The following is a 167,373-nucleotide window of genomic DNA, read 5'->3' on the forward strand; positions in this document are numbered from 1 at the left end:
GGTGTAGCGACCTCTTTACCCGTCACTAAATCGGTATTGATTGCCCAAGTGATTTCTTGGACCTTATCCGCTGGTGCTGGAGTCGAACCATCTGTTACAACATAATGGATCGTTCGCGTTGTTTTTTTGGTACTTGGCTTGATGGCATGTGTAAGATGCACATCATACACTTGATCAACTGCTGTATCTCTATCATACGTCAAACTTGCTGGCACTCCATCCGAAACAAGTTTGTATCCTTGGGATTGCAACTCCGTGACAGTATCTGCAGTTGCATAATCAGCTGTCCCTCCCATTTTTCCTGTCATCTGATCTGCTTTAATTGTTGCTTTAGTCACATCATCGATATAGTTAATCTTTATATTTTGGTCACTAACATCCACTTCGATCCCTTTACCAACGATTGCTGTATTGTAAGTGACTGTTAGATTGCTATCTTTCAAAGAAGTCAAATCAGTCGTTGGCGCAATCGCCTGTTCCGCTACTTTTGCTTGGTCTGGTACATACGCCTGTTGATTTCCTTCTGCATCGCTAGTTGTTCCTAGGTTTGGCGAGTCGACTGCTTGGTAGATGGCTTTCGGTGTAGCCACACCTTCTCCTGTCACTAAATCGGTATTGATTGCCCAAGTGATTTCTTGGATCTTATCCGCTGGTGCTTGAGTCGAACCATCTGTTACAACATAATGGATCGTTCGCGTTGTTTTTTTGGTACTTGACTTGATGGCATGTGTAAGATGGACAGCATACTCTTGATCCACCGCTGTATCGTTATCATACGTCAAACTTGCTGGTACTCCATCCGAAACAAGTTTGTAGCCTTGGGATTGCAATTCAGTGACAGTATCTGCAGTTGAATAATCAGCTGTCGCTCCCATTTTTCCTGTAAGTTGATCTGTTTTAAGCGTCGTTTGTGTCGCATCATCGATATAATCAATATTTATATTTTGGTCACTAATATCCACTTCGATTCCTTTAGCAACCATTACTGGATTATAAGTGACTGTTAGATTGCTATCTTTCAAAGAAGTCAAATCAGTCGTTGGCGCAATAGCTTGTTCCGCTACTTTTGCTTGGTCAGGTACATACGCCTGTTGATTTCCCTCTGCATCACTCGTTGTTCCTAGGTTTGGCGTATCGACTGATTGATAGATGGCTTGTGGTGTAGCGACCTCTTTACCCGTCACTAAATCGGTATTGATTGCCCAAGTGATTTCTTGGACCTTATCCGCTGGTGCTGGAGTCGAACCATCTGTTACAACGTAATGAATCGTTCGCGTTGTTTTTTTGGTACTTGATTTGATGGCATGTGTAAGATGCACATCATACACTTGATCGACCGTTTTATCCGTGTCATATGCTAGATTTGCTGGTACTCCATCTGACACAATGCTGTAACCATTCGATTGATATCCATCTAACGCAGTTGCCGTTGAATAGTTGGTTGGATCTCCTGATTTCCCTGTAATTTGATCTGTTTTGAGTGTCGTTTGTGTCGCATCATCGATATACTTGACAGTGACATTTTGGTCTGACTTTTTGTATATATAAAAAACCGCCTGATCTCCTGCCCCGAAGTTACCGCTAGCTTCGTCTGGCATCTTTGTCAATTCATAACCCTCAATTGTCTTTTCTTGTGTTTGGTAGGGATCCCCAATATGATAGATTGCTGGATCAGTCACTGTCGGAAGCAGTGAATGATAATTTTCATCGATATAGTATGTTGTCAACGTGTAATCGATTGCTTTGTAGATGTTCGTGATTTCTTTGTCTTCTAAGCCAAAGGTAGTAATCAAATCACCAGTACTTGACTGATATGCATATCCCGGAATTTTAGGAGCTGCGGAATCAAATGCTTGCCCTGGTTGTCCCCCTACTACTATATCGGATGCAATCGTTTTTCCTGTGACATCCACAAAATGTTCCACAACCTTTGTATTTACTAGTACCCGTTCCGTAAAACCAAAGGTAACGGATTGGTCTGGAGCAAGTGTAGTGACAGGTGTTTCATACAGAATAGATGTATCCCTGTCCCGTAACAAAACAGTTCCACCAGCACCACTCGATAGGAAATATTCAGATGGATCAGTCTTATTATATTCACCTGCCAATACATTGCTATTATCACCTGCCGAACTGTACAAGGTGATTCCAGCATTTTGAATGTAGAATCCGCCATTGCCATCACTATAGATTGGTATCCTATCGTTATCGTCCAACATAGTATCTAAACGGACCCCCATACCGCTCAAATTAGAAATCGTCTCTGAACTTTTGTTTCTAATCGTTACGTCATGGTTAATTTTACCATCTTTCGTAACTTGTATCGTTTCTGCGATTTGATAGGAACCACTGGTAGTGACATGCGCAAACATCCCATTTCCAGAGCTATCAATTGAGGTATAATACTTTGAATCAGACGCTTTATCAGGTATTTGATTGAACCAGCCTATAGTGCCATTAGAAACAGTATAATAGACGCTAGTAACCCCACTTCCCTTACTATATGAATAAGTATGTGCAATCCCTTCAGCTGTCTTTTCAATGGTATTGGCTTCTAATGTTCCGAGATTGTCCGGTTTTTTCATTGTTACTTCATAGTCTGAACCATTGACCGTAAATGTAGCCGTAGCAACTGGATTAGCATCTGCTACAGTCCAATTGGAAAATTGTGCATTCAAGTCTCCGGTATTGTCAGTAGGACTGCTAGCTGCAACAGTTGGTACTGCTTCAAGGTTTGCAGCGAGAGGGGCAGCCGTATTTGTACCAGGTGTAGCAACACTATTCGCGGCTGTGTTCGTAACAGACGCAACAGCAGTATGGGCCACAGGATTCGTATCAGTGGTTACATTTGTTCCTTCATTTACAGTAGTATCTGTGCTTGGATTTACACCTGTACTAGCAGTTGTATTTTCATTCGCAGTAATACCTGTATTTTCAGCTGTATCAGGAGTGACAGTTGGGTTTGCAGCAGCGTTGCTAGTAGCACCAGCGCTTATATTCGTATCCGTGCTTGGATCAGCATTTGCATTAGCTGCATTTTTATTAGCAGTCACACCAGTATTTTCAGTCGCACCATCTGGAACAGCTGGATTTGTATTGTCGGCACTTGCGCTTACATTCGTATCATTACTTGAATTGCTACTTGTCTCAACGTTTACCGGAGTGACGGCTGACTGTGCCGTTTCACCAACTGTTGCTTTTTGACTGTCTGTTACAGGTTTCGAATCACTAGCCGCCTGATTGGTAGAATCCGTCTTCTCCGTGGAAACCGAAGTTACAATCGGAGTTGCTTGATTCACTTCATCTGCTTGGACATTTCCGGTATTTACAGCCATTACAGCTCCTGAACCTAAAAATAAAATGGCTCCATAGACCCAGTTTTTCTTCTTCTTCCACATTTTAAAACTTTTTTTGACATCTCTTGTTGCCAGCGCATAATTTCTAATTCTCATCATGCTTGATCAGCTCCCTTTGTGTACTAACCTCACTATAATCAAAATAGAATGGTAGTTACGCTCAAAAATAAAGGGACCTTGTCTAATTTTTTGAAATATTTCAAAAATTGTGAATATTCGAAAGCGAATATAAACAATGAGCCATTAAAAAAATTGTCTCGTTCTTAAAATAGAGAAAACTTTTTATGAACTTTAGTTTTCTATACTCAATAATAATCATAACTGAAGTCTGACACTTAGCTATAAATTATTATCCATATCAATAAAGAAATAATCGTTTCCATTTAAGAGTTTAGTACTATAGAATAGCTCACTAATTATAGTAGTTCTTTCCAATTTCAATATCCAGTATATTCAATTTAGAAACACTAACCACTTTCTCCTCTCTCCGATATTTTTATTTTTAGATACTCTTTGTATTAAAAAGATGATAGAATTATTACAAGAAAAAATGTATAATCATTTAAGTACTGCTATTGTTTATTAAATAACCTCTATTATCTATAGTGTGTTAGCAATAGTACTCTAGTCATATCTGGTTGATTAGTGGACTCTAGCTATAATTTAGATGGCGTAAGTTTTAATACCTGAAACGCGCTAATATGTAAAAAAATATCTTTACCTCAATCTTCCATGATATAAATTAAGGAATGATATTAGCTTTTTATCATTTGTGAAAAATAGTTCATAGTCATGGATCGTGTTCATTTATTGAGGATATAAAAAAATAATTGAAGGTAAATATAGAAGTATCTATTCGATTTTGTTGGTAATTAATTAAGTATTTTGAATAGTACCTCTCTTATTTGCGTCCACAAAATAAACTATATCATTTTTCAAAAAGTGTTATCTAAAGATTATTTAAAGAACTAAATGATTTTTTATCTATACTAAGAAACACTGATATTATCCGCGAGAAATCAGTTTGAAAACTCATCTATATGGGTTTTCAAAAATGTTTATAGTTTTTTTGGATTTTTGAATAATTAAGTATTGAATTTTTTGACTTTGTGGGGAAAGTCGCAATATAAATTGAATACTTTTTATTAATGGCGACTATCACTGCCTGCCGTAAGTGAGAGTACCAACTTTATTTATCAAATCATATTTTCAATAAGGAGGAGTAAATGAGTACATTTTTAATTTTAGTTGGATTTTTGGGGGTTATTTTTGGAGTATTTTCTTTAACATATACTTTTTTTTCTAAGAAAATACGTTTAAAGAAAAAGATTGGTATTGGAATTTTAGCAGCTTTTATAATTATGATAGTAGGTGGTACTCTTGCTCCACCTATTCAAGCAGACGTAAATAAAAAAACTAATGATTCATCGTCTAGTATATCCGCCTCTTCCGACAGCCGAGAAAAAGATGTAAAAAAAGATAAAGAAGAAGTTAAAAAGAAAAAAATTGGAGAACAAAAGGCTAAAGAAAAAACTAAGAAGGAACAAAAAGCTAAGAAAAAGCAAAAAGAGAAACAAAAAACTAGCGAAACTAAGAAAAAACAAAAAGAGAAGCAAAAAGCTAAAGAAGCTAAGAAAAAACAAAAAAAGAAGCTAAACTCAAAGCAGATCAAGAGGAAAAAAAACAAGAAGAAATTAGGCAAAAAACCTCAACAGCTAAAACTATTCTAGCACAAGCTGAAGCAGAGCCAACTAGAGATAATTACAATGCAGCATTGTCAGCTATTCAATCTATACCTGAGGAAAACCAAGAATTATTGAATCGCTTAGCCAGTGTTGATTCAATCATAAAATCTAATGAGGCAGCTGAAGCAGAACGACAAAAGCAACAAGCAGAAGCTCAGAGACAAGCAGATGAAGCTCAACGTCAGGCTCAAGAGCAGCAAGCTACACAACAAACTAATTCATACACTGCCGATGGACAATGGTCTGTTGCTACAAACGGTATGGTTTTCGCTCGTTCAGATAGTGGGAAATATTATTCTCGTGTTACAAATCCAAATAATTATCAATATATGAGCCAAATAGATGCTGATAATGCTGGGTATAGTCGTGCCACTCGAGGAAATCAGTACGCTCGACCATAGTTTAATAGTGTTATATTGATTCTATAATAGTTGGTGTTGTTACTCTTATGAGTAGCAATGCCAATTATTTTTTTATAACAAAAAGACATCTTGGTTATCCTCTAATTAAATCGCCAAACCAATTTATAGGGAAAAATAGATGTCCAACATCAAGAAAATAGAAAGCATAGACAAAAGCATCAAACAAATACTAGATATCAAGGATTCAAATGTCTCTTTTCCTAAAGATACAATGAGTAAACAGGAGGTCCTCGGCCGGATGTGTAACAATCTACCATCCAAATTGTGGGTTTGGTTTTGTGACTCTCTATTCTTTAAAAAGCTAGATTCAACCGCTTCATTATCAATCTTCAAGGGACTTTGAAAAGAATTTTTGCTGATTCTATTAAGTGATTACCTAGGTTTTCTTGATAACTCCGCCAAAGTACACATTTAATCGTTTTTTACAAATACAAAAATAATACTTCAAGTAATTATATTAAGATCAAATCGCTCCTCTATGTGATATAATGTAATTACCTTGGCAGGGGCAAATCATATTTGTCACGAGCAGTGAGCTATAATATAGCTTGCTGTTTTTTTAATGTCATTCCAATGATAAATATCCTTTTGTAGCCCCTTCCCCACTTCTTTATACTTTATGCTTAGCAATAAATTCATCGATATCTTTGATGTCATATTTTGGGTGGCTATTTTCGCCAAAAATAATTACTTTCAATCCTGCTTTTACCCATTCATTGATCGTTCCTGCTGAAGTACCTGTATACTTGACCGCTTCTTTTTGATTCAAGTAACGTTTAGGAACATATCCTATAAGAAATGAATCTAAATCATTTTTATTGATAAATTTATCATCCATATTGATTTCTCCTTACATAATTTATAGTTAATCTAAAATATTAGAACCATGAAACAAAAAACAATAATGTTCGAAACGAGCACATACAATCATATTGAGTATTTAAAATAGATGCTTCATTTTCAAACAGATTCACACCACATTGGAGCATATAACTCATCTGCAAAGATAGAAATTTCAAGATATAACATTAAGAGACGAAAGAACTTCAAGTCAAAATAGAAATCCATTCCAATAGGCTACATGGTATAATTGAACTACCCAAAACCGAGAGGAGAACACCATGAAAAAAATAGTTTCATTCTGTATAATCGGAGGCTCAATAATTTTTTTAGCAAGTTGTGGCAATAATAACAATAGCAGTCATAGTTCTAGCACCTCGTCTTCATCTGCGGCTCTATCTTCTTCAGATTCTAATAAATCAATAACTATGTCTTCCTCCTCTACTCCCACAGGCACGGACACTACTACCACAGAAACCGGAAGCGTGACATCCTCTAATAACCATTCTACTAATAGTGCTGAATCTGGACGCTTAGCATCGTCTAATAGTCAAACCACCAATAGCCTTGAAAGCGACTATTATCAAGCTATAAAAGATGCATGGAATAAACAGAGCAAGTACATTAGTTCTATAGAAGATCCTCAAGTAAAACAATCTGTTCAAACACCAAATAGTGCTGCAACTGCGGAGGCAACAAAACTACAAATGGAACATCCAGAAGACAGTGAACTTATAGAATCTGTACTTAAACAGGTTTTAAGTGGGAATTAATGGACACATATGGAAACCCATTTTGATTTTAACTACCTAAAATATGTACTGCCCTTCATATTTTTGAAGGGCTGTTTTCATTGAACATCTAATTTTATCTTTTTTAGATATAAACTTCTCTATAGTGATATCAGTAATAAGAACTATGACTATTCATAAACAATAAACAGAGAAATAATCTTTAAAACACTAGGGTTTCCAATGTAGGCGAACTAATATTATCATGAATGTGGCCATCCTTTAAAACGATTGCTCTTGAAGATTGGCTAGCTAACTCTAGATCATGAGTAACCATAACAATCGTTTTTCCTTTACTCACCAATTCCTTCAATATTTCCATAATAAGTACACGTGAGTGAGTATCTAATGCGCTAGTAGGTTCATCTAAAAACAAGATATCTGGATCCGCTAATAGTGTGCGGCCAATTGCTACCTTTTGTTGCTCACCCCCTGAAAGAGCATCAATCGGCTGGTGTAAATCAGCTTTTAACTCCAATCGTTTTGCCAAAGAATACACATTTTCTTTTTTTATTTTATGACCATTTAAAGTTCCTGGAAGAACCATATTATCATAGGCGGACAGTGAAGGAATCAGTTGGAAATCTTGAAAAATAAAGCCGATTTTTTTACGGCGAAACTTTGCCAATTTCGCTGCACTCCATCCATAAGGTGATTTACCATCGATCAACACCTCTCCATTTGTGGGAGGTAACAAGCTAGAAATACAATAAAGCAATGTTGTTTTTCCTGAACCAGAAGGCCCTACAATTGACACAAACTCTTGTTGCTCTACATCAAAAGAAATATCAGCAAGCACCTGTAAAAGATTTCCTTTAGAGAGCTCTATTTCTTTTTTTAATCCTGTGATTGAAATAACTATCTGTCTCATCGAAATTAACCTCCATAAAAATCAATCTAGTTTATAAATCTAATTCATATACAATAACGCAGGTCATAACTTTTTTGCTATAAACTATTTATAATCACCTACTTCCTTGCTTTTTTCAATTTAGGCTACCGCTCTCTAATTATTTGATTTAATAAATGGTCTGATTCTTTTATTTATAATTCTACTCAACATATTTTTTTAACGAATGACGCTCAAACCAATAAATCACAATAAAGCCCAAACTGAACAAAAGAAAAGTACCAAGTGACAACAAGATATTCACTGACCAATTTGCCTTAAAAATATTGCCTCCTCCTAGATAGGTAACTCTCAGTAATGGAATCGCAAATAATACCATCCCAATTAAAGTAGTCAATATTGAGATGATCGAGATCGTGCTGATTTCAATCATTCTTGTTTTGAAGATCCAGTTTGGTGTACAACCTGTATGAAAATAGTTCTTTGATTCAACTCTTGTTTTCATTCTAAACAGACAAGTCGATGCAAAGATATTAGCTAAGCTTATAATTATTGGCGCACCAAATAAAAATTCGAGACTGAGTATTAGATCGGAAATATAGGAGCCACTGTTAGCCCCATCAATCAATAATCTTGTATTAAGAAATAGTGCAATAAAATTTCCAAGCAATAGCGTGATGATACTAACTGGACGAATTAACTTAACCAACCCCTCCACGTTGTATTGCATGTTGTAAAATGCAATACGAACCATTGGATGCTTTGATATTTTAGGCAAATCAACAATTCTATTTACTATCGCTCGAAATATTGGTCGTACTAAAAAATTCATCCCAACAAGTAAAGAAAGCCACAAAAGAAGTAATATATTCATCGAATTATTCATGCTTCGTGTATATTCTTTGACTACAGCTGGATCTGGTACATTTTTAAAATATAAATAAACGGTTCCACCTACACTGATGATCAACGCAAGTATCCCAAAAAATTTACCGTTCAATCTCGTTTTGATTGAGGCATCGTACGAGGAAAGAATCCCCTTTCTTTTTTTGAAGTTTTTAAGACAATAACGCATACAAGTAATCGTAATAATCGAAATTTGAAGTAAGAGGGTAATAAAAGTGACATTCCACGACAAATGAAGAGTTAAATGAGAAAAAGTTTGCCTAGCAGAATATGAAGGTAAAACACTGAAAAAGGCTTGTGCTGCTGGTATAGAAAAGAGACTACCGATAAAAGTACCTATGATGCCAACCAATAACATTTGACCTGTCATTAAGAAACTCAACTGTACTGGCGAGCCACCTAAAAGAAGCAGTATATCATTTGTATCATCAAAAAAATCTATGCACTGTTTCATTGTATTGGTCGTTAACAAGAGCAACATAACAGCTCCAGTTATTATAGGCATTTGCATGAAAACACTATAATCATCAATATCGACACTATTTACCCCTCGCATTTCATTTAATATAGTAAATGAAGTGCTAAAAACTAGCCCAGATGCCAAAAAAACAGGTAGTACAGATAACCATATCTTCCAATATCGCACAAATTGTTTCGTAATTAGTTTAACCATTGGTTCATCCCCTATATGATTTATTATTGTCACGATACCACAATAGAAAAACATCGCCATCGTCCTTAAGTCTAATTATTATCGAAAAAATACCATTCCCCACTTACAGTACTGCCATGTCCACCCTCAACTTCAATGATTTAAATCAATGTACCACTGTTTCAATACTCCTACCAGAGTATTGAAATGCCCTACAGATACCTTTTGAATCATTTATGATGTCAAATCTCAAAGCATGATTTGTTATTACAAAACCTTTTAACCAAAATAAACGAGGTCGAGACAAAAGTCGTTTAGGTTTGAGAAATTGGAGAGAAAAACGAACAATACACTTTTTGTACTACTCATTTTTTTAAAATTCCCTAAAAACCTGACTTTTGGACTTTCGTTTATTCGAGAGTCTGCAGCAAAAATGATTTTTAGATTTATCCCGCATCCATCCAAATTATTCCAAATGAAAAAAGAATGGGACAAAAATCAGTTTTTTTCTGATTTTTGTCCCACATTCGTCCTAATTATTCTAAGATTTCTCTTTACCAACATCATTTGACAAAGAATCCTTTTTTAATATCCAATTAAAAATTTGAAAATTTCTTTTGGATAGTGGAAAGAGTCAATACGATTAGACAAATACATGATAAAAAAGAGAAAAATCGCAAATACTAACCCGCGTATCATCCATCGTCTGTAACTATCATAGATAATTATGGTTTCTTGCAGATAATTTTTTTTCAAATATTCATAAGATATCATATTTTCTTTATGCTGGTTTATAACCCCAAGTTCTTCAGTATACTTTTTTAATGTTTTTAACAAACTATTTTTTTGCCTATTCTGTTTAATAACAATAATTAAATTTATTGTAAAATAGAAAATATAACTTAACAAAACTAAATTTATTATGCTCATAGTTTTTTGGTTTAAAATTTCTTTAAAAAAGCTTAAAAATATTGTTCCCAATAAGCTTAGAGATAACGTTCTGATTTGCGAAACTAAATTATTAGTCAAATCCTCTATTTTTTTTGTTGTATTAATAGATTCTTGCAGTAATTTATTCTTTTGTTCTAAAAAAATTTTTATTTTATCTTGTATATATAAATCAAAATTGTAATTAATAGATTTAATTATTTCATATATTTTATCGTTCAAATTTTTAGAATTGGAGTTTTCATCAAGAAACAAAGAAAAAGTATTACGCATTATTATTAATTTATCTTGTTGATTGTTTGAAGAAACATAAAAATTTAATAAAAAATATATTTTATCACAAAATTCTCTCTCAAAAAAGAACTCATTTATCTGTAAAAAAATACTTTTATATCCCCTAATCAAAAATGTATTTTCTGATGTTTTTTTATTGCAAATGAAATAAAAAAAACTTTCAACTTGTTTTGTATAGATAAAATCTAAAAATTCGTTATTTTCGCCAGAAATATATTTGGGATACCACGTGTTTGGAAATTCTAAGTAATTATTAAATTCTTTTCCTAAATATAATGAATTAGAGGCTTCAAACAATCCTATGTCTTCTGGTAATATCTCCTCACCATCAATCATGGATAATAACTTAGCTGATTTAATAATTATAAAACCAGAATTAAAAATTTCACCAGAACAATTTATTATTCCTACAAAGGTTTTTTTAGTACTGTCATTGATACTTAAAAAATTCATATTCTCTTTAAAACTTAATATGGAAGTAAAAATAAAAGAATTCTTCATAGGGAGATAATCCGTTAGTAATTTTTTATTAATTTTCCCTTTGCAAGTAACCTCATCATTAATTAATAAATACTTATTTTCTTCCCCTTCATCATCATAAGACGCTTTGAAAGTATCTAAATCCTCATACGGTATTTCACAATCATCCATAATAATACCAAAATCTTCAAAGAGAAAATCAGTTGTCTTAGCAAACAATGAGTTATCTAGTTCGCTTACTTTACATTTATATCGGAATTCTATATAGCTCTCAGTTTCAGCATAAATTCTATCTTCGTAAACTTCAATAAATTTAATAAGACTTAGATAACTCATCCTCTATATCCCTCCTTATAATTTTGTATTCCGTATATCAAGTGCTCTTTTAACTCTTAATATAAAATCTCCCGTTTCTGGGTCTTCTTCAGTTATCATAATAAGTTGATTATCTATATCCTTAGATATTCTTATTTCAATTTCTTTATCCTTCGATTGATAAATAGTTGGTTTCTTAAAATCTACTTTAGGTACAAATTTCATTGTAGCATCAGGGTATTTAGAAAGTATATTTCCAGAAATCATTTGAGTTTGGGAAGTTAAATCCATATCTCTATCATTTTCTTCTAAAAAGGGTCTAACCCAATTAGGCAAGTCTTCTTCTAAATTGATTTCTTTACCAGATAAAAATTTTTTTTGAATAGTATATCTAAATTTAGGCCAATTATTGCGAGGAACCACTTTTTGATAGCCATTAATTATTTCCTTTTCTACTTCTTTTGTTAATATGGAGTTGTTTGATAGTTCTCTAGCATTCAAAAACTGTTCCATAAAGTATTTAGCCGTTTCATTGTTTCCCTTTTGTCTATCTAAAACATATAGATGTAAATCATTCTCAACATATTCATTTTTAATCAGTATAAATGCTAATTTATGTAGCTTCTCATTGATAGAAGGTAACATTGATTTTCTAACTTTAATGGTTAAATCGTCATTAATTTCTATACCAGTATTTGGATCAAGTTTAAGTATGCCTATATAATTATCTCCGTCAATAGAGTAATAAATGACAAATAATGAACCATCACTTTTAGAACTAGTAGATTTCATATTTGAAAATAATTTTTTAGTCATCTTTTTTGATTTTTCTATAAATAGATTTTCAAATTCACCTGTATGTTCCATAACTCTTACTAATTCTTTTACATCATTAAGTACTGTATTATCTGGTAGATCTTCAAATTGACAACGCTTCATAAAACTTTGTTTTCTTGAATTTATTATATGCGTTTTAAAATACTCTAATGCATCATCTATATTGTCAACCGAATTTAAATCAATGCATTTATCACTAAATATTGGTATAGCACCACCTAGATTAAGTTTATGAACTATAATTTTTGATATTTCGATATTCATGTTTACTCCTCTTTTCATTATAATTTCCCATTTTAATTAAATCAAAAGAAAGCCTTAAAAACAAGCGTCCTAAGGCTTCTATGGGCAAATATAATCTTTGAGGATTACGAAACTACTTTAACATAACGGGAACACAGGTTCAAATCAAACGTTTATGATATCAAAATGATGTTTTGTGATTTATTTAACATTTATTTTGTAACAAAAATGTTAAATAAATTTGTGTTGTATTACGTAATTATATATTCTAACCCTCAAAATTAAGGAGATTTTTTTATCTTTGTGGGATATTCGAATACTAGCGTTTATCATGGAAATTTTTTTGATCTAATTTCGTTTTTCTTATCAGCTCATTTACTATCATTCTCACCACTTAGAAATTCTTTTAATGGCTTTATTTTTTGTAATTCTCTAGCCGCTCTTTTTTGTTTCTCCATGTATTGTTGTATTAATTCTATTGGAAATACTATCTGCCTACTAAATTCTTTTCCTTCTACATTTAGATACACAAATTCTAAAGTCATTTTTCTTAAATATTTACTTCTTTTAGTACTAGTACGCTTAAATAAATAAGAAAGATGATCATATAGTAATTCTACTTTAACTTTCTCTATTTTGGTTCTTTCTTTTGGTCCAAGTGTTTGATACTCAGGAAGTCGTTCTTCAAATGGGTTACTTAAACTCAATTGCACATTTGGTATTTTAAAAAATAATTTATCCAAAATATTTCTCTTAGGTCTGATAGTATAAAAATATACGGAATCAGGATTTTTCGAAAAATTCACTGCGTAAAATTCATAAAATAAAGGTTGAGCGGAATCAAAAGTTATTCCTTTCTCTTTCTTAGTATATAGTGGATATATTACTATTCTAAATTCTCTTCTATTATCATTTAAATAGTATTTAACTGTTAAAAATATGGTTAGAGCAGTTACCAATATACCTACCCAATCTGCAATAGTACCCATATATTCGGGCTTATACCAATTCATTTCATCACCTCTTTATCATTCGTTATACCAAAATATAATTACTAGGTAATCTTCCACTAAATCTCATATACAGCTCTCAACAAGAAACTATTTTTATCATTGTGGAACATTCACATACCATCATTTATCATAGCAACCTTATACTCTCCTTTAATATTTCCCGATGAATTATTGGTTAACCGCATCATCATATATTTTCTATTAGGCTAATTACTAAATTATTTTGTTATGATAAAATAATTTTTGTGGATTGGAGGGCAATATAATGCAAAAAAAACAAAATACATTAATAAAAATAGTGAATAATTTTTTACATTGGTATTTAGGCAAGGAATACACACCTAAAGATATCCTAGAATTGATACTTACTATTGTAGCGATTACTTTTGTAATATTTGGATTTTTCAAAAATAAAATATACTATGAAGATGTTTCAATAGAGTACTACCCGATAAATACACAGCAAAATCTGTATCCAAGAAATATTTCTGATGAGATAGAAATAGATAAAGAACCAACCAATGTTGTTTTAGTATCACCTGCTGATGTACCAATAAAAGTAGAAATTATGAGATATAAATCAATGCAAGAAAATAGTAAGCTAGTTTATCAAGATACTGGTATATCAAAAGAAATAGAACCAGGTGATGCACTGAAAATATCATATATCGAAAGCGAGGGAATTCCAAACTATCAACTTCATATAATTACGAAGTATGGCGAAGCCGATATACCTTTAATTTTCAATGGAAGATTTGAAGATATCAACAAAACGAAAATTAAATCTACAAGAAAAATAATCCCTTATTTTATAGATAAAATGCTAAATTAGTACTCCTTTGCAGCAAGAGGACTTTTACATAACCAAAAGTTCTTATTTTAAGAAAAGCGAATATATGGCTCTTCATCAAATCGTACTGGTAGAGATAAAATTCGATAAAACGTGCAAATAAACAGAACAGAAAGAGGTTTTCTTCTTTCTGTTCTGTCCAAATTATTCTAAGATTTCTCTTTACCAACATCATTTGGCAAAGAGCCAAAAAAACACCGGTGGCAAATCCATGTAAACATGGTCTATTTTTTACACTGTTTTCAAACAATCCTTGCTATTTCTTAGGTTCGTCCTCATCCATTTTCAGAACAGCCATGAAGGCTTCTTGTGGGACTTCTACTGAGCCGATTTGTTTCATGCGTTTCTTACCTTCTTTTTGTTTTTCAAGAAGTTTTCGTTTACGCGAAACATCTCCGCCATAACATTTTGCCAAAACGTTCTTACGCAACGCTTTGATGTCTGAACGGGCGACGATTTTTTGACCGATAGCGGCTTGGATCGGTACTTCGAATTGTTGTCGTGGAATCAGTTTTTTCAATTTTTCAACGATTGCTTTTCCTCGTTCATAGGCAAAGTCACGATGGACGATGAAGCTTAAGGCATCGACTGTTTCGCCGTTCAATAAAATATCCATTTTCACTAGCTTGCTCTTTTGATAGCCTGACATGTCATAATCAAGTGAGGCGTAGCCCTTCGTACTTGATTTTAGTTTATCAAAGAAGTCAAAAACGATTTCAGAAAGTGGAATATTATAAACGACATTTACGCGGTAATCATCTAAGTAATCCATGGTGATAAAATCTCCGCGTTTTCTTTGTGAAAGTTCCATTACAGCTCCGACATACTCATTTGGTACCATGATTTGTGCCTTGACGAAAGGTTCTTCAACATCTTGGATGGTTACTGGTTCAGGAAAATCTGCTGGGTTGTCTACGACTGTCATAGAGCCGTCTGTTTTATTGACATGGTAGATTACGGATGGTGCAGTCGTGATCAGTTCTAAATTGAATTCACGTTCTAACCGTTCTTGAACGACATCCATGTGTAGCAATCCCAAGAATCCACAACGGAAACCGAAACCTAGTGCTTGAGAAGTTTCTGGTTCGAATTGGAGTGCAGCGTCATTTAATTGCAACTTATCCAGTGCGTCACGCAGATCATTGTAACGGGAAGTATCGATAGGATATAGTCCACAATAAACCATTGGATTCATTTTTCGATAACCTGGCAGTGCTTCTTTTGCTGGATTGTGAGCTAGAGTAACAGTATCCCCTACTCGTGTGTCTTGGACTGTTTTGATGCTTGCAGTGATATAACCGACATCACCGACCATCAAAAAGTCTCTTGCAACAGCTTTAGGTGAAAAAACACCAACTTCCGTTACATCAAATGTTTTGCCGTTGCTCATCAACTGGATCTTATCTCCTGGTTTTACCACGCCATCCGTGATGCGGACATTTAATACGACCCCGCGATAGCTGTCGTAGACTGAATCAAAGATCAATGCTTTCAATGGTGCTTCTAAATCCCCAGATGGTGCAGGAACATATTCGACGATTTGTTCTAGGATCTCTTCAATACCGATCCCTGCTTTGGCACTGGCTAAAACTGCTTCGCTTGCATCGAGTCCAATGACATCTTCGATTTCTTGACGTACTCTTTCAGGGTCTGCTGCAGGTAGATCGATCTTATTGATGACTGGTAAGATCTCCAGATCATTATCTAAAGCCAAGTAAACATTTGCTAGTGTTTGTGCTTCGATTCCTTGGGCAGCATCAACGACTAAAACAGCTCCTTCACACGCAGCTAAACTTCGTGATACTTCATAGGTAAAATCGACATGTCCTGGGGTGTCGATGAGATGAAAAATATATAATTCTCCATTTTTAGCTGTATAGTTTAGTTCTACAGCATTTAATTTAATCGTGATCCCACGTTCACGCTCTAGATCCATTGAGTCTAATAGCTGATCTTGCATTTCACGAGACGTCACAGTGTTCGTCTTTTCCAAAATACGATCGGCCAATGTAGATTTCCCATGGTCGATATGAGCGATGATCGAGAAATTCCGAATTTGCTCTTGGCGTTGTTTCATTTTTTTTATATCCATAGCGTCTCCTCTTTTCTTATAATCAGCACTTTCCATTATATCAATGAAAAGAATGAATTTAAAGACTTTTTACCTAGTCGGCTTTAGAAGTTTTTTTGCTGAAATTTTGCTATACTAGTAACAAGTAAATAATTGGAGATGAAAGAATGGATCAAAGAGATTTCAGAGAAAATCTTGAATTAAAACCTGTTACAGAAGAACATGTGGATCAGTTCAATGAATTGCTCTCTTATGTCTTCCAAGTAACTGAAGCGGATATTGAAGAGAGCGGATTTGAAAGCAAGCGTGCCTTTATCCGCTCAAAACGACCAATTTTGGAGTTATCTGAAGTATTTGGTTGGTTTCACGAAGAAAAACTGATTTCACAGATTGCCATCTATCCCTGTGAAGTGAATATCCATGGTACGCCTTATAAAATGGGGGGTGTCACTGGTGTGGGAACTTATCCCGAATACGCAAATCATGGGTTGATGCAAGACTTGATCATCGTAGCATTAGATAATATGCGTAAAAACAAGCAATGGATTTCCTATCTTTACCCTTATAGTATTCCTTACTACCGTCGTAAGGGCTGGGAGATCATGTCTGATAAACTGTCTTTCAAGATACGTGATACCCAGTTACCTAAGCAAGTGCCGGTGAGTGGTATGGTGGAACGATTGCCTGTTGATCATCCGGATGTCTATAAAGTTTATCAAAAATTTGCTGGTCAAAATCATGGGGCATTGTTCCGAAGTGATTTCCACTGGGAAGAATACTGGCGTTTTGAGAATGAAGATGAACGGACGGCTGCTGTTTATTACAATTCTGCTCAAGAGCCGATTGGTGTTCTTTTTTATTGGGTAGCGGAAGAAATTTTCCATGTGAAGGAAATGTTCTATTTGAATCAAGAGGCGCGCAATGGTCTGTGGAATTTCATTTCTGCCCACTTCTCTATGGTCTACTGGGTTCATGGCGATATCTATAAAAATGAACCATTAGCCTTTTTGATTGAAGATAGCCAGATCAAAGAACAGATCGAACCTTATTTTATGGCAAGAATCGTTGATGTGAAAGAATTCCTTGCACGTTTTCCTTTTGCCGCTTCTGCCAAACCGTTCCATTTTATCGTGGAAGATCCGGTAGCTCCTTGGAACAATGGTATCTTTGGCTTGGTTTGGGATGAGAATGAACACTTAAAAATAGTCAACGAACCTGTTGGCCAACCTGTTCGTCTTTCTGTTCAAACATTGACTTGTTTGATGATGAATTATCGCAGAGCTTCTTATTTGGCCAGGATCGAACGGATCGAAACAGATAAAGAAACATTAAAGACACTGGAATTGATTATTCCGAATATGGAAGCTTACTTCAGTGATTATTTCTAAATAAAGGATGATAAAAATGAATATATATTTTGCTGCCCCATTATTTGCTAAAAGTGATTTACTCTATAACGCCATGCTTGTAAAGAAGATCCGCGCTGTCTCAGAAGATCTGACTGTTTATTTGCCTCAAGAAAATGAAGCAATCAATGATAAAACAGCTTATGCAGATAGCAAAATGATTGCTTTAGCTGATACGGAAAAAGTTTTAGAAAGTGACTTGATGATTGCTTTACTTGATGGATTGACGATTGACGCTGGCGTTGCTTCAGAAATTGGTGTGGCTTACGCAAAAGGTATCCCGGTCATCGGTCTATATACCGACAGCCGTCAACAAGGTGGTTCACACCCTAAGAAACTTGAGGCGTTGCAACAAGTCGCGGAAAATCAATTCCATTACCTTAATCTCTATACAGTTGGCCTGATCAAATTAAACGGATCGATCGTTTCTGATGAAACAGAACTGCTAGAAGCGTTGAAGGTCTATTTAAAAGGAGGACAATTGAATGAGTAAAACAGTAAAAAAGGTGCAGATTGCCCTTGTTGTTTTTGGTCTCTTTGTGGTTTGCTACAACATTTTTGAATTTATCACCAATAAATATTCGACGACTCAAGGGATTACATTTATTATTGAATCTTTAGCAGGAATCGTATTGATTTTTCTCCCTCAGATCATGAAGAAATTATTTCATTTGCATATTCCAGATGCTATCGTGCTATTTTATTGGTTTTTCTTGTTTATCTCGGTCTTTTTAGGAACTGGGATGCATTTGATCAGTATCATTTCTTTTTGGGATAAAATCTTACATGCGGTGAGTCCGATGGTGCTGACAGCATTGGGCTATGGATTGATCGGGTTGCTTCTAAAAAAAGCGCCTATCGCTAAAACAAGTCCTTGGTTGTTCTTGCTTTTCGGTTTTGCCTTTGCTGGTCTATGTGGTGTCTTTTGGGAATTCTGGGAATTTCTCTGCGATCAATTCTTAGGAATGAATCTGCAACGATTCGCGGCTTCTGATGGTACACTATTCGTTGGTCGGGCTGCATTGATGGACACGATGGGGGACTTACTGACGAACACAGTTGGTGCCTTGCTCATGGGGATTTTTGCTTGGGTGCAAGGAAAAAATGATCCGGCTTATTTTGAAAGCTACCGTTTAGAGATCATAAAAAGCAAATAGCTGAATGCACTTTACAGTTATATGACATCTTAAGAAATTAAGTCGAGATTCGCGAAAACTTTTTTTAGTTTTTGAGAATTTCGACTTATTTTTTTCAAAAAGATCAACTTTTCGATGGCAGTTCGATTTAATAGGTGTGATAAAAATACCACTTGCTTCCCTCTCCCCTTTTTCTCTTCATTAGCTGTAGGTTAGTTTGATGGAGATCTTGTAAACTGAAACAATTAACTGAAGCTAATTTACTTTGTCTTTCTTCTGGATAAAAAATAGCTTCCTGTTGCCTATCCAATACGCGCGGAACAAAAGTAAGGAATACTTCTGTCCCGCCTCATTTTGGAATGTGCTTCAGGAAGCTATTTTCAACTATCTATTTTATTGGTCAATGTTTCGTATCATACTTCTTCAACTAATTCTTCTGCTTTAAAATGAAGTTTTTCATCAAGTAAAGTGATCGTTACTTTTGATTTAGGCGTGATACGACCTGACACGATTTCTTTTGCCAAAGGTGTTTCCACTTCTTTCGTGATGAAGCGTTTCAATGGACGTGCACCATAAGCTGGCTCATACGCATTTTCAGCGATCCATGTTTTGGCTTCGTCGCTGATCGTCAAGAAGATTTCTTGATGTTCTAGTCGTTTGGCTAATTGTGCCACCATCTTATCGACGATACCTTTTACATTGTCTAAACTTAACGGTGTGAAGAGGATCGTATCATCGATTCGATTCAAGAATTCGGGTTTGAAATTGCCACGAAGGATCGTTCGCACTTGTTCTTCGACTTCTTCTGGAATCGTACCTTCCGCTGTCACGCCTTCTAGTAATAATTGTGAACCAATATTACTTGTCATGATCAATACGGTATTTTTGAAATCTACGACACGTCCTTTAGAGTCAGTCAAACGTCCGTCATCTAACACTTGCAATAAAATGTTGAAGACATCAGGATGTGCTTTTTCAATTTCATCGAGTAAAACGATGGTATAAGGATTTCTTCTTACCGCTTCCGTTAGCTGACCGCCTTCTTCATAACCAACATAGCCTGGAGGAGCTCCTACTAAACGAGAGACGGCATGTTTTTCCATATACTCACTCATGTCGATCCGTACCATATGCTCTTCAGAATCAAATAAGTTTTCGGCTAATGCTTTGGCTAGTTCCGTTTTACCGACACCAGTTGGCCCTAAGAACAAGAATGAACCTAACGGACGGTTTGGATCTTGTAACCCAGCACGAGAGCGGATCACTGCATCACTGACTGCATCTACTGCTTCATCTTGTCCGATTACTCGTTTATGCAAGGTTTCGTTCAACTTCATTAGTTTTTCTCTTTCACCTTCAACTAATTTCGTCACAGGAATCCCTGTCAAACGACCGACTACTTGAGCAATCTCATTTTCAGTCACTGATTCTTGCACCATTTTGATGTCACTATCTTTAGCTTTTGCTTCTAACTCTTTTAATTCTTTTTCTAATTGTGGGATCGTTCCATGACGCAAAACAGCGGCACGTTCAAGATCATAATTGTTTTCTGCATCTTCTAGTTCATGTTTTGCTTTATCGATTTCTGCACGTTTAGAAGAAACTGTATTGACTTCTTCTTTTTCTGTTTCCCACTGCATTTTCATTGCATTCGCTTCTTCGCGCAAGTCCGCTAATTCTTCTTGCAAGTTCTTCAATCGCTTCTTGCTGGCATCATCTGATTCTTTCTTTAATGCCGCTTCTTCGATTTCCAATTGCATCAATCGGCGTGTGACTTGGTCCAACTCTGTTGGCATAGAATTCATTTCTACACGAATGGTTGCACTGGCTTCATCGATCAAATCGATTGCCTTATCTGGCAAGAATCGATCTGTGATATAGCGATCAGAAAGTGTAGCAGCAGCAACTAGTGCATTGTCATGGATATTGACTCCATGATGGATCTCAAAGCGTTCTTTTAAGCCACGTAAAATACTGATCGTATCTTCTACTGTTGGTTCCTTGACTAGTACTTTTTGGAAACGACGTTCCAAGGCTTTGTCTTTTTCCATATATTGTCGATATTCATCCAACGTGGTTGCTCCGATCAAATGAAGCTCACCACGTGCTAGCATTGGTTTTAGCAAATTACCAGCATCCATGCTTCCTTCGGTCTTGCCTGCGCCGACAATGTTATGGATTTCATCGATAAATAGAATGATTCGACCATCGCTTTTCGTTACTTCTTTAAGGACAGCTTTTAGTCGTTCTTCAAATTCACCACGGAATTTTGCTCCCGCAATCAATGCGCCCATATCTAAAGAAAAAATCGTTTTGTCTTTTAGATTTTCTGGTACATCTTTGCGCACGATTCGTTGTGCTAATCCTTCAACGATCGCTGTTTTACCTACCCCTGGTTCCCCAATCAACACAGGGTTGTTTTTTGTTTTTCGTGAAAGGATGCGGATCACATCACGAATTTCTTCATCACGGCCAATAATTGGGTCCATTTTACCTGAACGTACTTGTTGGACCAGATCCACTCCGTATTTTTCTAACGCTTTGTATTGTTCTTCTTGATTTTTTGAGGTCACTTTTTCTCCACCTCTCATTTCTTCAATATTGTTTCTAAGTTCTTTTTCCGATAATCCGTTTTTCGTTAAGTACACAGTCAACGGATAATTTTTCAATTTCATCAATGCCAAAATAACCACTTCAGTTGAAAGATATTCGTCACCGAAACTTTCTCTGATTTGGTCAGCTTCATTTAACAAATGAAATAGATTTTGGCTGAGATTTTGACCATATTGGACATTTGCTCCTGATACGGTCGGGTATTCGTCAAGCACACGGTCAACTTCTCTTTCAAAGCCCTCGACATCTAAGCCGGCATCTGTGTATAGATTACGGCCAAAATGATTTGGTTGTAAAAAAATCTTCCATAAATGGGCAATGTCGATTTCTTGATGTTTCCGAGTGACAGCAATTTGTTGTGCTTCGGCAATCGCTTCTTGTAGCGTAGTTGTCATTTTTTCAATATTCATCTTCTTACCTCCTGAATAAAGAGTATGAATTGTTTTTCATCAATTCTTTACGATTATTATTATACTCGTTTGGTCAATATTGGTCAAAGAATAACGTTACTTTTCTACCTTTTATCTTACACTTCTTTACCTATTTTTAAAAAAGAAACAGGCTGAAACAAAAAGTGATCTTTTGCTTCCACCTGTTACTGTGTTTAGAGAATATAGACAAATCTAAATGTCAGTTTTGTTACAGACTCTTGAATAAACGGCGTCCAAAAGTCAGTTTTTTCGGAAATAAGCCGAAATTCACAAAAATTTGAAAAGCAATTTTCGTTAATTTCTTCTTATTTCTCGGAGTTAAACACTTCTGTCCCAACCTCCTCTCTTATTTGATCAATGATTTTGCTCTTTTTCTCTTTTTACTTCTTTGATCTCTTTTTTTAGTACTTTTCTGCGATCAGCTACGACATAAAAGAACCCGTAGATAAATGGCAAAATAAATGAACTGAAACGATAGAGGAGTAAGGACGAAACTGCATCGACAGTTCCGACTAAAGGTTTGAATAATAACAGATAGACAAATTCAAATGAACCGATTCCCGCAGGTGTCGGGATCACGCCAGACAATACTACCGCAAAACTAATAAATGAAAAGGTCAGTAAGAAATCAATATTCGGATGATTTTCAACCAAGAAGATATATGGCATCACATACCAGAACAAGAGCTTGAGCATATTCCAATAATAGACTCGAAGCAATGCTGTTCGATCTTTTACGATCGTCTGGACTGTTTCTCTCAGTGAATAGATTTGTGTATTGCAGGTATCGACCCATTTTCGCAATCTTTGACTTTTGAATAATTTATTTGACACACTGACAAAGAAAATTTGAAGGTTCAAACTTATTGAGATCAATAACAGAAAAGCAATAATGAGACCCGTCAAGACGATCCCCGCAATAATGAACCAAATCATGGATGGTCCTTTAGAATAGAATAACGAGAACTGGACAATCAAACCGATGATGGCATACGTGATCACAGCCAGTTTGTACATGATCATGTGCAATGCCGTGACACCAGCGCCTTGAGAGAATTTCATTCCTTTTTTATTATAGAAATAAATCTCCGAGATCAACGTTCCTGTACCGAAAGATACGATCCGATAAAATGCAATATAACAGGATGTCCAGAAGCCGTCCATCGTAGAAAAATCATTGGCGAAAGGTTCTGCAATTTCTTTGATGGAGCGTCCTTCTACAAGTTGATAAAGTGTTCCTAATACTAATGCTGCAACAATAACAACTAAACTTGTCGATAGTAATTCAGCAAATATATCTGCAAATGATTGATTGATCAAATAATAAATAATGGCTAGTATTCCTATCAATAAAAGCAGATTTAAGGCTATTTTTGTTTTTGTTCCTTTAGTTGACATTGACTACTCCTTAATGAAAAAAATAAATCAAAATCAAATCAACGAGTACACCCGCCATAAATCCAATTGTAAATTTCTTTTTTCTCGTTTTATGATGAAAGACTTTTCGTGCGATCAATCCGCCAATGCCGCCGCCTAGTAAACTAACAAAGATCAAATTACTTTCTGGTACGCGCCATTTTCCTTTTTTTGCCTGACGTTTATCATACCCCATCAAACAAAACAAATAAATATTTACAAGTACCAGATAAAACCACAAAGGGTTATATAAAATTGCATTCATGTTTTTTCCTCCAACTAGTCAGAAAAATTATTTTGTTTCTTTTGGAACAAATACAGATAGTCCCTTGGGAACAACGACTAATTCAATTGGTAAATCATCGGTGGTATCACCATCTGTACGAGTGCCAACCTTTTTTTCCTGCGCTTGGATATTGATTTGACTTGCTGTCAAATAAGTGATCCCAGGGACTGAATAGATTTTTCCTTTGATTATACGAGGAAGATAAAAGATAAATCGGAAAATATCAAGAGATGGAATGATCGTTATGTGGAATTTTCCATCATCTGGACTAGCAGAATCATCAAAATTCGTATACCCACCAACAGAATTCGTCATCGTAACTGTCAGTAACTGCGTTTTTCCTTTCCAGTGTTCGTTCTCTGTTTTGATATCTAGATGATATTTTTTCTTTTTCAGCAATAGATTGACAAAACGCTTCATAAATATCCAAGATCCATATCGTTGTTTTTCCTTTTGGCTGATCCAAACAGCTGTATCAGCGAGTATCCCGATCGTTAATGTAGAAATGATCACTTCATCATTTACTTTTCCATAATCGATTTTACGAATGGCTTCCCCTAAAATAACATCTGCCGCTTCTTCTTTTTCTATAGGGATTCCAAGTACCTTTGCTAGATTATTGACTGTTCCCCCGGGTAATAATCCTACTTGATAATGTTCTAGTTTCTTCTGGAAAGCTTGGACTATATGATGGATCGTTCCGTCTCCCCCAATGATGATCAAGGTATCTGCTTCGTGCTCTTCTGCTTTTTTTACAAGTGTCTTGTGTTTCACCGAAGGACCGGTTTCCGTTAAATAAACGTTTAGCTCTGGTCGCTTTTCACTCACGTAATCTTTGAACCATTTTGCTAATTTTTCGCCTTCGTCATTTCCTGAGCTTTCATTATAAAAGACCAGCAATTTTTCCATACTCTTTTGCCTCCTAATTTCACACAAAAATCAAGGGGATAGACGGTTCCACTTGGAATTCGTCCTCCCCCCGACGTTTATCGAACCGATCAACTAGCTGATTGATCCGACATCCTATTCAATTTTAAACGTTTGTGTTCAATTCCGCAATTTTTACAATTACATCTGCCGCTTTTTCCATTACTTGAAGAGAAACAAACTCGAAGCGTCCGTGCATGTTTTCTCCACCAGCAAATAGGTTAGGGGTCGGAATACCTAGATATGAAATTTTTGAGCCATCCGTTCCGCCACGGACTGGTTCAATGATCGGTTCGATTTCTAGATCGATCATTGCTTGTTTGGCTAGTTCGACGATACTCATGTCTTTTTCAATGATTTCACGCATATTGTAGTATTGATCATACATATTGACTTTTACTCGTTCTTGGTCAAATCGACGATTCAATTTTTCTTGGATCTCCGTGATCAATGCTTTGCGAGCTTCAAAGTTTTCACGGTCATGGTCGCGGATGATATAACTCATCGTTGCTTCTTCCGTATTTCCATTCAAGGCCATCAAATGGAAGAAGCCTTCATAACCTTCTGTTTTTTCCGGTACTTCATCTGCTGGCAGTTGGTTATGAAAATCAATCGCTAATTGCAACGCATTGATCATCGTGTCTTTTGCTGTACCAGGATGGACATTTTTTCCTTGGATCGAAATCTCTGCTTGAGCTGCGCTAAATGTCTCATATTGCAATTCACCTAATGGACCGCCATCGACAGTATATGCAAAATCGACATTGAATGCTTCAACATCAAACTTATCCGCCCCTACACCGATCTCTTCATCTGGACCAAATGCTACTTTGATTTCACCATGTGGAATCGTTGGGTTTTTGATCAAGATTTCCATTGCTGTCATGATTTCAGCGATCCCTGCTTTATCATCTGCTCCCAGTAGCGTACTGCCGTCTGTCGTAATCAATGTTTGGCCTTCATAGTTCTTTAAATTAGGAAAGTCCTTAGTATTTAGCGTATAGCGTTCTTCGCTATCCAGTACGATGACCGATTCCCCATCATAATTCTCAATGATCTGAGGATTGACCCCTTCCGCATTGAAGTCAGCTGTATCCATATGGGAGATGAAACCGATCGAACGCACAGGACGATCCACGTTGCTTGGTAATGTACCGATCACAAAACCATTTTCTTCATTGTAGAAAACATCCGACAATCCAAGTTCTTCTAGTTCTTTTTTTAGAACTTGTGCAAAAGCGACTTGTGTTTGAGTAGATGGTGTCGTTTGACTTGTTGCATCTGAGCGTGTTTCTGTTTTAACATAGCGTAAAAAACGGGGTAAAAGATTTTCGTACATAAAATTCTCTCCTTTTAGTTAAATTGAAATGGGTTGGTATCTGTTTCAGAAACAAAGAAGTCAATAGACCAATCCTCTTCTTTTTTCCAAGATTCAAATTTTTCGATAAACTTCTCTTTGCACAATGATTCGATATAATGTCCCGGATCAATGGCTGCAAGACCGGCGCTCTGCATGTCCTGTGCTGTATGGTAATAAATATCGCCAGTAATATAAACATCAGCTTTTTGAGACAGTGCATGAGGATAAAATTTTTCCCCACTGCCACCACAGACTGCCACTCGCTTGACAGTTACTTCTTTTTCTGTGGGACGTACGACACGAAGTCCGTCTAATTGGAAAGCTTCTTTCACTTTGGCTGCAAAAGCGTCGAGAGGCATTTCTTCTGGCAATTCTCCGATACGGCCCAGACCCCATGTTTTAGTTGGCTCATCGATTTTAAACAGATCATAAGCCACTTCTTCATATGGATGGACCGCGTACATTGCTTGAAGTACTTTTTGCTCAAGATGCTCCGGAAAAATGACTTCTACTTTTGCTTCTTGGACCTTCTCCAGTTGACCAGCTTCACCGATTGCAGGGTGAGCTGAATCATTTGGACGAAAGCGTCCTTGGCCGATCGTAGTAAAGCTGGTAGAGTCATAGTTTCCTTGTTGTCCTGCACCAGCTTGAGCCAATGCTCTACGTAATTCTTCAGATTGTTCCACAGGTATATATACAGCCAGCTTTTTATAATGACGTTCATGTGTTTTGACTAAGTAGTTTTCGACCTTGATACCGAGCAATTCACAAAACCAATCATTTAACCCATCTTCAATAATATCCATATTAGTATGTGCAGCATACACAGCGATATCATGTTTCAATAGATCCGCATACATCTTTTCTTGCGGAACATCTGTATTTAAACGTTTCACTGGTCGAAAGATAGGCGGGTGTTTTGCAATCAATAGATCGATCTTTTTATCAATGGCTTCTTTTACGACTTCCGGTCGAACATCAAGCGTCATCATCACTCGTTGGATCGGTTTATTCAACGTCCCAATGTGTAGACCTACAGGATCGCCGTCTTCTGCCAGCCATTGAGGGCAGTATTCTTCAAATTTGCGAATGAACACATTGCCGTCGACTGTCATTAGCCTAGCACCTCCTCAATCATTTTGATTTCACTTTCCATTCGTTCTTTTCTGGCTTGCTGATTTGTTGCATGAGCCAGCTGTTGCAGAATCGTTTGTCGCTGTTTCAGTTCTCGCTGCCACTTATTGAGAAACACTTCATTGGACTCGTTCAATAAGTGGGGACCAAACATCAATTCTTTTTCACTATAGGTGACTTTCTCTTGTGTCTTTTCCGCCACAAGGATCTCATAGATTTTTTTATTTTCTTCTAAAATCGTTTCTGCAATGAGTTGATAATTGTTCTCTTGCAACCAGCTTCTCAATGTTCGTTCACCGATATTTGGCTGAAGAATCAGGCGTTCGTTCCCAGATAAGCGATTTTTTTGTTTACCAGCTTCTAGGATCTCCCGAATCAATGAACCACCCATTCCAGCAATCGTGATTGCATCAATTTGATCTTCTGCTTCGATTGCATCTAAGCCATTTGCCAGACGTACAGTGATCTGCTTTTCTAAGCCGTCCTTTCGCACTTGTTTCCTCGCTGATTCATAAGGACCTTTTACTACTTCGCCAGCAACTGCAAATTGGATTTTTCCTTTTAACATTAGTGCTACTGGTAAATAAGCATGGTCAGAGCCAATATCTGCTAAACGAGCATTTTCTGGAACAAATTCTCCCACCTTCGCTAAACGTTTAGATAATTCCAAATGGTTCATACCTTCACTCCTTCCACGCCATTATAACATTTTCATTATAATTTAAGGAGATTCGAAAAGAAAAAATTTCAAATCTCCTTCATTTTTTTATTTTTTTCTAAAATCCTACTGTCTACGATTCAATACGTGCTATTTCGATCAAAGAATCAAGAAAGACTATCGGAGGATCCGACTTGGTCATTCGCAAATCCTTCAGTACAAACTTGATTTGATCACCAACATGTATAGAGTCTTTGCCATCTTTCAATTTTTCAGCAGTCGCTTTCAAAACCATATCACCAGCATAATCCTTTGATTCTTCTATGTTTTTTATATTCGTTACTATGATAGTAAGTATCGATTTTTCACTTTCCGAAATACTGAAAATTTCGCCAGTGTAGACGTACCGTTCTTTTTTTTCTGAGAGATCATCGTTCTCTTGGTTTCCGCAACCAGTCAACGAAAGGAATACGATGACGATTATCGATGAAAAAATACGTTTCATGAATACCTCCTTCAAATCATTTTAGTTTACTTATTTGACGATCGTGCCTAGCTGTTTGCCTTTAACAACTGCATTGGTTGTTCTTTGGTCCATGTAGATTCATTTATGTAAAAGAAGCCCGGACAAAGTGTTATGTCACAAGAAAAAAGCAAACATTCCAAAAATTTGTTTTTCAAATTCTTAAAAATCTGCTTTTTATGCTTCGGATTTGTTACTTTTGTTCCCGCTGCTTATTCTGTTTCGTTAGGAAGAAAATGTAGTTTTTTCCACTACTTTCCTAACTTTGCGGTACGTATGTGGACTAGCAAACTATTAATTCAAGTTTTTTTAGAGAAGTGGTCCTATTCTTCGATCCGCGCTATTTCGACAATCGAATTACCAGGGATCTGCGGTGGGATCGACATTGTCATTATGGAATTTTCTACTAATATTATCTCGATCTGATCGCCTTTCTCGAATGCCTCTTTTCCATCTTTTAGTTGCTCCTCAGACGCATTCAAAATGACACCATCATTCGTAAAAGAGCTTCCGATATTTTCCGGGTCTTTTATTTCTTTTACGTTGATCACTTTGATTTGTATCGTCGAATCATCCGGTTCTGAGATACTTTCGATTTCGCCATTAAAAATACTTTGACCTTGCGTTGCAGAGTTGCTTACTTCCGTCGATGTTTCCGCACTGATCGAATCGATCGATGCTTTACTTGGGTCTTCGTTTCCGCAGCCTGTTAATGTAAAAAGTAAACCAGCCGCAATCATTGTTGAAAATAAAATCTTCATAAAATTTCCTCCAGCTCATTTTTAGTTGACTTATTTTGATGGTTGCGCCCGACTACTATATGTTTGCCTAATAGATGGATTCGCTTCCCTTTAGGTAGTGCATATAATTATGTAAAGAGGGTGTGACAAAAATTGTCACACTCTCTTTTTTGAATACATGATGTTTCAAAAAATAGTTTTTCAAACGAAAATCCTGCAAAATCTTAGCAGTATTTTACGGAAAACCTTTTTTCTTGAAGCTGAATACTTCTGTTCTATTTTCTTTGATACTATCGTATATGGTGTAATGATTTCTGAACAAAACACCTTTCACAATTTTGCATGTTTCACTAAAGGCTCGGAAGAATTATTCAACCATTCCTTCGATTACGCCCAGTCATTTCGATTTCTTTGGTCAAATAACGGATCCGTTCCATGATCCTTTTGGCTTTTAATGGCTCTTCATCGCCACGCTGCGTGACAGATAAATGTTGTTCCAACTCATCCATCGTGAAGTTTGAAGAAAAAAATGTCGGAAGCTGTTCTTGCATCCGATATTGTAGGATCACACCGAATACTTCATCTCTGATCCAACTGCTCATTGCATCGGCGCCGATATCATCCATCATGAGGATTGGTGAACGCTTGACTGCGTCTAATTTCTCCGCCACTTGGTCTTTCCCGATCGCCTGTTTCATTTCTACCGCAAAAGTCGGGAAGTGAACGAGCGTGGTCGTGAACCCTTTGATAGCTAATTCTCTTGCTGTTGCACCTAGCAAGTACGTTTTTCCGATCCCAAAACTACCGACTAGATATAGTCCCTTGTGGTACCCCTTAGGATCAGCACTATAGTGTTCGACAAAATCAAGCGCCTCGAAGCTGGCATAGCTCCGACCATCTGTGCGTTCGAAATTTTTGAATGAGGCATCTTGGATATCTTTGGGCATATCCACTGCTTTGATCCGACTTTTGATCTCTTCTTGTCTTTTTTTCGCAAGCAAAGCTTCTGTTGGTACATACGTCACATCGACATAGTGAAAGTTCAGAGTCAATTTGGGCTCATAGCCTGGTGCGATCATCGTGGGATCATTTTTTTGATACTTCCGTTTTTCTTGAACAAATTCATACAGTTTAGCATAACTTTTTTCAATATCTGCTTGTGTCAAATCTTCTTGATGTTCTGATAAGAAACTTTGAACATCTGGATCGTTCAAGACTTCTTGGATCATCTCAGTAAATTTCTGCTGATAATCTCTTCTGCTAATGATTTTCTTTAGCTCTTTTCCGACATCTTCCACTAGCTATCACCCTCCTTTTTTGCAAAATATTCTTTAAATCTACGTTCGATCTCTGCCTTTTTCTCACTACTGATTTTTTGTTCCTCTTTTGGTTTGTTTACCCAATCAGGGAGTTTTTCACGGCGTACATTGCGCCGCGTAGATGCGTATGACTGTGTTGTCTTTTTTTTCGTTTGTTTTGCTTGATTACTGATCGTACGGATATGCTCGATTGCCTCTTCTGGAGTAGTAATCTTATTTTGGGCCCATTCATTCGCAATCGTATTGACGAAGCTTGCATTTAAACTTGCTTGATTTCTTATGACCAACACATAGTTGACTAAAATATTGATCACACTACTTGATAAGCCTGAACGAGAAACTAAGTCTTGCATCAACCATGTTTCTTGTTTTGAGACAAAACCGCCTTTTTCTTGTTTTAATGCTTCAAGATACTTCATTGGTGGGATACTTTGGGCTTCTTTGATCAACTCTACTATGGCGTTCGGTAACGAACTGTCAGCAGTAACCGTTTCTTCTATACCTGTTTCTGGACTTGTTGGATCACTTTTTTTTGGTTTTTGTGCTTGACTTGTCAAAACAATTCTTTGCAATTCTTTTGTCGAGACTTTTTGTTCAGAAAAATCATAGGCTAGAACGATCCATTCACCGATAGTCAATTCATCCACGCCGTAAAGCTGATGGTACATCTCGATTTGTTCTTTTAATGGATCTTCCAGAACTGGGATATGTTTTTTGGTCAGCCACTCTGTCAAAAAGGCCCAATCTAGTTTAGGTTGGTCTGAATCGGATACCAATGAACCTGGTTTTTCTTGTTGAAATCCTGCTTGCACATTTTCGATCTTGTCCTGATTAGCAGCATAAGCAGCTTCACTGAACCGATAAACGTCCAAAAATTTTTTTGTGATTTTCTGGTAGCTTTGAGACGAAAATGTCTTTGGTTGGAATAATTGGACTAACTGTTCATAGCGGCGTTCTCCCACCTTTTCTAAAAGCAAGAAGGAAAGTACGCTATCTTTGAAAAAAGCGAAGGCATCCATTGGTTCTAATAATTCATAAATAAAACAAGCTCCTAAGCTGGCGTCTTCTTTGTAAAAAACATCTAAAAGACCGATTCCTTCTAATCGCTTACGTGCTTCATAAAATTGGGGCAATCCACAACTCAAACTACTCAAGAGATCTGCATGCAATCCTTCTGGTGATTGGCCATTTTCAGCTGATATTTCTGATAAGAGGGTCAAGTACAGACTTAGAGCTTCTCCACCGATCAATGGCTGATACAGGTACAACAAGGCAGATCTTCCATCTTCTTTTAGAGGATGACTTTTTCTTCCTTGGTAGATATTTTTGGGTTGAAGCTCTTTCCATGCATTATCCAAGGAAATAGGCCTCCTTACTTCTTATTTTTCTTTATTGTTTTCTTTTGCTTTATCAACGATATCTTGCAATTCCTTTAAGAAAACAGACATATCTTTAAACTGGCGGTAGACGCTTGCAAAACGAATATAGGCTATTTCATCAAGATTGACTAAATCTTCCATGACATATTCCCCGATCAATGTGGTCGATACTTCGTTTTCACCAAGGCTTCTGACCCGGTTTTCTACGTGGTTTACGATTTGTTCCATCTGCTCCATCGCAACTGGTCGTTTTTCTGCTGAGCGGATCAACCCACGCAAGATTTTGTCGCGATTGAATTCCTCACGTTCACCATTCTTTTTGATGACTAATAATGGTGCCGCTTCGATTCTTTCAAATGTAGTAAAACGAAAAGAACAACTTTCGCACTCTCTTCTTCTTCGGATTGCTCGTCCATCATCTGCCTGTCGGCTGTCAATGACGCGAGAATTATTATGTTGGCATCTAGGACATCTCATTTTCTTCACCTCTTCTTATGAGTGTTTCTATCAAACTACTATTTTCATATCAAATACCCAAATCTTGAAAGTAGAAATGGCTGCTTTGATGGACTTCGATTAAATGATCGTTGCTCACAATAGTAAATACGTTTTTTCTCATAAATATTTACATTTTTTACAAATTGCAACTAGTTGTATTATAACACGAAACGTGTGTTCAACGCGACTTTCCTGTACAAAAAAACGCGAATACAAGAACATTTTTTTCCAATTTTGTACGTAATTTGTTCGATTTCTATATTCACATTGGACGTGTGAAATAGAGTCCTAAACAACTAGCCTTGCCCCCACTATCAAACATTAAGGCTGCTTAGTTTGCATCAAGCACACTCAGTTTAAGATCGACAAGTATAGTTGTCTTATTTCTCTTTGTCCACCGAGAGCAATCGTATCAGCCCAACTGTACCATTTTATCATGTACGACTATGATGATTGTTTTCCCGCTCTCATTCAACTGGGGCGATATTTCTAAAAATTGTATCGCTATTCTTGGCTAGTTGATCCATCAGTAAGTCTAGCTTAGTTTGATTTTATTAGCACAATTACTTCAAACGTTCATCAAACAGATAAACACCGATCAGAACATTTTTGAGATTGACTGAACTTCTGGGCTATCTTTAGAAAATAAAAAATAAACCAAGATCCTCGGGTGTCACCAAGGATTTGGTTTATTCGTGTATTCATTCAACTCATTTTTTGCATGTAGATCGATCAAAGTTTTTCTTCGATACCCGTATAATGTTTCATACGTTGTTCGTCGATTTTTTGCTGATTAGGGATATGTTCTGCTTCAGGAAGCGGTGCTTTTTTGCGTTCATTTTTTGCTGTTCGTTCTTTCGTTAAATCTTGATTTTTCGCTTCTGCCTCTGCTTGCTCATCTTCAATTTCATTTATTCTGGCTTGATACTTTTCTTCATTTTCTTTCGCAATTTCTGCTTGAGTACGGCCTTCATCTTTCAATTCTTCCTTATTGATGAGTTCACCGATTTTTTCTTTTGCTGAGCCAACCACTTTATCTTTTTGATTTTTAAAAGTCCCCATAGCAATCCTCCTCTTCGATTTATATTCAGCATAGCAAAATTACTGGATATACTCAAAGAAATCGATTGCGAGATTCCGCTAACCAGTTTTTGATCTGTGCTTCGAGCATCTCTTTACTCCCACTATTATCAAAAACGATATCAGCGAGTGCTTTTTTTTCTTCAATGGACAGCTGGCTGCTGACTCGCTGTTTTGCTTCTTCAAGGCTTAGATGATTTCTTTTCATCAGTCGCTGTATTTGGATGTTTTCAGGCAGATAAACCACTGCCACTGCATCCATGAGTTGCTCATAATGCCCCTCATAAAGAAGCGGGATGTCTGCCACAACTAATGGATATTCAGTTTTCAATTGTTCGATATTTTCTGTGATTGCTGTACGGATGAACGGATCAAGTAGCCGATCCATTTTTTTTCGTTCCTCGGCAGAATTGAAAACGATTTGTCCCAATGCCTTCCGATCAAGGGTGCCATTTTTTTGGAGGATCACATCTCCAAATACACTGACTAGTGCCAATAAGCCTTCGCTTTTCGGTGCGACTACCTCACGAGCGATAATGTCCCCGTCAACAATTGGTATACCATGATTGCTAAAAATAGCCGCTGCTGTACTTTTTCCTGTAGCAATTCCACCTGTCAACCCTAATACAAACCCTATTTTATTTTCAGTCTTTGGCAATTTGGACAATAGTGCGTCCCCCTTTGCGCTACTTTAGTCTTAACAATTGGTGTATGACAGCGAACGCAAGGGTGGCCAGTTTGTCCATAGACATGTAGTGCTACTTGAAAACTACCTGCTTCACCTAATGCATTGAGGTAACTTCTGATCGTAGTTCCGCCTGCTTCTATTGCACGTGACAATACATCAATGATTGCTTTTCTTAATAATTCGATTTCTTTTGGCTTCAATGTGTTGGCTGGTTGCTCTGGGTGTATTTTCGCTTCCCAGAGTGCTTCATCCACGTAGATATTTCCTAATCCTGTAACTAATTTTTGATCAAGTAATAAAGGCTTGATTGCCTTATGGGACTTACCCAGGCCCAGAATAAACTGATCAAGCAAAAATTGATCTGGTAAAGGTTCCGGCCCTAATTTCAAAATACCTTTATACGTGTCACTCGCTCCCTTATCAACGAGTGTCATACGTCCAAACTTACGTACGTCATTGTATCTCAGCTGACTTCCATCTTCAAAGAAGAATAGGACGTGGGTATGCTTATCAATAGGCTGATTTGTTTCAACAAATTGATACTTCCCTTCCATTCGCAAATGGGAGATCAACTCATAGTGGCTTAAATGGAAAATCAAAAATTTCCCTCTTCGTCCTATTGACTCGATTCGTTCACCAATCAATGTCGCTTCAAAAATCGGTGTTTCTGGCTGTTCAATGATTTTAGGCCACAATACTTGTACTTTTTTTATTGTTTTCCCAGTGACTAACCGCTCCAAACCTTTTCGAACAGTTTCAACTTCTGGTAATTCTGGCATTATTTCACCTTCGATTCTTTCGCTCTTTCTTCACTTATTTTGCTTCATACCATGTTTTTCCCCAACTACTATCTGTAATCAATGGGACATGGAGGGAAACAGCGTGTTCCATTACTTCACTGACTAAGTGATCAAGTGTTTCTAATTCTTTTTCAGGTACTTCAAAGACAAGTTCATCGTGCACTTGTAACAACATCGTTGCTTCCAATTTCTCTTCCTTCAAACGCTTGTCTAGTTCGATCATTGCGATTTTTAGAATGTCAGCGGCGCTTCCTTGTATTGGTGTGTTGATCGCCGTTCTTTCTGCAAATGAACGGATATTGTAATTTCGTGAGTTGATGTCTGGTAAATAGCGACGGCGATGGTACAACGTCTCGACAAATCCTTGATCTTTTGCTTCTCGAACGATTCGTTCCATATACTCTTTGACCCCAGGATATTTTTCGAAATACGTATCAATGTACTGTTGTGCCGCTTTCCTAGTGATCCCCAAATTTTGCGATAATCCATAATCGGAGATACCATACACGATCCCAAAATTGACTGCTTTTGCCTGACGGCGCATGTTTGGTGTCACATCTTCTGCTTTCTCGATTCCAAATACCCGCATTGCTGTACTTGCGTGGATATCTTGCCCTTCAAGAAAGGCAGCTTTTAAATGTTCATCATTTGAGATATGAGCAAGGACACGCAATTCGATTTGAGAGTAATCAGATGAATAAATCAACCAATCTTTCTTTCTTGGTACAAACGCCTGACGGATTTTCCGTCCTTCGTCTAAGCGAATCGGAATATTTTGCAGATTCGGATCGACTGAACTTAGACGTCCTGTCTGTGTCAAGGTTTGGACATATCTAGTATGGACCTTTCCGTCTGATTGGATCACTTTAAGTAACCCTTCAACATAAGTAGACTGGATTTTGGCGATTTGGCGATAGGTTAGGATATCATCAACGATTGGCGCTTGTTCTCTTAGTTGTTCCAATACATCGACGGCTGTGGAATAACCTGTTTTCGTTTTTTTGATAACTGGCAGTCCCATTTTCTCAAATAAGATGACTCCAAGTTGTTTAGGTGAATTCAAATTGAATTCTTCACCTGCTTCTTGGTAGATTTTTTGTTCGATTTCTCTCAAACGATCAGAAAACTCAACTTTCATTTCTTGTAAACGAGTCGCATCGACTTTGATCCCACTGATTTCCATTTCAGCCAAGATGATCGATAACGGCAATTCCATTTTTCTGAAAAGATCTTCTTGATTCTTTTCTGCTAATTCTTTGGTTAATTGAGGCGTTAGCACATTGATAGCAGAGACTTTTCGAGCTAAATGTGCAAAAAAGACTTCTTCATCTTCAGGTAATCCTTTTTTTGCTCCCTTGCCATAGACAGCTTCATCCGATTGGACTTCATGATAGCCGTAATGAGCGGCGATTCCTTCGATATCTGTACTTTTTTCGTTGGTATCCAGTAAATAGGCTCCCAATAACACATCAAAATCAATGCCCTTTGTTTTCGTTGTGTAACGATTCAAGGCAACATACGTGCGTTTTGCATCATACACTTTCTTCAACCGAGTAGGATCAGCTAACCAAGAATGGAAAGATTCGTTTTCAAAGATAGCCAGATCATTCGTCACATAGATTTTTTCCTTCGTTCCCCAAGCAACACCAACGATATCCTCAGTATGATAGTTTTCTCCCATCATTTCGACATACAGCGCCATATCTGTAGTGAACATGTCTTCATGGAACTCATGAACGACTTCAAATAAGATATCGGTCATTGGCGTTTCTTCTTCTACGATAGCCAGTTTAGAAAGAAACTGTTTGAATTCCATTTCCTTGTAGAATGGAACCAATTTATCCAAGTCTTTTCCTTCATATTTCAAGGAATCGATAGAGATTTCGACAGGCGCTTGCGTATTGATCGTCGCTAGTTCTTTGGATAAGAAGGCTTGATCTTTGTCATTTATAAGATTCTCTTTCATCTTGCTTTGTTTCATTTCATCGATATGTTCATAGATTCCTTCGACTGAACCATATTGTTTCAATAATTTGATTGCTGTTTTTTCACCGATCTTCGTTACTCCTGGTATATTGTCTGAGGCATCGCCAGCGAGTCCTTTCATATCGATGATCTGTTTTGGGGTCAATCCATCATATTTTTCAGCCACATGTTCAGGTGTATAACTTTCAATATCACTCACACCTTTAACAGTGATATCCACTTTGATTTCTTTACTAGCTAGCTGCGTCAAGTCACGGTCACCAGATAAAACGACCACATCAAATTCATCTTTATTGGCTTTTTCTGCTAGTGTACCGATGATATCATCTGCTTCATAATTCGGCAGTTCATAATATTTCACACCTAGACCAGTTAGTAATTCACGGATATAAGGCATCTGTTCTTTGAATTCTCCAGGAGTTTTGGAACGGCCACCCTTATATTCTGCGTACATCTCTGTTCTGAAAGTTGTTTTTCCCGCATCAAAGGCGACTAAAACATGGGTAGGTTGTTCTTTTTGCATCACATTCTCAAACATGTTATGGAACGCATAGATGGCATTTGTATGGAGACCGTTTCTATTTTTGAAGCGTTCTAATGAATTGTGGAGCGCAAAAAATGCCCGAAAGGCTACACTATTCCCATCAACGAGTAATAATTTATGTTTTGTCATTTGTTTAACTCCTTACTGTAAAGTTCTTCTTCATTCTAACAAAGAATACGTAGGAAAGCGAAAAGAAAAACGTGAGAAATTTTCTTCTATAAATAAAAAATACGGTTATTGCAGAAGTACTTCTGCACCGTTTATTCAAAAAAAGAGTGTGACAAGATTTTTGTCACACCCCTGTTAAATACGTTTTTTCTATTGTTAATTGTTTTTACCAAAAATTCTTAAGAAGGCTAAGAACAAGTTGATAAAGTCAAGATACAATTGTAGTGCCAAGAAGACGGCGATCCCACTGTGGGCTGTTCCATTGCTTTGCACATAGATACTACGGATTTTTTGATTGTCATAAGCCGTGATCCCTGCAAAAATCAACACAAGCAGAAGCGAGATGAATAATTCAACTGCACTGCTTCGCAAAATGAAGATGTTCAATACCATTGCGATGATCACGCCGATCAATGCAGCCATTCCCGCACGACCAACACCGCTTAGGTCTTTCTTCGTGACCATCCCGACAACTGACATCCCTAAAAACATACCTGTAGCAGTGATGAATGCTTTGGTAATGCTGCCAATATCATAATAAGATAATGTAACGGCAAGTGTCAGTCCATTTAGCAATGAGTAAGCGACAAAGCCACCAATAGCTAAGCTAGGATTCTTTTGTGCTTTCACTCCGAGAACCATGACTAAAATCAACTCTACGATCCACAGTCCCATAAATCCTAACGGGAAGTTGTTGATGAATGAAGCGATTTGGTAAGGGAAAACTTGAAGTGTCAAATAAGACACGATAGCACTCAATGCAAGCCCTCCACCTAGAAAAGCATAAACCTTGGCATAAAATCGATTGATTCCTGCTGCCATAGTATTTTGATTGTTCATATTATTCACCTTCACTTTCAAGTGTAATTTCTAATTCTGGTTCTTCTGCTGGTTGAACCATTACTACAGCATCTAATACTCGATTTTCGACACTGTTGGTTGCTTCCACAGAAATTGTTACTACATTTTTCATTTTGTCTACTTTGATGACCTCAAACTGAAAAGTCAATGTTTCGTAATGGAAAACTGGTTCAATAAAATTCACAGAAAAATTGACGACATGTGAACCTGGCCCAGGCAGATGTTTCGAGATTGCACTGGTAATGATCCCCATCAACATCACCGATGGAACGATTGGTTGGTGGTATTCTGTTTTTTGAGCAAAATCATGTTGGATATACAAAGGATTGGCATCATTTGTCAAACCTAGATATAACAATAACTGGTTATCTTCGATCGATTCTGTTAAAGATAACGAGTCTCCTTCCTCGATTTCATTGATTGTTTTTCCTAATTTACGCGGTTTACCTATGTTCAAGATAAAAACCCTCCAGTTTATATATTAATCATTACTCATTGTACCAAAACAAACAGAAAAGGCAAGTTCCACTAACTAAACACTAGATATACTTAAGAATCCTGCTGGTCCGAAAATGATTCGCTTTTTCTTAGACTGCAGTTCTAAAAAAACGAGTGACTCGTTGGATATCTTTCCCCTTCATATAGCGTAATTTGACATTTAGACACCCATTTCCTTCTCTCAACTGCAAACTAAGATGGGCTAAATCTTTACGGTAAAGAAAAGGCGTACTGGTTTCTTCGATCGATTGGACTTTTGCTCGGTCAATAAATGTTTGGACTTTTGTAAAATATTGGTAATTTTGGATACAAATTCGCGACTCTGAAAGAAAAGCCAATCCTTGATTATGGCTATTCAGTAAGTCCGTTGCTATGCCAAAGAGCAGCCCCAACAATAGGATCGTTCCCAACCACCAGTAAAAGAAAAAAGAAATAATTGCTAGTGGCAATAGCACAGCGATGGACCAGCGGGAAAAATAAAACCAGCGTCCTCGTGAAACAGCTTGTATGGTTGGTTTTGCCATTTGCCAATCAGCATAGATCATTTGTAACACCGAATACAATTCACTTTCATTGATTATTGGTAGGAGCAGGACTTTAGCTGTGTTATCTGCATTTTCTTTTTGTTCTTGTCCACCTGCTAAAATCAATTCCACTGATGAGATCCCAAGTAATCTTCTCAATATATTTTGCTTGATTCGAATCCCTTGCACTTTGTTGAGTGGAATCTTTTGAACATGCTTTTCAAGTAATCCTCGTTCGATCGTCAATGTTTTCTCGAAATAGCTCACTTTGAAATGATAGTACGTAATCATGCTTTTGATCATTGCAAAAAGCATCGCAACGACCATAAATAAAATTCCGAATGCCACAACGAACAGTCCACCAGTTTGGACAGCCGAGATCGTCACATCTGCAACCTCATCGACCCACTCTTTTGACATAAACCGTTCGATTGTCAATAACACAACGAAAATCCCCATAAACACACTTAGATCCGTGATGCCAAACAGAAAGATCTGACGATTCGTTAATTGATATTTAACAGCTTGTTCTTCGTAAAGCGGACTCTTCTCAATAACCGCTTCATCTGCTTGCTGTTCAGGAAAGTTTTTTTCTTGTTTGTCGTTTGCATGCTGCCGGTAATGTTCGATTTCATTGAACACCCGGATCGGTATGGCTGGAATATTGACTTCTGGTTTGCTCTCTCCTCCAGCAGTCTCGATCTGTAGACTTACGACATGAAAGGGGACCAAAAAGAACCATTGGCGTTGCTTGATTGCCTGCATTCGTTCATACGTTACCTCGATTTCCTTTTTTCGGATGATCCCTTCATAGATGACCATTTTATCTGCATCGATCGTATAAGACTCAAAGAAGTATTTTACGCAGGCCCACATACTAAGCAACATGGCGGCTCCTCCAAAAATCAAAAGCATCCCCCAACCATCTTTGAACCCATTCCTGATAATTCCGATGACTATAAATGGTACCCACGCTTTTAATGCAGATAAAATATGGAGAAGAATGGTCAACGGGTGATAATGAACCTTTTTAGACATCTTCCTTCGCCACCTTTACTAATTCGATGATCTGCTGACGCAAAGCTTGTGCTTCCTCCATATCTAAACCAGCTAATCGGTGGGTGGTGGCAGCCGTGTGGATTGCAATTTGAATCAGGTTTTGTTGGCGTAGGAAAGGTCCTTGCTCCGTTTCGACATGTTGGATTCGATTGATTGGGACATAGGTCGTTGAGCGAAAAATAAACCCTTTTTGAAAGACCAAGTCTTCTGGGGTGATCTCATAGCGATGAAATTCATAACGATAAGGAACAAGGATGAATTTCAGAATAGTCACAATCAATACGATGAGAAAATAGCCAATGAGTATGCTACCCCACAGTGCTGACAGTTGATGTAAATAACGGAGTATCCCAAACATGATGATACCCAATAATAAGAAAATAACGCTAGTTAAGAATATGCTTTTTTGCCAAACTTTTTTGATGCGCTGTGGCATTTTTTGTGCTAATAATGGATAATTCATTCTTTCCCTCACCTTCATTCTAAGGAACAAAAAACATTTATTTCTACCAAGCATACCGATTCTTATTCCACTAGTTATAGTTATTTGAAACCATTTTATTTAGTTAAGAATACTACTAGTTATCCCCTTTGCCAATGGATTTTTTTCAATAAATCGCTTATTTGTGCATTAGTTAACTAATTGCACAAAAAAAGGATGCGACGAAATATCGTCACACCCCTTCTCGCATCGAATAATCCATGTTCAAGAAATTTTTTCAAAAAACAAATCGAAATGTTTTAAAATCGCAACCAGCAATTTCCCAAAGATTTCTTTTTTTAGTTTCACTATTCCTGTCACATGCTATTCTTACGTATATTTAGTTCAACAAGAAATTACAAAACATTCTTTGTTGTACTGCTCAATAATTTTTCGTAGGCTTGTTCAAATTTTTGGACATCTCCCGCACCCATGAAAATAATCACTGCATCATGATAATCTAATAAAGGAGAGACATTGTCTTCTTTGATGACTTGTCCGCCTTTTTTGATCTTATCTCCTAAGTCTTCGATTTTTACATCACCTTGTTTTTCACGTGCTGAACCAAAAATATCACAAAGATATACTTTATCTGCAAGATCAAGTGCTTCAGCAAATTCATCCATCAACGCAATCGTACGTGTAAATGTATGTGGTTGGAAAACTGCAATGATTTCTTTGTCAGGATATTTTTGACGTGCACCATCGATCGTAGCTTTGATTTCTGCTGGGTGATGCGCATAGTCATCAACTACAGTCATATCGGCAACGATTTTTTCACTAAAACGACGTTTCACGCCTGGGAAAGTCAACATTTCTTTTGCGACTTCTTCAATATCTAAGTTTTCAAAGTAAGCGACCGCAATCACACCTAGTGCATTTAGAATGTTGTGTTTTCCAAAAGCTGGTACGACGAAATGTCCAACAAACTCCTCGCCATGATACACATCAAAAGCAGAACCAGTTGTTGTTCGTTCGATATTACGTGCTTGGATATCATCATTTTCAGATACACCATAATAATAGATCGGCACATCAGCTTCCAATTTTCTCAAGTACACATCATCACCATAGGCAAAAATTGCTTTTTTGACTTGTTTAGCCATTGATTGGAACGCAGTGAACACATCATCGATACTTGTGTAGTAATCAGGATGATCAAAGTCGATATTTGTCATGATGACATAATCAGGTGAATAAGCCAAAAAGTGACGGCGATATTCACATGCTTCAAACGCAAAAAATTCGGCTTGAGGATCCCCATGACCTGTACCATCTCCGATCAAATAGCTCGTTGGACGGATACCTGTCAACATGTGGGAAAGCAGACCAGTCGTACTAGTTTTCCCATGTGAGCCAGTAACAGCGATACTGGTGTAATTTTGGATGAAATCTCCAATGAAATCATGGTAGCGAACAACTTCTAACCCTAGTTCCTTCGCTCTTTGGATTTCTTCATGTGTATCTGGAAAAGCATTACCAGCAATGATTGTCATCCCTGGTTTTACGTTATCCGCATTAAAAGGTAAAATTTTGATATTTGCTTTTTCTAAATCTCTTTGAGTAAAGAAATATTTTTCAATGTCTGATCCTTGCACGTTTAAACCTTGTTCATGTAAAACAAGAGCCAAGGAACTCATTCCTGATCCTTTGATGCCAACGAAATGATACAATTTATTTTGATTTTCCATTTGAATCCTCTTCTCTTAACTATCATCCATTTTTTTCACTATATTCAACACGACACCCATTATCTTATAAACCTTTGAAAATTTCAACCAAATTTATTCGAAGAGGACCAAATCGTATTGGCTGTCAAAAAACAGAAATAAATGATGGAACTTTTCATTCTTTGACTAACCTCCGTTACTATAACCTACCGAACGAATCGCTCATCGAATTGAGCAGTGATCCGCCGATAAGCTGACCAAACTGTTTCAGGCATCTCTACGTGATTCATATAGCCCTTACCATTTGGTCCATAGCCATTTTCATCGTCTTTCAAGCGAACCATTTCCCCTAGAACCAGTGCATAAAAGTATTCTTTTGACCATTGGCCATTCAACTCAGGCTGAGTGAACTGGATTTCTTCCCCAATAGCGACCACTTGAGGCACAAAAGGAACATAATTGATAAATTTGACATTTTCTGTTTGCCATACTTTTTCAAAAGTCGCTTTTGTCCTTCTTTGCAAAGTAGGATCGTTCATCAGTAAGATTTGGCGAGGAAGTTCTTCCTCTTGACGCAATATTGCTAAGGCGTTGCGGGCGTTCTCACCTGAATTGGTAGATGCAGTTTCTAAAAGGAATGCCTCGTTTGGGAGCCGATATTTTTCTTTGAGATACTGAAAGCACATCTCACTTTCACTCAATGTTGGATCTAAAAAAATCCCCTGCTTCTCAAAATTACGATGAAGTTTTGCCGTAGCATGTCCGATGCCACCAACAAGAAATATTTTCTTCACTTGCCCTTTTTGATAAAGTTCTGCTGCCTTATCCGCTAATATGGGTAAGCAGTTACCCGCTAGAATCACTAAAGAAGCCTCATCTATTTGGCTAGAACTCTTGTCAGCTAAAAAAGTTAACAGCTGGTTCCAGTCTTGATAGTTTTCTGCCTGTTTATCCATTCTTTTCCCCCATCAGCATGACTTTTCTGCTACATTTTTTGTTTCTTTCCATACTAATTTTCCGTGACATTTTCCACAGATATAACGTTCTGTATTTATTTTTCGTTTGCGGTAAATGAGTGCTGAACAATTTTGACATTCGTAACATTCGATTTTTTTGACCTGATTGGTAGATACTCTCGGCGCATAACGAATACCGCCAGTTTTTTTCAAAAGGTTCTTAAAATCGGCATCTTGATGACGATAGCCTTTGTTCCTTAAGTGTAAATGATAATGGCACAATTCATGTTTGATGATCCCGATCTTTGTCTTTTCATCTACCTCTTTGAACATCTTGAGATTAAAGTCTAGATGATGATCGCTTAAATGGTAACGGCCACCAGTGGACCTTAACCGAGCATTAAAAACAGCGCGATGCCTAAAAGGTAAATGGAAACTTTCTATTGAGATCTTTTCAACCAACTGTTGCAATTCTTCTTGAGTCACAGTTTATTCCTCATAAGGAGAAAGCATCGTCAAGCTGATTCGTCCTTTGTTCGTGTCGACTTGATCGATCCAAACAGTGACTACATCACCTACAGAAACGACATCAGTTGGATGTTTGACGAACTTTTTACTTAATTTAGAGATATGGACCAATCCATCTTGCTTGACCCCGATATCGACGAAAGCACCAAAATCGATCACGTTACGAACTGTCCCTTTCAATTCCATGCCAGGTTTTAGATCTTCCATGCTCAAAACATCTGAACGAAGCAATGGTGCTGGCATTTCATCACGCATGTCTCTTCCTGGTCTAGTCAGCCCATCTAATATATCAGCTAAGGTTTCTTCACCTACAGCCAGTGTTTCGGCTAAACGAGTAGCGGATAGATGCGAAAGTATCTCAATGGCTTCCGCTTTCCCTAACTCTTTCTCAGACAACCCGTTTGTTTTTAGAATCTCTTTGGCTACACTATAGCTTTCAGGATGGATCGCTGTATTATCCAATACATTTTTCCCACCAGGCACACGGATAAATCCGATTGCTTGCTCATAAGCTTTCGGTCCTAATCTTGGCACCTTCTTCAATTGTGTTCGCGTATCGAAAGCACCATTTTCCTCACGGTAAGTCACGATGTTTTGAGCTGTTGTTTTGTTCAATCCAGAGATGTGCTGCAATAATTGCGGGCTCGCTGTATTGACGTCGACACCCACTTGGTTCACCGCTGTTTCAACCACGAAATCCAATTGTTCGGCTAATCTTTTTTGAGAGACGTCATGCTGGTATTGGCCTACCCCAACAGCTTTTGGATCGATCTTCACTAGTTCTGCTAGTGGATCTTGTAAGCGTCGAGCAATCGAGACAGCACTACGTTCTTCTACTTGTAGATTGGGAAACTCTTGACGGGCAATGTCACTAGCTGAATAGACCGATGCACCAGCTTCGTTGACAATCGCATAAAATGCCTTGTGATCAGCTGCTTTTAACTGTTCTGCGACGAACAACTCAGATTCACGACTAGCTGTGCCATTTCCTATCGCTACCATATCTACCTTGTACTGATTGATCAATTTGACAAAAGCCGGTCCTGCCGCTTCTCTTTTTGCTTGTGCTGCTGGTTTATGTGGGTAGATCACTTCGATTGCCAAAACCTTACCTGTGGCATCTACTACTGCCAACTTGCAGCCTGTACGATAAGCAGGATCAAACCCTAAAACAACTTTGCCTTTCAACGGTGGCTGTAACAACAAGTTACGGAGATTTTCGCCAAAAATCGCAATGGCTTGTTCATCTGCTTTTTCTGTCAGTTCATTACGTACTTCACGCTCAATGGCAGGCTGGATAAAACGTTTGTAACTATCTTGGTATGCTTCCCTTACCGCAACAGCCGCAGGTGAATCTGGATCTTTGATCATTTGGCGTTCTAAATAAGACAACACCGCCGATTCATCCACTTGTAACGATACTTTCAAGATATCCTCTTTTTCTCCTCGATTAGTTGCTAAAATACGGTGAGAAACAATTTTATGGATAGGCTCGGAAAATGCATAGTACATTTCATATACGCCTTTTTCATCGAGTTCTTTTTTCTTGACGGCACTGACATACAGTCCTTTGTTGTAAGTGTATGAGCGGATCCACGTTCTGAATTTTGCGTCATCACTGACTTGTTCAGCAATGATTTCATGCGCACCTTGTAGTGCCTCTTCTACGCTTTGTACTTCTTTTTCTTCACTTAGATACTTTTTCGCTTCTTCACGAATATCCCCTTGCGTGAATTGGAGCATCCATTGTGCAAAAGGTTCGAGGCCTTTTTCTTTTGCAATCGTTGCTTTGGTACGCCGCTTTTGTTTGTAAGGACGATAAAGGTCTTCCACTTGCTGCATCTTCACTGCCAAAGTGATTGCCTTTTCTAACTCTGGTGTTAGTTTTTCCTGTTCATCAATCAATCGAATAACTTCTGTTTTACGTTTTTCTAGATTTTCCAAATAGGCATATCGTTCTTCGATTTCTCGAATTTGGACTTCATCGAGACTGCCCGTCATTTCCTTACGATAACGTGCAATGAACGGCACTGTGTTTCCTTCATTTAATAAATTCAAGACCGTTACTAACTGTTTTGAATGATAATCAGCCAGTTCTTTTTGAACAAGCTGAACAATTGTTTGATTTAATTTCTCCGTCATTAAAAAACTCCTTTGCAAATAGAGACATCCTTACTCGTGACCGTCACCAAGAATGCCAAATAAATATAGTTCCTTTCTATTTTATCATATTTTATAGGAACTGATCACAAAACAAAAAAGCGACACAAAACAACTGTCACTTTTCTGGTTTTCTAGCCTCTCCAACTGCCTTCATTATTCTGATATTCGATATCTTGGACGATCCCTGATCGATCAAAAACAACGCCATGCAATGAACCACCAAAGACTGCCCCACCATCAATACCGATCAGATTGTCACCATACCATAAATCAGTCGTCTGCATATCACCATGCAACATAGGTGTGATGGTATGTCCAAAGACGATCGTTTTCCCTGTATTGTTTTTTCCTGTATGAAAAGGTTCTCGAATCCATAGAAAATCCCGATCACTTGTTTGTCGCCAATCTTTTTTTGTTAAATCAACGCCTGCATGAACAAATAAGTACTCTTCCCACTCATAATATAGCGGACGCTCACACAAAAAATCGATCAACTCAGGATATCTCGAACGGATCATCATGGCAATCTCGGTTGGGGAATATTCTTCTGTAGCTCCTGGGTGCAACAGACTTTCAAACGTTTCTTTGCCCCCATTGCGTACGTAGGGAGCGTACCAATCTTCCGGTGCTTGGAGAAATTGTAAAAAGTATTCTTCATGATTGCCACGAAGATAGACTGCATTCGTTTCCTTTACCAATTTCATTCCTAATAAAAAGCACTCTTTTGTACGTGGACCGCGATCATTTAAATCACCCAGCAGAACCAGTTGATGGATTGAGGGATCATAGTGTGCAACAAGTTTTTGAAAAAGATCATACTCTCCATGGACATCACCGATTGCATAAATATAAGGTTTCATTTCATTCCCCTCCTTTGCTCCTCAGTATAGCTCATATTTTTATCAGAGAACAGAAAAAAGAGGAAGATTCAAAAGTAAAAAAATACTTTTTCTCTTCCTCTTAAACTGACTAAATACTGGAACGAATATCCCTTTTTAGATGTTGAGATCCTCGAAAATTCCAAAAGTGAAATCCCTGATTTTTCTCTTGTTTCTTACAGCTTCGTTCTCCATTTTTCTAATAAATGATTTTAAGCAAAAACAGACAGCTTCGCTTCAATTTCTTCGCTCGTTAGTTGATGTTCTTTGATATAACGATTTTGAGGATGTTGTGCACAGGCAACAGAACAAGAACCCAAGTGTTTTTCTTCATTCTCTACAGATGTGAGGAACTGCCGATTGCATTCGGGATTGCCACAATTGATATAGCGCTCGCATGGCGTACCATCAAACCAATCTTTCCCAACGATCTGCTTGTCGACCTGATTGATATCTACTGCGATCCGTTCATCAAAGACATACATTTTTCCATCCCACAACTCTCCTTGGACTTCAGGATCTTTACCATATGTTGCAATACCGCCGTGAAGTTGACCAACGTTCTTGAAGCCTTCTCTGACAAGCCAGCCAGAGAATTTTTCGCAACGAATTCCCCCCGTACAGTAAGTGACCACACGCTTTTCCATAAATTCTTCTTTATGTGCTTGCATCCACTCTGGCAATTCTCTAAAGCTGCGGATATCTGGGCGAACAGCACCGCGGAAATGACCAAGATCATATTCGTAGTCGTTTCTTGCATCGATCACTACTGTATCTTCGTCTAAGATTGCTTCTTTGAATTCTTTTGGTGAAAGATACGCACCCGTTATTTCTTTAGGATCGACATCTTCTTCCAATTTAAGTGAAACAAGTTCCGGACGTGCTCGAACAAACATCTTTTTAAACGCATGCCCTTCACTAGGATCGATTTTGAAAAAGGTATCTGAGAAACGGGCATCCGCCTTCATCGCTTCCATATATTTTTCTGTATCTTCGATCGTTCCAGAAAGAGTGCCATTGATTCCTTCATGCGCAACTAAGATTCTGCCTTTTAGATTCAATGACTTGCAAAAAGCAAGATGGTCTTTCGCAAATTCTTCGGGATCAGTAATTGTCGTATAATTATAGTAGAGTAATACTTGGTAGTTCATTTTTTTCTTCCTTCCTTCTATTCCTTCCAAAATAGTATAAAAAAGGAAGTGTACTTTGACGATTTTTATGCTTGTGTATTACTGTTCAAACCCAAAGTTTACATAATATAATTATTGTTTTTATTTGGTAGTTGGCCACAAAATTTTACGCTACATACTTGATTGTAACCCATAACTCAATCAATCACAGTTTGTCTTTGGAAAACAGGAAAAAAAAGACCACCAACATATATCCTTGGCAGTCTACTTTTCACAAATAGAGCGATTGTTTATTCTTTTCCTGTCACAGCAAAGTAATTGCCGTCAGGGTCAGCAAAATTAAAGACATACTCTTCACCAATACGAACAAGGTCACCTAATGTAACACCGTATTCTTGCATCTTTTTATATAAGCCGAAAATATCTTGACTATAAAACATCAAAGAAGGTGAACTTCCAGCCGTTTCAGGTGAATGCTGTTCGATGAACGCACGATCATACAACACGAAAGATGTTGAAGCACCTTCTGTGGCAGCCACCTCAACGATCAATGTGCCATCCATTTCTTGACGATCTATTTCTTTAAAGCCGACAGCTGTCCAAAACGCTGTATTTTTTTCTACATCATCGACATACAACATGATTTTCAATTCATTGGTAAACATACTTTCCCTCCACATTTCTCTAAAAAGAGCCATAATCTCATCCAGTTTAGCATACAGCCTATTAAAAATCTATGTTTACCAGTCCTTCAAACTTTATCCTAAAACGTAAGAAAACCTTATCTCAAAAACCTGTCATCCATGTTGATTCTCTTTCCTCGAAATGTGTTATTGATAAAGACAAAGAACTTCGCCTTACTTTAAAAAGAGCGTGGGACAAAACTAAAAATCAGTTTTGCCACAGACTCTCGAATAAACGGTGGGAGCAGAAGTAACTCCTTCTTAAATAAGCCGAAATTCACAAAAATTTGAAAAGCAATTTTCGTGAATTTCTTCTTATTTCTCGGAGTTAAACACTTTTGTCCCAACCTCTTTGCATAATTTTGTTCGTACATATACAGCTTACTTGCAAGACTCAACAACTTAAGCTAATATAAAGAAAAGGGACTATGCTCGAACATAGCCCCAATGTAGACCCGTTAAAAAGACGGTAGCATTAGTTTTTTATAGTTTTTAACCATCTAACTTCTACCCAAAGTGATTAGATGGTTATTTTTTGTCCTTATGGTCACTAATCAGCAAAACAGATGTCGCAAAAGCGATCATCAGAATAACAAAAACTTATCCGTCTATCTAAACCAAACTGCTCATATAATTTAGGTCTTTTACGTCTTGTTTTTTCATCATTATACTTAGATCTATAAATTTGATCTCCTTTTTTATTTACTCCGTTTTCTTTCATACCAAAGCAATACTTTCCATCAGGATAAGTATTTATAACTTGCAAAATAGCTTGATCAATTTTTCTAATTACTAACTCCTTAAATTTAGAAGGTACTTTTTCTTCCATTGATCCCAGCACCCCCTTTAAAAGGTCTTTAAAATGACTTTTCTTTGAGGTACTACGATCAATTTCAAAAAAAACGATACAAATCAATAGGGTTGGGGATATTCGGCCATCTTACTCGACAGAAACATTCCAAACAATCTTCTAAATTACCATCTTTAAATACTCTAACCATACATATCGTTTTTCTATCTTTACGCAAATCTTTTTCTGCTATACTTAAAACAGCGATACAATCGTGTTTATTATAAATAAAGTATAGCCCCCTGATGAAAAATTTGAAACGAGTATCAAGGATATTTGATCTGGAATTCAATAATTAATTTTTATTCTTTTCCTCTTGACTAAACGTAGGAATTAGCTTACTAATTGCTAAAGGACTTAGTAAAGCTGTAGAAAATATTTTAAACATTGATAGTTTTATACTATCAACATTTATAAGCATTTTAACTATCTATGGGTGTTTAGCGTTGTATTTCTACATAAAAGGCCGGGAGACAAAAAAATAAATATATAAACTTTGGAGAGAAAATATTATGAAAAAAATGAAATTCGATGTAATTCAACAAAATTATCCTTTAATATTCTTTAAGTTTGCTGTAGATGAATTTCACTTTTTCACTTTTCGGAATAATTGAAATGATTCTATCAATAGATTGAGATATGACAAACCTCGATGCGTTGAAATCGATCAAAGGATTCATAAAAAAGCATGACTCGAACGGACAGTTTCTGTCTCACTCAGTCATGCTTTTCTTTTAATATTTAAGCATTTACGTCGATTACTTTTGAATCATCTTTAATTGCATCTCGATCTAGATCTTTGATCCTTGCACTTGTAACGATTCCGGCAACCATACTACCACTGACATTTGTTGCTGTCCGGGCCATATCGATCAATGGTTCTACGGAGATCACTAAGCCAACGATTGCAACTGGTAAGTTCATCGCACCTAATACGATCAATGAAGCAAATGTTGCTCCACCACCGACACCAGCAACACCAAATGAGCTGATCGTTACAATTGCTACCAACATCAAAATGAATTCTAAACTAAAGACATTGATTCCCGCAGCTGGTGCAACGATGGTTGCTAACATAGCTGGATAGACACCGGCACAGCCGTTCTGACCAATAGATAACCCAAAACTAGCAGAGAAGTTTGCAGTGGCTTCATCTACACCTAGCGCTTTTGTCTGCGTTTCAATATTCAATGGCAAAGCGCCTGCACTTGAACGGGATGTAAATGCAAAACTTAAGACAGGGAATGCTTTTTTGAAGTAATCGATCGGATTCACTTTTACAGAAATCAAAATCAGTGAATGAACGATCAAAACAGCTAATAACGCAACATACGATGCCAATACAAATTTCCCTAAGTTGACGATCGCAACGAAATCGCTAGTTGCTAATACGTTCGTCATCAATGCAAAAACTCCATAAGGTGTCAAACGCAAGACTAATGTGACGATTCGCATCACGATTTTATATAAGCTATCAATCAAATTTGAAAAGAATTCTGCTTCTTTCGGTGCTTTTCTTTTTACTCCTAAGTAGGCGATCCCTACAAAGGCAGCAAAGATAACGACGCCGATAGTACTTGTTGCACGAGTCCCAGCTAGATCCGCAAAAACATTCTTAGGAATAAAAGATAGGATCTGTTGGGGAATCGTCAAGCCGCTTACCGCTTCTTGTCTTGTGGCTAATTCAGAGATACGAGCGGTTTCCGCAGCACCTTCTGTGAATTTTGCTCCTTGAAGACCAAAAAGCATCGTTGTACCAATCCCAATCAACGCTGCGATGGCAGTCGTCGCTAATAACGAAGTTAAAACAGTTGCACTGATTTTCCCTAATTTTTCAGAGACTTTCATTTTAGTAAATGCGCCAACGATCGACACAAACACTAATGGCATGATCAACATTTGTAAGAAGCCCACATAGCCTTCCCCTACGATATTGATCCATTGCATCGATTGACTCACAACTGGGTCATCTACTCCGAAAATCAATTGTAATAAGCCACCAAAAACGATTCCGATAGCTAGTGCCGTATAGACACGTGTTGAAAATTTTGTATGGCGCTTTTGCATTCGATAAAACACATATAATAATGCCGCAAAAACTAGAACCACTAAAACTGTGATGAGTGTTGTCATTTTTCTCCTCCTCTAATTTTGAATGACAAGTCCATCGAAGGAAGTAAAGGTTCCCGAAAATGACTCTTCAGACATTTTCCTGAAAAAAATTTTTTTTCAGTGACTTAACCATTTTAGACTATTCGAGAAGAAATAACAGTTATTTTGCTTACAATTAGTAATAGAAAAAATAATCAGCGATAGCTTTTAACTATCACTGATCATTTTACGCTTCTTTTTCAGATTGAAAATTCAGTTTCACACCTGGTTGGTCCAAGGCAATCTCAGTCACTTCATATGCTAATCGTTTAACGATATCAAATAACGGAGCGACCAATTGATCGACCTCTTCTTGTGTTACATCACTTTGACCCTCGATTTTACGATTGAGGACATGGTTGATTTGACTTACACTTCCAGATAAAACATATGTATCGAAAACCAATCGAAACTCTAACCGAGCTCCTACGATACTGTGCTCTTTCGGATAGTTTTCAATGGTTTCCTTTAACGGTGAAAATCCTACCTTCAAGTCTGTTTCTACCTCTTGATCTTTTGGCTTCATATCATAATGAAATGACTCTACTACTTCTTTTTGTCTTCTGATTTCCATGTAATCACTCCTTTCCCAAATTATAACATACCTGTGATTGAAGAGGGATACTTATTTGTGAGCTCCCTCTAAATCGTAAGGATTTTCCTCAAGTCATCAATAACATAATCTGCAGGGATTTCTCCGAGAAAATGATCGATATCATATAGACAAGTGAGGACCCCCGCCCGTTTTCCAGCCTCGATATCTAAACGCCGATCACCGATCATCATCGTTTCTGATTTTTTCATCTCGAAACGTTCGATCAGATAATTCAAGGCGTCAGGGGAAGGCTTGCGGGGAAAATTCTGATCGATCCCGACAACTTCTTCAATCAGATCTGTCAGTCCGTATTTTCCAAGCAATTCCCATGTTGATTCCGTGAGACGATGGGTCAGAATAAAATGTCTAGCCCCATGATTTTTCAATGAACGCAAGACTTCTTCAGTTGCCGCAAATGGTTGTGGTTTCAAAGAACTTTCACGTTCATATTGATGGAATAACGGAGTGAATTCCTCTTCTTCAAGCTGATATTCCTCTCTAAGCTGACGGGTAGAAAATTTCTTCATTGTTTGGTAAATCTCTCCGGGATCTTTGATGATTCCAAAATCTTGAAGCGCTTTTGCTGCTCCTTCAACCATTGCTGGATAACTATCATATAATGTTCCGTCAAAATCCCAGATGTAATTCTTGATTTCCATGTGATTCTTTCCTTTATACAGTATTTTTCCGCTCGTTTTTTATAAAAGAGACTTCTCGATGATTTCCAACTGATCATTGAACGTGTACTGGATGGGTTGCGCATTTGGGATATCGATCGTATCCATCTGGTCTTCTGGCACATTTTCCAGATACTTCGTCAACGCCCGCAAGCTATTGCCATGTCCAACGACTAAAATGTTTTGCTGATCCAATAACCGTGGCGCCAAGTTGTCTTGCCATAATGGGATCACCCGTTCAACGGTCATCTCTAAACTTTCACCGTGGGAGATCAATCGTGGATCAAGTTGGTCGTATCTGCGATCAAAGTGGTTTTCGGCTGCTAATGGCGGGACTTCTTTATACCCTCTGCGCCACTTTTTCACTTGTTCTGCACCAAACTCGGCTTTCATTTTCTCTTTGTTTTTCCCAACTAAAGCACCATAATGACGTTCATTCAATCGCCAAGTCTTATCAACAGGAAGATACAGTTGCCCCATTTCCTCTAATGCCACTTGGGAAGTTTTGATAGCCCTTTTTAACACAGACGTATATACGTGATCGAAAAGCAATTCATTTTCTTTCATCTTACGACCAGCCGTTCTTGCTTGTTCCATTCCTTTTTCAGTCAGCGCGACATCAAGCCAGCCTGTCCAGTAATTTTCAAAATTTGCTTCACTTTCACCATGTCTTAATAATACTAGTTTCATCACATTCCCACCTAAACTTTCGTTTCAAATTGAGTACCGCATTTTTTACAAGTCACACGTATCCGCCCTTTTCCTTTAGGTGCTCTTTGATTTTGATGACAAGTTGGACAAGCAAAGAATGTATAGTGATTCACAGTCGTTTTCTTTGGTTGTTTGCTTGAAAACCGGTGTGCCTTCTCTTTTATCTGTTCAGCAAACTTCAAGAAACGCTGATTTTCATTCAGCCTTGGATAGATTTTCGTTGAAAGGAAACGATAAAGGATTACGCCTATCAAAAGAGCAAAAACAAAATAGCCGATAAAAAAAGGTAGCCATCTACGGAATAAACTGAACAACAATGCCCCAATCAGTAATAATCGATTCAGCGCATCAAACTTCCCATATCTCCCTTTCATCAGTCGATTGTAATTCCTTCTTAATTTTATTATACGTTCAAACCAAATTTGTGCCATAAGAATTCCTCCTATTCCTGTCTATTATGTCAAAAAAAACAAAAAAGGAAAAGGCTCAATTAGCCTTTTCCAATGTCAAACGATGAAGAGCATTTCGATTTTTGGTAAAATCAATGACGATCACTTTCTTCTCATCTTCTCTTTTCACCACACGAAACGTGTCGTTTAGAGGAAGCGTCAGTTTTTTCGAAGGCACTTCTTTCAAGCGTAAAAAGCGTCTAATCAGTGAAATCAGTTGAGGAAACTGTATAGAGGTGTGCAGTAGTTCTGAATGTTTCTTTAGCAATTGTGTTGTTTTCAATAGATTTCGTTTTTTTCCGATTTCTTTTAGGAAACTTTTTAAAATCTTCTGCTGTCTTTGAAAGATGGAAAAAGAATTTTTTTCGTCCACCTGATAACGCATCTGATCTTGTAGTTCTTGATCTGTCAGATGGATCTGCTGTTGGTTCTCTTCTATTGTCATCCCATTAGGAAACAATTCAAATACGACCTGATCCCAGCTCTCTAATGAAAGCTCAAGGTAATCTTTGACTGGCAACTCCAGTTCTTTATTGAAAAAAGCTAAGATAGCATCCAGTCCTTCTGATCGATAAATTTCTCCCAAAGTCAAGCCTTCTAAATGGAATTCTGGCGAAAAATGCAACAGCGTTTTATCTTCAGTTAATTGAACATAAAGAAAGGTTGAACGTTCAATGGCTTTGTCCTTTAAAACAACTAAAAAATTCATTTTACTCCTCCTTTATCTACTTTAAAATAGCATATTCAAAGGAAGTTGTCTGGAAAAAAGAGAGGGATTTCATAAAAATTTAGTAATTTGCTTGCCTGTGCTTTTTGCCTAAAACTAGAATATTTTACTTATGAATCATCTTCTAGTAATTCTTTCATGCCGATCGTCTCACGGTATTGATGGATCTTCGTGATCCCGATCACTTTGTCGACGTCGATACTAAAACAGATCCCATTACCTGGTACATCGATATGTATCCCTTTGCCAATAGCATCCATCACTTCATTTGTGATACTGTCAGGAACAAGGGTCAAAACGATATCTTTTTCTGGTGAGATCTCCAACCCTAAAAACTTGCCCGTATCATGCACGCCAGATCCCCGGCCATGTAGAATCGTCCCGCCTGCCGCTCCAGCAGCTTTGGAATAGTCGATCACATCTTCTCCTATTCCGCCGTCAACGATCGTGACGATCATATGCAAATTCAAAGCGACTAAATCTTTCATCGTGTTTCCTCCAACTGTTGTAATTTTAGTTTTTCTTTCTGATCTTTTTCATCTTTTCGCTTATAGATATAGCCCAAAACTAAAGTGGACAAGATTGGCGTCAGTGCAATCATCGCCACAACTCCGAATCCGTCGATAATCGGATCTCTACCTTCGATTTGCGCTGCAATAGACACACACATGGATAAAAGAAAGGTCGAACACATCGGCCCTGTAGCTACTCCGCCATTGTCGAATGCCATAGCTAAAAAAAGTTTGTCTACTTTTCTACCTAAAATAAAGGCAAGACCGTAACCTGGAATCAGGAAGTAATAAAGAGAAAAACCGGCTAGTAATCGCCACATAGATAAGCCTACAGCTAGTCCAATACCAATCGATATCACTGCTAGCATGACTTTTGCTCGAATCCTTCCTTCACTTAGTTCTTCCACCTGTTTTACCATGACATGGATCGCTGGTTCAGCAAACCCCACTAGAAAGCCCATGATAAAACCTAACGGAATCAATAGATGATTCTGTTCAATTGCAGCAATCGCGCTTCCTAAATGCTGTCCCACCGGAACATAGGCCATATTGACACCATGCAAAAACAAAACCAATCCAATCGTCGTGATCAAAAAGCCTTTAAGAATGTTCCAGAATCGTTTTCTGCGTATACGGAAACTAAAAAAATTCAGCAAAATAAATAGCAGAACAATTGGTAAAACTGCTAAGACCACTTCGTACAGGATCACCTCGATCCCAGCAAATAATTCCTGGATCGTACTCATTGGAAAATCACCCCCAAGATCATCACCGCTAGTATCGGACCTAAGGAAGCAATGCCGACCATACCAAAGCTATCATTTTCGTTTTTGCTTTGCCGGATCATACTCGTCATTCCTCCAGCTAATGCCAAAATAAAAGGAACTGTGACAGGACCAGTCGTCACACCACCAGAATCGAATGCAATCGGCATGAATTCAGTAGTGGTAAAAAAGGATGCAATCAGCACACCTAAATAACCGATTGCCATCAAGCGATAATAAGATACTTTGAATACGACACGTAATAGAGCAAAAGCTAAAAAGACCCCCGTTCCGATACTCACGATCCCAATCAAAAGCAATCGGCCAATCTCACCATCCGAGATCTCATACACCTGCTGTCCCAATACTTGAACAGAAGGCTCCGCAATAGTGATAACGATTCCAATAATGAAGCCTAAACTGATCAAAATCGGTAGATTCCGTTTCTTGATCAGGTATTTACCGACCAAGTCGCCAACTTCCATCATTGAATAGTCCGCACCAAATAAGAATAATGTCATACCGATCATCATAATCGCCGCTCCAAATAGAAACGAACCCATCTCTTCTGAAGTGAGTGGAGCGAATATAACCGTTAAAATAACTATCAACACGGTCATCGGTACTATTGCTGTGATAACTTCTTTAAAGTTTTTTAGCATGTATCCTCCTCCTTTATTCCATTCTACCTGATATCCATCCAATTATCGAGCATAAACAGAAAACGTTCACATTTTATTTGAGAATTTCTGATCGATTTTTTTATAACAAAAATTTTAGTGGAGTGAAAAATTTTGATGACGACACATTAGGATCAAAAGATTTATTAGACCACTGGCATACTCGTCTACTCGCAAAATAAGTCGAATAATCCTGAAAATAGAAAAAGATATCCTCAGATTATTCGACTTATTCATTTGCGTGTCCATGTTCTTTTCGTTGACACTTATTTCACAGAACCGATCATCCCCTGCACGAACTGTTTTTGTAAGACAAAGAATACGATAGCAGTCGGTAACGTTGCAATCACTAGACCAGCCATGATCATGCCGTAATCTGGTGTATAAGAAGCACCCATTGCTGACAATACTAACGGAACTGTACGTTTGTCTGGTGATTGCAAAGCAACCAAAGGCCATAAATAATTGTTCCAACTACTCATAAAGGTAATGATCGCCGCAGCTGCGTATGTGTTCTTAGCCGTTGGCAAATAGACTCGAAAGAAGATACTTAACTCTTTTAGTCCATCCAATCGTGCAGCTTCGACTAGGTCTTTCGGAAAGGACTTTGCATTTTGACGGAAAAAGAAAATCAAAAACGCTGTACTCACGGAAGGAAGAATCACTACTAAGAAACTGTTGATACCTAAAACTGTGCCATTCAATTGTGAAAACATCCGATAGAGCGGGATCATCAACGCCGCAAAAGGCACCATCATCGATAAAAGCAAAATATTGAATACTTTTTCTTTTCGCTTACTTTTATAAATCTCAAATCCATACCCTGCCATAGAAGAGATCAACAGCGCAAAAACTGTTGTGACGACTGCGATCATCGCAGAATTTCCCAAGGAGCGCATAAAATTCAAGTCATTTGAAAAAAGGTTTTGAAAATTGACGATCAGATTGTCGCCGATTTTTAATTTTCCTCCCGAAATATCGATCGCTGTATTGGTCATTCCCAAAATCATCCATACAAAGGGAAAGATGGAAATAAACGAGATGATACTTAAAGCGGTGTATTTGAACAAATCAAGAAAACGAAAAGAACTTGTTTTCTTTTTTTCAACGTTTTTTACTACTTCATTCCTTTGAACGACTTCTTTCATCGACTTTCCCCTCCAACCTTAGTTTGTATAACTGATAGAAGTACGATAAAAATCACGATGACAAACGAAACTGCCGCCGCATAGCCAAAATTTGGAGTGAATTTATAGCTTAGATTATAGATGTATTGTGAAAGCGTGGTAGTTGCATTTGCAGGCCCACCACCAGTGATGTTTTGTACTTCATCAAACAGTTGAAGTGTGCCGATCGTCGAAGTGATTGACGTAAATAAAATGATCGGTTTTAAATTAGGGATCGTTACTTTAATGAATTGTTGCCACTTTGAAGCCCCATCGATTTCCGCCGCTTCATAGATCTCTGGATTGATATTTTGCATTCCCGATAAAAAGAAAATCATATTATACCCTGTCCACCGCCAAGTGATTGAAATAATAATCAAGACCTTAGCCCAAACCGGATGAGTCAACCAGCCAATTGGATCATCGATCAAGCCAATCGATATGAGCATATTGTTGACCAAACCAGATTGTGAAAAGAGACTTTTCATAATTAGAGAATAACTGACCATTGAAGTGATACAAGGTAAAAAAATAGCTGTTCGGAACAATCCCTTCATCTTCAATTTCTTATCATTCAATAAATTGGATACAAAAAGTGCCAAAAACAACATGATTGGAACTTGTACCAGTAGATATAAAAAAGTATTAAAAAATGCTTTTTTGAATGTCGTATCGTTCAACATCCGCTGATAATTCCCCAACCCATTGAAGGTCATATTGACTGGGGGACCGCTTTGAAAAGATGTGATCAGCGCGAGAATCATGGGAATAAATACCATGATCGAAATCATTAGGACTGGTAGGATCAAAAAAGCATTCCCATTCTTAAATAAATCTTTTCCTCTCATTCTATTACCCACTTTCATTATACCGATTCTAACTTTCTTGCTACGAGGCTCCCGACAAAACAGTTAGAAATTTTTTTGTAGGAGCTATACACAAAGCAGTTTGCTTAGACCTCGCTGATCTTCGCAGCGCTTCGTGCTAGCTACCTATCTACTTAATTTAACAACCATTCATTTCATCAACGTCTCGACTAGACGAACCGTCTACTCATTTTCGCTGATCATTTCCTTAATTTGCTAATTGTGCTTCTACTTGTTTTTGTGTATCTGCTAATACTTTATCTGTGTCTTCTCCATTGATGATCCGGTGCAACGATTCTGCTACAACCGCTTCGATCGCATACGTTTCTTGTCCATAATTCACTTCTGGTATCTCTGCTGTCCATTTAGAAAAATCATCGAATACTTTTTGGCCACTATAAAATTCAGAAGGTTCTTGATACACTTTTTGATCCTTAGCACTTAACATCGTTGAGACTAACCCGATTTCTTTCGCTAAAGTTCCCATCAAGTCAGCATTAGTAGCAAACGTCTCTTTTAAGAAATCCTTGGCATTCTTTTCTCCAGAAACACCTTTGATCAGGTACCAGCCCGCACCACCTAAGTTTGACGCTTGTGCTTTTTGCATGTCAGCAGGAAGTGAAGGTGTTGGTGCAATTGCCCATTTTCCTGATTGATCTTTTGCTCCTTGGATCGTTGATGAATACCAAGCACCGATAGGACTTGATGCGATAGCCCCAGACTGGATTGCTGTTACACCTGCATTCCAATCAGACGTTTGTTCCACTAAGTCTTCTTTCAACAATGTTGCAAAGAGATTCAATCCATATTTCAAAGATTGATTATTTTCGATAGTGACAGTTTTCCCGTCTTCTGCTGTATACCATTCACCAGCTTCTTGCATGATCATTCGAACTCTTCCAAGGTCAGATGGGTTGACTTCAGTGATTTTCTTGCCCGTCTTCTCTTTGACATCTCTTGCTACTTTTACATAATCATCCCAACTTAGATTTTGCATATCTTCTTGACTATACCCTGCTTCTTCCAGAAGATCTGTACGATAAAAATTAGCAGTCACTCCTGAATCAAAAGGAACACCATAGATTTTATCGCCCACTTTGTTCACTGCGAATTTATAAGCCGCAAAATTATCTTCATCAACAATATCTGTTAGGTCCGCAAAGGCATCCGGATAGGAATTCAAATAGCCTTGAATACGATAATCTTCGATCAGGACGATGTTTGGTAAGCCATCGGTATTTCCACTCGCCAATGCCGTATTCAATTTTTGCACGATATCATCTTGTGACATAGTCACCACTTCCACATCAACGTCTTCATTCTCATAGACTTTCTTTGCTTCATTGACCGCCTTGATATTAAAAGTTTCATCCCATGCCCACACTGTTACTTTGTCATCATTACTTGCTGCTGAATCAGAAGAATTCCCACATCCCGCAAATAAAGTTGCAGCAGCAGTTAAAATCGCGGCACTTGCTAAAATCTTTTTGAAATTCATAGTCAACCCGTCCTTTTTCATTTATTGTTTAGGTACAGTTTGTATATTACCAAACATTGTAACCGTTTTCTTGTGTTTTCGTGTTCCTCCAAAAAAAGTCCTAAAATAAGAAAAAAATCCAAATATCCATTTGGTCAAAATGAACTACTTCGTTGAAATGTACTTGCATTTCTTTTTAAATCCACGTATTTTAAAATTAGCATTATTTAAAGGAGGTACTTTCTTGACAAATTTAATGTTCATCGATGATGAGAAAACCATTTTACACGGCTTGACGAACCTAGTTGATTGGGCTAGCCATGACATCAATATAGTAGGTGCCTTTTCTAATTCTTTGGAAGCGCTTGATTTTTTTGACCATCAACCTGTGGATATCGTAGTGACTGATCTGATCATGCCAGAATTGGATGGCATTGAACTTTCCCGCTTATTCAAAAAGAAACAACCAGATGTCCAAATCCTTGTTCTTTCAAGTCATGATGATTTTCAACTGGTAAAAGATTCTTTTGTTGGTGGCGTTTCGGACTATTTACTTAAACCAAAATTGAACCCGGAGAATCTACTTTCAGCAATCACGAAGTTAGTGCACAAGAAACAGAAACTCCCTTCCACAACGGAGTCTTTGAAGCAAGATTTAGCGAATTATTTTTCCGGACAAACAACTGCTTTATCCAAAAAAAAATTTTCCTATCCCATTTTTTATCTTGTTTATAACGAAATGAAAGAGCTGACTTATCTGAAAGAAAAATCTCTAACCAGTGAATGGCCACTTGAATTTTTCCCTTTCACGACCCTCAATCGTGGATTCGGCTGCTTGATCAATACGGCTAGTACCGATATTTACCCTCAACTTATCGACTATCTATCAGAAACCAGTAAGACGAAGGAGACCCTTTGTATCCTCTCCAAGGAACTTGATTTTTCTGAACTTTATACTGAGTTTACGCTCCTCAAAAAGAATGGTAAGGGACAGTTATTTTATCATTTGCACAAAGGATCACTGGTAGCAGATCAACTAACTCCGCTTGTTCCTCATTATGAAACGAGTACGAAAAGCTACCTCACAAAAATCGTGAACAAAGATTATTTGTCAGCAATCAGAGAATTGAGCGCTACAGTTGAAACGATGATCGTCCTAAGAATCGATCCCTTATTTTTGAAACATGAAACAATGAATCGACTCTATGCGCTGATCCATGCAATGGACGATGAAGAAGAGAAACATTACGAATTGACCAAATTAAAAATGACTTTGACGGCACAATTTGCTGATGCCTTTGCTATTGAGCGTTTTGTACAAATATTTACCAACATCATTCAACAGTTGATGGTCTGGGTCGTTCCTGAAAAAAAAGAGAATTCTGCTATTTTAACATTGATTTATGAATACGTTCAGAGAAATTACCACGAAGACCTGTCTTTACAATCTATTTCAGAAAAATTCCACTTTTCTTATAGTTATCTTTCGACTATTTTCACGGAAAAATACGGCATCAACTTTACAAAATATCTAAAAAAAGTGCGTATCCAACATGCAAAACGACTCTTAACAGAAACAACTGACCCTCTCTCAGAAATCTGTTCTCAAGTGGGTTATACCGACTTAGGCTACTTTTCACGAGTCTTTAAAGAAGAAACAGGGATGAGTCCGTCCCATTACCGCAAAGGAAGCATGGTGAAATGAAAGCAAAACTCAAAGAATACGAATTATTTACAAAATTATTCATCATTTTGTTTATTGCACTGTTCACTCAAGCGATCATTATTTCACTTTTTATTTATCACCAATCAAAAGAGGCTTATGTCAACCTATTTGATAAATCGAATGAACAAAGTTTAGTAAAAATCCAACGAGATTTTGAAATGCTGAATGATAATATAGAAAAGACATTATCTTCGATTGCCGAAAATCCAGGGGTAGAAAGTTACTTTTCTACGGAAAACCAGCCTGCGTTATCACAGCTTTCAGATTTAAAAGAGATCCATCAGATGACACTCAGCTTTACCGCTATTTCTCCTTATATCGATTATGACCTGATGATTTTCGGAGAAAACGGGCGGACCTTTGTTGGAAATGACCTCATCGCTAGCATGGATGCGAACGCTTTTTTTCAATTAGAGATCCGCAATAAGATCGATCAGGTGTCTGCGTCAACTCAAATGGTCTTTGTTGATTTTGGACTTACACAGAAAAATCAAGCAGAAAAAAGTATTCTTTTTGTCAAAAAATTGCAGACTTCGCTGAATCAAGTTTATGGCTATGCTGTCATTGCTATCTCTTCCAAACAAATGGCGCATCTCTTCAGCACCATGATCAATCCAGATATCTCAAAAATCTATTTGCTTAATGAAGAACAGACTGTTATTTCATCAAACGAAGCTACTATGATTGGTACGACTTCCGATTTGTTTACTGATTTGACCAGCAATGAAACAAAAACGATCGGCTCTGCACGCTTGACCAGGCTTCCCCTGTATCGACAAAATTCAACACTTATCAGTAAAGTCGATAGCAATTTAGTGACCAATCAGATGGGGATCCTCTTCCCAATCATTTTCTTCAATTTGATCATTCTTATCCTCGTGGGAGGCGTCGTTTTTAGTTACATGAACCGCCAGACGAAGTCGATCTATGCCTTGATCCATTCGATCAAACAAAACAAAGAAACGGCCCCGAATGCCCATGTATCGATCCAAGGAACTTACGAAACAAAAGTACTAGGTTCTACGATCAATCAATTGCTTGATACGATCGAAGAGAGCCACGAACGATCGATTAAAGCCGAAAAGAAAAAACGTATCTTGGAGATACAGACGATGCAAGCGCAGATCCAGCCTCATTTTATTTACAACACATTGACAAGTTTGAAGTTTCTGATTTGGCAAGGAAAAAATGAAGAGACCATTACTGGGATCGACCATTTTATTGATTTGTTAAGAAGTACGATCGGGAAAAAAGAGGAACTGATCACAGTAGGTGAAGAATTGAATAGTGTGCAAAGTTATATCCACATTCTTGCACTTCGTTATGGGGACGAAATTTCTACCCGGATCATGGTACCTGAGGAATTATTTTCTTTCAAGGTCCCGAATATGATGATCCAACCAATCATTGAGAATGCCTATCTCCATGCTTTTCAATCGAAAAAAACAGGATTTATCACGTTATTTGGCAAGCTTCATGACGATTCTTTGATCTTTGAGGTAGTGGATAGCGGAGATGGATTCGATACTAGTTTAACGAAAAAAACGACTGATTTCTTTTCGGGAATAGGAATCAAAAACGTTGATGAACGCATCCGCTTATCCTTTGGTGAAGCATATGGTCTCACGATCGAATCTTTTATTGGCGTCGGCACGACCGTCAGGATCACTTTGCCGATCATAGAATAACTCTGAATTTCTGTAAAAAAATCCATTACCAACGTACGATTTTTCCGCTACAGTTTGCCCTCAGACTTCTTTTAGACAACAAATAGCAACCAAATCTCTCGATGGAGAAACTTGGTTGCTATTTGTTAGCTTTTTTAAATACTTTTTTTGAATACAGCGGTCAGGTTACTTTATCACAAAAGAAAATTCATGATCTTCTTCTCCACTGATATGATAGTCGTCTTCCACATCTGCACCCCAACTATTGATTCCACCTACACCTCGAACTCTCCCCAACATCGTCAAAACAGTTCTTCTTGCTGGTGGCAATTCTTCTCTATGGGTCGCATTTTCCAATTCCTCTGCTGTATACGGCAATGCGGAAAAAGCGAAATCTCCTGTTACTTGTTCAAATCGCAAAGAAAATTTTTCCTTTTCTTTTTCTACATTGCTCAATGTAGTGTCTCTCGTTATCTCTACCCATTTTGTTTTCATATGGACACCGCAATCTTGTGGTACCAGATAAGGAGTCACTGGCAACCCAGTTATTTTGTAGATACCTTCTACTCCACCAGCCATTCGGTCAGGATACGTTTCCCCAGACAATCCTTCATAGGTAAAACTCGTCGCCTGCGTTGGCATGATAAACCGTATTCCTAAAAGAGGTAATTCTGGTACCCCTTTTTGTCCATGGTACACTACATTGACCTTGATTTCCCCAAGCGCATTGATCCGGTAGCTGACAACTACTTCCGTTTTTGGTACTGTATTGTATTCTAGTGTGAATAGGATCTCTGCGGAAGATACGTATTCTGTATTTGAATACTGATTATTGACCGGCGCGATCGGCAATTCGATGGCTGCATCGTCTATCTCTACCTGAATCTGTTTGACTTTTGGATACTTTCCTGCCCCTAACCATACAGATGAACGATACCCAAACCCATTGCCGCGATCATTGTCTGTCAACGCTCGCCAAAAAGTAGGCAAGGTCTCACGATAAAGCCATTCTTTTCCATTTTTGTTCAATGATTCCATGCCACCTCTTGTATAAGAAAAAATATAATGGAATCCTTGTCCTTTCAGCCCCAGTGTACAATCCCCGTAAATGACCCTTAACTTAGTTGCTGTATTTTCCATAATAATATCTTACCTCCTGTAAAGCTGGCTTCTCTTCTCCATCTGCAAAGACGATCCCATTTCCAGAAAATTCATAATCACTAGGACGATCATCAAAATCTCCCCCATAACGCATCACCTTTTGATTCGTGATTGGATCGATCATTTGGATTGCTTGATCTTTAAAATCCCAAATGTATCCACCTTGATACATCGGATACTGTTCTAACAATTCCATGTACGAGGCCATACCGCCTAATGAATTGCCCATATCATGCATATATTCGCATAAAATAAAAGGTTTTTGTGCTTCTTCTTCAAGATAGGCACGAACATCTTCTGGGGAGGCATACATACAACTTTTCATATCTGAAATCGTTTCTTCGAATTGGGGGTTAGGGAAGTTCCCTTCGTAATGCACCAACCGATCCGGGTCTTTTTCTTTGTAATAGTCATTCATCAAACGAATATTTTCTTCTGCATAGGATTCATTTCCGAGAGACCAAAATAAAATACTTGTATGATTCTTCAACGTCTCGAAATTTGTTTTTGCCCGATCCAATACATTTTCACGCCACTGGGGAATATTTCCAGGAACATTGTAGGAGGGTTCGAATGCCCCCATCTTCTGCCAGGAGCCATGGGATTCTAAATTGGTTTCTGCCATAACATGGATACCTGCTTGATCACAAAGATAATACCAGGCGATCTGGTTAGGATAATGGGAGGTTCGAACACCATTGATATGTGCGTTCTTAATGATCTTTACATCCCGTTCCATATCTTCAAGCGTGATTGCTCGTCCTTTTTCCGGATGCCATTCATGTCGGTTGACACCATTGATGATCAACCGTTTTCCATTTAGATACATGATCTTATCTTTGATCTCGATTTTACGGAAACCAAAAGGATAGTGGGTATATTCGGTTACTTCTCCGTCCTTACGGGTCTCCAGTTCGATCCGATACAAGCGTGGTTGAAAATGTCCCCAAAGTTCAACCTTTCCTAGATCAACACGATGAGAAAGCGAAGCGGTCAACACCAATTTTTCTTCATAGATTTTTCTTTCTGTCGGATCAAAGATACGAAGATGCACTTCACTGTCAGGAAGGATATTTTCAATCTGGATATCCATTTCCAACTGTCCATGTTGCAACGTTTCATCTAATTTAGGGCGCAACCAGATATCTGCCAAATGATTTTTTCCTTTTGCAATCAGTGTAACATCGCGAAATATCCCAAAGAAGCGGAAGAAATCCTGATCCTCGATAAATGCTGCTGTACTTCGCTTATGGACTTCTACAGCCAGCTGGTTTTTTTCTTCCAGATAGGGTGTCAAATCAAATTCAGCAGGGGTAAATGAGTCTTCTGCGTAACCAATAAAATGACCGTTCAGCCAAATATACATCGCCTGTTCTACACCTGCAAAATGGATCGAGACCTTTTCTTGTTTCATTTTCTCATTCAAACGGAACGTTGTGAGATAGGAACCAACAGGATTATATTCTGCCTGAGAGAACAGTCCTTTCGTTTGTGCTATGCTAGCCGTTGTAAATGGTGGGCGACGAAACTCATGGCCTTCCCAAGGATACATCGTATTGATATAGTGGATCTTGTCATAGCCAGCTAACTCGATATGACCAGGAACAGCTATTTCATCAAAATCACTGCTATCAAAATCCTTTTTATAGAAATCTACTGGACGACTCTGTGCATTTTTTGAGTACTTGAACTTCCATATCCCATTCAAGGATTGGATACGTGAGCTAGCTGTATTGATTTCTGATTTTGAGCCATAGATCACATGGTCACTGTGTGCTTCTAACTGATTTACTCGAAATACTTCTGGATCATCTAGCCAATCAATTGTTGCGTTCATTTGCGTTCTCTCCTTCTTCCACTTTGATAAAATGAATGAGCGATGTTTGAAAATCGCCATAAAAATCCGGATAATAAAGCCCTGCTGTCATCAATTCAGAACCAGAATAGATCTGCCCAGTTTGTTGATCACGGTAAAAATCTTCCTCCGCCAAACCAGCTAAACGGATTTCGTGGAAGTCTGGCTGCGCATTTGCTAATTTTCTGCTTAAAAACAATACCGCTTCTTCCTGATCTTTTGCGACAAAAATCCAAGAAGCAGTTGCCTGCTCAAAAGGATCATGCAAACGATAGAAATCGCCATACTGAACGGTTTGCCTGATTTCTTTATAAAAAGCGACTTGTTCCTTCACTTCGTTCTTTTCTTCCTCGGATAAGTGTGTCAGATCTAGTTCGTACCCAAACACGCCACCCATCGCAACATCGCCACGTGTTTTCAAACTAGTCACACGGCCAGTCTGGTGATTTGGTACAGCAGAAACATGTGCAGTCATGGCAGAAATAGGATAGCCTAAACTTGTCCCATACTGGATATTGATCCGCTCCACAGCATCGGTATTGTCACTCGTCCAGGACTGCGGCATATAGTGCAACAAACCAGCATCAAATCGCCCGCCACCACCAGAGCACCCTTCCCAGAGGATCTCTGGATAATCCGTCGTAAGCCGTTCCATCAGTTCATATAATCCTAAAACATAGCGATGGAGCACCTCTCCTTGATTCTCTTTTCCTAAAGAAGCAGAGTAAGCATCCGACAATGAGCGGTTCATATCCCATTTGACATAGTCGATGTCAACCGTATCCAGCAGTTTGCGTAATTGCGTTTCGATTGCCGCACGTACCTCTTCACGTGTAAAATCAAGCACATACTGGGAACGTGAAACAGCAGGTGTTCGATCAGGTTCAGACATCAAATAATCTGGATGATGCCGATAAAGTTTTGAATCAAGAGAAATCATTTCCGGTTCTACCCATATCCCAAACTGCAAGCCAGCTTGATGGGTGTAATCAGCAAGCCCTTTTAATCCATTTGCTAACTTGCCCCGATATTCATACCAATCCCCCAAAGAAGAATTATCCGCATCCCTTTTGCCAAACCATCCATCATCTAAAACGAACATCTCAAGTCCAAGTTCTTTTGCCTCATCGATTATGGCTTCCAATTTTTTACTCGTAAAGTCAAAATAAGTCGCTTCCCAATTATTGACTAGAATCGGGCGCTGTTGGTATTGATGTTTTCCTCTGGCAACTCGTTCTTGTAACAACTGATGGGTGACCTGACTCATTTGGTTCAGTCCTTGATCAGAATAAGAAAGGAGGATCTCAGGAGTTTGAAAACTTTGATTTGCAGCTAACAACCAATGGAAATTATAGGGATTGATGCCCCCGATCACTCTGGTCTGATTGATTTGATCCTTTTCGATCTCAAAAGAATGGTTTCCTGAATACACAAGGTGTATCCCGATGGCTTCGCCTGCAAACTCTGTCGTATGTTTATTCGTCAATGCAATAAATGAGTTCATCTGGTGACTGCTTGACCCTCGCCGGCTTTCAAAGGATTTGATTCCATCCAAAATTGGCTGTCTTGAGATTTGCCGTTCTTTTACATGGGCGCCCGGTAACGCAATCACCTCATCAAATCTACCTGAATGAGTGAGATCGATCTGGAAAGAAGCTGCTTTCTCAATAGCGATCGTTTCTGTTGTTTGATTTCTGATATTCACACAGCGAGTGATCACCGAGCGATTGCGATAGATCGTATACATCAAGTCAACGTACACACCTAACTCACGATCCTTTAACGTGATCACCAACGTTTCCGCTTCCTTCGCTTGTAAAACATAGGCATGGGGCAATCCTGATAAAGCAGGTTTCCCCTCACTTATTTGATAATCATGGTATCTAAGATCCAGTAGATTAGAGCCATTTTCTCTACGAATCACCAGAGCAGGCAAGCGGTAATCCATCCCGCCGTGGCTAGAGTATTCTTGTGGCAGCGTATCTTTTGAAAAAGAACGATCATCATTTAACGGTGTATTTCCGGAGAATCCACGATCTCTTCTAGGATAGTTTTTATGATGTCGGTACCCCTTGATCCTCTTCCCAAAATAAACATGGGCTAAGACATCCGATTCTTCGATTTGGATAATGTAGGAAATCGTGTCATTCGCCAAATGAAATATTCGGTCTTTTTCATCGTATGTTACTAATTCAGCACACTCTATATCTTTTACTGTTTCCATCTCTTCACCTCTTCACAAATAGTAACCGTTTACTTTTCTTACATTTCCTGTATACTGTTTACTAAACAAATTTGTCAATAACAATTCAAAAAAATTTTTTTCGAGGTGGTCATATGGTTGGTATTAGAGATGTAGCCAGAAAAGCGAATGTTTCCCCTACGACAGTTTCACGGGTCTTGAATGAGGATAAAACGATCAATGTAGCAGATCAAACAAGGGACCGGATTTTTGCAGTCGCTGCCAGTTTGAACTACGATATCAATAAACGAAAATATGTAAAAAAACGATTGCCTTCAATTGGAGTCATTTCAACGATTAGTAAAGCCAGTGAAGAACAAGATAGTTACTATAAAGAATTACGTGCTGGATTGGAAGAAGAAGCCAGCCGTCTGCATATCGGCATGAATCGAATCTATAATCTATCCGATAATCCCACAGAATGGAAAGATTTGGATCAGTTAGGTGCGATCATCGTCGTTGGCACTGTGACGAAACAATCCATCTCTGATCTCCTAAAACAAAACAAACATTTAGTTGTAGTCGATAATCCAGACATCCAGCAAGAAGTTGATATGGTTTACGCAGATTTAGAACGAATGACTAACTCCGTATTAGAACTTTTTTTAGAAAATGGCCATCAGAGGATTGCCTATATTGGCGGATATCAAGTAGATATGGATGAATTCGGTGGGAAAACAATCACAGAAAATGAAAAAAGAAGTCGTGCCTATCTTCATTTTATGCGAGACCATCATTTAGAAAACCACACCACTCATTATTTGGGTGAATGGACGGAAGAATCAGGGGAACGACTTGCCAGTGAACTACTAGCTGACAATAAAACAAATTTACCCACAGCGATTCTTATCGGAAGTGATCCAATCGCACTTGGCGTTTACAAAGCACTAGAAAAACAAGAGATCCAAATCGGAAAAGACATCGTGCTTGTGAGTTTTGACAATATCGAAGCAATTTCGACTCTCTCCCCTGGGTTAACAAGTGTTGCCATCAGTGCAAAAGCGATTGGTAAATCGGCTGTTCGATTGGCTGTAGAACGAATCGACCACCTTAGGGAAGAACCAATCATCGTCACCTATCCGACACGACTGATCGTAAGAGAAAGTTTCGTTCCACAAACGAAACAAACTTAAGGACAATAAAAAAGCGTTGGTTCGCTACCTGTTCAACACGTGAGAACAAGTAGCGTGCCAATGCTTTAATTGAGCGTGAGACAAAAGTAAGAAACGCTTTTGTCTCATTCTTTAAAAACGGATAAACGGTGGGAGCAGAAGCAACTCCTTCTTAAATAAGCCAAAATTCACAAAAATTTGAAAAGCAATTTTCATTGATTTCTTCTTATTTCTAGGAGTTAAACACTTCTGTCCCCGCCTCTTTTTCGATCAACTAAACAAATCATTTCCAGACTTCTTCTGCAATACTTTTGACGAATGCCAGCTTTTCCCATTGTTCCTCTTCAGTCAATATATTGCCTTCTTCAGTGGACGCAAAGCCACATTGTGGGCTAAGGCATAATCGATCTAAAGGCAGATATCGAGTTGCTTCGTAAATGCGTTCGATGATTTTCTGGCGATCTTCTAGTTCCCCACTTTTAGTAGTGATTAGTCCTAAAACCACTAACTTATCCTCGGATACTTTGGCAAGTGGTTCAAAGCCACCTGAACGTTCACTATCGTATTCCAAATAATACGCTTGGACATTTTCTTGCGTGAACAAAGGATCTGCCACATCCTCATACCCACCAGCTGCAGCCCATGTCGAGTGATAATTTCCGCGACAAACATGCGTGTTCAGCGTCAAATCGTCTGGCTGATCTGCTAAAACAGCGTTGTTGATCGTTAGGTACAGTTGCGCTAACTCCTTGCGCACTTCTCGTTCATCCTGTTGCGTTTCTGCTAAAAAGCCTTTAGGTAAAGGAGCAACTAATACGCCCCACGTACAATCATCCAATTGGATCGTGCGGGCTCCGGCTTGATAAAGGTCCGCGATTACTTGGCGGTAAGCTGCAACGATGTCTTTGATCAATTCGTCATTTTCTGGATAGATTTCTCGAATCTTTGGTAAAATATCCGGACGAAGCAGTTCCACTAAAATTTGAGCAGGAGCAGGAATCGTTTGTTTTACTTCGATCCCGGCGCTAGTATGCTCACGAGTAAATCGAAAATGGTCAATAAACGGATGTTCTTCTCCTGAAATCTTGCCAGTGACAGTAATCGTCCCAGGACGTGTTTCTTCTCCATGGAAAAAGTAGCCGTGTTCTGGCACAAAAAACTCGATCCCATTTAGTCCATAGAAGAAATCCAAATGCCACCAACTTCTGCGGAATTCCCCATCTGTCACAGCCTTCAAGCCAAGAGCCTCTTGTTTTTTGATCAAGTCGATGATGGCTTCATCTTCTACTTTCGTCAATTCTGCTTGACTGATTTTTTGTTTGTTAAAGTCCTCTCTTGCTTGTTTCAATTTTTCTGGTCTTAAAAAACTCCCTACAATATCATAACGAAATGGTGATGTTCTACGTGTTGTCATGTGTTTTCCTCCTCTTTAACAAATGCGCGTGAAGTTTCACGGAGCAAAATGAAAAAAGCACCCGTCCCTTTTATCCATTACAGATAAAAGGGACGAATGCTTCGTGTTACCACCCTGATTCACATTATTCTCACAAACAATGTCTCAACAGTACCTAAGATACTCGGCAAGATAACGGTCACAGTCCGTTTGATTTGCGTGAACAAATCAAAATGCTCAGAGTTCATCTTCACTGACGAAAGGATCTCCTTTTCCACCCACCGGAGTCTCTTTGTTCCTTCACCATTCAGCTACTCTTCTCTTCAACGCTTCATTATTTGCTAATTAATATCCCACTTTCTTATCAGATTGTCAATGTTTTTTTCATTTTTCATAAAAGAAAACATCCCTATCACATAATCTCCAGCCATGCTTGGTAGTATTCCTCGAACACATCTTTCTTCGTTGTATTCGTCAATAGATATTGACCGATTACTCGTCCAGATTTTAGTCCCCGTTTTTCTAATTCATTTTTCACCTGATCAATATTGTTATTTTTAGTGTTCCCGACTTCGACTTTCAGCAAAAAACGACGATATTTTTTGGCTTGATCTTTTCGCCAAACGGTTTTAGACATGGGTAGAGCATTCGTCTGTTCATCTGTACAAAAACCATAGATCATTTCATCACTGATCGAAAAATCAAAGACACTGCCAAAACTGGCATACGTTTCTAAATAAGCTTTCGAATCTAAAATATCGTCAGAATCAACGGCAACGATGGCCTCAAAAGGTGGCGTTTCTTCTGGAAAGTCACTGTTTTCGTGTGCAAGCATGAGTTTCAATTGCTCTTTTCGTTTCAGGATTTCCTCATGCTTCTTTTGCAACTCTACTTTTTCCAGATAGATCCTTTGTTCTGTTTGAGCAATCGTTTCATAGTGTTCTTCCAGCGTTTTTCCATATAAATTTTGCATTTGTTTGATTGGAACATCAAGCTTTCGGTAAAAATCAATGTCATAGATTTGGAAAATAGCATCAATATCAAATAGTCGATAATCATTTTCCTCATGTCGGCTCGAATGGATCAAGCCTTGCTCGTCCCAATACCGAATCGTCGATTTTGGCACATTCAACAATTTGGATACTTCCCCGATCGTATACAGTTTTTCCATATTCTCACCCCATTTGCAGTTTAACTTTTTTTCCATTGACCTTCAAGCAACTTGAAGGTGTAGAATTCATATTTGTCAGAAAAAAAAGGAGGAACATATATGCAATTACTAAAACAATTTTTACAGAAGAATAAAAAAATCGTTTTTTTCACTTTTTTATTTATCTGTTTGCAGATCATCGGGACCCTTGGCGTTCCCAAGCTAGTCGCAACACTGATCGATGTCGGCATTGCCAGTGGTGAGAAAACGAAAATCTATGCGATTGGCGGGCAAATGCTGATCGTCGCATTATTCGGTTCACTGGCAGCAATTGCTTCCAGCTACTTTTCCGCACTAGTATCCGCTAAGTTTGGCTACCAAACACGTGAAAGATATTTTGCTAAGTTCCAGCAATTATCCATCAAAGATGCCGATCGCTTTGGTACTGGTTCTCTGTTAACGCGAATGACAAATGACGTGGACAACGTCCAACAGATGCTTGTCTTATTTTGTCAATTGATCTTGCCTGCACCGATCATTGCGGTCTTTACTTTGGTGATGATGTTCCAATACTCGTTTACCTTAACAATGATCACGTTGACTTCTGTGGTGGTTTATGCTGGGGTCATTTATTTTTTAATGAAAAAAGGTACGCCTCTTTCATTAAAGATCCAACCTAAATTGGACCGGATCACGATCACTTTAAGGGAGTTTTTTACTGGAGTCACCATGATCCGTGCATTCAACAATCAAGAGTATGAGGAACGACGGACAAATCAAACATTTGAAGAGTATGCGGACCAGATGATCAAAGTCAATCGGATATTCGCTTGGGTGACTCCAATTGCTTTCTTATTCATGGGGATTGTTTATAGTACTATTTTGTGGTTTGGTGGCACATTGGTAAGTAATGGTTCGCTCCAGATCGGGATCGTTACAGCAATCGTTGAATATTCGATGTTGACCCTAGCTTATCTGATGACAGCGGCGATGGTCTTAGTTGTCATCCCTAAATCTATTTCTTCTCTGAAAAGAATAGAAGAAATACTTGAGGCACCGATTGAAATCAAAGAACCACAACAACCAAAGAATGAGTTATTGTCTCTAACTGAGAAGCCAATTTTGTCTTTTAAGCATGTTTCATTTAGTTATTCAAAAGATTCCGAACCTGTACTAGAAGATCTACATTTTGATATTCTTAGAGGAAAAACGACTGCAATCGTAGGCGGTACTGGTTCCGGAAAAAGCACGATTGCTAAACTACTTCTACGTTTAAATGATACAACCAGTGGCGAAATCCTGCTTGGCGGGCAACCACTTCAAGAGTTGGAACAAACAATGATCCGTCAAATAATCAGTTATGTGCCTCAAAAAGCTTTCTTGTTCAGCGGGACCATTCGTTCAAATCTTGCCATGGGAAATGAAGAAGCATCAAGCGAGCAACTAAACCAAGCGCTGCGCATCTCTCAATTGGAAGAAGTCTTAGCTAAATTACCCGCTGGTCTAGATAGTTTTGTGGCTCAAGGCGGCGACAACTATTCGGGCGGACAAAAACAAAGAATGTGTATTGCCAGAGCATTGATCAAGCCGGCTGAGATTTATGTGTTTGATGATAGTTTTTCAGCACTAGATTACAAAACTGACGCTACTTTAAGACAGGCTTTACAAGATGAGATGTCGGATAAAACGCTCGTCATTGTCGCACAAAGACTCAGCACAATCATGCACGCAGATACTATCATCGTTTTGGATAACGGTAAGATCGTCGGGGAAGGTACGCACGAACAACTACTCGCCAATTGCGATTCTTATCAGGAATTTGCGAAATCACAAGGAATAGTGAAGGAAGGGATAGCATGACGAAAAACAAAATGAATAGCAAAAAACAAAGTTTGATGCGTTTTTGGAAAATGATCCAAGCAGATCACCCTATTTTTTACGGCTTGCTTCTTTGCAGTTTGATCGGTAATTTATTAGTCGTCGCAATGCCGATGATCATGGGTATCGGCATCGACCAATTACTACAGCGAATCAGTGAAGTCGGCATGATGAACATGTCGCTCTCAGACATAAAAGATACCCTTTTGATGCCAGTCATATTACTGATTACCTTTTCTTTTCTCAGCAGTATCACTTCATTTATCCAAGAGCGGACAATGGCCACTTTAAGTGAAAAAATCGCCCTTACTGTTCGAAAAGAAATCACAAAAAAATTCAAAACACTACCGATGGCTTTCTTTGATCAACACCAGGTGGGCGAGATCATCAGTCGAACAACGACTGGATTGAATCAGGTATCTCAAGTCTTACTCACTGGGATCAACCAATTTCTCACGTCATTGGCGACGATAACATTTTCTATTGTAATGTTATTTTACATCAATACAAAGTTGACATTACTCGTTATCCTATTGATTATTGGGAGTGCCTACGTAACCCACCGATTTGCAAATAAAAACAAACAGATCTCAGATAAAAATCAAGCAGAACTTGGCTCTTTGAACAATAAAATGGAAGAATATCTTGCAGGAAATCTAGTGATCAAAACTTTTAATCAGCAGGATCAGGCCATCGAGTCGATACGCAAGATCAATCAAACGCACTATCAAGCCTTTAAAAAAGCACAATTTATGAATTTTGCGATTTATCCAGTCATTCGTCTAATGAATCAACTTGCTTTTATCGTTAGTGCCATTCTTGGAGGAATTCTGGTTTTATCTGGTGGCATCACCCTCGGCCTACTACAAGCATATCTCCAATACATCAATCAGATTTCAGAACCGATCTCCACTGCTTCTTACGTTATCAATGCTATCCAATCTGCGATGGCTGCGATCGACCGGATATTTGAGATCATGGATGAACCAGATGAGCTACCTGATAGTCAAGAACAACATCTCTCTTCGCCTAAAGGAGCCATCGAATTTAAAGAGGTGCGCTTTGGCTATACTCCAGATAAACAATTGATGGAAAATGTAACTATTTCGGTCAAACCTAAACAGACGATTGCGATCGTTGGCCCTACTGGAGCAGGAAAAACGACACTCGTGAACCTATTGATGCGTTTTTACGAATTAACAAAGGGGAAAATCGAGTTTGACCAGATCGACATCACCAAGTTATCAAGAAATGAGTTGCGAAAGTATTTTGGGATGGTCTTACAGCATACTTGGTTGTTTGAAGGAACTGTTGCCGAGAATATCGCCTACGGGAAACGCCAGGCGACAAGAGCGCAGATCGTCCATGCAGCTGAAATAGCGCAATGTGACCATTTCATCCGAACCTTACCAAACGGTTATGATACAATCATCTCAAGTGAAAACGGCACTCTCTCACAAGGTCAGCAGCAGCTTCTAACTATCGCTCGTGTCGTATTAGCTGATCCTGCTGTCGTAATCTTGGATGAAGCTACTTCTAGTGTAGATACACGAACAGAAGCATTGATCCAGCAAGCAATGAGTGCCTTGACAGAAAACCGTACTAGCTTTGTGATCGCACATCGACTGTCTACCATTGAAAATGCGGATTTGATCCTCGTCATGGAAAACGGTGATATCGTGGAACAAGGCACTCATACAGAACTATTGAGCAAACCCACGCTCTATGCTAGCTTGTATAACAGCCAATTTCAAACAACGTAAAAACGGTAAAGACTGTTCATGGTTCTTAGTGAAATCGTTCTTTCTTCAAACAAAAAAGCAAAAACATCTTCTGGACAGATCCCTTCTTTTTGGATCTGTCCATTGATGTTTTTACTTTCTTTAATAGTGTGCCTCACCGTTTAGTTCACTAATCATTGATATCTACTTGGGATAACTGCTGTTCAAATTGCCACGTCTCGCCATTATCGGTCGAGGTAAACAGACAAGCAAACATTTTCCCAATATCGATCGAATTTGCCTTCAAAAGATAAAATTTTGCTTCTAACTTATTTGCGCTGACTTGGGTCACCTCATTCGGCGATTGGAACAAGTCCAGTCCTCCTGTTTGATAATCCGCAGGAATGGTCACAATAGATTCTTTGAACGACCTTCCGCCATTTGCTGTATAGTAGAGTTTTTCTCTGGTAGAAACAAAGCCGAGAGAAGTTGTTACAAAACTAACATTTTGGATTGGTTGGTCGATCACTGTGCCACCAGTTGATATCCAAGACTTTCCTTTATCGTTTGTTGTATAGATCTGTAAATTTTCTGCAGACATCCCATTGTCAGTAGAAAACATGACGATTCCTTGATCACTGTTCAAAAAAGTTGCTTTTCTATACCTCACTCGTTCTCCATGATTCGTAATTAGATTTTTGCCCCAAGTCTTCCCAGCGTCAGTCGAAGTTAGCATATATACATCTTGCTGATCAGGTGAATAGAGAAACCAAGAAAAATCAGGAGATAGATCAAATGTTTTATCCATCCAGTAACCAACTGGAACAGTTCCAGAAGTCAGTGTATAGTCTCCAAAGCGGACCCAGTCAAGCGCCAGCGGTACAAATCGCCACTGTTTACCTTGATCTGTTGTCATATATAATTTTTTCGTCTCCTGATCAATCTTCAAGTCATTCGTTTGACTTGCCACCAATTGAACTTCTTTTTTTGGATCTTTCAAGAGATCCCCATCATCGGACCGTTCTGAAGAATGTGTCACTGCGACTTTAGCGATCGTTGATCCATGTATCCCACTGATTGGACCTCCTGAAGCGTAGAAAAAAGCCCCGCCTAGACCTAACAGCAACAACCCTGCTCCTAGTGCAAAATGCCGACTGAACACAGTTCTTATTTCAGGAACAGTTTCCATTATTTCATCCGTTTCTATAAAAATAGCGTACCGATCCATGCCATACCACTTGTAAATACCCAAAAACAAGGACACATCATCAATCGTTTTGGAAAGAAAAAAACAATCCTTTTTTGCTACGGTCATTTTCAGTTCATTCTTTTCAAACAAAAAAATAGAAGGAAGATCTTGTATAGGGGCTTTGGCATAGAAATGATTTTCTACTCGTTTTTCGATCCACTGGTCAAAGTGTCGGGAAATATAGTGATATCTTCCCCATAAAAAAGAAAACAATAAGAACAAAATCAACATGACAAAAAAACCACATGCTTTGGAAAATCCATAGAGATTCGTTACACGATCAACCGAAGAATAAGAAATCCCTCTATTTAGTAGATACTGATAGACGACTCCCGCAAGTCCATAAAAAAAGAACAGTGCTCCGATAAAATAAAACCCCAACATTACACTCATTTTTTTCGTTTGCTTCTTGATAATCGTCATTATTTTTTGTTTGGTGGAAAGTAATTCAATAATCAATAGTTCATTGTCCATAAAAGTCAGACTCCTTTTTTACAGTATGCCGTAAAAAAAGGAGTCTGACTAGTCTATTAAAAATCTATTTACCGTTTATTTACTTTTTTGTCTTTTTTTATAAATCAGTGTCAACGCTACAGCCAATATGCCAAACCCTAAAGCTGTTGCAAAAGAATGACGTTCACCTGTTTTAGGAAGGTTTTTTCCTTCATTAGTAGTAGAACTTGCTGGCTTAGTTGTGGCTTTTGGGGTTGTGGTCTGTTGATTGTTCGTGTTGTCTGTTGGCGTTTGACCATTTTGATTAGGCGGTTTAGGTTTACTATTGGTTTCTTTCTTGACGACATGGATAAACACTGAAACAGATTTTCTACCATTTTTGTAAGTGACTGGGTAAATCCCGACTTTCGACGTGTCGACTGATCCGTCAACCATGTTCATCTCAAAAGGAACACTTTTTCCTTCTTTGTCTGTTGCCGAAAGAAAATTATCGATCGGATTCCACGAATCTCCTACGCTGAGTGTCGAATCCTTCGCATGGATCGTTTCTTTGTTTTCTTTGACCGTTACTGTTGTCTGTTGTTCAGCTTGTCCATTTCTAAATACCACTTTATAAGTTCCGATTTTCTTACTGTCTACTACTCCACTCACCATCTCTTTTATAAAGAACAACGGACTCCCCGTCTTGTCTGTCGCTGAAATAAATTGATCCGCCGGGTTCCAAGTATCCCCTACATAAATCGTCAAATCTTTTACTACGATCGTTTCTTTATTTTCCTTAACAGTAACCTCTGCAAGCTGGCTTGCACTTCCATTCATATAAGTTACCTGATAGTTGCCAGGGACTTTAACATTTACATCGCCAGTGACCATAGTAGGATCAAATGCAAGACTATTCCCATCTTTGTCTGTTGCCGAAACAAAATTTTCAGTCGGATCCCACTTATCTCCCACATACAATACTGAATTTCTGATGACGATACTTTCCATATTTTCTTTCACTGTGACAGTGCTTACTTGACTTGCGCTTCCATTCGTATAAGTGATCGGTGTTATGCCCGCCACAGAAGTATCTACTGTTCCAGTGACCATGCTAGGATCAAAATCCATCGCATTACCGTCTTTATCAGTCGCAGAAATAAAGTTGTCTGCTGGGTCCCATAAGTCATTAACATAGAGAGTCGCATCTTTTACAGAAATCGATTCTAGGTTGAGCGTTTTTTGCCAAACATAGGTGTCCGCCATCGTACCAGTATAAGTAGCCATCAATTGAACCGAGGTCAGTATATGGTCTCCTTTTGGTATCGCTACTGTCCCTGCTCCGACATTTTGCCAATAGCCTGTATTGGGTTCAACTGTAGGAATAGCCGGAAGATTGGCCTCAGGCAGAAATTGAAAATTAGGTCCGAGGGTCAGCGTCGATAATTGTGACATTCCTGAAAATGATTGATTCATTTCCTCTAATGCTCCAGTAGATACTGCGGAAATATCTAGTGCTTTTAATTTTGAACAATTTGTGAACATATAATTCATAAACTTGATTTTTGGTGTGGCAAAATTAGACACATCTACCGCCGCAAGAGCACTACATCCATAAAACATATAGCTCATAGTCGTGACATTACGCGTATCAAAATTAGACACATCCACATCTGTCAGGTTGTGACAACCATAAAACATGTAGCGCATTGAGGTTACGCGACTTGTGTCAAACCCCTCAACAGGCAAAGACGTCAGCGCTGCGCAGTTATAAAACATGTAATGCATGTTGAGGACCTTGGCTGTATCAAAATTCTGAAGTGACAGTGCCCTTAGTCCTGAACACCCATAAAACATAAATGACATATCCGTGACTTGGTGTGTATCAAGGCCCGACACATCCAGTTGGGTCAGCTTACTACAACTGCGGAACATATGGCTCATGTCATCGACATTTCCCGTATCAAAATTGGAGATATCCAGTGTAGTGAGCTCTGAGCAGTTGTAAAACATGTAGCTCATATTCGTCATTCCGCTCGTATCAAAGGAAGATACATTTAGTGAAGTGAGCGAATGGCAGTCATAAAAAATACTGCCCATCTGTGTCACATTGCTTGTGTTGAAAGTCGATAGATCCAGTGAGACAAGCTGTGAACAGCCATAGAACATATAGCTCATATTTGTCACATTCGTCGTGTCAAACCCAGATACATCCAGATTGGTCAATTTAGAACACCAGTAAAAGAAATACCTCATATCCCCTACATGACTCGTATCTAAATACTCTAGATTCTCGATCATCGTCACTTGGTTCATATCAAAAAACAGGCCAAGAGAGTGGGCATTTGCCAGCGTAGGTGCCGTAAAAATAATCTTAGTGATCGAAGAGCGATAAATATACCACGGTGCTCTGACACTCATTGTAGCTTCACCTAATTCGCCACCGTCTATGTATAATACCCCTTGCGCATCAATACGCCAAGGACTCGTTCCATATGTACCGCTTGCTAAATCTGTATCCTTTGCTATGTCAGTTGATTCCGTCGCTTTTTCTTTTTGCTCGTTTATTGCCGTTTTTTCTTGCTCATCCATCAGTACATTTTCGGGTGGGGAGGATTCGGTAACCTCTTCCGCAATAGGGATATCTATCGTCTCATCGACAGGGGATTCTTCGCTAGGCTCAACTGGTTCCAATGGCGTCGTAGTTGCTTCCTCAGGTATTTTTTCAGGTAGTTGTTCTTCATTATTTTCTGGAGATGAAGTAACTGTATCATCTATCTTCCCATCATCTTTCTTCTCTTCATCTTGTGGAACGCTCATTTCTTGTTCAGCAACTTCTTCTGCGTAATGATTTGCCGCTGTAGAAATAAAAGTGTTGCCAGCAAGCATCAAAGCAAGCGAGACTTTAAAAAATTTCTGTCTGAACATTGGTCTTTTCCTCCTCATCCATAATCATGCACTTTAAATTTTACTGTTTATTTGCGACAAAAGATTTCTCTTTTTTTCTTTCAAAGAAAAAAAAGGACAAAATTTCATCTAAAAAATAAAAAGATAAATAAAAAAATACGTATATACTAAAAAAATAGTGATTACATGATCTAGGAGGTCTCTATGGATAATTTATTTTTTAGACTACAGGAGAACAAACAATTTCAACGTCAGATACTGATCCTTCAATATTTAAATAATAAAGACCGCCCTTCTACATCGAAGGAACTCAGCAACGTAACAAAAACATCGTCACCGACTTTACGCTCTGATATTGAAGCTTTACGACAGATTCTCCCAAAAGAAATGGCGATCACATTTCAAAAAAGAATAGGTTACCAACTTATGGTACCTCGTTCTCCAAAAATCGAGACCATCATTTTAGATCTAGCAAAACACACGCCTGTCTTTCAATTGATCGATCAGTATTTCCGTGGACGGATACGCTCACTACAATCAGCAGCTGCCACCCTTTACTCATCGCAATCACGCATTCGAAAAATCATCAAACAACTGAACAAAGAACTGCAGACCTATCACTTGCAATGGCAGACATCTCCTATGAAAATCCAAGGAAGTGAGGCAGATATCCGTTGCTTTCTTTTTGATTTTTATCAAAGTTTCAATATTGATTTTACGGCAGAAGGCATTCCTGTTGATTCAAATTTTATGAAATTTGTTCAAACACTTATCGGCCTACCGATCGATCCTCTAAAAGCACAGCTCTGGCTGATTATTTTAACGAAACGATTATCTCATAAATATCCCATTGTACTTGACCTTGCATTAAAAGAAGACATTACTTTTCGAGAAAGCTTCACTCAGTTCAAGAAAAGAGTCAGGTACCTATTCAAAGCAACTTTCAGAACTCAGACGATTCCTCATGAGGAGTTGATTTGGCTGTACATAGTCTTTCTAAATTGTGTCGTCTATTCAAGCGATGCTGACCAATTCTGCTACCCTGAAGACCGTGAACACTACGATACATATCATCAGTTTTTTCTACCAATGATTCCCTCTGTTGAAAATACTGATGAACTATATGCTTTTTCCGTTAATCTAAGGCTTTTGTCTCATGTTTCTAGCCATTATCAAAAAAATCCCTTAAAAGACTCCTTTGGTTTGCCGTTACATTTAAAAAAACTTTATGAAGACTGGTATATCTATTTAAAAACACCCAATGTACAGCAATTTTTCCCCATTCTTCATCCTGAACATGTTGCTTTGTCCTTTACCATGTTCCATTATTCTTTACTAAAGGCAGCTAACACGACCCAGATCAAGGTATTCTTTTCTTTTCATGGTAATGCCGGTCTCTCCTCTTACTTGCTGAAATTAGCGGAACAGATCATTCCTCGATCCATCCAGCCATTATTTGCAACAGGCACACATGCTTATAGAAAGGACCTTCCCTCTGACGTGTCATTGATCGTCTGCAATCATCTTTGGGAGGATTGGAAAAATTGCCCTGTTTTTACACTTTCTTCTCTGCCACAAGAAAAAGAGTGGTTGGACCTTCATCAACTACTTTTAAATCTGAGTGCGTTCAACTAAAAAGGGTGTGGGACAAATCTAAAAATCAGGTCTTTCGGCAATTTCAAAAAAAGAGGCTAGGACAAAGTAAGAAACACTTTTATCCCAACCTCTTTTCTCTCCAATTTCTCAAACCTAAACGACTTTTGTCTCGACCTCTTTTGCACAAATCGTTCCAACATAACTAGTTATTTCAAAAAATAAGTAAAAATATCCAAGAATATTAAAATCACATGAATCTTTTCATACTCTTGACATTCAACCACTCTCTTATTTAAACCTACTTGTTATATATTTTTGGTCCTTTACGCATATTGCTGCGATCATTTTTTGGTTCTTGCATTTTTTTTGAACGACCACCGCCTTGTTTCTTTTTGATCAATTCAAGCATTTTCTCTTTTGTGTCCACTGATTTTACACCTCTTTTGATTATCCTATTGATTTTCATTATTTTTTTCGCTAACCATTACAGGAAGACTGATATAGTATACCAATATTACTTCCTCTTTAGTAGTCTTCAAGAAGAAAATTAGCTATTTCTCTAAAATATACCCTACTTTAACGAAAAGATCCCTAAAAATTAGATTTTTCATCTAACCTTTAGAGATCCTTAGACTTTCGACATACCTATTTTTTTACGTTTGTCAGCATTGCTTCTAATACAGTATAGCCCTCTGCTTCCAAAAATCCTTTCAACTCTTTGACCTCTTGTGTAGAGATTTGGAATTCGATGATCGTTTCTGTTTCATTACGATTCACTACAACTGTTGCAATGTTATAGCCATGGGATGAAAGCACTTGGCAGACTTCAGCTAATACGCCTCGTTGGTCTTTTTCAATTCGAAGCTGGATTCTTGTGCCCCCATCTGTATAACCGGTGATTTTCAAAAAAGCGTCAAATATATCATTATTTGTGATGATTCCTACCAAGTTTTCTCTCATGTCTACGACTGGTAAGACCCCAATATTCTTCTTTCTCATCAGATAGATCGCATCTTCTAATAAATCATTCGGTGCAATAGTTTGTACGTCACGGATCATTACATCATTGACTGTGGTTTTATTCAATAGGTAATTTATTTCAAACACACTCAGACTGGTTGCTTGTGAAGGCATTGCTGCTTGGATCGTCCCTTCAGTGATCAAGCCAATTAAACTATTATTTTCAACGACAGGTAACCGATGGATCTCGTACTTTTTCATCAAATCAACTGCATCAAATATTTTTGTTTGAGGATCTACCACGACCAACTCTTTCGTCATAAAATCTTTTACGCTCATCCTTTATCCTCCCAAATATGCTTTTTTCACTTCTTCACTCGCTAGTAATTCCGCGCCAGTTCCTTGTAAAACAATTTTCCCCGTTTCGATTACATACCCGCGATCTGCAATTGACAAAGCCATTTTTGCATTTTGTTCAATCAATAAAACGGTGGTTCCTTGTTGTTGGATTTCCTGAATGATATTGAAAATCTCTTTAATGAAAATCGGTGCCAACCCCATTGATGGCTCATCAAGTAACAATAGACGTGGTTTAGACATCAATGCGCGCCCCATCGCAAGCATTTGCTGTTCTCCCCCCGACAAAGTGGAAGCATCCTGATTTTTACGTTCCTTTAGAATCGGAAAACGTTCGTAGATTTCAGAAAAACTTTTTTTGATTCCTTCATTATCTTTTCGTAAAAAGGCACCCATTTCTAAATTTTCTTGAACAGTCAATCCTGGAAACACATGACGCCCTTCTGGTACTTGCGAGATACCATGGGTCACGATTTTTTGTGGAGAGACCTTTTGGATTGGCTTTCCTTCAAATTCGATCGTTCCAGATGAAGGCTTAACGAGCCCTGAAATCGTCCGTAAAGCAGTCGTCTTACCTGCTCCATTTGCGCCAATCAATGTCACGATTTCCCCTTCATTAACTTCCAAACTGATTCCTCTCACTGCTTGGATCACACCATAATGGACAGATAGATCATTTACTTTCAACATTATAGGTCACCTCCAAGATATGCTTCGATCACTCGTTGGTTACTCCTGATTTCTTCAGGAAGTCCTTCCGCAATGATCTGTCCGTATTCGAGTACATAGATTCGTTCACAAACTTCCATGACTAAACTCATATCATGTTCGATCAGCAAAATCGTGATATGGAATTCTTCTTGGATTTTTCGAATCAATTTGGTCAATTCAGCAGTTTCTTGTGGATTCATCCCCGCTGCTGGTTCATCTAAAAAGAGGATTTGCGGATCCGTCGCTAATGCACGGACAATCTCTAATCGTCGTTGTTCCCCATAAGGAAGGTTACTAGCTAAAGTTTCAGTTTTTTCAGCCAGATCGAATATTTCTAACAGTTGGCGTGCTTTGCTTTCCATCTTTTCTTCCTGTTTATAAAATGATGGTAAGCGAAAGATACTGCTAAGGAATCCCTCTTTATTTTTGGCATTCATCGCAATTAATACATTGTCCATAACTGTCAGTTCTTTGAAAAGTCGGATATTCTGAAACGTTCGGCTAAGACCCAATGTAGCAATCTTATAAGGGGCTAATTTATTCAATAGTTCCGACTTTCCATCTTTTTCTAAACGAATTTCTCCTTCACTTGGTTCATATACACCAGTCAGTAAATTGAACAGCGTCGTTTTCCCTGCACCATTGGGGCCAATCAGCCCGACCAATTCATTTTTTTCTAAGGAAAGATTCACATTTGAGACCGCAGATAAGCCACCAAAATTTTTAGTAAGATGATCAACCTTTAGTAACGTCATTTACTGATCCTCCTTTTTTTCTAAAAATTTTTTTAGCAGACAATTCCCAAGTTCCTAACAAGCCACCTGGTTTGAAAATCATGATGATGATCAATGCCAAAGAATAAATGATCATTCGCAAAGAACCAAAATCCTGTAGATACATATTCAATACGCCTAGAACAATTGCGGCTACGATTGAACCGGTCACACTGCCTATTCCACCAAATACCACGATGATCAAGATATCGATGGACTTTTGAAACGCAAAGTTTTTCGGCGCAATCGATCCAATATAGCTTGCAGATAATGCACCTGCGATACTTGCAGTTGCCGCACCAATCACAAAAGCGATAACTTTGTATTTTGTTGTGTTGACTCCCATAGATTCTGCAGCAATCTCATCGTCACGAATCCCCATTGTTACCCGACCAGCACCACTATGGATATAGTTAACCGTGATCAATGTTGTAACGATCACAAATCCATAGACTAAAGGCCAGTTGACGAAAGACGGAATCCCGAATAGTCCAGAAGGTCCGTTTGTTATACTTTCCATATTAACGATCGCAATACGAATGATTTCTGCAACCCCTAAAGTCGCAATCGCTAAATAATCTCCCTTTAGTCGTAATGTTGGAATCCCTACAACAAGTGCAACCACTGAAGATAATAAAATTCCTACGACTATTCCTGTAAAGAAACCACCCATCGTTGGATTGTTCATCGCAAATAGCGAACCACAATAGGCGCCGATTGCCATAAATCCTGCGTGGCCTAATGAGAACTGACCAGAAAAGCCAATAACCAAATTCAATCCAACGGCTAAAATAATATTGATGCCGATCGTAACGATAATATTATCGATAAATAAATTGACTAACCCACTGCTGTAAGCGGCGTACAGTACGCCATATATAGCCAGCAACAAAACTAGCCAAAAAATATTGAGTTTCAATCGTTTTTTCATGGCGTTCACCTACACTTTCTCTTTAACATTTTTCCCTAGTATTCCTGCAGGGAGAACCAGTAAAATCAAAATCAGTACAGCATACACAACAGCATCTTTATACATGGATAACCCGAGTGCATTCGCAATCGTTTCGATCATCCCAATCAAAAAGCCACCTAGAGCCGCTCCCGGAATACTACCGATTCCACCTAATACTGCTGCGACAAATGCTTTCAACCCTGGCACAGTTCCCATCGTCGGATCAATCGAATTGTAATAAAGACCGATCAAGACACCAGCAGCAGCGGCTAAAGCTGATCCTAATGCAAAAGTAAAGGAAATCGTACGGTTGACATTGATCCCCATCAGTTGGGCTGCATCACTATCGACACTAACTGCCCGCATCGCCTTCCCCATCTTTGTCTTCTTGATGATCAACTGTAATAAAATCATCAAGATCAAGGCAATTGCTAAGATCAACAATTGGATATTACTGATCGTGATGAATCCTAAATGATATTCGACTCTTTTGATCACTTGAGGAAACGCCCGATTATTCGAACCGAAGAAATAGATCATGATATTTTGAAGAAAATACGAGACACCTATCGCTGTAATCAATGCAGCGATCCTCGTTGATTTTCTCAAAGGACGATAAGCTAAAAATTCGACTACTACCCCTAATATTGCCGCTCCGATCATTGAAATGATCATTGCGATAAAAAAGTTCAAGTGTAATTGGTTAATTAAGTAAAAACCAATGAAACTTCCAATCATATATACTTCACCATGAGCAAAGTTGATCAAGCCAATAATGCCATAAACCATTGTATAGCCTAATGCCAATAAGGCGTAAATGCTTCCTAGAAAAAGGCCATTTACTAACTGTTGAAGAATGACTTCCATATACTCACTTCCAATATCATTTATTTAAAAAGCAAACAACTCATGCTTTCGTACCAGATCCATATAAAACAAAAAAATCACGGAACGATTTTTTATCCCATACCCGTTGCTTTTTTTTCAAAAAAGAAAGGGCAAGACAACCTTCATTGTCTCTGCCCTTCTTCCATTATTCTGGGTTTACTGCATCAGCTGAACTTTCTTTTCCGTTCGTCAAGCCAAGAACAACAGCAGATTTTTCAGGGTTATGATTTTTATCAATAGAGATCGACCCTGTTACGCCTTTAAAGTCTTTCAAATTCGCTAGACCTTTTTGGATAGAAGCGGAATCAGTTCCTTCTTTTTCTGCTGCTTGTTTAACCATATAAACAGCATCATATGCTAATGCGGCAAATTGAGAAGGTGCCGTATTGTATTTCTTTTGGAAAGCATCAACAAAGGCTGGTACTTTGTCGCTTGCAGGAGCACTTGTTGAAAAGTGAGCTGTGTAATAAATGTTCGATGCATTTGCTGCACCGGCAGTTTCAACGAATTTTTCATCTCCAAAACCGTCTGCGCCGACAATCGCTTGTTTGATACCCATTTCACGTGCTTGTTTAACAATCAAGCCTGCTTCTGTATAATAAGCTGGAATATAAAGAACATCGAAATCTTTATCTTTGATATTTGTTAAAATTGCTTGGAAGTCTTTATCACCTGCTACAAAGTTTTCTTCATCAACGATTTGACCTTTGTATTCATCTTTGAATGCTTTTGAAAGTCCTTTTGCATAATCACTTGAACTATCACTTAGAATAACTGCTTTTTTCGAATTTAGTTTATTGCTAGCATATTGTGCTAAGATCGTTCCTTGGAAACTATCTTGGAAACAAGAACGGAAAGCATATTTTTGAACCTTGTCTCCGTCAACTGTGATCGAATCATCTGTACCTGATGGTGTGATCATCGGAACGCCTGCTTTTGTTAGGTTAGCCAATGAAGATTTTGAGGCACCGGAAGTCGCAGGTCCGATCTGGGCTACTACTTTCTCATTCGTTGCCAAGTTAGCTGAAACAGAAGCTGCTTCATCATTATCTGATTTATTATCTTTATCGACGATTTCAATCTTCTTGCCGTCAATCCCTCCATCTTTATTGATTTCATCAACAGCCAGTTTGATACCGTCTGATTCTACATCTCCATATGCTGCTACGGCTCCAGATAATTCCAGATTCACACCTAACTTAAAGGTCTTCGCATCCGCGCTGTTCCCCTCTTTTTTTACGGAAGTCCCGCTTCCACAGCCGGCAAGTGCCACTGCAGCCGCTGCTACTAGAAATATCATTCTTTTTTTCATTTTTGTGTCCCCCTAATTAAGTTAAAGCTGAATATGTATTAAAATATACTCAAAAAGAAAACAGTTGTCAATGAATTTTCTGAAAATTTTGAGAATTCAATTTATTCTGTATATTACATCGCCTTGTGAACCATAAAAAAAGAATCAACCTGAGTATCCATCAGAATTGATTCTTTTTCGAGATTTTAATGGGGGTTCTCGTGTTTATTTAATTCTAATAAGAATGACTAATGTAGCTTCATTTCCTATTAGCTTTAAGAGAATGTTGCTCTTACTTTTCTAAAAGACAGCAACAACAGGACTATTCATTAGTTATTTTTATTTCTTTATTGCTTAACTTTTTTATTCAACTCAGTTAGTTACGCTTTGACATTGACAAGTCAGCATTTTGGCATTTTTTCCCCATTGATGCCAAAGTTATACATCCCATCGATCATACTGTTCACATGCTGAATTAGCAGTAAATATTATTTACACGATGATCCCTTCAACACTAATACCCATTTTTATCCAACGCAAGCGTTACCACTTTTTTCATTTTTTAGAAAGATCAGTCTTATTTTTTTAGTTGAAGGATTCTATTTAGGTAGCATAGAAGCATCCACTTTTATTTGTTGGATTTTCTTCGCTTCCGGTCCACTATGGTACCATAATGTGACGATATCGCCAATCTTTAATACTCTAGCAGTTGTTCCATACACGCTCATTGATCCCATATGGTAAAGAATGCAATAATAATTAACTTGTTTATTCACTGAAAAATAGTATTTATTATTTACTTCAATTCTATAATCATCATTTATTTGTTTACTGTCTTTCGGAATACTAAAGAATACTTCCGTAAGGTTACGGCTATTCACAGCCACCGATAACTTGCCATCAAACGAAATATTGGTTTCTTCACTTGCATCAATGAACAATCCCTTCGCATCTTCAGGATTCCATTGTGCGTTGCCAGTATTTTCATGTGTCTGTAATACTTTATATTCCTTACCCTTATAGCTAACGATCTCATTCAAATTGTATAACTCTGGATTTTCAATTGTGCCCACTTTCCATTCTCTGACGCTTGAAGCTACCTCTTGAGTGTTATTTTCTTGCATGACCGTCTGAGCTGCCCCCTGGATCGTCCCACCAAACATACCAAGCGCGATTCCTAAAACTAACAAATTTTTCTTTTTCATGATTCTCCTCCGTTTTTTGTTTTTTGTTACAATTTGATTATAATTAGCAGTAAATATTATATACACGATGATCCCTTCAACACTAATTCCCATTTTCATTCAACGCAAGCGTTACCACTTTTTTCATTTTTTAGAAAGATCAGTCTTATTTTTTTAGTTGAAGGATTCTATCTAGGTACCATAGAAGCATCCACTTTTATTTGTTGGATTTTCTTCGCTTCAGGTCCACTAAGATACAACAGTGTGACAATGTCTCCTTCATTCAATTCTCTATCAGCTTTTCCATAAACATTCATTGAACCTATAAAGGAAAGAATACAATAATAATTGACTTGCTTATTCACTGAAAAATAGTATTTATTATTGATTTCAACTCTATAACTGTCATTTAATTGAGTACTATTTCTCGGGATACTAAAATATACTTCTGTTCGGTTATTTTTATTCAAAGCCACCGATAACTTGCCATCAAACGAAATATTGGTTTCCTCACTTACTTCAATAAACAATCCCTTCGCATCTTCTGGATTCCATTGTGCAGCACCAGTATTTTCGTGTGTCTGTAATACCTTATACTCCTTCCCCTTGTAACTAACGATTTCATTCAAATTGTATAACTCTGGATTTTCAATTGTACCCACTTTCCATTCTCTGACGCTTGAAGCTACCTCATGGATGTTATTTTCTTGCATGACCGTCTGAGCTGCCCCCTGGATCGTCCCACCAAACATACCAAGTGCGATTCCTAAAACTAACAAATTTTTCTTTTTCATAATTCTCCTCCGTTTTTTTGGTTTTTGTTACAATTTGATTATAATATGATTTGAAAACACTTTTCCTACACTTTTTACAAAAATAATTAAAAAATGTTATTTTATCATTAGAGTAAGAGGTATAATAATGCTATTTCGAAAGTAATACGTATATTAAATACTGCTTAAATCGTTACTAATTTTGATATCTGATAAATTATACCTATCTGATAGTATATGTATGATATTTGTTGTTTTTAATTTACTTTGTTATTATTTATTGCTTCCACCAAAAGAACAAGAGGTCGAGACAAATCTAAAAATTAGCTTTGTCTCGACCTCTTGTTTTTCTTATCACTCCAATAAATGATAAAAATGAAAAGGACTAAAATATTTTTCATCTATTATCAAATAAACTATAACTAAAAGTTACTACGCTATGGTTTCTTATAGTTTAGAGGATAGTTAAATCGTAAACTGACTCCCACCATATAGATTGAAAACTCCCTAATCTATAAACTTCCTAAGTGACTAGATTATCCTTGAAATCATTTTTTTGCCACGTAAACTACTCGTACTTCATAAGGTGCTAATGAAAGCTGCTGTGGCACTGCCTGGTTGGTTTCCAAATCAACCACGTTACGAACCAGTGTCAGCTGCTGCTCTTGCTCAGAAAAATTCATGATAAAGTAGTAGTCTCGCTCAGCATTTGTTCTCCCTTGAATCGACACTTCTGGATTAGGCTTTGCAATAGCATCTTCTGTAAGATTAAGTTCACTAGCCAACTGTCCATAAAAATGTTTGAAAAAATCATGACTGGTACGAGCAGCTAAATAATAAGCTGTACCTCTGCCAAAACAATTCTTCGTTATTGCAGGTGTGCCATGATAAAACTCTGACTGATAGACTCCTAACACTTGCGCTGATTTTGCTTCGATAACTGCTGAATAATCCTTCGTCTCAAAAAAATGATCTTCATAGCTGATTTGATTATGTTCCTCTGGATAAAGAGTGTCTAACTCTAATACTTCTATCCCCCAAAGCTCTTTTAGCGGCTGTGGTACTCCACCAAGATATAACAAATCATTTTCATTGACCATACCAGTAAAGTAACTAGAAACTAGCGTACCGCCAGTTGCCACATATTTGTTGAGTTTTTCCATTGTTGCACTTGTCATCATATAAAGCATTGGAGCGACGACCAATGAATATTCGGAAAAATCTTGGTCAGGAGTCAAGATATCAACAGGAATGTCTTGTTCCCAGAAATAGCGATAATGTTCTTGCAATGTCTGAGGGTAGCGTCTAGTTGGTCGTCCAAAGCCGCCACCACGTTTCAATGCCCAATTGCTTTCCCAGTCAAAGAGAAGCGCAACCTTCTTTTTTCTTGTCGTTCCTTGAATTTCCCCAATTTTTTCCAAACGTGCTCCGTAATCAGCAACCTCTTTGAAAACACGGTTCCTCACAGAATTATCATGTCCCACCACGGCTCCATGGAATTTTTCTGAATTTCCACGAGATTGGCGCCATTGAAAATACAGCGTACTATCAGAGCCGTGAGCAAGTTGTTGCATCCCACTCAGTTGGTGAACACCGGGCTTCTTCGCTTTATTGAATTGATGCCAATTGACAAAGCTTGGCGTGCATTCCATGATTAAGAAAGGTTGTTTCTTCAATGACCAATATTGATCATGAACATAAGCCGATTTCATTGCTGTAGCAGCTAATGTCTCAAAATCGTTATTCCAATCAGGATAACTATCCCAGCTTACGATGTCTACATACCGAGCAAATTTACTGTAATCAATACCTTCTAATGGAATAAAATCTTGTGTAGCATGTCCTTCTGCCATAAAATTAGTTGTTATCGGGATATCCGGAGTCTGCTCACGGATCGGCTCACATTCATGCAAATAAAAATCAATGGTCATATCGGTAACAAATCGCTTCCAATCGAGGTCCATTCCATGTACTTTATGTTCACCTAATGGCGAAGGTGGTAAGACTTGTGACCAATCCGAATAGTTATTCCCCCAAAAACTCATCCACCATGCATGATTCAACGTTGCTAAGTCGCCATATTTTTTTTGCAACCATTTGCGCCAATTTTCCTGACAATAGCCACAAAAACATTCTCCAGAATATTCATTAGAGATGTGCCACATTGCTAACGCAGGATGTGATCCATAGCGTTTTGCCAACTGTTCATTGATCTGATGAACCTTTTTCCGATAGATTGGTGAAGAGTAGCAATGATTGTGGCGAAAACCATGCGTGTGTTTTTGTCCTTGGGCATTGGTTCGATTCACTTCAGGATATCTTTGGCTCAACCATTGAGGTCGTCCACCACTTGGTGTTGCCAAAATGACCTTACCGCCAATCGCTTGAATTTGATCGAAAATTTCATCCAACCACTCAAACCGATAGACACCTTCTTCTGGCTCTAGAGCACTCCAAGCAAAAACACCTAAAGTCACAGTATTAATATGTGCTTGCTGCATGTAGTCCAAATCATTTTTTAAAATTTCAGGATAGTCCAACCATTGATCTGGATTATAATCTCCACCATGCATAAAGTGTTGGTCAAAAAATTTATTCATCATCCGTCTGCTCCTTTTTTTCAGCTAATTGTAGATGATACACATAGGATTGGAAATCACCGGTTACTTGAGCAGTCCCAGGATTGACCCCATTAAACTGATATGGCTTGCGTAACCCAATCTGTTTCAAAATTTGGCCAGAAACCTTTTCATCATTCGCCTGATATACTTGAGTTGGGTCGATGAATGTGAGCGGTAAAAAAGCTTCAGCTGTTGGATTTGCTTGTGCTAAAACTCTAAAAAAGCCAATCAATGCTTGCTCTTGTTGCGGATCATAAACTGCCCAAGCAACTTCATTCCCTTGTCCTATCGGCTGTACTTGATAAAAAATACCAAATGTCAATAATTGTCGATGTTGTTTATAAACAGCAATCTGAGTCTGAATCGCTTGCTTTTCTTCAGAAGTTAGATTGAATAGATCCAATTCATATCCTAAAGGCCCAAACATCGCAACGTTTTGTCGAAAAGATAGTGATGTGATTCGCCCAACTTGATGGTTAGGAGTAGCAGAAACGTGATTGCTAAAGGAAGAAAGCGGATATCCCAGCAGAGTTCCAGTCTGAATCGACAAACGTTCCACGGCGTCACTATCATCGCTCGGCCAAATCTGAGGACTATAAAATAGGATTCCCAAGTCATACCTTCCGCCGCCACCTGCACAACCTTCAATCAAAATCGTAGGAAACTCAGCCAATATTTTTTGATACAGTGCATACACTCCCAAGATATAGCGATGATAAAATTCAGTCTGAGCAATCCCTTGTTCAGCTAAATATGGTGAATATGCTTCGGTGATATTCCGATTCATATCCCATTTGATATAGTCTAATTTTGTTTCAGCAATGATTTTTTTCATTGCGTGAAAAATCCCATCAACAACTGCCGGATTAGCAAAATCCAGCACATATTGACCACGCCCTACTGAAATTCGTTCATAAGGATGCTTGACTACCCACTCTGGATGTGCTTGATATAACTGACTATCAGGTGAGACCATCTCTGGTTCAAACCAGATTCCCAACTGCATCCCAATGTCATGGATTTTTTCAGCAAATCGACCAATGCCTTGAGGAAATTTCAGCGGATCAGCTATCCAATCTCCTAAAGAACTACGATCATCGTTTCTTTTCCCAAACCAGCCATCGTCTAGAACAAAGCATTCCATTCCTAGAGAATGGCTTTCTTTTGCTAAGGCCAGTAATTTTTCTTCATCAAAATCAAAATAAGTTGCTTCCCAATTATTGAAGACGATTGGTCGGTCACGCTTTTGCCAGTAAGGTGAAATCACATGTTTTTCGACAAATCGAGCAGATTCTTGGCTCAAACCATTCAGTCCATTTTCGGTAAACGTAAAGAGACATTCAGGTGCTTCAAAACACGCTCCTTGGTCAAGGGTCCAAGTGAATTGCTCAGGATGAATCCCCAACATCAAACGAACATTGTCCCATTCATCCATTTCTACTTGCGCCAAAAAATTTCCTGAATAGATTAGATTAGCACCATAAACTCGCCCCACATCATTGGTAGCACATTTCTCTTTCAATGCCACAAAAGGATTATGTTGGTGGCTAGAAGCCCCCTTTAACGAGCCAACACTGATTGTCCCTTGAGTAAGGGGTGTGGACTTGATATGTCGCTCTTTTAACCAAGCACCGGATAAATGGAGCAACTCAAAATCTTGATTTCTCAACTCAAGCACACCACTTAGTAAGCGTTCTAATTTTCGTGGCTTGGCGTCTAAATTAATTATTTTTTGCTTTCTAGTAATCGTGCCTAGCCCGTTGAAAATAGTATAGGTGATGTGCATTTTCAAATTCCGTTCCGTATCGGCTAATTCGAAAACAATGCTTTGGCTTTCATCAGTCTTCGCAAAACTAGCTGGCTGGGCGAGATCACGTTCTTTCCCTTGAAAACAATGGGCTTGTATAAATTTAAAATCCACATATAAAGGTATCGCTTCCTCAAAGATCGATACCGCACCTTCCCGAAAATCAGAGGTTCCACAGACTGGCAGTTCCTGAAAACGGTCTGCCAATGTAAACAAATTGTCCGTTTCAAAAAATTTCACTGTACCCGCTGATTTATTTTCTTTCTTGACTAGATAACTTTGATCAAAGGAAGCAAGTTTTCCTAGCGATGGACCAAAGTATACATGTCCTAATTGCTGATTCGGTAAAATCGACATCACATAACTAATTTTTTCATTATATAAATGAAATAAGGTGTCGTTAATAATTTCTATCATTGTTCTTCCTCAAATTTTCCTATTTTCTTGTTTCTACTTTTTGGCACAATTCTTCGAGATAACGCATTCTTTTCTTGACCCCACGATTGAAAAAGAATTTGTAAAAAAGCGCGACTAGCATAAAACTGTATGCAGTCCGTTGCTGAGCGAAATGGCTTTGCTCCGAGTACGTGACCTGCAGCTTGCCATTTTTCTGACTCGTCACTTGGTAACGTTGATCAATGACGCCTTCCTCATGAACAGTGTTTATCCAAAGTTCATCGGCTGTGATTTTTTTGACAGTCATCACTGCTGGAACCAACTGTGGCGCTGATTTAGTTTGGATCATGGTTTCGATTTGACACCCTTCGCCAAAGGATGTGGTCAAGTGTTTTGCCAAAAAGAATTTTTCTTGTTCACCAAGTAGAATACTGAAAAAAGTCGAAGATGTTGTATCCATTTGGTAACTACAGGTCAATGTATCAGTTCTCATGTTAAGTCCTTTCTGGGTTTGCTTTGCAACGTTATTTTCACCCTTGTTAACTTTAGCTTCATTGCTCAACAATAAGGCTGTTTAATCATGTGATGCAATTTCATCTTTTTCATCTTTCAAGTAACCACGGTCCATCACAATTAAGAACGGCACCCAAATCAGTGTCATTACTACCACGGTTACTAATTGTAAAATCGCGCCGGCAATCGAGCCAGTCCCAAGCCAACCAGATAAGAAAACGGGCGTTGTCCATACAACAGTTGCTCCGATAGGGCGTGGAACCAATCCACTAGCAATCGCAAAATAAGAAATCACGGTACTGGCTAATGGTGCTAAAATCCACGGCACAAAAGCAATTGGATTCAAAACAATGGGTAGTCCAAAAGTCATTGGCTCAGAAACGTTGAACACAGATGGTGCGACAACTGTCCTCATCAGTTTTTTCATCCGAATCGAGCGTGCGATAAAGAAAGCCATCGTAATCGAGATTCCCAGTTGCATACCTTGATTCACAAAAACACCCATAAAAGTCGTATTGATGATGTGTGGTAGCTGTTCAGCTCCAGCCTTGTACGCCTCATAGTTTTCAATTGCCAAAGCATTCATAATTGGATCGATTACGGCGTTGACAACAAGAGTGCCATGGATCCCAAACCACCAGAAAAATTGAGTGAACAATACAGCAAGTAAAACAGCTGGCAAGGTCCCGCCTAAGCCCATCAATGGTTTTTGTAAAATTTCATAGACAAAGTCAACCGCATTTCCCCAAGAAGTAAAGGTAAATAAATAGCGAATCAAGTTAAAAAGAAACAGAGGTGCAGCACCAGGAATGATTGCCATAAAAGATTCGGCGATCATCGGTGGTACAGAGTCCGGCATCTTGATGGTTAACCCTGCGGCACTGATTTTACAGTAGATCTGGGTTGCAATGATGGCCGTGATAATACCAACAAACATTCCTTCTGCCCCCAATTTGGACAAAGGAATCACAGTACCCATTTCATCCGAAGAGCCATAAGGCAAAAGCATCAAAAAGGAAGATAGAGAGATTGCTCCGGCAAATAATTTGGGCTGTCCATATTTACCAGCAAGTTGATACCCAATACCAAAAACGACAAAAATTGCTGTGATACTCATCGTTGCATTCCCAATTGGTCCAAAAAAGTCATTTAAGAAAGTCATGAATCCTTCTGGGAGTTTCTCAGAGAGTCCAAAAGTAGCGGGAAGATTTTGAATAATAATCATGATTGATGCAAACATTGTTGCAGGAAAAGCAACCATAAACCCATCTCGAAGACTTAATAAATACTTATTATTGGCAATTATCTGAGCAAACGGCACCATCTTTTCGGCTAATTTATCAATAAACTTCATATTTGTTCTCCTTTATTTTTTAATTGTAAACGTTTACTGAAATCAGTATATCTGTTTAGTTAATGTTTACACAACCCCTAAATAAAAAAAGATCGTGGGACAAAAGTAAAAAATACTTTTGTCTCATTCTTTAAAAACGAATAAACGGTGGAAGCAGAAGCAACTCCTTCGGAAATAAGCCGAAATTCACAAAAATTTGAAAAGCAATTTTCGTGAATTTCTTCTTATTTCTCGGAGTTAAACACTTCTGTCCCAACCTTTTTTCTCTCTCCAATGGATTCTCTAATAATCAACTCACTGCCACAAATAACTCTAACTGGCATAGTACGAATACCAAGAATCTTATTTTTAGCCAATTCCACGCTCATTTGTCCCATCTCCGCTGCTTTCATTTTTACCGAGGATAGAGCTGGTGTCATAAACTGTGCCATCTCAATATCATCAAAGCTGACTACAGAGATATCTTTAGGTATCGACAACCCTTCTTCAGTGAGCGCCTTATACACACCAACTGCCATGGGGTCACTAGCCACAATGATCGCTGTTGGCCGCGGGTTCATCCGTGCGATTTTTTTCCCAAAATTTAAACCAGTTTCAGGAGACCATTTTCCTTGCAACACTTGGATATACTTATCCAATTTATTCAGAAGCATCCATTTCTTATAATTTTCCGCCCGGATTTCTTGCTCGTCATAAACAACTTCTCCAGAGATCGTCACTCGACTAGCTACTCCACCGATAAAAGCAATATTTTCGTGTCCTTTAGCCTGCAAAATATCCAAAATTTGATGTGTCTTTTGTGGAAAATCAGTTTGGATAGAATCATACAATAGTTCTTCACTGTAATTATCTACCAAAATGAGTTTATCATTGTGCTGACTGATTTCCGCTAAGGCCTCAGCTGTCATTTCGCCAATGATAATTACCGCACCATACTTAGCCAATTGGCCCAAGTCTTTGTTTGATTCACGCATTGAAAAGACGCGAATCGTTTTTAATCGCCATTTTGCAGCTTCTTTTTCGATACCGGTACGAATCATCCTAAAGTAAGGATCATTTCCTTCTGATGCACTATCATGTCGAGTGATGATAGCAATCGTATTTTTGTCTCCAACTTCACGTGAACTTATTTGATTTTTCTCCTTAGAGTAATTCAACTGATTCGCGATCTCAATGACCCGTCTTCTGGTGTTCTCATTGATACTAAACGTCTCATCATTATTTAGGATTCTGGAAACACTTGCTACGGAGACTCCCGCTATTTTTGCAATATCTCTCATACTTGCCATACTCGCACCTCGTCTGTTTACTGTTTACTAAACTTACTTTTAAGCATAGGCAATATCCCATAGACTGTCAACTATAATTTTTCAAATAAAAAAATGCCACTTGATCGATGTGGAGAAAGAGTAAGTACACAATAACATCCTATCCTCAATCTACTAAGTACAAGGCTAATTGTCGAAGTGTCGAATTATTTCTCGCTTAAGCTTTGTTTCGATTTTTTGCTCTAAACACAAGACTTTTGTCTACGCATTTTCTTGTATATAACATACCAATCAATCCACTCTAGCACACTAAAAACCAGCAATTTCTATCTAAAATCAAAAAAAGCAACCCAGATCTTACTCTGAATTGCTTTGCTGTGTTCGTATTAAGCTTTACGTGTTAGTAAGGCGACTAATTCTACGTGATACGTTTGTGGGAATAGATCGACTGGTTGGATCTTCTCAACTTGGTAGCCTGCATCAGCAAATAGTTTTGCGTCTCTTGCAAAGGTTGCTGGGTTGCATGAAATATAAACGATTTTTTCTGGTTCCATCGCAATTGCTGATTCGATAAAACGACCATCTAATCCTTTTCTTGGTGGGTCAACAACAATGACAGACGGAGTAATCCCTTTGTCTTGCCATTTTTTCATGACAGTTTCTGCCTTACCGACTTCATAATGTGCGTTTTCAACTTTATTGGTCAACGCATTGAACTGAGCGTCTTCGATTGCTTCAGGGATCATTTCCATACCATAGACTTTTTTCACACGGTCTGCTAAAGATAAACCGATCGTACCGATTCCTGAGTAAGCATCCACGACTACATCTTGTTCATTCAAGTCTGCAAAATCAATAGCATTCTGGTACAATTTCTCAGTCTGCTCTGTATTTACTTGATAAAATGATTTTGAAGAGATACGGTACGTTTTTCCTAGTAGCTGGTCTTCAATATAACTTCTACCATATAAAACTTTTTCTTTATCTCCCAAAATAACATTCGTTTTCTCTTCATTGATATTTTGGATCACTGAAACAACTTCTGGTAATTCTTCATGGATCACTTCTGCAATTTCTTTTCCTTTAAAGAATTTTTCTTTGCGTGTCACAAGTACAACCATCATCTCATGAGAATAATGTCCTCTTCGGATGATGATATGACGGATTTGACCTTCATTTTTTGCTTCATTGTAGCCTCGTACTTGGAAACGTTGCAATATTTCACGCACTGCAATGATTGCTTGGTCGATTGCAGGGTCTTGGATGTAAAAATCATCGATTTCAATAAGTTCATGGCTATTCTTTTTATAGAAACCTGTTGCTAAACGTCCATCGATTCTTCTTACTGGGATTTGGGCTTTATTTCGATAAGCGACTGGATTTTCCATACCAATTGTCGGTAAAATCTCTACTTCTGGCATTTTGGCAATTTTAGTCATTACATTTTGGATTTGCTTTTGTTTGAATTGAAGTTGTTTTTCATACTTTAAATGCGCTAATGGAGCAATTCCAGTGCGCAACAATCGGTTATCTTCTAAAGGTTGACGATCAGAAGATTCTTTGAGCCAATTCATTACCTTTGCATAACCGAATTTATTGCCAGTTTTTACTACAAGGATCTCTACTTGTTCGCCAGGAAGTGCGTTTTCAATAAAAAGTGGATACCCATCTACTTTGGCTACACCTAATCCTTCGTAACTTAAATCAATGATATCAACGGTATAACGTTCATTTTTTTTAACAGTTTGTTCTTTCATGATTAACTCCTTTATGAGGTACAGTGCTTGTACAGCTTTAAATTAAGAAGACACAGTATAAAATAGCTTTCATACGCTGTCTTTATCTTCTGCTCAAGTCATTAGTCTCTGAAACATGCGTTCAGGTCGTGACAAGAATCTTTAGTCCTAAGTAGAAAGAAATGAGCGTGGGACAAAAGTAAGAAACACTTTTGTCTCACTCTTTAAAAACGAATAAACGGTGGGAGCAGAAGCAACTCCTTCTTAAATAAGCCGAAATTCACAAAATTTTGAAAAGCAATTTTCGTGTATTTCTTATTTCTCGGAGTTAGACACTTCTGTACCAGCCTCATTGTTGATTCGCTTCTCGACAACGAAATCGTACTTTCTACCTTATTGATATTAACATACCACAGTTTTGTTGATTTTTCACAATAAAGAGGTATTATCCCAAGTATTCGTGTATTTCATCATACTTGAGTAAGATCAATCGTACTTTTTTCAGAAATAAGCCGAATCATCCCGAAAATATCGCAAGCTATTTTCGGGATGATCCGGCTTATTTTATCAAACTGATTACTTCTTTTCCCTCTTTTGAACTATTTTTCATTATCCGCGATTTTGCCATCGCCGTCAATGTCTTCATCAGTTAAGCGTTCCACTTCTTTGACGAATTCTTTTCCTACTTCATCTAATACTTCTTCATCCGTTCCAGTGATCGCTTCATCTGGGATCTGATCAGTATTTGCGTAAAATTCGATGTGTTGGTGTAGATTCTGAAAGTGCATTGGCGCATTACCGCCGTATTCGCCATCTAAGTTGATCATCACAGGACGATTGACGTCATCTTCGGTTTCCACAAACAGACTGCTAGTCTTTGTGTAAATGACACGTGGATCGTCTACATGGCGTCCACCATTCAACATCAACGCAGCGATATGCAGGATCTCAAAGATGTTGGCTGTTTTGACGATGATCAATGAAAATTTACCATCATCTAATTTGGCATCTGGAGAAATTTTTTCAAAACCACCTACGGAGTTCGTTAAACCAAGGAAGAACATCGAGGCATTGCCAATATATTCTCCTTCATCATACTTCAGGCGCATCTTGATTGGTTTTACTCTCGGCAGCATTTCTGCGCCTTTGGCAAGGTAAGCAAGATAGCCGAAGATACTTTTCAATTCTGAAGGAACTTCATAGGTTAGTTCTGTCAGATAACCTCCGGCAGCAATATTGATAAAATAGCTGTCATCTGTATGACCGATATCCATTTTAACCGTTTGATTCTTTTTGATCACCTCGGCCGCTGCTTTGATGTTGTCACGCGGAATTTTTAATGCCCGTGCGTAGTCATTTGTTGTACCAGCAGGAATAATGGCCATTTTTGGTCGTTGCTCCAGTGATGCAATACCATTTACAACTTCATTGATCGTTCCGTCGCCGCCTGCTGCTACGATCAGGTCAAAACCTGCCTTTGCTGCTCTTGTCGCTTCATTTTTCGCTGAGTTTTCTTCTGGTGTCGTGGCATATGCACTTGCTTCATAGCCAGACTCCTCTAAAGCTTGGAGGATATCGGCTAGATTTTTTTTCAATAGTTCTTTTCCAGAGGTGGGATTATAAATCACTCGAGCTTTTTTCATCATTTACCTCTAGCGTTTTGCTAATTCTTCTTTAAGCAATTTATTGACAATACCAGGATTAGCTTGTCCTTTCGTTGCTTTCATAATTTGTCCAACTAAAAATCCAACTGCGCGGTCTTTCCCATTTTTAAAGTCATCAACGGATTGTTGATTGTTGTCTAAAATTTCATTGATGATCGGCAAAAGTTTTGCTGGATCAGATAGTTGTACCCAACCATTTTTCTCAACTACTTCTTGTGCATCTCCACCATCCGTGATCAACTCGCGGAAGACTTTTTTCGCGATTTTTGAACTGATTGTGCCATCAGCGATCAAGCGGATCATCCCTGAAAGATTTTCAGGTGTTAATTTTGTTTGGGCCAATTCAAGTTTTTCACTATTCAAATATGCAGAAACTTCTCCCATCAACCAGTTAGAAGCTTGTTTTGCATCTGCACCATTTGCTAATGTTTCTTCAAAGAAATCTGACATTTCTTTTGATAAAGTCAAGACCATCGCATCATATTCAGGTAATCCTAACTCTTGGATATATCGTTGGCGACGAGAAGCTGGCATTTCTGGTAGGCTTGCTTTCACTTTTTGGATCCATTCATCATCGATCACGAATTTTGGAATATCAGGTTCTGGGAAGTAACGGTAGTCACTTGATCCTTCTTTGACACGCATCAAAATCGTTTTGTTTGTTGTTTCATCAAAACGGCGTGTTTCTTGTTGGATCTCGCCGCCTGATAATAAGACTTTTGCTTGACGTTTTTCTTCAAACGCTAGTCCTTTTTTAACAAAAGAAAGAGAGTTCAAGTTTTTCAATTCTGCTTTTGTGCCAAATTCTTCTTGACCATATGGACGTAAAGAAATATTAGCATCACAGCGCATTGATCCTTCTTCCATCTTCACATCACTGACTTCAGTAAATTGGATGATTGAACGTAGTGCTTCTAAATAAGCATAAGCTTCTTCAGGTGAGCGCATGTCTGCTTCAGAAACGATCTCGATCAGTGGCGTTCCTTGACGGTTCAAGTCAACATAAGAGTAACCACCGATTCCATGCATATTTTTTCCTGCATCTTCTTCTAAATGGACACGTTCGATACGGATTTTCTTTTTCTTGCCTTCTACTTCGATTTCGATCCAGCCATCATGTCCAATTGGTTGGTCAAATTGAGAAATTTGGTATGCTTTGGGATTGTCTGGATAGAAATAGTTTTTACGGTCAAAATGAGTATCTTTTGAGATTTCACAGTTTAATGCAAGAGCTGCTTTCATCCCAAATTCTAACGCAGCTTTATTCATGACTGGCAATACCCCAGGATATCCCCAGTCGATCACATTTGTGTTACTGTTTGGTTCAGCGCCGAAGTGAGCTGGTGCTGGAGAGAAGATTTTTGAGTTTGTCTTCAACTCAACGTGGACTTCAAGCCCGATGACTGTTTCAAAATTCATTAGTCTTTCCCTCCTAAGATTGCTGGTTTTTGATTTTTGAATTCTGTTGCTTGTTCAAAAGCATATGCTGCTTGATACATTGTTTTTTCATCAAAATAGTTCCCGATGATCTGTAAACCAACTGGCATGTTTTCAGATAAGCCTGCAGGAACTGACATTCCTGGAAGACCTGCCAAATTGACTGGGATCGTCAAGATATCACTCATATACATCGTGATTGGATCATTGATATTTTCACCGATTCCGAAAGCTACGGTTGGTGAAGCTGGGCCAATGATCAAGTCATAGTCAGCAAAAACTTTCTCGAAGTCTTGTTTGATCAACGTGCGGACTTGTCCAGCTTTCTTGAAGTAAGCGTCATAATAACCTGCACTCAATGAGAATGTTCCTAACATGATACGGCGTTTGACTTCTTCACCGAATCCTTCTGTACGTGAGTTTACATATACATCTTCAAGATTTTTTACATTTTCTGAACGATAGCCATAACGGATACCGTCAAAACGTTGCAAGTTTGAGCTTGCTTCTGATGAAGCGATGATATAATACACAGCTACACCATATTTTGAATGTGGTAAGCTGACTTCTTCAACCGTTGCACCTAGGGAACGGAACGTATCCGCTGCTTTAAGGATTGCTTCTTTCACACCAGGAGCAACACCTTCACCAAGATATTCTTTAGGTAATGCGATCTTCATGCCTTTGATGTCACCTGTCAATCCTTCTGCGAAGTTAGGCACAGACACACCTGATGAAGTACCATCTTTTTCGTCATACCCACTGATAGCTGTCAAAGCTAACGCATTGTCTTTGACTGTACGGGTCATTGGTCCGATTTGGTCAAGAGAAGATGCGAAGGCAATCAAACCAAAACGGGAAACACGGCCATATGTTGGTTTCATCCCGACGATCCCGTTAAATGATGCAGGTTGGCGAATACTTCCGCCAGTGTCACTACCTAAAGAAACTGGGATTTGACCAGCTGCTACAGCTGCAGCTGAGCCACCTGATGATCCACCAGGAACTTTTGTGTGATCCCATGCATTTTTCGTTTTCTTGAAGTAAGACGTTTCTGTACTACCGCCCATAGCAAATTCATCCATGTTCAATTTGCCGACTGGGATCATGTCTGCTTGGTAAACTTTATCCATTACTGTGGCATCATAGATTGGATCGAAATTGAATAAGATTTTTGAAGCAGCCGTAGTCAATAGGTCTTTTGTAACGATATTGTCTTTGATACCGATCGGAATACCTGCTAATACGTTACTTTCATCGATTCCTTTTTCATCAAGCGCTTTGGCAATCGCCATTGCTTTTTCTTCATTCAAGGTAATGAACGCATCGATTTCTGGTTCTGTTTTTTTGATACGGTCAAATGTTGCTTTTGTTAGATCTTGTGCAGTGATTTCTTTAGATACAAGCATTGCATGCAATTCTTCTAAAGAGTGATCATACAATTTTGTCATTATGCGCCAGCCTCCCCATTCTCAATAATTGCTGGCACTTTAATAAAGCCATCTTCTTTTTCTGGTACATTTCTCATTAATTCGTCGCGATTCCAACCTGAATTTGCTCGGTCTTGACGCATAACGTTTACAGTTTCAACCACATTTGATGTAAATGGAACACCTTCAGTATCTACTTCTTCCAGCAATTCCACCATATCAATGATTTTTCCTAATTGGTCGGTAAAACTTGCAAGTTCTTCATCTGCGAACGCAAGTTTTGCTAATTTGGCAACGTGTTTCACTTGTTCTTCACTGATCGCCATACTACCCCTTCTTTCTACACGAGTTAAAAACTTTGCTCTCTATTTTAACATAAGAGTTTGTTATCTGAAATTGTTTCTTGAAATTTATCTGAAAAAAGTTGGACTTCACTCTGGATTTGTCCGACTTTCAGCTAACGCCTCTGCCATTTCTTCTTCTGTCCAAACGTCGATCCCTAATTCTTGTGCTTTCGTCAGTTTGCTTCCAGCCTCTTCACCAGCCACGACGATATCTGTTTTTTTCGAAACACTTCCGGTTACTTTTCCGCCTAGATTCTCGATTGTCTCTTTTGCTTCTTCTCGAGTGAATCGCGTCAGTTTACCAGTTAACACAACTGTTTTGTCTTTAAATGGTGAATCGATCGTTGCGATTTGTGCTGGGCGAATCCCTTTGTAGTCAAAATTGACTCCCGCTTGTTTCAGTTCAGCTAATAGATCATGGACCTCTTCATTACTAAAGTAGGTAACTACGCTGTCTGCGATGATATCACCAATCGTATCTAAAGAAATGATCGTTTCAAAATCGCTTTTGCTCAAGCTCTCCAAATCACCGAAATGTTCTGCTAAGATTTTCGCAGCTTTTGCACCTACATGACGGATTCCTAGCCCAAAGATCAAGCGTTCCACTGAATTTTCTTTACTGTTGTCGATTGCAGTTAAAATATTGTTTGCGGATTTTTCTTTGATTTTATCCAAAGTCAATAATTGTTCTTCGGTCAAGTTATAGAGATCAGCTACATCAGACACCAATTTTTTGTCGTACATTTGTGCTAAAACTCTTGGTCCTAGTCCATCGATATTCATTGCATTACGAGAGACAAAATGATTGAGTCCTTCTTTTATTTGAGCCGGACATTTCGGATTGATACACCGCAAAGCGACTTCTTCATCTAAATGCACGAGCTCACTTTGACAGACTGGACAATGTGATGGTAACGGATACTCTTCACTGTCATCTGGTCGCTTCTCAAATACTACCTGAGCGACTTCTGGAATAATATCGCCAGCTTTGTAGATTTGAACGGTATCGTTCAAGCGGATGTCCTTCATTTTGATATAATCGCCATTGTGCAGACTTGCTCGACTGACTGTCGTACCAGCCACACGGACAGGAGTCATAATAGCAGTGGGTGTGACAACGCCGGTGCGCCCTACTGTCCATTCGATTGCTTCGATTTTGGTTTCTACCTCTTCAGGTGGAAATTTGTACGCTGCGGCCCAACGCGGTGCTTTTACAGTAAATCCTAATTGATCTTGCAAAGTAAAATCGTTGACCTTGATGACGATACCATCGATCTCATAAGGAAGATCTACCCGTTTTTCATGGTATTCTTCGATAAATGACCATACATCCTCAATCGAATGGCACAAGCGTTTTTCCTGATTGATGTGGAAGCCGATCTTGTCTAATTCTTCTAGCGCTTCATACTGGGTCTTTGCTTTCATGGGACCAAAATCTGCTACTGTGTACAAAAAGGTATCCAGATTTCTTTTAGCTGTTATTTTAGAATCAAGCTGTCGCAAAGAACCTGCAGCTGCATTACGTGGATTTGCAAAGATATCTTGCCCTTCAACTTCCCTTGATTTGTTCAATTGAACAAATGACTTTTTCGGCATAAAGCATTCGCCACGCACTTCGATACTGATCTGATTTTTTAGTTTCAAAGGTACGGATCGCACTGTCTTCAGATTTTCAGTGATGTTCTCGCCGACAGTTCCATCTCCTCGTGTAGCACCTCTGACAAATTCACCATTTTCATAGCGCAAAGAAACAGACAGCCCATCGATCTTCAATTCACAACAATAATCAACTGGATGCCCAATCGCTTTTTGGACACGCTGATCAAAAGCAAAGAGTTCTTCTTTACTAAAGACATCGTTCAAACTATACAATGGAATATCGTGAGTGACTTTTTCGAATCCTGTAAGGACCTTCCCTCCTACGCGTTGCGTAGGAGAATCTGATGTGATCAAATCGGGATACTGTTCTTCAATTGCCACTAATTGCGCATACGCTTTGTCATACACGTAATCTTCGACTGTTGGTTTATCTTCGACATAATACTGTTTAGACCACTGACTTAATTGGGTTCTCAACTCCTCCGCTCTTTTAGCGGCTTCGTCTATCGTCATTTCGTGTTCCATTTTCTTTCCTCCACTCAAGCTTTTTCAATTGGTGCAAAAGCAGCTAATAATCGTTTGACTCCTTGACTAGGAAATGCCACGTCTAGTTCTAGATCTTTTGCAGTACCGCTCACTCTTACGACTGTGCCAGCTCCCCATTTTTTATGTTTGACCTTGTCTCCTGCTTTCCAATCATTGCTTTCCCCGCCTGTAGTTGCTTTTGATGACACGACTGTTGTAGCAGGCTGCTTGTAGATTGGCGTAGCTGCTTTTGATGCAAAAGGTGTGCTTTTTTTCGGTGTAGGCCGCATTCCTTGGATGTCCAATAACTCTTGATCGATTTCTTCGACAAAACGAGAAGGGCGGTTATATTGCGTTCTACCATATAAAGTTCTTGAGAAGGCATTTGTCAGGTACAGTGATTCTTCTGCCCTAGTTATCCCAACATACGCAAGTCTGCGCTCTTCTTCAAGTTCGCTTTCTTCCATTAGTGCTCTTGATAAGGGGAAGACTCCTTCTTCTAGACCAATCAAAAAGACTACTGGAAATTCTAGACCTTTAGCTGCATGTAGTGTCATCAAGGTAACTTGGGTAGTTTCTTCTTCTAAGTTATCGATATCTGACACTAAGGCTAGATCATTTAAGAAGACAGTCAGCTTTTCATCTGGTGCGTCAGCATCTTCTTCATTTTGTTTTTCAAACTGTTTGTCAAACTCTTGTGTAACGGTTAAGAATTCTTCCAAGTTTTCTAATCTTGCTTGCGATTCTAACGTATTTTGGATCTTTAAGTCTTCTAGATAGCCGCTGCGCTCTAGGATTTCTTTCGTCAATTCAGTTACTGTCAGATAAGGCAACATTTGCGTCACTTCACTGATCATTTCACCGAATGCGCCCAATTGCTGTCCTGCTTTGCCGCTAATATTGGCTAAATCAACATTTTGAGCCGCTTCTAGCAGTGGCCACTGGTGCATCGTCGCAAAATTTCTTAGTTTCTCAATCGAACCTGGCCCAATTCCTCGTTTAGGCGAATTCACGATTCGTTCAAAGCTGATGGAATCTTGCGGATTAGCGATCACATTCAAATACGCTAAAATATCTTTGATTTCTTTTCGGTCATAGAACTTATGCCCTCCAACCATCTTATAGGGGATATTGGCTTTGAGAAGCGTTTCTTCCATTACACGGGATTGGGCATTCGTTCGATATAAAATTGCAAAATCACCATAATCTCGTTGATTTTCTCTTATTTCTTCTTGCATACGGTCAACGATGAATCGTGTTTCATCTCTTTCGTTATCTGCACGATAGTAAGTGATTTTATTTCCTTCACGATTTTCTGTCCAAAGATTCTTTGGTTTACGGTTACTGTTGTTTTCGATGACTTGATTTGCTGCACTTAAAATATTCTTTGTAGAGCGATAGTTTTGTTCTAACAAAATAACACTCGCATCTGGATAGTCTTTCTCAAAATCCAAGATGTTTTGCATATCTGCTCCACGCCAACCGTAAATACTTTGATCCGCATCACCTACAACACATAAGTTTCGGAATCTTTTCGCTAGTAGATTTACTAATGTATATTGGGCATGGTTCGTATCTTGGTATTCATCAACATGGATATAATGGAATTTATTTTGGTAATAAGTCAATGAATCTGGATGTTCTTCAAACAATCGGATCGTATTCATGATCAAATCATCAAAGTCCATACATTGATTGTATTGTAGTTCTTTTTGGTAAGCCGAATAACACTTTGCTGCGATTTCTTCATAATAACTTCCTTGCATTTTTGCAAAGTCTTGTGGCGTTTGCAGACTATTTTTGGCTTGTGATACGGTCCCAAGGATACTTCTTGGATCATACTTTTTAGGATCGATATTCAATTCTTTTAAAATACGTTTCATCAGTGAAAGCTGTTCTGACGAATCGATGATCGTAAAATTACGATTGTAGCCGATAAAATCGACATCTCTTCTTAAAATACGCACACACATTGAGTGAAAAGTCGAGACCCAGACATCTTCTCCTCCGTGTTCTAAAATTTTATTGACCCGTTCTTTCATCTCTTTGGCTGCTTTGTTGGTAAAAGTAATCGCAAGGATGTTCCATGGATTTACTTCTTTTTCTTCAATTAAATACGCAATCCGATGGGTCAACACTCGCGTTTTTCCACTTCCTGCACCAGCCATTAATAGTAATGGCCCTTCCGTGTGAAGAACCGCTTCTTTTTGGCGAGGGTTCATCCCGTTCAATAATTCCGTCTTGGATGACATTAACAACATCCTTTCTTTTATCAATCTTCTAAATTATAGCATTTTCCGGCTCTTCCTTAAAGAAAATGTTCACCACCTCAATACGTTGGAAATTAGATAAGTCTTGCATAAATGGATGAAAAGAAATTTTTTTCTTTCATTTAATCTTGTAAAATCATTCATTTCGCGATAAATTAAGTTGAAGCGAGGCGTTAAGATGGAAAAAAAAGCAACAATAAAAAAAATTGATAAAACACAACTTTATTTTATTTTAAAAGGGATTGTAGTGGGGTTGTTTACTGGTATCGTCGTCAGTCTTTTTCGGTTGGCCATTGAAAAATTAGGCATACTCACGCAACACTTCTATGAATTGACACAAAGGGAACCGATTTACTTGATCCTTGGTGCAGTCATAAGCATCATTGTTGCATTACTGGTAGGGTTATTGATCAAAAGTGATCCAGATATCAAAGGTAGTGGGATTCCTCAAGTCGAAGGTCAATTGCAAGGTGAACTAAAGATTTCCTGGTTTTCTGTTTTATGGAAGAAATTTGTTGGCGGGATACTTTCTGTTGGTTCTGGTTTGTTCTTAGGTAGAGAAGGCCCTTCTATACAGTTAGGTGCAGTGGTCGGTCAAGGAACAAGTCAACTCTTCCACAGTGTCTCCTCTGAACAGAAGATTCTGATTTCTAGTGGTGCAAGTGCGGGTCTTGCAGCTGCATTCAACGCACCGATTGCCGGTCTGCTATTCGTTTTAGAAGAAATCCACCATTCTTTTTCTCCATTAGTCTGGTTGACTTCATTTGCATCAGCGGTAACGGCAAATTTTGTTTCTCTTTATTTTTTTGGGCTAAAACCAGTTTTATCTCTAGGAGAATTACCTTCTTTGCCTTTAAAATATTACGGTTCTCTGATTGTTTTAGGAATCTTTTTAGGCGTATTGGGTTTTGTCTATCAACAGGTACTACTCAGCTTGCCCCGTATGTATGAAAAAGTACCTTTGCCTTCTTATTGGCATGGACTCGTTCCATTCTTACTTATTTTACCGATTGGCTATTTTTGGCCGACGATCTTAGGTGGCGGAAATCAAATCATTATCTCATTAGGTCATTCATCTTTACCTTTGATGATGATTTTTGGACTGTTCATCCTTCGATTTGTTTTTTCAATGGTCTCTTACGGTGCCAGTCTGCCTGGAGGAATATTTTTACCGATCCTCACTTTAGGAGCTTTATTAGGGAGTATTTACGGAACTATCTTGGTGCACACATTTGGAATGGACCCTATTTATATCAAAGATTTCATCGTTATTGCAATGGCTGGCTATTTTGCAGCGATCGGTAAAGCTCCGTTGACTGCCGTTATTTTGGTAACCGAGATGGTTGGCTCCTTGAATCATCTGATGCCCCTTGGCTTAGTAGCTCTAGTCGCTTATATCATCAATGACCTATTAGGCGGAAATCCGATCTATGAATCGTTGCTTGAACGTTTGCTTGCTCATAAACATCCTCCATTCCTAAAGGGGAAAACAACCTTTGAGTTTCCTATCACAGCAGAAAGCTTACTGGATGGCTTGATGGTTCGTGATTTCAATTGGCCACAGGACATGTTGCTTGTTTCGATTATTCGAGGAAAAAACGAACTATTGACCCACGGAGATACGATCATGCAAATGGGAGATATTTTAGTCATTTTGACAGATGAATCACATCTTTCTTCAGTCAAAAAAGAAATTGCTAAGCGTTCGTATCACCCTGCACTGAAACAATCTTTTTAAAATAAATCATCCGGCTAGAATCGATCAGCTTGAAAAGAACAGAAGATATTGACTATTGCTTCTTAAACTTTTTAAGCTCTCGGTTTATCCTTCGAAAAACATAGTTGAAAAAAAAGGGCAAGACAAAAGTCGTTTAGATTCTAGAAAAATTGAAGAAAAAACGAGCAATACGCTTTTTGTATTGCTCGTTTTTTATGGTTCTTTAAGGTTCCATCCACGAGAAGGCATCCAATTGTAACGTCATCGTAAAGACTGGAGAACTTTTCGACACCGAATTCGAAGTCAATGTGCCACCATATCCAAAAGTCGTTGCAGACGGATAATTAGTCAATCCATCTGTAGTCAATTTCCCTTCCTTATTTGCTAAAGTAAATAAGTGGATGGGGCTACCAAAATTGATTAGTGTGCCGTTTGAAATCAGGGTCTCATCTGTTGTTGCTATGGGTGATGTCAGAGTCAAAGCAGAGATATCAGCAATCGACTCGTTATTTGTTTGAACAAAATTGGTGATCGAAACATCTACCGGACGACTGGAATTATTCGTAATATTATAAGTTGGCGATTGGATCTTTTTTTGACCATTGACATTATAGAAAATCGTCGCAGTATCCACCGTCACATTGAGCCAATCTTCACTTCTTTCGTTGATTTCTTCCATCCGTTCATGGTCTACTCCCAATGATCCATTCACTTGGATATCCGCATGTTCTTTCTCGTTTATTTCTTCCGCTTGAGTGATCATCGGCACCGTGCCTCCGATAAAACTGCCCACTAATAATAAACGAATCAACAGTCTTTTCATCCACTTATCCTCCCTATTCGATCGTTAATTTGACTCCTGCGGCAACTTGTCCTTTTTTTTCTTTCGTAATCGGATCATAGAGACTAAACAATGCAACAGATGGATACTCCCCTTTTTTCAACTTTTGTTCCAAAGTCACTTCTTTTACTTCATAACCAGGTTCAATTGCTCCAGAAGTATAAATAAGTCGGTCGGTTGTTTTCTCCCGAATCTCCACATTGATAGGGTAACTATTTTTGCTTGGGTTTTTGATCTTCAAATCTCCTTTTAACGTTTGTTCACAGAATTTTGCTTCTGGCGAGATAACCAAATTGAATTTGCTTTTATCCAGTGCTGATTGCGCAAGTTTTGTCATTTCTTTATCAGATATTTTTTGCGCATCTTTTTGTTCAGGTAAAAACTCACCGCTTACAACAGCCACTTTTTCTGTTTTTCCTTGAACATGATGTTGAGAAATGAACCAAGTAACAGCCAGTAGAATTGTGACGAACAAAATACCGACAACGTGCTGCTTGCGATTATTTTTCAACCTTTCCATCATAATTGTCCTCCTCACTATACAATGAACAACGTGGCAATCTCATACTTTCCAATATACTTGAATTTAGACGTGCTTATATACTAAAGATAATTATATTTCCCACGAAAATGAATCGTTATTTTCTAATTGCTTTCATCTTTACTGGTTGCTTTCAATGTAAAGATTTCTCTTCTCAATCACTCTCATCAAATTATAACATTTATTCATTTTTTCAAACTAAAAGGAACGGTTTCGTTTTCTCCACTAAGTTTTATGTTCTTGTTTATTACAAAAAAATACCAAGATTCCAAATAGTATTTTCAGCTATATTTGTAGATACACTATGTATTCACGAAGATTTTCTCAGCAATATAAATAATTTTAAATTTTTCAAAATTGAGAAATCCATCATTATTGGCCAATGCGATTTATTAATTTTTGATTATAAATAAATGATACTATACACATTTTAAACCGTCAAAGATTTGCACAAAAAAACTACTTGATTTCCTCAATAAAGGAAACCAAGTAGTTACTAGAACTGATCTTAAGCTTTTGCTAATTCGGGTGTTTTTCTCAATAGACCATAGATCACACCGGAAACAACTGCACCGATAGCAATAAATACAAGATACATGATTGGTTGACTTACTAGGAAAACAACGAAGATACCACCATGTGGTGCAAGTAATTTAATTCCCAATGCACCAACTAAGCCACCAGTTAGGGCTGAACCAATAATGAAACTTGGAATAGCACGAACAGGGTCAGCGGCTGCAAAAGGTATAGAACCTTCTGTAACAAAGGATAGCCCCATGATGATGTTTGTCAAACCAGCATCTTGATCTGTTTTGCTAAATTTATTTTTGAATAGACGTGTTGCTACGAAAATAGCTAATGGTGGAACCATACCACCTGCCATAACAGATGCCATGACTACACTTCCGCCAGTTGCAACAGTTGTAGCTAAAGTAGCTGTCCCAAATACATATGCTGCTTTATTGATTGGTCCACCAAGATCGGCTGCCATCATTCCAGCTAGCAAAGCACCAAGTAGTGCGGCATTTGAACCACTCATGCCAGTCAAAAAGCTATTCAATGCATCATTGATCGCCTTCATAGGGACATTGACCAGCAACATCAAGAATCCGGTAATCAATAAACCAAAGACTGGGTAAAATAGGATCGTTTTAATCCCATCCAATGATTTTGGCAAATTCTTGAATACTTTACGTAAGAACACGATCACATAACCTGCGATGAAACCACCGATCAATGCACCTAAGAATCCTGCACCACCAGTATTTGCTAAAGCACCAGCTGCAAAACCAACAACTAATCCAGGACGATCACCAATACTTGAAGCAATGAATCCCGCTAAGACTGGTAACATGAAGCCAAATGCAGCTTGTCCGATTTGATTGAACCAACTAGCAAGTTGGTTATAATTTCCTAAGTGTGCCAATTGATCGTGAGGAACACCCATGAATTGGTCGATCATAAAGGAAAGAGCAATGGCGATCCCGCCACCAATAACAAACGGTAACATATGAGAAACACCATTCATCAAATCTTTATAGATTCTTTGACCAACTGTACCATCAGCATTTCCTTCATCTGCTGCACCATCTTTTCCTTCTCCATGGAAAACTGGGGCAGTGTCATTCGTTGCCAATTGGATCAATTCTTCTGGCTTGCGGATACCATCGCTGACTGGTCGATTGACTAATTTTTTCCCATCGAAACGATCCATTTCAACTTTTTTATCTGCAGCAACGATGACCCCATCTGCTCGAGCGATATCTTCTGCTGTCAAACGATTCTTGATCCCTTCAGAACCATTTGTTTCAACTTTGATATCAACGCCCATTTCTTTTGCTTTTTTCTTAAGCGAATCTTCTGCCATATACGTATGAGCGATTCCTGTTGGGCAAGCAGTTACAGCAACGATATATTTCTTTTTAGGATCTAAACTTTTTTCTGTTGCTTGTGCTTCCTTTTCAGCTTTTTCTTCTGCTTCTTTTTGTTCTTCTGCTGTTTGGAATAATTCTTGAACAGCTTCTGGTGTTTCCACCTGTTTTAATTTTCCGACAAAATCTGGGTCGATCAAAAGTCGGGATAATGCTGCTAATGCTTGTAAATGAGTATCATTTGCCCCTTCTGGTGCAGCAATCATGAAAAACAAATACGTTGGTTGACCATCTAATGATTCATAGTCAACACCTTTTTTGCTTTTGGCAAATAAAACTGTTGCTTCTTTGACAGCTGCATTTTTTGCGTGAGGCATTGCAATACCGTCACCTAAACCAGTTGATGTTTGTGCTTCACGTGCTAAAATACCGTCTTTGTAGGTTTTAATATCTGAAATACGACCTGCTTCATACATTTTTTGGACCATTTCATCAATTGCGCCTTTTTTATCAGTCGCTTGTAGGTCCATGATCATTGCATCTTTGATCATTAAGTCTTTAATATTCATGATAACCCTCCTAGAAATCAATCAATTTTTGTAATTTCAACTTCTGGTATTAATTCATCGATCAATGCCTTTGTTGCTAAATCATCAGAGAATGCTGTAGCACTTCCGCATGCAACTCCCCATTTGAATGCTTCAACTGGATCATGATCTTTGCTGAAAGATCCAATAAAACCAGCAATCATTGAATCTCCTGCTCCTACCGAATTTTTCAACGGACGTACTAAGACATTCGACTGATACGCACCATCTTTTGTGAAGAGTAAAGCACCATCACCGGCCATAGAGATCAATACGTTTTGAGCACCTTCTTCAAGTAATTTTTTACCATATGGAAGGATATCCTCGATACTCTTGAATTCTGTGTGATATAGTTCAGCTAATTCATGATTGTTCGGCTTGATCAGTAATGGTCTTTTCGCTAAAGCATCTTTAAGATCATCACCTGTTGTATCAATCACAAATTCTGCTTCTTTTCCACGGATAATCTCAATTAATTCTTGGTAAAATCCGTTTCTTAAACTTGCTGGTGTGCTACCTGACAAAACAACGATATCGCCTTTTTTTACGTTATTCATTGCTTGTTTTAAATCTTCAATTTCTTTTTCAGAAAGAACTGGTCCTAATCCATTGATTTCCGTTTCAGTATCCGATTTCAATTTGATATTGATTCGTGTATCAGATTGGACGTTGGTAAAGGCTGTATTGATTTGCTCTTCCTTTAACCATTCAGAAATAAAATTGCCGGTAAATCCACCTAAAAATCCAAGAGCGGTCGATTCCGTGTCCATCCTTTTCAAGATCCTTGATACGTTGATACCTTTCCCACCAGGTAGTTTGAAGTCTTCTTTCATTCGATTCAAATCACCTAGTTTCAATCCATCAACTTTTACAATAAAGTCAATTGACGGGTTCAATGTTACTGTGTAAATCATTGTATAGCCTCCTTAATTGTTGTCCGTTCACGATATTGTTCCGCATATTCTGATGGACAACACTCGGTTACGATCGTAGCTGCTTCTAAAGGTGCGACAAAAGTAAAACTTAATTGATTGAATTTCGATTGATCGACTAAGACAAAACTTTCTTCTGAATGTGCCATCGCTAGACGTTTTACCGCAGCTTCTTCTGGGTCTGGCGTCGTAAAACCACGCTCAACATGGACACCATTCATCCCCATGAACGCTTTATTGAAATGAAAGTCTTTTAATTGCTCGATCACGCTAGAGCCTAATACTGCATTCGTTGATAACTTGATCATGCCTCCTAGAATGATCGTAGGAAGTTGTAAGTCAACTAGACTTGCAGCATGTTTGACTGAATTGGTGACAATAGTAATTTTTTTCCCCTGTAGATAAGGAATCATTTCCAATGTCGTTGAACCAGCATCCAAGTAGATCACGTCTTCATCATTGATCAATTCCGCAGCGATTTGGGCAATTTTATGTTTTTCGTGAACGTTTTTGAGCGTTTTTTCGCTCATTGCTTGTTCAAAGCCTAAAAGTTGTCCTTTTTTTGCACCACCATGGATACGTTCAAGAAGCCCATCGTTTTCTAAGTCCTGTAAATCGCGTCTGATTGTTGATTCAGAAGCATTTAGAAGGTTTACTAGATCCTGTGACTTCACGATCTTATGTTGATCCAATAAATGAAGTATTTTCTGTCTTCGTTCCTCTGTAAGCATTTCCACGATCACCTCATGACAAATAGTAGCACATTATTTTTATAAATTCAATACAAAACATTCAAAAACATTCAAAAATATTCTCTTACAGCCACAAACGAATCATTTCATTCAAAATTCACCCTATATATCAAAAAAAGCGATAAATGACAGAACCTTGAATACGTCCACGTAAGTTCGAATACCACAAGCTTTTGTGTGCTTCGACGTTCTGTTATTTATCACTTATTTAACTATCACTTTCGGTCAACCATCTGGTTAGCGATTAGACCTTTTCCTTTTGTTTACTTATTTTAGTTTTATGAAGGGTATAATAATAAAAGCCCAGTCCGCTAAGCATGACTAAAAATCCCAAAATTGAACGTATCGGTATTCTTGGAATCAAAAAAATGAGTAAAGCAAGTAATGCTGTAGGTAGCATGATACGATAGTATAAACGTTTATCCATTTTTTTCACCTCAACTTTTTTGCGCTGTCGCTAACTGTTCTAACTTAGGATAATCTAAGATCTCTACTCTCAAATGATGGATATCTTTCTTTACGTCAAAAGCCAATCTACCTCTTCGTTTTCTAAATCTTTTGAACTTGATATCGGATAATTCCTCACGTATCTCATCCAGAGGCACTTTTTTTAAAATATCACTTGGGACATAAAGCCGCAAAATCAACAGGTATTCTTGATACTTTTCATCCTCTACCGCTACTTCCAAGTACTCTCGGATATAATAACAATAAGCTTGGATACCGTTATCTAGTGTAATGCTCGGATCGATTACTTTGTAAGACATCATTTGCGCACGTTGCTCATCCACCCAAGGGAAGTAAGCTTGAGTATTCAATGCACCTTTTATCCTCTTTTCTCTATATTCATCTTTTTCAAAATTATAATTTCTAGTAACAAAAAAGGTAGCTTTCTTCTTGGGGGCAGGCTGCATCATTCTGTTTTGATATTGAACAGATTGAACACTTTTGTCTGTATAGGCATATTCTATAAAAGGAGCTTTTAATAGTCCTACGCCATTGTCCCACGCTAAATGATCAAATCCCAACTGATCGCGATAGTAAGCTTGAAATTGCTGATTGACTTCAGCTTTCCAATTGAAGGGGTCGCGATAAAGCTGTACAGCAACTACCTGATTCTCATACTCTTTGACCCATTCCACTTGTTGCACATCCAAGAAGATTTGTTTGGGAATCACACGATAATAGTAGGAACTGTAGTACATTTCCCAGCAAGAAGTAAAACACAACCCTTGGTAAGATAGGTCATATCCAGAAAATTGATTACAATCAACGATGATTTCTCCATCTGCCCGTTTGATTTTTGGTAATAGACGAATCTCTTCTTTCGTTTCAATGAGCAAACGTTCATCTATATCTGTGGTATTGTTGTACACGAATTCATCGTAAGGTCTTAAGTAAGCAAAAACACCATGCTGAAACATCTTTGTTCTGATATAATCTCGTATGACAGCAGCATGCTTATCCATCAGTTGCTTTTGAAAAATATTTTTCATCACTATTTCTTGTCCGTCAAAATGAATGCTGAATTCATTTCCGTCATTTCCTATGATGAACCAGCCAAAATCCAGCGGACCCTCCTGAAGTAACACTTGTTGGAATCTCTTCAATTCGAATGGTCTCATTCCTTGATGAGAAGATTGGAAATAGGACGGCGTAATCAACAATCGAATAAACGCAAGCCAATCCTCAATTTGATTTTTCTTCTCAAATTGATTCAATTCGGTCAGTTGGATCGTCATTAATAATTTATTCTCTTCCATACCTTTCTCACCTCTTTCAAATTATTTTATAATTAAATTATAACCAAATATAAGAAAAAACTAAAATTTAAAGTCTTGACTGCATTTACAAATATTCCATGGTAGAATGAAGCTATAAATTCTCAAACGAGGTGGACAAAATGGGCTTAAAATTTGAACGCACCGATAATCTTGATAAATTATTCGAATCATTTGCGGTTGATCCAGAAAAAACAGTTGCTTCTAAGGAAGAAATCGATCGCTTCTTAAAACCAAAAGATGATTTAAAAAAAGACAAGAAAAAGAAATAAAAAAAGACTTGTAGTAAATTTGAATTTCTCCACTCGCTGGAGTATCAAATCACTACAAGTCTTTTTAACTTTTTTATTCTGCAATTGCCGCTTCAATAGCCTGCCACGCTTCTTCTTTTCCTTGCTTCGTTACAGAAGAAAACAAAATAAATTGATCGTTATGATCAAAATCAAGTGCTTTCTTTATTTCACTTTCGTGTTTATTCCATTTTCCTCTAGGGATTTTATCTGCTTTTGTAGCTACTACGATAACTGGAATATCATAGTACTTCAAAAATTCGTACATTTGGATATCTTCTTGTGAAGGTCTGTGGCGTAAATCAACTAACGAGACAACTGCACGCAATTGCTCCCTAGTTGTGATATAGGTTTCGATCATCTTTCCCCATTTTGCACGTTCTGTTTTTGATACTTTCGCATACCCATAACCTGGAACGTCAACAAAGTGCAACGCATTTTCAATCAAGTAAAAATTCAGTGTTTGTGTCTTACCAGGCTTGCCTGAAGTACGTGCCAAATTTTTGCGATCAATCAATGTATTGATAAATGATGACTTTCCCACATTTGATCTTCCTGCCAAAGCGATTTCAGGTAGATCTGTTTCTGGATATTGTTTTGGCGCGACCGCGCTGATCACGATATCCGCTTGATGTACTTTCATAACTCTTCTCTCCTTAAACACTACTAACCCTCAGTCAAACTGGTGGTATCATTCGATGCTTGACTAACAGCTTTTTTAAACTGCCTTTCGCTTTTTCCATTTGCTCCTTCGATACTAAAGAAAGAGCTGCCGCAAAAGCGATAAACGACTTTCGCAACAGCCTAAAGTTTTAGCCAGCTTTTTTCTCAGAATCTTTGTAGACAATCGTTGGCTCACCAGTAAGTTCAGCAGCTTCTTTTGTGATGATCACTTTTTCGATTGCTTCATTTGATGGAATATCAAACATCACATCCATCATGATTTCTTCGATGATCGAACGCAAGCCGCGCGCACCGGTATTTCTGTCGATTGCTTTTTTCGCAATTGCTTCTAGTGCATCTGGTTCAAATTCCAACTCAGTATCGTCTAAAGATAGCAATTTTTGATATTGTTTGACTAATGCATTTTTTGGTTCAGTCAAGATGCGAACAAGATCGGCAGCTGTTAGTTTTTCCAGAGCCGCCATTACTGGTAAGCGTCCGATGAATTCAGGAATCAGCCCAAACTTCAGCAAATCTTCTGGAATGATATGTTGCATCACACTTTCATCCTCTGATAATTTCTGATTGTTCGTACCAAATCCAATCGTTTTCTCACCCATACGGTTTTTGACGATTGTCTCGATACCATCGAAAGCACCACCTACGATGAATAATACATTCGTAGTATCGATCTGGATGAATTCTTGATGAGGATGTTTACGTCCTCCTTGAGGTGGAACGCTCGCTACTGTACCTTCAAGAATTTTTAGTAAAGCTTGTTGTACTCCTTCACCCGAAACATCACGAGTGATTGAGACATTTTCGCTTTTACGCGCGATTTTATCGATTTCATCAATGTAGATGATCCCTTTTTCCGCACGCTCAACGTTATAATCAGCTGATTGCAATAACTTCAATAAGATATTTTCTACATCTTCTCCGACATAACCCGCTTCTGTTAGACTTGTAGCATCCGCAATCGCAAAAGGAACATTCAATGTCTTCGCTAACGTTTGTGCTAAAAATGTTTTCCCTGATCCAGTAGGACCAATCAAACAGATATTACTCTTTTGTAGTTCTACTTCATCAGCATCATCTTGCGCTTGTTGGTTGACGCGTTTGTAATGATTGTACACAGCTACAGCTAATGATCGTTTTGCACGATCTTGACCAATCACATAACTATTTAAGACATCTAAAATTTCTGCTGGTTTCGGCACTTCTGTAAACTCGCGTAGAGCTTCTTCATAAAATTCTTCATCAATGATTTCTTTACATAGGTCGATACATTCATTACAGATGTAGACCCCTGGACCTGCTACGATTTTTTTTACTTCTTCTTGTGTCTTTCCGCAAAAAGAACAACGTACGGTCTCGTTACCACTTGGATTATCATACATGGTCTTCACCCCTTAACTCGCACTTGAACATGCAAGAAACTATCACAGACTTTACAGTCTTTTACTATCATAACATAATTTAAATAAAAGCAAAAGTACAAAACAATCTACATAATCCCTAAGAAAGGGAAAAAGAGACAGGCTATAATCATAGCCTGTCTACTTTCGATTTTCATCTAGCAAAAATTATTCTGCTTCAGTTGCTGTACCAGTGATCAAATCGATTGCTTTTTTCATTGTTACATCGTGTTCTAACATATCATCTGTCAATACACGTTTGATTTGGTCGATTGGCATGTTGTAAGAATCAGCCAATTCTTGGATTTCTGCATTGATTTCTTCTTCAGTTGCTTCTAAGTTTTCAGCTTTAGCGATTGCTTCGATCACAAGGTTTGTTTTTGTACGAGTTTCCGCTTCACCTTCAAATTGTTTATGCAAGTCTTCTTCAGTAGAACCAGTTAATTGATAGTACATTTCTGGTGAGATTCCTTGACGTTGCATATTGTTCAAGAATTCGTCCATTGAACGGTGTACTTCATCGTGGACCATTACGTGTGGAAGGTCAACGATTTCTGCATTTTCAACAGCTAAACGGATAGCAGCTTCGTCTTTTGCATCATCTGCTGCTTTTTCTTTTGCTTCAGTTAATTCTTTAAGGTATTTTTCTTTTAGTTCTGCCAATGTAGATACTTCATCATCCACATCTTTTGCAAATTCATCGTCTAATTCAGGAACTTCTTTTGATTTTACTTCATGAACAGTCACTTTGAAGACTGCTTCTTTTCCAGCTAGATCTTCTGCTTGATAATCTTCTGGGAATGTCACAGTTACATCTAGGCTTTCTCCTGATTTTTTACCAACAAGTTGTTCTTCAAATCCAGGAATGAATGAGCCAGAACCTAATTCAAGTGAGTAGTTTTCACCTTTTCCACCGTCAAAAGCTTCGCCATCAACGAAACCTTCAAAATCGATCACTACTGTATCGCCATTTTCTGCTGCAGCGTCTTCTTTGATCACTAATTCAGCTTGTGCTTCTTGTTCGCGTTTGATACGTTCTTCAAGGTCTGCTTCTGTTACTTCACGGTCTTGTTTTTCAACGACTAAGTCTTTATATTGACCTAATTTCACTTCAGGTTTCACTGTTACTTCAGCAGTGATCACCCAGTCTTGGCCTTTTTCCATACTTTCAACATCGATTTGAGGTTGAGATACAGGGTCGATTCCAGCTTCTTTAACAGCAGCTTCATAAGTTTCTGGTAAAACAGCATTCAATGCATCTTCATAAAGTGCTTCTTCACCATACATACGATTAAATACTTGACGAGAAACTTTTCCTTTACGGAATCCTGGTACATTCAAGTTTCCTTTAACTTTATTAAACGCAGTTGTTAGTCCTTTTTGGATTTCATCTTGCGCAATCGTAAATTTTAAAACACCATCATTTGTGCCTTTTTTTTCAAATGTTGCAGTCATTTAATTCCCTCCGAGTTTAGAAATTCATTTTATACATCAAAAACGTTTCATGCATACCTTTAAATAGTACACTAACCCTCTCAAATTGTAAACATATTGAGTGACTAGAATCCCCGTTTTTCATGACTTTTTTATCTTTTTAGTATCTGATCCCCTCTTGTAAGATCATCATTTCTTTCAAAATATCCGCTCTTTTATTCATGAATTCTGCTATTTCTACTTCTGTGTAGTCCGCAGGTAGGTCGTTGCGGTATACTGCTACAGTTAAGTCGAACCAGCTGTTGGGATCATTGATATATGTATCATAGATCGGATAAACGAGCGCAGATTGCATAGCAAACTCTTCTTTCAAAACTGTGCTTAAAAATGCGTCTTGGTTCTCAAATTCTTCTGCTAATCGACGAAGCTCTTGATAAGCAGGCTGGTTTTCTGGCATAGGCAGTGACTTAGGAATGAATTGGACTAATGTTTCGTCGATTGTCAAATACGAAATAGGATGACACTCTTTCACTTGGGTCAGTGATTCGAGCATCTTCGCTCTCGCCAATAACTGGACTTCAGGCATAATGATCAATTTTGTTACTACCTGAACAAATTCATGGTAGGGTAACTCTTCGATTTTTTTGATCATCAATAACTGTTCAGCCGGTGCCATTGTAGGTAATAACTCTGCCAAACGGTGGATTTCTCGAATATTTTGCCGTTCCATTTGGCTGGAAAATTGCTCCGCTTGTTGGACTTTATTGATAATAGACTGTTCAAATTCTTCTGGGAAAGTACAACTTGCAACCAGTTTGCGGGCATACAAAAAATCATTGTTTGCGATCAATAAATCAAAATAAAATCCAGCAAATTCTTTGCTTGCCAGATATTCACTTTCATGAAGCACTGCTTGACTCAACGCTTCTTGTTTTTCATCAAGTTCAAATAGACAAAAGACTAGCAGACTATTTGCCTCAAAGTTAGGTTCTAGGTCATATGCCCGTAACAATAGTTCTTTCGCCTGTGTGTACCGATGGTCTGCTAAGGCTTGTTGCGCAATACGCATCAGATTTTCATATTTATCTGGAAAATCAATTTGGTCCACTTCTTCCCCCTCCTTTCAGTTCATCGCTTCCAATAGTAGCAAATAAAAAAAATCATGACAATATTTTTTGTATTATCATGATTTTTTTATGTTATGCATTTACTTCTTGGTTGAAAGCCTTGATCAAATTGATCGTTACAACACTCGTATTTGAGAAGTAATCACCAATATGCTGTTTTTTCTTGCTAAAGATAACTGGCAGATAACCTATAAACAACAATGGAAATTTTAGTATGAATCGGCATGCACCTTCTCTAACCAAAACAGTCGACCAACTTAATTCTGTCTCGTCAAAACCAACTACACGAATGCCAAAAATCATTTTGCCGATCGTTTGTCCATGGTTCAGTTTCGTCAATAAAACAAAATAAGCTAAATAAATGACCAATGCCGCTCCACCATAGAAACTTAGGTAAGAATCCGCATAATCGATCCAACCAAGATTCAAAGCGATACCTAATGTCAATCGAGTAATTGAACCTATACATAACAAATCAATCAAAAAGGCACCAAGCCTTACCCAAAACCCAGCATAAAAATACTTTGGGAAATCATTGACTTTTGGAACTTCTGGTCGTTCTTTTGTATACCTTTGCCAATTTTTCTGTTTCGTCTCAATTTCACTTTCCGTCAAAGGACGTTCTTTAAAAGATTGGAGAACTTTTTGAGAGAAATTAGGATCAGGTCCAACTGCTGGACGGTCATGATGCTCTTGCTCAGCTTTTGTTTGGTCCTCTTCTAAATGTTCAGACATTCTTACTCACCTCCGTAATAATACATTGCTTTTGGTGATTCCGCTGTCCCAAGATTTTCAAGAAGTGTCAAGATCTGATTGGTTTCTGAAGCTTTTAATCCTTGGAATTGAGCTAATTTAGAACCTAGCCACGTATTAGCAAAACCAGTAGAACTAGCGGAATATTCAACTAACTGTGCATTTTCTAGTTTTTGTTCTTTACGCATTGCTTTTAGTGCATCCTCTGGATAAGCAATCTCATCGACTAAACCAATTTCTTTCGCTTGTGCCCCATCATAGATACGGCCGTCAGCAATCTGTTTCACTTCAGCTTCTGTTTTGTGTCTTCCTTCGCTGACTACCTTCACAAACCGATTATAAGCACTATCGATGTACGCTTGAAGTACTTCTTGGTCTTCTTTCGTTGGTGGTCTAGTACTTGACCCCATATCTTTGAGCGCACCACTCTTCACAGTCGTATCTTCCACTCCGAGCTTTTCCAATAATCCTGAATAATTCAAACCAGACATGATTACTCCAATCGATCCAGTAACCGTTTCATCTGTTGCAAAGATTTTGTCTGCTTGCGCAGAGATGTAATAGCCACCACTGGCTGCTGTGTTTTTCATACTCACATACATCGGGATTTTTCGATCTGTACGAATATCTTTCAATGTCTTAGCAATTTCGGCGCTTTCATAAACGCCGCCTCCTGGAGAATTCACTTCTAAAAAGATTCCCTTTACACTCTTGTCTTCTTGAATTGCTTTTAATTGTTCCATAAAGTTTTCATGATTGTATCCTTCTGATGCAAACAGTCCCGATGAACCACCACTGGCTATCGTGCCATCAACAGTCAGTTTCACGATTTTTTCTGTACTATCCCCATCTTCAAGCACTGTTGGCGTCAATTCATCACTTCCATAAAGCAGACTATTCAAGCCAGTCATTTGTGTTTCTTCTTTCTCTTTCGTAGTTAAACTTGACGAGACTAACGAGATGACCAACAACCCAGCAGCAATCAAAACGGCGATCCAACGCTTTTTATTCATACGACTTCTCTCCTAATATAAATTTTTGATGACGATCACTTTTTCTTTTTTCTCTTCAGCATTCATTTTCTCTGCTTTTTCTTCTAATGCATAACCAATGAATTTTTCTTTTGTAAATTCATCTTCTACTACAAAACGTTGTGCATCCTCCACCGCTAACGCGTCAGGAGAGATTTCTTGGATACTATCCCAACCTGTATCCAAAAATATTTTCGTTTCATCAGTGATCTCACTTGTTTTTTCAAGTTCGGCTAAACGTTGTTTTAACTGACCCAATGTCATGATTTCTATTTGCGCTTCCATTTTGCTCCTCCTTTTGTTTCTTAAATATTATTGTACCGAACTATTCAAAAAGATGATAGCTAAAATTAGGATTTTTACCAGTTACGCCGAATATATATATACCAATTATATTTTTTTGCTTATCCATTGACAAAACCAACATAAAAAAGTTATTATTTTAGATGTTTCCAGAAAAAATATTAAAAGGTGGTACGAATAGACCATTAACGGAATAGCGCCTGATCTGTAGCGACAGATGACGAGGAAGAGGTTTATCGAAATTTCGGCGGGTGACCTCAGGGAATGCACTCTATAGGATATTCAAAAAAACTATCTGTGAGGATAGAACAAAGGAATATTCATGCAGCTGGAAACTTTCTTAATGAGATTATTATAGAAAGTAGGATGTTTTTTTATGTGTGGAATTGTTGGAATGATAGGTTTAGAAAATGTAACTCCTGGTTTGATAAACGGACTTGAAAAATTAGAATACCGTGGCTACGATTCAGCTGGTATCTTTATTGCAAATGATGAAGCAGATTACTTGATCAAGGCGCAGGGCAGAATCCAAAATCTAAAGGATAAATTAACAGATGAAATGATCGGCTCCATCGGTATTGGCCATACAAGATGGGCAACTCACGGTGAACCGACTGAAGAAAATGCACATCCGCATACTTCACAAACAGGTCGTTTCGTTCTTGTCCATAACGGTGTGATCGAAAATTTTGAAGAAATAAAAACAAATTATTTGGCAAGCGATACTTTTGTTGGAGAAACAGATACAGAGATCGTTGCTCATTTGATCGAATTTTTCGCAGATCAAGGATGGCCTACAAAAGTTGCATTCACTAAAGCATTACAATTGATCAAAGGTTCTTATGCTTTTGCATTGATAGACAGAACTCTTCCTAACACGATCTTCGTAGCAAAAAATAAAAGCCCTTTATTGATTGGCTTAGGGGATGGGTTCAATGTAGTTGCTAGCGACGCAATGGCAATGCTTTCTTATACTAGAGAGTTCGTCGAAATCGAAGATGGTGAAGTAGTCATCGTAACAAAAGACGATATATCTATCCAAACAATTGACGGTATTTCTGTGGATCGCCCTTCTTTCGAGGCACAGATCGATGCAACAGACATCGAAAAAGGGACATATCCTTACTATATGCTGAAAGAAATCGATGAACAGCCCATCGTGATGAGAAAAATCATCCAAGCATATACGAACCAACAGCATCAAATTGTGATGGATGAAAAAATGTTAGCTACCGCGAAAGAAAGTGATCGGATTTTCATCGTAGCTTGCGGAACGAGCTATCATGCAGGCCTAGCAGGTAAGCCAATACTCGAAAAATTGACGAATATTCCTGTAGAAGTCCACTTAGCTAGTGAATTTGGTTATTCGATGCCTTTACTTTCGGAAAAACCATTTTTTGTTTTCTTAAGTCAAAGTGGTGAAACAGCTGACAGTCGTCAGGTTTTAGTTAAAATCAATGAACTAGGGCACCCTACATTGACGATCACAAACGTTCCAGGTTCAACTTTATCAAGAGAAGCTTCTTTCACTCTTCTATTACATGCGGGACCTGAAATCGCTGTTGCATCAACCAAAGCTTATACAGCACAAATTGCTGTACTTGCACTGTTGGCGAAGGGCATTGGTGAAACAAAACAATTAACAAATGCACAAACATTCGATATTAGCCATGAACTTGGTATTGTAGCAAATACCATGGAAGAGATCATCACACAAAAAGATGAACTGCATCAACTTGCTGTAGAGTATTTGACAGATACTCGAAATGCGTTTTATATCGGACGCGGAGCTGATTACGCTGTTTCACTGGAAGCTGCTTTGAAATTAAAGGAAATCAGCTATATCCAAGCGGAAGGATTTGCAGCCGGTGAATTAAAACACGGAACGATCGCTTTGATCGAAGAAGGAACACCAGTGATTGGGATCATTAGCGAGGCGGTTACTGGATCACATACAAGAGGTAATTTGAGAGAAGTAGAAAGCCGTGGAGCGAAAACATTAGTGATTGCGGCAAAGGGACTTGAAACGGAACAAGACCAACTCGTTCTTCCTGTGGTCCATCCATTATTGACACCATTGGCTACAGTTATCCCTACTCAATTAATTGCCTATTATGCCACACTTCTAAGAGGATTAGACGTCGATAAACCACGTAATCTCGCAAAATCAGTAACAGTAGAATGACAAAAAACAGTCGAGGCAGAAGTATTTCACTCCGAACATTAGGACGGATTCACAGAAATCACTTTTCGAGATTTTGTGAATTGTGACTTATTTTCTCAACAACATGCTTCTGCCTTACTGTTTATGCGTATACAGATTCTGAGACAAAAAGTATTACTTGCTTTTGTACCAGAATCTTTTTTATTTTCTCCGTTTCCTTATATAAAACAAACACAAACTAATTACTGTTATACCCACGCCACTCATCTTTACAAGAGCGTTCTTTTGTGTACCGGTCATTGGCAATTTTTTAACACTATCTTTAGTCAATATTTTACTGATTTTTTGTATTGCCTCTGCAGTTAGATTAAGTGAATGATCTACGGGGCGATTCTCCCCTTGATTTATCATCCCCGTCTGTTCTTTCTCCATTTTGTTACCAGAAGCATCTACTGTTGAGTTGCCTATATTCTCTTTTTGCGGAGGTCGAGGCACGCTTGGAGAAGGTTTTTCTTCTTTCGGCTTTTCTTCTACTATTGGAGGAAGGGTTGTTCCTTTGGTCGTGATGAGCAACGCTTTCGTTGCTACCGATACATTTCCAACATGATCACAGGCGGTTATTGTATAATAATATTTTGTTTTTTCAGATAAATTCGTATCTGTATAGGATAAGGTATCGCCTGGAAGGCTACCGACCAAAATACTATTTCGATACACTTGGTAACTTCTAATGCCACTCTCATCACTGGAAGCTTCCCAAAGTAAGGTCACTTTATTTTCTGTCACGACTGTCGCCCTTACATTCATAGGTGTCGTAGGCGGCTTGTGATCAACGATTTCCTTCGTTCTTACATTGATTCTATTGCTTGCTTCTGACTGGTTCCCTGCTGCATCAAAAGCCCGTACCTCATATGTATATTCAGTGTCTTCCGTCAATCCAGTATCAGTAAACTGTTCTCCTTGAACCTCTTGGACCAACTGTTTATCCCGATAAACACGATAGCCGGCTACACCGATATTATCTGTGGATGCCCCCCACGACAAACTCACCGTATCAGAAGTAACATTTTCCACCAGTAGGTTTTGTGGAATCGATGGACTCTCCAAATCCACTGATACACTTGTTCGTGCAAAGACTTCATTGCTTGCTTCTGACTGGTTCCCTGCTGCATCAAAAGCCCGTACCTCATATGTATATTCAGCGTCTTCCGTCAACCCAGTATCAGTAAACTGTTCTCCTTGAACCTCTTGGACCAACTGTTTATCCCGATAAACACGATAGCCGGCTACACCGATGTTATCTGTGGATGCCTCCCACGACAAAATCACCGTATCAGAAGTAACATTTTCCACCAGTAGGTTTTGTGGAATCGATGGACTCTCCAAATCCAACCAAGCGGCTTGAATATTATCAAATTTAGCTTCGCCATTGCCACTCGAAGCAAAGCGAATGACATAAGTATTCTCATCTGTTGGTGTTGTAAAAATAAATTCATGTTGTTTCCAAGCGATGTTATAATGCTTTTCTTCCTTCAGTGGATGGTATCCTTGGTCATGATTTAACGTGCCAAACTCGACAATCGCTGGAAAAACAGGATCACCAATCACGTAATACGCAAATCGATACGTAGAATTTGGTTTTAACTGAACATATTGGAGGATATTTTCACCATTCGTTGCTTTTACATATTGATTGCCGTTACTATCCACTACAAGAGATGGGTTGTTTTCTCCAGGACTTGAAACGATCCAATCTTTCAATCCTTCATTGAATTCTCCATTCTTGATGATCACCTCTTCAACTGATCCTTGTGTAGAAACGGCGACTGCTACAAAAGGTTTTATAAAAAGAAGTAGCATTGCAAATAAAGGCAGGTATTTCCTTATAGATTTCATCTTATCACTTTCCTTTCTGAGGGTATTATCGCTGTTAGTTTAATACATCCAGTGTTTTTGGAAACACTATTTTTCTTACATAAAGAAAATAAAGTTGTCACATAACAGTTGTCTGCATTAGAGCACAGTACTTTGGAAATTCTCCTATCCAACTAGCTTTTCTATAACCTAGAAGGAAGGTCTAAAGAAATCGTGAAGGAGTTGACTTGTATGATTGGTTTTTGTGTCTCCTGGTGATTTTAAGAAAGAGCGGTCATTTTCAGTCGATCTTCTTTTTTGTACTACTCGTCCAACAAAAAAAGCAATCAATCTCAAAATTTGTTTTCCAAATTTAAAGATTGATTGCTTTTTTATTTAAAGCGATTCATTGACACCTTGGATAAAGTCTTGGTGTCGACTTATCACAAGAAAAATCACGTGACCAGATGTTAGTCTAATCCAATTTCTTCTCTTACAACTGCTGCGATTTTATCCACGTAATAATCAACTTTTTCATGTGTTGGTGCTTCAGCCATTACACGTAATAACGGTTCTGTTCCAGAAGGACGAACTAAAATTCTTCCTTCACCACCCATTTCTGCTTCTGCCTCTTCGATAACTGCTTTGATTGCAGGTACTTCCATTGCACCATTTTTGTTGCTGACACGGATATTTACTAATTTTTGCGGATAGATCGTTACTTCTGCCGCAAGTTCAGATAGTTTTTTACCTGTTTGCTTCATGATATTCAATAATTGGATTCCAGATAACATACCGTCTCCAGTAGTATTGAAATCTAAGAAAATCATGTGCCCAGATTGTTCCCCACCAAAATTGTAGTCATTCTTGCGCATTTCTTCTACTACATAGCGATCTCCTACTTGCGTGATCACATCTTTTAAGCCGATACTTTCCACTGCTTTATGGAATCCTAGATTACTCATGACCGTAGTAACGATCGTATCTTTCTTCAAACGATTCTTTTCAGAAAGATATTTCGCACAGATGAACATGATTTTATCGCCATCAACGATATTTCCTAGTTCATCAACTGCAATGATACGGTCGCCATCACCATCGAAAGCTAAACCAGCATCTGCACCTTTTTCCACAACCATTTCTGCCAATTTTTCTGGATGTGTCGAACCAACTCCATCATTGATGTTCAACCCATTTGGATTTGTTCCCATCGTATAGAAATCTGTTTCCAAATCTGCAAACAAGCGATTAACAGATGTTGAAGTCGCACCATTTGCAGCATCGACACAAATAGTCAATCCAGAAAGATCTCCATTGATCGTTTGTACTAGGAATTGAGAATATTTCAACAGACCTTCTGGAAATTCTTCTACTGTACCAAGCCCTTCAGCAGAAGGTCGTGGTAATTCGTCTACTTCTGCATCTAATAAAGCCTCAATCTCTAATTCTTGATCATCTACTAATTTAAATCCATCTGCACCGAAAAATTTGATTCCATTATCTTGCGCTGGATTATGAGAAGCAGAAATCATTACTCCGGCACTGGCTTTTTGTAATCTTGTTAAATAAGCGACTCCTGGAGTTGAAATCACGCCAAGTTGGAATACTTCAATACCAACAGATAATAATCCGGATATCAATGCTTCCTCTAACATCTGGCCTGAAATTCTTGTGTCACGTCCGACCAATACACGCGGACGTTTTCCGTCTGTCTCATGCTGACTCAAGACATAACCGCCACATCTACCTAATTTAAACGCTAATTCTGGTGTCAGTTCTTTGTTTGCCTCGCCACGGACACCATCCGTTCCAAAATATTTACCCATAATTGTAAATTTGCTCCTTTAACTTAATTTTCCGATGAATTCGTTTGACTCATTTGAGTACTGCTACTTGTTGATTCACTCGAGACGCTACTTTCAGAGCCTTGACTAGACTCCGATTGTTGTGATGAAGACGATGTCGTCGAATTCGTCGTTGAAAAACTTGTATTTGTATTGTTCTCTTTTTCAGAACCTTGACTTCGATTGGTTGAAGAACTGCTATCAGATGAAGCTAAAATCGGTGTGATTTCAACACTCACTGACTTTGGTGAAATACTTAACCCTCGTTCAACCGGGATATCGATGTTTCTTGTTGTCCGATGAGTGATACCTGAGACATCGATTGGTACCGGAATACTGTCGCCAATCAATGCAAGCTGTTCATTCGAACCAGTGACCACTGCATCTAGTTCTGAAAATTTAAAGTCGTAACTCTTAACACCTGAACCTGGTGTGCCTTGTTGTGTTCCATATAGACGCACCGATTTTTTCGGTTTGATTGCATCTGCGGTCACTTTTACCTGAACAGGATCCGACACGATACTCAATGCCTCCCCTGCCTGATTCAACGCTTGAACAGGTACTTCACTATTGATACCTTCATCTTTTATCATGGAAGGATCAACAACAGCTACTACTTGGTGGATCTCAGATAGTGTTTTATCTCCTGTCGTGATCGTCACTTCATCTGGATCAACCTTGGTTTTATCCAATTCATAACCAGATGGTGTAGAACCAGAAGGCACAACAGTTTCTACATCAAACGTTTTCGTCACTTTCTTTTCAATTGTAACGGTGATCGTTTCAGGTTGCAACCTCGATGTAACAGCACTGCTTAGGTTACGTACTTTCAATGATACTTCATGTGTGCCTTCACCAACATTCGTTAGATCAGCAGTAACTCTAAATGTTCGTGTATCTGCATTTGACTCTGCATTCAATTGCACACGGTTAGCACTACTAAGCTTTACAGTAGCTGTATTCTCATAGCCGTGGATATAGTATTTATCCGTATCATATAATAGTTGAATCGGCACATTCGAAACAGTTTGACTATACGACTCGTTTCCAGATAGCGTACTCTGAACTGTCTGTCCGTTGGCATTAAAGTAAAGAACGATACTGAACAGTAATGCCACGAAGCCATACAATAGACTGGTACGTCTCTCCTTTGAGATCATTTCCGATCCCCTCCCTTAGTCATTGCGTCCAAGAAAGATTGAATCCCATTTTTTCTGTTTTTAGGTTTTTCCTCAACAATCAACTGTTTTCGTAATATTGTGAGGTATTCTTCTTGTGATAATCCAGGAATCAATTGATTATCTAATGTGATACTGACGTCTCCTGTTTCTTCAGAGACAACGATTGTTATAGCATCGCTGACCTCACTGATACCGACAGCAGCTCGGTGACGGGTTCCGAATTCTTTCGGAATCAACATACTTTCAGATAAAGGCAGATACGCACTTGCTACTGCGATCTTCCCATTCTTAACAATGACCGCTCCATCATGCAACGGTGTATTCGGGATGAAGATATTGATAAGGAGTTCTCCAGTAATATCTGCATCAAGCGCTATCCCTGTTTCAATATATTCATCTAAACCCGTATGGCGTTCAATTGTGATCAAGGCGCCAATCTTACGTTTAGACATATATTGGATTGCTTTGTCGAAGGATAAAATCATTTTTTCATCTTCTTGCTGCTCGCTTTTTGATTGTTTGAAAAGCGAACTTCGACCGAGATGTTCCAAGCCACGTCGTATTTCTGGCTGAAAAATAACGATTGCTGCGATCACACCATAAGTGATTACTTGATTCATCAACCATGATAGAGTGTGCAGACCAATCAACTCAGCCACGATCCGAATGACAATGAAAATAGCCACCCCTTTTAGCAATTGGATTGCTTTCGTCCCTCTTAGTAGTTGGATCAGTTTATAGACCAAATACCATACTACCAAAATATCCAGTATGTTCACCAAAAAATTCAGAGAAAACAAGTCACCGGAAAACATTTGTTGCCAATAATCTAAGTTAAAAAGTTCTCCGATTTGAAATGACATAAAAAGCCTCTCTTCTCTTTTGAGATTTCTTCTTAAGTATATCATATGTTTGTATATCTGAGGCTTTTATGCCTGAATTTTTCCATTTTCACGACAATTTTTTCAAGAAAATTACATAGTTTTATTTTTTCAAAAAGACAAGGATGAGTTAAAAGTAAAAATCACTTTTAACTCATCCTCTAGATCCGAATAATCAATGGAAACAGAAACCAGCTTTTCGAAAATGAAGTTCAGTTATCCTAAATCAAAAAATAACTTTCGTAAATCATTTCTTAGATCTTAAATCTCCATTCTCCCATCAAACTTATCATTTATAAAAATATTTAAATCCATTTCTCTGAAACAAGACATTAAAATAGGAAAATGCCTATTTTCTACGTGCGGCACGTTCTGCTCTTCTTGCCGCTTTTCTTGCTTCGGCTTCTGGATCACTTTTTTTCTCTCTTTTTTCTCTTGCAGGCTTTTCGATCGTTTCCTTTTCTTCAGCAGGTTCTATTTTGGCTTTGATTTTATCCAATTGACCTGCTAATGAAGCATAGTTGTAGAAGCGTGTCTTCGCATCGTGAACTGTTTTTTCAAATAATTTTTCTGCTAATTGCGGATGCGCATTTTCCAATGATGAAAAACGTACTTGCTTACGCATAAAATCAGGCATTGTTGAAAAATCAGGTTTTTTGTAATCTAAAGTCATTGGTACTTTGTTCTTTTCGATTAATTCTGGATTGTATCGATATAGTGACCAATATCCAGAAGAAACGGCCTCTTTTGCTTCTTTGATCGATTCTTTCATTCCACCAAATAGACCGTGTGTGATACATGGTGTGTAGGCGATGATCAATGAAGGTCCAGGGAATTTTTCTGCCTCTTCGAACGCTTTGATTGTTTGCATTTGATTTGCTCCAGAAGCGATTTGGGCAACGTAGACATTGCCATACGTCATCGCCATCATCCCTAAATCCTTTTTCGAAGCATATTTCCCGCTCGCAGCAAATTTTGCGATAGCTGAAGCAGGTGTTGCTTTAGACACTTGTCCTCCTGTATTAGAATAAACTTCATTATCCAACACGAGAATATTGACGTCTGCACCACTTGCTAATACATGATCGATCCCGCCGAAACCAATGTCATAGGCCCAACCATCGCCACCAATCATCCATTGGCTATTTTTCACAAAAATGTCTTTTTCTTTTAAAATTGCCCGCAATTCTGGAACGTCCACAACCTCTGATTCGATCGCTGCTTGAAGTTTTGCAGCTCTTTGCTGTGTGCCTTCGCTCTCGAATAAATGATCTAACCAATCCTCCATCAATGCCCGCAACTCTTGTGAAACTTTCGGCAACAATTCGCTCATTGCTTTTGCTAAAGCTTCGCGACGCGTTTGAGCCGCTAGCAACATACCATAACCAAACTCAGCATTGTCTTCTAGTAAAGAATTTGACCATGCTGGGCCTTGACCACATTCATTCGTTGTATATGGAGAAGCTGGTGAAGCTCCACCCCAGATTGAAGAACACCCTGTTGCATTCGCGATCATCATCCGATCCCCAAACATTTGTGTCAATAATTTGACGTAAGGTGTTTCTCCACAGCCTGAACAAGCTCCTGAAAATTCAAGCAATGGTTTATTGAACTGCGTAGATAACACTGAATTTTTACCCTTTACTGGATTTTCTTTTTGTTTCAAGGTCATAGCAAATGCCCAGTTGACAGCTTGTTCTTTTTGTTCTTCATAAGGTTTCATCACTAATGCTTTTCCTTTTGCTGGACAAGCTTCTACGCATAATCCACAACCTGTACAGTCTTCTACGGAAACTTGAATACGGTATTTTAGTCCATCTGGCCCTCTCATATCCCGTACGATAAATCCTTCAGGCGCCTCAGTCATTTCCTCATCATCTGCCAAAAATGGGCGAATGGCTGCATGGGGACAAACAAAAGCACATTCGTTACACATTGTGCAACGATCACTGATCCACTCAGGCACTTCTAAGGCAACACCACGTTTTTCAACTTTCGCCGTCCCTAAAGGCATTTCACCAGTTGTCATCTGGTTTTCGACCAAAGTCCCAACGGATAAACTATTTCCTTCTTGTGCATTGATTGGTTCAAGCACTTCTTGAACATACTGTGATCGATACTGATTTGTTTTCACTGGGATCTCTAATGTTCGCCAGTGTTCAGGCACTTCCACTTTGTGAAGCAATTCCACTGTACGATCGATTGCCTGCACGTTTTTTTCAACGATCTTCATTGATTTATGTCCATAGCTTTTTAGTGCTTCTTCTTTTAAGAGTGGCATCACTTCCTCAAATGGAATGATGTTCGCTAATTTGAAAAAGGCTGTTTCCATCGCCGTGTTGATTCGGCGACCTAAACCTACTTCTTGTGCTAGTTGCATCGCATTGATCGTATAAAACTGTATGTCATTTTCAGCCAAATATTTTTTTAAGCGGATAGGCAGATGGTTCTCCAACTGTTTTTCTGTCCATAACGTATTAAGTAAGAATGTTCCGCCTTTTTTCAAACCTTTTACTAAATCATAACTGTGTAGATACGCTGGGGTATGACACGCAACAAAGTCTGCATGTTCAACCAAATACGTCGAGCGAATAGGTGTGTCACCAAAACGCAAGTGCGAAACAGTTAGCCCACCAGATTTCTTAGAGTCATAGTAAAAGTATCCTTGTGCATATTTATCTGTATGGTCACCAATAATCTTGATTGCTGATTTATTCGCACCTACTGTACCATCTGAACCAAATCCCCAGAATTTTGCCTGATACGTGTTGGGATTCGTTAAATCTAACGTAGGTCTTTTTTCAAGTGATTGATAGGTTACATCATCAACGATCCCGATCGTGAACCGTTTCTTCATATCTCTTTTTTCTTTTTGCAGTTCATCATAAACGCTGATGATCTGATCTGGTGTCACGTCTTTTGAGCCCAGACCATAGCGACCACCAATCACTTTAGGTCGGATATCCGCATCATAAAGTGCGCTTTGCACATCTAACAATAGCGGTTCACCACCAGCGCCTGGTTCCTTGCTTCGATCTAACACAGCGATAGCTTTCGTTGACTCCGGTAATTTTTCCAATAGATTCTCAATAGGGAATGGGCGATACAAGTGGATATTCAAAAAGCCAACTTTACGACCATTTTTATTCAAATAATCGACTGTTTGTTCAATCGTCTGTGCTACTGAACCCATCGAAACGATCACTTCTTCTGCCTCATGATCACCATGGTAAGTCACGAGGTCATATGCTGTTCCACGTAATTCATTGATTTTTTGCATATATTTTTGAACAATACTTGGCAATCGATCATAATAAGCATTGATTGTTTCCCTTTGTTGAAAGTGGATATCTGGATTTTGGTTGGTTCCACTGACCGTTGGATGATTTGGATTCATCCCTCTTTCTCGAAATGAGGCGAGTTTTTCCTGATTGATCAATGGTGCCAATTCTTCATATTCCAATACTTCAATCTTTTGAATCTCATGACTTGTTCGGAAACCATCAAAGAAATTCACAAAGGGCAGTTCCGCCTCAAGAGAAGCGAGGTGAGCTACTGGAGCTAGATCCATCACTTCTTGCACACTACTTTCTGAAAGCATAGCAAAACCTGTTTGACGTGCGGCCATGACATCTCCATGGTCCCCAAAAATGTTCAGTGCGTTTGTCGTGACTGCTCGGCTAGCTACGTGAAACACGCTAGGAAGCAACTCACCTGCGATTTTGTACATATTAGGGATCATTAAAAGTAACCCTTGTGAAGCTGTATAGGTAGTTGTTAAAGCACCAGTTTTCAAGGAACCATGAACGACACCTGCCGCTCCTGCTTCTGATTGCATCTCTACTACTTTGACCGGCTGCCCAAATATATTTTTCTTCCCACTTGCTGACCATTGATCGACTAGTTCAGCCATCGTGGAGCTAGGTGTAATTGGATAAATGGCTGCTAATTCCGTAAACGCATAGGAGATATATGCGGCAGCGGTATTCCCATCCATTGTTTTCATCTTTCGCATTTTTTCATCATCCTTGTTCAAATTCTCTTAAATATCTGTTCCATTATAACGTAAAAAAAACAGAAAACCTACTTAATTTGCAAATCTGCTCACGAACTTTCCTTAGATTGAATATAAGACAAATCTAAAAATCAGTTTTGCTACAGAATCTAATTCTGAATAAATGGCGTCCCAAAACCAGTTTTTTCGGAAATTTCAAAAAAGAACAAAATACTATTATTTCTTCAAAAAAATGATTACAATAAATGAAAGAGGTGTTGAGAAATGGATATATCTGTGATTAAAGCTGAAAAAACAACTACAGCAAACGGTATCATGTATGGTGAAGATCAAGCACCAAAAAAAATGATCGAATTTATCAATCTAGCTTGTCCATATTGCCGTCAATGGTTCAATGACTCGTTTGACTTGCTTGAAGAAGCAGTTGAAGCGGGGAAAATCCAGCGTGTCATCAAACTTTTTGACAAAGAAAAAGAAAGTTTGCAACGGGGAAACGTCATGCACCATCACGTGACTGCTACTGATGGAAAAAAAGCATTGACTGAAATCAAAAAGATTTTCGCTACGCAAGATGAATGGAAACACTTAGGCTTATCTGAAGTTGCAGATTATGCAAAAAATCAGTTAGGTTTGACGGAACAAAAAGATTTTGATGCATCACAGGCAATCATCAAAGAGGCGTCCGAGGCAAATATCCGCTTTGTACCTACAGTCATTTTAGGTGAATCCATTTTTGACGAGTCGATCGCCCATGAAAAATTAACAGACTTGATTGAAGCTTCGATTTAATGCCCATAAAAAATAGTTGCTCGAAAATTCAGGATATTTCTGATTTTCAGATCAACTATTTTTTCTTCTTTTAAATGGAGGCTGGGACAAAAGTAAGAAAACACTGTTGTCTCATTCTTTAAAAACGAATAAACGGCGGGAGCAGAAGCAACTCCTTCTTAAATAAGCCGAAATTCACAAAAATTTGAACAGCAATTTTCGTGAATTTCGGCTTATTTCTTGGAATTAAACACTTCTGTCTCAGCCTCTAAGTATAAATAGCAATTCTTCTTGTAACAAAAAATTATTTTTCTATGCTAAAGGAATGGTTTCTTGAAGTGGAAGCTTCTCTTGCGTCTTTCGTTTCATGTAAACTTTTATGAATGGCTCCCCATTTCAACTTATTTAGAGGCTCTTTTTTAACTGTCTGCTTTTTATCCCACTGTTCTCTTTTCTCTTTCACTTCCTGTGCTCTGCTTGCCATCCGACAAATGGTTATTTTACTCACATTAAAACGAGCAGCAGTTAGCTCTAAGCTTTTCGATGTATCTAAATAATTTAAAATTGCTTTTTGTTTTTCTTCCGGATACCATTCTTTTTTAAAGACCACATTTCTTTCACGGCTCACTCTTACACTTATTTGACGGACTGTATTTTTTGGAATTCCTGTGAGGTCTACAACTTCTTTAATCTTATGCCCCCTATTAAATAACTGTACCGCTCTTTTTTTCTGAGCGATTGTTGCTGAGTTGTTTGTTAATCGTTTAATATTAGGGTACCTTGCTAACGATGTATGTCCTATAATGTATATGATCGATTTTAACGGCAGATTGAATTTTTTTCTTACTTCTTCTCTTGTTATCCCGTTGTTTAAATCTGTAAGAATGGCCTCTTTTCTAATTTTTAGTACAGTTCTACGATTAATCGAAAATTGCTTTGCTATGGTGTTGATTTCTATTTTATTTTGACACAACTGAATGATCCCATTTTTTGTTTTTTCATCCACCTCAAAGTATTTTAGATTCTTTACTATTGAAGGTGCTTGCCGCTTACTCACGATCTTTGTCGCTATTGCTTTTTTCTCTATGATGTGCTGACTGGTATTTATTTTTTTATGAAGATGTACATATGTTTTACCTTCTAGAACTTTTTGTGCGATATACTGATTTCTGACTTTTTTGACCTTCTCACAATCAATGAATAATTCCGCTCCAATAACTTCAATTGTTTTTCCTTTTGCAAGCTTCGTAAGGATTGCCAAATTCTGAATCTTCGTGACAGTAGTCGTACTAAGATTTAATTGCTTCGCTACTTTTTTATGTGAGGGACATTTTTTTAAGGCCGTTCGAACCTGTTGATGTTGCTCATTTAATTCCTTTAGATAAGTTGGCTCAAACATTTTTTGCTCATGAACTGTCAATGGCTGTTCTTCACCGATTTTTTTGACCAAATGTTCAATTTGGATCGTCCAAATCTCTTCTAGACTCAATCTGAAGTCAAAGGCAACTTCTTCAAGCGTTCGTCCCGTGGAAATCTGCATGAGCATAGCTGTATGCCAAATCTCCTTTACCACTTTTTGTGCCATACCAAACTTCTTCCCCAACGATCGAAGAGACTCTCCTTCTTCAATTTTATTGACTAAATATGTATTGCGATACTGGATAATCTCTTCTAGGCCAATAGGTATTTTTTCTGAAAGAATAACTGGTGACACTCCTCGTTGTAATTGTTGTATCGTATAATCGTTTAGGATCTTGACGATTTCTGTCGGAAATTTATTTAAACTCTCTGCAATCATTTCCATCGTTTTTTTTGCTTTCAATTGCTCACAGATGTGGTCAACTAATAGTTGTTTGGTTTTTTCACTTGACATTAGATGCATTTTTTTTGAAATTGCAGTGATACTTGTTCCTTGTGCGATTTGGTCAATTACTTGTTGCTTGATCCTTTCATCTTCTTTCATTTTTTTCTTACCAGATTCTGTTTTTTCATCCATTGTCTGACCCACTTTCCTCATCTTCTAAAAAATGATTCCATGTACTAAGCTTACTAAAAATTATCAAAAATAAGAAACTGTTTTTACTTAAACCAAAAAAAAGAGGCCGGGCATTCGATTGTCCTGACTCTCTAAAAAATTGTATAAGAAAAATTCAAAAAAAGTTTTATTTTCGATATCCACACACAGATGAAAATAGGTCAATTTCGAGTTTATTTGTCGCAAAAAAAGCAAAGTCTGATGATCAACTTGCTTCTTCTTTCAATTTTTCCGCAAATTCATTGATTTTGCGAATCCGATGGTTGATTCCCGATTTAGAGATTGCTCCTGACGGGATCATTTCTCCTAGTTCTTTTAAACTAACTTCTGGATGTTGTAACCTTAATTCGGCTATTTCTTGTAATTTTTCTGGTAATGCATGTAATCCTACTCTAGCTTCGATCAACTCGATGTTTTCAATTTGTTTTGACGCTGCATCAATTGTTTTATTAAGGTTGGCAGTTTCACAATTTACAAGCCGATTGACAGAATTTCTCATATCCCGAACGATACGCACATCTTCAAATCGCAACATCGAATTCGTTGCACCGATCAACGTCAAAAAGTCTGCGATTTTTTCTGCACCTTTTAAATAAGAAATATAGCCGTTACGTCTTTCCAATGTCCGAGCATGGAGACCGTAGTAATTCAGCATATCGCAAATATCCTGATTGTGTTGTTCATAAATTGAAAAGATTTCTAAATGATAACGACTAGTTTCTGGATTATTGACAGAGCCAGAAGCCATAAATGCACCACGTAAATAGGACCGCATCTTTTGAGAATTCCCCATGATTTCATCCGAGACATGCCCATTGAACATCATGCCATCCATAATATCTAAATCCATCAATACGTTTTTTGTACCTTGCTTCAATCGCACGATATATACATTATTCTTTTTTAATTTCATTTTTTTCCGAACAAGTAATTCACTTCGAACATTATAATGATTTTTCAAAAGAGAATAGATACGCCTAGCGATTGCCGCATTTTCTGTCTGGACGTTCAAAATAAATTGTTGGTTCACGATGCCTAAAGAACCATTCATCCTTAGCAAGGCTGCTAATTCTGCTTTCGCATGTTCTCTGTGAACCTCTAACCCAGTCAGTTCTTTTTTCACATCTGCCGCAAAAGACATTCTATTCCCTCCTTTCTCTTTTCACTCATTTGTCTTAAAAATTTACAATTTTGATCCAAATACCAAGCGGAAAAGTTCTTCCACTACTTTTTCACCATCATGGAACACTCCGCCATTTTTCAATTCTAAGAAATCCGTAGAAACGACACGGCACCCTTCATTTCTAAGTCCATTAAAATCATGTGCAACTTGCACGAGGTATTCATCATAGATTTCCGGGTCCATATATCCTTCAGGAACCTTTTCCGTATTTACCAAGACTGTGTCGATAAACGGTTTCTTCAAATGCTCATGAAGCACACGGATATGATCCGCATCGCTAAAGTGTTCGGTTTCTCCTTTTTGGGTCATGATGTTACAGATATAAACGACTTCAGCCTCTGTCTGCACGATTGCCTCCCCAATTTCAGGGATGACTAGATTTGGCAGAATGCTCGTGAATAAACTACCTGGACCTAAGACGACCATATCTGCTTCCATGATCGCAGAAACTACTTTTCGTGCAGCCTTTGCTTCTTTATCATCTGTTGTATTTCTTACATAAACATGATCGATCGTTTTCCGATCGATGGCGATCTTTGATTCTCCGATTGCCGTTGTTCCATCTTTGAAAACAGCATGTAATGTCAGCGGTGTTTCAGAAGAAGGATAAATGTGACCATCAACATGCATCATTCTGGCTAATAGTTGAATTGCCTCATATGTACTTCCTCTCATTTCAGCCACTGCTGCAATAATCAGGTTTCCAATTGTATGGTTTGCTAAAAACTGATCTTCTTTTTTAAAACGATACTGAAAAATATCCTCATAAAATTGGGGCATATCAGATAGAGAAACCAAGACATTTCTCAAATCGCCTGGCGGAGCCATTGCAATTGATTCTCTGATTTCACCACTACTCCCGCCATCATCCGCCACAGTTACAATAGCGGTAATATCCGCACCTTGATTACGCAAACTTTTCAATATGACAGGTAATCCCGTTCCACCGCCAACAACAACGATTTTAGGCTTGCGGATGCGATATGTCTTCATTTTCACGACCGATTCACCGTCTCTTTCCGCTTATCCTTATCACGATGAGTTACATTCACTTTGTAAGTTTGACCTAGTGCTTTTGCTAGACGTTCTGTCAAGGCCACTGATCGATGCTGACCACCAGTACATCCGATTGCAACAGTAAGACTGCTTTTTCCTTCTTTGATGTATCCTGGCAATACGGTCTCTAGCAGATCCAAGAATTTACTATAGAACGACTGTGTTTCATCAAATGACATCACATAGTCATAGACAGGTTTGTCTTTTCCTGTTAACGGTCTTAACTCTGGGATATAATGTGGGTTTGGCAAGAAACGAACATCCATAACGATATCTGAATCGATTGGCAACCCATATTTGAAGCCAAAAGAAACAAATTCGATGCGAAATCCTTGATCTCCCTTTGATTTGAAAGAATGATTGATTTTTTCACGAAGTTGGCGAGGAGTCAGCGTCGTCGTGTCAATGACTAACGATGCCTGCGTCTTCAAATCATTTAATATTGCACGCTCTTTACGGATACCTTCTGTCACTAAACCATCCATAGCCATAGGGTGGGTCCTTCTTGTTTCTTTGTAGCGGGCAACTAGTTCCTCATCTGAAGCATCTAAAAATAAAATCGATGTATCGATAAAATTAGTATTTTCAATTTCAACTAACATGTTTTGGATTTCTTCAAAAAACGAGCGCGAACGCAAATCGACGCCCAGTGCCATTTTTGTCACTTTCCCTGATTCTTTGATCAATTCCCAAAATTTCGGGATCAGTCTTGGTGGCATGTTATCGATACAAAAATACCCCATATCTTCAAAACTTTGGATTGCTACCGTCTTACCTGCTCCACTCATTCCCGTAATAATCACTAATTGTAAATTATCAGCCATCGTGTAACGGCCTCCTCTCGTACATTATCTTTAAAATTATATCACTCCGGGCGTATCATTTCCACTTAAATCCATTTTTTATTAAAAATGAACCAATCCCTGAAGCAATTATTATGAATTTTTGAATCTCCCTATAGTAATACAAAGACTATTTTTCTCAAAAAATAAGCCAGATCATTCGAAAATAAGATTGAGTATTTTCGAAATCATCTAGCTTATCCTTTTGAATAATCATACGTATGCTATTCCATCTACCTGTCTTTTGTAGTAGATCAAACAGATTCAGGTAACTTTTTTCGATTTTCTAATGCAAGTTCAATCGTCCGATCTGCAATCAATGATTGCGCATCAATCACTGGATAAGGATTGTTTGATGCGAATTCTTGCATTAAAGATAACTCTGTGCAGCCTAAAATAACTTTTTCACAGTTCAAACGTCCCACTGCTTCGTCTAAAATCTCAAAGTATAAGTCTTTATTCAACCGATCAGACTCTTTGATTTCATGATAAATCAAATAATTGATTTTTTCTTGAAGCAATTGATCAGGAATCACGACTTCAAAACCTAAATTTCTTACTTCAGCTTCATAAATACCAGCCTTCATACTGCCTTCAGTTCCTAAAATAGCTACTTTTCCAGATGTCTGTTGCCGAACAAGTTCATTGGCAGCTTCTCTTGGCATATGCAAGATTGGGATCGGTGTCGCGGCTTGCAATTCATCAAAAAAGTAATGTGCCGTATTACATGTCAAAACAATAAAATTTGGGTCTAACAAATTTTGCTTTTTGATATCATCCAGCAAATAAGGCATTGGATCTTCCTTTTTATCGTCTAAGATGAACGCTGTACGATCGGGCACAGTTGCATGATTGAACAGAACATAGTTCAAATAGTCCTGATCTTTTGTCGCCTTTATTCGATGATTGATCAAACGGATAAAGCTCTCAGTTGCCATCGTACCCATTCCACCTAAAATACTGAAAAAGTTTTCCATGAATTAGCCTTCTTTCACATGAAAGTATTTTTTGAATCGAGGAATGTAGTTTCTGAACATATATTTCATCAACAACCAACGTTTAAAAGATTGATCTTTCTCATAAAAAACAGTTGTTCCATAACGATTTTCTTTGATCATTTGTGTTGCGATCTTTTTGTCTTCGTTTTCTTTCGCATACTCTAAAAAGATTTTTTTAGGTACACCCATCCACAATTTTGCTTTGTCAGATTGATTCGTACCATATGTTGTTTCGGTGAAAGGTTCTCCGAATACGCGGTCTTCTGTTACAAATTTTGCTAGATTCAATCCATTTAAAGTAACAAAGAAACTACTTCTTCCTTGACGAAGATTGATTTCAAACAATTTGTATTCTCCATCTCTTGAATCATATTTCATATCAAAATTCGCAAAACCTGTATACTTGATTTCTTCTAAGAAACGTTTGATCGTTTGATAGATTTTTTCATTGTAATCAGGCATGATCACCACATAGTTTCCAATAGAAGCTGGTGTAGGATCTTCCAATAACGGATGACCTAAACACATCATACGTACTTGGTGATTTTCGTCTACATATGCATTCAAAACACGCATGTTGCTATCATCGCCAGGAATGAAATCTTGTACGATCATTTCACTCGTATAACCTGCTTCATAGATCCGCCCTAAAATCAAATCAAACTCTTCACGATCGTTGATAATAAATGCTTTTTTACGGCCTTCAAAACGAACCGATAAATATTCTACACTGTTTGCAGGTTTTAATGCAACAGGAAATTCAAATGGAATTTCTTGTTCTAACCGGCCACTTGCTAACATCTCTTTTCTTACGATTAATGTTTTTGGGTAAGGTAGTTTATACTCCTCACATACTTCATAAAAACTTACTTTGTTGATCAAACGTTCAAATAACGAGTAATCAATGTAAGGACAGATAAAGTATTCTGAAAGCTCTTCTTTGTGTTGAGAAATCAATTCAGCATATCCATCTCCACAAGCAATCAAAAGATATTTCTTGGTATCATCTGAATACTTTTCTTTTGCCAATCGCATGATTGTTTCGATAAACACTGGATCTTTGTCAAATCCTGGAATCACCTCTACATTGACGATCTTGCTGTACCGAGTGGGTGCCAATTGATTTGAGGCATACGCCTGACAAACTTTTCCATACGCTTCATGGAAGGAACGTGCCATGCCATAAACATTCATATCGCTGCCTAATAAAATAGGGATAAATTCTTCTTTTTCAATACTCTTCATTTTTATCTCTCACTTACTCATAATCTCTAGTTTTCTTTTCTAACTACACAAGGAATATCATACCATAAAGAAAAAAGCAATCAAAGGAAACTCCTCCGATTGCTCAATTCTTTTTTGAACGGATTGAACTTATAGGAAGTTTTTATCTATACTAATCAGTGTAGAAAGAACTACCATGTAACGTATTCTAGAATATAGCCGTTAATAACACAAGAGTTAATCCGCTCTTTTAATTCTTTTTTAACTATCGTATAACATTTCTATTTTTAGTTCTTTAATCCATTACTTTTTTTAGGTAGCGACCTGTATAACTTTCTTTGACTTTGATCAATTCCTCAGGCGTGCCAGTAGCTAAAATCGTGCCACCGCCTTCTCCACCTTCTGGTCCTAGATCAATGATGTGATCTGCTGTTTTGATGACATCGAGATTGTGTTCGATGACAAGTACTGTATTCCCCGCATCGACTAAACGTTGCAGTACATCGAGTAACCGTGCAATATCATCTGTGTGCAGTCCTGTTGTAGGTTCATCTAAGATATAAAAGTTTTTGCCATTAGAAATCTTGTGCAACTCACTTGCTAACTTCATTCGTTGTGCTTCCCCACCGGATAGCGTTGTCGCAGGTTGCCCCATCGTCACGTAACCTAAACCAACATCTACGATAGTTTGTAGTTTACGACGTATCTTAGGAATTGGTTCGAAAAATTCTACAGCATCTTCTACTGTCATCTCTAAGATATCTGCAATGCTTTTCCCTTTATAATGGACTTCCAGTGTTTCAGAGTTGTATCGTTTTCCATGACATACCTCACAAGGGACATATACATCTGGTAAGAAATGCATTTCGATCTTGATGATTCCATCTCCACGACAAGCCTCACAACGTCCACCTTTGACGTTGAAACTAAAACGCCCTTTTTTGTATCCGCGCATTTTTGCTTCATTGGTTTTAGCAAATAGATCTCTGATATCATCGAAGACACTTGTATACGTTGCTGGATTACTTCGTGGCGTTCTACCAATGGGACTTTGGTCGATATCGATGATTTTTTCAATGCTATCATATCCTGTGATCGTCTTGAACTTCCCAGGTTTTGCAGAGTTACGATTGATTTTTTGTGCAAGTGCTCGTTTCAAGATACTGTTCACTAACGTACTTTTTCCTGAACCAGATACTCCTGTAACGGCCACAAATTCGCCTAAAGGAAATTCAACTGAAACATTTTTCAAATTATTTTCCGTTGCCCCAGTGATTTTTATCGCTTTGCCATTTCCTTTACGTCGCGTTTTCGGAACCGAGATTCGTTTTTTACCTGATAGATATTGTCCTGTTAATGAATGTTCATCCGCAGCCACTTCTGCTGGCGTACCAGCCGCTACGATCTCGCCACCTTGATGCCCTGCACCAGGCCCTACATCAATCAGATAATCAGCAGCGCGCATCGTATCTTCATCATGTTCGACTACCACCAATGTATTTCCCAAATCACGCATTTTTTTCAAAGAACCGATCAAACGATCATTGTCCCGTTGATGGAGACCAATCGATGGTTCATCTAAGATATATAACACACCGGAAAGATTTGACCCGATTTGAGTAGCTAGACGAATACGTTGTGCTTCGCCTCCTGATAACGTACCAGAAGCACGGCTCAACGTTAAATAATCCAAGCCAACATTTTCTAGAAATGACAAACGGTCATTGACTTCTTTTAATATTGGGCGAGCAATGATCTTTTCCTGTTCTGACAGTGTCAAAGTAGAAAAGAAGTTCACTGCTTTTTGAATAGACAATTCATTTGTTTGACCAATATTCGTTCCATTGATCTGTACAGACAAAGCCTGTGGATTCAAGCGATATCCTTTACATGTTTGACAGGTAAGTTCTGTCATATACTGTCTCATTTGTTCTCTTGTAAAATCACTATTCGTGTCATGGTATCTTCTTTTGATGTTTTTCAAAACACCTTCAAAGGTCGTTTCAACATCTCGCACACCGCCAAAATCGTTTTCGTAATGGAAATGAAAAATCTCATCTGTCCCATTCAAAATGATTTCTTGATGCTCTGTTGGCAACTCTTCGAATGGCGTATCCATATCAATGCCATAACTCTCACACGCTTGCGCCAACATTTGCGGATAATATTGTGAACTGATTGGGTTCCAAGGGATAATCGCTCCTTGGCTTAGTGTTTTCGTCCGATCCGGGATCACAAGATCTTGGTCCACTTCCAGTTTGACTCCTAAACCATCACAGTCAGGACATGCTCCAAATGGTGCATTGAAAGAAAACAATCTTGGTTCCAATTCTCCCACCGTAAATCCGCAATAAGGACATGAATAATGCTCGCTGAACAGCATTTCATCTTCACCGATCACATCAACTAGAACATACCCATCTGCTAAACGTAATGCTGCTTCGATCGAGTCAAATAATCTTGAGCGAATGCCTTCTTTGATGACGATCCGATCGATAACGATAGCAATATCGTGTTTTTTATTTTTTTCAAGTTCTGGCACTTCGCTTAGATCATAAATCTCACCATCTACACGCACCCGAACGTACCCTTCTTTTTGGATACGTTCAAACACTTTTTTATGTTGTCCTTTTTTCTTCACAATGATTGGCGCCAAAACCTGGATCTTTGTTCGTTCTGGCAATTCCAATACTTGATCCGCCATTTGGTCCACTGATTGACTCGTGATTTCGATATGATCATTCGGACAGATTGGATGACCGACACGAGCAAAAAGTAGGCGCAGATAGTCATTGATTTCTGTCACTGTTCCTACAGTTGATCGTGGATTTTTACTTGTCGTTTTTTGATCGATCGAAATTGCTGGACTCAGACCATCGATACTGTCGACATCTGGTTTATCCATCTGACCTAAAAACTGCCGTGCATAAGCAGAAAGACTTTCAACATACCTTCTTTGTCCTTCTGCATATAGTGTGTCGAAAGCTAGAGAACTTTTCCCTGAACCCGATAGTCCAGTTACCACCACGAACTTGTCTCTAGGGATCGTTACGTTCACATTTTTTAAGTTGTGTGCTCTTGCACCATGAATAATAATTTTATCGTTAGCCATGTCATCCTCCTACTCTGAAGCTTTTAATTCAAGAATCATATCCCGTACATTGGCGGCGGTCTCGAAATCTAAAGCTTTGGCAGCATCTTTCATTTCTTTTTCTAATTTCATTAATAATGTAGCTTTTTCCTCTCGGGACATTTCTTCGTAGGATACTTGGACTGTTTCTTTCGCATCACCTTCAGATTCTTTCGTGATGGAAATCAAATCACGAATTTCTTTGATGATCGTCTTAGGAACGATACCATGTTCTTTGTTGTAAGCCTCTTGGACCGTACGACGTCGTGCAGTTTCATCCATCGCTAACCGCATAGAGTCAGTTACTCTGTCTGCGTACATGATTACTTTACCTTCTGAGTTTCTTGCAGCACGCCCAATAGTTTGGACCAATGATCGCTCACTACGTAAGAATCCTTCTTTATCCGCATCCAAAATAGCCACTAGAGACACTTCAGGCACATCAAGTCCTTCACGAAGTAAATTGATTCCGACTAAAACATCAAATTCTCCTAGACGCAAGTCTCGGATAATCTCCGTTCGTTCAAGTGTTTTGATATCACTGTGAAGATATTTGACTTTGATTCCTAATTCTTTGAAATAATCCGTTAGATCCTCTGACATTTTTTTCGTTAACGTTGTCACAAAGACCCGCTGATCTTTTTCAACTCGTTCATTGATTTCTCCGACAAGATCATCGATTTGTCCCATGATCGGCCGTACTTCAATGATTGGGTCAAGCAATCCAGTTGGGCGAATAATCTGTTGAATCACCGTATCAGTCTGTTCATACTCATATGGTCCTGGTGTAGCAGAAACATAAACGATCTGATTTACATGTTTTTCAAACTCTTCTAGTCGTAAAGGTCGATTGTCCAGCGCAGATGGTAAACGGAACCCATAATCTACCAGCATTTGTTTTCTGGCACGGTCGCCATTATACATTCCTCGGATTTGTGGCATCGTAACATGTGATTCATCCACTACGATCAACGAATCTTCCGGGAAAAAGTCAAGTAGCGTATAAGGCGGTTCTCCTTCTTTACGTCCGTCCATATGTCGCGAATAATTCTCGATCCCTGAGGTATATCCCATCTCCAACATCATTTCAATATCGTAATTTGTTCGCTGTTCCAACCGCTGTGCTTCAAGCAGCTTGTTTTCATTACGCAGAACGGCTAGTCGTTGCTCAAGTTCAGCTTTTATATTCGCCACTGCATGTTCCATATGATCATCATTCGTTACAAAGTGAGTGGCTGGGAAGATAGCTACATGTTCCGTCTCGCCAAGTACTTCTCCTGTTAAGGCATTGACTTCTCTGATCCTCTCAACTTCATCACCAAAAAATTCTACTCGCAACGCCCGCTCATCACGTGAAGCTGGGAAAATTTCCACGACGTCACCGCGCACTCGAAAACGACCGCGCTGAAAATCAATATCATTTCGTTCAAATTGTATGCCTACCAAACTCCGAATCAATTGATTACGATCTAGTTCTGCGCCTTGTCTGATCGATACCACTTGTTTTTGGTATTCAAAGGGTGACCCCAATCCAAAAATACAAGAAACGGAGGCAATCACGATCACGTCGTTTCTTTCTAATAAAGAACTCGTCGCTGAATGTCGTAATTTATCGATCTCGTCGTTTACACTTGAATCTTTTTCAATATACGTATCGCTTGATGGCACATAAGCTTCTGGTTGATAATAATCATAATAAGAAACAAAGTATTCCACCGCATTATTCGGAAAGAACTCCTTAAACTCTCCATACAATTGACCAGCTAATGTCTTGTTATGGGCAATGATCAAGGTTGGCTTATTTACTTTCTCGATCAAATTCGAAATCGTATAAGTTTTCCCTGTTCCTGTTGCGCCTAATAGTATCTGTGCTTTTTTACCCTTTATCACGCCATCAACTAACTGAGTGATTGCTTCTGGCTGATCACCAGCTGGCTGATATTTCGACACTAGTTCAAAGTGGCGGGAGGTATCTCTTTCTATCATTTTTCATCCTCCTTTTCATTCTCTCCCTTTCATTTTACGACCAGCAAAAAGAAAAGGAAAGCAAAGGCATTCCCTGTTTAGAAATTATACCACACCGAACATACTTTCGCCACTTAAATGCGTCACGAAAGAATGTCAGCTTTTTTTATCACAAATGTCACATTTTATAACATAAGATGTTAGTAAAAGAGATTTTTTTCATTTTTTTATGCACAAAATCTTGTCTAGTTTATCTATTTTCGCCTATAATATAAAAACATGAAATAGTTATTGAAAAACTTAGGAGGTTGATTATGAAAAAAAGGCATTTGCTTTACTCAATTATTTTCATAATGACAGGACTTGTTACATTTGCCACTGGCTACAGTGTACAAGCTGACAATACAAAAACAACGGAATCAAGCACAAGCGAGACGATGCAAAAAATAGAGCCTAAAAAAGACACTTACGTCATTGCAAGTGATTCGGCTTTTGCACCATTCGAATTTCAGAATGCTGATGGTGAATATGAAGGAATTGACGTCAAACTCATGGAAGCTATCTCAAAACTCCAAGGCATCAATATCCGTATGGATTATCGCGGTTTCGCTGCTGCTCTACAAGCTCTAGACTCCGGCCAAGCCGACGGTATGATTTCAGGAATGACTGTAACAGATGAACGAAAACAAAGTTATGATTTTTCTGATCCTTATTTCAACAGCGGTATCCAAATCGCTGTCAAAAAGGGCGATACTTCAATCAAATCATATAAAGACCTAAAAAATAAAACTGTTGGCGCCAAGGTAGGAACTGAAAGTGCGGACTTTTTAGATGCTAATCAGAGTAAATATGGCTACAAAATCAAATATTTCGATGCGGCCGATCAATTGTATGACGGCTTGAAAGTTGGCGCCATCGACGCTATGATGGATGACTATCCAGTAATCGGTTATGCCATCAAACAAGGACAAGCACTTGAAACACCAATCAAAAGAGAATCAGGCGGTGTTTATGCATTTGCTGTCAAAAAAGGCCAAAACCAAGAACTTCTTCAAATGTTCAACGAAGGTTTAAAAGAATTAAAACGAACTGGCGAATACGATAAAATCATCAATAAATACATTTCAGATGACAGCAGTTCAGAAAAAACAAAAGCAAACGAATCAACAATCGTTGGTTTGATCCAAAATAATTACAAATCCTTACTTAAAGGTTTATGGAAAACGATTCTTTTAACGCTGATCTCATTTGCTTTAGCATTAATCGTGGGAATCATTTTCGGCTTATTCAGTGTAGCACCGATCCGTGCATTACGTACACTTGCTACCATCTATGTCGATATTATCCGTGGTATCCCAATGATGGTACTAGCATTTTTCATTTTCTTTGGACTACCAGGTATTCTTGGATTTACCATCCCTGATTTTATTGCCGGGATCATCACATTAACCTTGAACGCTAGCGCGTATATCGCTGAGATCGTCCGCGGTGGGATCAAAGCTGTACCAGTAGGTCAAATGGAAGCATCTCGCAGTCTAGGTTTGCCATACAACCGTACAATGCAAAAAATCATTTTGCCACAAGCAATCAAGATCATGTTACCATCATTCGTCAACCAATTTGTTATCTCATTAAAAGATACAACCATTATTTCAGCAATTGGCGTTGTCGAATTATTGCAAACTGGTAAAATCATCGTTGCCCGTACGACGCAAAGTACGTATGTGTACTTGATCATCGCAATCATGTATTTGATCTTGATCACTGCCCTAACTAAATTAGCAAAAGTTTTAGAAAAGAAGGTGAAATAACATGGCAGAAAAAATCTTGGTAGAACATCTTGTAAAAAAATACGGTGACAATACTGTTTTGAACAACATCAATGTTTCAATCAATGAAGGCGATGTTGTTTGTATCATCGGCCCTTCTGGTTCAGGAAAAAGTACTTTTCTTCGTTGTTTGAATCGTCTAGAAGAACCTTCAGATGGCGATATCATCATTGACGGCGCACATTTGATGGATAAAAATACAGACATCAATCTTGTGAGACAGCATATTGGAATGGTATTCCAACATTTCAACCTGTTCCCTCACCTTTCAGTTTTAGAAAATATCATTTTAGCTCCAATGGATCTTAAAAAAGAAACAAGAGAAGCAGCAGAGAAAAAAGCAATCAAATTGCTTCAAACTGTCGGTCTCGAAGATAAGAAAGATATGTACCCAGAAATGCTTTCCGGCGGACAAAAACAACGTGTCGCTATTGCGCGCGCATTGGCAATGAATCCTGACATCATGCTATTCGATGAACCAACCTCTGCTCTTGATCCAGAAATGGTTGGCGATGTATTGAACGTTATGAAAAAATTAGCCAAACAAGGAATGACCATGGTCATCGTTACCCATGAAATGGGCTTTGCCAAAGAAGTCGCTAACCGCGTCATGTTCATCGATGATGGAAACTTCCTAGAAGATGGCACACCACAACAAATCTTTGAACATCCACAAAATGAACGAACAAAAGATTTCTTAGATAAAGTATTGAACATCTGATCTCGTCAGATATTGAAATGAACACCATTCATAAAGAACTATAGGTACACAAAAAAACGGATCGAGGTTGGGCAAAAGTAAGAAACACTTCTGCCCTAGCCTCGATTCGCTTTTTTCATGTGCAAATACAAAATATCAGCAATATCCCATTCAGTATAAAAAGACCGAGTAAACAACAGCAGTGTGATCCAACTGTTGTTACCCGGTCTTCATTTTTTAATTTGACTAAAACAATCGCCTTCAAGCTATCAAAAACGACTATTTACGCTTTTTTCCACCAAACGCATCCTTGACCTTATCAAAGAAGCCATCTTCTTGTTGTTCTTCAACCTTCATTCCACCTGCTTCAGCAAATGCACGCAAGGCTTCACGTTGTTGCTCATTAAGATTCTTAGGCGTGATCAGTTTCACTTTGACATGTTGGTCACCAGTAGCCCCACCACGAAGCTTAGGCGCACCCTTACCACGTAGACGGAAGTTTGTCCCAGTTTGAGTTCCCGCAGGAATTTTCAATTTCACATCCCCATGGACAGTCGGCACTTGTACTTCGTCACCTAACGCAGCTTGAACAAAACTCAAAGGTAATTCATAATAGATTTCTGAACCATCACGATCAAAGATATCACTTTCTTCTACACGGAAAATAACATAAAGATCACCGAAAGGCCCACCATTTTCACCAGCCTCACCTTGGCCAGCTAAACGCATTTGTTGCCCTTCTTCTACACCAGCTGGTACATTTACCTTCACTGAGTGAGCTTTCTTTTCATGACCAGAGCCATGACAAGTTGGACAAGGATCTTTGATTTCTTTCCCAGTACCATGACAGACATCACATGTTTGACGACTCATCACTCGTCCAAGTGGTGTCTGACGTTCTACATTGATCGTACCTGCTCCATGACATTTGTGACAAGTCGTTGGTTGTGTTCCTGGTTTTGCACCATTCCCATTACATGTGTGACAGACTTCTTCACGGTTGTATTTGATTTCTTTTTCAACACCAAAAATCGCTTCTTCAAAAGAAAGGTCTACAGTATATTGTAAATCCGCTCCTTGACGAGGGGCATTAGGATCAACCGTTCGGCCGCCTCCTCCAAAGAATGAATCAAAGATGTCTTCAAATCCACCAAAGCCACCGCCAGAGAATCCACCGAATCCGCCGCCAAAGCCACCACCGGCTCCGCCAGCTCCATAATTAGGATCGGTACCAGCATGACCATATTGATCATAGGCAGCACGCTTTTGCGGGTCACTTAAAATCTCATAAGCTTCTGATACTTCTTTGAATTTTTCTTCTGCATCAGGTTCTTTATTGATATCTGGATGGTATTTCTTTGATAGCTTACGATAAGCTTTTTTGATTTCGTCTTCAGAAGCTCCTTTTGTGAGCCCTAAGACTTCATAATAATCACGTTTTGTTGCCATAGGCTTTCCTCCTATTGGTTCTCATCATTTCCACGTCGCTTGTTATCATATCATATTTTTACTAAAACAAAAACTGCAACTTTGAAGTATTTTCAAAAGAAAAAGCCAAAGTAGCAACTTTGGCTTTAAACATGCGCAGTCTTAAAGAAACAGAGCCATAAAACCATTATCGGCTGACTATTTCAAACTTTTATGGCTCTATCGTTTTCTTAGCGACCTCTGCTTACTAAAGTGTCCAAAGGCCTTCCTCTAATGAAGACAAGCTTGAACACGCGAAGAAATCTCAGCTCTATTCAAGACTTGTCTTCCATATAAATAGCCTATTTACAAACAACTCGACGAGTCAATTATTTTTTGTCGTCACCATCGACTTCTTCAAAGTCAGCATCAACGACGTCGTCAGCTCCACCTTGCGCTGCTTCTGGATTTTCTTGTGCTTGTTGTTGTGCAGCTTGTTCGTAAAGTTTTACAGTAAGGTTTTGTACGATTTCATTCAATGCGTCACGTTTTGTTTTCATTTCTTCGATATTGTTTGCTTCTACAGCTGCTTTTAATTCATCACGAGCTGCTTCTGCTTTTTTCACTTCTTCTTCGTCAACTTTACCTTCTAATTCTTTCAATGTTTTGTCAACAGAGAATAGTAATGCATCTACATCGTTACGAAGATCTACTTCTTCTTTACGAGCTTTATCTGCTTCTGCATTTGATTCAGCATCTTTGACCATACGTTCAATTTCTTCATCTGTTAAACCTGAAGAAGATTTAATTGTAATTTTTTGTTCTTTTTGTGTACCTAAATCTTTAGCTGACACGTTAACGATCCCGTTTTTGTCGATATCAAAAGTTACTTCGATTTGAGGGATTCCACGTGGTGCAGCAGGAATATCTGTCAATTGGAATCTACCCAATGTTTTATTGTCAGCAGCCATCGGACGTTCCCCTTGTAATACATGGATATCTACTGCTGGTTGATTATCTGCAGCTGTTGAGAATACTTGTGATTTACTTGTAGGGATCGTTGTATTACGATCGATCAATTTTGTAAATACACCACCCATTGTTTCGATACCTAATGATAATGGAGTGACATCAAGTAAAACAACATCTTTCACATCACCAGTGATAACTCCACCTTGGATTGCAGCACCCATAGCAACTACTTCATCTGGGTTCACTGATTTATTTGGTTCTTTACCTGTTTCTTTTCGAACTGCTTCTACAACAGCAGGAATACGTGTTGAACCACCGACTAAGATCACTTCATCGATTTCTGATTGTGACAAACCAGCATCTTTCAACGCTTGACGTACTGGAACTTTTGTACGTTCAACTAAATCAGCTGTTAATTCATCAAATTTTGCACGAGTCAATGTCATTTCTAAGTGTAAAGGTCCAGCTTCTCCGGCAGTAATAAATGGCAAGCTGATTTGTGTGCTAGAAACACCTGATAAATCTTTTTTCGCTTTTTCTGCAGCATCTTTCAAACGTTGCAACGCCATTTTATCTTGTGCTAAGTCAATACCATTTTCTTTCTTGAATTCTGCAACCATGTAGTCGATGATCTTGTTATCGAAGTCATCCCCACCTAAATGGTTGTCCCCAGCAGTTGACAATACATCAAATACGCCATCTCCTAATTCAAGGATAGATACGTCAAATGTACCACCACCAAGGTCAAATACTAAGATTTTTTCGTCGCGGTCTGTTTTGTCTAAACCATAAGCAAGTGCTGCAGCTGTTGGTTCGTTAACGATACGTTCCACTTCTAACCCAGCGATTTTCCCAGCATCTTTTGTTGCTTGACGTTGCGCATCATTGAAGTAAGCAGGAACTGTAATAACAGCTTTTTCAACTTTTTCGCCTAAGTAATCTTCAGCAAACCCTTTGATATATTGAAGGATCATTGCAGAGATTTCTTGAGGTGTATAAGATTTACCTTCAGCTTCTACTTTGAAGCCAGCTTCACCGATATGGCGTTTGATTGAGGAAATCGTATTTGGGTTTGTAACTGCTTGACGTTTTGCTACTTCACCTACTTGGATTTCACCATTTTTAAATGATACAACAGAAGGAGTTGTACGATTACCTTCTGGATTTGCGATGATTTTTGCTTCGTTTCCTTCTAATACAGCAACAGCAGAGTTTGTTGTACCTAAGTCAATTCCGATAATTTTACTCATAATTAACGTCTCCTTATCTTTACTAAACTTTTTTTATTCAATCATGACTTTTTACTGCGCAACGATGACCATTGTCGGTCTCAACACGCGGTCATGTAATTTGTAGCCTTCTTGAAGCACTTCTACGATCGTATCCGCAGGAACATCTTCCGATGCAGGTACTGTTTGTACCGCTTGATGGAGATTTGGATCGAATGCTTCACCCTTTGCAGGGATTTTTTCAATACCTTCTTCTCTAAGTGCATGTCTCAAACTTTCCAAGACCATTTCCACACCTTTTTTCAGGCTGGCACCTTGGTCATCGGAAACTTCCGTTGATAATGCACGTTCTAAGTTATCGATAGAAGGTAATAATTTTTTTGCTAAATCTTGCGAACGATATTTTTGCAACTGTTCACGTTCGTTCTTCCCACGATTTGCCATATTCGCGATTTCTGCACGAGCACGCAAATATTTATCTTCCATTTCTTCAAGTTCAGCTTTCAAATTCTCGATTTCAAATTCTTCGGCTTCAATTTCAGAAACACCGGAATCTTCGACAGCTTCCATATCGATTTCCGGGTCGGGATGAGTATCCGTAACTTCTTGATCTAATTCTTCTTGGTTTTCTTTCACGATACAGTCTTCCTTTCATTATTCAGTCAGCTGTTTGATTGATTCAACCTTACTTGGAGAATCCAATCCTTACAATCCGTTTTAACACTAAGAACCTGATAAATCAAGCGAGCGGTAATAGTCGGCAAGTTTCACCGCTAATTCCTGACGATAGACATCCACCAAACCAAACATCTTAGAATACGGCATGCTAGTTGGTCCTAACAATGCTATTGTACCTCGACCATGCCCGGCAATCTCGTAACTTGCTTGGATCATACTCATATTCTGCAAAAGATCGTTGCCTAGTTCAGTACCAATCTTGATATGGATATCACTATCCATCGGTACGATCATCTGCGTCAATTCATAGGTATCAGTCATAAAGGAAAACATCGACTTGAATTGGTCAAGATCCTGGTGTGGTTCATAATCTAATAGATTCATTTGTCCACTTACATAAACTTTATCTTCAAACGCATGACCGAGTACCGTATCAAAAAGATTAGACATCCCTTCAGTTGTTTGGAAGTACTTATGCAAGATCATTGGAATTTCTGTTCGCAATTTGTGATAGACCGTCACTAGAGGATCTCCCACTAGACGATCATTGACAATGCGAACCATTTTTTCTAGGTCTTGACTTCCTAAATTCTCTGGAAGTGTAAATACTTGGCTTTCCACATTGCCTTTGTCCGTCACGACGATTGCAATAGTCTGTCGGCTATTCAAAGGAATGATTCGAAATCCAGTTAATCGGCGGTCTTTGATTTCTGGCCCTAACGAGAAAGTCGTATAACTAGTCAGCTGGGATAAAATTTCAGCAGATTGCTTGATGATCTCGTTGATTTCATGAAACTCTTTGCTTAAAGACTGCCGAATCTGTTGCAAATCATCGTTTGGCACACGAGCCGGCTTTAGCAAATGGTCCACGTAATAACGATAGCCAAGTACTGAAGGTATCCTTCCTGAAGACGAGTGAGTCTTAAGCAAAAGGCCTTCATCTTCTAGTGCTTTCATATCATTGCGAATTGTTGCCGAGCTTGCCTCGACTCCTTCTTCCATTAACGTTTTGGAACCAACGGGCACGCCACTACTCGTATAGCTTTGGATGATCAGACGTAAAATCTCACTTTGTCTTTGTGTTAACATCTTCCTCACCTCTTGTTAGCACTCTTATCTTCTAAGTGCTAACCCACTTACTAATATAGCAAGAAGCCCTACCTGTGTCAAGAAAAATAACTCTATTTTTAGCACTCTCTTAAGTCGAGTGCTAAAAATAGAGCTAACCAGTAAGACTATTGATCTATCAGTGTTTCATCAGCTTTTCAAACCTTTTTAAAAATACTTTTTACTTTCTTTTTTTGCTTTTTATAAAAATTTAACGTTTAAAAATGTTTTCAAATTTCATCTCCTAATAAAAAACGTTCAAATACATTGTTTCCTAAAAATATTCCTTTAGGTGTAAGATAGATTCTCTCATCAGCATTAACAAGCAGCCCCTCATTTTCCAACTCAATCAGCACAGTCGAATACAATGATTCTATTGAACATTGGTAACGCGTTTGGAAGTGTTTTTTTGAAATCCCCATTTTTTTCCGCAATCCCAAAAACATTTCTTCTTCTATCTGATTTTTCTTAGACAGTTCCTCTTTTTCTAAAACAGGCAACTCCCCTTGTCTCAATGGACGTAGATAATGTTGGATCGGTCCCTTATTTCGATAACGATTATTCCCAAGATAGCCACTAGCACCTGCACCAAAACCAAAATAGTGGTCATTGTTCCAATACATCATATTATGCTGAGACTCATGCCCAGTCAAACCAAAATTACTGATTTCATATTGGTGACGCCCATGTTTCTCCATTGCCTCGATCGTTTCTTCAAACATCCTTGTCTCTGTTTCTTGATCTGGCAACTCCAGTCTCCCTTGTCGTACCCAGTTCATAAACATTGTTTTATTTTCTAAAATCAATGAGTACAACGAATAATGAGGTAAATCAAGCGCTAAAGCTTGCTCTAATGTCTGCCGATATCCTTCAAGTGTTTGACCTGGAAGAGCATAAATCAGATCAATACTTACATTATTAAAATTCTCCGCTTCCAAAAAGGACATCGTTTGATAAACATCTTCAGCGGTATGCTTTCGACCAATTTTTTTCAATAATTTATTGTCAAAAGTCTGCACTCCCATTGACAAACGATTAACTCCATAATTTTTCATCACCTGCAGCTTCTCACGCGTAAGGTCACCAGGATTGGCTTCCACAGTAAACTCTTTCCCCTCTTTAAAAGGTAAGATTTCCCGTGCGCCCGCCAACAAGCGATCCAACTGATTCGCTGACAGTGATGTTGGTGTGCCACCACCAACATATAACGTCTCTAAATCAGCCACCGGATATTTCTCCGTCATGATTCTCATTTCTTCCAAAAGCATCTCAACATATTCATCGACCGGCTGCCCCTCTAAAAAGACTTTATTAAAATCACAGTAATAACAAATATGTTCGCAAAATGGGATATGGATATACGCAGAAACCTTACGCTCTGCGGAATTTATTATTTCATTCATTAATTTTCTTTCTCCTTACGTCGAAAAGTCGTACTGATTTTCGACCTTCTTTAAACGGTGTTCAAGTACTAGCTCCTTGAAATAAGCCATAAATTTCTAAAACATGAAAAGCTGTTTGAGAAATTTCTTTCTTATTGTCATCGGAGCTACCTAGCACTCTCACGACCTCTTATCAAACGGTGCTCAAGCGATTGCTCCTGCGGAATTAAGTTCAAAAAATACAAAAATATGGAAAGCTATTTTCGATTTTTTGCTCTTAATTCTTGGAGCAGATCATCGCTTTCACGACCTCTCATATACGCATACTAAACGTATTTGGTAAACAAATCCACTAAAAAATCCAAGAATCGACTTCTTGGATGACTTTTTCTTTGGTGGCATTCGTTACCTGATTATAAATCTCCAGCGTGGTTTTCATATTGGCATGGCCCACTCGATCCATGATTGCTTTGATTGGGACGTTGGCTTCTGCCAAGAGAGAAATATGCGTGTAGCGAAAAGTATGCGTAGTAACGTGTTTGTTAAACTCTGGATATTTTTCTCTTAAGATATCTTTGACACATTTCACTGGTTTTTTATTATTTCCACGGCCATTCATAAACTCATTAAATGAATGATATACAACTGGCGTACCATTTTGGGTCTGAAAAATTGTGTTTGAAAAAAGAAAGTTCTCGGCAGCCTTCACTTTTTTGTGATAGGCAGTTTGATTCTTTCGCTGATATGTCCTTATAAAAGTTCCTTTTTCTCGTTGTTTCATCTCTTTTTGCCTCGCTTCATTTATTTGAATCCGATTTCGAATAATCGCAAGAGAACGATCATCCAGATCGATTTCTCGAATGGAGGAAATTGTTTTTGGTGGATTTCGTATGTATTGCTCAATCGTTCTACCAGCAGCCACCACACCTTCATCAATCACTATTTTTTTTGCAGAAAAATGAACCTTCTCCACCGTTAGCGCACTTAGCTCACCAATCCTCAAACCATTTCGAATCAGAAATTCTGCCATGTCCAAGTAAAGTTTTCCCATTTTATTGATTTCATGATTACTTTCATATTTTTCATCGATTGCTTGGAAAAGAGTATGGATCTCCTCTTTTTCTAGAAACTTCTTTTTTCTACGACGGACCACTGGAATTTTTCGATCGTTTGGGATTTTCAAGACAATCTTATTCAAATCAAATAGAACTAAATCGTGCCGATAGCCATAAGCTAGAATTTGTTTGAGCAAGGAACGGATTTTTTCTAATGTAGCTTTTTCTAGAAATTTTTTTGTTTGTTTCGAGCGAATCGCCAGGATATCTGCCCAAACACCTTCTACAAATAAGGGAGTTAACTGCTTCAGTCGTAGATCATCCGTAAAATACGGACATAGGTACCGTGCAAGAATCTCTTTTTGGTAGTGGACAGTCGTTTGACGAACAGTTGGTGACCAAGCTTTTAGCCAAAGAAGTGTCAATTTACGAAACGTTTCACAATGGTTCGCATCAGAAAACATCGAATCCTTTTTGAACTCATTTTCAATCTGTTCCTTTAGATAGCGCAATGCTTGTTTTTCACTTTTAAACCCTTTTGCTTTCCAATTGACACTTTTCTTTTTCGTCTTTTCTTTGATTGGATCATAGTAAGCCTGAAACGTACGTAAATAACTTTTTTTATCAATGGTTGTATAGGAACTTCGCAAATACTGTTTCAACTCTGACGACCGCAGCAATTCTCCCTCCTTTCATATAAAAAAAGCGCATAAGTGAAAGGTCTCCCTATCGCTTATGCGCTTTTCAATTTAAATATCATTCATTTTAAAAACTTTATCTATGCCTTTTTTACATAAATAATATATTCATGCTACTTGTTTATTGCTATAATAATAAACAGTAGAAAGTTTGTGGCGGTTGGCAAATCCAACTGAGAGGACGTGGTGCCTATGAGCTTACGGCTTGTTGGTCAGACTCTGCAGAAAGGAAATGCCTGATTTGTTCTCTATGGATCAAATCATAGCCATTATTGGATCAGTTGCAGTGATTGTTACTGCAGTCGCAAAAGCAAGTGATTCAGTTTTGGCATGGTTAAAATTCAAAAAAGAGCAAAAAAAATAGAGCCGTCTCAACTTTTGGCAGAGTAGACAGGCTCTAAACTTGTAAAAAAATGCCATCCGCTTTGAACGGACTACATTTAGGAACTGTTCGCGCAGTTCCTTTTGTTTTATTATAGTATCATGATAACATAATTTTTGTGTATTATCTATTGAAAATTATTACTTACATCTTCTAACTTAATACTCTTGCTTCAACGTGTTATAAGTCATTTCTGCTATTTTTCCATTTTCTACTCTCGCTAACAATAAAACTCGAATCGATGAACCATTCTGAATACAATCAAGCAATACCGCATATTCATCTTGAGCATTTTGATAAATGGAAGTAATTTTGCCTTCACTACCTAAAGCATTTCCTGTTTCGATATCGATCCCATTCATTTGAATACATTCTTCTGTCATGAGGTCTTTTAATTTCTCATTACGATGGTTGAGATTTCTAAAGTTAGCATAGGCTTCGCCATATTCTTGTACTAATTTAGTATGATCTTCTTTTTCTTTTGACTCTTCTATTAGATTCTTATCTGGTTGTTTTTCTTTTGGTGTTGTTGATTCAGTTGGAACAGTCTTTTCTGCTTCTCTATCTATTTGACTAGAATCTACAGCTTCCATGAGTTGCACTTCTGCTGTAGTGGTTGTGTCTTGTTTTGTTTCTTTCTGGACACAACCACTCAAAAGACCGCCACCACAAAGAAAGCTAGCAAAAAGAAGGATCTTTTTCTTCATTGATCTACCCGCTTTCGCTGGTCGGTTGGTACCCGAACCATTTCTTTTGCATAGACGATCTGTGAAATCTTACCTGTTGAAAATTTTATTTTGTATTCGTGATTTTTCACCGAAACTAAATAGCCATCCTCAAAACGTCGTACTGCAAATTCGTTTTTATGACATTGAAATTTCTCACAAATTTGATTAATTAGTTACTGAAGCTTCCTTAAATTTGCGCATGATCTCTAACTGTTTATTATTCGATTCATTCACCGCATCAACATCTAGTGAAAGATATTTAGTTAATCGCTCTAAACATTCATTCTTTTTGTCTTCATCTACCGTAGTATCCATATTCAAATATTCTTTCGCAAAACTAGTGGCATAAAAAGTAAGCGCAGCATAATCATAGGTGGTACTCGTTTTCATCGGTTCATTGGCTGATTCAGATAATTTACGAACTTGACCATCTAATTTAATCAAAGTTACTAGCCACTACATTTGCTCGAACCACGCCTATTGCTGAAGTGCCAATAAGTAAACAGATTCCCGTCAAAACAACTTTGTTTGCTTTTTTCTGAGAGAGTTTTTTTACTTGCGGACGTTTCTCTTTTTTCTCTTTTTTCTTGATCTTTTTAAAATCCATAGTTCCTCCTAGCAATTTTCTACGTTTTATTCATAAAAAAAATCTAGTTAAATCTCTCAGTTCAAGAGTTTTAACTAGATTTCATCTATTTATTTTTTATAAAAAGAAATAGTCTCTTAATCATAGATATTTCTTCGGTGTCCCACTTGAATAGCAATGACAACCATTTGATTATCTTCTATTTCTACCAACACTCGATATTTGCCAATCCGATAACGCCATTGCACTGAACGATTGGCTGTCAACCCTTTCCCGAATTTTCTCGGGTCATCAACGCTATCAATATGTTGATACAGCCATCGAACAATCAATGTAGCTTGATATTTGTCCATTTTACGAAGTTGTTTCTGAATTTCAGGCGTGAATTCTAGACGATAGGTCACTTTATTCCTCCAAATTCATTCAGTATTTCTTCCATGGATACAGTTGGCTTCCCACTTTCTATCCAATGTTTATGGGCAATTTCAGCTGTTTGTCGATCATATTCATCTTCTAATTGTTCCATCGAATAGGTTTTTAATAGTTCAGATAAAGTAATTCCATAAAATTCCGCCATATAAGAAAGCCATTCTTTTTCAGCATCACTCACACGTACCGTAATCATAGCCATGTTATCGCCTCCATTTGTATCACATTGTAATACAGATTAATTAAACTGTCAATTCTTGTGTCATTTATTTTTGGCTATTTTAACATTTCTAGGCAAAAAAATAGACCTAGTTATACTTGAATTTTCAAGTTGATAACTATATCTATATGCTATAATTATTATTAGACAGTAAAGTTTAATGACGGTGGCTATCCATTCGAAAGTGAGGTGGTGCTTATGCAAATAATCTCAAACTTTAGAGAAAGGAGACGCCTTTTGTCTGTTGAAACAGTGTTAGGGCTAATGATTAGTTTTGGATCTTTGATCGCAACACTGATTTTTGGCATTCTAACTTTAGCCTACAAAAATGACAAAAAGAAGTAACCGTCACTTTAGCAGGCGATAGGTTTACTTCTTTTTGATTTAAAAATATCTACTGTCACCGTCTTTAGCGGTGCTGTCAAAAGGGAACTGTTGACGCAGTTCCTTTTTTCATATTTATTATAGCATAGCTTTCTTTGTTTTTTCAATTTTTAAAGTAGCTTAAAATGTATAATCATCAAGTTGATCATACAATTATTTTCAGAGAGATTACTATTAGTTACTTGGTATTGTTCTCTGTCACTAGATCAAAAAAATTATTGGCTTTTAGATTAAAAAAATTTATTGTTGAAAAATCATAGCCAGTCACCTTAGCCACTCTAAAATAGTACTTTCTATCTGCTTCAACCGTTAAAAGATAGCCTAGATCATATCCTAGGATTATCCAATCTTTCATCTCAAAGTTCACAATTTCAGATTTAGGTATACGAATAATATTCTTATCATATGTTTTTCCTTTTATATCATCAAATGCAAATGATAACAGACTTCCCATTTTTTTGATTATCAACTCTTCTTCAGTAGCAATAATCAACGCTACTTTAGTAACGATTCCCTCTACAAGTGGACCAAGAAATAATAAATCTAAAATCGGGTGTGCAAAGTGATAACAAGTAAAATAATTACCATTAGGCGTAAGTCCTAAATGCCTCATAAAATTTTCCGCTTTTTGTTTCAGAACAATATCCGTATACATTTTTAATTCCCCCAACAATAAATTGTATTGATAGCTATACCTGCTGTGATTGTCGCAATATTAAGTTTCAAAGTTGCAAAGCGCTCAAAGTTTTCTTAGCTTTTTCGAGCAAAATATCTACAGCTCTATCATTGTTTATTGATGCAAGGCATTGACTAAGATTTACATTGCATTTTCTCCTTGCAACGCATCCCAAACACCCTTTTCAAAAAGTAACGAACTTATAACAATACTAGCAATATATTTTATAAAATTATGAGCCATACTAGGAATCATATAAGTATAAAAAACAAATTTCCTAGCTAATCCTTCTTCACCTGAAAGTTCTGTTTTTGCTTCTAAGTTGGGATATACTGTTTTGTCCCTAGATCGACATGACCTGATTCTTCCAAAAGACTTCAAATTCATCTATACCAAGTCTATTCGAAAAAATATTCCCTATGTCTAGAAAAAAAGTAATATAGATCATTTTAAGATTTCGCATTTACTGCGTTAAAACTACTTATTTTTTCTTCTGACATTGATCATTTGCCCGATAACTAAAAATAATGTCACCCAAAAGCCACTACTCACAAAATCTCGATTTACTAAATATTCGATGGAAATACCTACTAAACTGGCTACTAGCGCTATAACAATGATACTAGCGTAGGGATTTTTTTTCGTATACAGTATCCAAGTTTTATACAAGAGAATTCCCTCCCTTATCCCATTTTTAAATCAAGTCCCTACAGCTCTTTCAAAACTATTATAACCGGTTTACTTATGTAACCCAACCATTTTTCTGATCAATTCTTCTTGCACTTTTAAAACAGACATTGCGTCTGTCCATGTTTTGCGTCAGCAAACTTCTTGGTCCCCCGAGTATTACGGCTTCCGCATATAAAGCAACTTTAATTGTGTTTGTTGCACTTCTACGCTTATAACAATATTCGTGTATTAACACGTTCCGTAAGATCATAAAATTACGCATGCTTTTCCATTTTAATGATAATCATTGCTCCAATCCTGCCTACATAGCAGTTGTTACTCAAAACAAAAAAAAGGCTGAGACAGAAGTGTTTAACTCCGAGAATTTCGGCTTATTTCCGACGAAGTTGCTTCTGCTCCCACCGTTTATTCATTTTTAAAGAATGAGACAAAAAGGTTCCTTACTTTTGTCCCATGCTCTTTTAGACTTTTTCATACAAAATAAACAACTTCAAATTTAGAAGAGTTCAATCTTTGTTAGTATTCGTATTTTTGTAAAGTTTCATTTCATAAATTTCTTTTTGTAAATCTTTAATTTCTGCCTGTTGATTTGATACCTTGATAGATAAAGATATTCCGACAAAAGACAATAAAAGTATCGCAATAAAATCATAATGTAAAACAATGAACCTGAAAAACTCTCTAAATATACTCATCTATACTCCATTCCTTTTTCCATCTATCGTACATGTAATCATCAAAACCTAGTGCTGCGGGTAAGCCAAAAGTAGCAATAATTCCTGTCATGATCCAACCACCATTGGGCTTATAACTTTTTTTACTAAGTATTCCTCGAGACACACACTGTTTAGCTGCATATCTTCTAGCATTATATATTCCCGAAACAATTGCTATTGCACCCCCAACAATACCAATGATTGATTCTAATGCAATCCTTCCTTGTGGCCTGTACTTAAAAATTATAAATAACCATCCATTAACTTATCCTGATTATGTAGAGTTACAGTTTTCCCGTAAAAATAGTCTTTGAAATATTCTACAGTTGTACTGTTTCCATTCTTTTCTAAATATTCTACTGCTTTGTTATAATTTTCGTTATTTTCATCCAAAACATAAGTTTCATCATTCGAACCATATGGATTACTAACAGGTGGGACTGGAAATTTTTCCTCCGCAAAAGTTGAAACTGTTGGAGTCAAACTTCCTGTAATAGTAATCAATGAAAAAAGACCAGCTATAAATTTTACTTTTTTTGAAATCCGTAAATTTCAAGTTTAAGTTAGCCACTACAGGTAACTCATTTGTTTGATACCGTAACTGCCTCGTTATTCTAAATC

The 167,373-nt window shown here is 38.2% G+C and carries 139 protein-coding genes, 2 pseudogenes and 1 other annotated feature; of the genes and pseudogenes, 21 read left to right on the forward strand and 120 right to left on the reverse strand.

Annotated features, from left to right (window positions below):
• Positions 1–3,455: mucin-binding protein (locus FGQ66_RS04680; RefSeq protein ID WP_171024567.1), on the reverse strand; the 3,455-nt coding region annotated here is incomplete at its 3' end.
• Between the two features lie 1,127 nt (positions 3,456–4,582).
• On the opposite strand from FGQ66_RS04680, the gene FGQ66_RS15375 reads away from it, so the two are divergent.
• Positions 4,583–5,086, forward strand: coding sequence for a hypothetical protein (locus FGQ66_RS15375; RefSeq protein ID WP_230315248.1), 504 nt, complete (start codon positions 4,583–4,585; stop codon positions 5,084–5,086).
• A gap of 44 nt (positions 5,087–5,130) precedes the next feature.
• On the forward strand, positions 5,131–5,502 hold the full coding sequence (locus tag FGQ66_RS15380) for a hypothetical protein (protein ID WP_230315249.1): 372 nt from the start codon (positions 5,131–5,133) through the stop codon (positions 5,500–5,502).
• A gap of 631 nt (positions 5,503–6,133) precedes the next feature.
• On the opposite strand, the gene FGQ66_RS04690 is transcribed toward FGQ66_RS15380, so the two are convergent.
• Positions 6,134–6,361, reverse strand: coding sequence for a helix-turn-helix transcriptional regulator (locus FGQ66_RS04690; protein WP_113845694.1), 228 nt, complete (start codon positions 6,359–6,361; stop codon positions 6,134–6,136).
• A gap of 283 nt (positions 6,362–6,644) precedes the next feature.
• On the opposite strand from FGQ66_RS04690, the gene FGQ66_RS04695 reads away from it, so the two are divergent.
• Positions 6,645–7,136 (forward strand): hypothetical protein, encoded by a 492-nt coding sequence (locus tag FGQ66_RS04695; RefSeq protein WP_138301866.1) that lies wholly within the window; start codon positions 6,645–6,647, stop codon positions 7,134–7,136.
• Between the two features lie 181 nt (positions 7,137–7,317).
• Here FGQ66_RS04695 and FGQ66_RS04700 read toward each other — a convergent pair whose 3' ends face one another.
• From FGQ66_RS04700 to FGQ66_RS04720, 5 genes are all read right to left on the reverse strand, one after another.
• Entirely contained in the window at positions 7,318–8,025 is a 708-nt protein-coding gene (locus FGQ66_RS04700) for an ABC transporter ATP-binding protein (protein ID WP_138301867.1), read from the reverse strand.
• A 181-nt stretch (positions 8,026–8,206) separates the two neighbouring features.
• Entirely contained in the window at positions 8,207–9,583 is a 1,377-nt protein-coding gene (locus tag FGQ66_RS04705) for a hypothetical protein (protein ID WP_138301868.1), read from the reverse strand.
• Between the two features lie 564 nt (positions 9,584–10,147).
• Complete coding sequence (locus FGQ66_RS04710) at positions 10,148–11,620, reverse strand: hypothetical protein (RefSeq protein WP_138301869.1); 1,473 nt, start codon at positions 11,618–11,620, stop codon at positions 10,148–10,150.
• A gap of 15 nt (positions 11,621–11,635) precedes the next feature.
• Entirely contained in the window at positions 11,636–12,700 is a 1,065-nt protein-coding gene (locus tag FGQ66_RS04715) for a nucleoid-associated protein (protein WP_171024568.1), read from the reverse strand.
• Positions 12,701–13,050: 350 nt separating this feature from the next.
• Positions 13,051–13,692: a hypothetical protein gene (locus tag FGQ66_RS04720; protein ID WP_138301871.1), complete on the reverse strand. Its 642-nt coding sequence runs from the start codon at positions 13,690–13,692 to the stop codon at positions 13,051–13,053.
• A 265-nt stretch (positions 13,693–13,957) separates the two neighbouring features.
• On the opposite strand from FGQ66_RS04720, the gene FGQ66_RS04725 reads away from it, so the two are divergent.
• Positions 13,958–14,524 (forward strand): hypothetical protein, encoded by a 567-nt coding sequence (locus FGQ66_RS04725; protein WP_138301872.1) that lies wholly within the window; start codon positions 13,958–13,960, stop codon positions 14,522–14,524.
• A gap of 274 nt (positions 14,525–14,798) precedes the next feature.
• Here the strand turns inward: FGQ66_RS04725 and lepA are convergent, their stop codons facing one another.
• Entirely contained in the window at positions 14,799–16,634 is a 1,836-nt protein-coding gene (gene lepA / locus FGQ66_RS04735; protein WP_138301874.1) for a translation elongation factor 4, read from the reverse strand.
• Between the two features lie 146 nt (positions 16,635–16,780).
• Here lepA and FGQ66_RS04740 point away from each other — a divergent pair, with 146 nt between their 5' ends.
• From FGQ66_RS04740 to FGQ66_RS04750, 3 genes are read left to right on the forward strand one after another with little or no spacing between them, the layout of a single operon-like run.
• Positions 16,781–18,001: a GNAT family N-acetyltransferase gene (locus tag FGQ66_RS04740; protein WP_138301875.1), complete on the forward strand. Its 1,221-nt coding sequence runs from the start codon at positions 16,781–16,783 to the stop codon at positions 17,999–18,001.
• 16 nt (positions 18,002–18,017) lie between these two features.
• Entirely contained in the window at positions 18,018–18,512 is a 495-nt protein-coding gene (locus tag FGQ66_RS04745) for a nucleoside 2-deoxyribosyltransferase (RefSeq protein ID WP_081134484.1), read from the forward strand.
• On the forward strand, positions 18,505–19,176 hold the full coding sequence (locus FGQ66_RS04750; protein ID WP_005879840.1) for a DUF2238 domain-containing protein: 672 nt from the start codon (positions 18,505–18,507) through the stop codon (positions 19,174–19,176). Before FGQ66_RS04745 ends, FGQ66_RS04750 begins: the two co-directional genes overlap by 8 nt.
• 392 nt (positions 19,177–19,568) lie before the next feature.
• Here FGQ66_RS04750 and clpB read toward each other — a convergent pair whose 3' ends face one another.
• The 41 genes from clpB to FGQ66_RS04955 all read right to left on the reverse strand — a co-directional run bounded on the left by clpB (position 19,569) and on the right by FGQ66_RS04955 (position 60,782).
• A complete protein-coding gene (gene clpB, locus FGQ66_RS04755; protein WP_113845704.1) occupies positions 19,569–22,178 on the reverse strand; it encodes an ATP-dependent chaperone ClpB in 2,610 nt (869 codons plus the stop codon).
• 375 nt (positions 22,179–22,553) lie between these two features.
• Entirely contained in the window at positions 22,554–23,597 is a 1,044-nt protein-coding gene (locus tag FGQ66_RS04760; protein WP_138301876.1) for a lysylphosphatidylglycerol synthase transmembrane domain-containing protein, read from the reverse strand.
• A 10-nt stretch (positions 23,598–23,607) separates the two neighbouring features.
• Positions 23,608–23,880 (reverse strand): DUF1294 domain-containing protein, encoded by a 273-nt coding sequence (locus FGQ66_RS04765; RefSeq protein WP_113845706.1) that lies wholly within the window; start codon positions 23,878–23,880, stop codon positions 23,608–23,610.
• A gap of 27 nt (positions 23,881–23,907) precedes the next feature.
• On the reverse strand, positions 23,908–24,810 hold the full coding sequence (locus tag FGQ66_RS04770; RefSeq protein WP_138301877.1) for a diacylglycerol/lipid kinase family protein: 903 nt from the start codon (positions 24,808–24,810) through the stop codon (positions 23,908–23,910).
• 124 nt (positions 24,811–24,934) lie between these two features.
• Entirely contained in the window at positions 24,935–26,167 is a 1,233-nt protein-coding gene (pepT, locus tag FGQ66_RS04775) for a peptidase T (protein WP_138301878.1), read from the reverse strand.
• 14 nt (positions 26,168–26,181) lie between these two features.
• The gene (locus tag FGQ66_RS04780; RefSeq protein WP_138301879.1) at positions 26,182–27,303 is read right to left on the reverse strand and encodes a Nif3-like dinuclear metal center hexameric protein; all 1,122 of its coding nucleotides are present in this window, start codon (positions 27,301–27,303) and stop codon (positions 26,182–26,184) included.
• Positions 27,303–28,001: a tRNA (adenine(22)-N(1))-methyltransferase gene (locus tag FGQ66_RS04785; RefSeq protein WP_016176541.1), complete on the reverse strand. Its 699-nt coding sequence runs from the start codon at positions 27,999–28,001 to the stop codon at positions 27,303–27,305. Before FGQ66_RS04785 ends, FGQ66_RS04780 begins: the two co-directional genes overlap by 1 nt.
• A gap of 112 nt (positions 28,002–28,113) precedes the next feature.
• Positions 28,114–28,485 carry a hypothetical protein gene (locus tag FGQ66_RS04790; RefSeq protein ID WP_138301880.1) on the reverse strand — a complete coding sequence of 124 codons (372 nt, stop codon included), beginning with the start codon at positions 28,483–28,485 and terminating at the stop codon, positions 28,114–28,116.
• A 341-nt stretch (positions 28,486–28,826) separates the two neighbouring features.
• Positions 28,827–29,264, reverse strand: coding sequence for an LptM family lipoprotein (locus FGQ66_RS04795; RefSeq protein ID WP_138301881.1), 438 nt, complete (start codon positions 29,262–29,264; stop codon positions 28,827–28,829).
• A gap of 350 nt (positions 29,265–29,614) precedes the next feature.
• The gene (gene dnaI / locus FGQ66_RS04800) at positions 29,615–30,541 is read right to left on the reverse strand and encodes a primosomal protein DnaI (protein ID WP_095443931.1); all 927 of its coding nucleotides are present in this window, start codon (positions 30,539–30,541) and stop codon (positions 29,615–29,617) included.
• A complete protein-coding gene (locus tag FGQ66_RS04805) occupies positions 30,541–31,920 on the reverse strand; it encodes a replication initiation and membrane attachment family protein (protein WP_081134490.1) in 1,380 nt (459 codons plus the stop codon). Before FGQ66_RS04805 ends, dnaI begins: the two co-directional genes overlap by 1 nt.
• Before the next feature lie 21 nt (positions 31,921–31,941).
• On the reverse strand, positions 31,942–32,418 hold the full coding sequence (nrdR, locus tag FGQ66_RS04810; protein WP_005879863.1) for a transcriptional regulator NrdR: 477 nt from the start codon (positions 32,416–32,418) through the stop codon (positions 31,942–31,944).
• A gap of 753 nt (positions 32,419–33,171) precedes the next feature.
• Positions 33,172–33,501: a CsbD family protein gene (locus FGQ66_RS04815; protein ID WP_081134491.1), complete on the reverse strand. Its 330-nt coding sequence runs from the start codon at positions 33,499–33,501 to the stop codon at positions 33,172–33,174.
• A gap of 52 nt (positions 33,502–33,553) precedes the next feature.
• Positions 33,554–34,186: a dephospho-CoA kinase gene (coaE, locus tag FGQ66_RS04820; protein ID WP_138301882.1), complete on the reverse strand. Its 633-nt coding sequence runs from the start codon at positions 34,184–34,186 to the stop codon at positions 33,554–33,556.
• The gene (gene mutM, locus FGQ66_RS04825) at positions 34,153–34,986 is read right to left on the reverse strand and encodes a DNA-formamidopyrimidine glycosylase (RefSeq protein WP_138301883.1); all 834 of its coding nucleotides are present in this window, start codon (positions 34,984–34,986) and stop codon (positions 34,153–34,155) included. Before mutM ends, coaE begins: the two co-directional genes overlap by 34 nt.
• A gap of 34 nt (positions 34,987–35,020) precedes the next feature.
• On the reverse strand, positions 35,021–37,666 hold the full coding sequence (polA, locus tag FGQ66_RS04830; protein ID WP_138301884.1) for a DNA polymerase I: 2,646 nt from the start codon (positions 37,664–37,666) through the stop codon (positions 35,021–35,023).
• A gap of 195 nt (positions 37,667–37,861) precedes the next feature.
• Positions 37,862–38,545, reverse strand: coding sequence for a Bax inhibitor-1/YccA family protein (locus FGQ66_RS04835; RefSeq protein ID WP_005879873.1), 684 nt, complete (start codon positions 38,543–38,545; stop codon positions 37,862–37,864).
• A 1-nt stretch (position 38,546) separates the two neighbouring features.
• The gene (locus FGQ66_RS04840) at positions 38,547–39,023 is read right to left on the reverse strand and encodes a MaoC/PaaZ C-terminal domain-containing protein (RefSeq protein WP_005879875.1); all 477 of its coding nucleotides are present in this window, start codon (positions 39,021–39,023) and stop codon (positions 38,547–38,549) included.
• A gap of 130 nt (positions 39,024–39,153) precedes the next feature.
• Entirely contained in the window at positions 39,154–40,626 is a 1,473-nt protein-coding gene (locus FGQ66_RS04845) for a PH domain-containing protein (RefSeq protein WP_138301885.1), read from the reverse strand.
• Entirely contained in the window at positions 40,619–41,110 is a 492-nt protein-coding gene (locus tag FGQ66_RS04850; protein WP_113845717.1) for a PH domain-containing protein, read from the reverse strand. Before FGQ66_RS04850 ends, FGQ66_RS04845 begins: the two co-directional genes overlap by 8 nt.
• A 374-nt stretch (positions 41,111–41,484) precedes the next feature.
• Positions 41,485–42,819, reverse strand: a complete 1,335-nt coding sequence (gene murC / locus FGQ66_RS04855; RefSeq protein ID WP_138301886.1) for a UDP-N-acetylmuramate--L-alanine ligase — start codon at positions 42,817–42,819, stop codon at positions 41,485–41,487.
• 185 nt (positions 42,820–43,004) lie between these two features.
• A complete protein-coding gene (locus FGQ66_RS04860) occupies positions 43,005–43,754 on the reverse strand; it encodes a YdcF family protein (RefSeq protein ID WP_138301887.1) in 750 nt (249 codons plus the stop codon).
• A 12-nt stretch (positions 43,755–43,766) separates the two neighbouring features.
• Positions 43,767–44,240: a SprT family protein gene (locus tag FGQ66_RS04865; protein ID WP_005879884.1), complete on the reverse strand. Its 474-nt coding sequence runs from the start codon at positions 44,238–44,240 to the stop codon at positions 43,767–43,769.
• A gap of 3 nt (positions 44,241–44,243) precedes the next feature.
• Entirely contained in the window at positions 44,244–46,424 is a 2,181-nt protein-coding gene (locus FGQ66_RS04870) for a Tex family protein (protein WP_138301888.1), read from the reverse strand.
• Positions 46,425–46,576: 152 nt separating this feature from the next.
• On the reverse strand, positions 46,577–47,305 hold the full coding sequence (locus FGQ66_RS04875; protein WP_138301889.1) for a metallophosphoesterase family protein: 729 nt from the start codon (positions 47,303–47,305) through the stop codon (positions 46,577–46,579).
• A gap of 230 nt (positions 47,306–47,535) precedes the next feature.
• Positions 47,536–48,474 carry an oxygen-dependent tRNA uridine(34) hydroxylase TrhO gene (trhO, locus tag FGQ66_RS04880; protein ID WP_138301890.1) on the reverse strand — a complete coding sequence of 313 codons (939 nt, stop codon included), beginning with the start codon at positions 48,472–48,474 and terminating at the stop codon, positions 47,536–47,538.
• Positions 48,475–48,743: 269 nt separating this feature from the next.
• On the reverse strand, positions 48,744–49,118 hold the full coding sequence (locus FGQ66_RS04885) for a VOC family protein (RefSeq protein WP_005879892.1): 375 nt from the start codon (positions 49,116–49,118) through the stop codon (positions 48,744–48,746).
• A 197-nt stretch (positions 49,119–49,315) separates the two neighbouring features.
• A complete protein-coding gene (locus FGQ66_RS15655; protein ID WP_138301891.1) occupies positions 49,316–49,510 on the reverse strand; it encodes a hypothetical protein in 195 nt (64 codons plus the stop codon).
• Between the two features lie 176 nt (positions 49,511–49,686).
• Positions 49,687–50,052 (reverse strand): DUF6037 family protein, encoded by a 366-nt coding sequence (locus FGQ66_RS04895; RefSeq protein ID WP_227644974.1) that lies wholly within the window; start codon positions 50,050–50,052, stop codon positions 49,687–49,689.
• Between the two features lie 675 nt (positions 50,053–50,727).
• Positions 50,728–52,119: an L-cystine transporter gene (locus FGQ66_RS04900; RefSeq protein WP_081134504.1), complete on the reverse strand. Its 1,392-nt coding sequence runs from the start codon at positions 52,117–52,119 to the stop codon at positions 50,728–50,730.
• A gap of 205 nt (positions 52,120–52,324) precedes the next feature.
• Positions 52,325–52,711, reverse strand: a complete 387-nt coding sequence (locus FGQ66_RS04905) for a DUF1149 family protein (protein WP_005879896.1) — start codon at positions 52,709–52,711, stop codon at positions 52,325–52,327.
• A 68-nt stretch (positions 52,712–52,779) separates the two neighbouring features.
• Entirely contained in the window at positions 52,780–53,385 is a 606-nt protein-coding gene (locus FGQ66_RS04910; RefSeq protein ID WP_171024574.1) for an HAD-IA family hydrolase, read from the reverse strand.
• A gap of 45 nt (positions 53,386–53,430) precedes the next feature.
• Positions 53,431–54,099: a 2,3-bisphosphoglycerate-dependent phosphoglycerate mutase gene (locus tag FGQ66_RS04915; RefSeq protein WP_138301893.1), complete on the reverse strand. Its 669-nt coding sequence runs from the start codon at positions 54,097–54,099 to the stop codon at positions 53,431–53,433.
• An 11-nt stretch (positions 54,100–54,110) separates the two neighbouring features.
• The gene (locus FGQ66_RS04920; protein WP_138301894.1) at positions 54,111–54,551 is read right to left on the reverse strand and encodes a hypothetical protein; all 441 of its coding nucleotides are present in this window, start codon (positions 54,549–54,551) and stop codon (positions 54,111–54,113) included.
• Positions 54,552–54,606: 55 nt separating this feature from the next.
• Positions 54,607–55,278: an LCP family glycopolymer transferase gene (locus FGQ66_RS04925; RefSeq protein ID WP_081134509.1), complete on the reverse strand. Its 672-nt coding sequence runs from the start codon at positions 55,276–55,278 to the stop codon at positions 54,607–54,609.
• Between the two features lie 128 nt (positions 55,279–55,406).
• Complete coding sequence (locus FGQ66_RS04930; RefSeq protein ID WP_005879906.1) at positions 55,407–55,784, reverse strand: P-II family nitrogen regulator; 378 nt, start codon at positions 55,782–55,784, stop codon at positions 55,407–55,409.
• The gene (locus tag FGQ66_RS04935) at positions 55,781–56,554 is read right to left on the reverse strand and encodes a DUF1538 domain-containing protein (protein WP_138301895.1); all 774 of its coding nucleotides are present in this window, start codon (positions 56,552–56,554) and stop codon (positions 55,781–55,783) included. The genes FGQ66_RS04930 and FGQ66_RS04935 overlap by 4 nt, the downstream gene beginning before the upstream one ends.
• Positions 56,551–57,234, reverse strand: a complete 684-nt coding sequence (locus FGQ66_RS04940) for a DUF1538 domain-containing protein (RefSeq protein WP_005879910.1) — start codon at positions 57,232–57,234, stop codon at positions 56,551–56,553. Before FGQ66_RS04940 ends, FGQ66_RS04935 begins: the two co-directional genes overlap by 4 nt.
• Before the next feature lie 284 nt (positions 57,235–57,518).
• Complete coding sequence (locus FGQ66_RS04945) at positions 57,519–58,400, reverse strand: carbohydrate ABC transporter permease (protein ID WP_138301896.1); 882 nt, start codon at positions 58,398–58,400, stop codon at positions 57,519–57,521.
• Complete coding sequence (locus tag FGQ66_RS04950; RefSeq protein ID WP_138301897.1) at positions 58,397–59,266, reverse strand: carbohydrate ABC transporter permease; 870 nt, start codon at positions 59,264–59,266, stop codon at positions 58,397–58,399. Before FGQ66_RS04950 ends, FGQ66_RS04945 begins: the two co-directional genes overlap by 4 nt.
• Before the next feature lie 226 nt (positions 59,267–59,492).
• Positions 59,493–60,782: an ABC transporter substrate-binding protein gene (locus FGQ66_RS04955; RefSeq protein WP_138301898.1), complete on the reverse strand. Its 1,290-nt coding sequence runs from the start codon at positions 60,780–60,782 to the stop codon at positions 59,493–59,495.
• Between the two features lie 139 nt (positions 60,783–60,921).
• Here FGQ66_RS04955 and FGQ66_RS04960 point away from each other — a divergent pair, with 139 nt between their 5' ends.
• Entirely contained in the window at positions 60,922–62,466 is a 1,545-nt protein-coding gene (locus FGQ66_RS04960) for a response regulator transcription factor (protein ID WP_138301899.1), read from the forward strand.
• Complete coding sequence (locus FGQ66_RS04965) at positions 62,463–64,175, forward strand: cache domain-containing sensor histidine kinase (protein WP_138301900.1); 1,713 nt, start codon at positions 62,463–62,465, stop codon at positions 64,173–64,175. Before FGQ66_RS04960 ends, FGQ66_RS04965 begins: the two co-directional genes overlap by 4 nt.
• Before the next feature lie 165 nt (positions 64,176–64,340).
• On the opposite strand, the gene FGQ66_RS04970 is transcribed toward FGQ66_RS04965, so the two are convergent.
• The 3 genes from FGQ66_RS04970 to FGQ66_RS04980 are packed head-to-tail and all read right to left on the reverse strand — an operon-like array spanning position 64,341 to position 69,394.
• Positions 64,341–65,294 carry a beta-galactosidase small subunit gene (locus FGQ66_RS04970; RefSeq protein WP_138301901.1) on the reverse strand — a complete coding sequence of 318 codons (954 nt, stop codon included), beginning with the start codon at positions 65,292–65,294 and terminating at the stop codon, positions 64,341–64,343.
• Entirely contained in the window at positions 65,275–67,152 is a 1,878-nt protein-coding gene (locus tag FGQ66_RS04975) for a glycoside hydrolase family 2 TIM barrel-domain containing protein (protein WP_138301902.1), read from the reverse strand. Before FGQ66_RS04975 ends, FGQ66_RS04970 begins: the two co-directional genes overlap by 20 nt.
• Entirely contained in the window at positions 67,136–69,394 is a 2,259-nt protein-coding gene (locus tag FGQ66_RS04980) for an alpha-galactosidase (protein ID WP_138301903.1), read from the reverse strand. Before FGQ66_RS04980 ends, FGQ66_RS04975 begins: the two co-directional genes overlap by 17 nt.
• A 113-nt stretch (positions 69,395–69,507) precedes the next feature.
• Between FGQ66_RS04980 and FGQ66_RS04985 the strand changes: the two genes are divergently transcribed.
• Positions 69,508–70,545, forward strand: a complete 1,038-nt coding sequence (locus tag FGQ66_RS04985; RefSeq protein ID WP_138301904.1) for a LacI family DNA-binding transcriptional regulator — start codon at positions 69,508–69,510, stop codon at positions 70,543–70,545.
• A 111-nt stretch (positions 70,546–70,656) separates the two neighbouring features.
• On the opposite strand, the pseudogene FGQ66_RS15660 reads toward FGQ66_RS04985, so the two are convergent.
• The 3 genes and pseudogenes from FGQ66_RS15660 to FGQ66_RS04995 form a co-directional block, all read right to left on the reverse strand.
• Positions 70,657–70,791: pseudogene (locus FGQ66_RS15660) on the reverse strand (DUF3788 family protein); the annotation flags it as partial.
• Between the two features lie 16 nt (positions 70,792–70,807).
• Positions 70,808–71,938: a 5-methyltetrahydropteroyltriglutamate--homocysteine S-methyltransferase gene (locus tag FGQ66_RS04990; protein WP_081134519.1), complete on the reverse strand. Its 1,131-nt coding sequence runs from the start codon at positions 71,936–71,938 to the stop codon at positions 70,808–70,810.
• A gap of 85 nt (positions 71,939–72,023) precedes the next feature.
• Positions 72,024–72,253 (reverse strand) — a binding site (T-box leader).
• Between the two features lie 76 nt (positions 72,254–72,329).
• Positions 72,330–73,088 (reverse strand): MerR family transcriptional regulator, encoded by a 759-nt coding sequence (locus tag FGQ66_RS04995; RefSeq protein WP_081134520.1) that lies wholly within the window; start codon positions 73,086–73,088, stop codon positions 72,330–72,332.
• Between the two features lie 99 nt (positions 73,089–73,187).
• Between FGQ66_RS04995 and FGQ66_RS05000 the strand changes: the two genes are divergently transcribed.
• Both FGQ66_RS05000 and FGQ66_RS05005 read left to right on the forward strand, forming a co-directional pair.
• Entirely contained in the window at positions 73,188–74,927 is a 1,740-nt protein-coding gene (locus tag FGQ66_RS05000) for an ABC transporter ATP-binding protein (RefSeq protein WP_138301905.1), read from the forward strand.
• Positions 74,924–76,708, forward strand: a complete 1,785-nt coding sequence (locus FGQ66_RS05005) for an ABC transporter ATP-binding protein (protein WP_138301906.1) — start codon at positions 74,924–74,926, stop codon at positions 76,706–76,708. The genes FGQ66_RS05000 and FGQ66_RS05005 overlap by 4 nt, the downstream gene beginning before the upstream one ends.
• A 148-nt stretch (positions 76,709–76,856) precedes the next feature.
• Here the strand turns inward: FGQ66_RS05005 and FGQ66_RS05010 are convergent, their stop codons facing one another.
• Both FGQ66_RS05010 and FGQ66_RS05015 read right to left on the reverse strand, forming a co-directional pair.
• The gene (locus FGQ66_RS05010; RefSeq protein WP_138301907.1) at positions 76,857–78,389 is read right to left on the reverse strand and encodes a WD40/YVTN/BNR-like repeat-containing protein; all 1,533 of its coding nucleotides are present in this window, start codon (positions 78,387–78,389) and stop codon (positions 76,857–76,859) included.
• 75 nt (positions 78,390–78,464) lie between these two features.
• Complete coding sequence (locus tag FGQ66_RS05015; RefSeq protein WP_138301908.1) at positions 78,465–81,275, reverse strand: bacterial Ig-like domain-containing protein; 2,811 nt, start codon at positions 81,273–81,275, stop codon at positions 78,465–78,467.
• 183 nt (positions 81,276–81,458) lie between these two features.
• On the opposite strand from FGQ66_RS05015, the gene FGQ66_RS05020 reads away from it, so the two are divergent.
• Positions 81,459–82,889 (forward strand): AcpB/EbpR/MafR family transcriptional regulator, encoded by a 1,431-nt coding sequence (locus FGQ66_RS05020; protein ID WP_230315251.1) that lies wholly within the window; start codon positions 81,459–81,461, stop codon positions 82,887–82,889.
• Between the two features lie 259 nt (positions 82,890–83,148).
• On the opposite strand, the gene FGQ66_RS15560 is transcribed toward FGQ66_RS05020, so the two are convergent.
• From FGQ66_RS15560 to pcrA, 21 genes are all read right to left on the reverse strand, one after another.
• Positions 83,149–83,277: a hypothetical protein gene (locus FGQ66_RS15560; RefSeq protein ID WP_005879939.1), complete on the reverse strand. Its 129-nt coding sequence runs from the start codon at positions 83,275–83,277 to the stop codon at positions 83,149–83,151.
• Between the two features lie 218 nt (positions 83,278–83,495).
• The gene (locus FGQ66_RS05030; RefSeq protein ID WP_138301910.1) at positions 83,496–84,149 is read right to left on the reverse strand and encodes a CBS and ACT domain-containing protein; all 654 of its coding nucleotides are present in this window, start codon (positions 84,147–84,149) and stop codon (positions 83,496–83,498) included.
• Between the two features lie 3 nt (positions 84,150–84,152).
• A complete protein-coding gene (locus FGQ66_RS05035) occupies positions 84,153–84,857 on the reverse strand; it encodes an ABC transporter ATP-binding protein (protein WP_081134525.1) in 705 nt (234 codons plus the stop codon).
• Positions 84,857–85,633, reverse strand: coding sequence for an ABC transporter ATP-binding protein (locus FGQ66_RS05040; RefSeq protein WP_081134526.1), 777 nt, complete (start codon positions 85,631–85,633; stop codon positions 84,857–84,859). The genes FGQ66_RS05035 and FGQ66_RS05040 overlap by 1 nt, the downstream gene beginning before the upstream one ends.
• Complete coding sequence (locus FGQ66_RS05045; protein ID WP_016176515.1) at positions 85,614–86,582, reverse strand: branched-chain amino acid ABC transporter permease; 969 nt, start codon at positions 86,580–86,582, stop codon at positions 85,614–85,616. The genes FGQ66_RS05040 and FGQ66_RS05045 overlap by 20 nt, the downstream gene beginning before the upstream one ends.
• A 9-nt stretch (positions 86,583–86,591) precedes the next feature.
• Complete coding sequence (locus FGQ66_RS05050) at positions 86,592–87,470, reverse strand: branched-chain amino acid ABC transporter permease (RefSeq protein ID WP_016176514.1); 879 nt, start codon at positions 87,468–87,470, stop codon at positions 86,592–86,594.
• Positions 87,471–87,636: 166 nt separating this feature from the next.
• Positions 87,637–88,803 (reverse strand): ABC transporter substrate-binding protein, encoded by a 1,167-nt coding sequence (locus FGQ66_RS05055; RefSeq protein ID WP_138301911.1) that lies wholly within the window; start codon positions 88,801–88,803, stop codon positions 87,637–87,639.
• Positions 88,804–89,381: 578 nt separating this feature from the next.
• Positions 89,382–89,987, reverse strand: a complete 606-nt coding sequence (locus tag FGQ66_RS05060; protein WP_138301912.1) for a carbohydrate-binding protein — start codon at positions 89,985–89,987, stop codon at positions 89,382–89,384.
• Positions 89,988–90,154: 167 nt separating this feature from the next.
• Positions 90,155–90,760, reverse strand: a complete 606-nt coding sequence (locus FGQ66_RS05065; protein WP_138301913.1) for a carbohydrate-binding protein — start codon at positions 90,758–90,760, stop codon at positions 90,155–90,157.
• A gap of 527 nt (positions 90,761–91,287) precedes the next feature.
• A complete protein-coding gene (locus tag FGQ66_RS05070) occupies positions 91,288–93,342 on the reverse strand; it encodes a beta-galactosidase (RefSeq protein ID WP_171024570.1) in 2,055 nt (684 codons plus the stop codon).
• Positions 93,332–95,584: an alpha-galactosidase gene (locus tag FGQ66_RS05075; RefSeq protein WP_138301914.1), complete on the reverse strand. Its 2,253-nt coding sequence runs from the start codon at positions 95,582–95,584 to the stop codon at positions 93,332–93,334. The genes FGQ66_RS05070 and FGQ66_RS05075 overlap by 11 nt, the downstream gene beginning before the upstream one ends.
• A gap of 19 nt (positions 95,585–95,603) precedes the next feature.
• The gene (locus tag FGQ66_RS05080; protein WP_081135488.1) at positions 95,604–96,056 is read right to left on the reverse strand and encodes a hypothetical protein; all 453 of its coding nucleotides are present in this window, start codon (positions 96,054–96,056) and stop codon (positions 95,604–95,606) included.
• An 81-nt stretch (positions 96,057–96,137) separates the two neighbouring features.
• A complete protein-coding gene (locus FGQ66_RS05085) occupies positions 96,138–97,430 on the reverse strand; it encodes a PTS sugar transporter subunit IIC (protein ID WP_138301915.1) in 1,293 nt (430 codons plus the stop codon).
• A gap of 224 nt (positions 97,431–97,654) precedes the next feature.
• Entirely contained in the window at positions 97,655–98,719 is a 1,065-nt protein-coding gene (locus FGQ66_RS05090) for a LacI family DNA-binding transcriptional regulator (protein WP_138301916.1), read from the reverse strand.
• Positions 98,720–99,084: 365 nt separating this feature from the next.
• A complete protein-coding gene (gene rlmD / locus FGQ66_RS05095; RefSeq protein ID WP_138301917.1) occupies positions 99,085–100,455 on the reverse strand; it encodes a 23S rRNA (uracil(1939)-C(5))-methyltransferase RlmD in 1,371 nt (456 codons plus the stop codon).
• 578 nt (positions 100,456–101,033) lie between these two features.
• Positions 101,034–102,077 (reverse strand): diacylglycerol kinase, encoded by a 1,044-nt coding sequence (locus FGQ66_RS05100; RefSeq protein ID WP_081135470.1) that lies wholly within the window; start codon positions 102,075–102,077, stop codon positions 101,034–101,036.
• A gap of 9 nt (positions 102,078–102,086) precedes the next feature.
• Positions 102,087–103,517: an Asp-tRNA(Asn)/Glu-tRNA(Gln) amidotransferase subunit GatB gene (gene gatB / locus FGQ66_RS05105; RefSeq protein WP_005879971.1), complete on the reverse strand. Its 1,431-nt coding sequence runs from the start codon at positions 103,515–103,517 to the stop codon at positions 102,087–102,089.
• Positions 103,517–104,986 carry an Asp-tRNA(Asn)/Glu-tRNA(Gln) amidotransferase subunit GatA gene (gatA, locus tag FGQ66_RS05110; protein ID WP_138301918.1) on the reverse strand — a complete coding sequence of 490 codons (1,470 nt, stop codon included), beginning with the start codon at positions 104,984–104,986 and terminating at the stop codon, positions 103,517–103,519. Before gatA ends, gatB begins: the two co-directional genes overlap by 1 nt.
• Positions 104,986–105,291 (reverse strand): Asp-tRNA(Asn)/Glu-tRNA(Gln) amidotransferase subunit GatC, encoded by a 306-nt coding sequence (gatC, locus tag FGQ66_RS05115; protein ID WP_005879975.1) that lies wholly within the window; start codon positions 105,289–105,291, stop codon positions 104,986–104,988. Before gatC ends, gatA begins: the two co-directional genes overlap by 1 nt.
• A 105-nt stretch (positions 105,292–105,396) precedes the next feature.
• A complete protein-coding gene (ligA, locus tag FGQ66_RS05120; RefSeq protein ID WP_138301919.1) occupies positions 105,397–107,433 on the reverse strand; it encodes an NAD-dependent DNA ligase LigA in 2,037 nt (678 codons plus the stop codon).
• 14 nt (positions 107,434–107,447) lie between these two features.
• On the reverse strand, positions 107,448–109,685 hold the full coding sequence (gene pcrA, locus FGQ66_RS05125; protein ID WP_138301920.1) for a DNA helicase PcrA: 2,238 nt from the start codon (positions 109,683–109,685) through the stop codon (positions 107,448–107,450).
• Positions 109,686–109,881: 196 nt separating this feature from the next.
• Here pcrA and FGQ66_RS05130 point away from each other — a divergent pair, with 196 nt between their 5' ends.
• Entirely contained in the window at positions 109,882–111,441 is a 1,560-nt protein-coding gene (locus FGQ66_RS05130; protein WP_138301921.1) for a ClC family H(+)/Cl(-) exchange transporter, read from the forward strand.
• Between the two features lie 202 nt (positions 111,442–111,643).
• Here FGQ66_RS05130 and FGQ66_RS05135 read toward each other — a convergent pair whose 3' ends face one another.
• The 7 genes from FGQ66_RS05135 to FGQ66_RS05165 all read right to left on the reverse strand — a co-directional run bounded on the left by FGQ66_RS05135 (position 111,644) and on the right by FGQ66_RS05165 (position 118,707).
• Positions 111,644–112,243: a hypothetical protein gene (locus FGQ66_RS05135; RefSeq protein ID WP_138301922.1), complete on the reverse strand. Its 600-nt coding sequence runs from the start codon at positions 112,241–112,243 to the stop codon at positions 111,644–111,646.
• 13 nt (positions 112,244–112,256) lie between these two features.
• Positions 112,257–112,781 (reverse strand): hypothetical protein, encoded by a 525-nt coding sequence (locus tag FGQ66_RS05140; protein ID WP_171024571.1) that lies wholly within the window; start codon positions 112,779–112,781, stop codon positions 112,257–112,259.
• A 529-nt stretch (positions 112,782–113,310) separates the two neighbouring features.
• Positions 113,311–115,242 (reverse strand): PTS fructose transporter subunit IIABC, encoded by a 1,932-nt coding sequence (locus FGQ66_RS05145; RefSeq protein ID WP_005879987.1) that lies wholly within the window; start codon positions 115,240–115,242, stop codon positions 113,311–113,313.
• A 17-nt stretch (positions 115,243–115,259) separates the two neighbouring features.
• The gene (pfkB, locus tag FGQ66_RS05150) at positions 115,260–116,174 is read right to left on the reverse strand and encodes a 1-phosphofructokinase (protein ID WP_113845754.1); all 915 of its coding nucleotides are present in this window, start codon (positions 116,172–116,174) and stop codon (positions 115,260–115,262) included.
• A complete protein-coding gene (locus FGQ66_RS05155) occupies positions 116,171–116,923 on the reverse strand; it encodes a DeoR/GlpR family DNA-binding transcription regulator (protein WP_081135449.1) in 753 nt (250 codons plus the stop codon). The genes pfkB and FGQ66_RS05155 overlap by 4 nt, the downstream gene beginning before the upstream one ends.
• Before the next feature lie 265 nt (positions 116,924–117,188).
• A complete protein-coding gene (locus FGQ66_RS05160) occupies positions 117,189–117,371 on the reverse strand; it encodes a hypothetical protein (protein ID WP_081135447.1) in 183 nt (60 codons plus the stop codon).
• A gap of 10 nt (positions 117,372–117,381) precedes the next feature.
• On the reverse strand, positions 117,382–118,707 hold the full coding sequence (locus FGQ66_RS05165; RefSeq protein ID WP_171024572.1) for a hypothetical protein: 1,326 nt from the start codon (positions 118,705–118,707) through the stop codon (positions 117,382–117,384).
• A gap of 140 nt (positions 118,708–118,847) precedes the next feature.
• On the opposite strand from FGQ66_RS05165, the gene FGQ66_RS15125 reads away from it, so the two are divergent.
• Positions 118,848–118,997 (forward strand): SPJ_0845 family protein, encoded by a 150-nt coding sequence (locus tag FGQ66_RS15125; RefSeq protein ID WP_005879995.1) that lies wholly within the window; start codon positions 118,848–118,850, stop codon positions 118,995–118,997.
• Between the two features lie 73 nt (positions 118,998–119,070).
• On the opposite strand, the gene yihA is transcribed toward FGQ66_RS15125, so the two are convergent.
• From yihA to FGQ66_RS05200, 7 genes are all read right to left on the reverse strand, one after another.
• Complete coding sequence (yihA, locus tag FGQ66_RS05170; protein WP_081135444.1) at positions 119,071–119,658, reverse strand: ribosome biogenesis GTP-binding protein YihA/YsxC; 588 nt, start codon at positions 119,656–119,658, stop codon at positions 119,071–119,073.
• A 169-nt stretch (positions 119,659–119,827) separates the two neighbouring features.
• On the reverse strand, positions 119,828–121,078 hold the full coding sequence (clpX, locus tag FGQ66_RS05175) for an ATP-dependent Clp protease ATP-binding subunit ClpX (RefSeq protein WP_138301923.1): 1,251 nt from the start codon (positions 121,076–121,078) through the stop codon (positions 119,828–119,830).
• Positions 121,079–121,264: 186 nt separating this feature from the next.
• Entirely contained in the window at positions 121,265–122,551 is a 1,287-nt protein-coding gene (tig, locus tag FGQ66_RS05180; RefSeq protein WP_138301924.1) for a trigger factor, read from the reverse strand.
• A gap of 139 nt (positions 122,552–122,690) precedes the next feature.
• Complete coding sequence (locus FGQ66_RS05185) at positions 122,691–123,638, reverse strand: hypothetical protein (protein ID WP_138301925.1); 948 nt, start codon at positions 123,636–123,638, stop codon at positions 122,691–122,693.
• 91 nt (positions 123,639–123,729) lie between these two features.
• The gene (locus FGQ66_RS05190) at positions 123,730–124,392 is read right to left on the reverse strand and encodes an RDD family protein (protein WP_005880005.1); all 663 of its coding nucleotides are present in this window, start codon (positions 124,390–124,392) and stop codon (positions 123,730–123,732) included.
• A gap of 2 nt (positions 124,393–124,394) precedes the next feature.
• Positions 124,395–125,423: a signal peptide peptidase SppA gene (sppA, locus tag FGQ66_RS05195; protein ID WP_081135435.1), complete on the reverse strand. Its 1,029-nt coding sequence runs from the start codon at positions 125,421–125,423 to the stop codon at positions 124,395–124,397.
• 12 nt (positions 125,424–125,435) lie between these two features.
• A complete protein-coding gene (locus FGQ66_RS05200) occupies positions 125,436–125,726 on the reverse strand; it encodes a hypothetical protein (RefSeq protein WP_138301926.1) in 291 nt (96 codons plus the stop codon).
• A gap of 394 nt (positions 125,727–126,120) precedes the next feature.
• On the opposite strand from FGQ66_RS05200, the gene glmS reads away from it, so the two are divergent.
• Complete coding sequence (gene glmS / locus FGQ66_RS05205) at positions 126,121–127,929, forward strand: glutamine--fructose-6-phosphate transaminase (isomerizing) (protein ID WP_138301927.1); 1,809 nt, start codon at positions 126,121–126,123, stop codon at positions 127,927–127,929.
• A gap of 180 nt (positions 127,930–128,109) precedes the next feature.
• Here glmS and FGQ66_RS05210 read toward each other — a convergent pair whose 3' ends face one another.
• From FGQ66_RS05210 to nifJ, 5 genes are all read right to left on the reverse strand, one after another.
• Positions 128,110–129,804 (reverse strand): fibronectin type III domain-containing protein, encoded by a 1,695-nt coding sequence (locus FGQ66_RS05210; RefSeq protein WP_138301928.1) that lies wholly within the window; start codon positions 129,802–129,804, stop codon positions 128,110–128,112.
• Between the two features lie 428 nt (positions 129,805–130,232).
• Positions 130,233–131,588 (reverse strand): phosphoglucosamine mutase, encoded by a 1,356-nt coding sequence (gene glmM, locus FGQ66_RS05215; protein WP_016176491.1) that lies wholly within the window; start codon positions 131,586–131,588, stop codon positions 130,233–130,235.
• Between the two features lie 23 nt (positions 131,589–131,611).
• Entirely contained in the window at positions 131,612–132,766 is a 1,155-nt protein-coding gene (locus FGQ66_RS05220) for a CdaR family protein (RefSeq protein ID WP_081135541.1), read from the reverse strand.
• A complete protein-coding gene (cdaA, locus tag FGQ66_RS05225; protein ID WP_138301929.1) occupies positions 132,763–133,650 on the reverse strand; it encodes a diadenylate cyclase CdaA in 888 nt (295 codons plus the stop codon). Before cdaA ends, FGQ66_RS05220 begins: the two co-directional genes overlap by 4 nt.
• A gap of 367 nt (positions 133,651–134,017) precedes the next feature.
• A complete protein-coding gene (gene nifJ / locus FGQ66_RS05230; protein ID WP_138301930.1) occupies positions 134,018–137,683 on the reverse strand; it encodes a pyruvate:ferredoxin (flavodoxin) oxidoreductase in 3,666 nt (1,221 codons plus the stop codon).
• A 264-nt stretch (positions 137,684–137,947) separates the two neighbouring features.
• Between nifJ and FGQ66_RS05235 the strand changes: the two genes are divergently transcribed.
• Entirely contained in the window at positions 137,948–138,472 is a 525-nt protein-coding gene (locus tag FGQ66_RS05235) for a thioredoxin domain-containing protein (protein ID WP_138301931.1), read from the forward strand.
• Between the two features lie 283 nt (positions 138,473–138,755).
• Here the strand turns inward: FGQ66_RS05235 and FGQ66_RS05240 are convergent, their stop codons facing one another.
• From FGQ66_RS05240 to uvrB, 8 genes are all read right to left on the reverse strand, one after another.
• A complete protein-coding gene (locus FGQ66_RS05240; protein WP_138301932.1) occupies positions 138,756–140,447 on the reverse strand; it encodes a hypothetical protein in 1,692 nt (563 codons plus the stop codon).
• Positions 140,448–140,691: 244 nt separating this feature from the next.
• On the reverse strand, positions 140,692–141,627 hold the full coding sequence (gene whiA / locus FGQ66_RS05245) for a DNA-binding protein WhiA (protein ID WP_138301933.1): 936 nt from the start codon (positions 141,625–141,627) through the stop codon (positions 140,692–140,694).
• Between the two features lie 42 nt (positions 141,628–141,669).
• Complete coding sequence (locus tag FGQ66_RS05250) at positions 141,670–142,668, reverse strand: gluconeogenesis factor YvcK family protein (RefSeq protein WP_138301934.1); 999 nt, start codon at positions 142,666–142,668, stop codon at positions 141,670–141,672.
• The gene (gene rapZ / locus FGQ66_RS05255) at positions 142,665–143,549 is read right to left on the reverse strand and encodes an RNase adapter RapZ (protein ID WP_016176487.1); all 885 of its coding nucleotides are present in this window, start codon (positions 143,547–143,549) and stop codon (positions 142,665–142,667) included. The genes FGQ66_RS05250 and rapZ overlap by 4 nt, the downstream gene beginning before the upstream one ends.
• Positions 143,550–143,821: 272 nt before the next feature.
• Positions 143,822–144,544 (reverse strand): amino acid racemase, encoded by a 723-nt coding sequence (locus tag FGQ66_RS05260; protein WP_138301935.1) that lies wholly within the window; start codon positions 144,542–144,544, stop codon positions 143,822–143,824.
• A 3-nt stretch (positions 144,545–144,547) separates the two neighbouring features.
• Positions 144,548–145,810, reverse strand: a complete 1,263-nt coding sequence (locus FGQ66_RS05265) for a D-aspartate ligase (RefSeq protein ID WP_138301936.1) — start codon at positions 145,808–145,810, stop codon at positions 144,548–144,550.
• A gap of 274 nt (positions 145,811–146,084) precedes the next feature.
• On the reverse strand, positions 146,085–148,901 hold the full coding sequence (gene uvrA, locus FGQ66_RS05270; RefSeq protein ID WP_005880037.1) for an excinuclease ABC subunit UvrA: 2,817 nt from the start codon (positions 148,899–148,901) through the stop codon (positions 146,085–146,087).
• 9 nt (positions 148,902–148,910) lie between these two features.
• Positions 148,911–150,905, reverse strand: a complete 1,995-nt coding sequence (gene uvrB / locus FGQ66_RS05275; RefSeq protein ID WP_138301937.1) for an excinuclease ABC subunit UvrB — start codon at positions 150,903–150,905, stop codon at positions 148,911–148,913.
• A gap of 293 nt (positions 150,906–151,198) precedes the next feature.
• On the opposite strand from uvrB, the gene FGQ66_RS05280 reads away from it, so the two are divergent.
• Both FGQ66_RS05280 and FGQ66_RS05285 read left to right on the forward strand, forming a co-directional pair.
• Positions 151,199–152,695: an amino acid ABC transporter substrate-binding protein/permease gene (locus tag FGQ66_RS05280; RefSeq protein ID WP_081135518.1), complete on the forward strand. Its 1,497-nt coding sequence runs from the start codon at positions 151,199–151,201 to the stop codon at positions 152,693–152,695.
• Between the two features lies 1 nt (position 152,696).
• Positions 152,697–153,434 (forward strand): amino acid ABC transporter ATP-binding protein, encoded by a 738-nt coding sequence (locus FGQ66_RS05285; RefSeq protein WP_138301938.1) that lies wholly within the window; start codon positions 152,697–152,699, stop codon positions 153,432–153,434.
• Positions 153,435–153,692: 258 nt separating this feature from the next.
• On the opposite strand, the gene dnaJ is transcribed toward FGQ66_RS05285, so the two are convergent.
• The 11 genes from dnaJ to relB all read right to left on the reverse strand — a co-directional run bounded on the left by dnaJ (position 153,693) and on the right by relB (position 164,268).
• Positions 153,693–154,862, reverse strand: a complete 1,170-nt coding sequence (gene dnaJ, locus FGQ66_RS05290) for a molecular chaperone DnaJ (RefSeq protein ID WP_138301939.1) — start codon at positions 154,860–154,862, stop codon at positions 153,693–153,695.
• A 347-nt stretch (positions 154,863–155,209) separates the two neighbouring features.
• Positions 155,210–157,042 carry a molecular chaperone DnaK gene (gene dnaK / locus FGQ66_RS05295; RefSeq protein WP_005880047.1) on the reverse strand — a complete coding sequence of 611 codons (1,833 nt, stop codon included), beginning with the start codon at positions 157,040–157,042 and terminating at the stop codon, positions 155,210–155,212.
• Between the two features lie 51 nt (positions 157,043–157,093).
• Positions 157,094–157,657 carry a nucleotide exchange factor GrpE gene (gene grpE, locus FGQ66_RS05300; protein ID WP_005880049.1) on the reverse strand — a complete coding sequence of 188 codons (564 nt, stop codon included), beginning with the start codon at positions 157,655–157,657 and terminating at the stop codon, positions 157,094–157,096.
• A gap of 87 nt (positions 157,658–157,744) precedes the next feature.
• Entirely contained in the window at positions 157,745–158,788 is a 1,044-nt protein-coding gene (gene hrcA, locus FGQ66_RS05305; RefSeq protein WP_138301940.1) for a heat-inducible transcriptional repressor HrcA, read from the reverse strand.
• 248 nt (positions 158,789–159,036) lie between these two features.
• Positions 159,037–160,209 carry a radical SAM family heme chaperone HemW gene (hemW, locus tag FGQ66_RS05310; RefSeq protein WP_138301941.1) on the reverse strand — a complete coding sequence of 391 codons (1,173 nt, stop codon included), beginning with the start codon at positions 160,207–160,209 and terminating at the stop codon, positions 159,037–159,039.
• A 331-nt stretch (positions 160,210–160,540) separates the two neighbouring features.
• A complete protein-coding gene (locus FGQ66_RS05315) occupies positions 160,541–161,923 on the reverse strand; it encodes a tyrosine-type recombinase/integrase (protein ID WP_138301942.1) in 1,383 nt (460 codons plus the stop codon).
• Positions 161,924–162,481: 558 nt separating this feature from the next.
• On the reverse strand, positions 162,482–163,030 hold the full coding sequence (locus FGQ66_RS05325; RefSeq protein WP_113845764.1) for an EF0163 family protein: 549 nt from the start codon (positions 163,028–163,030) through the stop codon (positions 162,482–162,484).
• Positions 163,031–163,216: 186 nt separating this feature from the next.
• Positions 163,217–163,495, reverse strand: a complete 279-nt coding sequence (locus tag FGQ66_RS05335; RefSeq protein WP_113845765.1) for a hypothetical protein — start codon at positions 163,493–163,495, stop codon at positions 163,217–163,219.
• Positions 163,488–163,658, reverse strand: coding sequence for a hypothetical protein (locus FGQ66_RS15130; protein ID WP_171024562.1), 171 nt, complete (start codon positions 163,656–163,658; stop codon positions 163,488–163,490). Before FGQ66_RS15130 ends, FGQ66_RS05335 begins: the two co-directional genes overlap by 8 nt.
• A 116-nt stretch (positions 163,659–163,774) precedes the next feature.
• Complete coding sequence (locus FGQ66_RS05340) at positions 163,775–164,041, reverse strand: type II toxin-antitoxin system RelE family toxin (RefSeq protein ID WP_113845766.1); 267 nt, start codon at positions 164,039–164,041, stop codon at positions 163,775–163,777.
• On the reverse strand, positions 164,038–164,268 hold the full coding sequence (gene relB / locus FGQ66_RS05345; protein WP_113845767.1) for a type II toxin-antitoxin system RelB family antitoxin: 231 nt from the start codon (positions 164,266–164,268) through the stop codon (positions 164,038–164,040). The genes FGQ66_RS05340 and relB overlap by 4 nt, the downstream gene beginning before the upstream one ends.
• A 216-nt stretch (positions 164,269–164,484) precedes the next feature.
• Here relB and FGQ66_RS15665 point away from each other — a divergent pair, with 216 nt between their 5' ends.
• A complete protein-coding gene (locus FGQ66_RS15665; protein ID WP_328291030.1) occupies positions 164,485–164,631 on the forward strand; it encodes a putative holin-like toxin in 147 nt (48 codons plus the stop codon).
• Positions 164,632–164,848: 217 nt separating this feature from the next.
• Here the strand turns inward: FGQ66_RS15665 and FGQ66_RS05355 are convergent, their stop codons facing one another.
• The 3 genes from FGQ66_RS05355 to FGQ66_RS05365 form a co-directional block, all read right to left on the reverse strand.
• A complete protein-coding gene (locus tag FGQ66_RS05355) occupies positions 164,849–165,325 on the reverse strand; it encodes a hypothetical protein (RefSeq protein ID WP_138301944.1) in 477 nt (158 codons plus the stop codon).
• Positions 165,326–165,487: 162 nt separating this feature from the next.
• Complete coding sequence (locus FGQ66_RS15395; RefSeq protein ID WP_249361093.1) at positions 165,488–165,733, reverse strand: hypothetical protein; 246 nt, start codon at positions 165,731–165,733, stop codon at positions 165,488–165,490.
• 90 nt (positions 165,734–165,823) lie between these two features.
• Positions 165,824–166,015, reverse strand: coding sequence for a hypothetical protein (locus FGQ66_RS05365; RefSeq protein WP_138301945.1), 192 nt, complete (start codon positions 166,013–166,015; stop codon positions 165,824–165,826).
• A gap of 357 nt (positions 166,016–166,372) precedes the next feature.
• Here FGQ66_RS05365 and FGQ66_RS15790 point away from each other — a divergent pair.
• A pseudogene (locus tag FGQ66_RS15790) lies at positions 166,373–166,459 on the forward strand (DUF3788 family protein); the annotation flags it as partial.
• Between the two features lie 536 nt (positions 166,460–166,995).
• Here FGQ66_RS15790 and FGQ66_RS05375 read toward each other — a convergent pair.
• Positions 166,996–167,256: a hypothetical protein gene (locus FGQ66_RS05375; RefSeq protein ID WP_138301946.1), complete on the reverse strand. Its 261-nt coding sequence runs from the start codon at positions 167,254–167,256 to the stop codon at positions 166,996–166,998.
• Positions 167,257–167,373 lie beyond the last annotated feature (117 nt).

It is taken from the genome of Enterococcus sp. BSD2780061688st2 D3 (assembly GCF_005844145.1).
In the GTDB taxonomy this organism is placed as follows: domain Bacteria; phylum Bacillota; class Bacilli; order Lactobacillales; family Enterococcaceae; genus Enterococcus_B; species Enterococcus_B durans.

Coding starts and splice junctions, on each gene's coding strand:
- FGQ66_RS15375 (WP_230315248.1), top strand. CDS start 4,583: ATGAGTACATTTTTAATTTTAGTTGGATTTTTGGGGGTTATTTTTGGA.
- FGQ66_RS04690 (WP_113845694.1), bottom strand. CDS start 6,361: ATGGATGATAAATTTATCAATAAAAATGATTTAGATTCATTTCTTATA.
- FGQ66_RS04695 (WP_138301866.1), top strand. CDS start 6,645: ATGAAAAAAATAGTTTCATTCTGTATAATCGGAGGCTCAATAATTTTT.
- FGQ66_RS04700 (WP_138301867.1), bottom strand. CDS start 8,025: ATGAGACAGATAGTTATTTCAATCACAGGATTAAAAAAAGAAATAGAG.
- FGQ66_RS04705 (WP_138301868.1), bottom strand. CDS start 9,583: ATGGTTAAACTAATTACGAAACAATTTGTGCGATATTGGAAGATATGG.
- FGQ66_RS04710 (WP_138301869.1), bottom strand. CDS start 11,620: ATGAGTTATCTAAGTCTTATTAAATTTATTGAAGTTTACGAAGATAGA.
- FGQ66_RS04715 (WP_171024568.1), bottom strand. CDS start 12,700: ATGAATATCGAAATATCAAAAATTATAGTTCATAAACTTAATCTAGGT.
- FGQ66_RS04720 (WP_138301871.1), bottom strand. CDS start 13,692: ATGAATTGGTATAAGCCCGAATATATGGGTACTATTGCAGATTGGGTA.
- FGQ66_RS04725 (WP_138301872.1), top strand. CDS start 13,958: ATGCAAAAAAAACAAAATACATTAATAAAAATAGTGAATAATTTTTTA.
- lepA (WP_138301874.1), bottom strand. CDS start 16,634: ATGGATATAAAAAAAATGAAACAACGCCAAGAGCAAATTCGGAATTTC.
- FGQ66_RS04740 (WP_138301875.1), top strand. CDS start 16,781: ATGGATCAAAGAGATTTCAGAGAAAATCTTGAATTAAAACCTGTTACA.
- FGQ66_RS04745 (WP_081134484.1), top strand. CDS start 18,018: ATGAATATATATTTTGCTGCCCCATTATTTGCTAAAAGTGATTTACTC.
- FGQ66_RS04750 (WP_005879840.1), top strand. CDS start 18,505: ATGAGTAAAACAGTAAAAAAGGTGCAGATTGCCCTTGTTGTTTTTGGT.
- clpB (WP_113845704.1), bottom strand. CDS start 22,178: ATGAATATTGAAAAAATGACAACTACGCTACAAGAAGCGATTGCCGAA.
- FGQ66_RS04760 (WP_138301876.1), bottom strand. CDS start 23,597: ATGTCAACTAAAGGAACAAAAACAAAAATAGCCTTAAATCTGCTTTTA.
- FGQ66_RS04765 (WP_113845706.1), bottom strand. CDS start 23,880: ATGAATGCAATTTTATATAACCCTTTGTGGTTTTATCTGGTACTTGTA.
- FGQ66_RS04770 (WP_138301877.1), bottom strand. CDS start 24,810: ATGGAAAAATTGCTGGTCTTTTATAATGAAAGCTCAGGAAATGACGAA.
- pepT (WP_138301878.1), bottom strand. CDS start 26,167: ATGTACGAAAATCTTTTACCCCGTTTTTTACGCTATGTTAAAACAGAA.
- FGQ66_RS04780 (WP_138301879.1), bottom strand. CDS start 27,303: ATGACAGTCGACGGCAATGTGTTCATTCGCAAATTTGAAGAATACTGC.
- FGQ66_RS04785 (WP_016176541.1), bottom strand. CDS start 28,001: ATGAACCATTTGGAATTATCTAAACGTTTAGCGAAGGTGGGAGAATTT.
- FGQ66_RS04790 (WP_138301880.1), bottom strand. CDS start 28,485: ATGAAACGTATTTTTTCATCGATAATCGTCATCGTATTCCTTTCGTTG.
- FGQ66_RS04795 (WP_138301881.1), bottom strand. CDS start 29,264: ATGAAGATTTTATTTTCAACAATGATTGCGGCTGGTTTACTTTTTACA.
- nrdR (WP_005879863.1), bottom strand. CDS start 32,418: ATGAGATGTCCTAGATGCCAACATAATAATTCTCGCGTCATTGACAGC.
- FGQ66_RS04815 (WP_081134491.1), bottom strand. CDS start 33,501: ATGGGGACTTTTAAAAATCAAAAAGATAAAGTGGTTGGCTCAGCAAAA.
- mutM (WP_138301883.1), bottom strand. CDS start 34,986: ATGCCAGAATTACCAGAAGTTGAAACTGTTCGAAAAGGTTTGGAGCGG.
- polA (WP_138301884.1), bottom strand. CDS start 37,666: ATGACAAAACATAAATTATTACTCGTTGATGGGAATAGTGTAGCCTTT.
- FGQ66_RS04835 (WP_005879873.1), bottom strand. CDS start 38,545: ATGAACAATCAAAATACTATGGCAGCAGGAATCAATCGATTTTATGCC.
- FGQ66_RS04845 (WP_138301885.1), bottom strand. CDS start 40,626: ATGTCTAAAAAGGTTCATTATCACCCGTTGACCATTCTTCTCCATATT.
- FGQ66_RS04850 (WP_113845717.1), bottom strand. CDS start 41,110: ATGAATTATCCATTATTAGCACAAAAAATGCCACAGCGCATCAAAAAA.
- murC (WP_138301886.1), bottom strand. CDS start 42,819: ATGGAAAATCAAAATAAATTGTATCATTTCGTTGGCATCAAAGGATCA.
- FGQ66_RS04860 (WP_138301887.1), bottom strand. CDS start 43,754: ATGGATAAACAGGCAGAAAACTATCAAGACTGGAACCAGCTGTTAACT.
- FGQ66_RS04870 (WP_138301888.1), bottom strand. CDS start 46,424: ATGACGGAGAAATTAAATCAAACAATTGTTCAGCTTGTTCAAAAAGAA.
- FGQ66_RS04875 (WP_138301889.1), bottom strand. CDS start 47,305: ATGAAACCTTATATTTATGCAATCGGTGATGTCCATGGAGAGTATGAT.
- trhO (WP_138301890.1), bottom strand. CDS start 48,474: ATGAACTACCAAGTATTACTCTACTATAATTATACGACAATTACTGAT.
- FGQ66_RS04885 (WP_005879892.1), bottom strand. CDS start 49,118: ATGTTTACCAATGAATTGAAAATCATGTTGTATGTCGATGATGTAGAA.
- FGQ66_RS15655 (WP_138301891.1), bottom strand. CDS start 49,510: ATGTACGAACAAAATTATGCAAAGAGGTTGGGACAAAAGTGTTTAACT.
- FGQ66_RS04900 (WP_081134504.1), bottom strand. CDS start 52,119: ATGACAACACTCATCACAGTTTTAGTGGTTCTAGTTTTTGCGGCATTA.
- FGQ66_RS04905 (WP_005879896.1), bottom strand. CDS start 52,711: ATGGAAATCAGAAGACAAAAAGAAGTAGTAGAGTCATTTCATTATGAT.
- FGQ66_RS04915 (WP_138301893.1), bottom strand. CDS start 54,099: ATGAAACTAGTATTATTAAGACATGGTGAAAGTGAAGCAAATTTTGAA.
- FGQ66_RS04920 (WP_138301894.1), bottom strand. CDS start 54,551: ATGGCACAAATTTGGTTTGAACGTATAATAAAATTAAGAAGGAATTAC.
- FGQ66_RS04925 (WP_081134509.1), bottom strand. CDS start 55,278: ATGAATTTTTTAGTTGTTTTAAAGGACAAAGCCATTGAACGTTCAACC.
- FGQ66_RS04930 (WP_005879906.1), bottom strand. CDS start 55,784: ATGAAAGATTTAGTCGCTTTGAATTTGCATATGATCGTCACGATCGTT.
- FGQ66_RS04935 (WP_138301895.1), bottom strand. CDS start 56,554: ATGAGTACGATCCAGGAATTATTTGCTGGGATCGAGGTGATCCTGTAC.
- FGQ66_RS04940 (WP_005879910.1), bottom strand. CDS start 57,234: ATGCTAAAAAACTTTAAAGAAGTTATCACAGCAATAGTACCGATGACC.
- FGQ66_RS04945 (WP_138301896.1), bottom strand. CDS start 58,400: ATGAAAGAAGTCGTTCAAAGGAATGAAGTAGTAAAAAACGTTGAAAAA.
- FGQ66_RS04950 (WP_138301897.1), bottom strand. CDS start 59,266: ATGAGAGGAAAAGATTTATTTAAGAATGGGAATGCTTTTTTGATCCTA.
- FGQ66_RS04955 (WP_138301898.1), bottom strand. CDS start 60,782: ATGAATTTCAAAAAGATTTTAGCAAGTGCCGCGATTTTAACTGCTGCT.
- FGQ66_RS04960 (WP_138301899.1), top strand. CDS start 60,922: ATGAACTACTTCGTTGAAATGTACTTGCATTTCTTTTTAAATCCACGT.
- FGQ66_RS04965 (WP_138301900.1), top strand. CDS start 62,463: ATGAAAGCAAAACTCAAAGAATACGAATTATTTACAAAATTATTCATC.
- FGQ66_RS04970 (WP_138301901.1), bottom strand. CDS start 65,294: ATGGAAAATACAGCAACTAAGTTAAGGGTCATTTACGGGGATTGTACA.
- FGQ66_RS04975 (WP_138301902.1), bottom strand. CDS start 67,152: ATGAACGCAACAATTGATTGGCTAGATGATCCAGAAGTATTTCGAGTA.
- FGQ66_RS04980 (WP_138301903.1), bottom strand. CDS start 69,394: ATGGAAACAGTAAAAGATATAGAGTGTGCTGAATTAGTAACATACGAT.
- FGQ66_RS04985 (WP_138301904.1), top strand. CDS start 69,508: ATGGTTGGTATTAGAGATGTAGCCAGAAAAGCGAATGTTTCCCCTACG.
- FGQ66_RS04990 (WP_081134519.1), bottom strand. CDS start 71,938: ATGACAACACGTAGAACATCACCATTTCGTTATGATATTGTAGGGAGT.
- FGQ66_RS04995 (WP_081134520.1), bottom strand. CDS start 73,088: ATGGAAAAACTGTATACGATCGGGGAAGTATCCAAATTGTTGAATGTG.
- FGQ66_RS05000 (WP_138301905.1), top strand. CDS start 73,188: ATGCAATTACTAAAACAATTTTTACAGAAGAATAAAAAAATCGTTTTT.
- FGQ66_RS05005 (WP_138301906.1), top strand. CDS start 74,924: ATGACGAAAAACAAAATGAATAGCAAAAAACAAAGTTTGATGCGTTTT.
- FGQ66_RS05010 (WP_138301907.1), bottom strand. CDS start 78,389: ATGGACAATGAACTATTGATTATTGAATTACTTTCCACCAAACAAAAA.
- FGQ66_RS05015 (WP_138301908.1), bottom strand. CDS start 81,275: ATGTTCAGACAGAAATTTTTTAAAGTCTCGCTTGCTTTGATGCTTGCT.
- FGQ66_RS05020 (WP_230315251.1), top strand. CDS start 81,459: ATGGATAATTTATTTTTTAGACTACAGGAGAACAAACAATTTCAACGT.
- FGQ66_RS05030 (WP_138301910.1), bottom strand. CDS start 84,149: ATGAGCGTAAAAGATTTTATGACGAAAGAGTTGGTCGTGGTAGATCCT.
- FGQ66_RS05035 (WP_081134525.1), bottom strand. CDS start 84,857: ATGTTGAAAGTAAATGATCTATCTGTCCATTATGGTGTGATCCAAGCA.
- FGQ66_RS05040 (WP_081134526.1), bottom strand. CDS start 85,633: ATGACGTTACTAAAGGTTGATCATCTTACTAAAAATTTTGGTGGCTTA.
- FGQ66_RS05045 (WP_016176515.1), bottom strand. CDS start 86,582: ATGAAAAAACGATTGAAACTCAATATTTTTTGGCTAGTTTTGTTGCTG.
- FGQ66_RS05050 (WP_016176514.1), bottom strand. CDS start 87,470: ATGGAAGTCATTCTTCAACAGTTAGTAAATGGCCTTTTTCTAGGAAGC.
- FGQ66_RS05055 (WP_138301911.1), bottom strand. CDS start 88,803: ATGAAAAAAAGAATGATATTTCTAGTAGCAGCGGCTGCAGTGGCACTT.
- FGQ66_RS05060 (WP_138301912.1), bottom strand. CDS start 89,987: ATGAAAAAGAAAAATTTGTTAGTTTTAGGAATCGCGCTTGGTATGTTT.
- FGQ66_RS05065 (WP_138301913.1), bottom strand. CDS start 90,760: ATGAAAAAGAAAAATTTGTTAGTTTTAGGAATCGCACTTGGTATGTTT.
- FGQ66_RS05070 (WP_171024570.1), bottom strand. CDS start 93,342: ATGATGAATAAATTTTTTGACCAACACTTTATGCATGGTGGAGATTAT.
- FGQ66_RS05075 (WP_138301914.1), bottom strand. CDS start 95,584: ATGATAGAAATTATTAACGACACCTTATTTCATTTATATAATGAAAAA.
- FGQ66_RS05080 (WP_081135488.1), bottom strand. CDS start 96,056: ATGAGAACTGATACATTGACCTGTAGTTACCAAATGGATACAACATCT.
- FGQ66_RS05085 (WP_138301915.1), bottom strand. CDS start 97,430: ATGAAGTTTATTGATAAATTAGCCGAAAAGATGGTGCCGTTTGCTCAG.
- FGQ66_RS05090 (WP_138301916.1), bottom strand. CDS start 98,719: ATGGCAAGTATGAGAGATATTGCAAAAATAGCGGGAGTCTCCGTAGCA.
- rlmD (WP_138301917.1), bottom strand. CDS start 100,455: ATGAAAGAACAAACTGTTAAAAAAAATGAACGTTATACCGTTGATATC.
- FGQ66_RS05100 (WP_081135470.1), bottom strand. CDS start 102,077: ATGAAAAAAGCTCGAGTGATTTATAATCCCACCTCTGGAAAAGAACTA.
- gatB (WP_005879971.1), bottom strand. CDS start 103,517: ATGAATTTTGAAACAGTCATCGGGCTTGAAGTCCACGTTGAGTTGAAG.
- gatA (WP_138301918.1), bottom strand. CDS start 104,986: ATGACAAAATTGTATGATCACTCTTTAGAAGAATTGCATGCAATGCTT.
- gatC (WP_005879975.1), bottom strand. CDS start 105,291: ATGGCGATCAGTGAAGAACAAGTGAAACACGTTGCCAAATTAGCAAAA.
- ligA (WP_138301919.1), bottom strand. CDS start 107,433: ATGGAACACGAAATGACGATAGACGAAGCCGCTAAAAGAGCGGAGGAG.
- pcrA (WP_138301920.1), bottom strand. CDS start 109,685: ATGTCATCCAAGACGGAATTATTGAACGGGATGAACCCTCGCCAAAAA.
- FGQ66_RS05130 (WP_138301921.1), top strand. CDS start 109,882: ATGGAAAAAAAAGCAACAATAAAAAAAATTGATAAAACACAACTTTAT.
- FGQ66_RS05135 (WP_138301922.1), bottom strand. CDS start 112,243: ATGAAAAGACTGTTGATTCGTTTATTATTAGTGGGCAGTTTTATCGGA.
- FGQ66_RS05140 (WP_171024571.1), bottom strand. CDS start 112,781: ATGGAAAGGTTGAAAAATAATCGCAAGCAGCACGTTGTCGGTATTTTG.
- FGQ66_RS05145 (WP_005879987.1), bottom strand. CDS start 115,242: ATGAATATTAAAGACTTAATGATCAAAGATGCAATGATCATGGACCTA.
- pfkB (WP_113845754.1), bottom strand. CDS start 116,174: ATGATTTACACAGTAACATTGAACCCGTCAATTGACTTTATTGTAAAA.
- FGQ66_RS05155 (WP_081135449.1), bottom strand. CDS start 116,923: ATGCTTACAGAGGAACGAAGACAGAAAATACTTCATTTATTGGATCAA.
- FGQ66_RS05160 (WP_081135447.1), bottom strand. CDS start 117,371: ATGGATAAACGTTTATACTATCGTATCATGCTACCTACAGCATTACTT.
- FGQ66_RS05165 (WP_171024572.1), bottom strand. CDS start 118,707: ATGGAAGAGAATAAATTATTAATGACGATCCAACTGACCGAATTGAAT.
- FGQ66_RS15125 (WP_005879995.1), top strand. CDS start 118,848: ATGGGCTTAAAATTTGAACGCACCGATAATCTTGATAAATTATTCGAA.
- yihA (WP_081135444.1), bottom strand. CDS start 119,658: ATGAAAGTACATCAAGCGGATATCGTGATCAGCGCGGTCGCGCCAAAA.
- clpX (WP_138301923.1), bottom strand. CDS start 121,078: ATGTATGATAATCCAAGTGGTAACGAGACCGTACGTTGTTCTTTTTGC.
- tig (WP_138301924.1), bottom strand. CDS start 122,551: ATGACTGCAACATTTGAAAAAAAAGGCACAAATGATGGTGTTTTAAAA.
- FGQ66_RS05190 (WP_005880005.1), bottom strand. CDS start 124,392: ATGTCTGAACATTTAGAAGAGGACCAAACAAAAGCTGAGCAAGAGCAT.
- sppA (WP_081135435.1), bottom strand. CDS start 125,423: ATGAATAAAAAGCGTTGGATCGCCGTTTTGATTGCTGCTGGGTTGTTG.
- FGQ66_RS05200 (WP_138301926.1), bottom strand. CDS start 125,726: ATGGAAGCGCAAATAGAAATCATGACATTGGGTCAGTTAAAACAACGT.
- glmS (WP_138301927.1), top strand. CDS start 126,121: ATGTGTGGAATTGTTGGAATGATAGGTTTAGAAAATGTAACTCCTGGT.
- FGQ66_RS05210 (WP_138301928.1), bottom strand. CDS start 129,804: ATGAAATCTATAAGGAAATACCTGCCTTTATTTGCAATGCTACTTCTT.
- glmM (WP_016176491.1), bottom strand. CDS start 131,588: ATGGGTAAATATTTTGGAACGGATGGTGTCCGTGGCGAGGCAAACAAA.
- FGQ66_RS05220 (WP_081135541.1), bottom strand. CDS start 132,766: ATGATCTCAAAGGAGAGACGTACCAGTCTATTGTATGGCTTCGTGGCA.
- cdaA (WP_138301929.1), bottom strand. CDS start 133,650: ATGTCATTTCAAATCGGAGAACTTTTTAACTTAGATTATTGGCAACAA.
- nifJ (WP_138301930.1), bottom strand. CDS start 137,683: ATGCGAAAGATGAAAACAATGGATGGGAATACCGCTGCCGCATATATC.
- FGQ66_RS05235 (WP_138301931.1), top strand. CDS start 137,948: ATGGATATATCTGTGATTAAAGCTGAAAAAACAACTACAGCAAACGGT.
- FGQ66_RS05240 (WP_138301932.1), bottom strand. CDS start 140,447: ATGGATGAAAAAACAGAATCTGGTAAGAAAAAAATGAAAGAAGATGAA.
- whiA (WP_138301933.1), bottom strand. CDS start 141,627: ATGTCTTTTGCGGCAGATGTGAAAAAAGAACTGACTGGGTTAGAGGTT.
- rapZ (WP_016176487.1), bottom strand. CDS start 143,549: ATGGCTGATAATTTACAATTAGTGATTATTACGGGAATGAGTGGAGCA.
- FGQ66_RS05260 (WP_138301935.1), bottom strand. CDS start 144,544: ATGGAAAACTTTTTCAGTATTTTAGGTGGAATGGGTACGATGGCAACT.
- FGQ66_RS05265 (WP_138301936.1), bottom strand. CDS start 145,810: ATGAAGAGTATTGAAAAAGAAGAATTTATCCCTATTTTATTAGGCAGC.
- uvrA (WP_005880037.1), bottom strand. CDS start 148,901: ATGGCTAACGATAAAATTATTATTCATGGTGCAAGAGCACACAACTTA.
- uvrB (WP_138301937.1), bottom strand. CDS start 150,905: ATGATAGAAAGAGATACCTCCCGCCACTTTGAACTAGTGTCGAAATAT.
- FGQ66_RS05280 (WP_081135518.1), top strand. CDS start 151,199: ATGAAAAAAAGGCATTTGCTTTACTCAATTATTTTCATAATGACAGGA.
- FGQ66_RS05285 (WP_138301938.1), top strand. CDS start 152,697: ATGGCAGAAAAAATCTTGGTAGAACATCTTGTAAAAAAATACGGTGAC.
- dnaJ (WP_138301939.1), bottom strand. CDS start 154,862: ATGGCAACAAAACGTGATTATTATGAAGTCTTAGGGCTCACAAAAGGA.
- dnaK (WP_005880047.1), bottom strand. CDS start 157,042: ATGAGTAAAATTATCGGAATTGACTTAGGTACAACAAACTCTGCTGTT.
- hrcA (WP_138301940.1), bottom strand. CDS start 158,788: ATGTTAACACAAAGACAAAGTGAGATTTTACGTCTGATCATCCAAAGC.
- hemW (WP_138301941.1), bottom strand. CDS start 160,209: ATGAATGAAATAATAAATTCCGCAGAGCGTAAGGTTTCTGCGTATATC.
- FGQ66_RS05325 (WP_113845764.1), bottom strand. CDS start 163,030: ATGAAGAAAAAGATCCTTCTTTTTGCTAGCTTTCTTTGTGGTGGCGGT.
- FGQ66_RS15130 (WP_171024562.1), bottom strand. CDS start 163,658: ATGGATTTTAAAAAGATCAAGAAAAAAGAGAAAAAAGAGAAACGTCCG.
- relB (WP_113845767.1), bottom strand. CDS start 164,268: ATGGCTATGATTACGGTACGTGTGAGTGATGCTGAAAAAGAATGGCTT.
- FGQ66_RS15665 (WP_328291030.1), top strand. CDS start 164,485: ATGCAAATAATCTCAAACTTTAGAGAAAGGAGACGCCTTTTGTCTGTT.
- FGQ66_RS05355 (WP_138301944.1), bottom strand. CDS start 165,325: ATGTATACGGATATTGTTCTGAAACAAAAAGCGGAAAATTTTATGAGG.
- FGQ66_RS15395 (WP_249361093.1), bottom strand. CDS start 165,733: ATGAATTTGAAGTCTTTTGGAAGAATCAGGTCATGTCGATCTAGGGAC.